Origin of the sequence: Rhizobium sp. Leaf306 (assembly GCF_001423425.1) — a bacterium.
Classification (GTDB): domain Bacteria; phylum Pseudomonadota; class Alphaproteobacteria; order Rhizobiales; family Rhizobiaceae; genus Neorhizobium; species Neorhizobium soli.
This window is the reverse complement of sequence record NZ_LMNX01000003.1, coordinates 461,372-692,057: the sequence shown is the minus strand read 5'-3', so window position 1 is coordinate 692,057 and position 230,686 is coordinate 461,372. Positions and strand designations below refer to the sequence as shown.

Here is a 230,686-nt window from a genome sequence, read left to right as displayed (position 1 = left end):
GTCCGATGCTGAATTTGTCACCAAGCTCGCCGCCAAGCTCATCAAGGATGAACTCGGCACGGAAGTCGAGCTGGTACAGTCCGATGTCGCTCCGCTGTACCAGGGTGTCAGCCGCGGCGATCTCGACGCGATGATGATGGCCTGGCTGCCGCAGACCCATGCGGACTACTACGAGAAGGTGAAGGACAAGGTCGAAACGCTCGGTACCGTCTATGACGGCGCAAAGCTGGGCTGGGTCGTTCCGGCCTATATCCCGGAAAGCGAGATCGCTTCGATCGAGGATCTGAAGAAGCCTGAAGTGCAGAAGAAGCTTTCCGGCATCGTGCAGGGCATCGATCCGGGCGCAGGTCTGACACGGTTGTCAGAAAAGGCCGTTAAGGATTACGGTCTCGACGACTACAAGCTGCAGATCTCCAGTGAGGCGGGCATGCTGACGACTGTCGATCGCGCCATGCGCAGCGAAAAGTGGTTCGTCGCCACGTCCTGGAGCCCCCATTGGATGTTCGGCAAGTACAAGCTTCGTTACCTGACCGACCCCAAGAAGTCGCTGGGTGAAGCAGAACACGTCGACGTCCTTGCCCGCAAGGATTTCAAGACCGAAAATCCGAAGGTTGCCGGCTTCCTCTCGCGCATGAAGCTGCCGATCGCTGATCTCGAAGCGGGGATGTTTACCGCGCAGGAGACGTCCTACGACGAAGCGGTCGCAAAATACATCAAGGACCATCCGGATCAGGTCAAGGCCTGGGTTGGAGAAGACGGCTGACATAGGCCTCGGGCTTCGCGGGTATCCGCGGAGCCCTTTTGCTACTTGATGCCAGCGTCCAGTTGTTAGGAGCAGACGATGTTTATTGACGGAACGGATCTCGACCAGGCTACCGGCGATACGCTCGGCGGGCGTATCTCGCTGGCACGCGATGCGACTGATCTTTCGGTAGATGATGCTGCCCACATGTCCGGTGTTGACCGGAGTGTCTGGGAGGCCTGGGAGAACGACCGTGACGCACCGATCGCAACCGATCTCGAGATCGTCGCACGCTCCCTGCAGGTAAGCCTCGGCTGGTTGATTACCGGCCGCGGTGTCGGGCCGAAGTGGGACAGCTAGACTGTCAGCGTTGAAGCTCTACCAGAAGCGGAATTACCGCACGTTCAGGCCCGTACGACGAGCTGCAACCCGCTCGACGGCGGACAGCGTGTCGTAGATGAGGATCGCAAGAGCGCCGACGATCAGGCCGCCTTGCAGGATAAAGGCGAGGTTGTTGGCCTGCAGGCCGGCGATGATGACTTCGCCAAGGGTTTTTGCGGCAACGGTCGAACCGATCGTGGCCGTGGCGAGACTGATCACGACCGACAGACGGATACCGGCGAGGATGACGGGTGTGGCGAGCGGCAGCTCGACCTTGAACAGCCGCTGCAACCCGGTCATGCCTGTCCCGCGCGCCGCCTCCATGACAGACGGCGGAAGGGTCGTCAGCCCCGTCAGTGTGTTTTCGAAAATCGGCAGCAAACCGTAGAGAAAGAGCGCGACCAGCGTCGGTTTTTCACCAAACCCCAGCGTTGGAACCGCGAGCGCCAGCACCGCTACTGGCGGGAAGGTTTGCCCGATATTCACGAGGCCCCGCGAGAGCGGCAAAAACTCGGCGCCGATCGGCCGCGTCACGAGAATTGCCATGGGAACAGCCACAAGAATCGCTGCTGTCGTGGCGATGGCGACCGTCCTCAGATGCAGAAGCGTGAGTGTCAGAAGACTTCCCTGATTGTAGATCGCGGGCGCATTCTGCTGAACCAGCGGGCGCAGGATGGGATCGAACGATTCGGGCATCAGCAGGAACGTCAGCAGAAGAACGAGCAGTAACGCCCGCAGCATGAGAGGAAGCCACGCTCTCATGCCAGACCCGCCGCGCGCTTCGAAAGTCCTTCGACCGAAACAGAGCCGATGATCCGCCCATCGGATGCGCGAACAGGCAATGCCTGCTGTCCCGTCCACAAAAGCTTTGATAGCGCTTCTCGCTGGCTCATGTCTTCGGACAGTGGTTCCCCTGTCGCTTGATTGGGCTCGACGGCCTCACCGATAGTCTGCATCGACAGGAGCCGGAACGGCCGCTCCGTATCACCGATCAGGGTCTCGACGAACGGGGTCGCAGGCTGTCGAACCAGCTCGACGGGCGCGCCGTATTGAACGACCTTGCCCTTGTCCATCACCGCAATCCGGTCCGCCAGATGAAAGGCCTCGTCCATATCGTGCGTGACGAGAACGATGGTCGTGCCGAGCACTTTTTGAATGCTGATAAGGTCCTGCTGCGCCTTGGCGCGAATGATCGGGTCGAGAGCGCCGAACGGCTCATCCATCAGGAGCACGTTGGGTTCAGCCGCAAGTGCGCGTGCCACGCCGACGCGCTGTTGCTGCCCGCCGGAGAGTTCATGCGGAAAACGCGACGCGAAATCGGCGGGGTCGAGCTGGAAGAGTTCGAGCAGCTCTTTTACTTTGGCGTCAATGCGGGGCCGGTCCCAGCCAAGCAGACCCGGAACAGTGGCGATATTCTGCGCGACGGTTCGATGCGGAAAAAGCCCGTGTCCCTGGATCGCGTAGCCGATCCTGCGCCGCAGTTCGAACCCCGGCAGGTCGCGATTGTCGACGCCGTCGAGCTTGATGGTTCCGGAGGTCGGTTCCACGAGCCGGTTGATCATCCGCAGAAGCGTGGTCTTGCCGGAGCCGGACGTTCCGACAATGACCGTTACCGTGCGCGGTTGGATCGTCATAGTCACTGTGTCGACAACCGTATTGTCGCCGTAACGCTTGGTGAGGGTCTCGATTTCGATCATGCGGCTTTGCCTCGAGTGCCAACAGGGGCGTTCAGTTCGACGAGTGCGTCCAATACGGTGGCTGCGGTGAAGGCGAGCACGACGGTGGGTACGGCGCCCAGGAGCACAAGATCCATTGCCGTCTGGCCGACGCCCTGGAAGACGAAGACGCCGAACCCGCCGCCGCCGATCAGGGCCGCAATGGTCGCAAGCCCGATATTCTGAACCAGAACGATGCGGATACCGGTCAGGATGACGGGCATGGCGAGCGGCAGTTCGATGCCGAACAGGCGTTGGCGCCCGGTCATGCCGACTCCGCGGGCCGCCTCGTTTGCTTCCCGGGGCACGCCTTCGAGTCCCACGACGGTGTTGGCGACAACAGGCAACAGGGAGTAGAGGAACAGCGCCACGAACGCGGGTGCAGCGCCAATGCCGCGTATGCCGATCGCGGCCGCACCCGGCACGTTGATGGCGATCCAGCCGAGCGGCGCGATGAGAATGCCGAACAGGGCAATCGACGGGATCGTCTGGACGAAGTTCAGCGTGTTGAGAATGCCGGCACGCAAGGACGTGACTCGGTGGGCAAGAACGCCGAGGGGAAGACCGACGACGGCGGCTGCAATCAGCGATCCGATCGCCAATGTCACATGTTTTCCCGCTTCCTGCCAGAAGACGTCGGCGCGGCCCGCATATTCCCTGATGATGGAAAGTCCGTCCCAGAGACCCGAAGACAGGACGAGCGCGATGCCCGCTAGGCTGACCGCCAGCAAGGCGATCCGAACGACGGGTGTTGGCCGCAGTCTGGCGATCGCATCGGCGGCGAGCAGAGCGAAGGCAAGCATCAACAGCCAGGCACCGGAGGCCGGCGAAACACGAGCATAGGTATTGCCGTCCGGCGTCAGAAACGACGCGGCGGAACCGACGGAGATGGCCAGTCCCGCGAGAACGGCCGCCGCAGCCGACAGCCTCAGATAAAGAGGTGTTTTGAAGAGTGTGATGAGGATCGCGACGCTGATAACGACGACGAAGGAGATCGACGTGGATGGCGGCAGGGATTCCCAGAGAGACTTCCCCTGCCCCGGCACGATCCGGTTGGGACGGAAAATCATGAGGGGCGCGAAGAAGGCAGCGTAGACCGCCAGCAGCGCCACGACGACACCCAGCTTATCGAGGCGAAGCTTCAATCCGATCCTCCTTGGCCCCCGGATGATGCATCCCTCCCTTTCGGGAGGAACGCATCAAGCAGACAGTGTTACTTCAGAAAGCCGTTCTTCTTAAGAAAGGCTTCGGCAACGGCCTTCGGCGGTTCGCCACCGAGCTGCACGCGACCGTTCAACTCCTGGAGCGTCACAAGATCGAGCTTTTCGAAGACCGGCTTCAGAAGCGTTTCGATCTGCGGATGCTCCTTCAGAACCGCTTCACGGATGATCGGAGCCGGCTGGTAGACCGGCTGGACGCCCTTGTCGTCTTCCAGAACGACGAGACCTGATGGCGCAATGCCACCGTCCGTGCCGTAGACCATCGCCGCATTGGCCCCGTTGGTCTGGTTTGCAGCTGCCGCGATCGTGGCAGCGGTGTCGCCGCCGGACAGCGTGATCAGCTGGTCGGACTTCAGCGTGAAGCCGTAGGTCTTCTGGAAGGCCGGAAGAGCTGCAGCCGAATTGACGAATTCCGAGGAGGCAGCCAAAACGACCTTACCGCCGCCAGCAACATACGAGCCGAATTCGCTAAAGGTCTTGATCTTGCCTTCGTTCGCGACTTCCTTGCGGATGGCGACCGCCCAGGTGTTGTTTGCCGGAGACGGGGTCAGCCAGACAATCTTGTTTGCATCGTAATCCAGCTTCTTGGCCTCAGTATAGGCCTTTGCCGCATCCTTCCAGGCCGGGTCTTCGGCTTTTTCGAAGAAGAACGCCGCATTGCCGGTATATTCCGGATAGATGTCGATTTCGCCAGCGGTAATCGCCTTGCGCACGACAGGTGTGGCGCCGAGCTGAACGCGATCCGTCGTCTTGATGTCGTTTGCGTTCAGGATGGACAAAATGATGTTGCCGAGGACGCCGCCCTCGGTATCGATCTTTGATGATACGACGACTTGCGCCGATGCCGTGGCCGCAGATGCGGCAATGGCGAATATGGTTCCGATCACGATCTTGGGCAGGTGCACGGCCGGTATCTCCCTGTTTACAACTAGTCTTGCCTCGCGCGCCCAACCGCAATCGTCCGGACGCAAACGCCTATATATGCCGCCGGTTCAAGAAGAATAGTGGAGCAACGTCACGTCGGTCATTTGCGGTATGCCTCGTCCTGAAACCGAGGCCGTATGCCGTCTCCGGATCCGACAGCAGCTCGGAAACGACTGCCCGGCGGGAGGAACGATCGCGCCTTCTTCGAGTTATGTCGATGCCGCCCCTAGCATCCCTTTCAGCGAACATTTCGGAGGCCCACCCATGGCAGACAACATCAGCAATCCTGAAGGCAAAGGCCCTGCAGGTGGTTGGGGCTCGGTAAAGTCGATTTTCCGGATCTACGGCGAGAGTTCGCCTCCACCAGCGTTTCTCGAAACGTTGTCTCGCCAAAACAAGCCGGGCGGATTCATGTGCGTCTCGTGCGCCTGGCCAAAGCCCAAAAACTATCACCCTTTCGAGTTTTGCGAGAATGGTGCCAAGGCCACCATGTGGGACCTGACCAACTCCCGTTGCGGACCTGATTTCTTCAAGAAGCACACGGTGGAGGAGCTGAAGGGCTGGAAAGACCACGATCTGGAGATGACAGGTCGCCTGACCCATCCTCTCCGCTTCGATCACGCGACCGGACAATACGTGGAAGCCACCTGGAACGAGGCTTTCCAGAAGATCGGCGCAACGCTAAAGCGCCTGGAGAAGAAGAGCGTAGTCTTCTATTCGTCCGGCCATGCCGGACTGGAAGCATCCTACCTCTATGCCTTGCTGGCACGCGCTTATGGCAACAACAACCTGCCGCAGAGCTCGAACATGTGCCACGAGACGACGTCCGTCGGCCTCACCAAGGTCATCGGCTCTCCGGTCGGTACCATCGTCTGGGAAGATTTGGAAAAGACCGACGCCTTCTTCTTCTTCGGCCAGAACCCGGGCACCAACAGTCCACGTTTCCTGCATCCGCTGCAGGAAGCCAAAAAGCGCGGCGCGAAGATCGTCACATTCAACCCTGTCATCGAGCAGGGTCTCGTGTCGTTCGTGAACCCGCAAAATCCGCTCGACATGGTCACGGGCAACGAGACCAAGATATCTGATCAGTATCTGCAGGTGCAGGCCGGTGGTGACGTCGCTGCCATGCTGGGTCTCTGTAAGACCGTCGTCGAGGCCGATGATGCAGCGGTTGCCGCTGGCCGGGCGCGCGTTCTCGATGTCGATTTCATCGCCGAGCATACGACGGGCTTCGACAAGTTCATCGAATGCGTGCGCGATACGCCTTGGTCGGACATTGTGCGCGAAAGCGGGCTCACGGAGGCTGATCTGCGCGAGGCAGGCGCGACTTATATTGCCGCCAAGCGCGTCGTCGGCGTCTACGGAATGGGACTGACCCAGCACTCGCAGGGCGGCCTTAACATCGCGATGCTAGTCAACCTTCTCCTCCTGCGCGGCAATATCGGCCGTGAGGGCGCTGGTTGCTGTCCGGTGCGTGGCCACTCGAACGTTCAGGGCCAGCGGACCGTCGGCATCGCCGAAAAGACCAAGCTCATCCCGATGGACAAACTGAAGGAACTGTTCGATTTCGATCCTCCGACCGAGGACGGAACGCACATCGTCGATGCGGTCAAAGGCATGATGGCGGGAACCATCCGCGCCACAATCTCACTCGGCGGCAATCTGCTTCGCGCCGTGCCGGATCAGGTCGATATGGAGCGGGTCTGGGCCGAGCAGGAGCTGACGGTCATGGTCTCGACCAAGCTCAACCGCAGCCATCTGTTTCCGGGCAAGGAGGCCTGGATCTTGCCATGTCTCAGCAGAACCGAGATCGACATGCAGGCGACCGGAAATCAGTCCGTCACGACGGAAGACAGCTTCTCCCACATTTCCGGTTCGATCGGAAAGCGGACGCCGGCATCCAAGCAACTCCAGAGCGAACTTGCGATCGTGACCGGCATCGCCAAGGCAACCCTCGACCATAACCCGAAGCTGAAATGGGACGAATGGACGCGGGACTACAGCCTCGTTCGCAATCTCATCGAGGCAACCTACCCCGACGACTTCAAGCATTACAACCAGCGCATGTTCGAGCCCGGCGGCTTTTATCGCGGCAATGATGCACACGAACGGAAGTGGAATACTGAGGAAAAGAAAGCGGTCTTTACAACGCCGCATCAGCTCAACGCGTTGTCGTTCGAGGATGCGCCTGGTCGGTTCCGGCTGATCACGATGCGATCCAACGACCAGTTTAACACAACGATCTATGGCTATTCGGATCGATTCCGCGGCATCGAGGGTACGCGAGACGTGCTTCTCATGTGTCCGGAAGACATCGCTGCAGCAGGACTTCGGGAAGGTCAGGTCGTATCGCTCGTCAGTGACTTCGAAGACGGCAAACACCGCGAACTCAGCGGGCTGACGGTCAGAGCGCACAAGCTTCCGCGCGGCACGATCGGCGGGTACTATCCCGAATGCAATGTGCTGAACGCAATCGACCATCACGACGAGATGTCCAAGACGCCGGCGTCCAAGGCAATCCCGGTAAAAATCGTCAGCCACTGATTCCGAAAGCGAGTACCGTCCGGTACAGTGCCCGCCACGCCAGGTAAACCCGGTTTGGCGGGCACACTTCGTTCTGCTTAGGCGCTTTCAATTTCGCCAAGAAACGCATCTCGATTGTTCTGCACGACCGCCAAAAGGTAGTCGGCGACGGAACGTACACGGGGAATGCGGCTCATGTCGCGGTGACGGACCAGGTAGTAGTGCCGGGTCAACTGCACCTCGCGGGGCAGCACCAGCTCGAGATCCGGCTGACGGCGCGCAATGAAATGCGGCAGGATGCAGAGACCCTGACCCTGAAGCGTCGCCGTCAGTTGCGCCGAGATGCTTGAGCTCTGAAACCGCGGCCGGATTCCCGGATGGACGTCGCCAAGATAGTCCAGTCCCGGCGCAAAGATCATATCCTGGATGTAGCCGATGAACGGGTGTAGCAGCAGGTCGTCGCGGCTTTTAATCTCCGGTCGCTCGGACAGGTAGGATTTTGCGCCGTAGATGTTCAGCCGATAGTCGGTGATCTTCTCGATTTCGTAGGGTCCGCCCTTCGGCGGATCGAGCGAGATGGCAATGTCGGCCTCCTTGCGCGACAAGGACATGATCTGCTGGATCGTCACCAGCTCGAGCGAGAGATTGGGATGCTGGACGGTGAAATCACCGATCTGATGCGCGAGGAAGAAGTTCGCAATTCCTTCCGGAGCACTAAGACGGACCACGCCCTGGTGAGCAGCGCTCCCCGAGAAGATATCCATCTGCAACCGGTCCGCTTCCGCCTCCATGCGTTCCGCCGCTTCGATGAAGCGTTGTCCAATTCCGGTTAGGACATAACCGCGCGGATTGCGCTCGAAAAGCTTGATCCGGAGACTGAATTCCAGTCGGTCGATGCGGCGAGATACGGTGGCATGGCTGGTGCGCAATTGCCGGGCCGCGACGGAAAGCTGCCCGGTTCGGGCGACGGCCAGGAAATATTGAAGGTCGTCCCAGGTGAAGTTCGGGCTGGCTGTCATGTCGGCGGTTAGCGCTCCAATTTTCCTATTTGTTCAAACGCTGTCACGTGTCTGTTCAAAATTGAACAGAGGCTGTTTGCAATTAATAGCGCGCTCCTCCTTGCGTCAACGTTCGTTTTACTCGACCATACCCACAGGAGGGGCTGCTTTGAGGAGGGTGGCCCGCCAAATTTGAACAGATTCGCGCGCTGTTATCTCTGGGAGGAGACCTTATGCGAAAGACGTTTGTGGCGTCCGTTGTTACACCGCTGGCCGTATTGCTCGCCAGCAGCACTGCATTTTCCCAAACGGCATCCGACGGCAAGGTCAGGATCGGTATCCTGAACGACCAGTCCGGCGTGTATTCCGATTTCGGCGGCAAGTCGTCCGTTGAGGCTGCAAAGATGGCGGTCGAGGATTTTGGCGGCAAGGTTCTGGATGTGCCGATCGAGGTCATCGACGCCGACCATCAGAACAAGCCCGACATCGCCTCCAACATCGCCCGCCAGTGGTACGATACCCAGCAGGTCGATACGATCATGGACCTGACAACGTCGTCGGTCGGTCTCGCGGTCCAGGCGCTGTCCAAGGACAAGAAGAAGATCACCATCAACACCGGTGCGGCGACCACTGATCTCACGGGCAAGTCCTGCACGCCCTACGGCTTTCACTGGGCATATGATACCCACGCGCTTGCGGTCGGCACAGGCGGTGCGATGGTCAAGCAGGGCGGTGACAGCTGGTTTTTCCTGACCGCGGACTATGCATTCGGCTATTCCCTCGAGCAGCAGACCAGTGACTACGTGAAGGCCAATGGCGGCACGGTCGTCGGTTCGGTGCGGCATCCCCTGTCGAGCCAGGATTTCTCATCCTTCCTGCTGCAGGCGCAGTCATCAGGCGCGAAGGTGATCGGGCTTGCCAACGCCGGTCTCGACACGGCCAACTCGATCAAGCAGGCGGCCGAGTTCGGTATTGTCCAAGGCGGTCAGAAATTGGCAGCGCTCCTGTTCACGCTGGCCGAAGTGCACGGGCTCGGACTTGAGGCAGCACAAGGCCTGACGCTGACGGAAGGTTATTACTGGAACCTCGACGACAAGAGCCGCGAGTTTGCCAAGAAGTTTTTTGCCCGGACCAACAAGATGCCGAACATGGTTCATGCGGGCACCTATTCTGCCGTGACGCAGTATCTCAAAGCCGTGCAGAAGGCCGGTACGGACGAAAGCGACGCGGTTTCCAAAGCGCTGCATGAAATGCCGGTCGACGACTTCTTCGCTCGCGGCGGTACGGTTGGCGCAAACGGCCGAATGATCCACGACATGTACCTTTTGCAGGTGAAGAAGCCTGATGAAAGCAAGGAACCGTGGGACTATTACAACGTGCTTGCCACCATTCCCGGCAAGGAGGCCTATCTCGACCCGGCCAAGGCCGGTTGCGAGCTGGTGAAGTGAGCGATGGCAGTCGCATCGATCTCGACTAACGAGCAGCCACGGGTGGTCTTGTCCGCCCGTGGCCTGTCGAAGAGCTTTGGAGCATTCGCAGCCGTCAAGAATGTCGATCTCGATGTTCACGACGCCAGTGTCCATGCGCTGATCGGTCCGAATGGCGCCGGCAAGACGACGGTGTTCAATCTGCTCACCAAGTTTTTGCAGCCGACCGCCGGTTCGATCACGCTGCTCGGCGCCGACATCACGAAACTGCCGCCGGACAAGGTGGCGCGCATGGGGCTGGTCCGCTCCTTCCAGATCTCAGCCGTGTTTCCGCATCTGACAGTGCGTGACAATGTCCGCGTCGCATTGCAGCGTCCGAGCGGGTTGTCGACGCAGTTCTGGCTGCCGCTCTCCTCGCTCGACCGGCTGGATGCCCGCGCCGACGAGCTGATCGAGACTGTGGGGCTGAAACGCGAGCGCAACGCGCTGGCTGCCGACCTTTCCTACGGTCGCAAGCGGGTACTGGAGATTGCCACGACTTTGGCACTCGATCCCAAAGTGCTGCTGCTCGACGAGCCGATGGCCGGCATGGGCCAGGAGGATATCGGTACCGTGTCCGCCATCATCCGCGAAGTGGCGAAAACCCGCGCGGTGCTGATGGTGGAGCACAATCTTTCCGTCGTTGCAGATATCTGCCACCACGTCACAGTACTGCAGCGTGGCGAAATTCTGGCCGAGGGCGATTACGCGACGGTCAGCCAGGATCCGCGCGTCCGCACGGCTTACATGGGCACGGAGGAAGCATGATGGCGCAACCCCTGCTTCAGGTTTCCAATCTAAATGCCTGGTATGGTGAAAGCCACGTCCTGCACGGCGTCGACATGACGGTGCATGAGGGCGAAACCATCACCATTCTCGGTCGCAACGGCGTCGGCAAGACCACGACGCTGCGCACGATCATGGGCATCATCCGCGAACGCCGCGGCGAGATCCTCTTTTCCGGCCAGGACATGTCGCGGGTTCCATTGCACAGAACCGCCCATGCGGGTCTCGGCTTTGTGCCTGAGGAGCGTGGTATCTTCTCGACGCTGACCGTCGAGGAAAACCTCATGCTGCCGCCGGTCGTTGCGCAAGGGGGAATGCCACTCAGCGAGATCTACGAGCTATTCCCGAACCTTCACGAACGCCGCTCCAGCCCGGGCACGAAGCTCTCCGGTGGCGAACAGCAGATGCTGGCGATCGCCCGTATCCTGCGCACCGGGGTAAAACTGCTCATCCTCGACGAGCCGACCGAAGGGCTTGCGCCTGTCATCGTGCAGCGCATCGGCGAAGTCCTGAAGACGCTCAAAGACCGCGGCATGACGGTGCTGATGGTCGAGCAAAATTTTCGCTTCGCAAGCCGCGTCGCTGACCGGTTCTACCTGATGGATCACGGAAAAATGGTGGCAAATTTTCCCGTCGGCGAACTGCCCGAGAGGATGGACATGCTGCACAAGGTTCTGGGGGTTTGAGCATGGTCGCAATGCAAACGGATCACCGCACGGACGACCTGGCAACGCGCTCGCGTCCAGTTTCGGTAAAATCAGACGACGCCAGGAGCGCCGCACCATGACCATGATTTTCGGCATTCCGCTCCAGGCTTTCCTCGGACAGCTCCTGATCGGCCTGATCAACGGCTCTTTCTACGCACTCTTAAGCCTCGGCCTCGCTGTCATTTTCGGGCTGCTGCGGGTCATCAACTTTGCCCACGGCGCGCAGTATATGCTCGGCGCTTTCGTTGCCATGCTGATGCTGCAGTATTTCGGCATCAACTACTGGTTCGCGCTCGTTCTCGCACCTCTCGTCGTCGGCCTGTTCGGAGCAATTACCGAACGCTTCCTGCTGTCACGGCTTTACAAACTGGACCACCTCTACGGCCTGCTCTTCACCTTCGGATTGGCGCTCACCATCGAGGGCACGTTCCGGTATCTCTACGGTTCGTCGGGCCAGCCCTATTCGGTTCCGACGCAGCTTGCCGGCGGCACCAATCTCGGCTTCATGTTCCTACCCATCTATCGCGGCTGGGTGGTGGTCGTCTCCCTGGTCGCCTGTATCGGCACCTGGCTTTTGATCGAAAAGACCAAGCTCGGCGCCTATTTGCGGGCAGCCACGGAAAACCCGATCCTGGTGCAGGCGTTTGGCGTCAACGTGCCGGTGCTTTTGACACTGACCTACGGGCTCGGCGCGGGCCTTGCCGCCTTTGCCGGCGTTCTGGCGGCGCCGATCTACCAGGTCTCGCCGCTGATGGGGTCCAACATCATCATCGTGGTCTTTGCGGTCGTCGTCGTCGGCGGCATGGGATCGATCATGGGTGCGATCCTGACCGGCTACATGCTCGGAATCGCCGAGGGCCTGACGAAAGTGTTTTATCCGGAAGCATCGAGCATCGTGATCTTCGTGATCATGGCGATCGTGCTGCTTCTGCGGCCAGCCGGTCTTTTCGGCCGGGATGTTTAGGGAAGGATGCCAGAGATGAGCGACATCATCCACACCGCTGCCCCGCCGCGCATCGAGAGATCGGGCACAGCCACGAAAACCTACGCGATCTTCATCGGGTTGGGACTGGTGCTGCTCCTTGTTGCACCGCTGTTCTTCTACCCGATCTTTCTGATGAAGCTTTTGTGCTTTGCGCTATTTGCCTGCGCGTTCAACCTGCTGTTGGGTTACACGGGCCTGTTGTCCTTCGGCCATGCGACGTTCTTCGGCGGAGCCGCCTATTTTACTGCCCATGTCGTAAAGGTCTGGGGTCTGTCGCCGGAACTCGGCATTCTCGTCGGCGCATTCGGAGCGGCCGTGCTTGGCCTGATCATGGGCTTCTTTGCCATTCGACGGCAGGGCATCTACTTTGCGATGATCACGCTTGCGCTTTCGCAGATGTTCTTCTTCTTCTGCCTGCAGGCGGAATTCACGCATGGCGAAGACGGCATCCAGTCCGTGCCGCGCGGCCACCTGTTCGGCTTTATCGATCTCAGCGAAACGACGAACATGTACTATTTCGTGCTGGCCGTCTTCTTGATCGGCATGGCGATCATCTGGCGGTTCATCAACTCGCCCTTCGGCATGATCCTCAAATCGATCCGCGAAAACGAGCAGCGCGCCATCTCGCTCGGCTATTCCGTATCCCGCTACAAGCTCGGCGCCTTCGTCATGTCGGCGGCGCTTGCCGGGCTTGCCGGCGGAACCAAGGCGCTCGTCTTCCAGTTCGCGACGCTGACCGATGTCGGCTGGCAGATGTCCGGCGAAGTCATCCTGATGACGCTGCTCGGGGGCATCGGCACGCTGATCGGACCGATCTTTGGCGCCGGGCTTGTCGTGGCGTTGCAGAACTACCTCGCGACCTCGGAATTTCCCGTCACGATCATCACCGGCGTGGTCTTCATGGTCTGCGTCCTCCTCTTCCGGCGCGGCCTGATCGGGGAATTCTACGCTTCCCGGCTCGGCCGCAAACTCGGCTTCGAGCACCGCCGCTGATTGGCTGAAGATCATGGAAACCTACGACTACATCATCATCGGTGCCGGAAGCGCCGGCTGCGTTCTTGCGAACCGCCTTTCGGCCGATAGCCGCAACAGCGTGCTGCTGCTGGAAGCCGGCGGGACCGACAACTATCACTGGGTGCATATCCCGGTCGGCTATCTCTATTGCATCAACAACCCGCGCACCGACTGGTGTTTTGCCACCGAAAAGGAAAAAGGCCTCAACGGCCGCTCCCTGTTTTATCCGCGCGGAAAGCTGCTCGGTGGCTGCTCCTCGATCAACGGCATGATCTATATGCGCGGCCAGGCGCGCGATTACGACCTATGGCGGCAGATGGGATGTGCCGGCTGGGGCTGGGACGACGTGCTGCCGCTGTTTCGCAAGAGCCAGGACTTCTACAAGGGCGGCGACGATCTGCATGGCGAAGGCGGCGAATGGCGGGTCGAAAAGCAGCGTCTGCACTGGGCGGTGCTCGACAGTTTCCGCAAGGCGGCGGAACAGGCGGGCATCCCGATGATCGAGGATTTCAACCGCGGCGACAACGAAGGCTCGAGCTATTTCGACGTCAACCAGCGTTCGGGCATTCGCTGGAACACCTCCAAGGCCTTTCTGCGGCCCGCGATAAAGCGGCCGAACCTACGCGTCCTCACCAAGGCGCATGTCCGCCGCCTGATCATCGAAACCGGTGAGGTGAAAGGCGTCGAGTTTCAGCAGAATGGCGTGTCGCAGGTGGCTCATGCCCGTCGCGAGACGGTGCTTTCGGCCGGCGCGATCGGGACGCCGCATGTGCTCGAACTCTCAGGCGTCGGACGCGGCGAAGTTCTGGCGGACGCCGGGGTCGAGATGGTCAAGGAGGTGCGACAGGTCGGCGAAAACCTGCAGGATCACCTTCAGCTTCGGCTGGTCTACAAGGTCACCGGCGTGCCGACGCTGAACGAGAAAGCCTCTCGCTGGCTCGGCAAGGCTGCGATCGGGCTGGAATATGCGCTGAAACGCTCAGGACCTATGTCCATGGCTCCAAGTCAGCTCGGGATTTTTACCCGGTCGGGTCCGGACAAGGAAACGGCTGATCTCGAATACCATGTCCAACCAGTATCGCTGGACCGCTTCGGGGATCCGGTTCATGCTTTTCCGGCAATCACCGCAAGCGTATGCAATCTTCGCCCCGAAAGCCGCGGTTCCGTGCATCTGAAAGGCCCCGATTTCGCCGCAGCGCCGGCGATCCGGCCGAACTATCTTTCGACAGCTGGCGACCGCAGTGTCGCGGCAAGTTCGATCCGGCTGACCCGCAACATCGTCGCGCAGCCTGCTTTTGCCCGCTACCAGCCGGAAGAATACAAGCCGGGACCGGCGTACGACACGGATGCAGATCTGGAGCGCGCTGCCGGCGAAATAGGAACGACGATTTTCCATCCCGTGGGCACGGCCCGGATGGGGTCGGATCCCGATAGCGTCGTCTCTCCGCGACTGAAAATGAGAGCACTCGGCCGGCTGAGAATTGCCGACGCATCAATCATGCCCGCCATCACATCGGGCAACACGAATTCTCCGACGATCATGATTGCCGAAAAGGCGGCGGCGATGATCTTGGCGGACAATCGGTAAGGGGGGACTATGAGCAAGGTTGCATTCGTTGGACTTGGGAACATGGGCGGGCCGATGGCGGCCAATCTCGTCAAGGCGGGACATGACGTCTGGGGCTTCGATCTTTCGGAGGCGAGCAGGAATGCCGCAAGCGCGCATGGCGTCAACGCGGCAAGCACCCTCCCCCAGGCTGTGCTGAATGCAGACTGCATTATCACCATGCTGCCCAAGGGCCAGCATGTCCTCGCCGTCTGGTCGGATCTGGCATCCGTGATCCCCGAGGGAACGCTGCTCATCGATTGTTCGACCGTGGACGTGGAGAGCGCCCGCAAGGCGCATGCTCTGGGCAGCGCGATGGGTTGCCTCTCTCTCGATGCTCCGGTGTCCGGGGGAACGACCGGCGCGGAAGCGGGCACGCTGACATTCATGGTGGGCGGCTCGGAGAGTGCGTTTGCGTCGGGTAAGGCTATCCTCGAAGCCATGGGCCGCAAGATTGTCCACTGCGGCGGCGATGGTGCGGGTCAGGCTGCAAAGATCTGCAACAACATGATCCTCGGCATCTCGATGATCGGCGTCTGCGAAGCGTTCGGCCTGGCTGAAAAGCTCGGCCTCTCGCATCAGGCGCTGTTCGATGTCGCCTCGACCTCATCGGGCCAGTGCTGGTCGCTGACGACCTATTGCCCCGTGCCCGGTCCCGTGCCGACATCGCCTGCCAACAACGACTACCGCCCCGGCTTTGCCACGGCGTTGATGCTGAAGGACTTGCTGCTGTCACAAGAGGCAGCACAACAATCCGGCGCCGCGACACCGCTCGGAGCCCACGCGGCCGACCTCTACGCCCAGTTCGAGGCAGCCGGACACGGCGGCGAGGACTTTTCCGCCATCATCCGGATGCTGCAGGAGATACCGCGGGAATAAGATGGTTTCGGAGTTGGAACGCCGGCATATGCCGCAAATTCAACCGGATATGCCGGTCAGCTCCTTCTGAACTTTAAGCAGTGACGGAATGTAACGGTCAGCGACAGCCTGCATCGGCTCCTCTGACGCGGCTAGCCCGATGTTCAGCGCGGCGACGACTTGGCCGCGGGGGCCGAATAGCGGGACGGCCAGAGAGCGAAGGCCGATTTCGACCTCCTGATCGATGCAGGCATAGCCGCGATCACGGATGCGGAGCAGTTCGCCCTTGAGCGTTTCGATGTCGGTCACGGTCTTTGCCGTCCTCGCCACGAGCGGCTTTAATGAAAGAAGATCTTCTGCCTGCTCGACAGGAAGTGCTGACAGCATCACCCGCCCCATGGAGGTGCAGTAGGCTGGAAGGCGTGAGCCCGGCATCAGCGAAATCGACATGACCCTGCGCTGCGCGGCCCGCGCGACGTAAACGATGTCACTCTCATCAAGAATGGAAACGGATGTGCTTTGGCCTGTCTGTTCGGACAGGTCATCGAGCCAAGGCTGCACGATCTTCGGCAATGGCATCGCTGCCAGGCATCCCGTCCCCAGTCGCAAGACGCGGGGCGTGACGGTGAAGAATTTTCCGTCATAGGCACAATAACCGAGTTCGGAGAGCGTCAGGAGGCATCGCCTCACCGTTGCGCGATCATAGCCGGTGAGCTGTGAGGCTTCGGCGATGCTGAGACGCGGTCGCTCGGCAGAGAAGGCTTCTATGACCTTGAGGCCCTTTGCCAGCCCGCCCATCATGTCTCTCGTCTTGACGTCCAACAGAGCCTCGTTTTGTGCGATAATCGTACAAAGAGACGATATCGCACAAATGGTTTGCCGTCCATCTGTATGGGATTTAGTTGTTTCTGCAGCGGGAGCGGTTTGCGGAGGATACTGATGGATAAAACAATTCGGACTTTGACTGATGCCGTGTCCAAGGTTACCGACGGTGCCACGGTGATGATCGGTGGTTTCGGAGGCTCCGGTGCGCCGATCGAACTCATCCACGCGCTGATCGACAATGGTCCTAAAAACCTGACCGTGATCAATAACAACGCCGGGAACGGACGCATCGGCATTGCGGCAATGATCGATGCGGGCATGATCGCAAAGATGATCTGCTCTTTCCCTCGCTCGTCCGATCCGCGGGCTTTTACCGATACCTATCTGGCCGGAAAAATCGAGTTGGAACTCGTCCCCCAAGGCACGCTCGCCGAGCGGATCCGCGCAGGTGGCGCTGGCATACCGGCCTTCTACACGCCGACGGGTTATGGAACGGAACTGGCCGAGGGCAAACCGGTCGCCGAGTTCGATGGACGACAATTCGTGCAGGAGCGCTGGCTCAAGGCCGACTTTGCCATCGTCAAGGCGCATCTGGGCGACACCCATGGCAACCTCACCTATCGCAAGGCCGGCCGGAACTTCAATCCTCTGATGTGCATGGCGGCGACCACCACCATCGCCCAGGTCTCGCAGATCGTTGAACCCGGCGACATCGACCCCGAACACGTGATCACGCCCGGCATCTTTGTCGATGCGGTGGTCGAGGTTTCAAACCCTCAGCAAGAAGAAGAACTCATCCGGGCCGGAGTGGCCTATGCCGGAGGAATGAGCGCATGAGCGGCGAAACTCAGACACTGGACACCCGCGACGACATCAAACTGTCGAACACGCAGATCGCCTGGCGTGCCGCGCAGGATATCGAAGATGGCGCCTATATCAATCTCGGGATCGGTTTTCCGGAAATGGTCGCCCGCTATCAGCCGCCCGGCAGACAGGCGATCTTCCATACGGAAAACGGCATCCTCGATTTCGGCGAGCCTCCGGCAGCTGGTGAGGAAGACTGGGATCTGATCAACGCGGGCAAAAAGGCCGTCACGGTCAAGCCCGGCGCGGCTTTCTTTCATCACGCGGACAGCTTCGCCATGGTGCGGGGCGGCCATCTCGACGTTGCAATCCTCGGCGCCTATCAGGTGGCGGAAAATGGCGATCTCGCCAACTGGCGCGTCGGCTCCAAAGGCGTGCCGGCGGTCGGCGGCGCGATGGATCTGGTGCATGGTGCCAAGCAGGTTTTCGTCATCACCGAGCATGTGACGAAGGACGGCAAGCCGAAACTTGTCTCCAAATGCACATTTCCCCTGACTGGCGTCGGCTGCATCACGAGGGTCTATACGAGCCATGCGGTGATCGATATCGCGGACGGCCGTTTTGTCCTGCGTGAAAAGCTCGCCGCAATGACCATCGAGGAATTGCAGGCGATGACCGGCGCGCAGCTCCATGTGGACGGCGCTGTTGCCGATCTTGTCGTACCGGCGCTTTGAGGAGAGATCGATGACCGAAGCATTTATCTGCGATTATATCCGTACCCCGATCGGTCGTTTCGGCGGCGCGCTGTCATCGGTCCGTGCGGACGATCTGGGCGCTGTACCTCTTAGGGCACTGATGGAGCGAAACGCTGCCGTCGACTGGGTAGCGGTCGGCGACGTGGTCTTTGGCTGCGCCAACCAGGCGGGCGAAGATAACCGGAATGTCGCGCGCATGTCGCTGCTGCTTGCCGGCCTGCCTGTTTCCGTATCCGGCACGACGATCAACCGTCTCTGCGGATCGGGCATGGATGCCGTGATCACCGCTGCCCGCGCCATCAAGGCCGGCGAAGCCGACATTATGATTGCCGGTGGCGTCGAAAGCATGAGCCGTGCGCCATTTGTGATGCCGAAGGCCGAGACCGCGTTTTCGCGCAACGCCGAGATCTATGACACCACCATTGGGTGGCGTTTTGTCAATCCGCTGATGAAAAAGCAGTATGGCGTCGATTCCATGCCGGAAACCGGCGACAACGTCGCGATCGATTATCACGTCTCTCGCGAGGATCAGGACGCTTTTGCATTGCGCAGCCAGGAGAAAGCCTCGGCAGCTCAGCAGAACGGCCGTCTAGCCCGCGAAATCACACCCGTCAGCGTCCCGCAACGCAAGGGCGATAGCATCATCGTCGGCAAGGACGAGCATCCCCGCGCGACCAGCCTAGAGGCATTGGCCAATCTCAGGCCGGTGAACAAGATCGAAGGCGGCACGGTCACGGCCGGCAACGCATCCGGCGTCAATGACGGGGCAGCGGCCCTCATCATCGCCTCGCAGGAGGCGGCCCGGAAATATGGCCTGACGCCGATTGCACGCATCCTCGGCGGCGCTGCGGCTGGTGTTCCGCCACGGGTGATGGGCATCGGGCCTGCGCCAGCGACGCAGAAACTCTGCGCACGCCTCGGCCTGTCGCCGCAGGACTTCGGGATTGTCGAGCTGAACGAAGCCTTCGCCTCTCAGGGCATCGCCGTTTTGCGCGAGCTCGGAATCCCCGATGATGCGGAGCATGTCAACGCGAATGGCGGTGCGATCGCGCTGGGTCACCCGCTCGGCATGTCCGGAGCACGCATTGCCGGAACCGCGGCACTGGAGCTATCGCTGGGTAGTACGCGATACGCGCTTGCCACGATGTGCGTCGGCGTTGGCCAGGGGATCGCCCTCGCCCTGGAACGGGTTTAGCGGATTGCAGCCGGGCCTCGAACTCAATTCGAGGCTCTCGGCAACCATTGGCGGCTGTCGCTGTTGATAGTGGAGGCGCGCGGCGAGTCCGGATAGCGTCTCCCCCTCGAAAACTCGTAAGGATCGGCAGCATGAACGAACCGCAGGAGTTTGCGCACAGCACCAATGGAGATCGGTGGTTTATCGATCCTGCTTCCGAGAACCATCGCGCAACGGTCACGCACCGTGGCAACTTGCCGTCCGGTGGCCACGAAACGCGGATTCCAGTGGACGTGTTCCTGGGTCAACACCCACGTGGCCCCGAGCACGATGCGCTTGAGCGGATGCTATCTGCACTTCCCGTTAGAAACTCCACGATTGAGACTGGGACTGCGTCCGGCCTGTCGATGCTGGCCCATCAGTATATGCGTCTCGGTGGCCGTCGCAGCGCTACGCGTGCATGGGGAACCGATACCAAAGAAGCTGAGGATTTCTGGAACGGGAATATCGCTGTGCTCGACGCCGTGGGAAGGCGTGAAGTCGAGACGTATCTGCCGACGATCGGAGGTCCGTGATCTCTGGTCGACTATAGCAGTAGTCGTAGCCACGGGCATCAAACAAGATCGGCCGCGCAGGCTGCGGGCCGAGTTCATTCGATGTCGGGCTGGTGTCAGGCCTTCTTGGCGCGCTTGGCAATCAGGGCAGCAGTCGCAGAGGCGCGGTCTTCAATTTCTTTTGCAAGGCGCGCAGCCTTGAGCCGAGCCGTCTTTGAGTCACGTTCGGCGACGTGTGCGTTTAATTCTGCGACCGCTTCGACGCGGGAGAAAAACTGGGTCTGGGTCTGAGCAAATGCGGCTTCCGCACGCTCGCGCGACTTCGACATTGTTTCCGTCATTTCTTATCCAATCCTGGCGGTAGACGCCAAATAAGAAGGCCGAGCACGTATGCTCGGCCCTCACCAACTGCTACTTCGACAGTGCCAGTACATCCGTGGTCAAAGCGAAGCAAAAATCGAATTAAGCAGCCTGAAGGTTGCAGGCCGACATCTTGCCCGACTTTGCGTCGCGCTCAAGTTCGTAGCCCAGCTTCTGGCCTTCGACGATTTCGCGCATTCCGGCGCGCTCGACTGCGGAGATGTGAACGAACGCATCAGCGCCGCCATCGTCAGGCTGAATGAAGCCGAAGCCCTTAGTGGAATTAAACCATTTTACTGTGCCGGTGGTCATAGTGAACCCTTTCAAAGCATAGAGAAGATATCTGCAAAACGAGATCTTGCAGAAGGTGATAGCGATTTGTTTTGAAGAGGAAGTTCGCTCAGGCGCTTCGTTCGAAGCGCAATAACCAAAGATCAGCAAGCAAAATATCGATAAACCACAAATAGCGGCTACGCTCCCGAAAGTCAACTTTTAGTTTCCCCGGCCCGACTGGAGCGCTTTCGAAGAGGCTGAGTGAGCGACAACGGAACCGATTGTGGATCAGCTTGTTTCTGCTCAGAACGCTAGACTGGAGATCAAACCATGCAAGAAACACGTCGCCCGACACCTCCCCATCCCGCCCAGCATCAGGATCCGCCAGGCCAGACCGCATTGATGGATCCGGCGCCGGATCATGGCGAACACTCCTACAAGGGCAATGGTCGTCTTGAGGGCAAGGTCGCGCTTATCACCGGTGCTGACTCAGGCATCGGCAAAGCTGTGGCGATCGCATTCGCCCGCGAAGGCGCAGATATCCTGATTTCGTACCTCAGCGAACACGAAGACGCTGAAGACACGGCGAAGTGGGTGCGCGAAGCAGGCCGCAAGGCAGTGGTCGTTCCCGGAGACATCAAGTCGGAAGAGCATTGCAACGCGCTCGTGAAGCGCACGGCCGATGAGCTCGGAAAAATTGACATCCTCGTCAACAATGCCGCCTTCCAGCGCACCTATGCCACCATTACCGATATCACTGCGGAAGAGTGGGACGAGACGTTCCGGACCAACATCTACGCACCATTCTTCCTATCGAAGGCGGCTGTCTCTCTGATGAAGCCGGGTAGCTCGATCATCAACACGACGTCGATCCAGTCGCGTCAACCTTCGCCACAGCTTCTCGCCTACGCCTCGACCAAGGGTGCCATCTCCAACTTCACGGCTGGTCTTGCCGAAATGTTGGCAGAACATGGGATCCGGGTGAATGCCGTCGCGCCGGGCCCGATCTGGACGCCTCTCATTCCCTCGACCATGCCGGCTGAAAAGGCGGCGAAGTTCGGCGAGCAGACCCTGCTCGGTCGTGCGGGCCAGCCAGCCGAATTGGCAGGTGCCTATGTTCTCTTGGCGTCCGACCTTGGCAGCTACATGACTGGCGCCGTCATTCCGGTGACCGGCGGCGAGATCATGATCTGATCCGTTCATTGTCGTTCGGTTTCGGGAAGGCTCGCTCCTCTCCCGAAACCGTTCTCGAAGAGCGAGTTTCGGTACCCAAAGAAACACGAGCCGGATCAGAGGATGTCTCGATCCCCACACAAACAAGCAAGGAAAACCCAATGGCCGATCATTCCCAGTCGCCTGCTGCCGCTTCTCTTCTTCGCGAACAGGCAGCACAACGCGCCCGCACTCCAGACGAAGTCCTGCAACAGGGCCTCGAGGAGACCTTCCCGGGTTCCGATCCTGTTTCATCTTCGTCCACTGCCACAGGCTTTGGCGGCCCGAGCACGAGTTCAGACGAACCGCTTGTCGATGAAGCGCTGGCATCGGTCCACGACCGCGACAACTCGGCAACTGCCAAAGCACGAGATACGCTGACAGCCCTGCGCGCCGAGCTCGAAAGTTTGAAGGACAGAGCCGTAGAGCCGGCAACCTACCGCGAGTACGCGAACGAACCCCGCCTTATTGTGGACGACATCAAGCGCGGTATCCAAAGATCTCCAATCGGAGCCGTTGGGCTTGCGGCGGCTATCGGATTCCTGTGGGGCATCACGCGATAACCACGCTCAACCATAAGTATTTGTGACGAAAACTGGAACACCCTGCATTTCCGCCCGTTCGTTCACTAAGAGATTACGCAAATGTGTTCATGAACGGAGAATGGAAATGGCTTTCAATGTTCTGATTGTCGAAGATCAGCCGATTATTGCAATGGGTCTGGAAGACGCTGTCGAAGCGTTGGGGCACCATTCCATTGGCGTGGCGAGAAACAGAGCGGAAGCCACGTTGCTTGCGGCCACAGCGGATATGGCTTTGGTCGATGTCAACCTCGATGACGGTCCAACCGGGCCGGGCATCGGGCGCGACCTCGCAATCGCCGACATCACCGTCTTGTTCATGACGAGCGATCCGGGCGCGCTGGGGGCGGGCGTGAAGGGAACGCTTGGCGTAATGGAGAAGCCGATCCTCGATCTCGAGGTCGTGAAAGCAATCCAGTACGTAGCGGACAGACGCGCCGGGATCGAGGGCACGTGCCCGCCGGACCGCCTCAGAACGTTTCCCGTCACAAAGCAGTAAGACTGGCGTCGTCCCGATATAGTGTCGGGACGACCATTAGCCGCTCGCAGCGCGCTTCCACCTTTCAATCGAACAGTCGTCTGTCGATTATCCGTCGTGTGCCCGAATAATATCGAGGAACGCGTCGCCATAGCGCTCAAGCTTCGCTTGCCCGACGCCGGATACACCGAGGAGCGCATCGTGGGTTGTCGGCCGCTGCGTTGCAAACGCGATCAGCGTCGCATCGGCAAATACGACGTAGGGAGGGATCGCCAGATCCTTCGCAATCGTCATTCTCATCTTGCGCAATGCCTCAAACAAGACCGCATCGGTCTCTCCCAACTGCGACCTTGGGTTTTTCGAGCCTGACGTTTGCCCTCGTGCCGTCTTGCGGCCGGTCACCGGGTCCTTGCGGAAACGGACGGTCCGCTCGTGGCGGAAGACATCGCGTGCCGAAGGCTCCAGTTTCAAAGCTCCGAAAGCCTGGTGATCGACGCGCACCAGGCCTGCGGCCAGAAGCTGGCGATAGACGGACTGCCACGTCTTTTGCGCCAGATCCTTTCCCGCACCGAAGACCGGCATGTCCACATGGCCAAAGCGACGTGTCTTTTCGTTGTCATTGCCGAGCAGGACATCGATCAAATGGCCGGTACCGAACCGTTCCTCTGTTCGATACACGGCAGCGAGCGCCTTGATGGCGGCCTCGGTTCCGTCCCAGGTGTCCACGGGCTTGATGCAGGTATCGCAGTTTCCGCAATGCCCCGCATGCTCTTCTCCAAAATGTGCGAGGATCGCCTGTCGTCGGCAGCCGGCTGTCTCGCAGATCGCAAGCAACGCATTGAGCTTGGCGCGCTCGACCCGCTTGACGTCGTCGCCGGACGTGCCGTTGTCGATCATCCTGCCGCGCTGAATGACGTCGGCCATCCCGTAGGCCATCCAAACTTCGGACGGCAGACCGTCACGACCGGCACGGCCCGTCTCCTGATAATAGGCTTCGACTGAGCTCGGCAAATCCAGGTGCGCGACGTAGCGTACATCGGGTTTGTCGATGCCCATCCCGAAGGCGACGGTCGCGACGAGGCAGAGGTCTTCCTCTTTCAGGAAGGCGTCCTGATTGGCATCGCGAAACTCCCGGTCCATACCCGCATGGTAGGGCAACGCGCGGATGCCTTGCGCACTCAGCCACTCCGCAATTTCCTCGACCTTCGCGCGCGACAGGCAGTAGACGATACCGCTCGATCCCTTGTGATTCTCCAGGAAGCGCAGCAACTGCTGGCGCGGCTGATCCCGCTCGACGATCTCGTAGGCAATATTGGGGCGATCGAACGATGCGGTGAAGACCCGGGCATTGCGCAGGGTGAGCCTGTCGATGAGATCTTCCCGCGTATGCGGGTCGGCGGTCGCGGTCAGCGCCATACGCGGCACGCCCGGGTAAAGGTCGGCGAGTTCACCGAGCTGCCGATACTCCGGGCGAAAATCATGCCCCCATTGCGAGACGCAATGCGCTTCATCGATTGCAAACAGCGCGACCTTGGCGTCTCCGATCAACTCGCGAAACCCTGATGTCACGATCCTCTCGGGGGTCACGTACAGCATGTCGAGCGTGCCAGCCGCCAGCGCGCGTTTGACCTCGCCGAACGTTTCCCGCGGCATGGAGGAATTGATCGAGGCGGCACGGACTCCGATCTGCTTCAACGCCTCGACCTGATCGCGCATCAGCGCAATCAGCGGCGAAACAACGATGCCGACGCCGTCGCGGCAGAGAGCCGGGATCTGAAAGCACAGGGATTTTCCTGCGCCCGTCGGAAACAGCACAACCGCGTCTCCGCCCGAAACAACATGGCGAACGACAGCCTCCTGGTCGCCGCGAAAGGAAGGGTAGCCGTAAACCTTCTGCAAAACCCCGACCGGATCCGCCTGCATACCGCTTTTGCGTTCACCATCTTGGCTGGTTGATTTCGCTTGCATGAGCTCGTTCCGCCTCCATCCTTGCTCGCGAGCCATCTCACAAGGCACGACCTTTGCAAAGCCCGCCGCCGCAAATATCGCCACTATCCATCAAGCGGTTCGTGCCCGAATGACATTGAGGCACGAAACAAATGACCTGATAGAAAATAGCAATCGACATACCCCTAGATTTAAGGGGGCAGCGGAATCGCGACCGCGTTGCAAAATTAGCAAACTATAATATTAGATACCGATAATATGAACACTTTAGGAACATTCTAAAAACCTGTCGGCACCGTTCAAAACGGATTTCCAGACGGTCATAGAGAATATCTATCATATTCTGGTCGAAGCGGTCACCATACAGCTACTCTGAAACTGTTTGCAGAAACTGCGGACAAGCCAGCTCTCATGGGCCAGCTTTCTCAGGCCTCTCGGAAACAAAAAGTCCGGCTCGCGATTGCATCGCAACATCGTGATGAAACAGCACCGTACGATTTGCCGCCTTCCGCGTTACCTGCCGAGCAACTCATCTCGGCAGCGACGGAACAGGCCAAATTACGATGATCCCCACACAGTTCTCCTACCCGAAGAAGGGGTTGCTGCCGCGGCTTGCAGCCATCGGCTGTGCCGTTGCACTTGCCGGCTGCAATCTGCAGGCAGAGGAGGAAGCAAAGCCACCGCGCCAGCCAACGGAAGTCGGGATTGTGACGGCGATGACAGAAGACGTGCCGCTCGTGAACGAGCTTGCAGGTCGCACATCCCCGTTCGAGACTTCTGAGGTCAGGCCCCAGGTGTCAGGGATCATCGAGGCTCGCTCGTTTACCGAGGGTGCTTTCGTCAAGAAGGGAGACACGCTCTACCAGATCGATGCAAGCCTGTTCGAAGCCTCGGTTGCGGAGGCACGCGCCAATCTTGAAAGCGCACGGGCGGGCGAAGACAACGCGCGGATCGAATTCGAACGTTTAAAGCCCCTGGCGCAAAAGGGAGCGGTTAGCGAGCAGGCGTTTACGGATGCCACTGCAGCGCTCCGGTCTGCCACTGCGGCCGTCGCGCAGAACAATGCGAAGCTCCAGACCGCGGAGATCAACCTGCGCTACAGCAAGGTGACCGCGCCGATCAGCGGCAGGATCGGCCGTTCGCTGGTAACGACAGGTGCGCTCGTGTCGGCACAGCAGACGCAAGCCTTGGCGACCATCCAGCGCCTCGACCCGATCTTCGTCGATATTCAGCAATCCTCGACCGCGCTACTGAAGCTGCGAGATGCGATGGCCTCGAGCGAATTGTCCAAGGACACGGCCGAGGTGCGTTTGAAACTGGAAGACGGGCAGGAATATCCGCTTCCGGGCAAACTCCAGTTTACCGATGTCACCGTCAATCCGTCGACCGGATCTGTCACACTTCGCGCCGAGTTTCCGAACCCCGACGCCATCCTGCTGCCAGGCATGTATGTCCGCGCAGTTCTCTCACAGACTCAAGCGAAGGACGCGATCCTCGTGCCGCAGCAGAGCGTGACGAGGAGCCCGACGGGAGAGGCAAGCGCGCTCGTGGTCGGCGAGGGAGATACCGTCCAGCGGCGTGCGCTACAGGTCGCTCAGGCTGTCGGCAATCGCTGGCTTGTGACGGAAGGCCTTGCTCCCGGAGACCGGGTCATCGTTGAAGGCGTCTCCAAGGTCAAACCCGACGACAAGGTCAAGATTGTTGACTTGGGTAAGAAGCAGACCGCAGAAGCAACAGAGAACAAGGCGGTCCCCGCGCTATGATCAGCCGTATCTTTGTCGATCGTCCAATCTTTGCCTGGGTGATCGCGATCGTGATCATGTTGGGTGGTATCGGCTCCATCCTGACGCTTCCGGTCGAGCAGTATCCGGATATCGCGCCGCCGCAGGTGAACATCCGCGCCAATTACACTGGGGCTTCAGCTGCAACGCTTGAAACCAGCGTGACACAGGTGATCGAGCAGCAGCTTACCGGCATCGACGGCCTCATCTACTTCACGTCGACCTCCAGCGCCGAAGGCCAGGTCACGATCGCGGTAACATTCGACAAGGGCACCGATCCCGATATCGCACAAGTTCAGGTTCAAAACAGAGTGCAGCAGGCTCTCTCTCGCCTGCCCCAGCAGGTGCAGCAGCAAGGTCTCACCGTTACGAAGTCCAACAGTGACTTTTTGCTTGTCGCCGCAGTTTACGATGAAACCGATAAGGCGAAGGATTCCGATATTTCGGACTACATTGCCGCCAATCTCCAGGAGCGGATCGGTCGCCTTCCCGGCGTCGGCGATACCAACCTTTTCGGCTCGCAATACGCGATGCGGGTCTGGCTCGACCCAGGTCGCTTGTTTTCATACGGGATGATGCCGTCGGACGTCATCACCGCGATCGAGGCGCAGAATACGCAGGTTGCGGCCGGCCAGATCGGCGCCCAACCCTCCCCCGACACGCAGATGCTGAATGCGATCGTGACCGCCCGTTCGCGCCTGACGACACCGGAGGAGTTCCAGCGGATCGTCATCCGCACAGACGAAAGCGGCGCACGTGTCACCTTGGCGGATGTCGCCCGCGTCGAACTCGGACAGGAAAGCTATACGCGCTTCACCCGTTTCAACCGTCATCCGGCATCCGGCATCGCCGTTCAGCTTGCCCCCGGCGCGGACGCGCTTGAAACGGCCGAGCTGGTGAAAGCGGCTATCGATGGCGAAGCGGCAAACATGCCGGATGGCTACCGCGTCACCTACCCTCGTGACTCCACCGAGTTTATCCGGCTTTCGATCGAGGAAGTGGTGAAGACACTGATCGAGGCGATCGTTCTCGTCGTCATCGTCATGTTCGTCTTCCTGCGCAGCTGGCGCGCGACGCTTATTCCAGCACTTGCCGTCCCGGTCGTCGTGCTCGGCACGTTCGGCGTGCTCGCACTGTTCGGATATTCGATCAACACGCTCACCCTATTCGGACTGGTCCTCTCCATCGGTCTTCTGGTCGATGACGCGATCGTCGTCGTCGAAAATGTCGAACGTGTCATGGAGGAAGAGCCGGACTTAAGCCCCCGTGACGCGACGCTTCGCTCGATGGGTGAAATCCAGACGGCGTTGATTGCGATCGCGCTGGTCCTGTCGGCGGTGTTTGTTCCGATGGCATTCTTCGGCGGCTCAACCGGTGTCATTTACCGGCAGTTCTCGGTTACTGTTATCTCCGCAATGGTTCTGTCGGTCGTGGTGGCGCTGGTACTGACGCCGGCCCTGACCGCAACGCTGATGAAACCACGCGGCAAAGAGGATGCGCCAAAGCGAACTGGCGGCCTGATCCGGCGGTTTGGGACGATGTTCGACCGCGGTTACGGCTGGGTTCAAAAGACTTATCTCGCGGCCGTCACGATCGCCATCCGCAGGATCTGGCTTTCGATCATCGCCTTTTGTGCGCTGGTCGGCGCCGTCGTGTTTCTCTTCCTCCAACTTCCCGGCGGCTTTCTTCCGGTCGAGGATCAGGGTTACGGCGTGGTTCAGTACACCCTTCCCCCCGGCGCAACCCGTGTTCGCACGGTCGAGACGGCAGCCGCGATCGAAGACCACTTCCTCGGACCGGAGCAGGCGAATATTGCTGGCCTGTTTACGATTTCGGGTTTCCGTTTCAGCGGCTCCGGCCAGAACGTCGGTCAGGGTTTTGTGCAGTTCAAGCCATGGGACGAACGAGTGGGCGAAGAGAACGCGGCCGCCTCGATTGTGGCGCGTGCCACAGCCGCGCTCGGGCGTTCCTTGCGCGACGCCCAGTTCTTTGCGCTGACACCGCCATCGGTGCAGGGACTGGGTCAGTCCAACGGCTTCACCATGCAGCTTTTGAACAATGGCGATCTCAGCCTGACGGAATTCAAGCAGCGGCGCGACCAGCTTCTCGCTGCGGCGACTGCGGATCCGACACTTGCGCGCGTACGTCCGAGCGGACTTGAAGACGTCCCGACGTTACAGATCGACATAGACGACGAAAAGGTCGGTGCGCTCGGGATCCAGCAGTCCGATGTCGATGCAACCCTGAGCGCAGCCTGGGGTGGCGTCTATGTCAACGATTTCGTGGACCGTGGGCGCGTGAAGCGGGTCTACGTCCAGGGTGATGCCGCCCACCGCGGCGCTGTCGAGGATCTCGATGGCTGGTATGTGCGCACGGCAAGCGGCGAAATGGCACCTTTCTCTTCGTTTGCCAAGACGAGCTGGTCCCAGGCGCCGACAACGCTGACGCGGTTCAACGGGTTGCAGTCCTACGAAATCCAGGGACAAGCGGGACCGGGCCTAAGCTCCGGTCAGGCAATGGACCGTATGACGGAACTGGCAGCGGATCTGCCGGGAACGTCGGTGGCCTGGAGCAGTCTCTCGTACCAGGAAAGACTGTCCGCCGGACAAGCGCCCATCCTGTACGGGCTGTCGCTTCTCGTCATCTTCTTATGCCTTGCAGCACTTTACGAAAGCTGGTCGATCCCGTTCTCGGTCATGCTCATCATCCCGCTTGGCATCATCGGAGCGGTCTGTGCTGTCACGTTGCGCGGACTGGAGAACGACGTTTACTTCCAGATCGGCCTTCTGACCACAATGGGCCTTTCTGCAAAGAATGCGATTCTGATCGTCGAGTTCGCGGAACAGGCGGAACGGTCCGGCAAGAGCGCTTACGATTCGGCCATGGAAGCCGCCCGCCTGCGGCTAAGACCGATCCTGATGACCAGTCTTGCCTTCATCTTCGGCGTTTTGCCGCTTGCAATTTCGTCCGGCGCGGGTGCACAGAGCCGCATCGCGATCGGTACGGCGGTCATCGGCGGCATGATCACGGCGACGATCCTTGCAACGCTTTACGTTCCGCTGTTTTTCGTGCTCGTACGGCGAATCTTCAGCGGCCGCAAAGCTAAGGCAGAAAATCTGGAGGCCAAGACAGAGACCGCATAGCACCGGCATGTCCGTTATAGATGCGGCTGTCCTTCTCGCACGGTCCGGTTAAAACCTCATGATCTACTTCACCAGCGACACTCATTTTGGCGATCCCCGCGTGTTGCGCATCGACCGGCGACCGTTCCCGGACATGGTCGCGCACGACGAGGCACTCATTCAATACTGGAATGACATAGTCGGCGCTGACGACGATATCTGGCATCTCGGCGATTTCATGTCCGTGCGCGGTGGCGATTGCGATGCGCTACTGGAAAAGCTCAACGGCCGCAAACACCTGATCATCGGCAATAACGACCCGGAGACCACGACGTCGGCCAGTGGCTGGACGTCCGTGCAGCACTATCATGAGCTTCATATCGACGATGTCCATCTGATCCTCTGCCACTACGCGTTTCGCACCTGGAACAAGATGGGCAAGAAATCGATCAACCTCCACGGCCACTCGCATGGCCGGCTCAAACCGCTGCCACGGCAGTTTGACGTTGGCGTCGATGCGCAGGGGCTTCGGCCGGTAACGCTGGAGGATGTCGTCAAGAAGAAGGCAGCGCCAAAGGTCGCCTCTGTCGTGACGCAGGGCGGCGGACATGCGAACGGATAGAAGAGAGCGGTTTTTGTTGAAAAGGGAATTCCAACTTCTGGGCGCTGGCGCTTTGATGGTCGCGGCTGCCTTTGCCGACCCTGTCGCTGCCGAGACCGCACCTCCGGAACCAACCAAAGAGACGGAGTGCCTCTACGAGCGGCGCGACGGCGACGAAGCGCTCTGCATCGCCAAGGAGACGTTCAACGTCGATCTCTGTCACGCGATCGAACATTTCGCGACAGAACAGAAGATGCCGCCCGCCTTTTTCGCCCGCCTGATATGGCGTGAAAGCCTGTTTCGGCCTGAAGCAGTCAGCCCGAAGGGCGCGCAGGGTATCGCGCAATTCATGCCCGATACCGCCCGTTTGCGCGGCTTGGACAACAGCTTCAACGTCATCGATGCGCTCGATGCTTCGGCCAAATATCTTGCTGAAATGAAAGACAAGTTCGGCAATTTTGGTCTCTCGGCAGCCGCCTACAATGCCGGAGAGGCAAGGCTTCAGCGGTTTCTCGGTTCAGGAAGCCTGCCGATGGAGACGCGGGACTACGTCTTCGCGATTACAGGCTATCCCGCGGAAGTCTGGAGAGACAATGCTCCGGCGGTTGCCGCACCCGATCTGGACCCTCAAAAACCGTTTAAGGACGCCTGCGTCGCGCTGGCGGACACTCGGCGCATCAACGATCCGGTTCTCGGTGCGTCAGCCGACTGGGCGCCCTGGGGTGTCCAGCTCGCCGCGCATTATAACCCTGGCGTTGCCGGCCGGCTATTTGCCGCCTCGGCTGCGAAACTGCCCTCGCCGCTTAATGCCGAACGCGCACTTATCGTGCGCCAGCGCGGCGGAAATTTCGGTCGTCGTCCGCGCTACGCAGCCCGCATCGGTGAGGAAAGCCGGGCCGCTGCAGTCAAGCTTTGCAATGAAATTAAAGCCCACGGCGTTTCCTGCACGGTTCTCAAGAACCGCTGAACCGTGGACCCTGTGTGTGGGCGTCGATACCGTTTCCTGAGAGATCGTCGGCGGGCCTTACTCGAATTCCATGATTAGTTCATCAACCGCAAGGCTCTGGCCGGGCAATGCTGTCACCCGCTTCACCACGCCACGACGTTCCGCCTTCAGGACATTTTCCATCTTCATCGCCTCGACAGTCGCCAGCGTCTGACCTGCTTCCACCTGATCGCCCACGCCGACCGTGACCGAGGTGATGACGCCGGGCATCGGGCAAAGCAGCATTCGCGACATATCCGGCGGGACCTTGACCGGCATCAGGCGTGCAAGCTGCGCAACACGCGGTGAACGCACCCGCGCCCTGACATCCATACCGCGCCAACGTAGCCGGATGGCCGATCCGATCAGATCGATTTTCACTTCGGCAACTCTGTCACCGATGGTAAAACTGGCAAGTCGCTTGCCGGGCAGCCAGTCCGAAGAGATCGCGAAGCGACTGCCATCTGCAAATACGACGGCGCTTTCTGCCGATCCGGTCTCGATCGTGACCGTTTCCTCAGCGTCTGCCAGCGCCACGATCCAGTCCTTTGCCGTCACGCGGCCAGCGGTCGCAAGCGTTCCTGAGATCTGCAGCGCCCGTTGCCTGATCATCTGATGCGCAAACGCCGCGATCGCTGCCAGCGTCCGCAACGCATCCGCATCGGGTTGCACACCGGAAAAGCCATCGGGAAACTCCTCGGCGATATAGGCCGTCGTCAAGTTGCCGGAGCGGAAACGCTCCTGGCTCATGACCGCCGAGAGGAAGGGTAGGTTGTGGCCGATGCCCTCGACCTCAAAACCGTCGAGCGCAGTCGCCATCGCATCGATCGCAGCCGTCCTGTCTTTTGCCCAGGTGCAGAGCTTGGCGACCATCGGGTCGTAGTACATCGAAATCTCGCCACCCTCGAAGACGCCGGTATCGTTGCGCACGATCGTGCCATCTTGCTTGACGCCCTCGACCGGTGGACGGTAGCGGCTGAGCCTGCCGATCGACGGCAGGAAATTGCGATAGGGATCTTCGGCATAGAGCCGGCTTTCGATCGCCCAGCCTTCAAGCTTCACGTCGTCCTGGCTGAGGGCCAGCTTTTCACCGGCCGCGATCCGGATCATCTGTTCGACGAGATCGACGCCGGTAATTAGCTCCGTCACAGGATGCTCGACCTGCAGCCGGGTGTTCATTTCGAGGAAGTAGAATTTCCTGTTGCCGTCGACGATGAATTCGACTGTGCCCGCGGAGAAATAACCAACGGCCTTTGCGAGCAAGACGGCCTGCTCGCCCATCGCTTTCCGGGTCTGCTCATCGAGGAAGGGAGACGGCGCTTCCTCGATAACCTTCTGGTTTCGCCTCTGGATCGAGCATTCGCGCTCCCCGAGATAGAGCGTGGTCCCGTGCTGGTCGCCGAGTACCTGGATCTCGATGTGACGCGGTTGCGTCACGAATTTTTCGATGAAGATGCGATCGTCGCCAAAGGAAGACTTCGCCTCGTTTTTGGATGACTGGAAACCTTCCCGGGCTTCGGCATCGTTCCAGGCGATCCGCATGCCCTTGCCGCCACCGCCGGCAGACGCCTTGATCATGACCGGATAGCCGATCGAGGAGGAAATCTTTACGGCCTCATCGGCATCCGCAATGAGATCCATGTGACCCGGCACGGTCGAAACGCCCGCTTCGGCGGCGATTTTCTTGGACGTGATCTTGTCGCCCATCGCTTTGATCGCCCTGACCGGCGGACCGATGAAGATGATGCCAGCTTTCTCGAGCGCTGCTGCGAACAGGGCGTTTTCCGACAGAAACCCGTATCCAGGGTGGACGGCATCTGCGCCTGTTTTCGCGACGGCATCGAGAATACGGTCGATGACGATATAGGACTGGTCGGAAGGTGCTGGACCGATATGAACCGCCTCATCCGCCATCCTCACATGCAGCGCATCACGATCGGCGTCCGAGTAGACGGCGACGGTTGCGATACCCATCCGCTTGGCGGTCCGGATGACCCGGCAGGCAATTTCGCCGCGATTGGCGATCAGGATTTTCTTGATCATGCTTGGAGCCTCACAGCGGGATTGTGTCGTGCTTTTTCCAATGGGTCTGCACCTGCTTGTCGCGCAACGAGGCAAATGCCCTTGCGATACGACGGCGCGACGAATGCGGCATGATCACATCGTCGATAAAGCCACGCTCTGCCGCGATAAACGGGTTGGCGAACCGCTCCTCGTATTCCCGGGTGCGGGCTGCGATCTTGTCCGGATCGTCAAGCTCCGACCTATACAGGATCTCGGTCGCACCTTTAGCGCCCATAACGGCGATTTCAGCCGTCGGCCAGGCATAGTTGATATCGGCGCCGATATGTTTGGACGCCATCACGTCATACGCGCCCCCATATGCCTTGCGGGTTATCAGCGTCACCATCGGCACGGTGGCCTGCGAATAGGCAAACAGCAGCTTTGCGCCGTGCTTGATGACGCCGCCATATTCCTGCGCCGTGCCCGGAAGGAAGCCCGGCACATCGACCAGCGTCAGCAGCGGAATGGAAAACGCATCGCAGAACCGCACAAACCGCGCCGCCTTGCGCGACGAGTCGATATCGAGGCAGCCGGCCAGCACCATCGGCTGGTTGGCAACGATGCCGATCGTCTGTCCCTCCATGCGAATGAAACCGGTGATGATGTTTTTCGCAAAGGCTTCCTGGATCTCGAAGAAGTCGCCTTCATCGGCAAGTGCCGTGATCAGTTCCTTCATGTCATAGGGCTTGGCCGCGCTATCTGGGATCAGCGTATCGAGCCGCATCTCCAGCCGCGACGGGTCGTCATGGACAGGGCGAACCGGGGGCTTCTGGCGATTGTTGAGAGGCAGAAAGTCGAACAGCTGCCTGACCGCTTCCAGCGCTTCCACGTCGTTTTCGAATGCGGCATCCGCGACCGAAGATTTCTGAGTATGGGTCGTGGCGCCCCCCAGTTCTTCGGCGGTCACGATCTCGTTCGTTACGGTCTTCACCACGTCGGGACCCGTCACGAACATATAGGACGTGTCGCGCACCATGAAGATGAAGTCGGTCATGGCAGGCGAATAGACGGCGCCGCCGGCGCATGGTCCCATGATCACCGAGATCTGCGGGATGACGCCGGAAACCTCGGCATTGCGGCGAAACACTTCCGCATAGCCGCCGAGCGAGGCGACGCCTTCCTGGATGCGAGCGCCGCCGGAATCGTTGAGGCCTATGACCGGAGCTCCGACCTTTACCGCCATATCCATGATCTTGCAGATCTTCTGGGCATGGGTTTCGGACAGAGACCCGCCGAGCACTGTGAAATCCTGGCTGAAGACATAGACCTGGCGCCCGTTGATGGTGCCCCAGCCGGTCACGACACCGTCGCCGGCCACCTTCTGTGTCTCCATGCCGAAATCCGTACAGCGATGGGTGACATACATGTCGAACTCCTCGAAGGAGCCCTCGTCCAGCAGGACCTCTATCCGCTCGCGCGCCGTCAGCTTGCCCTTCGCGTGCTGGGCGTCGATCCGTCTTTGTCCCCCTCCAAGACGCGCCTCAGCCCTGCGTTGTTCCAGCTGTTCGATTATCTGCAGCATGCGTTGTCGTCTCCCATCCCCTCGTCCCCGTGCCCCAGCTAAGGCTGATGCGACAGCGGCGCGCCTTATGCCTTCGCGATCAAAGATGAAGCTGCGGCTTCGTCTAGAACTATTGCTAACCGCTTGCCGGAGATGACGCCAGCCCCTCCGATAGGCTGACGTCCGCATCCATTTCAAGCTCCCCCGCCCTCGCGGAAGCGGACAATCTGGCAGCTCAGCGAAGCATATATCGCCGCCAGGGATGCTCTTCGCGGAAGCCTAAAACTTCGCGGGCCTTGCGGTTCGAGAGCGGCGCTTCATCCCGACCCATCTCGCGCCAGACCGGCGTATCCGGACAATATTTTGCGAGGAATTCGGCGGTTGGCAGCTCGGCGGTGATCGTGTCGTTGACTGCGTTGAAGACCTGATAGCCAAGCCCGTCTTTCTCCAGGCAGAGATGGACGATCTGACCAAGGTCGCGCGCGTCGATGTAGCTCCACGCATTGCGTTTTCGCGACATAGGCTGTTCAAGGAAATCTGCGAAATTGTCGTATTCGTCAGGCTCGATCACGTTTCCGATGCGCAGAGCATAGACGTCGGCTCCGTAGCGCATGGCAAAGGCGCGAGCGGTTTTTTCGTTGACGACTTTCGACAATCCGTAGCTGTCCATCGGATCGCTGTCGTAATCTTCTTCCAGCGGAAACGCGTGGAAATTCTTGTCACCTTCGGCAAAGCAGACGCCGTAGGTCGTCTCGCTTGAAGCAATCACGACTTTGCGTACGCCGAGCTTCATGGCGGCTTCCAGCACGTTATAGGTGCCCATGACATTGGCTTCGAATGTTTTGTTATCAGGCTCGATCAGCACGCGTGGAACGGCTGCGAAATGGACGACCGCATCGGGTGCCGATGGTGGTGCGCCGTCTTCGAAGCCGGAGAACCCAAAATGCGTCGTCAACGCATTGAAGACCTGGCCGCTGTCGGTGATATCCGTGATCAGCGTATTCACGCCGGGCATATCGAGCGGTTTCAGATCGACATTCAGGACCGAGTATCCCTTCGCGAGAAGATACGATACCGCATGCTTGCCGGCTTTTCCGGTGCCGCCAGTGAAAACGATCCGCTTTGTCATGTTTCTGTTCCCTTCCCATATGTGAGCCATAACCGCCATGCCGGGCGGTTATGGTAGTCCGCGGCAACGTGATCGTCACGCCCCTCCGCGCAGCCTTACGTCGCAGCCGGCCAATCGTTGGCGGGTTCCTCGACAACAGCCTTGTCGCTGGCGCGATCAGGCTCATCGGTTTTCGGAAGCCGCAGATCGACCCCTGTCTTTGCTACGACATCGAGCACATCGCTCTGGGATGCTCCAGCTGCAACGTATTCGTCGACGAGTGCCTCAACCTTCTGGCGAAGTTCGTTTGTCCAATGGCCTTCCATCACTCAGCTCCTTTTTTAAGATCGTCTAACAACTCTATCCATACAGGTGCATGGTCGCTCGTGTGGGCCCAGCCCCGAACATGCATGTCGACCTCGGCTCGCGAGAGGTCGTCTGCGAGACCTGGGCTCAACAGGAAATGGTCGAGGCGAAGTCCTGCGTTTCGCCCATACGCATTCCGGATGTAGTCCCAGAAGGTGTAGATGCGCTCGTCGGCATGTAACCTGCGAATGGCATCCGTCCAGCCCTGCGCGAGAAGCTCCCTGAATTCATTGCGAACTTCGGCCCGGAACAACGCATCATCTGCCCATCGCTCAGGCTTATAGACGTCGAGTTCGGTCGGTATGATGTTGTAATCACCCGCGATGACGACCGGAACGTCTAATTCTATCAGCTCGGCGGCATAGTCCTGCAGTCGCGAAAGCCACGCGAGCTTGTAATCGAATTTCGGGCCGGGTGAAGGATTACCATTCGGAAGATAGACGTTGCCGATGAGGATACCGTCCACTAGGGCTTCGATATAGCGGCTTTGGACATCGTCAGGATCGCCAGGGAGGCCCTTTCGAGTCAGCAGCGGCTCTTCGCCGCGCGCTAGAATCGCCACGCCATTCCAGGATTTCTGCCCGTGCCACACGGCGCCGTAACCGGCTGCTTCAATGGCTTTGATTGGAAACTTTTGATCAGGCGCTTTGAGCTCCTGCAGACACACGACATCAGGCTGCGATTCCTCCAGCCACTGGAGGAGGATATCGATCCGCCCGTTGATGCCGTTGACGTTGTAGCTGGCTATTTTCACGCGAATTGTACCCGAGTGCGACTATCGAGTTCGCGGCCCAGCCTAAATTTGCGGTGCTGCGTGTTGGTTTTGACAAAGCACAAGTTGACAGATCGATGCCGCCTTGCGCAGTCGCCAGCAATTGCCCGGCATAAAGAAAGGGCGGCCATGAAGACCGCCCTTTCAGAATATGGATCAGATCGGAGTGTTGGTGCGGTAGCGACCGCGCTCGGCGTCGATCTGGTCCTGTGTGTAAGGATCAGCCTTGTCGTCGAACTGCGACCAGCCATCATTGGTGTAGGCTGTACGACGCTCGTTGAGATCGACAGAACGCGAACGGGTCAGGATCGCTTCCGAAGCCACTGCCTTGTCGTCATCGACCTTGGCGACGACCAGCGAACCGCCGCGGCGTACGCCTTCGGCATAAAGGTGGGCGTCCTTCTCCGACACACCGGATTCGATCATTGCACCGACGATGCCGCCTGCTGCGCCACCGGCCACTGCGCCAGCGACAGCACCGGCTGCCGTTGCTGCAAGCCAACCAGCTGCTACAACCGGGCCAACGCCTGGGATTGCGAGCATTCCGAGACCGGCCAGAAGACCACCGGCGCCACCAGCGACGGCACCGATGCCAGCGCCTGTGCCCGCGCCTTCAGCAGCGTTGCTGCCCTGGCCTTCGATATCTTCCTTGCCGTTCTTGTGCGACACGATGCTGATGTCGTCGGATGACACGCCAGCATCTTCGAGAGCCTTCACTGCGGCGCGGGCATCATCGTAGCTGTCGTAAAGTCCAGTAATGGTACGCATGGGAATTTCCTCTTCGTGTTCGTTATTGTTGTTGGGACGATCAGGCTTACTTCGCCATCACCACATTGCCCTGGAAGTCCAGCGCCACGTTGCCGTGCTTGCCGTCCTTGGTACCCATGGCGCGCCAGATGCCCTGGTCGTCCAGCTTCAGACCGGAGACTTCCGCGTAACCGGCTTCTTCGATTCTCGATTTTGCCTGCGCCTCTGTGAAGCTGTTCTTGCCAGCGACCGGTGCGGCCGGATTGGTTTCGCCGGAGGTGCTCACCGCTGGTGTCGTCTCGGTCGTCTTAGGCTCTGTCTGAGCCAGAACGGCGGATGCCGAAAGAAGGACTGCAGCGAGGCCAAAGCTAAGTTTTTTCATGGTGTTCCTCCAAGTTCTGCATTCACTTTCGAATGCGCGGAGGACAACCCGCGGAGCCGGATTTTGTTCCGTTGAGATTAGGCACGGCGGATCAACCAAGGACGCGCATCCGCGTTCACCCACGATACGAACACGGTTGGTCCCGATCTCACCAGTTGGTGAAAGAGCCGTCATCGCGGCGCAGGTGCGGCGGCTCGCTGTATTCGAAGCTCGACGCCTGAAGAAGCGATTCATTGACATCGACACCGAGACCCGGCTCGTCCGGCACGCGGTAGAAGGCTCCATCCATCCCGATCTGTTTCGGGTAGGTTGCGGGGTCACCGAAACCCAGCTGCTCTGTCGGTGAGTTGCGGCATTCCAGCCAAGCGAAGTTGGCGACGGCTGCGGCAAGGTGGACGGAGGCCGCCGTGCATACGGCGCCAAGCGGCGCATGCGGCATGAGGTCGACGTAATGCGCCTCGCACCAACCGGCAATTTTCATCGCTTCGGTGAAACCGCCGACATTGCAGATGTCGATGCGGCAGAACTGCAGGAGGTCACGTTCGACATAGGGAAGGAATTGCCATTTCGACGAAAACTCCTCGCCGATAGCAAACGGTATCTCCGTCATTCTGCGCAGTGCTTCGTAGGCACCGGGCGTCTCGTCGCGGATCGGTTCCTCGATGAAATCCAGAGTGCCCCGCGGCAGCTTTTGACAAAACGAGGCGGCCTCGGCGACGCTGAGGCGATGATGGTACTCGACACCGAGCGTTATCTCATGGCCCACGGCCTCGCGCACGCGGGTGACCCATTCGGCTGTCGTCGCGATCGACTCGCGTGGTTCGAAACGATCGCTGTTTTCCTGGCCGGTGGCGATCATCCGGATGCACCGCCATCCCCAGGCCTTCAGGAGCAGCGCCTGCTCGACCATGTCAGGTCCCGGTTCGGCAGAGGCTGTCGCGAAGGCCGGCACTAGCTCACGCTGCCGGCCTCCGAGCAATTGGTACACGGGCACTCCGAGAGCCTTACCCTTGATATCGTGAAAGGCGATGTCGAGGGCAGAGATCGCGGCCGTCAACACCCGTCCGCCCTCGAAATACTGGCTTCGATACATCTCCTGCCACAAGGCGCCGCACTGCATCGGATCCCGACCGATCAGAAACCGGCTGTAGTGATCGATCGCCCCGAGAACCGCCTTCTCTCGATATGACAGGCCCGACTCGCCCCAACCATAAATCCCCTCCTCCGTTTCCACCTTGAGAAGCAGTTGGTTGCGAACACCGAGTTTGGTGACATAGGGCTTTATCGCCGAGATTTTCATGAGAGCCGAGCCATGCTTGTCGGAGATCGGGTGGACTGAGCGTCAGGCAACCATCAGCGCGCCGCCCAGTTTGCACCACGTCTGAAGATCGTCTTCATCTGCGGCACGTCGAATTCCTTCGCCACATGGCCAAGCGACGAATAGAAGACGCGCCCTTTGCCGTATTTGCGCTTCCAGACGACAGGCATGACAACGCCGTCGATCCAGTAGGCGTGATCGCCATTGAACGTGGTCGTTGCCAGAACCTCGTTCGAGGGATCCACGTGCATGTAATATTGCTCGGACGTGTATGGGAAATCACTGATGCCCTGCATCAACTCGTCGTCCGGGCGGGTCACATTGACGGTGTAGTCGATGATGTTGCCGGGATGGGCCACCCACTGGCCGCCGATGATGAACTGGTATTCCACGCATTCGCGAAACGCGTCACCGGCGCCGCCATGGTAGCCGGCGATGCCGACACCGTTTTCCACGGCGGACGCGAGGTTCTTTGCCTCCTCCTTCTCGATCTTCGACATGGTCATGATCGGGACGATCAGGGACAGGTCGTGAATGGAGGGATCGGCAAACGCTTCCGTCGTGTTTTCGAGATAGACCTTGAAACCATCCTCCTGAAGAATGTCCCTTATGACATGAGCGCATTCCTGCGGTTCATGCCCGCTCCAGCCACCCCATACGATCAAAGCTTCGCGCATATCAGTCTCCTCCAGTGTGGTGTCAGCGGGCGATCTGCCCGTCTATCAAGGATTGCGAAAGCGGTGCCGGCCGCTCGGGCTTGGTAGTGATGTCAACGGTCTGCCCCTTGTCCGCCGCGGTGCCGAAGGCTTCCATGACCTCAAGGACATGCAGAGCCAGGTCTCCGCTTGCCCGATGCGGGCGGTCGGACAGGATGGCATGAGCCATGTCCGCAACGCCGAGCGACCGGTAATTGCCATCCGCATAGGGTTCCGTCGTCGGCTGCAGCTCGAAGCTGCCGCCTTTCTTCAGCAGCTGAATGTCGCCGCCGAAGTGGTTCGGATCGGGGACAATCAGCGTTCCCTCGGTACCGTAGACCTCGAGCGGCACATGCTTGTGACCCGCGACGTCGAAGCTCATGCTGATCTGCACCACGGCTCCGTTTTCAAACGCCATGACGCTCGAAACATGCGTGGGAATATGCACCGGGATCTTCTGGCCGTTGCGAGGTTCGCTGGTGATCGTGCGCTCGTTGCGCGGAGTGACCGCAAAGCCCGCGACTTTGGCAACCGGACCCAGAAGGTTGACGAGGTCGGTGATGTAGTAAGGCCCCATATCGAGCATCGGGCCGCCGCCGGCCTCATAGTAGAAATCCGGGTTTGGATGCCAACGTTCGTGGCCGGGGCACATGAAGGTGGCGGTTCCGCCAACCGGCGTTCCCAGCACGCCCGTATCGATGATCGACCGCGCCGTCTGGTGCGAGCCGCCGAGGAACGTATCGGGTGCCGCGCCGGTCCGAAGACCAGTCGTCTTCGCGGTCTCTGCCAGCTTCTTGCCTTCCGCAAAGGTAATCCCGAGCGGCTTTTCGGAATAGGTATGCTTGCCATGAGCAAGGGCGCGAAGACCGACCTCCACATGCGCCTTGGGCACGGTTAGGTTGACGATCAGCTGGATCTCCGGATCGCCGAGCAACTCATCGATGCTCTTGGCCGAAAGGTTGAATTCTCCGGCGCGCTGCTCCGCCAGACCGTGATTGAGGTCGGCGATGCCGCGGATGTCGAGGACCGGGAAAGACGCCATCGCTTTCAGATAGGCTGACGATATGTTGCCGCATCCGATGATGCCGATGCCGAGTTTTTGCATAGTCTCCTCCCAAAGTTGCAAATATGTGGTTCGCCTGCGCTAGAGGCTCGAAGCGGGACCTGTCGTTCCCCAGGGCGACTCGTAAAGCTCCCGCAGAGCGACGACCGCCGCTCCCTGCGCCCAGGCTTCATCGGTCGACTGGTCGAAAACCAGTTCGGCGACTTCGCTGATCGAGCTCGGGATCGCGCGGGAATAGGATTGCTGCAGGCTGTCGGTAAACACCGCGCCGAGCCCCAGCGTCGAGCCGACGATGATGACGCGGGGCGGACCGAACAGCGTGACGATGTTGGCAATCGCCAGCCCGACAGCTTCGCCGGCCCTAATAGCGGCGCCCGACAAGGGATTGTTCTCGGAGGCGATCAGCGCCTGCGCATGCGCCATACCGCGCCCGAGCCGCACGGCTTCGGCGAAATGCCCCACCAGCTGCTGCTCGCCGAAAATGGCTGTCTCGCCGGCAACCGCCGAAAGCCTGAGCGTCTCCTCGGATGTCGCGCCGAGCACCAGGTCGCCGAGATTATGACTGAGACCGCCAGCTCCACGGAACACCTGCCCGTTGTGAAGAAGGGCGAGCCCCAACGTCTGCTCAAGCGAGACGATGACGAAATCGTCGAGGTCCCGGGCTTGACCGAACCAGTGATGCGACAAAGCGATCGCGTGCGCATCGCTTTCGACGATGGTCGGAAGGCCGAGCCGGCTCGTCATTTCCTCGGCGAAATTGATATCCGTCTCGCGAAAGATAGGGCTGGAGCGCACCTTTCCGGTGCGATGTTCGACAACCCCTGGCAGGCCTAAGCAGACTGTGTCGATGTCGCTCAACGAAAGACCGGCATCGACGATGCACCGCCGCACGCCGTCTTCGACGAGATCGCTGATCACGCCGATCGGCAGCCTGTCGACGCGGACAGGGATGGTGAGCTGCGACAGAACCTCGCCGCAGAAATTCGTCAGCGCGAAAACGAGGCGGTTATTGGCGATCTTTGCGCCGACGACGCGTGCCGCATCCGGGTTGAGCTCCAGCATCACCCGCGGCCTGCCCCGTGCCGCCGTATTTCTGATATCGCCCTCGTGCCTCGTCAGGATCAGTCCGTCGTCGAGCAGAGAGGCAGTGATAGCCGAGACGGTCGTGGTCGACAGCTGCGAACGTTCGCTGATCTCGACCCGGGAAATCGGGCCGCGCCTGCGGATCTTGTCCAGCACCGTGAAACGATTGATCGCCCGCATCAATTCTGGATCTGCAGTCTTCATGGAAAGCCGGATGCCCGTATCGCTATGACGTTTGATTCCGATATTTATGTCGGATCGCGAATTAAATAGCGTCGACGAACTGCCTCTTGTCAAGCCAATGTGAGCAAAACTTCAGCGGGTGCGGTTGACAATGATGTAAATGTCGTTTGAATTAATCCGCATAAGGGAAAAATTGAGGATGGTTGTTTCCCTTTGGAGGAGGAAGAATGACCTATCACCACAACGCAACGTCCTATACGGGCGTTCGGATCACTGCGCTCGCCGCAGCCACTGCACTTTCGACGCTTTTCGGGACCCATACGGCAACTGCTGCACAAACGGTCGTCAAGTGGATGCACGTCGAAACCGTACCCGCCTATATCAAGACGTGGGAAGACATCGCCAAGAAATATGAAACGCAGCATCCGGATGTCGATATCCAGCTGCAGTTTCTCGAAAACGAAGCGTTCAAGGCCAAGTTGCCGACGCTTCTGCAGTCCGACGCGGCGCCTGACTTCTTCTACAGCTGGGGTGGCGGCGTTCTTCGTCAGCAGTCCCAGACGGGCGCCCTGATGGACCTGACGGAGGCCATGAACGCAAACGGCGGCGAATGGGCCAAGACCTACAAGCCAGCCGCCGTCGCCGGCCTGACATTCGATGACAAGATCTATGCCGTCCCTTACCGCATGGGGACCGTCAGCTTCTTCTACAACAAGGAGTTGTTCGCCAAGGCAGGCGTCAAGGCCGAAGACATCAAGACCTGGGACGATTTCCTGGGAGCGGTCAAGACGTTGAAAGGTGCCGGCATTGCACCGATCGCAGGTGGCGGTGGCGATAAGTGGCCGCTGCATTTCTACTGGAGCTTCCTCGTCATGCGCAATGGCGGCGAAGCGGTGTTCGAAGCCGCCAAGAATAAGGAAGGCGAAGGCTTCATGCACCCTGCGGTGATCAAGGCCGGCGAGCAACTGGCAGAGCTCGGGAAGCTTCAGCCTTTCCAGAATGGCTATCTCGGCGCCAACTGGCCGCAGACGCTCGGTGCGTTCGGCGATGGACGGGCTGCAATGCTTCTCGGCTTTGAAAATACCGAGCCAAACCAGCGCAAGAATGCCGGCGACGGCAAGGGGCTTGCTGCCGACAACATCGGCCGCTTCGGGTTCCCGATTGTCGAAGGCGGCGCCGGCAAAGCCACCGATACGCTGGGCGGGCTGAACGGCTGGGGCGTCAGCAAGAACGCTTCGCCGGCGGCTGTCGATTTCCTCCGCTTCCTGACCAGTCAGGAGATGGAGCGGCAGATGGCCTCCGAAGGGATGATCATTCCTGCGGCTGTCGATGCCGAGGAAGGCTTGAAAAACCCGCTGATGCGGGAATCTGCCGACCAGCTCGCCGCATCCACCTGGCACCAGAACTTCTTCGACCAGGATCTCGGTCCATCGGTTGGCCGCGTCGTCAATGATGTCTCGGTCGAAATTCTCGCCGGGCAGATGACCGCCGAAGAGGGAGCGCAGGCAATCCAGGACGCGACCGAACTGGAGTAAGCCGACAAGCCGGTGGCGGCAGCGCCGTCACCGGCAACGGCACTTCTGAATTGGTGCGACAAGGATAGACCGGATGAACAACATGACCGCGAAGATCAGCGGCGCCTCCGTCATGGGTGTGCCGGAAAAGGTGCGCTACAAAAGCCCGACCGCGCGTGGCCGATTGCCGGCGCTGATCATCTTCCTGCCGCCCGCCCTGCTTCTGTTCACGCTCTTTGTGATCCTGCCCATGGGCGAAGCCGCGTGGTACAGTTTCTATCGCTGGAACGGCTACGGCACGCCGACCGAATTTGTGGGCATTCGCAATTTCGAGGTGCTGTTCAACAACGCCGCCTTTTCGACCGCTTTGATCAACAATGGCCTGATCATCGTCGTGTCCCTGCTGCTGCAGGTGCCGCTGGCAATCTGGCTGGCGGTGATGCTCGGCAAGAAGATCAGAGGCGTCGTCGCATTCCGGCTGATCTTCTTTCTACCTTATGTTCTGGCCGACGTGGCCGCCGGTCTCATCTGGCGCTTCGTCTATGACGGTGACTATGGATTGTTCGCCGCAATCGCCGGCTTTCTCGGCGTAGCGACACCGTATGTTCTAGCTGACAGGGATCTTGCGATCTACGCGGTGCTGGCCGTCGTCATCTGGAAATATTTCGGCTTTCACATGATGCTGTTCATCGCCGGCCTCCAGTCGATCGACAAGAGCGTCATGGAAGCGGCCGAGATCGACGGTGCGACCGGCTGGCAGAAATTCCGCTACGTCACCTTGCCACTGCTCGGATCGACCGTGCGCCTGTCCGTCTTCTTTGCCATCATCGGATCGCTGCAACTGTTCGACCTGATCATGCCGCTGACCGGCGGCGGTCCGTCGAACTCGACGCAGACCATGGTCACCTTTCTCTACACCTACGGCGTCACGCGCATGCAGGTCGGATTGGGGAGCGCCGTCGGCGTCGTCCTGTTCGTCATTTGTGTAACGATCGCCTTCGGTTACAAAAGGATATTCATGCGAAATGACTGACACATCGTCCACAGTCCGCGTGTCCACAGCAACGCGCCTCTATGTCTATGTTTCGCTGTCGCTGGTCGCTGCCATCGTGCTCGTTCCGCTTGTGACCACGGCATTAGGCGGCTTCAAGACGCTCGGCGACCTCCGGCTCAATCCGTTCGGACTGCCCAGCGAATGGGTCTGGTCCAACTATGTCGATATCCTGTTTGGAGAGCGCTACTGGCGCCAGATGATGAACTCGCTGATCATCGCCTGCGTTACCGTGTTCCTGACACTCGTCGTCTCGTCGATGGCGGCTTTCTGTTTTGCGCATATCCGTTTCTTCGGCTCAAACCAGCTGCTGAACTACTTTCTGATCGGGCTGATGTTTCCGGCAGCAACGGCAATTCTCCCGTTGTTCATCCGCATTCGCGATCTTGGCCTGCTCGACTCCTATTGGGGCGTGATCCTGCCGCAGGTCGCATTCGGGCTCGGCATGAGCATCCTTCTGTTCCGCAACTATTTCCGCAATCTGCCGGAAGAGCTGTTTCAGGCGGCGTTTGTCGATGGCTGCGGCTATATCCGCTTCTTCTGGTACATATCGTTGCCGCTATCGCGGCCGATCGTGGCAACCGTGGGCATCGTCACCTTCGTCAGCAGCTGGAACAGCTACATCCTGCCGCTGATCATGCTGAACACCGAGAGCAAATATCCGTGGCCTCTCGGCATCATGGTCTATCGCGGTGAGTTCGGCACCGATTGGCAGCTGGTGCTTGCCTTTATCACGCTCACCATCCTGCCGACGATCATCGTCTTCTTCCTGGCCCAGAAACACATCATCGCAGGCCTTACCGCCGGCGCCGTAAAGTCTTGAATTGAAGGATTAGCATCATGGCATCGGTTGGCCTTACAAACGTTCGCAAGAGCTACGGCGCGCTCCAGGTGGTTCACGATATCTCGCTGTCGGTCGATGACGGCGAGTTCATCGCCCTGGTTGGGCCGTCGGGCTGCGGAAAGTCGACGCTGCTGCGCATGATCGCGGGGCTTGAAGACATCAGCGACGGCGAAGTCACGATCGGCGGTACGGTGGTCAACGCCATGACGCCCCGGGAACGCAACATCGCCATGGTCTTCCAGTCCTACGCGCTCTACCCGCACATGACGGTCGGCGAGAACATGGGCTTCAACCTCAAGCTTGCCGGTGTCACCAAGCCTGACATCGCCACCCGCGTCGGAGAAGCAGCCCGCATGCTGGCGCTCGAAGATCTTCTGGACCGCAAGCCCAGCCAGCTTTCCGGCGGGCAACGACAGCGCGTCGCGATGGGACGGGCGATCGTGCGCGATCCAGCCGTGTTTCTGTTCGACGAGCCCCTCTCCAACCTCGACGCCAAACTTCGCGTCCAGATGCGCACCGAGATCAAGGCGTTGCACCAGAAGGTCGGCACGACGTCCATCTACGTGACGCATGACCAGATCGAGGCGATGACCCTTGCCGACCGGATCGTCGTTCTCAACGCCGGCCGCATCGAGCAGGTCGGCACGCCGATGGAGCTCTACCGGACACCCGCCAACCTCTTCGTCGCGGGCTTCATCGGCTCACCCGCGATGAACCTTCTCGACGGCACGATCGACGGCGAAAACGACAGACCGGTCGTTCGTCTGGCGGAAGGATCCGCAATCGACATTTCACCGCTACGCAAGGTCCGTCGCGGCCAGAGCGTCAAGCTCGGGCTCCGCCCCGAACACCTGACGGCCGGCGGCGACAACATTGGCGGCGAAACGCTGCTTGTCGAACCGACGGGCGCGCAGACGCATGTGCTGTTTGAATTCGCTGGCCAGCAGATGACCGCCATTGTCGATGGAGACCATCCCGTGCGACACGGAACGCAGTTTCGCGCCGGCATCGACAAAAACCTCGTCTACGTCTTCGACCGGGAAAGCGGCGTGAGCCTCTGACGCCAATTCAGCGCTGCACGTGATCGGGCGGGTCGTGTGCCCGCGCGGCTCATCTGCGTCACAATGTCCTCGTGGTTGCAACGCATTGCATGGGTTGCCGTAACTCATTATGACCTTGGGCTGCATGATGAGCTGATAGGCGAGATGATCCGGCGTTTTGGGCAGATTAGACAGGTAGGGTTGCGCATTCTCTGCAGCCTTGCGTTTCTGCTGCTCGGATTTGCCAATTCCCATCCGACCGCCAATGCGCGCTCGATCGAGACCATCGCGATTGCGTCCTACATCCTCCCGGACGGAAGTCTGCCTGATCTTTGCCTTCCCTCGGAAGCCGGGAAAACGCATCACGATAAAGGTGAAAGCAAGATCTCCTGCGACGCCTGCCGGCATGTGACGGCATCAATACTGCCACTGCCGACAGATACGTTGGGTGCGCCGATCCTGCGCGAGATCGTGCACGCGCATTGGCAATCCAACGAAAGCCTTTCTCGGTTCGTCCTGCTGATCGGCACCTCGGCCAGAGGGCCCCCTCTTCGTAGCTGACGGAATAAGCAAAACCGATTCTGCTACATCGAAGGCGAATACCCATGTCGACAATCCGAGCGAAATTTCTTGTAGCGGCCGTGGCATTGATGCTGCCTGGCACCGCATCTTCCCAGCACATGCATGCACACGGGACCGGTAATATCACGATCGAATCCGCCTTTTCCCGCGCCATGCTGCCGGTGGCAAAGGTCGGAGGGGGTTACCTGACGATCAACAACGCCGGCGCGGCCGATCGGCTTGTCGGTGCGAAGTCTGATCGTGCCGAAGAAGTCCAGATCCACGAGATGAAGATGACCGGCGCCGTGATGGAAATGCGGGAATTGGACAACGGTATCCCCGTGCCGGCCAAGTCTACCGTCAAGCTGGAACCCGGTGGCTATCATCTCATGTTCACGAATGTCTCTAGACCTTTCAAGGAGGGCGAGACGCTGGCGGTCACGCTCATCTTTGAAAAGGCCGGGCCGATCGAGGTCGAGTTTGCCGTCGGACCGTTTGCCGGTGCGCAAAGGCCTCACGCCGCTCACGAAGGTCACGACTGATGACGAAGAACCCGTTCATGCTGGTTGCCACAACGATCTCGGCAATCTTCATCACTGTCCTCGTCGGAGTCCTCTTCTTCACGTTCAAGGATGAGCCAAGAAACACCACATTCAATACCGCGTTTTCTCTGATCAACGATCGGGGAGAAGCGGTCGATCAGTCGATCTTCAAGGGCAACCCGTCACTGGTCTATTTCGGCTACACGCATTGCCCGGAAGCCTGCCCGACGACGCTTTATGAAGTTGCTGGATACCTCAAGGAACTGGGTGAAGATGGCCTGCCGATCAAAAGCTACCTGGTCACGGTCGATCCGGAACGGGACACCCCTGACATCATGAACGGCTATGTCACCGCCTTTTCGGACCGGATCACGGGGGTGACCGGAGCGCCTGAAGAGATCCGGCGGGTGGTCGCCGGATGGCGCGCATTCGCGGAAAAGAAGCCGAACAAGAGTGGCGGCTATTCCATGAGCCACACGATGGATCTGTTCCTGATCGGTGCGGATGGCCGGTTGAAGGGGCTCATTCCCTATGGCTCGGATCCCGACGTCGCCATCAGCAAGATCCGCAGCGCGCTCCTGTAGTCTCACGAGCGGGGCCATAGCTCATGGCGGCCATCGAACCAATGTAGATGCCGACAGATACGCATCGTTTCTTAAATTAAGCCATGCTAATCTATTCTTAAGCGGTCTCTGACATTGCTTTTCCGCAAGTGTGGAAAGTGCCATGATCTCTGGTCGACATATCGGTCCGGCAAATCGGAAATCTGCACAGCAGGTTTTGACGAAAGGACCCGCGTCCGCCAAGGACAGCATTTTGTCGAAGCGACGACTTTCCGAAGCCCTCTCAACCGATGCGATCTGGCCGGCATTTCAGCCGCTTGTCGATCTGCAGAGCGGTGCGATCATCGGCTTTGAGGTTCTTGCGCGTTGGACCGATTCCGAAGCAGGTGCCATCGCACCTTCAGATTTCATTCCGTTCGCAGAAACCAGCAATCTGATTGGCGCTTTGACGCAAAAGATCGTCCAGGATGCCTGTCGCAAAGCTGCAAGCTGGAGGGGAGACTTTGTCCTCGCGATCAACCTGTCGCCGACGCAGTTTCAGGACCCAGACCTCTTCCACTTTCTGGCTTCGATAATCTCGGAAACCGGGTTTCCGATGAACCGGATCCATATCGAAATGACGGAAAGCGCACTGCTCGATGACGATACAGTCGTCCGGGAAAACATTGCATCGCTCAAGTCTGCCGGCATGGGCATCTCCCTCGACGACTTCGGGACCGGCTTTGCCAGCCTGACGCGGCTTCACGCGTTCCCCTTCGACAAACTGAAGATCGACACAAGCTTCGTGCGCTCCATGCAGCATGACAGCGGCAGCCGGAAAATCGTCGCCTCGGTCATTGGGCTGGGGCAAAGCCTTGGCATGACGGTTGTTGCCGAAGGCGTTGAAACCGAAGAACAAGCAGAAATGCTGAAGCGTCTTGGTTGCGACGTTGGACAGGGGTGGCTGTTTGGCAGACCTGTCGACGGTGATGCGACAGAACGGCATCTCGCTGTCAGCAAGCAGAAGCCACTCACGGAACGCCGCGGAACCGGCTCGCTGTTCCAACGGGTCCATCAACTGGAAACGCTCTATGAGGCGGCACCGGTCGGTCTCTGCTTTCTCGATTCAGACTTGCGCCATGTCAGTGTAAACAATCGGTTCGCTGCAATGCTGGGATTAACGCCCGAGCAGATGATCGGGCTCACCGTTCACAGTTTCATGCCGGCACGAGAGGCGCGCCGGGTCACCAAAGATCTTCAGCGAGTCCTTGCGGGCGAGCCTTTGATTGTGGACGAATATCGTCCGCCCGGAAGTGAGAACATTCTCCTCGTGGTGAACCAGCGGGTCGATGACGACGCCGGCGAGCCGATCGGCATTTCGGTCACGGCGATCGATGTTACCGGTCACAAGTCGATGGAAAAGGCGCTGACCGAGACGGAAGACCACGCACGATGGTCGATCGAACTCAGCCCCAACATTCCCTGGTCGAGCGATGCCGAAGGCATTGTCAATTTCATGGGGCCAACGCCAGACCCGACGATGTCCAGGATGCGTGACCGGATCGCGGACTGGTACGGTCGGATGCATCCGGACGACAGTTTGCGGGTTCGACGGGAATGGCTTGGATGGCTGCCATCCGGCGACCCCTTTGAAACCAGGTTTCGCATGCGTCTGCACGACGACAGCTGGCGATGGATGGTCAGTCGAGCAAAGCCTCATCGCGATGCGACCGGCAAGATCGTGAAATGGTACGGCACCATCACCGAGATCGTGCCCACGGAGGTCCCGCTGGACGGGAAAGTATCCGTGAAGGCTCCTCATGTCTGGCATGATCCGGACCAAGCTGATGTCCTGCCGACGCAACACTTGATCTCGATGCTGATGAGGATGTTTGAGTCCGCGCCCATTGCCATGGCCATCACGACGAGCGACACGAAAACCTCGAGCTACGTCAAAGTCAACGATGCCTATCTGAAGCTCACCGGCCTGAAATGGGACGAGATCAACGGAAAGAAGCTGATTTCCGAGGGTGCCGCGATCGACAATCCCGCCCGCGACAGACGGCACCGGCTGTTGCGCGAGGACGGCGCCTACGAGCTCGAAGATGTTGAAATTGCTCATTCAGATGGTACGATCATCCCAACCCTGATTTCTGCGCAACGCACGATCGTCGATGGCGTTTCATTCGATGTGGAGGTCATTGTCGATGTGTCTGCCCGCGTCAGGCAGCAGCGCGCTATCGAAAGCGCTCTGAAAACCTCCGCGCAGACCGATGCCCTGTCAGGACTCCCAAACCGAGCCTGTTTTGATGAGGTTGTTGCCGGAGAGGTTGCCCGCAACCTGCTCAATGACAGAAAGCTCGCCATCGCCTACATCGATCTCAACGGCTTCAAGATCGTCAACGACAGTCTGGGGCATTCCGCAGGCGACGAAGTCCTGCGAACGATCTCGGCGAGACTTCGCGAAAGTTTCCGAGCGACGGATTTCATCGCCAGGGTCGGAGGAGACGAGTTTGCTATTCTTCTCGACATGGATCGCAAGTTTGCGGGCGATATGCAGACCCATATTCAGGAAACGATGGAAAGGGTGTTCAAGCCGATCCCCATCGATGGCCAGGTGACATTCACGGGTGCCGCGGTCGGCGTTACGTTCCTAAGGGCCGAAGACACGCCGCAAACTTATGTCAAACGCGCTGACGACTATATGTATCTGGCGAAAGCCACCGGAAAACGGGTGGCCGTCGTGTGTTTCGGTCAGGTTCTCGATCCCCCGACGACGCATAAAGTGGACCGGACGAACGGTGTTCGCGACGGCTGAAGTGTGTCGACGGCCGAACTATCGGCAGCCGATATTTCGAGGTGTTGTGCCAAGCCCTTTCGTGCAGGGCAGGTCTGATACCTATCCAGACTGCCGCTGGTCGTCGTCAGTCCGGCGCGACTGACGACGGAGGCCGGATTGTGGCGGCATCGTCGGCCGCTGCATCGTTCTCTCCACCAAACGCGGCATCAGCCTGCTGGTTGACCTTGGTCACATCGTCGCTTTCCTGATCCGACATGTCGGCTGGATGCTCGGAACGCTTCCAGTGATCGTCATGGGACCCTTCAGGACGGCCTTCTTCCTCCCACAGTCTGTAGGCCCGTTCGCGCTGTTCCTGTTCTCTATCGGTCATGGTTGCTCCTCCTAAGTTGCGAAGACATAACCAGCGGACGGGCCCCGGGTTTCCGGGAGGCGGATGACATACAATAAAATTTTTGTCAGCTCGCCGCGCAGGCTCTGCCGGACAGCGATCGCAAGCGATTGACAAAGGCCGTTTCTTTGTCCAACCTTGGCGTCATTCCGAGGGGAGCATCGAACGGTGCTGAGATGGCGGTGAGCCGGACCCTTGAACCTGATCCGGGTCATACCGGCGTAGGAACGGAAACGGCGCAATACCGCACCTCTTTCTTATTCTCCGCTCGCCTGGATCTCCATGATGTCAAGGTCAGGAGATCAGCCATGCTTACGCTCTCGAGAGATTCCCATATAGGACGAATGCGGTTCGACGGTTTCACGCCGCGGCACTGACATGCACTCCCGGTTCGCAGCCCTCGGGCTTTTTCTGCTGCTCGTAAGCTGGCAGCTTGCCGTTCAGGTTTTTTCACTGCCGCGCTATCTTTTGCCGTCACCACTCGCGGTGGTGCAGGCATTGGCGCGTCAAAGCGGCTTCCTCGCCCACCACACGCTCGTCACCCTAAGCGAAATCCTTGCAGGTCTCATCGCAGGCAGCATTCTCGGTGCGGCGGTCGCATTTCTCGTCGTTGCATTTCCGCGCACCGGCAGGCTTGTCTGGCCGATCATTCTTATCCTGCAGACCTTTCCGGTTTTCGTGCTCGCGCCCATCCTGGTGCTCTGGCTCGGTTTCGGCATGGCGTCCAAAGTGATGATGACGACGCTCGTGATCTTTTTCCCGGTCGCCTCCTCCTTCGCAGATGGCCTGAGGCGGACGGAACCGGCGATCCTGGAAGCCGCCGCGCTGACGAGAGCGACGCCCTGGCAGATCCTTGTGAGGCTCAGAACACCGCTTGCGCTGCCGGCGCTCGTGTCCGGTCTGCGCGTCGCCGTGCCGCTCGCGCCGCTGGGTGCCGTGATCGGCGAATGGGTCGGGGCTTCAGCCGGGCTCGGCTTTGTCATGGTTCAGGCGAACGCCCGCATGCAGACCGACATCGTTTTCGCAGCCATGACCATCCTGGCCCTGACCAGCGTCGCGCTGCGCCTGGGTTTCGACCGTCTCACAAGGGGACGCCCCCAGTGGGCGACCGAGACCGAACCACAGACACAGTTATCATCGTGAGGAGAGACGACCACCCATGAAACGCATGTTTCTGGCCTTTGCCATTGCCATATCCGCCAGCATGAATGCATCCGCAACGCATGCCGCAGAAAAGCTCACCGTCATGCTCGAATGGTTCGCGAACCCGGACCATGCGCCGCTCGTGATTGCCGCCGAAAACGGCTATTTCAAAGCCGCCGGCCTCGATGTCGAGCTGGTGCCTCCCGCCGACCCGTCGACGGTGCCACGCCTCGTTGCCGCCGGTCAGGCCGATATCGGCATCCACTACCAGCCGAACCTTTATCTCGATCGTGCAGCCGGCCTGCCGCTCAAGCGGTTCGGTACACTGGTCGAAACGCCCCTGAACACGGTAACGGTTCTCGCCGATGGCCCGATCAAGAGCCTCAAGGACCTGCGCGGCAAGAAGGTCGGCTTTTCCGTCACGGGTTTCGAAGACGCGATGCTGAAACGCATGCTCGAGGGCGAAGGCATTGGGCTTACCGAGGTCGAACTGATCAACGTCAATTTCGCCCTCTCACCGTCGCTGATCGGCGGCAAGGTCGACGCCACGCTCGGCGGCTTCAGAAACTTCGAACTGACGCAGATGCGGATCGAAGGGCACGAGGGCCGTTCCTTCTTTCCGGAAGAACACGGCGTTCCCGTTTATGACGAGCTGATCTTCGTCACACGCGACGGGCTGGCGACAGATCCTCGCCTGCCCCGCTTTCTCGAAGCCGTCGAGAAGGCTGCAATCTTCCTGACCAATCACCCCGATGATGCCTGGAAACTGTTCATCAAGGCCTATCCCAACCTCGACGACCCGCTCAATCGTCAGGCGTTCACCGACACGCTGCCGCGTTTCGCCAAACGGCCTGCAGCGCTGGATCGGGGTCGCTACCAGCGCTTCGGTGAGTTCATGGCCGCGAGCGGCCTCATTCCGCAGGCGCCGCCGGTCGAAGATCTAGCGATCGAAATCCGGTGATGACAATGAACAATTCCCCGACGCCGCAACAGGCCGGCGATCTCCTGGCACGTGTGCGGGCCCGGCGCCCACGCGTCCATTGCCTGATGAACACCGTGGTGCAGAAATTCGTTGCTGACGGCATCACTGCGATCGGCGCCATCCCCTCGATGACCTCCTCCCCGGACGAAATCGTCGGTTTCGTCTCCAAGGCTGATGTCCTCGTCGTCAATCTCGGCACGCTGGATGCAGACCGCCGCAAGGTGATCGAACTGGCAGTCGAGGTCGCCAAAGAGGCCGGAAAACCCTGGGTCCTCGATCCCGTGCATAGCGACTATTCCCCCGTGCGGCTGGAGTTTGCAAAGACGTTGATCGCCCGCCGCCCAACAGTGCTGCGCGGCAACAGCGCAGAGATGGCGCTGTTCGGAGACATAGGCGAAACACTGAAAATCGAGACCGGCGCTCACGACCGCCTGACGGATGGCGCGCGAACCGCCGCTGTTCGGAATGGCCATCGATGGATGGCGGATGTCACCGGGACTGGTTGCCTGTCAGGTGGCATCATCGCAGCGTTTCTGGCCGTAGAACCGGAAGCCATGGCTGCGGCTGCTGCGGCACTAGCGACGACCGGCGTCGCCGCCGAACAGGCCGCCGGGCACGCGCACGGCCCCGGCAGTTTCGCCGTTGCCTTCCTGGATGCACTGTCAGCGCTCACGCCCGAAGAACTCAGCCTGCACGGAAGGATCGGCCATGAGATTTGATTACCGACTGAACCCGATCGTCGATGCTGGTCTCACCGATGTCGGCGACCTCGTCGGTCTCGCGGCGCTGGCTGCGAGAAGCGGCGCGACGCTGATCCAGTACCGCGACAAGACCGGCTCCACCCGGCAGATGATCGCCATGGCCAAAAGCATCAAGGCCGCCCTTGAAGGCACCGGCGTGCCGCTTGTGATCAACGACCGCGTCGATGTGGCGCTCGCTGCAGGCGCCGACGGCGTGCATCTGGGCGCTGATGACATGGATGCCGCGATCGCACGCCAACTGCTTGGCCCCGACGCCATCATCGGCCTCACCGTCAAAACACGTGCAGATGCGGAACGCGCCGGACGAGCTCAGGCCAGCTATGCCTGTATCGGCGGGGTGTTCGAGACCCTGTCGAAACAGAACCCCGATCCACCGGTTGGCCTCGAAGGCTTGCGGGATCTGCGCGAACGGTTGCGACAACTTGATCCGGCCCTCCCCGTCGGCGCGATCGCGGGCATCGGGCTCGAACAAGTGCAAAGCGTGATCGAAGCGGGTGCCGACGGTGTCGCGGTTATCTCGGCGATTTTTCGCGCACCGGACCCTGCAGACGCCTGCCGCAGTTTTCGGGGCAGGGTCGATGATGCCCTGAGCGAGGTGACGCGATGACATCCGTTGCCATGACAATCGCCGGCTCCGACAGTGGCGGAGGTGCCGGCATTCAGGCCGATATCAAGACATTTTCCGCACACGGTGTGTTCGCGACCAGCGTCATCACCGCCGTGACCGCCCAGAACACGCGGGGCGTGAGCGCCGTCGAAGACATCTCGGCGACGATGATCCGAGAGCAGATGCGCGCCGTGCTCGCCGATATTGAGGTCCATGCGATCAAGATCGGCATGGTGTCCCGCTGCGAAACAATCCACGCGGTTGCCGGGGGGCTGACACACTTTAGCGGTCCCGTCGTCCTCGATCCCGTCATGGTCGCGACCTCGGGCGATCGGCTGCTGCGCGAAGATGCGATCTCCGCCCTCATCGCCAGCCTCGTGCCGAAAGCGACGATCGTGACGCCGAACCTGCCGGAAGCTGCACTGCTGACCGGCATGCCGGTCGCCGAAACCCGGTCCGACATGACCCGTCAGGCGGAGATCATCCTCAACGCCGGAGCCCGTGCCGTGCTGATGAAGGGCGGTCACGGGTGCGGCTGCGACAGCATCGATCTCCTCTTCGACCAGTCAGGCGTGACGGAGTTCTCGGCAGCCCGTGTCAATACGAAAAACGACCATGGCACAGGCTGCACACTTGCGGCGGCGATCACCGCCGGCCTCGCCCGCGGCCTCTCGCTGCACGAGTCCGTTGGAGCTGCGAAGACCTATCTTCAGGACGCTCTCATTGCCGGGAGAAACCTCTCGATCGGCGGCGGGCATGGCCCGGTCCACCACTTCCACAAATGGTGGCCAGCATGAGCCGAGCTATCGAGGGTCCTGCAAGGGCCGGACGCCTCGCGCAGTTCGCGTCGCGGCTTGCCTCGCCGGTTGCCCTCCTTGTCATTTGGCAGATCGCCAGCATGACGGGACTGCTGTCGCCGCGCATTCTGGCCGGACCGGGCGACATCGTCGCGACAGCCAGCCGCCTCATCGCGTCCGGTGAACTGATCAACGGGCTGATCGTATCGTTCCTGCGGGTGCTTGCAGGCTTTTCGATTGCGCTCGTCGCCGGGATTGTTCTGGCTCTGATCTCCGGCCTGTCTCGGTTCGGAGAAGCGGTGATAGACCCGCCGGTCCAGATGCTGAAGGCGATGCCGTTCCTGGGTCTTCTGCCACTATTCATTCTCTGGTTCGGGATCGGCGAGATGCCGAAGATCGGGCTCGTCGCCTTCGGCGCCATCTTTCCGATCTACCTCACCCTTTACGGCGGCATTCGCGGCATTGACAGGAAGCTGATCGAGGCGGGGCAGACAATGGACCTCGGCACGACAAGCATCATTCGCCATATTATCATTCCAGGCGCCCTGCCCTCGCTGCTCGTGGGCGTCCGATACGGCCTCAGCGTCGCCTGGCTTAGCCTCGTCGTCGGCGAACAGATCAATGCCTCCAGTGGTATCGGATACACGATTTCCTATGCCCGCGACTTTATGCAGACAGATGTCATCGTCGTCTGCCTTCTAGTCTACGCCATCTTAGGCCTGCTGACCGATGGTCTCGTACGCATGATCGAGGCTTATGCGCTGCGCTGGCGTCCGGAGGTGTTCGGTTGATCCCCCTCGTCGACATCAGGCAACTCACCCGCTCGTTTGGCGGCGCGGCGGTTCTCGACGGCATTGACCTCACCACGGCGCCCGGCGAATTCGTGGCCCTGCTCGGCCGCAGCGGATCCGGAAAAACCACGCTGCTGCGCATTCTGGCCGGTCTCGACACCGCTCCAGCCGAAAAGCTTCAGCTCACCACACGGCGTTCAGTGGTTTTCCAGGAACCGCGCCTGCTTCCGTGGAAAAGTGTGATCGACAATGTCGCGCTCGGTCTGCGCCACCCGGATGCCCGAACGCTCGCCACACAGGCACTGGACGAAGTCGGCCTGTCCCACCGGCTCGATGCCTGGCCACTGACGCTCTCAGGCGGCGAGGCACAGCGATCGGCGCTTGCGCGGGCTCTCGTGCGTGAACCCGAATTGCTGCTGCTGGACGAACCCTTTGCCTCGCTCGACGCGCTGACTCGGTTGCGAATGCATGAGCTCGTCCTCGCGCTGTGGCGCAAACATCGTCCGGCGGTGCTGCTCGTCACCCACGACGTCTGGGAGGCCGTGGCGCTTGCAGACCGAATCCTGGTGCTCGATCAGGGACATTTCATCCGCGAAATCAATGTCGATATCGACCGCCCCCGCCGCCGCGACGACCGCAGAACGGGCCGCATCGAAGCGGCGCTGCTGGAAGATCTCGGCGTCCTCCCCACACAAGACTGACTTCCATGTGAAAACCGCAGATTGGACTGAGCTATGATTTCCAAGCGTACATTCCTTGCCGCTGTCATCCTCTTCAGTGCCGCCGCCGTGTTTGCCCCTCCTGTTCAGGCAGCCGATCAGGTGGTGCGGATCGGTTGGTTGCGGGGACCCAACGACATCACGCTCGTCAAATCCCGCGGAACGTTGGAAAAGGCGCTGTCCGCAAAAGGCATCAAGGTCGAGTGGGCGGGCCCGTTCCCGGCGGCCGCACCTGCGTTCGAAGCGCTCAACGCCGGCAGCATCGATATCACCGCCGGCAGCTCGACCTCGGCAATTGCAGCCCTCTCGGCCAGGATCCCGCTGGTGATCTTTGCCTATCAGAAGATGGCGTCAGGCTCTGAGGGTATCGTGGCGACGAAGGGTTCCGGCATCGCCACCATCAGGGACCTCGCGGGCAAGAAGGTGGCCGTGAACCGCGGGGGGACGGGAGAGTATCTGCTGATGCGCGGTCTGGAGACGAACGGCATCGATCCTGCAAGCGTGGAACGCGTCTATCTCAGCCCCAGCGACAGTGGCCCAAGCTTCAGCCAGGGCCATGTTGACGCCTGGGCGACCTGGGATCCGTTCCTGACCATCGCGGAAAAGGCCTATGACGGCACGGTCATCGCCGATGGCGCCGCCATCAGGTCCGACAACGCTGTCGTTCTTGTCGCGAGCCGCGAATTCGCCAAGGACAAGGCCGATCAGCTGCAGCTCGTCTTCGATGTCATCAAAGCGGAAAACGCCTGGGCAGTCGCCAACAAGCCGGAGGCCGGGGCGATCTGGGCGAAGGAAATGAACGTACCGGCGGAACTCGGGGCGAAGATCGGCGAAAACAATGCGGTGCCGACGACAGCCGTTTCGCAATCGGCCGTAAAGCAGATCAATGCCGTGGCTGAGTGGTACGCCAAAAGCGGGATCATTCCTGAAATGCCCGACATTGCCGCCGGCGTCGTCGAGCTGAAATAAATCTCGACGAGCCGGTTTTCGATCTGGAGGTCGCCGCCCGAAAAACTTCCACGCCGGCAATCATTCACCCATGACGATCTGCAGCTTCACGTCTTCCGGCCGGCCTTCCGCCGCCCGTTCGAACGCCTTGATCGACTGGTCGAAATGGAACGTGTCGGACACCAGCGGCTTGAGGTCCACCTTGCCGGCCGCTATCAGTGCGAGGGCCCGGTCGAAGACATTGGCGTAGCGGAACACGGTCTCGATCCGGCATTCGCGCGAGCAGGCGGCCGCGATATCGACCGGGACGGGTTCCGGCGGCAGGCCGACAAGCACGACGGCACCACCGGGGCGAACGATCTTGAAGATGTCGCGGATGGCGGCGGGCGCACCGGAGCATTCGAACACGATATCCGCGCCCCAGCCGTCGGTGGCGTTGTTTGTGGCTGTCACGATGTCGGTCTCGCGCAGATTGACGCCGGTAATCCCGTCATAGGTCTCGGCAAGCTTGAGCTTGGTTTCCGACAGATCGGAAATCAGCACGCGCGAGCATCCGCCAGCCAGGGCCGCCAGCGCCACCATGATGCCGATCGTGCCGCAACCGGTGACAACAGCCGTGTCGCCGGGCGTGATGCGGGCGCGGGATGCCGCCTGCATTCCGACGGCAAAGGGCTCGACCATCGCTCCCTCGGCAAACGAGACATTGTCAGCCAGCTTGTAGGTGAATGCTGCCGGATGGACGGTCTCCGGGGCGAGGATGCCATGAACCGGCGGCGTTGCCCAGAATGTCACTGCGGGATCGACATTGTAGATCCCCAACCGCGACGCCCGCGAATTCGCGTCGGGAATGCCGGGTTCCATGCAGACACGGTCGCCTTTTTTCAGGTGGCTGACGTTGGCGCCGACCTCGATCACCGTGCCGGCAGCCTCGTGGCCCAGCACCATGGGCTCGTTGACGACGAAATCGCCGATGCGACCGTGCGTGTAATAATGGACATCACTGCCGCACACGCCGACGGTGTGCAGCTTGATGCGGACGTCGTCAGGGCCAAGGTTTTGCGGCAGGTCGATATCGCGCAGGGTAAGCTCGCCGACGCGTTCGAGAACTAGTGCTTTCATGATCTTTATCTTTCTTCCATGCCGCAGACATCGCCACTGTGAACGCTCCTACGACATGAAACTAGTTGGCTTCTTGCTTTCAACTGGTATTATTTTGACATGTTGCGGTGCAAGGTGACGGGATGGCGACAACAAACCAACGGAATTTGGCGCAGCCTGTTTCGCACGCGGCCATGCGCGAGCAGATCGTTTTGCCCGGCGGCATGTCCTATCTCATCCGCCGCGACGACTATCCGAACCCGGTTGGCGTCTGGAATTATCATCCGGAATGGGAGATCCACTATATTCCCGAGGGCCAGGGTTTTGCCTATGTCGGTGATTATGTGGGGCCGTTTAAATCCGAGCATCTGATCCTCACCGGAACCAATCTGCCGCATAACTGGATCTCGCCCGGCGCCCCCTCGCTTCCCGGCCGCGATCTGGTGCTGCAATTCGATGCGGACGCGCTGATCGGCATCCGGAATGTGTGCCCTGAATTTGATGTGCTCCACAGACTGAGTTCGCTTGCCGCGCGCGGGGTCGAGATTCTCGGACCGGAGGCAGCGGAGATCGGGGCAAAGGTTCTCCGCTTGCACGAAACCCAAGGTCGCGGCGGGCTGACGCTGTTCCTCGAGATCCTCAACGAGATCGAGGCCGCTCCCCGCAAGCGCCTGCTCGCCAGCGAGCATTTCATATCATTCTACAACGAGGTGTCCGACAAACGGCATCGGCGGATCGACCAGGCCATCCAGATCCTGCAGTCCGACCCGGTCAAGCAGATGCATGAGGTTGCTGATATGGTCGGTCTAGCGCCCTCCGCATTTTCCCGCGCCTTCAGACGCCTCACGGGAATGAACTTTTCCCATTACAGCCGCTCCGTCCGGGTCTGGCGCGCTCGGACCATGCTGGCGGAAACGGAGATGCCGATCACCGGCGTCTGCTTTGAAGCAGGCTTCAACAACCTCTCCAATTTCAACCGCTATTTCCGGATGGAAACCGGGCTGACACCGCGCGCCTACCGCATGGCGGCACGGATCCGGGGCCGATCGATTGTTGCTGCTGCGTGAGTGAGCCAGCGTCAGCAAGTCGGGTGTCCCGGGCGATCGATACGCCCGGGAGACCGGGTCTCAGGCCACTTCGCAGATATCGATGATGGTCAGCATGTAGACGCGGATCATGTCGAGGAAATCAACGATGTCGACGCGCTCGTCCGGCATGGTGTTGTAACGACCGCCGGGACCGCAGACGATGCCTTCCATGCCGAGCTCATGGTAGAGATGACCGGCGTCTGTGCCATAAAAACGCGTCGGCGTAATCGCGCCCGTCGGCTGCTTTTCGCCGCGGACGGCCTCATAAGCCGCATTGATTGATGTGACGATACGGCTATCCGGCGATACTTCGAAGGGCGGCATCAGCGGGCGGCCTTCGATCATCTCGGGAACCAGCTTCGCCTTCAGGCCCGGGAACCGGCCTTCGAGCGCGCGCAACTCATTGGCCAGATCGGCGAGAACGCCTTCCTGCGTCTGGCCCGGCGCATAACGGCACGACCCTTTCAGGCGAACGAAGTCGGCCACTTGCGGCGGACGCCATTCCTCGAGGTCTCGGCCGAGCGCGCCGTGGACGACGCCCACATGGCCGCGGTTGATCGAGCGGTGGACATCGCTTCTGGCACCGCTGAAGGTCATCGCATTGATGCGCGGGATGATGTCGCAGGCGGCGGCGATCGCGTCGACGGATTCCTCGCGCTTCGACAGGTGCCGTGTGTCGCCGGTCAGTTCGATGACATAGCTCAGCGCTGCCGCGTGCATGGTGACGGCAACGAGGTCGCTCGGTTCGCTGTTGATGAAATAGTCGGCCTTCACGCCACTTTTGATGGCAGCGAGTGTCCCGACGCCGCCCTGCAATTCGCCGACGACGAAGGTCAGGATCACGTCGCCCTTGAGTTTGACGCCCGCCTCGAGCAGCGTCTTTACCGCACAGAAATAGGCGGCATCGCCGGCCTTCATGTTGGAAACGCCGATACCGTAGATGAACTTGTCGTCGACGAGCCCGGCATAGGGATCGACCGTCCAGCCTTCGGTGACCGGATTGGTATCGAGATGGCCGTTGAACAGCAGGCTCTTGCCGCCGCCTTGGCCTTTCAGGCGACCGATCGTGTTGAACCGCCGGCCATCGTCAAAGGCCTGCAGCTCGGCTTCGACGCCGATCTTTGCAAGCTCAGCCGCCATCCAGCGCGCCAGAACCTTCTCGCCCTCCGTCTCCGAATGGCTCTTGTGCTGAACCATCTTCGACAGAAAATCGAGGCAGGCCTTTTCGTCGATCCGATCCACGAGGGATTTCGGGTCCATTGTCATGCTCCTTGATGCGCAATTACTGGTATTGAGCGGCGGCGCGTGGCACCGCCTCGATCAGGCGGCGGGTGTATTCCGCCCGGTCGGGACTATCGATCTCGGACGCCTTCACCACCTCGATCAGATCGCCGCGATACATGACGGCGATCCGGTGGGCGATCTGGCGGATCAGGTTGAGATCGTGAGTGATGAAGAGGTATGCGGTACCGCTGGCCTTCTGCAGTTCCAGCAGCAGTTCCACGACCGAGGCCTGCACTGAGACGTCGAGGGCAGAGGTGATCTCGTCGCAGATGACCAGCTTCGGCTTGGAGGCGAAGGCACGGGCAATCGCCACGCGCTGCTTCTCGCCGCCCGAAAGCTGATGCGGATAGCGGTTTGCGTGAGTGCGCGGCAGGCGCACCTGCTCCAGCATGTCACCGACCTGTCGCTCAAGATCGCTGGCATCGCCGAACAGTTTCAGCGGACGCGAGAGGATCTCGAAAATCTTCTGACGCGGATTGAGCGAGGCATCCGGGTGCTGAAAGATGATCTGCACGTCCTTGCGATAGGCATTGTCCATATCGCCGAGATTGCGGATCTCGCGTCCTTCGAACCGGATCTTGCCCTCGAACCGGTTGAGACCGGTCATCGCCTTGGCGAGCGTCGATTTGCCTGAGCCGGATTCACCGACAATGCCGAGGATTTCTCCCGGACTGATGCTGAGGCTGATCGCATTGTTGCCGGTCACGCGCTCGGTCTTACGGCCGGTCAGGGCGGAGAGGAACGGCTTGCGACCGAAATGGACGCTGACATTCTCGACCTCAACGAGCGGCTTGTCCGTCGGAGCTACATCATCGTTCACCAGCCGGCGGGAAGGATCGGGCACCGCGTTGATCAGCTCGCGGGTATAGTCCTGTTGCGGATTGGTGAAGATCTCGCGGGTGGTGCCCTGCTCGACGATCTCGCCGCGCTTGATGACGGCGACGCGGCCAGCGGTGCGGGCGACCAGCGCAAGGTCGTGGGAGATGTAAAGCGAGGCGACGCCTGTTTCGGCCTGCAGTTCGACGAAGAGATCGAGGATCTGGCGCGAGGTGATCACGTCGAGTGCCGTGGTGGGCTCGTCGAAGATGATGCATTCGGGATTGCAGGCAAACGCCGAGGCGATGACGACACGCTGCTTTTCGCCGCCCGATGCCTCATGTGGCATGCGATGCATCATCTGTGCCGGCGTCTTCAGGCCGACATGCGCAAGCCGCGCCTCTCCTTCCGTCCACGCCTGCTGCCAGGACAGGCCGCGGTGGCGAACGAGGACTTCGGCCAGCTGTTTGCCGAGCGAGAGGGTCGGATTGAGCGACGTGCTCGGATCCTGGAACACCATGCTGATACGGCGTCCGCGAAACGTTTCCATTTCGCGCTCCGCCTTCTCCAGCAGATTGTCGGAGCCAAGCAGGATGCGTCCGCCGGGCTCGCGGGCGTTCTTGGGCAGGTAGCGCATGATCGACCATGCAAGCGACGTCTTGCCCGATCCGGATTCTCCGACGAGGCCAAGGATCTCGCCGCGGTGGATGGCAAGGTCGATGTTCTTCAGCGCGTGAAACGGGCCGTTGGTGGTCTCGTAATCCAGCGAATAGTTCTCGATTGTGAGAACTGGGGTATCGGGCGAAGGGTGTTCGGTAGTGGTCATGATTTTCACCTCAGGCCCGCGGATTGAGGGCATCGCGGAGACCGTCGCCCAGGAGGTTGAAACCGACGGCGACGATGGCGATCGCCACGCTCGGCCAGATCAGGATGCCGGCGGAAAGATGCATGTAGCGGCGCGCTTCCGATACCATCAGTCCCCATTCGGCAGCCGGTGGCTGGGCGCCGAGACCGAGAAAGCTCAAGGTCGCAAACAGCATCACCGCGAAGGACACGCGAATGGTCATCTCGACGATGATCGGTGCAATCACGTTCGGCAGCATTTCGCGGCGGATGATGTAGCCGGCACTTTCGCCCCGTGCGACGGCCGCGTTGACGTAGTCCTGCTTTCGCACCGACAGCGCAACGCTGCGGGTGATGCGGGCCATGCCCGGCGCAAAAGCGATGGCGACGGCGACCAGCGCATTGACGGTGCTGGAGCCGAGAAGGTTGACCACCAGAAGGGCAAACAGCAGGCTTGGTATCGACATGACGGCATCGATGGTGCGCATGATCAACTCGTCCGCACGACCGCCGAGAAAGGCGGAGGCGGTTCCGATCAGCGCCCCGATCAGGGTGCCGACGATGGTGGCGAGAACCGCCATGACGACGGTGGCACGCGCTCCGATCAGAAGCCGGCTGAAAATATCGCGACCATACTGGTCGGTGCCGAGCCAGTAGGTGAGGCTCGGACCTTTATAGCGTGCAAGAGGTGACAGCTTTTCCGGATCGTGCGGCGCGACCAGAGGACCGAAGACGACGACTAGCAGCACGAACACGACGAGGAAAATTCCGATCGCGCCCTGCGGCGTCTTCAACAGACGTTTCGTGAAATCAATCATACTGGATCCTCTTGTCGAGCCAGGCATAGAGGATGTCGGCGATGAAATTGACGATCGAATAGGTGGCAGCCATGATCAGTACGCCGGCCTGGATCGCCGGCAAGTCGCGGGCCTGGATGGCGACGATCAGCTGGCGTCCGATGCCCGGAATGGCAAAGATCTCTTCCACGACGATGACGCCGCCCAGAAGATAACCGACATCGAGCGCGACAATGGTGATGGTGGGAAGAAGCGCGTTGCGCAGCGCATGGCGGCGCAGAACCTGTCCACGGGAAATGCCCTTCAGCCGGGCGGCGCGAATGTAATCGGTATGCAGCACGTCCACCAGTTCGGATCGCACCATGCGCGAGACATGGGCAATCAGGATGATCGAGATGACGCAGACGGGCAGGACGAGATGGGCGATCCCGCGGGAAAAGTCTTCGGTCAGCGGCACGTAACCGGTCGGCGGCAGCCACTTCAGCCAGTCGGCGAAGAACAGCACGGCGATGGTCGCCGTCACGAATTCCGGAAGTGCGACGCCCGCATAGGAGATCAGGCTCACCACCATGTCGGCGACCTTGCCGCGGCGGATGGCGGCGATGATGCCGAGCGGAATGGCGAGAACCAGCATCAGGCCGATCGACAGGAAGGCCAGAAGCAGCGAACGACCGAGCGCTTCGAACATGACCGGGCCGACCGGTTGGCCGGTGCGCAGAGATGTTCCGAGATCACCCTGAACCACATGCCACAGCCAGGTCAGATACTGCTGCCAGATCGGCGCGTTCAGGCCCATGGTCGCACGCAGCGCGTCGAGCGCTTCCTGGGTCGCGTTTTCGCCCAACATCATGACGGCCGCATCGGCCGGCAGGACCTGGGTTATGGCAAAGACGATCAGCGACACGACGAACAGCGTGTAGACGATCATCACCAGCCGCTTGGCTATGTAATTCGGGGACAGGGTCGTGTTCCTCTGACAAGAGAGCCGGACGCCTGGCGGCGTCCGGCAGGTTTTAAGATCAGCCGCGCTTCGGTGCGTCTGCTGTCAGCGAGACATAGTCGAGACGGAACACGGATGCGCGCGGATGCGCTTCGTAACCTGAAACCCAGCTGCGCTTAGCCGAGAGGACGTCGAAGAAGGACGGAATGATCGAGGGAACTTCCTCGTTCATGATCTCCTGTGCCTTTGTGTAGAGCTCGGTCCGCTTGTCGGTGTCGATCGTTCCGCGCGCTTCGTTGACTAGGGCATCGAAGGCCTTGTTGTTCCAGCGCGTCTCGTTCCAGGAGGCATCCGACGTGTAGAGCAGCTTGAAGATGCCGTCAGGGGTGGGCTGCATGTTGTAGAAGCCGACGTAGAACGAACCCTTTTTCCAGACCTGCTCGAGGTAGGTCGCATGCGGCATCGTCTGCACGTTGATGGTGATGCCGACTTCCTTGGCCATTTCCTTCAGCGCGACGGCAAGCTGGGTGCGGACCGCGGGGCGGTCGGAGGCGACAAGGGTGGCTTCGAAACCGTTCGGGAACCCGGCTTCTGCAAGCAGCTTTTTGGCTTCCTCGATGTTCTGCTCGCGCTGCTTGACGCCCTTGAAGAACTGGTAGGAGCCGTTGAGCGGGGTATCGTTACCCTCTGTTCCGAAACCTTCGGTGACGAAACCGACCATTGCTTCCCGGTCGACAGTCAGTGCGATGGCGCGGCGAACGCGAGGATCGTTGAAGGGCGCCGTATCGCAACCGAAGTTGATGTTGCAGAACTGACCGGACGGCGTGCGCAGCACGTCGACGCCATCGCTGCCGTCAAGGCGCAGATATTCGGTCGGCTGGATGGTCGAGACGATGTCGATATCGCCCGACATCATCGCGGAACCTTCAGCGGAAATGTCCGGGAAGACCTGCACCTCGACACGGTCGAGATAGGGGCGAGCCGGATCGTAGTATTTCTCGTTGCGCTCGACGACGATCAGGCGATCGGGCTCATAGGAGACCAGCTTGAACGGACCCGTACCGACGGCCTTGGTCGACAGGCTCTTCAGGTCGCCGGTGGCGATAGAAGCCGGAATGATGCGGGCGCTTGTATAGGCCATGGAGACGGGAAGGTCGGCATAGGCGCCGGTCAGCTTGAACATGACGGTCGCGTCGTCGACGGCGACGATATCGGCGATCGGGCCAACATTGTTGCGGCCGGGGGATGCTGTCGCCGGATCAAGGATTGCCTTGAAGGTTGCGACGACGTCCTTGGCCGTGAACGGCGAGCCATCATGGAAGGTAACGCCGGTGCGCAGCTTGAACGTCCACTCGGTGAGCGCCTCGTTCGGTGTCCAGCTTTCGGCCAGATCCGGCTCGACCGACATGTCGACCTTGAGACGGGTGAGGTTGCTGTAGAGCAGCTCGGTCACCAGGTATTCCGGGTTGACGCGGGTCAGAAGCGGGTGGATGACGCTGACGGCCTGGTCGACGGAGATCTTCAGCGTACCGCCCTTGGCCGGTGCTGCGGCCTGGGCAAAGCCCAGCGATGGCGTTGCGAGAATGGCGGCGGTGCCGGCCAGGAAGAAGCGGCGTTTCATTTCCAGCATGTTTATCGTTCCCTTTATGCTTCGATGCTGCTTGGTATGGTTATATGCGACTTTCGGGCATGGCCTCGGCAGCGAAATCCGCCGCGAGATAGGCGAGAATGCTTTTTGCGAGTGCGATGATGTCCTGTCGGGTCGTGTGCTCTTCCGGGCTGTGGATGCAGCTTTCCGGGCGGCCGAGGCCACCGAGCAATACTTCAGGGCCAAAGCCGGCCTTCTGGACATAGCCGAAGTCCGAACAGCTGGCGGCGCCCCATTTCTGAAAATCGTTCGGCTTGTATCCGAAGCCGAGCGAAAGCGCCTGTTGCCAGCGCGGCCAGTGCGGGCCATCGGGATCGTCGGTCGGGATCAGATGACCGACAAGATCGACTTTGAGCCCGAGCTCTGTCCCTTCGATGCAATTTCGGATCGTCGCTTCGATCTCGGCGCGCGCGTCCTCATAGCTTTCCTCCGGGGCATATCGACGGCTGACGAGGATCTTCACCTCGGCCGGAACCTGCCCGCCCGCCGTGCCACCGTTCACCGCGGATATGGTCAGCTGTGGCCGCAGCGGCCCGGTTGCATGCGGCGGCGGCGCGAGCTTGGATGCGCGTTTGGCCACGTCAGGCTTCAGCGCTGCGAGCGCATTCAGAACCGGCAAGGCGCCCTCGATGGCATTCACACCCGCGCCGGTGCGATTGCCCTCGCCGGCATGGACCGCATGGCCGGTAATCGTGACCTGCAGGTTGAAGATGCCGAAGCAGCCGGCCCAGACGCGTGGTGCGGCCGTTCCGTTGAAATTGAGGATATGGCCCTTGAGCATGCCCTGCTCTGCGAGATAGCGAATGCCGGGATAGAGACCGCCTTCTTCATCCGTGCACAGGAGCAGCATCGGATCGTAAGCGAGAGAAACGCCGCATTCGCGTGCCGCCCGAAGCGCCAGAAGCGTCGCAGCGATTGTGCCCTTCATGTCGGCAGCACCAAGCCCGAAAAGGTCATTGCCTTCGACCGTCAGCTTCAGCGGATCGCGGCTCCAGCCCGGAGCCACCGGAACCGTATCGACATGATAGTAGAGACCGCAGACAGGCCTGTCCGTTTCGCGCCTTGCAACGAGATTGATGCGTTCGCCGGAAGCCGGTCCGCCCTCGACATGCCAGAGGTCGTGAGGCACCGTCACGCGCTCGAATTCGAAGCCAAGCGGCATCAGCAACTCGGTCATCAGATCGGCAAACGCGCCATAGCCTTCGCCCGGCGGAAAGGTGGTGTCGACCGCAACCATCCGTGCAAGATCCTGCACGGCCATCTCGACATCGCGGTCAATCGCTGCCATGGCAGACGTCAGGGGCTCAGAAGTGGTGCCTGGTTGCTGTAGGCTCATCTCGGTCGTCCTCCGCATTCCGGCAGCCTTCACAACTCGGGTCATTAATATAAACTATATAGTAATACAGCGTAGATCGGCATCACGTGTCAACTCCAAAGAAGAGGCAATTCATTGCCTGATAATTCAGCAAATGCCGCCCGACTGAGCGATCTGTCCTTGCCTCTCTATGAGGTCGTGAAACGACAGATCACCGAGGCGATCATGATCGGCGCCCTGGAGCCCGGCTCCGTGCTGCCGAGCGAGATTGCCCTGGCGCAAACCTATGGCGTTGCTGTCGGAACGATTCGACGCGCCCTGATGGATCTCACCAACGACGGACTTTTGAGCCGACGCCGCAAGACCGGGACCGTCGTGACCGGACGCAAACCGCAGCACGGATTGCGCCTGTTCTTCCAGTATTTTCGTCTTCACGGGCTGGACGGCTCGCTGAGCAAATCCGTTACCAAGGTCACGTCGCTGGAATTCGGTGAGGCTTCGGACGAAACAGCGGCGAAGCTGCAGATTGAAACGGGCCGGCCGATCGTGCATTTCCACCGCGTCCGCTATATCGACGACCGGCCAATCATGCACGAAACATTGACGCTGCCGCGCGAGCGCGTCCCCGGCTTTCCGCAGAAGCAGGAGGACATCCCGCCGCTCTTTTATCTGCATCTCCTGGAAAACTACGGGATCCGGATTTCGGCGATCCGTGAACAGATCGGCGCGGACCTGGCATCGGAGGATGATGCACGCTGGCTGAACCTGACGCTTCCAGCCGCAGTCATGACGATTGACGAAGTAGCCTACGACCAGATGGCCGTGCCAGTGCTCATCTCTGCGCACCGGGCGACGACTGCGGACCACCGCTACGTCAACGAGATACAGTAAGCGCGCGATCAAGCTTCAACACTGAAGCATCTGACGCGCTGAGCTTCGCTACATTAGCGCAACGTCTAGCAAACCAAAACGAGATGGCGAAACCGCCGCGAGCGTGATCCGGGCTCGCGGCGGTAACAGCTTATTTTCAACGGCTTGGAGCCTATTGTTAACTCAGAATTCTTCCCACTCCGCAACCGCCAGGGCAGCGGAAGACGAGGCGTTAGCGATCTTGCGCGGCATTGCGACGGCTGCAGGGCGATCGGAAATGGGCTGTGCGACCGGTCTTGAAGCGACGGGGCGATGGGCGATCGGATTGCGCTTCTGCAATGTCTGGGCCGGGGCCCGATCGTTGTCGAAATTGAACTGTTCGAGCAACTGGAACAGCGCGGCCGCTTCCCTTGCCATTTCATGGCTCGCAGCTGTCTGCTGCTCGACCATGGCGGCGTTTTGCTGTGTGCCCTGATCGACCGTGTTGATCGCACGGTTGATTTCGGTCAGCGCGGTGGACTGTTCGCGTGAGGTTTCGACGATCGCGGTGATGTCGCCGTTGATACCTTCGACATGGGTTGCGATCTCGCGAAGGGCGGCGCCTGCCTTCGTGACAAGCGAGACGCCGTTTCCGACATGCGTGCTGGAGGCCGTGATGAGTGTCTTGATTTCCTTGGCCGCTGTCGCAGAGCGCTGCGCGAGTTCCCGCACCTCCTGCGCAACGACGGCAAAGCCTTTTCCGGCCTCCCCTGCGCGCGCCGCTTCAACACCGGCGTTCAGCGCCAATAGGTTTGTCTGGAAGGCGATTTCATCGATCACGCCGATGATGTTCGAGATTGCCTTCGACGACGCTTCGATCTGGTCCATGGCACCAATCGCTTCACGCACCACGTCACCGGAATGGTTGGCATGCTCCTTCGTGCGGGCAACCAGTTGGCCGGCTTCCTCGGCGCGTCGGCTGGAATCCTTCACGGTCGTGGTGATCTCTTCCAGGGCTGCTGCGGTCTGCTCGACAGATGCGGCTTGCTGTTCGGTCCGCTTCGCCAGATCGTCCGCCGATGTGCGAACCTCATTGGAACCGGCCGAAATAGCCTTCGCGTTTTCGGCAACCATCACCATGGCCTGCTTCAGCTTCTGCGACGCGGCATTGAAGTCGGTCCGCAGGCGCTCCAGTGATGGAATAAACGGCTTTGCAATTTGCTGCGAAAGGTCACCATCGGCGAAACGCGTCAGACCTTCCGCGAGGCGCTCGACGTTCTCGACCCGGCCGGTAACATCGGTGGCAAACTTGGCGACCTTGATGACCTTGCCACTGGGATCGAAAACGGGGTTGTAGGAAGCCTGGATGTAAACGCTACGGCCGTCCTTGCTGATGCGGCGGAACTCGTCGGCAACATATTCGCCGCCGCGAAGGCGCTCCCACAACTGCGTGTATTGCGGGGATGCCGCTTCGGTCGGGTCCATAAAGATCCGGTGATGCTTACCCACGATCTCGTTCAAGGAATATCCGAGCGCCGACAGGAAGTTGTCGTTGGCGGTAAGGATTTCACCCTCGGGCGTGAATTCGATGGTTGCCTGCGCGCGGGAAACAGCTGAAAGTTTGGCCGCGCTGTCGAGCCCATTCATCTTTGTTTCGCTGATGTCGTTGGCAAACTTGATGATCTTCAACACCTTGCCGCTGGCATTCTTTACCGGATTGTAATTGCCGCGGATCCAGATTTCCTGGCCGTTTTTCGCAATGCGCTTGAATTCGCTGCACTCGAACGTGCCGCCCTTAAGCTTGCTCCAGAAGGCTTTGTATTCAGGCGTTGCAGCGTAATCTCCGTCGACAAAGATCCGGTGATGCTGACCGATAATCTCCTGCTCGCTATATCCCATCAGATCGCAGAAGTTTGTATTGGCTCGCAATATGCGTCCTTCGGTATCGAACTCGATGATCGCGAAGGACAGGTCTAAGGCTGAAAGGATTTGATTAGAGTTTGCGCCGAAAAAATCGAACATTACGAAGCCTTGCAATACAGGTGATTGGTCAACCTTCATCGCAAACAATTGTTAAATTAGTAATTAAGACTTGGCAAAAAACAAGAATAAGCCTTTGTAAAAATACATTTAAGCGTTGCTCAATAATATATTCCTATTACCTAATCTAGGTTGGGTAGTCTCACGTTCAGGTTGCCGGAAGTAGAGGCGAGCATCCTGCGCGGCGTGCCCTTCCTGCCGCCATCAGTCCATCTTTAGCAATCCGATAACCCTCTCTCGACAAACAGTCATGTTCCGGGGCTTGGCATCCATTGCCTGGAAACGTTTGCGGATTACCTCTCGGTCAACTCCGAACGGTAACCGACCATGAACGCTGTGACGTCTATCCTCCACACATTGGAACCTCATCCGTTTCAGCTTCTCAACACCGAGAAAATACTTGAGTTGCTGCCGCGCCCGGTCTTGGTTGTCGGATCCGATGGTCTCGTCGTCTACGCCAACAAGGCGAGCGAAGTCTCATTCGGCGCATTTCCCGGGGGCGCCGTCCACGCGCTTTTTACGGGCTTGGGCACAGACCTGCCCGACACCAGCTGCGCCCCGGTTTCAGTCACGTCCATCCATAGCGGTGAGAGCTTCGATGCCGCGTTCGTCTCTTTCGACGACGGGCAGTATCTCGTTGACCTGCGACCTGCATCGCAGAACCAGGGCATCGCCCTCAAGACCGATGTCGACGAACTGACGGGCCTTGCCAAGCGGAACGCCTTGCTGTCGCACCTGTCGTCCGCATTGAGCAACGGTTCTAAATCTTCATCGATCGCCGTCCACTGCCTCGATCTTGACCGCTTCAAGATGGTCAACGACACGCTGGGACATGCAACAGGCGACCTTCTTTTGAAAAAGGTGGCCGACCGCCTCAAGGCCGCGTGCCGCAAAAGCGATGTCGTTGCGCGTCTTGGCGGGGACGAGTTCGTGATCCTCCAGCATGATGTCGATGATCTTGCTGCGGCCGAAAAACTCGCTTCGCGGATCGTGGACCTTGTCGGCCGCACCTATGTTCTGAACGGTCACACAATCAATATTGGCGCAAGCGTCGGCGTCGCCTTTGGCGCTGATGCGCTCCAGCCAGACGACCTTCTCCGCAACGGTGATCTTGCTCTCTACGAGGCAAAGAAGGCCGGGCGCGGACGTTACCGCATGTTCGAAAGCGGGATGGACGCTCTACTCCTCGGACGTCGGGAAATGGAGATCGATCTCCGCCGCGCGCTGGCCCTGAAGCAGTTCAAGCTGAACTATCAGCCGTTCCTCGATGTCTCGACCAAACGCGTGGATGGCTTTGAGGCCCTGCTCCGCTGGGAACATCCCGTCAAAGGCAACATCCCGCCTCTTTCCTTTATCTCGCTTGCAGAGGAAAACGGCCTGATCGTCAAGATCGGCGAATGGGTTTTGCGCACAGCCTGCTTGGAGGCCATGTCCTGGCCGAATGATATGATTGTCGCCGTCAACGTCTCGCCGCTTCAGTTCAAAGCGGACACACTGCTGGAAACGGTCGCATCGGCGCTAAGGCACTCGGGATTGCCAGCCCATCGCCTGGAAATCGAAATTACCGAGGGCGCCCTGCTCGATGACACAGATAACGTCATCCAGACGCTGAATGCCATGCGCGCACTTGGCGTCAGAATCTCCATGGACGATTTCGGCACTGGCTATTCGTCCTTGAGCTACCTGCAGAAGTTTCCGTTCAACAAACTGAAGATCGATCGCTCGTTTGTTGCCTGTGACGACGCAGACAGCGAGGCGATCCTGCGATCAATCGCAAGTCTCGGGACGAGCCTCGGGATGTCGATCACGGCTGAAGGCGTCGAGACGGCGGAACAGTTGGCGCGCATTCGTGGCGAACGCTGCACCCATGTGCAGGGCTATCTGACGGGACGGCCGATGGGCACGGATCAGATTCCGGCGTTCCTGGCACAACACATTTTATAAAGGGGAACTGGTAATGGATAACAGCTTGTATCGCCTGGTCTACTACAGCCGCAACCAGATCGGCGACGATGGCGCGGCGTTTAGCTCAAACGTCGACGAGATCCTGGCGAAAAGTCGGGTGAACAATCTGCGTGACGAGATCACCGGGGCGCTTCTGTTCAACGCGGGCTGCTTCGCCCAGGTTCTGGAAGGTCCACTCGAGCGGGTGGAAGCCGCATTCGAGCGCATCCAGCAGGACGAACGCCACGGCGAAGTTTCGCTGCTGGCCGTGGACCCGATCAGCCATCGGTATTTCCCGAACTGGGCAATGGGTTTTATCGGGACATCCGAAGCCCACGCAAAGCGCTTCGCCGACGTCGGCTCGTCAAGCGGTTTCGATCCGTCGCGGCTAAGCGGCGAGCAGATCCACACCCTGTTGCGAGACCTCGCAATCGAAGAAGAGGCCGCCTGATTCCAGTACGGCCTCCTCCTCCAAAAACATCGCTTGCTGCTCAGCGTTGCAGCGGGGCGTGATCGGACGAAGCCTTACTTCTTCGCAGGATCGACCTTCTGCTGGTAGCGACCCACGATCTCACCCTTAACGATCACATGACCGGCCACTGCGGCGAGAAGAGCATCCCGGTCGGATGTCGGGGGAAGATCCAACATCTTGTCGAGCGCAAGCACCTGGAAGTGATAGTGATGCGCCGGGTCGCCGGCCGGCGGCTTTGGTCCGAAATAGCCGTGACTGCCGGACGTGTTGCGGCCCTGAAGGACGCCTTCCGGTTCGACGAGGCGGAGCTGTTCCTGCAACCCTTCCGGCAGGGACGTCACCGTTGCCGGGATATTCCACGCCAGCCAGTGAACAAACGGCTTGGTTGGTGAGGAGCCTGGATCCTCTACGATGATCGCGTAGGACGCGGCCTTCGGGACGGTCTTCCAGCTGATCGCCGGTGAGACACTCTCGGCATATTCGCTATGACGCTGCGGCATGAGTTCGTCGTTGTCGAAAGACGAGGACGAGACGGATACGCTGCCTTCCGTCTTGGTCTCCGGGCGATCCATGGCAAGTGGCACATCGATACCTTTGGCGGCCTGCGCCTTCATAGGTTCAGCGGGCGTAGCGGGCTGCGCTTGTGCCTTTTGCGCGTCGCCGGTGTAAGCCACCCTGTAGATGACACCGTTTGCATCGTCGGCCATCAGCAAGCCGCCATCCTTGGCGACGGCCAGTCCGACCGGTCGTGCGAAATGCGTCTTGCCACCATCGCTGAGGAAGCCGGTGACGAAAGGTTCGAAGGATTTCGGCTTGCCGTTTTCGAAGTGAATGCGAACAATCTCGTATCCGGATGCCGGGTTACGATTCCAGGATCCGCGCATGGTTGCAAACGCATCGCGCGAGAACTCGGCCGGAAACGACGTCCCACTGTAGAATTTCATCTGCATGGGGGCTGCGTGTGCCGTGTAGCCGAGTTTCATCGGATCGCTCTGCGCCTTCCACTCCTCCTTGGTCACGCCGCCGACCGGTGTCGACTGCGGATAGATGTCGCCTGCTCCGTAAACATGCGGCCAGCCATATTGCTTTCCCTGTTCGATGAGGTTGAGCTCTTCTGCCTGCACCTCATCACCGAGGAGATCGATGCCATGGTCGAGCCCCCAAAGTTCACCGGTCTCGCGGTTCCAGTCGTAGCCTATCGTGTTGCGAAGGCCGGACGCGAAGATGGTTCGGCTCTTGCCATCAGGGGTCGCCCGGAGCACCGTTGCGTTTTCGGCATTGCTTTCGTTGCAGGCGTTGCAGGTGGAGCCGACGCTGATGTAGAGCATGCCATCAGGACCGAACTCCATGACGCGGTTGGGATGCTGTCCGGAATCCGGCAGATCGCCAATGATCATTTCGAGTGGCCCGAGCGTGCCGTCGTCCTTGATGTCCGCGACGAACACCTCTTTGACCGTGACGAGATACAGCCTGTTATCCTTGATTGCCAGACCGTGGGCCTGCGCGCGCGCTGCCACTTTCACCGGTGCGCCGTCGGCCTTGCCGTCGCCGTTCTCGTCCTTCAGCAGCAGCACGTCGCCTTCCTCGCGGCGGCTGACATAGATATAGCCTTTGTCGGACACGGCGATGATGCGGCTGTTTCCGAGACCCTGGGCGAAAGGCTCAACGGTGAAACCTTCCGGCGCCTTCAAGGTGGCGATCCGCTCCGCGGTTGCCGGAATCTTGTTCGGCTTGAACACGTTGGTCGTGATCTGGACTTCGGTTCCATCGCCCTGCTGTGCATAGGCTGCGCTGCTCAAGAATACCGCGGTCGCGACCGACGCGACGGAAAGAAGTCCAAATTTCATCACTGTATCTCTCTCGTTGACTCGCCCCGTAACCAGCAACCGGAGCCATAGTTCCTCCACCGAGACGCGAAGCGAGAGCACAGCCGTGGTTTGAGACGTCAAATCGAACGAGTGCGCAGTGTCATCCTTTCGGTGGCTTTGGCAAAGGGTTGCCAAACAGATCAACCGGATCGGGAACCGCCGACGCGCTCCCCTTCTGGTCGTCGGATAGTCTGCCACCAAAGGAGCGCGAACTGTTCGGCCTTCCGGCCCACAGCACCATTTCGATCTTTTCTCCGGCCTTGATATCTCTGTGAGCGATGAAATAGCCGCGGTGGTCCGGTGCGCGCTCGTGGCCGGCTTTTTCATTTTCGAATAGGCTGACATCGCCGGGCTTTGCCTCGTAGCGCATCGTGACGTCCCTCTTGTCTTGTCGTTACCGGTCCCATGGCGGGATAAATCTGCGGTCGTTATAGGCGGACAGGAAACCGGAATGGATGGGGTCGAGCCAGTTCTCGTCTTTCAGAAAGACAAGGGCATCATGAACGAGACCGCCGCCCGATGCCTGAACCTTGAGCATTGCCCGGAAACTTCCCTCTTCACCAACGTCTTCCAGCTTATCCAGAACCGGCAGATCGTTTTCAGGGACTTCAAACAACTCCCCTGTCACCTGCAAACCGGTTCCCGGTTGTTCGAGCATCATCGGCCCGTAGAATGGTGCTGCTATCAACAGGGGGTAGGGCTCGACCGTCACTACATCCCCGATATATTCCGAATTCCCAAGCCCCTTATCGTGAAGCGCAAAGCCTCTTTTCAGGGTGCCGTAAATGAACACTTTCACATGGTTCTCCTATCCGTGAGGTCGAATAACCCGCTCGTCATCGACCTGTTCCGTGCACGGCAACGCGGCATCCGGTCGCTGATGTCTCACCGTCATGGCGGCCTGACCGCGTGAAGAGAAAACGCAAAGTTCGAAGGGAACAGGGCGCGACAAACTAAGTTCTTGCAGCCTGATAAAATTGCTGACGCGAGAATGGCAGGTTCATGTGAGTATCGTTGAGTCCCGAAATGAAAACGCCCCCTCTCCCCTCCCCGCATCCGAACAGACCCCGCATCTGAAACTGCCGCCGGGTTTGGTGGCAACCCGGCTTGAGGCATCGCTCCGGAGCTCCGGTCGTTCGCTCTGCTACGTGGCATTGAGCGAAAATGCTGCGCAAAAAATAGCGGATGCCATGGCAGCGCTCTTTCCCTCGGTCCAATTCATTGTTCTGCCGCCTTGGGACTGCCTTCCCTATGATCGGGTTCCGCCCTCGCGGCACTGCATGGGTCGACGCATGGACGCATTGCGGATATGGGCCAGGCCAAGCGACACGCCGCGACTGCTGCTGACATCGATCGACGCGACGCTGCAGCGCATTCCGCCGGCGGGGGTCATCGCAGATGGCCAGATCGAACTGGTGGTCGGCCATCCATTCGATCGCGAGGCATTCCTGAATTTCGTCAGACGATCAGGCTATGTGGAAGAGGGCGTTGCCGACGATCCCGGCGAACTGGCGGTGCGCGACGGGATGATCGACATCTATCCCGCCGGCGCCCCGGGCCCAATGCGCATCGTCCTGTCGGAAGACGATCACGTGACCGAATTGCGTGGGTTTGACCGCGTCTCGCAGCGAACCGAGAGCTACCTTGAACGGTTGAGCTTCGGTCCGGCATCCGAAGCCATACTCGCAGACCTCATTCCGGAAGCCCCTGCTCCAAAATCTGAGACGATGGAGCGCCAGCTTTCCCGCCTTTACCCGGACATGGTGACGGTTTTCGATATCCTCGGCAATGCCGCTTTGACTGCGGCTCCGGGCGCAGCAGACCGGGTCGTACGGAATCTGGAAATCATCGACGACGCCCGCCAGTCCCGCACGGAATTCGGTAAGACCGGAACATCCTCTCCTTGCTCGTTCTATCTTGACAGCGAGGAGTGGGAACAGCGCTTCACCGGCGTGCAGACCAGCGCACTGGATCTCGAACAAGGGGGTGACCTGCCTTCCGGGGCGTCGGATGCGGACCCGCGCAAGGCACTGGTCAAATTTGCACAGGAACGCCTGGGCGATGGAATGAAGGTTGTAATTTCCGGGCATGGCAAGGCATCAGAGGCGCTTTGCCGCCGTGTCGCGAAAGCAACTGGTGTATCGCCTCGGTCCGTCGACAGCTGGACGCAGGTGATGGACGCCGAATCCGGCGCGCTTTTGAAGCTCGCCTGCGCCCTCGATCACGGGTTCCTCGACGTCGCGCAAAATGTTGCTGTGATCGCCGCGGGCGACGAAGACCGACATGTTTCAAGTGCAACTTCCTTTCTTGGCGAACCAGATCTTCGGATCGGCGACGTCGTCGTCCACGAAGATCACGGCATTGGAATTTTGAAAGATCTGGAAAGCATCGCCGTTGCAGGCGTCGCGCGTGACGCTGCCCGTCTGGAATATCGCGAAGGTGCTTCCGTGCTTGTTCCGATGGAAGAATTCGGAAAGCTGTGGCGCTACGGTTCCGAACCCGAGGCGGTCTCGCTCGATCGTCTTCACACCGACGCCTGGCAAATGAAGCACGAGAAGATTGTCGCGGATATCAAATCGACGGCGCGTCATTTTTCGACCATCGCAAAGCACAGGCAGGCCTCGCCGGCCGAGACGTTCATTCCTCCCCGCGCCGAATTTTCAGCCTTCACCCGACGGTTCCCTTTCGCCGAAACACCAGATCAGGCCGAAGCCATCAAGGCCACGCTTTCCGATCTCGCGTCCGGGCATGCCATGAACCGCCTTGTCTGCGGCGATGTCGGCTTCGGCAAGACAGAGATCGCACTGCGCGCCGCAGCAGCGGTAGCACTTGCGGGCGGCCAGGTGGTCGTCATCGCCCCAACGACTGTTCTCACACGTCAGCATTTCGCCACCTTCAAGCGACGCTTCGAAGGAACAGGCATCTCTGTCGGAATGTTGTCACGGCTCGTCAAGCCAAGCGAGGCGAAGCAGGTCAAGGCGGCGTTGGCCGAGGGTGAAATCGACGTTATCGTCGCGACCCATGCGATCCTTGCAAAAGACGTGCGCTTTGCGCATCTCGGGCTTTTGATCGTGGATGAGGAACATCGGTTCGGGCTCAAGGATAAACGAGCCATGAGCGCGCTCGCGCCGACCCTCCACACGCTCGCCATGTCGGCAACACCTATCCCACGCACCTTGCAGTCGGCAATGGTCGGAGTTCAGGAGGTCAGCCTCCTGACGACTCCGCCCGCCCGGCGCCGGCCCGTTCGCACATCGCTTGCAGCATTCGACAACGCATCGATGCGCACCGGATTGATGCGCGAATACCGCCGGGGCGGACAAAGCTTCGTCGTGGTGCCGCGCATAGAGGATATCGAAGCCGTCGAGGCGATTCTGCGCAAGATTGTTCCCGAGCTCTTGGTTAAGGTCGCGCATGGCAAGATGCCGGCGGCGACGATCGACGAAGCGATCGTCGGTTTCGCGGACGGCGATGGCGATGTCCTTCTCGCCACCAACATTATTGAAAACGGCCTCGATGTGCCACGCGCCAATACGATGTTCATCTGGAATGCGGAGCGGTTCGGTTTGGCCCAGCTTCACCAGTTGCGTGGACGGGTCGGCCGTGGAGGCGCGCAGGGCATGACCACGCTTCTGACGGAAGAAGGTGCAGAACTGCCCGAGGAAACGCGCTTGCGGCTTTTGACACTCGTAGAGAACGACCGCCTGGGCGCCGGGCTTGCGATCAGTCTGCGCGATCTCGATCTGCGCGGCGGGGGCGACATCGCCGGCGAGGATCAGGCTGGGCATATGAAGGTCATCGGCATTGGCCTTTACCAGAAGCTCCTCGCGCGTGCAGTCGCGAAACTGGGAAAACGACTTTCGGCCACCAGAAAGCGCGCAATCCTGCATCTCGACGTCGCGGGCACGATACCGGCGGATTACGTGCCGGATCCGGCTGTTAGGCTCAATCTCTATGCCAGACTTCTGCGGGCATCCTCACAGCGCGACGTGAATGATCTGGAAGAAGAGTTCGAGGATCGCTTCGGCGAATTGCCGCAGGAGACGCTGCTGTTGTTGCGCACAACCAGGCTGCAGCTTGCAGCAGGCCATCTCGGTATCGCCAAACTCGAAGCCGGACCGAAGGCGATTGCGATGACCATTGCCAAGATGCCGGCAAGGGTGATTTCGGCCCTGACGAAGAAGATTGCGGCAATCCGGCGGGAAGACCGGCTGATATTTGAGACGGTCGCCCAGACCTGCGACGAGCAGCTGAAGTTCTTCGAGCGACTCATTCTGGCGGCGCGAAGGCCTTGAGGCTTTACGGTTTGACTTGATCGACGATAGCGCGGGCCCGTACTGTGGGCCCGCGAATTTTTGTCAGAACCCCGCGTCGGAGGCTGACGATCTGTCAGTCTCGCGGAGCGCCTCCTGTCCCCGCATATCGCGCCTCTGATGCCTCAACGTGCTCGTCACGTTTGTTGTCCGCATACGCCGTGCTTTCACCGGTGTTGCCAAACTTGTCCCTTATCCCGTCGGACATTACGTACCTTTCTAGTTGCTGATTGACGGAACACCCCGAACAAGCCAAGAACAAGCAACGCCGCGGGAACCCACTTGGAATGAAGCCCTTACGTATGCAATTGTTCGAGATGAGCGACCACGTCCGCGCTTCCCCGGGAAAGCGCAGGGGAGTGGCGGTTGCAGCGTTCGGGCTTGCGCTCTACGCGCGGTTTCTATGCGACCATCTCCTGCCGCCGGGCTTCCCGTATCTGACCTTCTTCCCCGCGGTAATCCTGACGACGTTTCTGGCGGGCGTCTGGCCCGGGGCCGTTTGCGCCGTGGCCTGTGGCCTGGCTGCCTGGTACTGGTTTATACCGCCGTTTGCGATGTTCGAGATCAACGGGTCGGTCCTCGTTGCTCTGACCTTCTACGCGTGCGTGGTCATCGTGGACATTCTGCTGATCCAGGTCATGCACAAGGCGGTCGACGATCTTCAGGAAGAACGCCTGCGCAGCGAAGACCTGGTGCGCGAACAGCAGCGCCTTCTTGCCGAGCAAAAGGAACGGGAGCGCCAACAGCGTGTGTTGCAGCGCGAATTGTCCCACCGAATGAAGAACACGCTGGCGATGGTTCAAGCCGTCGTATCCCAGAGCCTGCGCAATGCGACAGACGTGAAGCTTGCCGGTGAAATGGCGTCGGCCCGCATCGACGCACTTGCCCGGGCACAGGATACGCTGACGGCAACGAACTGGTCCGCAGCAGATGTCGAGACGATTGTACGGACATCCGTCGAACCGCACCAGGACAGTCCCGACCGCTTCGATATCTTCGGGCCTCCGATGGTGCTCGAAGCACAACCTTCCATGGGTTTGGCACTGGCAATCCATGAACTTGCGACAAATGCCACCAAATATGGCGCGCTCAGCACGGCCGACGGCAAGGTCGAGATCCGCTGGACGGCGCCCGGCGAAAACGGCTTTGCCTTCACATGGATCGAAAGCAAGGGGCCGGCCGTGAGCGAACCGACGCGGCGCGGCTTTGGCTCCCGCCTGATGGAGCGCGTTGTGCCGACCTATTTCAACGGCGTCGCCAACGTGGACTACCGCGCGGATGGATTGCACTACCGCATCGAAGGCGAACTTCTTCCGAAAGAGCCCCAGCCTCTTCAGAGCTGACGCAATATGCGCCCCTGACCGGTTGCGACAACGACGACCATCGACACAATCACTATTTGGAAATCGTATAATCCTAGTTCGATTATAATAATCAATTATATTGCAGCGCAGCAGGTTCGGTGGAACACTGGCGTCAACAAGGGCCAAAGGCCTGGAGCCGCCAGTAGGAGAACATCGATGAAACCATCTATCAGGGCCGGCTTTGTCGGCTTAGCTACTCTGCTTGCCTGCACGCCAGCCTACTCCCTCGGAGACACGATCAAGACCGCGATCGACGCGACCTTCGCGCCGCACGCGATGCCAACCCTCGACGGCAAGATAGAGGGTTTCAACGTCGATATGGCAAACCTGATCGGCGAACGGTTGGGCAAGAAAGTCGATCTGACCGGAGCGCAGTTCTCCGGCCTCATCCCAGCGCTGCAGGCCGGCACCTATGACTTCCTTGTAGCACCCGTCACCGTGAACAAGGAGCGTGCCGCGAACCTTCTCTTTACCGAAGGCTTCATGGACACCAATTTCGGTTTTGTCGTGCCGGCCAATGCGCCTGAATACAAGACGCTGGAAGACTTCAAGGGCAAGACGATCGCCGTCAACAAGGGCTCTGCCTATGACAGCTTCCTGCGGGAGAAGGAAAAGGAATTCGGCTGGAAGGTCGAAAGCTACGGTACCAATACCGACGCCGTGGCAGCCGTCATTGCTGGACGCGCCGATGCCAACCTTGCCGGCAACACTGCCGCTGCGTGGGCGGTCAAGAAGAACCCGCGCCTGAAACTCTCCTTCGAATACGAAACCGGCCTCGTCTGGGCCCTTTCCTTCCGCAAGGGAGACGAGCAGAACCGCGATCTCGTCGATCGTGCGATGGAATGCCTGAAGCTCGACGGCTCGATGGCGAAGCTTTCGGTCAAGTGGTTCGGCGTCACGCCAGAAGCAGGCACGACGATCGTCACCCCGACCAAGGGTTTCGGGACGCCCGGCTTCGACGGTTACAAGGACGATGACCACAAGGCCTCCTGCGATAACCTGAAGTAACGCTCTGCAGCACGGGCAGGCGCTTCAGTCGCCTGCCCTCCCCCTTGATCAGACAGGATGCGGCAGCCGGCCGCCAATCGTCTCTCCCATATGAGATCGCGGTTGGAATCCAGCCGGCAGATATGTCCGCATCGTGCCTGCCGGAGGTGCCAACATGGCCAATCGCCCAATGCTCGAAGTCGTCGCGCTGGAAAAGCGCTTCGGGACCACCACCGTCCTCAAGAAGATCGACCTTAAGGTCAGCCAAGGCGAACTCGTGTTCGTCATCGGGCCATCCGGTTCCGGCAAGAGCACGATGCTGCGCTGTTGCAACCGGCTCGAGGAGCCAACGTCGGGCGATATCATCGTCAACGGCCGCAACATCATGGCTGGTACCCGCCGCGATCTCGACCGAATGCGGCTGCAGATCGGCATGGTGTTCCAGGGGTTTCACCTCTACCCACATATGAGTGTCCTCAAGAACGTCACCCTTGCCCAGCGCAAGGCGCTGAAGCGCTCGAAGGCAGAAGCCGATGCGCGGGCGATGGATATGCTCGAACAGGTTGGCCTGGCGCACAAGGCGGATGCCTATCCCGGTGAATTGTCGGGCGGCCAGCAGCAGCGCGTGGCGATCGCCCGCTCGCTGGCGCTCGACCCGAAGGTCATGCTGTTCGACGAACCGACCTCGGCGCTTGATCCCGAACTGGTCGGCTCCGTCCTCAAGGTGATGAAGGACCTGAAATCCAAGGGCATGACGATGGTCGTCGTCAGCCACGAGATGGGCTTTGCCCGCGAAACCGCCGATAGGGTTATCTTCATGGACGGCGGTGTCGTCGTCGAAGAGGGCACGCCGGACGAGCTCTTCGGCAACCCGAAGGCCGATCGCACCCGCGCGTTCCTTTCGCGCGTTTCCGGGTAGGGCGATGGACCGGTTCCTCGAAACCTTCCTCAACCCGGTAGTGATGGCGCAATATACGCCTGACATCATTGCCGGCATCTGGGTCACGCTGCAGATTGCCGCGGCGGTGATCGTGGCCGGAATCCTCGCGGGCCTCGCGCTCGCCTGCCTGCGCAGCTATGGCGTCAAGACGCTCAACTTCTTCATCATCTGCTATGCCGATATCTTTCGCGCACTGCCGCCTCTGGTCGTCATCCTGATCCTCTATTTCGGGTTCCCGTCGATCGGCATCCAGCTGTCCGGACCAATGGTTCTGTTCCTCGTTCTGGCGGCGACCCTTGCAGCTTTTGCCGAAGAGATATTCTGGGCGGGCTTTTCGTCTGTCGAAAAGGGTCAGTGGGAGGCAGGCATAGCAACCGGGCTCGGTTTTACCCGCACGCTTACCTATGTCGCGCTGCCCCAAGCCGTCCGTCTTGCCATTCCGCCGCTCGTCAACCGCGTGCTTGCCATCACCAAGATGACCGCGCTCGGCTCGGCCATCGGCGTTTCGGAAATCCTGTCGAGCGCCACGACGGCGCAGAGTTTTTCCGGCAGTGCCACGCCGCTCACTATGTCGGTCGCCGCCTATCTGGTGATTTTCCTGCCGATGGTGGTCTTCGCCCGCTGGCTGGAAAGCCGGACCGCCTGGAAGAAGCGATAGGAGGCTGACATGGATATTTTCATCGACCAGTTCTTCAATATCGACATCATGCGCCAGTCATTGCCGTTGATGATGTCCGGCCTCTGGATGACGCTGAAGCTGTGCAGCGCCGTGATCCTGCTCGGCCTTATCGGCGGCCTGTTCGTAGCACTCGGAAATATGAGCGAGCGCCGCTGGCTGCGCTGGATCTCGATCGCCTATACAGATCTCTTCCGCGCCCTGCCGCCGCTGGTGCTGCTCATCTTCATCTATGCCGGCCTGCCCTTTGCGGGGGTCAACATCTCGCCGTTTTACGCCGTCGTCATCGCCTTCCTGCTCAACAACTCCTCCTATTACGCCGAGGTCTATCGCGCCGGGCTCATCTCGGTTGCCAAGGGACAGTGGGAAGCTGCGCAGTCGACGGGCCTCAGCACGGTACAGACGCTTGCCCATGTCGTCCTGCCGCAGGCCATCCGCAACGTGCTGCCGGACCTGCTGTCCAACACCGTAGAAGTCGTCAAGCTCACCTCGCTTGCCTCCGTCATCTCGCTGTCCGAGCTTCTCTACAATGCCGGCATGGCGCGGTCGGTCACCTACAATGCCTCGCCGCTGGTGCTGGCAGCTCTCATCTACCTCGTGCTGCTGTGGCCGCTGGTGCGCCTCGTCAGTCATTTCCAGCGGCGCCTTGCCGCCTGATCGCTTTCGAAAGGAAACTCCGATGACCATCATGAAGATCGCAGGTGCCCAGCTCGGCGCCATCCAGAAAGACGACAGCCGCGAAAGCGTCGTCATCCGCATGATTGCGCTTCTCGATGAAGCCGCATCCAAGGGCGCAGACATGGTCGTCTACCCAGAGCTGGCGCTCACGACCTTCTTTCCCCGCTGGTACATGGAAGACCAGGCCGAAATCGATTTCTGGTTCGAGACGGAAATGCCGAACGCCGCCACGCAGCCGCTGTTCGATCGCGCCCGCGAGCTCAACATCGCCATCACCTTCGGCTACGGCGAGAAGACGCCGGACGGACACTATTACAACACCTCTGTTGTTACCGACCGTCAGGCCAATATCGTCGGAAAGTATCGCAAGGTGCACCTCCCCGGTCATTCCGAATATGATACCGAGCGCGCCTTCCAGCATCTCGAGAAGCGCTACTTCGAACCCGGTGATCTCGGCTTCAACGTCTGGCGCAACGAAGGCGTCATCATGGGCATGGCGATCTGCAACGACCGCCGCTGGCCGGAAACCTTCCGTTGCCTGGGCCTGCAGGGCGTCGAGCTGGTGACGATCGGCTACAACACGCCGTCGGTGAACAGCCAGATGAGCGCCGAAGGTTTGGAGAAGCGGCTTTTCCATTCCGACCTTTCCATGCAGTCCGGCGCCTACCAGAATTCGACCTATGTCGTCGGCGTCGCCAAGGCGGGCAACGAGGACGGTCACCCGCTGATGGGCGGCTCGATCATCGTCGATCCGGACGGCTTCGTTCTTGCCCGCGCCGTGACCGAGGAGGACGAGCTCATCATCGCCGAATGCGATTTCTCCAAATGCGACTTCGGCAAGAAGACGATCTTTGATTTCGAGCGCCATCGTCGTATCGAGCATTACGGTCGCCTGACGAGCCAGACCGGCGTGATCATCGAAGTGTAAGGAAAGACCGACATGACAGCGTTTGATACGGTCATCCATGGCGGTCGCATCGTCACCGCATCCGACATATTCGATGGCGATATCGGCATTACCGACGGTCGAATTGCGGCAATCGGCGAAAAGATCGCCGGTGGAAACCGCCGGATCGATGCAGGTGGCAAGCTGGTTGTTCCCGGCGGCATCGAGGCGCATGCCCATATCGCCCAGGAAAGCTCCGCGGGCGTGATTACCGCCGACGACTATTATTCCGGTTCGGTCTCCGCCGCCTTCGGTGGAAATTCGTCGTTCATCCCGTTCGCGGCCCAGCATCGCGGCCAGTCGATTGCCGATGTCATCGCCACCTATGACGGTCGTGCCGCGCCGCACTCGGTGCTCGACTATTCCTACCACCTGATCATTTCCGACCCCTCGGCGTCAGTTCTTGCAGAGCTGCCGGGCGTGTTTGCCAAGGGCATCACGTCGTTCAAGGTGTTCATGACCTACGACCTGATGAATATTGGCGACGGCGGCATGCTCGATATCCTGACCGTTGCCAAAACCCATGGGGCGCTCACCATGGTCCATGCCGAAAACAACGACATGGTGAAGTGGATGAACAAGCGGATGGCGGCTGCCGGCCTCACCGCGCCAAAATACCATGCGATCAGCCGACCGGAGCTTGCCGAGGAAGAAGCGATCCAACGGGCCGTCTCGCTTGCGAAACTGGTCGATGCAGCCCTCTTCATCGTCCACGTCTCGACGGCGGGCGGTGCTGCCATCGTCCAGCGCGAAAAGCTTGCCGGAACGAAACTGTTTGCCGAAACCTGCCCGCAATATCTAGCTCTGACACGCGATGATCTCGACCGGCCCGGCATGGAAGGGGCGAAATTCATCTGCTCGCCTCCGCTCCGCGACGCGGCAACGCAGGAAGCGCTCTGGCGCCATGTACAATCAGGCACATTCGAAAGCGTGTCCTCCGACCACGCGCCCTACCGTTTCGATGCCAGCGGAAAGTTTGCCAACGGCGCGGATGCACCCTACCCGAAGATCTCCAACGGCATGCCGGGCATCGCCATGCGCCTGCCCTATCTGTATTCTGAGGGCGTCACGAAAGGCCGCATCACGCTGCAGCAGTTCGTTGCGCTTTCGAGCACCAATGCCGCCAGGACATTCGGAATGGCCAAGAAGGGATCGATTGCACCGGGCTACGATGCCGATATCTGCATCTGGGACCCGGAAGCCCGCCGCAAGGCAACGCTTGCCGATCAGAACGACAACATGGACTACACACCGTTTGAGGGCATGGAGATCGAAGGCTGGCCGGTCCTCACCATGAACCGCGGCGATGTCATCGTCGAGAACGGCGAGTTGAAGGCGGACCGTGGTCGTGGTCGTTTCATTGCCCGCAGCCCCATCGACCTGACCGGCAAGCCCGGCTACCGTGCCAAGGAATTCGATCCGGCGCAGAATTTCGGCGTGGAGATCGCCCCATGAGAACCGTCGGCCGGATCCTCGTCATCAACCCGAACAGTTCGGAAAGCGTCACCGAAGGCCTGCGCGAGGCGCTCTCCGGAATGCAGTTTCCGGCTGGTCCCGTTATCGAATGCGTCACGATCGATGAGGGTCCGCCCGGCGTCGTCACCCAGCGCCATGTGGATGAAGCCGCGTTGCGCACTGCCGACCTGATCGAAACCCGGCCGGATGCATCAGCCTATGTGCTCGCCTGCTATTCGCAGCCCGGGCTGGACCTTGCACGGTCGATCACCACCAAGCCGATCTACGGCATCCAGGATGCCGGCGTACTGAGCGCCCTGGCGCTTGCAGATCTCTTCGGCGTCATCGCAGTCGCCGAAGGTTCAATCCCCCGTCACATGCGCAACCTTCGCCGCCTCGGCGTCGATGGCAGGCTTGCCGGCGAGGTCGCGCTTGAAGGCGCAATCAGCGTCGCCGACAGCGGCCATGGAGAGGAAAGCTATGCGGCTCTCGTGAAAGCCGGGCTGAAACTGCGGCACATGGGCGCCGGCGCGATCGTGCTTGGCTGTGCCGGCATGTCCGGCCACCGCCGCAGACTCGAAGATGAGCTCGGCATCCGCGTGATCGATCCGACCCAGGCCGCCGTCGCGATGGCGCTTGGCGCAGTTCTCACCTGAACGCCATGACCGAAACCGAGCAGAAGCCGGATATCTCGCTGCGCCTCCTCGAAATCTTCGGGGCCATGATGCGTTGCGAAACGACCGTGGAGGCAGCCGAGCAGCTGGGCATCTCGCAGCCCGCCGTTTCGAACGGCATCCGCCAGCTGGAAAACCAGCTCGGTATAACGCTGTTTGAGCGCCTGCACCGGCGGCTTGAGCCAACCGAAGAAGCCACGCTTCTGTTTGAAGAGGTGCGGCCTGTCTTCAGCATGCTGCGCAGCTTTTCCGCCCGCGCCCGCTCGATCCGGCATGGCACATCGGGACGGCTGCGTGTCATGTCGACGCCGCCGCTTGGTAATACGGTCGCACCGGTGGCGCTCGCACGGTTCCTGAAAGATCGTCCGGATGTGTCCGTCGCTTACGATGTCCGCCGGCTCGAACACGTCATCGAAGCTGTGCAGAGCGGGGCCGCCGACGTCGGTCTTGCGATCGCGCTGGAACGGCATCCGTCTGTGAACGTAGAGATCCTGTCGCGCACCCATATGGTCGCGCTCGTGCCGAAGGACCACCCGGTCGCTAGTCGGCAGGAGGTGACGGTCAGTGATTTGTCCGAACACGGTTTTATCGGCCTCGAAGCGGAATCGCGCATGGGCCAGATGCTGCGCGATGCCTTCGATCGCGAGGGCATCGATTACGAGCCGCGGGTCGAGGTGCGCTATTGCGCAACGGCTGCGGTTCTGGCCGGAGCTGGCGTCGGAGCGGCGGTCGTCGATCCCTATAGCGCCGCCTACCAGTCATCGGAGGGCTTGGTGCAACTGCCCTTCCAGCCGCCCCGCGAAGTCGCGGCCGTCCTGATCACCCGCAAGGGCGTGCCGCGCTCGCGCCTCCTGCACGGGTTCATCGCCGAACTGAAGCGAGCCGCCGGCGATGTGTTTTGAATTCCCGACATACTGAAGGAGATTGTCTTGTCCCGTATCGTTTATTTGAATGGCGAATGGCTGCCCGAAGCCGAAGCAAAGGTCTCCGTGTTCGACCGCGGATTTCTGTTCGCGGATGCCATCTACGAAGTGACCGGCGTCATCGACGGCAAGCTTCTCGAATATGAGGGCCACGCCGCCCGCCTGAAGCGCTCGATCACGGAACTGGGTCTGAACCTGCCGATTTCCGCCAGCGAACTTCTGGAGGCTCACCGGGAGATCATCAGACGCAATGAACTCAAGGAAGGCCTGATCTACCTTCAGCTGTCGCGCGGCCCGGCCGACCGTGACTTCGCCTTCCCGAAGGATCCTTTGCCGACGCTGGTTCTCTTTACCCAGGCAAAATCTGTGATCGAAAACCCCAAGCTAGCGACCGGCCTGTCCGTCGCTCTGCTGCCCGACTGGCGCTGGGAGCGCCGCGATATCAAGACGGTGCAGTTGCTCTATCCTTCGATGGCCAAAGTGCAGGCGATGGAGAAAGGCGCTGATGACGCCTGGCTTGTAGAGGACGGCTTCGTCACGGAGGCAAGCTCGGCGACCGCCCATATCATCGACAAGAGTGGCAGGCTGATCACCCGCCCGCTGTCGAACGCAATCCTGCACGGCATCACGCGCGCAAGCGTGCTTGATCTCGCCGAAAAAGCCGGCATTCCCTATGACGAGCGCGCCTTCACACCCGATGAAGCGATGAATGCCGCGGAAGCCTTCATCACCTCGGCCACCAACTTCGTAATGCCCGTCACGCGTATCGACGGCGCACCTGTGGGCGACGGCAAGCCGGGGGCTCTAACGCTCAAACTGCGTGAACTCTACATCGCCGACAAGATCGCCAACTCGATCTGAACCACTGAGCAGCTTTGGTTGATCATAAGATGGCGCCAAACCGAAAGTCGGTCATCTGTGGTATGGCGCCTCTAACCGATCGACCGTCAAGCACCGTCCGCCCGCAACGACACCCGCTTCACTTCCTCTGATGCAGCACCACCCCGAGTTCATGCCACTCACGACCGTCTTTGCGGATAAGGTCATCGGCTGAGGCTGGGCCCATGCTGCCGGGGGCGTAGGGTTCTGGAACCGAGCCGTCTTCTGCCCAGGCGTCCAGGAAAGGCTGGACGGCAGCCCATCCGGCTTCGATGCTGTCGGCGCGTTGAAACAGCGCCTGATCGCCGATGAACAGGTCGTAGATCAGGGATTCGTAGCCCGTCGTGTTGCCGATGTCGAACCTGTCGGAATAGCGGAAATCCAGTGTCACCGGCACTGTCTCGACGGATTGGCCGGGGCGTTTGATCGAGATTTCCATGCTCATCCCTTCATCCGGCTGAACCTGGATGACGAGCCGGTTGGGCGGCAGACGACGCGTCACGTCCGTTTCGCGAAACTGGGCAAATGGGACCTTGTTGAACGTGATGACGATTTCCGTGTCGCGGGCGGTCAAAGCCTTACCCGTCCTCAAGTAGAACGGTACACCGGCCCAGCGCCAGGTGTCGGCATAAAGCTTGAGGGCCACATAGGTTTCGGTCCGACTGTCGGGCGCGACATCCTTGGTGTCCCGGTAGGCTGACAACGACTTGCCGCCGAGATCGCCCGAACCATAGGCGCCGCGCACGCTGTTTGCGGCAGCCTCTTCAGCCGAATAGACACGCAGCGCTTTCAGCACCTTGCCCTTCTCGTTTCTAATAGCCTCGGCATCGAAACTGTTCGGGGGTTCCATCGCGATCATGGCCAGCAACTGGAACAGGTGGTTCGGAACCATGTCGCGGAGAGCACCTGTCGCATCGTAGAACTTGCCGCGACTGCCGACATCGACAACCTCCGCCGCCGTGATCTGAACATGGTCGATATGGGTGTTGCTCCACAGGCCCTCGATGATCATGTTGGCAAAACGGGCCGTCATCAGGTTCTGCACAGTCTCCTTGCCGAGAAAATGATCCAGCCGGTAGACCTGGGTTTCCTCGACATTCGACAATATATGGGCATTGAGAGCCTTCGCCGAGGCGAGATCGGTCCCGAAGGGTTTCTCGATCGCGACGCGCCGGAAGCATGTCTCGGTTTCCTGCATCAGGCCATGTACTGCCAGCTTCTCGACGATAGGTCCGAACAGAACGGGCGGGACGGCGAGGTAGAAAGCAGCATTTGCCGTCGATCCAAGCCGCGTTTCAATCGCCTGATAGATATCGTCCCTGGTGAAATCGCCGCTCATATAGGAAATGCGGGATCGCAGACTGAACCAAGCGTCGTCTTTGCGGGTCGGCTCTTCGCCGTCTGGGCTGAGATGGGTGAGGAACTCATCGAGCCGACCGCGCAGAAATTCGTCGTCGCCTTCATCGATCCCGACGCCGAGGATAGCGAGATCGTCTCCGACCAGGCCGCTGCGTGTCAGGTTGATGATCGCCGGAATCAGCAGGCGACGCGTCAGGTCGCCGGTGGCGCCGAAGATGACGAGAGTAACGGGCGGTGCTTTTTTCGGGATCACGCATAGCTCCTTCCATGAGGTCCTCACGGGGATATAGGCTTCTCGGTGCAACCAGCAATTCTCGAAAGGGAAATAGAGGCGAGTTGCGAGAAGGGTCGGCGCCGCGACGACTTGGCATCCACGCGCCGACGAATACTCACACCGGACCCGCATACCCAAGCCACCTTCCGCATCCGACAAACGCAGAATGCAAAGGAACATCGGCGAAACGGCGTTGTTTGTGAGGCGGCGAGCAATTTGGAGACCGGCATGGATCAGGCAAGCGCTTTCAACAGACGCAATCTTCTGAAACTTGGAGCCGCAGGCGCAACGGGGGTGGTGTTGTCCACGACGGTTGCCGGCGCTCAGAGCTACCCCGCACCGACGCAGGTGGACACCGGCATGGTCGAGGACGGCAAGGTCAAGTTCCCGGAATGGCGCGGGCCCGATGAGACCCCGAGCGGAAACCCGTCAGCGCCGCTTCCTCTGGAAGATAGGGTCGGCTTTGCGGTCGTAGCTCTCGGTCGTCTCAGCCTCGAAGAAATACTTCCCGCCTTTGGCGAAACGAAAAAATCGAAACTCGTGGCGCTCGTGTCCGGAACGCCGGAGAAGCTATCGGCGGTCGCGCGGCAATACGGCATCGCCGAGGATGCCTGTTACGATTACGAGAGCTTTGACGCCATCAAGGCCAATCCGGACATCAAGGCCGTCTACATCGTTCTGCCCAACAGCATGCACCGCGAATATGTCGAACGGGCAGCGCGGGCAGGCAAGCATGTCCTTTGCGAGAAGCCCATGTCGATCAGCTCGGCGGACGGGCAGGAAATGGTCAAGATTTGCGAAGAGCAGAAAGTCAAGCTGATGGTGGCCTACCGCATCCAGTACGAAGCCGCCAATCTCTACCTCGCCGAAAAAGTCCGCAGCAAAGCCTATGGCCGCCTTGTCGGCATGTCCGCGATCAACGTTCAGACGGTTGCCGAAAACGGTGCCGAGCAATGGCGGCACAAGAAGGCTCTTGCCGGTGGCGGATCACTGCCTGACATTGGGCTTTACTGCCTGAACACCGCACGCTTCCTCACAGGTGAGGAACCGGTCGAAGTCATGGCGACGCAATACAGCCCCGAAGGTGACCCGCGCTATGCCGAGGTCGAGGAAACGGTCTCGTTCACCTTGCGCTTCCCATCCAATTTCATCGCCAACTGCTTCACCAGCTATGGCGCGCGAGACGACAAGCATCAGCGCCTCAATTTCGAAAAGGCCACCGTGGATATGGCGAACGCCTATAAATACGACGGCCAGAGCCTGACTGTCACTGAACTGGATGGCGAAAAGTCCGTGCAGAAGAAGGTCGAGATCGCGCTCAACAACCAGTTTGCGGCCGAGATCGACCACATGGCGACCTGCATCATCGAGGACCGCAAGCCACGAACGCCCGGCGAGGAAGGTGTGCAGGATCATGTTGTGATGGAAGCAATCTACGAGTCAGCGCGATCGGGAGCGCCCGTGAGGCTCCAGGCCCCAGACCGACTCGACGCCTTCCGCGGACCACCAGCTGCGATCGAACTCTGACGCCGGTGTTGGCGCAAGCGCTTGTGTCGTGGACGTGTTCACAAGTTCAACCAGCGCTCTACCCATACGGGAGATTCGCCCTATCTCCGTTTTACAACAACGAAAGAGACAGATGAAAAAGCTCGCAATTATAATCATTTCGATCATGACCGCGTTTACCGGATACGTGCCAGCGCAGGCCATGCCGAAGGCAGCGATCACGGCGGCTGCACCGGCGGCTGACGTCCAGCAGGTCCAATACCGCAACGACAACCGCCGTTACGTCCCACGTGGCGAGCGTCGATACAACAATCGCTATGATCGTCGTGACCGCTACGATCGCCGCAACCGTTACAGCAACCACCGCCGCCATGACCGTCGCTACGACAACCGTCGTCGCAACAACACCGGCGCCATCATCGGCGGCTTGGCTGCAGGTGCACTCATCGGTGGTGCGATCGCTTCGCAGAACCGCAACGGCAGCAGCAGCTGCGCAGCGCGTTACCGCTCGTATCGCGCTTCGGACAACACCTACCAGCCGAACTCGGGCCCACGCCGGGTTTGCCGCTAACATCTTCACCGGTGCGTAAATGACTGACCCCGCCAGCAATGGTGGGGTTTTTCGTTTTTTGGACCACTGCAGCGGATCGGCGGCCGTGTCACCTCACCTTCGGAGTTATTCCGAACCGCCCCGAACCCTCTCCCCGCAGCAAATGTTCGGCCAACGGGTTCCCGTGCAGGAACCTCGCCGCCGACTGGTCGTTTGCTTTGCATGAAGCCTTAACGCCATCCCGGCTATGGCTGCGAAATCGAGGAGAACACCATGGCAAGCGGTCAATTGAAAGCACTGCTCGGCGTACTCGCCGTTGCTGGATTTCAGAACAGGGACAAAATCGCAGAGCTCCTACGGGGCGTGAACAAGACCCAACCGGCTGGAGCGAACACCGCTCCGGAGACCAGTCCCCGGCAGCCAAGTGGTCTTGAGGATCTGCTCGGCAAGCTTACGGGCGGCAAGGAAGCAGGCGGCCTTGGCGGAATTCTGGGAGGACTTGCGTCCGGCGGTGTCTTGAGTGGTGGTCTGGGTGACCTCCTGAAAACCTTCCAGCAGAACGGATATGGTCAGAAGGCCGAATCTTGGGTCAAGCCCGGATCCAACGAGGATATCGATGGGGATCAGCTTGCCGAAGCGATCGGACCCGAAGTTCTCGATGAACTGGCAGCGAAAACAGGACTGTCGCGAGATGAGATACTTGCGCGGCTGAGCAAGGATCTTCCCCGCGCGGTCGATGAGCTGACCCCGGATGGCAAGGTTCCGGCAGACGACCGAACATCGACAGTGTGATTGGAAGGGGCACCATCCCTTCATCCTCAAGCAAAACGGTAGATCCCTATGAAACTTTCAGACGATGCGCGCTCCATCCTGGTGTTTGCGGCCTATCATCAACTCCTCAGCGGTGACCCCGTAAAGGAAGTCGTTCTGGACGATGGTGCTGGTCATCACGCAAGCTCGAAGGGCCAGGCAGAACTCGAAGACGGCGGCCTCATCCGTATCGACGGAAAAAGAGCGGAGATTACCGACGAAGGTCAAAGCGTTCTCGCAACTGTCATCGACGCCATTCGAAACGCCACGGCGGGCTGAAGCAGAGATTAAGCTCAGCGTTTGAGGGCCTGGTTTTCTTCGACCAGCCTACTTCTACTTCAAGAAACAAGCCTCTGCTCTCAGGAATGAGACAGAGGCTTCGTTGCGTTCCCCTTCGGTCAGTCCTGAAGGTTTCTCGTCCGACACGCATCTCAGGGGAGCCCTGCCGCTCGTCATCCGCAGGTCCAGTCACAGCCGAGAGATTGCCGGCCACGCTGACGCCGGTCAGCGCGATCGTGCTGTTATGATGCTTCGGTTCGTCATTGCTCAAGGTTGTAAGCGTGCCTCTCCGCTGCCGCCAAGCTAGAGTGGTTTCAGTTGGCATTATCAAAAACCCCACACCGTCAGCGAGAACCGCGTATGGTCGAGGTGAGCAGGCATTGAAAAAGAAATCCCGCCTCGAGAGGCGGGATTATCACTTCAGTCCACCAACGCTCACCAGGACGCAGATCCTACGCCGCGATCTCAGCCGGCGCCTGTGTACGAGCGGATGACCTGACGCGGCGGCTGCGGACCGGTCTTGTCACCTCGGCAATGATGGAGGCTGCAACGATCTGTCCGAGTTCGGCAGCACTTGTGATGCCCTGGATGAACGGACGTTTGTGGAGAAGATATGAGACAGCCGGGACGTACAGTCGCCTCACCGGTCGCACGCCCGCGATCAGCGGTCGGCACTGGTCGTCCACGTCAATCCCGCCCGTACGGCGGTGATTGCCAATGGCTGTCATCGTCTTTGCCTCGGATATCAGCCCTCGTTCGATAAGGGATGGGAATGGCAGGTCGGTCGCCGACAGAGTTTTCTGGCCCGTGGCGTCGATAAACGTATCGAAGCGCATGGTGGTACCGGCGATTTCGACAGTAGCGCCCCGTTCAAGACCTTCTTTCACGATCTCCGAGTCATCGCCAAGGGCAACGATACCAAGACAACCGCTCCGATGAAGCGCAAGTAGGCGCTCGATCGACAGGTGCGGAACGGTCGCATAGTCGTCGGCGAAAATGCTCTTGAAGTTCCGGTTGAACCGGCCAAGGTCGTCAGCGTTCATAAAGCCGACCGCCGTCTCGATGATCTCATGGGTAATGAGAATGGCGTAGCGCCACGGAACGGTGTGCTTCTGGGCATAGTTCCGCTTGGCTTCGGCAAGGTTAGACGCCGCCCATTCGAACGGGTCTTCCTTGTCGCGAACCCCGTAATACGCAACGGCGAACTTGTCGACAGTCAAGCCGTCTAGACCGATGGCCTTGGAATAGTCCGGATCGGCAACAGCAAGTTCCTGGCGAAACAGCTCGAAAATGTCATCGAGCAGTCCGCTGCTGCCAAGCGCGATGCGGTCATCGACCGCCTGCTGCGTGCAGATCTTCGGCTCAAGATAGGGGATCGGAAAATAGAAATCGGCTTCGGGAAGAAGACCCTTGCGCGACATCATCACGATATCAAGAGCCTGGCCGTCCGCGTTGACGGAGTACTTAAGTTCGCCACCCTTGCTTTTGGTGAATTCACCGAACTTGGTTGCGACCGTCATGACGGCATCGATCGCACTCAGCGAAGTCCCCAAAATTCCGATCTTGCCGCTCGGGATGCTCTGCAATGCGGTCGCGGGCCATGGCGCCTCAAAGAAGCCGGGCGACGTCTCAGGTTCGGACGGAAAGCTATGTCCGGTCGCAATGACGACGTAATCGAACAGCGCCTCTGCGCCGCCGTGTTCAGGGCTCAGGCACAATTTGAACTGATCACCGACAGGCTGAACGTCGTCGACGGATGCGTTCTCAAACACGTCGACCGTATGCCTGGAGGCCCGCGATGCGTCGATCATCGCGTCGAACTGAGATCTGAAATAATCGCCAACCACGACACGCGGATAGAATGCACGGTCTGTGATTTCCGAGCGAGCAACACCGATCTCGTTCAGGTACTCGTCGGACTGGAGTGCCAGCCAGTCGTGGAGCATCACCGGCAGAGCCGGCACCTCGATGCTCGGTATATTCGACAGCATCGCGAGGTCGTTGATGCCCCGCTGGTAGGGTGTTCCCTTGCCGGCGACGTCGGTTCGCTCGAAAATTGCAATATCCAGAGAGGCGCTGCATTTCAAAAGGTCCTGCAGTGCGAATATGGCTGTCGGACCCGATCCAATAATGGCTACGCGTTTACGCATCTAAATCTCCTGCCCCGCGGAAAGCGGCGCACATTGACAGAACAACCGACATCGAAAGATGTTCCCCATCTGTCCAGACTGAGCAAACAGCAACGAGCCGGGTTTCACCTTGCTGATATGGGGATTCCTCCGCGATCTGCGATGTCCCGCGTGCCTTCGTGTCGTGTCGGTCCGCTACCGTACAGGCGCAATATGTTGATGAGGCGCTCAACGAGTCCCATGTATCGGGGAAGCAATCACAGAGATGGATACGATGGTTTCAAGGATCAGGAGAACGCTGACCATGGGCGAACGCGCGGCCGCCTTCGAGCACACCAATGCCGTTGCGCGCGAGACTTCAGATGACGAACGGCGACGTCGGGAGGAAAAAAGCGAGCGCCTCCGGAAACTTCGACTGGCGGCAGAGCAAGGTGACAAGTCGAAGTGTTCGGCTGGATGAAACTTTTCATGCCAACCGTCATTAACGCTCCTCCACATCAAGAAAAGTGAGGAAACACGATGACCCTTCAAGGCAAAAAAATCGCCATTCTGATTGCTCCGCGCGGCACTGAAGAGCCCGAGTTCAAGCAGCCGAAAGACGCGGTCGAGGCAGCCGGTGCCACGGTCACTGTCATCGGCCTTGAAAGCGGCGAGGCCCAGACGAACAACAACGACCTCGACGCCGGGAGCAGCTATACCGTTGACAAGACGGTCAGCGACGTCTCGGCTGACGAGTTCGACGGCCTCGTCATTCCGGGCGGATGCGTGGGCGCCGACAAGCTGAGAGCTGACAAGGCGACGATCGCCTTCGTGCACGCATTCTTCCAGCAGGCAAAACCCGTGGGCGTCATCTGTCACGCACCGTGGCTTCTCGTCGAAGCAGACGTCCTGAATGGCCGCACGGTGACATCGTATCCGACAGTTCGCAAGGACATTGAGAACGCTGGTGGCATCTGGGTCGACAAGGAAGTTGTTGTCGACAAGGGGCTCGTGACGAGCCGCACCCCGAAGGATTTGCCGGCTTTCTGTGCGAAGATCGTCGAGGAATTCGAAGAGGGCAAACACCCACAGCAGGCCCGTAGCGCCTGAGTGACTACTCAGGATGCGGCTCCCCGATGGGCCGCATCCTCAGCCGGCGAGGATATTAGCTTGCGCTGGAACAAGGAGCACTATTCTGGCGTTTTTCGATTTTGAAGGAGCGCCAGATGATTGCAGCCACGCCCGTCCGTTATTCCCCAGACCTCGAAACAGTCAAACCTGATGAGCGCGAGACGATCTCGGGTCTAATCGATCAGTTCGACATCATTCTTGAAAAGACTGCCGAGGATTACGGCCATGCCGTTCGGTCCGTGCACGCAAAAGCACACGGCATCCTTGAGGGTACAATGACCGTCAAGGACGGGCTGCCGCCCGAGTTCGCGCAAGGTCTGTTTGCCAAACCGGGCGAACATCCGGTCTACATGCGTCTTTCCACAAACGCCGGCGACATCTTGCCCGACGCTGTTGCTCTTCCACGCGGGTTGGCGATCAAGGTTGTCGGCGTCGAGGGTACTCGCCTGCCTGGCGCGGACGGCAATAACCAGGACTTCGTGATGGTCAACGGCCCGGTCTTCCAGACGCCGGATCCGAAGAAATTTCTCTCCAGCCTCAAGCTCCTTGCCAAGACCACGGACAAGCTGGAAGGCACAAAGACCGTGATGTCCAGCGTGCTTCAGACCGTCAACAAGGGCCTCGAAGCCGTCGGCGTGACGAGCCCCACCATTCAGTCGCTCGGCGGCGCGCCGAATGTTGATCCGCTCGGCGAGACCTATTTCAGTGTCACGCCGTTCCGCTATGGTGACTACGTCGCGAAGTTCCGCGTGAAGCCGATCTCACCGGATCTGACCAAGCGCACCGGAACCGAAATCGATGCCAGCGTCCGCGAGAACGCCATCCGTGAGACGGTACAGGCGGAAATGCAGGAAACGCGAGGCCTTTGGGAATTCCAGGTCCAGCTCTGTCGCGATATCGAAGCGCAACCGATCGAGGACCCGACCGTAGAATGGAAGGAAGACGAAGCTCCGTTCGTGACCGTTGCCACTTTGAGCGCCGCTCCGCAGGATAGCTGGAGCGACGCCAAGGTGCAGAAGGTCGACGAGGAAATGCGGTTCAGCGTCTGGACCGGCCTTGCAGATCACCAGCCTCTCGGCGGCATCAACCGGGCACGTAACGAAACCTACCGCCACTCTGCCGATTTCAGAGCCAAGTTCAACGGCTGTCCGTTCCACGAACCGCAGCAATAACCGCAGGGCAAACACCGGATTTCGGCGAGATCGACGTCTCGCCGAAATTTACGTTTAAATTTCAAAAGAAGACGGCACTGGTGGATAGGCCGCACGGATTGTCCTCACATTCCGCTGCGCCTCGAAACGGCCGGAACTATGCGGCTTGCGGACTGTTCGCCTCCTTGAATGAAAGGAAATGCGATGAAGCCCGAAGATGAACCCAGTATCGACAAAATGAGAGACCCGCCTGAAGTCCGAAAGAAGAAGGGACTGTTAGGGCGCGGAGTGATCGTCGTGCTCGGCATATACGTGCTCGGCGCCTTCAGCCTGTATATCGCAATCGTCATCTACGGGCTCATGAGCTCGTCGTGACAGGACTGGAAGGAATGACCGTGAAGAACCCACCGGTTACCGAGGACGCCGACAAAACGCTGATCGAAAATGATGGGCACCAGCGCTTCAAGGAAAGCGTCGACACGACGCGTACTCCGGAGCAGGAACGCAAAGACGCCTCGGAGAAAACAGGTACGCCCGGATACGGCACAACCAAGTGAAAGGGCGCTGATGTCACAGAGCGGAAATCAAGGCCCGGACTGGTGGTTCGCCTGGCTGGGCCGGGACAACACAGGCACTGGCATGCTGCGGTTCCTGGCGCTGCCGCTGTCGTTCATCGTGGTGGTCGGAATTATATTCTGGACCATCTGGCCATCATGAATCTCTGACCAGAAGGAGAATAAAATGAGTGACGACAAAAAGACCGGAAGCGATGCGGATCGCACGAGCGAGAATGCCGACAAGGACCGTGAGGATTTGCTGAAGAAGGCTGAAAAAGGCCTTGAAGACGCCAAGGGCGAAAAGCCCGAGGGCGAGATCTGAAACGTCTCAAGCAGAATAGGTCTGGCCGGTCGCGAAACCGGCCAGACCCTCAGATCAGAACTGGCGACGCAGGCCGAATGTCACAGCATGGCTGCGGAAGTCGGTGCTCGACGTGGATCCGTCGCGGGCCTCGAAGTTGAAATCGTCGGCAGCTGTGAAGCGATACCCGATATCAAACGTCGTGTTGTCGAACAGCGAAGTGTTCGTGAACAGACCGATAGCCTGCAGATTGATGCCGACGCCGGCATCAAGGTGGTAGGCGAACTGGGTGTCGGAATCATCCATCAGCGTGCCGGTACCGGTTCCGCTGACGCCCTGCTTGCGCAGTTCCAGGTTCATGAAACCTGCACCGCCGCCGACGTAAGGCGTGATCGCGCTGACTGCGCCTTCAGCTGCAAGCGGGATATCGAGATAGCCATTGACATAGCCCTGGAACGAGCGAGCGTCGCCGTAGGAGTCGCTACCACCAACGCCGCCAAATCCGGAAACGCTGTGTTCGTCGACAGACGCGCTGCCATAACCAAGTTCAACCTCGAGGCGCGGCGAAACGAAGCCCATCGATCCGAAGTTATAGCCGGCGCGCAGTGCGCTGTAGTAGCCGACGTCATACTCGGTGGACACCGACGCGGCGCCGAAATCAAAGCCTGTATCGTCAAGGAAGTTTACGGAGCTCAGCGAACCAAAGTAAAAACCAGACGTCGCCGGTGCGGCAAGCGGAGTTTCCATGGGCGCGAGATCTGCGGCAGACACCGGGACTGCGATTGCCGAGGCGAGGAGAACGGTGGCCAGGGCTTTTGAGAGAGTGTTCATGACATATCCTTTAGTGGTCCGATGCCTGATCGGTGATTCAATCCACTATCAGAGTCGCGCTGTTTGCTAACGGAAAGAGCTAATAAAGATGATCTTGCAGTAGCGACTGCGCAATCACAGTTGCAAGTCCGCCACATGACTTCTGTCAAGTTCAGCAGGTCTTTCGCGCTCGGGAGCCGGCAACGTGCCTTATCCCAGACCCAAGGCGGATCTCGCTGCCGCATCGGCCTGTTCATTTCCGGAGATTCCGGAATGCCCTTTGCACAATTGAATTGCTATAAGCGGGTTGTGCTCCAGGAGAGTGTCCAATTCGCGCCAGACATCTGCATCCGGGATTGGCCGACGACGTTCGTGCGGGTTTGATCTTACCCGCTTCCAGCCGTTGCCGCGCCACATGAACCGCCATCGACGACACCCTTCGACGACGTGGGCGGAATCGGTCCAGATCACCGCAGCCATTCCCGTCGCTTCGGCTTCAAGCCAAGACGCCGCGCGCATGACAGACAGCACCTCGAACGAATTGTTCGAGCTGCCGATCGTCGTCCCCGAGGCGACATGGATCTGCACGTCGCCTTTGAAAGCGACGATCGCCCAGCCGCCAGATCGGGAAGTGGCGTCGAACGAACCGTCGGTATAGACCTGGAAGATATCGGTCATCGGGGAAAGCATAGCATCGACAGATCCGGCGACAATGTCCACTTGCTTGACCGAGCCTGCCGATTTCTCCCCATCCATCACGATCAGCGCCTGAAGGTCGCGAACAGCTTTCGGACGCTGTCTCCGCCCAAGATGACGAGGTCGAACTTCCGGCCAAACAGCAGCCACTCCCAACAGATACCCTTCATCTGCCAGTGCACGGCGCGGCTGCACGCGGCAGGAGTCCACAAGGGTGACAGCTGTCCCTTGTCTTCAGCCTTGGCAAAGATGCGCTCCATGTTTTTAGTGTGCTCAGCGCTGAGGGCGTCCATCTCCTGCAGGACAGGTTCGAACTCATGTTCGAAGTTCGTTCTCAGAAGGATCGTGAGGAGCCGCTGACGCTGGACGTCGCTTGCGAGCATCCCAAACCAGTCGAGAGCAATGGTTTCCACCGCCGAGATCGGATCAGTATCCTCGCAACCCGAGCCGGCAGCGTCGCTCATGTCGACCCGGGGAAGCTGCGCCGCGTTGTAGAGTTGGAGGAACAGGTCGCTCTTGCTGGCAAAGTGCCAGTAGACCGCTCCACGTGTGACACCCGCGGCAGCCGCGATTTCGTCCAGAGTACTGTTGGCGACGCCTTTTTCGAAAAAAAGCTGCTCGGCTGCGGTCAGGACGGCACAGCGCGTCTCGGCCGCTTCGGCTTTCGTTCGTCTCATCCTTGTCTTCCTCTTCCCGCTCTCCCCTACTCCGCCGGTTTGGGAGCTGCCTTTTCTGCTTCGTGGTTCGGCTCCTTCACGCGGAAGACTTTCATCACGAAGACGAAGAACACGGGAACGAAGAAGATGGCCAGCAAGGTCGCCGAGATCATCCCGCCGAGCACGCCGGTGCCGATCGCATTCTGACTGGCAGCACTGGCACCGGTGGCAATTGCCATCGGAACGACGCCGAGGGTGAACGCAAGCGACGTCATCAGGATCGGGCGGAAGCGCAGATGCGCTGCCTCGACCGTCGCATCGAAGGTGGAGCGGCCTTCGGCGCGGAGGTCCTTGGCGAACTCGATGATCAGGATGGCATTCTTCGCCGACAGACCGATAATGGCGATCAGACCCACGAGGAAGTAGACGTCATTCGACATTCCTCGAAGCATGACGGCCGCAACCGAACCGATGACCCCGAGCGGCACGACGAGCATGACCGAGATCGGGATCGACCAGCTTTCGTACAAGGCTGCCAGCAGCAGGAACACGAAGAGCACGCTGAGCGCGATCAGGGCTGGTGCCTGCGACCCCGACTGGATTTCCTGCAGCGACTGGCCGGTCCATTCGTAACCGAAACCGTTCGGCAGTTCGCCGGCAAGCCGTTCCATCTCGGTGATGGCGTCACCGGAGGAGAAGCCCGGTGCTGCCTGGCCGGCGATGCGGATCGACGGGTAGCCGTTATAGCCAACAACCTGCGACGGGCCCCGGACCCATTCGACCGACGCGAATGAGGCCATCGGCACCATGCCGCCATTGGCGTTGCGGACGTTGAGCCGCAGCAGGTCTTCTGTCTTCATGCGCTGCTTGCCGTCGGCCTGAACCTGCACGCGCTGCATGCGTCCCGCATTCGGGAAGTCGTTCACATAGGACGAGCCGAGGTTTGCGGTGATCGTCGAGTTGATGTCACCGAATGTGACACCGAACGTGTTGGCTTTCTCACGGTCGATGAGGAGGTTCACCTGCGCCGCATCCGGCATGCCTTCGATGCGAACGCCTGCGAGAACTGGGCTCTTGGCAATTGCGGCCATCAACTGGTCGCGCGCCGCGCCAAGTGCCGTCTGGCCGTTGCCGGCACGATCCTGCAATCGGAAGGTAAAGCCGGACGAGTTGCCGAGACCCTGGATCGGCGGCGGCGACAGCGAGAACGCGATCGCATCGCGAATGCCGAAGATCTGGCCGTTGATCCTCTTTGCGATCGCATCAGCCGAATCCTCGGGACCGCGATCCGACCAGTCCTTCAGGGTGATGAAGGCGAGCGCGGCATTCTGGCCGCTGCCGGAGAAGGAATAGCCGTTGATGGCGATAATGCGCTCGACGGCCTTTTCACTGAGCGCGATCTTTTCGATCTGCGCGACGACCTCGGTGGTGCGGTCGGTGCTTGCCTCGGCAGGTGCCTGAACGTCGACGATCAGGAAGCCTTGGTCTTCGTTGGGCAGGAACGAGCTCGGCAGCTGCAGATAGGCCCAGCCGAGGCCGACGAGAAGCGCGACGTAGATGACCATGAAGCGACCGGATCGCTTGATGATGCCACCGACCGTGCGCGAATAGCCGTGCGAAGCCTTGTCGAAACCGCGGTTGAAAATGCCGAAGACGCCCTTCTTCTCGTGGTGATCGCCTTTGATCGGCTTGAGGAACGAACCGCACAGTGCGGGCGTGAGCGACAGGGCAAGGAAACCCGAGAACAGGATCGAGACCACCATGGTCAGCGAGAACTGCTGATAGATGATGCCGACCGCACCGGGGAAGAAGGCCATCGGAATGAACACCGCACTCAAGACAAGCGTGATGCCGATGATGGCGCCCGAAATCTGGCCCATCGCCTTGCGGGTCGCTTCCTTCGGCGACAGCTTTTCCTGTGCCATGATGCGCTCGACGTTTTCGACGACGACGATGGCGTCGTCGACGAGAATGCCGATCGCGAGCACCATCGCAAACATGGTGAGCACATTGATGGAGAAGCCGGAGACATACATCACCGCACAGGTGCCAAGCAGCGCCACCGGGACGACCAGTGTCGGGATCAGCGTGTAGCGGATGTTCTGAAGGAAGACGTACATCACCACGAAGACGAGGATCATCGCCTCGATCAGCGTATGGATGACCTTCTCGATCGAGACTTCCACGAACGGGCTGGTATCGTACGGGATCTCGTATTCGATGCCGGACGGGAAATACTGCTGCAGCTCGGTCATGACCGCGCGCACGCCTTTCGCCGTATCGAGTGCATTGGCGGTCGGCGACAGCTGGACGCCGATGGCAGCGCTTGGCTTGCCGTTGAGGCGGCTGGAGAAGTTGTAGCTTTCGCCGCCGACCTCGATGCGGGCGACATCGCGCAACCGCACCGACGAACCATCGGGATTGGCACGCAAAACGATCGCTCCGAACGCTTCGGGGTTGGTCAACTGTCCCTGGACGTTGATGGTTGCGGAAATCTGCTGGCCGATCGGGTTCGGCGTCGCGCCGATACGACCGGCGGCAACCTGGGCGTTCTGGGCGCTGATCGCAGCCGTAACATCGGAGGCCGTCAGCTTGAGGCCGACCATCTTGTCGGGATCCATCCAGATCCGCATGGAGCGCTGGGTCGCGAACAACTGAGCACTGCCGACGCCGGGCACGCGGCGGATCTCGCCAAGCACGTTGCGGTTCAGATAGTCGCCGAGACCAATGACGTCAGTATTGCCGTCCGTGGAGGTCAGCGACACGACCATGAGGAACGATGTGCCTGCCTGCTCGACCCGCACGCCCTGCGATGTGACGGCGCCCGGCAGGCGGGGTTCGGCGCGGGCGATGCGGTTCTGCACCTCGACCTGCGCTTCGCCGATATTCGTACCGGGTGCGAAGGTGACGTTGATGGACACGCGGCCCGACGATTCAGACGTCGATTCGAAATAGATCAGCCCGGGAACGCCGTTCAGTTCTTCTTCGATCGGACGCGTCACGCCCTGATAGATATCGTCAGGCGAAGCGCCGGGATAGTTGGTGGAGACGGTGATCTGCGGCGGCGCGACATTCGGATACTGCGCGATCGGCAGCATCGGAATTGTCAGCACGCCTGCGAGCATGATGAAGATTGCGACGACCCAGGCGAAGATCGGCCGGTCGATGAAGAAACTTGCCATGTAACCTGGTCCTTACTTCTTCGCCGGCTCTGCAGGAGCAGCCTTGGCGTCGCCCTGCGTCGATTGCTCGGTCGCGGGCTTGTCCGCAGACCAGGGCTCAGGCTTGACGGTGGCGCCGGGAGCCGTCTTCTGGAAACCTTCGGCAATCACGCGGTCGCCGGCCTTCAGGCCCTGCGAGATGACCCAGCGTTCGCCAAGCGCGCGGCCTACGGTGACGCGGCGCTGTTCGACCTTGTCTTCGGCGCCGACCACGAGCACGCTCGCCTGGCCTCCGGAATCGCGCTGCAGGGCCTGCTGCGGCACGGCGAAGGCATCGCGCTCAAGACCTTCCTCGATCTGCACGCGGACATACATGCCCGGCAGGAGATCCCCATTGGTATTGGGGAATTCACCGCGCAGGGTCACCTGCCCAGTGGTTTCATCGACCGCTGCCTCCGAAAACAGCAAACGGCCCGTTTCCGGATATTTGGTGCCGTCGTCGAGCATGAGATAGGCGTTCGCCTCGTTCGGTCCTGTCATCAGCTTGCCGTCCTGCAGCGCCTTGCGCAGGCGGATCAGATCGGCGGCCGGTTGGGTGAAGTCCGCATAGATCGGGTCGAGCTGCTGGATGGTCGCGAGGTTTTCAGAGCCAGTCGAGCTGACCAGGGCGCCTTCCGTGATCAGCGCACGGCCGATGCGGCCGCTGATCGGTGCCGTGACATTGGCGTATTGCAGGCTGAGCTCGGCCTGGGCAAGGCCGGCCTGGGCGACGGAGACCTGAGCGTCCGCCTGCGCCAGTGCAGAGATCGCGGTATCGAGATCCTGGCGAGTGGCGACGTTCGATTTGCTGAGCTGGGTCTGACGATCGGCGGTCTGGCGAGCCTGCATCTGCGCTGCCTGCGCACTCCGAAGCGTGGCCTGCGCGCTGTCGACCTGAACCTGGAACGGTGCCGGGTCGATGCGGTAAAGCACGTCGCCCGCCTTGACGATGGATCCCTGTTCGAAGACGCGCTCGACGATGATCCCGGAGATACGCGGGCGCACCTCGGCGAGACGGGTCGGAGCGATACGGCCGGGCAGATCGCTGGTAATCGGCAAGGTCTCGGGCTGCACCGTCACCACGCCAACGGGCGATGGAGGCGGCGCCGGAGGTGCTGCGGCTTCTTCCTTCTGGCACCCGACGAGGGCGAGGAGGCAAGTGATGGTCAGGATAGATCGCAACGCCTTAGGCATCGAGTGCTCCGCACAAGAATAGTTTACATACAGTCGGGCACGTATATAACCGGCGTCTAGTTTTGTGCAATGCACATAATCGGTGGTTCACGAAGGATTTACGGATGCTGTCAGGATTTTTCGGAGCGGTTGGAGATACACCTGTTTCTCCGTCGAAAGCCGTCGTCGTTGCGATTTCGAGCGACGGCCTGGCTGACGTCGCGACGGCTGAGGACGCTCGATGAACACCGTGACCTGCCATGGACACACCATTCGGATGCTGAACATCAGCGGCACCATTTGGATCGCGGCACCTGACGCGCTTCGTGCGCTGGGCGTCGATATTGCGCGTAAGGGTGCAAGTGTTCACCTGCAGAAGCTGCCGCGAACGGAAGTGAGACTTGTTACGTCATCCCAGTATCCGGACCTTTTCGCGGGGCGCCGCGGCAACCCGAGGATGAACCTCGTGACAGAGCAAGGGCTTGCCTTGCTAAGAGAGCAATCGGGAAAGTTTTGCGCGGGATAGGCATCTCTCCCGGCCGGACCGGCGTCACCGCAGCGCCTCCTCGAACGCCGGTCAGGCCACGAATGCAGGCACAGCGGACTACGAGACACCTTTACTGACCACTCTCGGGAGCTCAGCCCACAGCCACCTCCGGTGCCTGACCTGCAGCTTTGAAAGTAATCCCTTGGATAATCTCTCCGACGGACGCTTGCCGCAGCGTCGCGCGGGCATATCTGTTGCTGGATTGAATTCGAGCAAAGGACCATCCAATGGCTGACCCGACGACATATGATACGGACCGCGGTGAAGGCGGCGAGACCCACCAGCATGTTCCGTCCGATGGCTCGCATCATGCTCAGGCCCACCTGACGACAAACCACGGCGTTCGGATCTCCGACAATCAGAACAGTCTGAAATCCGGCAATCGCGGTCCGAGCCTGCTTGAGGACTTCGTTCTCCGCGAGAAAATCTTTCATTTCGACCACGAACGCATCCCTGAGCGCATCGTGCATGCCAGAGGCTCTGCCGCACACGGTTACTTCGAGCTCACGGAATCCCTCAGTGACGTGACAAAAGCCGACGTGTTTCAGCGTGTAGGGGACAAGGTTCCGGTTTTCGTCCGCTTCTCGACCGTTGCAGGCGGCGCTGGCTCTGTCGATACCCCTCGCGACGTTCGCGGCTTCGCCGTCAAATTCTACACGCAGGAAGGCAACTGGGATCTGGTCGGCAACAACATTCCGGTCTTCTTTATCCAGGATGCAATCAAGTTTCCCGATCTCATTCACTCAGTGAAAATGGAAGCTGACCGCGCCTATCCGCAGGCCGGTAGCGCGCACGGTACCTTCTGGGATTTCGCGTCGCTGATGCCTGAGACCACCCACATGCTTCTATGGGCCATGTCGGACCGTGGCATTCCGCGCTCGCTGCGCATGATGCAGGGCTTTGGCATTCATACGTTCCGCTTCGTCAACGAAGAGGGGAAGTCGACCTTCGTGAAGTTCCACTGGAAGCCGAAGCTCGGCGTTCAGTCGACGATCTGGGATGAGGCGCTCAAGCTTCAGGCCGCCGACAACGACTACCACCGTCGCGATCTCTGGGAAGCCATCGACAGTGGTGACTTTCCGGAATGGGAGCTCGGCGTTCAGCTTTTCGACGAGGAATTCGCAAGCAAGCTCCCCTACGACGTGCTCGACTCCACCAAGATCATCCCGGAAGAGATTTTGCCGGTCAAGATCGTCGGTCGGCTTGTGCTTGATCGCAACCCCGATAACTTCTTCGCCGAAACGGAACAGGTGGCTTTCCTGCCGTCGAACGTCGTCCCGGGAATCGACTTCTCCAACGATCCGCTTTTGCAAGGCCGGTTGTTCTCCTATCTGGATACCCAGAAATCGCGTCTCGGCACGGCCAATTTCCATCAGCTGCCGATCAACGCGCCGAAGTGCCCCATGCAGAATTTCCAGCGTGACGGCATGATGCAGATGAGCGTTCCGAAGGGTCGTGCCAATTACGAACCCAACAGCCTCTCAATGGCTGGAGAAGAAGGCGGCCCACGCGAGTGTCCCGCAACTGGCTTCCGGTCGTTCGAACGGGCGACAGGTGATCAGGAACAGGGCGACAAGCTGCGGGTCCGCGCCGAGCTCTTTGCCGACCATTACAGCCAGGCACGAATGTTCTGGAAGTCTCAGACAGCGTCCGAGCAAGCGCATATCGCGTCGTCTTTCGTGTTCGAGCTTTCCAAGGTCGAGTTCGATCACGTTCCGCCGCGCGTTCTTGGCAATCTCCTGAACGTTGACGAGGAGTTGGCGCAGCGGGTCGCCGATGGTCTCGGAATCGATCTTCCGGCTGCCAATCCGGCTGCACGGGAACCGGTCGATCTCGATCCGTCGCCAGCCCTGTCGATCCAGAAGAACATGGTCGAGACGGTCAAGGGTCGAAAGATCGGCATCCTTATTGCTGATGGCACCGATGCGAAGGCATTGAGTGATCTGAAGAACGCCATCAGCCAGGCTGGCGCCACCGCATTCGTCGTTGCGCCTAAAATCGGAAAGGCAAAACTGTCCGACGGCAACGTAACGAAAGCCGATGGTCAGCTCGCCGGTTCGCCGTCACAGCTCTTCGACGCGGTCGCTGTTCTCCTCTCGAAGGAAGGCAGCGACATGCTGACCCGAGAAGCAGCAGCGGTCCAGTGGGTGATGGATGCGTTCGGCCACCTCAAGGCTATCGGCCATACGAACGAGGCCCAGCCACTGCTGCAGAAAGCCGGCGTCGAAACCGATGACGGTGTTGTCGGGATGGACGGCTTCCTGAAGGCCGCTGCAAAGCGGTACTGGGATCGCGAACCCAAGGTGCGCATGCTCGCCTAACGCAATAAATAGCCCGGCGTGTCACTGCTTTCGTGGCATGCCGGATATAGCAAATGAGGGCGTGGGAACGGACCGTTCCCACCCCCTCACGCGTTTATGATGGTCGCGATTTCGATGACCAGCTGAGTGCAGGATCCCAGTCAACGGTCCCGATCGGCTAGTTGAAGGGCCGGCTGACAGTGCGCTTGACGTCTGCCATGGAGGGGCCACGGACTGTCCGGTATCTTGCGGCGACAAGGTTATAGATACCGAACGCTGCGAGCCCGGCTGCGATGACGATGAAGATGGTCGCACCGCCCGGCAGCTCGCTCAACCAGTCCATCGCGTCAGCCATGCCGCCAGCTTGATCAGGATCGACCTTGAAGCCGGCATAGGCAAACAGGATGCCGACAACGGCAAAGACGACACCGCGGGCGACGAGACCGTATACACAGACATAGGTAAGCCAGCTGGCGTTGCTCGGGATGCTGATATACTTCTCGAATTTCCGCGTCAGGCCCTTTATCATGGTAACGACACCGCCTGCGAACAGTCCAATGCCGGCGATGATGGCGAGGTAGGAGCCGAAAGGTTGGGACATGATCCATGTCGCCAGGCCCTTCTCTCCAGAACCACCGCCTCCGCCGCCCGAAAAGACCGAAAGCCCGATTGCGTAGATCCCGAGACCGACATAGGTAACGGCGCTGCCGAGAAGGCTTGCCCGAATGACCATTCCTTTGGCATCGCTGCCATGTCCGTCACTGTCCGCCAGAGCCTGGGCAAGCCGCCAGGCCACAAAACAGAAAAGCCCGATGCCGATTATCCCGACCCACACCTTGCCGAACGGCTGATCCAGCAACGACGATATGGCCGACTTGCTTTCGGGGCGACCGCCGCCGAAGCTCGAAAACAGCGCCAACGCCGCAACCAGAAGAAAAACGACACCTCGCGCGGCATAGCCGAACTTAGCTAGCATCTCAAAACGAAATTCCTGCGGCACGCGCTTCTCCCTGGACGACGTCGGTAAAGGATCGAAACGCTCGGTACGGCATAAGGTTGTCGAAAACTACAGATGAACCTCAAAGAAGAACCGCATCGCCCTCGTTCACATCCCTGTTTGCCACAAAGCGCACGCTGCAGCGCCAAAGTGCCGGCCAGTCGAACGTGCCTTGTGGCTCGCCGAAAACGAAAAAGCCTGCCGCGGGAGGAGGTGCGGCAGGCTTTTCGAAAAGATCGAACAACGGCTGGGAGGAGGAGTGCCGCTGTTCTGCCAGACGCCCATTGGGAGGAGTGGTCGCCTGGAACACGAAGCTCTGCGGGAGGAGGTGCATTGCTTCGTTGGAAGCCTGGATATTCCATTTATCCGAATGTAGAAAGGCAGCATGTTGCAGTGCAGCTATGCACAATACGCGGCACTACCTCGTTGACGGCTTGAGGATGAGTGCCCATGAGCCGCGTTCTCTCCTAGAATTTTCTGACCGGTGACGGAGCTTTGTCCGATCGGCCTGGCTTTTTCTTTGGAGCCTCAGACGCGAATGCTGCAGGCGGGTACCAGTAGCCGTCGCTGTGGCGCCGGTAGCCCTGACGGCGTTCCTTCATACCGCGGTGGCCCTTGAGCATATGCTGTTTGCCCTGTTGCTTCTGGACAAGCTGAACGTCACCCCTGGAAAGCGGCTTCGCCCCCATCATCTGGGCATTGGCAGTGGAGATCCCGGTCAGCACGAGTATGCCGATTAATCCTGTCGCGAGGTATGCAGAGTATTTCAATGTCAGCTCCTTTGATAGCAAGCGAACAACAGCAAAAGCTCCTTGCGGTTCCTATCAGGGATCTGACATTTACGTTTATTTACAGTTATTTACACTTACTGAAAAGCGCTTGATCAGCAAGCGAGAGGCGCTCAGGGATATCGGCGCGAACCGATCATATGAGATGGTTGTCACCCGAGTGCTCGTTTCCCGCTGCATCGGTCTTTGGTGTTGTCCCGGTGATATCCCGCACGACGATCGAGATCTGTGCGCTGTTTAGATGCGGCTTCTGAAGCGGCCGCGTGACACAAAGCACCCAAACCGTCGTGTGGCTTTACCGCGCGGAACATTTAGCCAAGAGCACGCGTTGGAAAGCAAATTGTAAATTAGGCATGCTCATGAACGACTCGATCTCGGCGAAAAGGGGGGCACAGGACGCCGGGGACAAGCTTCTTGCAGAGCATTCTTCCAAGGATCCCTTCTCCGCAGCATTCAAAGCAACCCGGATGCCGATGATCATCACGGATCCGCGCCAGTACGACAATCCGATCATCTTTTCCAACAAGGCCTTTAGTGACCTGACCGGATATCCGGCGGACGAACTGGTGGGACGCAACTGCCGTTTTTTGCAAGGACCCGAGACCGACCCAGCGGCAGTTCAGAAGATAAGGGAAGCGATCAGGGACCAGAGGTCGATCGCGATCGATATCGTCAACCACCGGAAAGACGGCTCGACATTTTGGAACGCTCTTTTCATCAGCCCTGTGTTCGACGATCAGGGCGATCCGCTCTACTACTTCGCGTCGCAGCTTGATTTCACAGACGACAAGACGTTGGAGATGCAGTCCGCTTCGGCGCGTCGGAGAGCCGAGGCGGAGGTCGCTGCCCGAACAGCAGAACTCACCCAAGCCCTCGAGGCAAAGACGACCCTCGTCCACGAGGTCGACCACCGCGTCAAGAACAACCTGCTGACCATCGCTTCGATCGTGAAACTCAAGGCCAGGAAAACACGGGACGAAACGGTCCGGCATACGCTCCTGTCGGTCCTCAACCGTGTTGAGGCCCTTAGCACGGTGCAACGCAAGCTCTTCATGTCGAACGACGTCGGTCGCTTCGATGTCGCCGACTTTGCCCGCGATCACGTTGTCGACCTTGTGGGATCGCTCGGGCGCGACGATATCCGGATCACCATGGATCTGTCACCGGTTCTTGTGCCCGCCGCCAAGGCCTCCCCACTGTCTCTGATCGTCAATGAACTCATTGGCGATGCGGTCCGACGCGGATTGAGCGTGGGCGGTGGAGAGATCCACCTCGTGGTCAATCGTCCAAACGGGCATTTCATCATCGAAGTCCGCGATACGGCCGATCCGGTCGACGTCGACGAAGAGGATAACGAATTCGGACGGCTGATGCTGGAGACGTGCTGCCGTCAGGTCGAGGCCGAGATCGAACGTGAGGTAGAGGGTCGGCGAACCACTGTCCGCATCATCTTGCCGCTAGATAGCTGATATGGAGCATAGCTTGAAAATCATGATCGTTGAAGACGAGGCCCTTCTGGCGCTTGAGCTCGAAGAAGAAGTCGAGGCGGCGGGCCATTCTGTAATCGGTCAGGCCATGAACCGGAAAAAGGCGCTGGCCATTCTGGAAGGCCAGATACCGGAGTTTGCCTTTGTCGATGTGCATCTGACCGATGGCCCGACCGGACTCGAAGTCGGGCGGCACCTTGCCGACCGGGGGATCCCGTACGTATTCATCACCGGAAACCTGAAGCGCATTCCGGAAGATTTCGTGGGTGCAATCGGTGTAATCGAAAAGCCGTATACGATGAACGGCTTGAAGAATGCTCTCGAATACATCGCGCGACTTCTGCGCGGCGACATCGGGTTGAGCGTTCCACCCAGCATTATCGTCGCGCCGCCTGCACCGTGACTGAGACTGATTGAACTACCGGAAACTCCCCGCAACATTCGCCCACTGCCGTCTCGCGGCTACCTTGCACTCGCAGTTCAGAAACGGCCGACAATGACTTCGACACGGATATCCATACGCTTGCGATCGGATACACAATGAACACGGTATCCCAGCGACCGCACGAAGTCGCATTGGCAAACACGATGGACGTTGCTCTCATGGCGGAAATCCTGTCCGCGAGCGACGACTGTATCAAGGTTATCGACCTCGCCGGCAACATTACGTTCATGAGCGCTGGCGGCATGCGGGTCATGGAAATCGACGATTTCGAAACCATCCGCAACTGTCCTTGGCCTGATTTTTGGAAAGACGACGGGAACGCGGCAGCGCGCGAAGCGCTTGAGGCTTCGCGCTCCGGACGGAGCTGTAGCTTTGTCGGGACGGCGGAAACGGCCAAAGGAAACTCGCGGTGGTGGGAAGTGAAAGTTTCCCCAATCCTTGGAGGAGACGGCAAGCCCGATCGGATCCTGTCCATCTCCCGCGACATCACGGGAACGAAAAAAGCGGAACTGGCAGCCATTCGCTCCGAGCGCCGGATGAAGGAAACTCTCGAGGCTGGAAGCCTTGGGTATTGGGAGCTCAACCTCGCGACCATGGCACTCCAGACCTCTGACGTGTGCCGGGAAAACTTCGGTCGTCACAGGGACCAGTCTCTCAGCTATGACGATCTGCAGAGTGCTATCCATCCCGACGACTTGCCCCGCATGCAAGCCGCGGTGGAGGAAACCCTGGCAGGAAGCTCGGACTACGATGTCCAGTACCGCGTCATCCGTCCCGACGGTGTTGTGGCCTGGGTGCTCGCGCGTGGCCAGCTCGTCCACGATGACCGGGGGCAGGCCGTCGCGATGTGCGGCGTATCGCTCGATATCACCGAGCTCAAATCCATGCAGGACAAGCTTTCACGAAGCGAAGAGCGCCTGCAGCTTGCTCTCGGCGCATCGACAATGGTCGGCATCTGGGATTGGGATCTGAAGACGAACCTGATCTATGCCGACCCCAATTTCGCCGAGATCTACACGGTAGAACCGGGTCGCGCAGCCGCCGGCGCGCCGCTAGAGGAATACACCCGGAATTTCCATCCCGACGACATGCCAGCGTTCGAAGCGGAACTGGGGCGGTTGTTCGAGGGACAGTCGACCTTCGATAACGAATACCGCATCATTCAGCCAGGTGGCGGTGTTCGCTGGGTCCACGCAAAGGGCCGTCTTATCCGCGACTCTTCCGGCGAGCCCGTGCGTTTTTCGGGTGCATCTGTCGAAATCACCGAGCGTAAGCAGGCCGAAGAAACGCAAAAGCTGCTGATGCACGAACTCGCGCACCGGGTCAAAAACACGCTTGCCGTGGTGCAGGCCATCACCACCCAGTCTTTGCGCAATGCCCAGACGGTGGACGATGCGCGCGACAAGATCCAGTCGCGCCTCTCCGCTCTTTCCAAAGCGCATGACATGCTGACGCAAGAGGATTGGCGCGGAGCCGAATTGCGCGATGTGGTGGCCAACACTGTCTGCAATATCGGGATGCAGGACAGCGACCGCATCAAGGTTCGTGGGACGACCGTCATGCTCGGACCCCAGGCTGCCATGTCCTTCGGCCTGGTACTTCACGAGTTGATGACCAACGCCGTCAAATACGGTGCGCTTTCCAACGAGGTTGGCCATATCGATATCGAGTGGTCTGTCGTGCCACAGGGTGGCGAGAACAGGCTTCAGTTTAGTTGGATCGAAGTGGACGGACCCATCGTCGCCGTTCCAGAGCATAAGGGTTTCGGATCAAAACTGATCAAGTCGAGCCTGGGCTCGATGGGATCTGTTGATGTCGCATATAATCCCACAGGACTTGTGCTGAAGATGGATGCGTCAATGGCTCAAATCGGGGCGGTGCTCACAGTCTGAGGTGGCAACAGCTAGCACTTCCCGACAGTGCTAGCTGTTCAGCCATGCGTCCTTGACGTCGGCCGTCGCGTTGTCGGGCTTGGAATCCCCAATGAAGATCAGTACCGGTCCGCTGTTCTTGCGAACCGGATCGTAGAAATCGAGTAGATCAGGATACTCGTTTTGGATGAAGCCCGGGAACGGTTGCTGGTCGCGTAGGAAATGGTCGACCACGACCTGGTCGCCGTGCACGGAGTTGGGAACGGTTCCGCAACTGCCCGGCGCAATCCAGTGATCCGGATCGCGTTTGAACCGCTCGTACAGAAACGAGAAATCGTCTTTGTTCCAGCGCATCAACGCGGTCGACGCTCGAGACTTCAGGAAATGATCCTCCATCACAACGGCATCGCCTTTTGATGCAAGCTCGCTGGCCGAGGACATGAAGATCGTGTCCAGGTCGCAGAGTATGTTGACATCGTCGGAGAGCTCGGGACGGAAAGCCTCGAATTTCGACCACCACTTCGGCCAGTCATGGCGAAATTTGACGGTCTCGACACCGTCCATTGCCTCATTGAAATCCGTGACACAGACGATGCGATCAAGGCCTGCAATATGCCGCCTCGCCCCGCGGGCAAGGCGTTCCACCCAGATCGGCTCGTAGCGCCCCCCGGAGCGCAGGACGGTCGTCAACGTGACCATGATCAGACGACCTTGAGCAACGGGCTTGCAATACGCTGCGCACCACCCATCCAGAGCTGGTCGCAGAGCTCTTCCAGCCAGTTTGCGGCCCTGGCCGCAGCGGCCGGCTCGTGCAGAGTTGCAAGTGCTTCCGTGTCGAGCTCTTCGGCACGCTGCAGAAGCCCCCGCCATCCCTCGTAATCTCCCGGCCAGTATGGAGCGGAAACCGCTGCGCCAAGTCGGACGAGCTCGGATGCCTTGCGATGCTGTTCGGAAAAATACCGCCATTCGGGCATCACCACGAATTTCCGGGCCGCACGCGCAATCTCATGAACCGTGTTGTCGCCAGCGGAGGCCACAACGATATCGGCCGCTGCGATATGGTCCGTGACGTTGTCGACCCAGCCGAGTTCCTTCAAATTGGGGAAATCCGTCTCATGGCCTTCCCGCAGAACAGGACCGGCGACGAGCCACAGCGCATCCGGGACGGCCCGTGCGGCAATCGTCAGCGGCGCATAGGGCGTGCCGCTGCCGCCGCCACCTGTCATGACCAGCACGATCTTCTGATCCGAGGGCAGCCCAAGTCTCTGGCGTGCCTCTGCACGGGACAGAACCTGATCGCGGGTGGTGCAAAGACCACCCGTATAGAACGTCTTGTCGCGAAGATGGCGCGGATAGTCCTGCTGCTCCATACGCTCGTCGAACGGCGCCAGAATGCCGACCATCGCTTCGTAGGATCCGATATGACCGACGTCGTTGCGGTCGCCGTGGAGGCGCATCTGAACTGTTGGGGTGGAGCAGATCCGGCCCAACATTCCGATTTCCGACGACACGTCCACGACAAACAGACCAATATCGCGGTCGTCGAGATGCTCGACGATCTTGCGCATCGTTTTCCGCATCGACGGCAGGCCCAAGGGAACGCAGTGCATAACCGATGGTGTAGGCTCATCGAACAACCGCGCGGTCGGGACCGTTTCGCCGATCATGTTCGGCAGCGCGACGACTTCGACGCTTGAGCTTACGGACTCGAAATAGTCCGGCCCGGCCGTCAGAACAGAGACCTGCCTGTCCTGGCTGAAATGCTCGGCAATGGCCATGATACGGTTGGCATGTCCGCGGCCCTGATGATGGGCGAAAAACGCGATTGGCTTTTTCATACTCGATGATTCCTATGAATACAGAACGGTACCGGGCTGTCGCGCGGCCTCAATTTCAGTCGGGTCCGGAAAGCGCAGGACGTCCAGCGCATCGCCAACCTCCTCCCATCGGATCAGCCCCGCCGCGCGGAACTGGCCAAGCCAGTAGCCCATGCACCAGCGGCCATGCTTTTCCTGAAAGAGGCGGGCGTTGCGCAAGATCGGGTCGAAGTTGTGCAGAGGCGGTATGAGGACCGGGTGATGCTGGTGATAGACGCGCGCGCCACCCACCCGGTAGGTCTTCACTCCGGCCTGCTCTGCCGATGCGGCGAAGTCGGTTTCTTCTCCGCCATAACCGACGAAGCGCTCATCCATACCGCCGATCGCTTGCCACGTGCTTTTTCGCAGCGCGAAGGACAGGCCCCAAAGCTGGCCGCCATCCGGTTCCTGCTCGACACGGCCGAATTCAGGAAACCGGGGCTTGGAGACATGCGGTTTGCCGAGCTCTTCGAGCACACCGTAGTCTCCCCGGAAATCGGTCACTTCGGCAGGCAGATACAGAACTTCGCTCAGACAGATCCCGTCATGCTCGTTCAAGGCGGCAGAGTAGGATTCAACAACCGTTGGCGACGCGATGCAGTCAACGTCGAGAAACATGAGTGTGTCCACCGAAGCCGCGGTTGCCGCCGCGTTCCGCGCCTTGGCAAGAGGCAAGTCCTCTCCCTCGACGAACACGTGCTTGACCGGAAACGGCAGGCTCGGCAGATCCTCGAAAGGCTCCGGCTGCATCCAGGCGATCACGAGTTCCGTGGGAAGGCACGACTGCTCCCCAAGGCTGCGCATCAGGTTGGCGAGATGTCGCTCGCGGCCACGAACCAGGGTCAGGACACTGAGAGACATTCAGCCTCCGCCTGTCTGCGGAAGTGGAGAACACCTTCGATAATCCCTGCCGCGTGGGTTTCTGAAGCGATATAGGAATGACTGAGTGCAGGAAGCGTGGCCAGTCCATCCGAGTAGTTGGCGACGATGATCGACTGCGGGATGGCCTGAAGCATCTCGATATCGTTGCCGGAATCGCCGGCGACGAACACCATGTTTTCAGACAGTCCAGCACCACGACGGACGTAGTCAACGGCCGTCCCTTTTGAAGCCCTGAGCGGCAGGACGTCGAGGTACCGTCGATGGCTGTGGATCACCGACGCGCGCAAACCGGCCTTTTCCAGCAGTTCCTTGATGCGTGCCACGACGCCGCTCGAGCCGTCACTGAAATAGCTGAGCTTGAAGTCGCGCTGTTCGAGCGATGCCTGCGGGGTGAGGAAGCCTGCCTTGCGCAGAACTCTCTCGATGCCGCTTCGGTCCCAGTTCTCGGCGATGCGCTCGGCCCAATGCCGGTCATACTCGTAGGAGACGCCGTTCTCGCTCAGGTGATAGATCTCGGATCCGACCGAGGTGATCATGACTTCCGGCCTCGGCACATCCTCCTGTTCGAGAATGGCCATGGCGCTGTGGAAGGAACGACCGGTCGCGACCCCGAACGACAATCCACTCTGCTGTCGCCGCCAATTGCCAAAGGCATGCAGATGCGGAACCGATCCCACCAGAGTGTTGTCGATGTCGCTGATCAGTAGCTGCGAGGGCTTTTCCGTCTTGGCTGCGGGCTTGTCGATCAGCTCCGAGAGCAGGCCGTGATACCGTTCGGTATGTCGCGCCCAGTCATAACAGGCGACAGCACGTTCGCCGGCCTTGGAGTAAGTCTGCCACGTTTCGGAGCAGCCTAGGATTTTCAGCGCGGCGGAAGCAAGACCGTCCTCGTCGCGCGGGTCTATCAACACACCGTTGCCGCAGGTCTCGACGATATCATTGGGGCCGCCGCTGTCTGTCGCGATCAAGGGCAGACCAACGGCCGAGGCTTCCAGGAGCGTCAATCCGAACGGTTCGTTGAGTGCCGGATTGACGAAAATGCCACCGCGATCGCGAGCATAGGCATAATAGGCTGGCACCAGATCCGGTCGATGCATCTTCGGATAGGCGATCTTGCCGTACAGATCGTAGGTATCTACGAGATGAAGGATTTCGCGCAGGTTGTCCGCGAGATCCGGTTCGAGCTCGTCGATTTCGCAGCGGTTGCCGGCGAGGATCACGAGGTTCGCAGCTTCCTGGAGCGCTGGCGATTTTCCGTAGGCCCGTACAAGCCCGATCAGGTTCTTTTTGGTGACCGGGCGCGCGATGGCAAGCAACACAGGCTTTTCAGGTTCAGCGAGGAAACGAGCGAGCTGGACCTCGACAGTTTCCGATGACTGGGCGCCCTGAAAAGCATCGAGGTCGCTGCCGGGCGGAAGCACGCGGATTTTGCCGGCGTCGTAATTGTCATACCCCTTGTACTGCAGCTCAGCCTCGTCGCGCGAGGACGCAATGATCAGGGACGCCTGTTCAAGCGCGCATTCTTCCGCCGCAAGACGATGCGTCATGGATGCGTCCGATGCGATTTCCGGCATGGCCGCAATTTTCACCCTGCCGAGCGAATGCCCCGTGAAAACGAAGGGAATGCCCAACTCCGTTTTGATCCGTGCAGCGACGACCGCAGCGTCGGCGTAATGCGCATGGACAATGTCAGGAAGCCCATGTTCGCGAAGGTGAGCGATCAGCGCTTCGCTGAAGGATGCAACCTCTGCATGCATATCCTCTTTGCTGACATAATCGGGGCGGTTGGTACGCAACCGTACAATCGAAATCTGGGGGCTCACGGCCTCGGAAGGCCGCTGATAGTCCTCGCCGTGGCCTTCGAAGGCGCGCGTTGCGATCACTATTTTGGAGGCGGTGTCAGAGGCTTCACAGGCGCCGACAAGATCCATCAAGTAGCGGATATGCCCGCCGGTATCGGCCGTTAGCCCATACTCGACATTATTTCCGCGCAGACACCCTTGAAGTGCGACATGAAGAACGAACATACACAACCTTTCTGAGCAACAAGGATACAAAATGCTAGAATGCGCACCGGAACTCCCGAAGCCGATAAGGGTTGCGCAGGTTGCACCAAGTATCTTCCCCGTTCCTCCCCGCGATCATGGCGGAACGGAGCGTGTGATCCACGATCTCTGCGTAGCGATGCAACGCCAGGGTTGTGAGGTGACCCTGTTTGCGGCATCCGACAGCACCACGCCGGTCACCCGGATCGGGTCCCTGCCGAGCTTGCAGTTTCTGGAGAGCGATCACGGCACCGTGCCGCCTTCGATACCGGCAGTGCTCGAAAGCGTGACGTTGGAAGAGGTTCGCCAGCGGCTCGCCGAGTTCGACATCCTGCATTTCCACGGCGAGTTCTTTCACGCGACCCTGCTGGGCGATCAGCGCTCGAAATCGCTGACAACGATCCATTGGCGCGTCGACGAGCTTGACCGGAAGCTGTTCTTCAATGCCTTCCCCGACCTGCCGGTCGCGGCCATTTCAGCGTCCCAGCAACGTGGGATCCCAGAAGCCAACCGCGCCGGCGTCGTCCTTCACGGCGTCGACGGAGACCGCTTCGAGCCCTCCTTCGAGCCCGGGTCCTATCTCGCCTTCATCGGGCGCATGACCGACCAGAAGCGGCCGGACAAGGCAATCGACGTTGCGGTCGAGTGCGGTCACCCCATCAAGCTCGCCGGTACGGTTGACGTCGGCAATCCGCTCTATTTCGACACCTATGTCCGGCCGAAGCTTGGCGATGGTGTCGAGTATGTCGGCCCGGTCGGTGATGCGGCCAAGAGCGAGTTGCTCCGCGGTGCGACAGCGCTGCTGTTTCCGATCGACTGGCCGGAACCGTTCGGTCTGGTCATGATCGAGGCCATGGCCTGCGGCACGCCCGTGATTGCGTGGAACAAGGGTTCGGTCTCCGAAGTGGTGGAAGACGGTGTCACCGGCTTTATCGTCGAGAACGAAGCGCAGGCAGTCGAAGCGGTCAACAAGGTGGGAAGCCTCGATCGCCGCCGCATCCGCGCCCGGTTCGAGGAGCGCTTTACCGCAGACCGCATGGCGCGGGACTATATCGAGATATACAAGAGGATGCTGAAGTCGTGATGCGGACAGCCCTTCTCGCCTGGGACTACCCGCCGTCTCCAAGCGGACTTTCGACGGCGGCCAGGGAGATCGCTATGGCGCTCTCTGGCGAGGGCTGCGACGTGACTGTCTTTACGCTCGATCGCTCGGGAGCCGAGGACATAGACGGCGTTCGCGTCGTCGGTTGTGATATCTCGGATCAATCCCGTATCGGACGCCTGCGCAAATGGGCTGCGATCGGTCACGCCGCCGCACCGCTGCGGTTCCGCCAGGCCGTTTTGCGTGATCATGCGGCAAAGCCCTTCGACGTGGTGGAAGCAACCAACTGGTACGCGCCAGCGAGTTTGCTGACGGGTCGCCACGGATTTGCGCTTGTGACGCGCAATTCGACGCCCGCTGCCTGGAGCAGGATGGCTGAGCTGCCGGTTCGAGACAAGCTGGACGCGGCTGCTGCGGACTTGCTGGAAAAGAAGCAGGCAGGGTCGAGCGCCGGGCTGATCTCCAATACGGACGAACACGGTCGACGGATCGTCGACCTCTATAAGATCAACAGCCAAATACCGCATCGGACGATCGGTCTTTCGCTGCCGCCTGAATTGCTGAAGACGGCACAGTCATCGCCCTACCCGGCTGGAGAGGAACCTGTCAGAATCCTGTTCGTCGGACGTGCGGAACAGCGCAAGGGTTTTGCAGAGCTGATGGGCGCGGTAGAGCTCCTGGCCGCCGAAGTCGCTTCCGGAACACTTCCTCCGTTTCACGTCAATCTGCTCGGCGTGCCGTCCGTCGATCTGCCGTCGCAGATGAGCGCTGTTGCGCGCGAACGGGTAACCGCCCTGGGCCGCCAACCCGACGAAATGCTCCACGACCTCTATCGGCAGGCTCATATCGTTGCGGCACCGTCGCGATACGAAAGCTTCGGACTGGTTTACCAGGAGGCGATTGCGTTCGGGCGGCCCGTGGTCGCATCGGCTGAAGATCCGAGCGCGCGGGAATTCGTCGGAGCGACCGGAGCCGGGCTACTCGCGGAACGAACGCTTCCCCAGGACATCGCAGCCTCCTTGCGATCCCTTATCCAGTCGCCACAGTTGCGTGAACAACTGCATCATCGCGCCGTGCTGGCAGCCGGCCGTTTCGATAGACCCTATCTCGGTCGCGAGACCATGGCGCTCTACCGGCAGGCAATAGCCAAGTCTGGAAAGGCAAGATCTTGAAGGACGAGACAAACATCCGAGACGAAAGCCATATCGCGATCATCGGCAACTGCCCTGACTTCGTCGATGCCGGGCAGATGACGGATCGCTGTGACTGGGTCACGCGCTTTAACAATACCGCTGGGTTCATGGACGTCTCGGGGACGGAGATCTCCGAACTGGTTCTCGTCAGCCGCGGCGGACAGGCGACCGAATGGCTGGCCGACCCGGAGTTCACCAATCGCCCCGCGATGCGAAAAGCCGCACTGATTACCTTGGTTTTTCCGCCGAGTTCGGATCCCGGCGACGAATGCGGCGCCTTGGAGCTGACGTCGTTGCTGGAGGGCATCGGAAAACGCGTGCGCTATATCGAGCAATCCGTTCACGATCAGGCCCGACAGGAGCTGGAGGCACGTGGCGCGGCGCCGGACGCAGCCTTGAGCTCGGGCTTTGTCTATGCGTTCGAAACCCTCCTCAATCGCCCGGAAGATGCACCGCCTGTGATCGTGGCGGGCTTTTCGTTCGAAGGCTGGGACGGTCATGCCTGGGCCGCCGAAAAGCGCTGGTTCGAAGACATGCAGAAGTCGGGACGGCTCGATATTCGCGGGCTGTAAACCCGTCGTCAGGATAACGGTTGGCGCGTTCTGTGGCTGTCCAAGCCGCTTGCCCGACCAGAATTTCTAAATGGACGGAACTTCGGTCGGACTCACGCCTTCTAACGCCATGAAAAACAAAATCCTGCTCGTCTCGCTTCTATCCTCAATCACATTCGGAGCCGCGCAAGCGCAGGAATTGACCGCTGAGGCGGTCAACAACGCGAATATTGCGGCTGTTCCGCCAGAGCCCGTCCAGCAGCAGGAGAAGCCTGCCCCGGATCCCGCGATCATTCACCTTCAGGTTCTCCTCGATCGCGCCGGCGCTTCCCCGGGCGTGATCGACGGCCTGGACGGAAACAATGTTCGCAAGGCTGTCGCGGGTTTCGAAGCGCTCCAGAGCCTTCCCGTCGACGGGAAAGTCGACCCCGACGTGGTTACGCGTCTGGCAGACGATCAGCATGTCGTCGGTCCATACCAGATCGATCCCGATGATGCTGCAGACATCGTCGCCGAGATTCCGAAGGACTATGCCGAACAGGCCAAGATGGAGCATCTTGGCTTTACCAGCGTCGCTGAAAAGCTCGCCGAGCGGTTCCATATGGACGTGGACCTCGTGCATGCACTGAACCCATCGGCGAAATTCGAGGCCGGCGAAACCATCTTGGTCGCCAACATCGGTGCGCCCCGCGCCGGCGTCGTCAAACGGATAGAAGCTCGTCGCAAGGAAGGACAACTGGTCGCTTACGACGACCAGAATGCTATCATCGCGGTTTATCCGGCCACGATCGGGAGCGAGGATAATCCTTCGCCCTCCGGCAAGCATAAGGTCAACGGCGTCGCCCGTAACCCGACCTATGAATACAATCCAAAAATCAACTTCCAGCAGGGACAAAACAAGTCCAAGCTCACACTCCCGAGCGGTGCCAACAATCCGGTCGGAACGGTATGGATCGATCTGTCGGAGCCGACCTATGGCATTCACGGAACGCCGGAGCCGTCGCTGATCGATAAGGCGGGCTCGCACGGTTGTGTGCGTCTCACGAACTGGGACGCCGAGGAACTGGCCAGCATGGTGAAGCCCGGCGTGATGGTCGAATTCGAAGACTGAAGCGTTACTTCGTCACGCGCGCATAGGCGCCCAGAATGAGCCGTTCGGCCCGCAGGAGGTAGGCCTCGAGCATGATGGATGCTTCCTGCGCGCGACCCGCTTCCAGTTCGGTCAGGATCTCGAGGTTCTGGTCGATGAACGGACCATGCAGCAGCTCCGGATCGCGCAACAGGCCGAAGACGAGGCGCAGTTCCAGCGATATCTGTGCGTAGAAGGCCGAAAGGCGCGAACTGTCGGCGAGTTCGACGACGGCGGAATGGAATGCGATATCGGCAGTACCGACGCTCAACCAGTCCTTCGTTTCCCGCGAAAGTGCCGCCGCCTCGACGGCCGCCCGCATCTTGGCCACGCCCGGATGGCGCGGATGGGCATTGGCAATTGCCGAGCATTCGATGACCCGCCGGACGCGGTAGATATCGATGATTGTTGCCATGCTGGGCGTCGAAACGAAAACGCCCCGATTGGCTTCGTATCGCAGCAGCCCTTCCTTGGTCAGAATGCGGAATACTTCGCGCAACGTGTTGCGTGATACCTGCATCTCGTCGCTAAGCGTCAATTCTGAAAGGTGACTGCCGGGAGTAAGCCTGCCGGAGATAACCTGATCGCGGATACGACTAGCAACGCTTTCGGCAAGCGTCTGCACCGGCTCGCCCGGACGCGCAATCACTGGACCGTTGCCGTCTGGAACAGAAAGCACGCCTTTATCAGCGCCTTGCAGTTTGCGTTCAGCCAAGCCTTTGCCCCTCGCTCCGGATCTCGTCTCAATTTTCGGTAAAGCGCTTCGAACCCCGTCACAAGCGAAATGAGCCGAACTCGAACCCGCATGGTCCACTAAACCGTGCAAAACGCGGGTGACGCATCATTATTGCGCATTTGCCTAACTGTAGAGCAACATATAAAAATTGTTCAACACTCTGGACAGCATTGTTCGCCTTTGTTAGCGTCTAGTCAACGAGCGAGAGGGCGGGCAGGCAGTATGCTGAGTATCGACATCAACAGTGACTTGGGCGAAAGCTTCGGCGCCTGGAAGATGGGTGACGATTCCGCCATGCTCGACGTCGTGAGCAGCGCCAATGTCGCCTGCGGCTTCCATGCAGGCGATCCGGCGGGCATTCTCAAGACCTTGAAGGCAGCAGCAGAGCGTGGCGTGGCGATCGGCGCGCATGTCGGCTACCGCGATCTCGCAGGGTTTGGCCGACGCAACATGGATCCTTCGAGCGAAGAACTGATTGGCGACGTGATCTATCAGATCGGCGCCTTGCAGGGCCTCGCCAAGGCCGCTGGCACTCGCGTTACCTACGTCAAACCGCACGGCGCGCTCTACAACACGATCGCCATCGATGCGCGGCAGGCAGCCGACGTTATCGCGGCAATCCGAGCCATCGATCCCTCGCTGGTGCTGATGGCGCTGGCCGGTTCGCAACTGGTCGAGCAGGCGCGCAGTGCAGGCCTGACCGTCGTTGCCGAGGCCTTTGCCGATCGCGCCTATACGCCGCAAGGCAACCTTGTCTCCCGCCGCGAAAAAGGCTCGGTCCTGCATGATCCCGAACTCGTGGCCCAGCGGATGCTGCGCATGGTCCGCGACGGTGCGATCGAAGCGATCGACGGCACGATGACGAAGATCGATGCGCAGTCCATCTGCGTGCATGGCGACAGCCCAGGCGCAGTCGCGATCGCGCAGCGGCTGCGCGCGCTTCTGGAAGAATCCGGCCATGCCGTCCAGCCCTTCGCGCCGGCCGTATAACCCGGCATGCATATCGCTCCCCCGTCCATGCCTCGTGATACATCCATGCGCTTTCTGCCCGTGCGTGACGACAGCATTCTGGTCGAACTCGCCGATCTGGCCGAGGCGCTGGCGCTGTTCGATGCGCTGGAAACCAACCCAGTCGACGGTATCCGCGAGATCATCCCGGCAGCACGCACGCTGCTGATTGCGTTCGATCCTAGTATGATTTCAAACGATGCGCTGACGGATGCGGTTGCCGCACTCGCGGGTGGCGAGCGCAAGGCGGCGTCTGGTCCGCTGGTCGAAATCCCAGTTCGTTACGATGGCGAGGATCTTGGCGAAGTTGCCACCATCCTCGGCATGAGCGTCGCGGACGTTATTCGCCTGCACGGCGAAAGCGAGTATGTCGCAGCCTTTACCGGTTTCGCGCCCGGTTTCGCCTATCTCTCCGGCGGCGATCAGCGGCTTAACGTACCCCGACGCAAATCGCCCCGGACCCGGGTTCCGGCCGGCGCCGTCGGCCTTGCCGGAGAATTCAGCGGCATCTATCCCAAGACCAGCCCAGGCGGCTGGCAGCTGATCGGCACGACGCCGCTTGCCATGTTCGATATCGATCGCGCACCCGCCTCGCTTCTCCAGCCGGGAAGTCGCGTGCGTTTTCGCGATATGGCGGCCGACAAAGCCTACGAAGTTTCGGCCCCTGCGAAAACTGCGACTGCTCCGGTTGCGGCAAGCTATTCAAACTGCGCAATCGAGGTTCTGGCCGTCGGCCTGCCGGTCCTGTTTCAGGATCTCGGCCGCGCAGGCCAAGCAAACCAGGGCATCAGCGTATCTGGCGCAGTCGATCGCAGCAGTTTCAAGGCCGCCAACCGCCTCGTCGGCAATCCGGTCGGCACGCCGGCGCTGGAGATCTCCCTTGGCGGCTTCCGTTTTCGCATGCGCGGCCGCGGCGTGATGGCTGTGACGGGTGCACTGGCGCCGATCACCATCGCCACCACCGCGGGCAAAAAGCTGACGGCAGCGCATGGTGAGGCGATCGCGCTCGATGACGGCGACATCGTTTCGCTCGGACAGCCGACGGCCGGCATGCGCTCCTATCTGGCCCTGCGCGGCGGCTTTGACGTGACGCCGGTTCTCGGGAGCGCGGCGACGGATACCCTGGCGCAGATCGGCCCTGCAGCACTTGGCGCGGGCGCCGTTATCGGAATTCACCCGCCGGTGCTGGGATCGACCGTTGCTGCGCCAGAACTACCGGCGTTCGACATGCCGGACACTGTGGAGACCGTCGTTCTCGACGTAGTGATGGGGCCGCGCACCGACTGGTTCACACAAAGCGCCGTCGAGAATTTCCTGTCCCAGGAATGGTCGGTGACACCGCAATCAAGCCGGGTCGGCATCCGTCTTTCAGGCGAAGCGCTGGAGCGCCAGAACCACGCAGAGTTGCCGAGCGAGGCGACCGTGCGCGGCGCGCTTCAGGTGCCGGCGAGCGGTCAGCCGGTGCTGTTCCTTGCCGATCATCCGCTGACCGGCGGTTATCCGGTCATTGCCAATGTCGCCCGCCATCATCTCGATCTCGCAGGCCAGATCCCTGTCGGAGCGAAGATCCGTTTCAACGCGATCAGCGCCTTCGCTCCCCGGTCCATCTTAGGAAAATACCCATGAAGAAGGTTCTGATAGCTAACCGCGGCGAGATCGCGGTGCGGATCATTCGGGCCTGCAAGGATTACGGCCTGACCTCGGTTGCCGTCTACGCGGACGCCGATGCCGATGCGATGTTCGCGGCGCAGGCCGATGAGGCCTATTCCCTGAACGGTGCCACGGCCCGGGAAACCTACCTCGACATCGAGAAGCTGATCGCCGTCGCAAAGCGCTCCGGCGCCGACGCCGTGCATCCGGGATATGGCTTTCTCTCCGAGCGCGCGGAATTCGCAAAGGCTGTCATCGATGCCGGGCTGGTCTGGATCGGCCCTGCCCCTCACGTGATCGAGGCGCTCGGCGACAAGCTCCAGGCCCGCGCGATCGCCCAAAAGGTCGGTGCACCGCTCGTTGCCGGTAGCGACGGAGCGATCACCTCGCATGCCGAGGCCTTAGCTTTCGCACGCCAATTCGGCATGCCGATTGCCATCAAGGCGGCGCATGGTGGCGGCGGACGCGGCCTGAAGATCGCCCGCGATCTCGACGAGGTCGAAGAACTATTCTCATCGGCAACGCGCGAAGCGGTCGCAGCCTTCGGTCGTGGCGAGTGCTATGTCGAGCAGTTCCTGGACCGGCCGAGGCATATCGAAGCCCAGGTGCTGGCGGACAGCCACGGCAATGTACTCGTCGTCGGCACCCGCGACTGCTCGCTGCAGCGCCGCAACCAGAAGCTTGTCGAGGAAGCCCCCGCACCGTTCCTCTCGGACGATCAGCGCGAAAAGATCCACGCCGCCTCGCGTGATATCTGCGCGGAGGCCGGCTATACCGGTGCCGGCACGGTCGAATTCCTGCTCAGCGCCGATGGCGTCATCTCCTTCCTCGAGGTGAATACCCGCCTGCAGGTGGAACATCCGGTCACCGAAGAGACCACCGGTCTCGACCTCGTCATCGAACAGTTCCGCATTGCCGAAGGCCTGCCGATCAGCGTGACCACGATGCCGGAGCCGCGTGGCCACGCGATCGAATTCCGCATCAATATGGAAGATCCCGGTCGCGGCTTCCTGCCGTCCGCCGGCGAGATCTCGAATTTCACGGCGCCATCGGGGCCGGGCGTACGTCTCGATAGCGGCGTCACGTCAGGCTCGGTCATTCCGCCGATGTTCGACTCTCTGGCCGCCAAGCTGATCGTCTGGGGTGCGACGCGCGATCAGGCCATTGCCCGTGCCCGCCGCGCGCTCAGCGAATTTACGATCGAGGGCGTGCCGTCCGTCCTGCCGTTCCACCGTGCGGTGCTCGATCATGCGGATTTCTCAGGCGCGGACTTCCGCGTCCACACGCGCTGGATCGAAACCGATTTCGCCGAGACGCTCGAAGACGCTGCCCACCCTGCCCCGGCACCCGCCAGCGGGCTTCTTCGCGGCCATGTCGAGATCGACGGCAAACGTGTCGAGATCGGCATTCCCGATAATTTCCTTCGCCTGCTGGGCCAGATGCCTGCGACGGCATCGAGCGCCGGACCGGACGCTGCCGAGAATGATGCCGGCGCTGTTCGCGCCTCCGTTCCCGGCCTGCTCGTGCAATGGAATGTCGAGGATGGCGCAGCCGTCCGTGAAGGCGAGGTTCTTGCCATGATGGACGTGATGAAGATGGAAACCGCCGTCACCGCACCTGTTAACGGTATCATCAGCCTACTGGCAAAGGCCGGATCCTCCCAGACTGCCGGCGCAGTCATTGCCCGTATCGCCCAGGACGACGCCGGAACCACTAGCACGACGGAGACGCGGACATGAGCATGACCGAAAACAGCAAGCCGCTCCTGTCGGTCGAACGCCTGAGCGTCGAATTCGGCGAAAGCCGCGTCGTCGACGACCTGTCCTTTACCGTCGAGGCCGGCCAGACGGTCGCCGTCGTCGGCGAGTCCGGTTCGGGCAAGTCGGTGACCTCGCTGTCGACCATGCGTCTCGCCGACATGATGGGTGCATACTATGCATCCGGTCGCATCATGTTCAACGGCCGCGACCTGTTGCAAGCCAGCCAGAAAGAGATGCGGTCGGTCCGCGGCAAGGAGATCGCCATGATCTTCCAGGAGCCGATGACCTCGCTCAACCCGGTCTTCACCATCGGCGACCAGATCTGCGAAGTGCTTGTCCTGCACGAGAAGATGAGCAAGAGCGCGGCGCTGGCCGAGGCCGGCCGGCTGCTCGACATGGTGCGCCTGCCTGACTCTGAAGAACTTCTGACCCGCTATCCGCACCAGCTGTCCGGCGGCATGCGGCAGCGTGTAATGATCGCGATGGCGCTTGCCTGCCGCCCGAAGCTGCTGATTGCCGACGAGCCGACGACTGCGCTTGATGTCACCATCCAGGCGCAGATCCTCAACATCATGCGCGATCTGCAGAAGACCCTCGGCATGGGCATGGTGTTCATCACCCATGACATGGGCGTCGTTGCCGAAATGGCAGACCATGTCGTCGTCATGTGGAAGGGTAAGAAAGTCGAGGAAGGCCCGGTTCGCGAGATCTTCGCCAACCCGCAGCACCCCTATACCCAGGCCCTGCTTTCCGCCGTGCCGAAGCTCGGCAGCATGACGGGAGAGGCTTTCCCCAAGCGTCTGCCGCTGACCATTTTGCAGGATGGCAAGCCGACCGTCGTCGGCGAGGAGCGTATCCAGGACACGGTCAAGAATGGCGCAACGCCGCTCCTGTCGGTCAAGGATCTCTACGTCCGCTTCGACATCAAGAAAAACCTGTTCGGCAAGGCCACCCATCGCTTGAGCGCCGTGCAGAAGGTGAGCTTCGACATCCATCCCGGCGAGACGCTGGCACTGGTTGGCGAAAGCGGTTCGGGCAAGTCGACCATCGGCCGGACGATCCAGCAGCTTCAGTCTGCCATGTCCGGCGACATCGCCTTCAATGGCCGAACCTTCTCGTCCATGTCGGCTGCCGAGCGTTTCCGCCTACGCCAGGATGTGCAGTATATCTTCCAGGATCCGTTCGCCTCGCTCGATCCGCGCAAGACCGTCGGCTTCTCAATTGCAGAGCCGATCAACACCCACAGCCTGATCTCCGATGCCAAGGCCGTCCGCCGCCGCGTCGACGAACTGCTGGAGCGTGTCGGCCTCACCTCCGATGTCGCAACCCGTTATCCGCACGAGTTTTCCGGCGGCCAGCGGCAGCGCGTCTGTATTGCCCGCGCGCTCGCCTCCGATCCGAAGCTGATCATCGCCGACGAGGCTCTGTCGGCGCTCGACGTGTCGATCCAGGCACAGATCATCAACCTGTTCATGGACCTGCAGGCCGAACGCGGTCTCGCCTACCTGTTCATCAGCCATGACATGGCCGTCGTCGAGAAGATGAGCCACCGCGTCGCGGTTCTGTTTCTCGGCCAGATCATGGAACTTGGCTCACGACGCCAGGTTTTCGAGACGCCTGCCCACGATTACACCCGTCGCCTTCTGTCCGCGGTACCGGTCGCCGATCCGACCGTTGCCCGCCAGTCGGCGATGATCGAGGGCGAAATTCCCAATCCGGTGAAGCGCGTCGGTGACGAGCCCGCCATCCTCGTGCACGAGGAAATCAATCCAGGCCACTTCGTCGCGAAGAGCGCCTGAAACCAGCGACACAATCGCAACCATCTGAAGAGGAACAGATCAATGACAACAATCAAACGGGGACTGAAGGCGACCGCAGTGGCGCTTGCGCTCTCGACAGCTTTCGCGTCGGCGCCCGCCTTCGCTGCCGGAAAGCTGACCATTTCGAGCCCGCAGGATCCGGGCAGCTGGGATCCGATCGATACGTTTCTCGTGCAGTGGGCGGCCGTTGCCACCAACATCTTCGACGGACTGACCTATCGTGGTCCGGACCTGAAGCTGGTTCCGGGTCTCGCTGAATCCTGGGAAGAACTCGACGAAGGAAAGCGGATCCGCTTCAAGCTGCGCCAGAATGTGAAGTTCCACAACGGCGAGCCCTTCAACGCGGCCGCCGTCAAGTTTACCTTCGAGCGCCTTCTCGGCGAACAGGGTGCCAAGGGTCCGCAGCGTTCGAACTACATCTCGATCGAGAGCGTCGAGGTCATCGACGATTACACAGTCGATCTGAAGCTCAAGGCTGCCGATCCGGTTCTTCTGACCAAGCTTGCCGGTTACGGCGCGATGATCGTTCCGCCGAAATACATCCAGGAAAAGGGTGAGGACAATTTCAACCTCAACCCGATCGGCACGGGCGCGTTCAAGTTCGTGTCCTACCAGCCCAAGGTCGACATCAAGCTCGAAGCCAATGCCGACTATTGGGGCGGCGCGCCGAAACTGTCGGAACTCCAGTTCCGATTTATCGCTGAGCCAGCAACCGCTGTTGCCGAACTGCAGGCTGGCCGCGTCGATCTGGTGATCCCGCCGACCATTCCGATCGGCATGCTGCCGGTCATCGAAGGCGACAACAAGCTGGAAATCGTTTCCGTTCCCGGCCCGACTGTCGACGCGCTGCGCTTCAACACCCGCGACGGCATCACTGCCGACCCAAAGGTGCGCAAGGCGATCATCATGGCTGTCGATCGCGCCACGATCGTCAAGTCGATCCTCGCCGGCCAGGCCTCCGAGATCACCAGCTTCCAGAGCGCGCTTTCCTTCGGCTTCGATCCGGACCTCAAGGCAATCCCTTACGATCCGGCCGGTGCCAAGAAGCTGCTTGCCGAAGCCGGCGTGAAGACGGGTGCGACGCTGCAGATCGATATCCGCGGCAATGATGCGACGATGAACGAAGTGGCGCAGGTCATTTCGAGCTACCTGTCGATGGTCGGTATCACCGCCACCATCAAGCCTTACGAAACCAACGTTCTGCTGAACGACATCATCCCGCAGGGCAAGACCGGCGCGATGTTCCAGCAGAAGTGGGGCGGCTGGACGTTCGACTACGACAACACCGCCTATTCGATGTACCACTCGGGCGAAAAGTGGAACCCGTACGATAAGGACGAAAAGCTGGACAAGCTGCTGGAATCGCAGCGTCCGCTGACCGACCGTGCGGCCCGCGAAAAGATCCTGCGGGAAGTCGGCGCCTATGCGTCGGAACGCGCGCTCGAACTGCCGCTCTACAACAGCAACGCCATCTTCGGCATCAACAAGCGGGTCAAGGGCTTCATCGCGCCCCCGGACAACCGCCTGAAGCTGACCGACGTCACCGTCGAATAGTCATCTGAAAAGCCACCCCGCCCGGGCCAACCCGGGCGGGGCCGAACTTCTCCTTAAGGACAACACAGTGGCCGGTTTCCTCATCAAGCGATTGCTACAGGCAATTTTCGTCGTCATCGCCATCACGCTCATCGTCTCGTTCGCCATTCGCCTGACCGGTGATCCGGCCGTCACGATGTTCCAGGGCGGCGGCAGCATGACGGAAGACGATCTGGCGCGCATTCGCGCAGCGCTCGGAACCGACCAGCCGTTCCTCGTCCAGTACTGGACGTTCATGAAGAGGCTGGTCACGCTCGATTTCGGCCGCAGCTTTTCCGGCGGCACGTCGGTCTCGATGCTGATCGGCAATGCCCTGCCGGCGACCCTGCTGCTCGCCTTTATCTCGATGTTCGTGTCGATCGCGCTTTCAATCCCGCTCGGCATCAAGGCTGCCACCTCGCGCGGCAAGGCTGCCGACCAGGCCATCCGCATCTTCTCGCTGATCGGCCTGTCGTTTCCGAATTTCTGGCTCGCCACCATGCTGGTCCTCTTGTTCTCCATCACGCTCGGCTGGCTGCCGCCAAGCGGCATGTCGGGCTTTTCGAGCTATGTCATGCCCGCCGTGACGATGGGTGTGATCCTGACCGCGACGAATGTGCGTCTTGTCCGCACCTCGATGCTGGAAACGCTGCAGTCGCAATACATCATGGTCGCGCGCGCCAAAGGCTTGAGCGAGAGCAAGGTTCTCTACAAGCACGCGCTGCGCAACTGCGCCATTCCGCTGATCACTTATTTCGGCCTGCAGTTCGGTGGCCTTCTCGGCGGCATCGTCGTCATCGAGCGCGTGTTCAACTGGCCGGGACTGGGCACGCTTGCCTTCGACGCCGTCGGCGCCCGCGACTTCCCCGTGCTCCAGGCCGTCATCACCGTACTGTCGCTGTTGATCGTCGGCATCAACCTTCTGGTCGACATCGCCTATGGCCTCGTCGATCCCCGCATCCGCACGGAGTAACCGGCAATGGCAACCAAAACCTCTAGCCGCTGGCGCTTCGCGAGCCTTGAATTCGTTCTCGGCATGTCCCTCACCGTCGTCATCTGCCTCGCAGTGCTGTTTTCCGACCTGCTGTTTCCGGGCGGTGCTGACAAGATCGACCTGATGGCGCGGCTCGCCAAACCCTTTGCGACCGCCGCTCACCCGTTCGGAACCGATCCGCTGGGCCGCGACGTGCTGGCGCGTGTCGTTGCCGGCGGAAAGATCTCGCTCCTGGTCGGCTTCACCTCCGTCATCGGCGCCGTCGTCTTCGGCGTGCTGGTAGGCCTGATCGCCGGCTATTACCGCGGTTTCTGGGACATGCTGGTGATGCGTTTTGCCGACCTGCAGCTCGCGATGCCGTTCATTCTGCTCGCTATCACCTTCATCGCCATCGTCGGCGGAAGCCTGACCAACACGATCATCCTTCTGATTGTGTCGCAATGGGTGCAGTATGCCCGTCTGGTGCGCGGCTCGGTGCTGACGCTGAGGGAGCGTGAGTTCGTCCTGTCGGCCCGCGCGATCGGGGTGAAGGACTGGCGCATCATCATCCAGCACCTGCTGCCGAACCTGATCGGACCGGTGATCGTTCTGATGACGCTCAATGTCGCCAACAACATTCTGCTCGAAAGCAGCCTGACCTTCCTCGGCCTCGGCGTCGACCCAACCATTCCAAGCTGGGGCGGCATGCTGGCAGACGGCCGGACCTATCTGCAGACCGCATGGTGGGTCAGCGTCTTCCCGGGCCTTGCGATCCTGCTCACCGTGCTCGGTCTCAACCTCCTCGGAGACTGGCTGCGCGACAGCCTCGATCCGACCGGCCGCACGTCCCGATAAGCAGCACGACATTCACAAGGGTTAAGCATCATGACTTCGATCTTTGAAACCAAACTGGAGCGTACGCTCGACACACTGGTTGCAAGCGCGACGCCCGGGCAGTCCATCGAGACCTGGACATTCGACGACACGACGAGCCGTCGTGCCGCCGAACAGGCGTTGAAGGACAAAGGCGTCACCGCCCGCATCCGCAGTGCCTACAAGCCGCTTCTGTTTGCGTTTCTGGAAGAGATCGACTGTCAAGGCGTCACAGCGATCGAGGTGCGTTATCCGGTTCATGCCGACGCCCCGGCCAACCGTTTCCGGCTCGAAGCCTATCCGCTTGCGGCACTTGTCGGAGACGCTGATATCGCGTTCATCGCGCGGGAAGATGACGAACTGGTCTATGACGTCGCGCTCACCCGCAACGGCCAGACGGAAACGCTGAAGGTTCAGGCACCGAACCGCGTGCATACCGATGCGGTCGGGGAAACCAATCTCTCCCCGACCGGCTGGATCAGCCGCGATGGCGCGACCGGCGAGCGCCTGAAAACGGATTACGAGCGCCTGTTCGGCCTCGCAATCGACGCGATCGCAAACCACGACTGGGGCAACGAAGAACCCTATTTCGAAGAACTCAACATCGCCGTTTCCCATCCGGCGGAAGACATGCCGCTGGCGGTTGGCGACGAGGTCGTCAGCCTCCGCGAGGCCCTGCACGAGGATTTCTATTTCTCGCTGCTGGAATTCTTCCAGAAGAAGTCCGGCCGTCCGCTCGGCGACCGTGGCCTGAAGCCCGGCCAGATCGTGCCGGAGATCGTGCGCAGCAACGGTGAGATCAGCGTGCGTGTCGAAACCCGGCCGCTGAGCACAGGTTTTAGGGATGGCCCCGAACAGGAAATCGATACGGCCAGCGAACCACCGGCCGTTGCGCAGATGTCGAGACTGCTGTCGGACATCGGCGGAGAGGAATTCGATGCCCGGTCGCGCTCCGGCCGCGTTCTCTCGGCGCACTATGTGCGTGGCAGCGACACGGCGGTCATGATCAGCGGCGGCCAGCATCCGAACGAGACGACCGGCATTGTCGGCGCGATTCGCGCTGCCCGTGCGCTCAAGCAGCGTGCCGGCGCCCATTTCACCATCTCGCCGATCGAGAACCCGGACGGCTACGCGCTGCACCAGCGCCTGCGGGTCGATAACCCGCGCCACATGCACCACGCCGCCCGCTACACCGCGCTCGGCGACGATCTCGAATACCGGACGTTGGAGAACTCCGGCGCGCATCTGAACGAGAAGGCAATCCGCTTCACGGCGCAGGAACTGAGCAAGGCCCAGCTGCATATCAACCTGCACGGCTATCCGTCGCATGAATGGACGCGGCCGCTATCCGGCTACGTGCCGCGCGGTTTTGGCATGTGGACGCTGCCAAAGGGTTTCTTCCTGATCATGCGCCACCACGCCGGCTGGACGCAGCAAGCGGAAGCGATACTCGACCACGTCACCCGGCATCTGGGTGCAATTTCCGGTATTCTCGACTACAACAATCGCCAGATCGCGCTCTACGAAACCCACGCCGGCGAGACGGGTTTCCGCATCATCAACGGCTTCCCATGCCTGTCGTCAGTGGATGATCGCCATACCGTGCCGCTGACGCTGATCACTGAATACCCTGACGAGACTATCTACGGCGACGATTTCGTCACGGGCCATACGGCGCAGATGGAGACGGTGATCTCGGCCTATGATGTCTGGCAGACGCTTAACGCCTATACGTCTTAAGGTGACAGGCTCCCGGCGCTGCGTCTAGTTCGATGAAGGCGGTTCGGTTACCCGATCTCGCCTGATCGCTTCTGAAAAGTCCTCAGACATGCCCGCCGCCTTGGCTTTCTCGGCAATATGGGACTGTTGCCTGAGCACCGCCATCGGGGACCCAGTGTCGAGGATGCCCTGATCATAGGCGTATTCGGGCAGATAGCCGTTCACATACAGGCGCCAGTCGAGAGGGACCGTGCCTCCAAGCGTTCTGACGATGGCGACAACCGCAGTCGTGCAGTTCGTCATCAGCGAGTTGTACCACTGCGGCTGGCGGGACAGCTTGTTTGCATCCTCGACATAGGCGACCAGGAGGTTGCGTGCTGTCTGCGGCAAGACGTTCACCCGGTAGAGCTGGACGTCCTCGCCGCGCACGATCGTACGAACCCCGATAATATCCCGCTCCTCTGCCGCGACGATCACAAGCGGATTGCTCTTGAAGAGATCCGCGATCGGCGAAAACGCGCCTCCGCGCTTGCGGCGGACCTCGACGGACCAGGCGACGTGCTCGCCATTCGAGAAGCCGAAGCTGACCAGCATGTGGCCCATCAGCGGTCCCGACCAGTAGGACATGAAGAGATCAACCGACGTCAGCGTCTTTAGATCATACGTCTTGGTCTTCCAGTTTTCGGTATAGTCGGTATCGCTTCTCCAGGTGAAGTCTCGCACACCGTTCAGGGTCAACGTGTCGCCCGAAATCGTTCCGGTGACCTGTCGCGCAACGTCCGGCGACCAGTCTCCTACCGCTGAGGGCGCGAGCGTGAACCACCACGAAAGCACGATCGCGAAGGCCACCGAGAACACGCCCGTCGGAGCCCGCCATCGGTGGCGGATCACAGAGACGATGGTCCAGACACCGAGAGCGGCAAACAGCGCAGCGAACACCGCTCTTGCCGGGAGCGGCAATGGCAGACGGTACCACAGTGCCAGCGATGACCACGCCGAGACGAGTAGAATGACGATGAAAACGCCCGTCAGGGCGAGGAAGTGGAATGCTCGGCGCAAATCGGTGTCTCTCGGTTCAACACACGCAACATAGGGTGACAATCGACAAGTGCGACCACGCACGGACACAAGAATGAGAGAGAAGGATCAATCATCCTTCCCTGGTCTACCGCCAGAAACCGCAAGCTCAGCGCCCGCCGACGACCGCGCCTGCCAATCTGAACGGACTTGAAATGACCGATGCCGCGACGTCGAAGACGAAGGCGCCCGCCTCCGGCACCGAAACCGCCCCGCCACCCGCCTGCGCAAGCTGCGGACCCAGTTGTGCGAGATTGGCGTACCGGTCGTGCCCGACCCCATCTGCTGCCTTGACCGACGAGATGTCGATGATCCGCAGACCATAGCGCAAGGCTGCGTCGCGCACCGAAGGGCTATCGACATTGAGCGATCCCGCGCGCGGTTTCTCCCCGCTGATGAAACTGGAGATCTTGAGCGCCTTGTCGTCCTTGGAAACAAACAGCGTGATGGGGGTACGCATCCGACCGACGACCTCCAGCTGCGACCTGAACAGATCGTCGTCAATGTCTGGAGCCGCGAGCACGACGACCAACTTGTCGAGGACGTCGCCGCGGCCTTCCAGCTTCAGCTGGCGAAGCGTTTCCATGATCAGGAACCCGCCGATGCTGTGCCCGAACAGGATGACCCGTTTCACATCGCGTTTGGCTGCCATCGATTTGACGAGCCAGACCAGGGTGTCACGCGAAGCGAGGGCCGCGTCACGATCCGCGAGATATCCGGCAAGGGATCCCTGCGACGGCCAGGAGAAAAGGACCGGCCTTCCATCCGTCTTGGAATCGGCGGCGACCTGCGCGAGCCGGTACAGACCCTCCTGGAACGTATAGTTATACCCGTGGACAAAGATGCCAACCGCCCCATCCTTGTTGGGCGCGTCCGCCAACGCCAGAAACTGTTTTTGGTCGAGAGAGCGTCTTTCGGAAACAACCATGTCCGTCGACGCGTCGGGTCTACCGACAGGCCATTCGATCTTCGGCGGGCGGTGCGAGGGCGGGATTGCGACCGTGAACGTTTCGAAGGCCGGATCTGCGTTACGGCGGGACGAGTATCCGTCGCCGTCCCGCGACCGGTTCGTCGCAGTAAGGACGGTAAGCTGACGGCTGGATGCCGGGTTAACCGCGACCGGATCGAGAACAGAGGCCGAAGGCCTGTTGGCACAGGCAACGAGCTGAGCGGACACGATCGCGATAATCGCAGCCGAGATCCATCGCCGCGTCAATACGGAATACTGCATCGTAACCAGCGACTTTCGAAAGGTGAATGGTGCCGGTTGATGCCACGAAATGTTGCCGAACTCAACTGGCTGAAATCCACGCCAAATTCGCCTGCACCACCTGGCCAGTCGACCGGAACGCGAGTGCATCATTCAAGCGGAGAGATCCGAGGCAGGCCCGGCTTTGCAGGCCCCGGACGCTGCTGCCACGATCCGGGGTCTGGTCTTTGTTATACACGGCGAATTCATGGCCGGATTAGGCTGCTTGAGCCAGTCATTCAGCGATCTTCACGATCAGCTTTCCAAAATTGCCGCCGGTGAGCATACCGATGAAAGCCTCGGGCGCACGTTCGAGGCCGTCAACGATATCTTCCCGATACTTTATGTCGCCGGACGCGACGCGCGGGCCAACCTCATCGAGGAAGTCTCCAAAGTGGCTGATGAATTCAGTCTGGATGAAGCCGCGGATGAGAAGGCTGCGCCTCAGAACCGCCGACATGGTGATCGGAAGCCTGTCCGTTTCCGCAGATCCGGCGCCATTGTAGTGCGCGACAAGCCCGCAGACGGGGACACGGGCAAACTGGTTCAGCAGCGGCAGGACGGCGTCCCAAACGTGCCCGCCGACATTTTCGAAATAGACATCGACGCCGTCAGGGCATGCAGCAGCGAGATCGGACGCAAAATCTTGCGAGCGGTGATCGACAACGGCGTCAAAGCCGAGACCGTCTTTCACATACGCACATTTGTCCGGTCCACCGGCAATCCCGACTGCCCTCGCCCCGGCAAGTTTCGCAAGCTGGCCGACCAGCGAACCGACAGGCCCGGAGGCAGCGGCGACAACGACGGTCTCGCCTTGCTTAGGCTTCCCGATGAACTTCATTCCGCTCCAGGCGGTCGAGCCGGGCATTCCCAGCACGCCGAGTGCCGTCGTCAGCGTTGCGCCGTGCGTTTCGACACGCGTCAGGGTATCTCCGTGGACAACCGCATTGGTCGTCCATCCGGTCCGACCACGAACGATATCGCCGGGCGAAAAGGCTGTTTGGCGAGACTTCACCACTTCGCAGATCGTTTCGCCTTCCATAACGCCATCAATGGGAACGGGCGCTGCATAAGACTTTGCGTCGCTCATGCGACCGCGCATGTAAGGGTCGAGCGAAAGATAGAGGCATCGCAAGGTGACCTCTCCTTCTGCTGCTTCCGGGAGTTCGAAATTCTCGATGCGGAAATTCTTAGCCTCGGGCTGACCGGTCGGTCGGCTTGCCAAGACGATGCGGCGAATGGCGGTCATCCTGTGTGTCTCCTTGTCGTTGTCGACTCCCGGGTGAAGTAGTCGGCGACACCGATTTGCCAAGGCCGAACCGCGATGGGCGCTTAATTTGCTGCCACAAGCTTTCGTGGGGCAGCACAGGTCGGAATTGTGATTTGGACGGACAGACCACCGGCCGGTCTGTTTTCTGCCTTTGCGCCCCCGCCGTGCCATTCCGCCGCACGCCGGGTAATGGCAAGCCCAAGGCCGAAGCCGGAACGGGTGGTGACGGTTGAACTTTGCGAAAACGGCTTGAAGATCGCCTCCAGTTCCGTCTCCGGCACACCCTCGCCGTCGTCCTCGACGGTCACGATCAGCTTCCGGTCCAAAACCTTGGACGTCACACGGACAGCGGTGCTTGGTCCCGTGTGGGTGATGGCATTGCGGATGACATTTTCCAGCGCGCGGTAGATCAGCTCGCCGTTGACGGAAGCCACGAATGTGTCGACGCCCTCATACTGGACGGTTACCCCGCGCGCCTGTCCCTCGAAGCCGGCATCGTCCACAATCTCACGCAGGAGATCGACAAGGTCGAGCGTCTGCCGCTCGAACCTCGGTGTATCGCGATCCGACAGCCGGGCGAGAGTCAGGATTTCGCCGACCAGTTCGTCGAGCCGCTCGACCTCGCGGCTCATCCGCTCGATCATCACCGCCAGCCGTACGGGGTTCTGTTGCAAAACGCCGATAGCAGCTTGCAGACGCGATAAAGGCGAGCGCAGTTCGTGCGAAATATCGTGGAACAGCTGCTGCTGAGCCATCTGGAGCTCCTGCAACCGGGCAGCGGTGATATCCAGATCGTGCGCCAGCGACGCGATCTCGTCGCGTTTGGCGCCGATCTTGTGGGCGATCCGCACGTCCAGTTCTCCCCTGGCAAGCGAGCGCAGCCCATAGCGCAGCTGCTCGACCGGGGTAATGAAATAGCGGGCGAGCCAATAGGCCGCAGCTGCTGCCGCAAGAAGTGCTGCCAGCCACGGAACAGCCCGAGGCCAGGTTTTAGCCATCATGCTCGGCGCCGAACCGGCAATCTCCAGGCGATAACATTCTCCGTCGCGCACGGCGGTCCGAACGAGCGCCTCCTCGTTTTGCTCGGCACAATCGATCGCCGGCCCGTCGGTCGTGATGGTGACCGGGATGTCGCGACCGGTGCGCCGCACCGCCGCCACCAGCCTGGCCGTCGCCTCCAGGCCATCCGCCTGCAGCACCTGGGCTGCGGTCTCCAGCGTCAGGCCAAGCTCCCGGCTGGCAACCTCTTCCTCGAACGGCGACTGGAACAGCGTGCTGATCGCAAACAGGATCGCAATAGAGCCGGCCATGGCCAACCAGACGACGGTGAAGAATTTCCAGAACAGACGATGCATGCTCAGCCTTCCAGCAACTGGTAGCCGCGGCCGCGCACGGCCTGGATCCAGGGCTGCCCATCCGGGCGGGCCCCGAGTTTCTGCCGGATGCTGCTGATGTGGACGTCGATCCGTCGATCAAAGGCAGTGAGCGGCTTGGCAAACGCCCGCAACGATATCTCCTGCTTGGAAACGAGCTGGCCGGAGGAGCGGGCGAGCACTTCCAGCAGGCTGAACTCGGTTCCGGTCAGTTCCAGGGGGGCCGCCCGCCACATCGCCCTGCGGTTCGACGGATAAAGCACCAGTTCGCCTGTCCTGATCTCATTGACGGTGCCGTCCCGCTCGGTTCGGCCCGAGCGGCGCAGGATGGCGCGAATGCGCGCAGCCAGTTCGCCCGGCGAACAGGGTTTTGAGACGTAATCGTCTGCCCCGAGATTGAGGCCGGCGATGCGGTCGATATCGTCTCCCCTTGCCGTCAGCATCAGCACCGGCACGTCGCTCACCTGCCGGATCTTGCGGAGAACCTCGATGCCGTTCATCCGCGGCATCATGATGTCGAGCACGATCAGATCGGTCGAGGAGGACATGGCCTCGGCCACGCCGACGCGACCATCCGCGGTCGTTTCGACGGCGAAGCCTTCCTCTGTCAGATACTCGCCCAGCAGGTTGGTCAGCTCGGCATCGTCATCGATCAATAGTAGCTTGGTCATGCCCTGCTCTTGCTCCTTCGATAACTTCAGCTTTACGACCTTGAGGCTGCGAAGACAGCAGTTTTACCTAACTTAACCTGCTCTTGACCGACATTAACATGGCGATCCCTATACTGCGGCCTTCAGTTAAGGCGGTGTCCAATCGATGCGCAGCACTCTTCATTCAGTTCTACCAGTTCTGGTCGTCGCGGCCTTGCTTAGCGGCTGCACGAGCATCGGCACTCTCAAGTCGGCGACGCCGGCTGTTGCCGCCTTCTGGCATGCGACGCTTCCGCATGGCGGTCGATCAGCCGATCTCGTGACCTGGTGGGCAAGCTTCAAGGATCCCTCGCTGGACGCCTTGTTGTACATGGCGGACCGCGAAAACCCGACCATCGAGCAAGCGGTGGCGAATATCGACAAGGCGCGCGCCACTCTCGACAGCACCGCGTCAGGGCTTTTCCCATCGCTCGACGGCTCTGCATCGGCAAGCCGTGAGGGCAATAAGGGTAACGACAATAACAGGCTGACTGCCGGGACGACAAAGAGTGGTGGGCTTGATTCCGCCTGGGAAATCGATCTGTTCGGCAAGACCAAGAAGCAGGTGCGCGCCGCTGCATCGCGGGCCACTGGCGAAGTCTGGTCCTGGCACGATGCCCGCGTTTCGATCGCCGCCGAAGTGGGCGACGACTACGTCCAGTACCGCGCTTGCCGCGAACTGGAGCGCCTCTACCGCGACGAGCTTGCATCGCAGACGGCAACGATCCGTGCAACGGAACGGTCGGCACAGTCAGGCTTTACGTCCACAGGTGACCTGGCGCTGGCACGGGCAAGCGCTGCTGCCTCCTCGTCGAGCCTGACGGCCCAGCGCGGCGAGTGCGAGATCCTGATCAAATCGATCACACAATTGACGGGCGGCGACGAACCGGCGGTCCGCCGTCTGCTCGATCAGGGCAGGAGGCGTATTCCGCAGCCATCTGCGGTGCGGATCACTGCCGTGCCTGCCGACGTCCTGCGACAGAGGCCCGACGTCAATGCGCTGGAGGCTGAAGTCGCCGCAACGATTTCCGACGTCGGGGCGGCGAAGGCCGATCTTTACCCTAGCCTCAGCCTCAGCGGATCAATCTCGATCAGCCAGTCCACAGTCACCGGCAGTTCCGTTCCATGGTCGTTCGGGCCGGCGCTCTCGGTGCCGCTACTCGATGGCGGTTCACGCAGGGCAGCGGTGCGCAGTGCGGTTGCGGATTACGATCTCGCTGTCGCGAACTATAAGTCTGGCGTGCTTGGCGCCGTTACCGAAGTCGAGACGGCGCTGTTGCGGGTCGATACGGCGCTGCGGCGGATTGCCGACGCAAAAAGCGCTGCCGACAACTATCAGCGCTATTTCCGCGCGGTCGACCAGAACTGGGCGTCCGGGGGCGTCAGCATTCTCGACCGCGAAGAAGCGCGCCGATCGGCGCAATCGGCGGCCATCACTCTCATCGAAATCAGGCGCGACGCCGTCCAATACTGGATCGCCCTCTACAAAGCGCTTGGCGGAGGCTGGTCCAATCCGACCGCCGCTGCCTCTTCTGCACGGGAAATCAACTAATGCTTAAAACACAACGTCCCCTCGTGACGATGGTACTCGCCTGCGTCGTCTGTCTCGCTTTCACCCCGGCAGGCCGGGCACAGGACGCGACGCAGACAACCGCCGGCGCGGCCGCGCTCACTGTCAGCGTCACGAAACCGGAGGCTTCCCAGTGGCCGGTGCTCATCCCGGCAAGCGGGCGCCTTGCTGCCTGGCATGAAGCGGTAATCTCCGCCGAAGTCAGCGGATTGCGGATCATCGGCATCAATGCGGATGTGGGAGCGACGGTAAAAAAAGGCGAGTTGCTGGTGCAATTCGACGCCGAAACCGCGCAGGCCGAGCTCGAGCAACAGCAGGCAAGCGTCGAGCAGGCAAAGGCCGATCTCGATCAGGCGGTCGCCAATGCCGACCGCGCCCGCGGGCTGACCGGCTCCGGTGCGATCTCCGCCCAGCAGACGACCGAGTATCTGATCACGGAGCGCAAGTCGAAAGCGGCGCTCTCGTCGTCGAAGGCCGCGCTGGCATCCGCGCAGCTGACCCTTGACCGCACGAAGGTCTACGCGAACGACGATGGCGTGATCTCTGAACGGTCCGCGTCGCTTGGCAAAGTGGTGACCGCCGGCGACGAACTGTTCAAGCTGATCCGCCAGAACCGCATCGAGTGGCAGGCGGAGCTGCCGGTCAAGCGGCTGGCCGATGTCAAGGAAGGCACCAAAGCAGTCATTCCGACGCCGCTCGGCGATGTCCGTGGCGAGGTGCGGCTTGTCTCGCCCACGAGCTCGACCGCCAACGGTCGGGTCACTGTCTATGTCGCCCTGCAGCCCGCAGTCGGAATGCCACAACCGAAGACCGGCATTCTCGTCAGCGGCAATTTCGAATTCAGCGCCACCGACGCGCTGACAGTTCCGGCAACGGCAGTCACCCTGAGGGACGGCTTTTCCTACGCGTTCGTCCTCAACGCGACAGATCAGCCGACGGTAACCCGCAAGCGTGTCGAGACCGGCCGGCGGCAAGGCGACCGGGTCGAGATCGTATCGGGGATCGACACGACCGAGGAAGTCGTCGTCTCCGGCGGCGCGTTTCTTGCGGACGGTTCCGTGGTGCGGGTGGTCGATACGGTCGCCGAAGCCGAGACGGAGGCGATGAAGTGAATTTCTCCTCCTGGTCCATCCGAAATCCCGTTCCGCCGATCCTGCTGTTCGTCCTGCTGACGGCCTGCGGCCTGTGGGCGTTCAACCGTCTCGACATCCAGAACTTTCCCGACATGGATCTTCCGACGATCGAGATCAGTGCGTCGCTCGACGGGGCCGCAGCCTCACAGCTTGAGACCGAGGTCGCCCGCAAGATCGAAGACGAACTGACGGGACTGACGCGGCTCGATTCCGTGACCACGACGGTTACCGATGGCTCCGTCAGCATTTCCGTCGCCTTCGAAGTTGGAAAGAACACGCAAGAGGCACTCGACGAGGTAAAGAGCGCCGTCGATCAGGCGCAGGACGACCTGCCGGAAGAAATGAACGCACCGACGGTTTCCAAACAGTCGCTGAACGCGTCGCCGCTGATCACCTATGTGGTGCGGTCAGACACGCTGGATGCGGCCGAACTCTCCTGGTTCATCGACAACAACATGTCGCGCGCCCTGATGGCTGTCGAAGGCGTCGGCGAAGTCGGTCGCCTGGGTGGCGTCGACCGCGAGGTCCGCGTCGAACTCAACGCCAATCTGCTCGATGGCCTCGGTCTGTCTGCAAACGACGTCAACGGGCAGCTCGATTCAGTGCAGTCTGACCTGTCGGGCGGCAAGGGGCGGATCGGCGGCGAAAGCCAGTCTGTCCGAACGCTGGCGGCCGTCGGCAGCGTTGAACAGCTCCGCGCACTGCCGATACCATTGCCGGCGGGAAACTGGGTTCGGCTAGACGAACTCGGCACGGTCACCGATTCCCACAGCGATCTCAGCTCGCTTGCCTATATCAACGGCAAGCCGGTCATTGCCGCGCAGATCAAGCGGTCCAAGGGCTACTCGGACGTCGCCGTCACGGACAGTATCCGCGAACAGATGAAGTCGTTCGCGGCGGAAAATCCGCAAGTGACGATCGAAGAGGCCTACAACACGATCGTCCCGATCGAGCAGAACTACGAATCGTCAATGCATATGGTCTATGAGGGCGCGTTGATCGCGATCTTCGTGGTCTGGCTCTTTCTGCGTGACTGGCGGGCGACGCTTTTGGCCGCTGTTGCCTTGCCCTTGTCGATCATCCCGACGTTCCTCGTGATGTATCTCCTCGACTATACACTGAACACGATCACGCTTCTGGCGCTGTCTCTTGTGGTCGGGATCCTGGTCGACGATGCGATCGTCGAGATCGAGAATATCGAGCGACATCTCAACATGGGGAAAAGCCCCATGGATGCAGCCATGGAAGCGGCCGATGAGATCGGCCTCGCCGTGATCGCCACCACCTTCACCCTGGTCGCCGTGTTCCTGCCGACAGCCTTTATGGGCGGTATTCCCGGCATCATCTTCAAGCAGTTCGGCATCACGGCCTCCGTCGCCGTCCTCGCCTCGCTTCTCGTCGCGCGTCTGGTGACGCCGATGATGGCGGCCTACATCATGAAGCCGAGCGGCAAGATACACGAAGGCGACGGTCGCCTGATGCGGTCCTACCTCTGGGCCGTCAAAGGCGCGCTTCGTCGGCGCTGGATACCGGTCCTCGGCACGGTCGGCTTTCTGGCCTTCACGATCCTGCTGCTCAGCCATCTGTCGACCGGGTTCTTTCCGGCTTCCGATAGCAGCCAGACCCAGGTCACGATCACGACGCCTCCAAGCTCGACCATTGAATCGACCGACGAAGCGGCGCGAAAGGCGTCCGCGGTCATTGCCGGCGTCGACCACGTCACCTCGGTTTTCCAGGCAACGGGCACGGCCTCCACAGGCGGGATGAACAGCACCTCGAATGCCAGCACCAACAGTGCGACGCTCGTCGTCAACCTCACGTCGATCGACGACCGTGACGTCAAGCAATCTCAGATCGAAGCGGATTTGCGCAAGGCGTTGGAAGTCATGCCGGGCGTCCGTCTCGAGATCGGATCCGGCGGCAATGGCACGCAGCTGGCGCTGACGCTGGCCGGCGACGATTCCGAACTTCTGGAGAAGGCCGCCGCCAGCCTTGAGTCCGATCTGCGCACGCTGCCCGGCATCGGCAACGTGATTTCCTCGGCAGCAACCCAATCGCCGGAGATCTCCATTCGGCCGGACCTCGCGGAAGCCGCGTCTCTGGGTGTAACCTCGAAGGCAATCGCCGAGGCGATCCGGGTCGCAACGGCCGGCGCCTATGATGCGGCCCTGTCGAAGCTCAACCTGCCGGAACGCCAGGTCCCCATCCGGGTCATGCTCGACACGGCGAGCCGGCAATCGCTGGATGCGCTGTCGCTCATCCCGGTCGAGGGCAAGGACGGCAATGTCGCGCTCGGCGCCATCGCCGACATATCGCTAGGCTCCAGCCCCAGCCAGATCGACCGGCTCGACCGGTCGCGCAACGTCTCGCTCACGATCGAGCTCAACGGCCGGAGCCTTTCGGAAGTGACGAACGAGGCAGCGCAGCTTCCCGGCTACAAGAACCTGCCGCAGGGCGTGAAATTCGTCGAGCAGGGAGAGTTGAAGCGCCAGAGCGAGCTGTTCAGCAGTTTCGGATTGGCGATGGCGATCGGCATCTTCTGCGTCTACGCGGTGCTGGTCCTGCTTTTCCATGACTTCCTGCAGCCGGTCACGATCCTGATGGCCTTGCCGCTGGCTCTCGGCGGCGCGCTCTTGCCACTGGTGCTGACGGGAACAAGCTTCTCGATGCCTGCGGTCATCGGCCTGCTGCTTCTGATGGGCATCGTGTCGAAAAACTCGATCCTGCTCGTCGAATACGCGATCGAGGCGCGGCGCGCCGGTATGTCACGCTATGACGCGCTGGTGGATGCCTGCCACAAGCGGGCGCGGCCGATCGTGATGACGACGATCGCCATGGCGGGCGGCATGCTGCCCGCCGCCCTCAGCCTCGTATCCGGCGATTCAAGCTTCCGCCAGCCGATGGGCATCGTGGTGATCGGCGGCCTCATCACCTCAACCTTCCTGAGCTTGCTGGTCATCCCGGTCGTGTTCACATTCCTGGATGATCTGTTGGTCTGGCTGAAAGCGCGGTTCCACACGCGCAAGCAGCACCCCGCAGAGTAGCGCGCGTATAAGTCTGGCGGCAGCCGAAGCCGTACGGCTTTGGTGTCGCCCGGCTGGCGCGTGAACCGGGCGACACCGTGCGCATCAATGCGGATGCATGCCGGACACACGTCCGGTTTCGGTCGGGAGATAGGCCTCTCTCCCCGAGACGCTTTCGATCCGAATTCCATAGTAGACGGGTTTGTTTTGCACCCCGGCCGCTGCTGTTTTCAGTCCTCCAGGCAACCAATAGGTTGCGTTGCTGGACTGCAGAAGAGACCATGCACGCGCATACTTCGCCCATTCGGCAGTCTGATCGAATTCCTTGAACTGCCCATTCGCGATAACGGTCCGCCATTGTTGCGGACTGGAGATTTCGTCTGCCAGAATGCAGACGGAGTTATTCTCGCGCATCCACGAGATCTTCTTGCCCTCGAGCGAGAAGCTGTAGAACCAGTCGTCCTCAATGATGAAAGAAATCGGAACCGTGTACGGGCGGCCTTCGAAGACGCAGGACAATCTCCCCATCCGGGTTTTTGAAAGAAATGCCATGCACTCCTGATAATCAAGTTCTCTTATGTTCATCCCGTCTGCCTTTCGTGAGGGCGCGCTTTCCGCTCCTCAAGCGGAATTCTCAAATTCATTATGTCAGTGATGACGTTCAGTGGTGACGTTCATACGCTCGGGCTGAACAGATTTTGCCCCTGGCTTCTGAACCGGTCAAAGATCGCCGAAACAGTGCGAACATAGGGTCTCCCCTTTGCCGTCATCGAGATGCGGTTCGCCCGCACCGTCAACAGACCGCTCAGAGCGAACGGTCGCAGCAAGGCCAGTTCGTCGGCATAACCGGCGGCATTCTGTCCCAGATCGACGGAGAAATCGCACATCAGGCGTTCGATGATTGTCGCGCGTTCATGATCGTCCTCGACAAAGGCGTGGCCGCGTCGCGTGGGTAGAGACCCCTCCGCGATATGGCGTTTGTAAGCCTCGATACCGGATTCGGACTGCGTGTAGCCACCGGGGAGCCGCGAGATGGAAGAGCACCCGAACCCTAGCAGGGTCGGGCGATCGTCGTCCGTGTAGCCTTGGAAATTGCGGTAGAGCCGACCTTCTCTTGCGGCAGCCGCCAATCGATCGGAAGGCTTGGCAAAATGATCGATGCCGATCGCCTGATAGCCCGCGCGGATGAAGAAAGACGCGATCGCGCTTGCCTGCTGCAAACGCTCGATGGGTCCAGGAAGCGATGCACTATCGATCAGGCGCTGGTTGGCCCTTCGTGATGGAAGATGGGCGTATCCATAAAAGGCGATGCGATCCGGATTAAGGTCCACGACGGAACGGCAGGTCGTCAGCAAGCTTTCCTGGGTTTGGTTCGGCAGACCATAGATCAAATCGAAATTGATGCGTGAAATGCCGGCGTCGCGCAGGTCGCGTACGGCGGCGGCCACCTTTTCTTCCGGCTGCTCCCGCCCGATCGCCTGTTGCACAACGGTGTCGAGATCCTGGACGCCGAGGCTGGCGCGGTTGATCCCGAGCAGGCCGAGCGCTTGGCAAAGATCGCGCCCGAGCATCCGCGGGTCGAGTTCGATCGAATGCTCGTAGTCGTCTTCCAGGTCGAAATGCTTCTTGAGCATACCGAGAACGGAGCTCAAGCCTGCCTCGCCCAGAATGGAGGGCGTGCCGCCGCCCCAGGCGATGCGGCCGATCTTCAGCCGGGCTGGCAGGTGAGCGGCAACCAGCGCGATCTCTGCCTCCAGCGTGGTCCGGTAGTCCTCGACCGGCTCGGCCTTCCGAACCGCCTTGGCATGGCAACCGCAATAGTGGCAAAGCTGCCGGCAATAGGGAACGTGCAGATAGACAGAGACCGGTTCGGCCGGATCAAGTTGGCCGAGCCAGGCGGCCTGTTCCTTGGGCCCCACCGCCTCGCTGAAATCCGCGGCGGTCGGGTAGGATGTGTATCGTGGAACCGGCATTTCCGCGAGACGCTCGACCATATCCGGTTTCATGCGGCCGGATCTCCGACGGAGCTGCGTTTTGGCTTGTTTGAGGGGTCCGGAAGCGCCGAGAGGCGCCGGTCTTCCTTCATCTCGAACCACATGGCGTTGAGGATGGCAAAGACGCAGGCAAGACCGACGCCGAGGATCCAGGAAAAATACCACATAAATGATCTCCTTCAGTAAGCGTTCGGGTTGCGACCGATCGAGGCTGCGTTCACCGGACCGCGCATGACGTGGTAGACCCAGGCCGTGTAGGCCAGGATGAGCGGCAGGAAGACGACCGTCGCCAGCAGCATGATGAACAGGGTCAGGTGGCTGGATGACGCGTCCCAGACCGTAAGGCTCACAGCCGGATCGATCGACGACGGCAGCAGGAAGGGGAAGAGCGACAGGCCTGCGGTCGAAATGATGCCGAAGATGGCAAGGCTCGATCCAGCGAGTGCGATCTTGAACCGGCGGCTGCTGAGTCCTGCCAAGGCGACGAGCGACCCGGCGAAGCCGAGAACCGGCGCGGTGATCATCCAGGGATATGTATGGTAGTTGCTCAGCCATGCTCCAGCCTGCGTGACGACGGTTTTCGCCAGCGGATTGGATGGACCGGCAGCTTCCTGAACACTGGTGACGACATAGCCGTCCATACCGAAGGCGACCCACAAGCCGGCGAGCGCGAAGAGAGCAACGGTGGCTGCGGCCGCCATCCGGCCAAAGCGCGTTGCACGTTCGGCGACCGGTCCGGCGCAGCGCATGGCGATGACGACAGCCCCGTGCATGACCAGCATCGACAGGCTGCTGAGGCCCGCGACCAGGGCAAAGGGACGAAGAAGCCCGAAGAAATTGCCGTCATAATGGGCCCTCATCGTACCGTCGAGGCCAAAGGGCACACCGAGCAGCACGTTACCGACCGCTACACCGAAGATCAGCGCCGGCACGAAACCGCCGATGAACAGCGCCCAGTCCCAGGTGCTTCTCCAGCGCGGATCCTTGACCTTGCCGCGGAACTTGAAACCGACCGGCCGGAGGATGAGGGCCAGCAGGATGGCGATCATGGCAAGGTAGAAGCCGGAGAAAGAAGCCGCGTAGAGCGCCGGCCAAGCGGCAAAGATGGCGCCGCCGCCCAGAACGAGCCAGACCTGGTTCCCTTCCCAGGTCGGCCCAATCAGGTTGAGCAGGATGCGCCGCTCCTCGTCCGTCTTGGCCGCAAATGGCAGGAGGGCGCCAACGCCGAGATCGTAGCCGTCGGCGATGGCAAAGCCGATCAGGAGGACGCCGAGCAGCAACCACCAGATGATCCGCAATGTTTCATAATCGAGAGGTAAATGGGACATGGACCTTGCTTTCGAATGAGAGGGTCAGCGTTGCGGCGCAGCGGCGGCGCGTTCGGGAACCACTGCCGATCCGCGAATGCCGTCGATCAGCACGTTTCTTTCGCTCGGACCTGCCTTGATGATTTTGAGCATCAGCAGAACCATGATGACGGCAAGCGTCGTGTAGACCGTGAGGAAGAAGCCGAGGCTGATCGCCAGATCCACGAGGGTTAGGCCCGACGCGGCATAAAAGGTCGGCAGCACTCCCTCGACCACCCAGGGCTGACGCCCGTATTCGGCAACGAGCCAGCCGAATTCGATGGCAACCCATGGCAGCGGCAGGCTGAACAGGGCGATCCACAGAAGCACGCGGTTTTCACCAAGCCTGTGGCGGGAGGCCAGATAGAAAGCCACCGCGAAGAAGACGATCAGGTAGAGGCCGATCGCGACCATGAACCGGAAGCTCCAGAACAGCGTCGGCACGTCCGGCACGGTATCCCAGGCGGCCTTTTCGATCTGCTCGTCGGTCGCCGCCGGCACGTCATCGACGTAACGCTTCAACAGGAGTGCGTAACCGAGGTCACGCCACGTATCGGCAAAGGTCTGGCGGGCAGCGGCATTGTTGCGATCGGCACGAATCTGGTCCAGCGCCGCATAGGCGGTCATGCCGTTGCGGATGCGGACTTCCGCACGCCCGACCAAGGGAAGAATGCCGGGAACCTCGGTGGAGAGTGATCGCGTGGTGATGAGGCCAAGGACGTAAGGGATTTTCACCTCATAGCTGTTCTCGCGGACGCCCGGGATTGCAAAGACATTGAGGCCGGCAGGGGCCGGTTCTGTTTCCCACATGCTTTCCATCGCAGCGATCTTCATCTGCTGGTGCTCGGTCGCGACATAGCCGCTCTCGTCACCAAGGACGACGACGGAAAGAGCCGAGGCGAGGCCGAAGCTCGCAGCGACCGCCATCGACCGCTTGGCTAGATCCAGATGGCGTCCCCGCAGCAGGAACCAGGCGCTGATCGCCATGACGAACATGGAGCCGGTGACATAGCCGGCGCTGACCGTGTGGACGAACTTTGCCTGCGCCACGGGATTAAAGATGACAGCGGCGAAATCGGTGATTTCCATGCGCATGGTATCGGGATTGAAGGTCGAGCCGACGGGGTTCTGCATCCAGCCGTTGGCGATCAGGATCCACAGGGCCGAGAAGTTGGCGCCGAGCGCCACGAGCCAGGTCACGGCCAGATGGCCGACTTTGGAAAGCCTGTCCCAGCCAAAGAAGAAGATGCCGATAAACGTGGCTTCCAGGAAGAACGCCATCAGGCCCTCGATCGCCAGGGGCGCCCCGAAGATATCGCCGACATAGTGGCTGTAATAGCTCCAGTTCATGCCGAACTGGAACTCCATGACGATGCCGGTTGCGACGCCCAGCGCAAAGTTGATGCCGAACAGCGTGCCCCAGAAGAGCGTCATGCGCCGCCAGATTTCGCGCCCGGTCATCACATAGACGCTTTCCATGATGGCCATCAGAAACGACAGCCCCAAGGTCAGCGGAACAAAGAGGAAGTGGTACATTGCCGTCGCCGCGAACTGCAGTCGCGAAAGGTCGACAACCGTAAAGTCGATCATGTGTCTACCCGCCTATTTTCAGGTTTTCCGGTTCGAAATCCCCGGTCTGAAAGCGGCATAATCCACCGCACGGGCCCCGTGCATTGATTGCAATCAATGAGCCCTCCTGCATGCCGGATTAGATAGTCCCACGACGATCAGGGCAGTGCGGAAACCGATGACCACAAGCACAGACGAGCAGGAAATGGGTGAAGATGGCGGCGACCGGAAAGCGCTTTCCGCCCTGCGCCGACACGGCGGCATCGCCCTCGGCATCGCGGTCGCACTCCCTATACTCTCCGGCCTGCTGCTGATCGGGCAGGTGCTGCTTTTGTCGCAGGTGCTTGGCCGGGCGATCGAGGATGGCGTTCCCTTAGACCAGCTCTGGCCGCAGATCTTCGGTTTCGCCTCCCTCCTTGCGCTCCGGATCGTGCTTGCCTTTGCTGCCGAGTGGGCGGGATCGTTCGCCGCCGAAAAGATCAAGCGAACGGTGCGCGACAGCCTGACCACACGGCTGCTTGCCCCCCGTCCAGACTGGAGACAAGACCGGTCGTCCGGCGCGCTTGCCAGCACGGTCGTCGATCAGGTCGAGGCGTTGGACGGCTTCTTTTCGCGGTTCCTGCCCGCAACTATTCAGGCCGCATTGCTCCCCATCGTCTTTGCTGCAGCAGTGATGCCGTTCGACTGGGTGGTCGGGTTGTTGTTCTTGTTCACTGCGCCGATGATCCCGCTGTTCATGGCGCTGGTCGGCTTCGGGGCGCAGGCCGCGAGCGATGCACAGGCCAATGCGCTGTCGCGGCTGTCGGAGTATTTTGCCGATCGTCTCGGTGGTCTCCTCACGCTGAAGCTGTTCGGACGAATGGAGATCGAGGCTGGAGCCATGCACGAAGCGACAGACCAGCTTCGCCGGCGGACGCTGCGCGTGCTGCGCATCGCGTTCCTGTCATCGGCGGTGCTCGAATTCTTCGCAGCGCTCGGCGTTGCCGGCGTCGCACTTTACGTCGGCCTCAGCTATCTCGGCATGGTCGACCTGCCGGGTACGCAGTTGTCGCTCCAATCCGGGCTTTTCTGTCTGCTGCTGGCTCCGGAAGTTTATCTTCCGCTTAGATCGCTCGCCGCACATTACCACGACCGCGCCCATGCCAAGGGGGCGGTCGCAGAGATCGTGCGGCAATTCGGCGAGCTTCCCATGCCCGTGGCTGTGATCATCCCTCCGGCACCGGTGCGGCTTGTCTCCTCCGCGGTCCCGATCCTCGCCACCAATTTCAGCATCAAAACGCCGGACGGTTGCTCCATTCTGCTCACATCGAGCAGACTTTCCATCCCGGCTGGCCAGCATATCGCTCTCGTCGGCCGCAGTGGCATCGGCAAGTCGACGCTGCTGAATGTGCTGGCAAGGCTTGCGCGCACTGAGGGCACAATCGAGTTCAGCAATCGCCGGCTTGACGACATCGATGAGCGCGAGCTCCGCCGGATGCTGACCTTCGTCAGTCAGAAACCGCATCTCTTTCACGGCACGATCGCCGACAATATCCGCCTTGCCCATCCCGGCGCCAGCGACGACGAGATCCGCCGCGCGGCCGATCTGGCCCTGGTCACGACGTTCAGCGATGGCCTTCCGGACGGCCTTGCCACCGGCATCGGAGAAGGCGGTCTCGGTCTGTCGGGCGGCGAGGCGCATCGCGTCGGCCTGGCCCGCCTCTATCTCACCGATCCGTCCATCATCCTGCTTGACGAGCCGACCGCGCATCTCGATCCCGAAACGGAAGCGACCGTGCTCGATCGCCTCCAGGGGTTCGCCCAAGGGCGGACGATGATCATTGCCACGCATTCGATGACAGTCGCTTCCCGCATGGACGCGACATTGCGGTTCGAGAACGGACATCTCTTGCCAATGAAGCCGACCCTGTCTGTTGTTTCCTCTGGTCGGGAGTTTGCCGCATGAGAGCGCTCCTGTCTTTCCACCCGCTGTTTCGGCCCCATCTGGCAGGCTTCGCCATTGCCCTTAGCCTTTCGCTTGCGACACTTCTCGCGGGCGTAGCTCTCCTGGGCATTTCCGGCTGGTTCCTGACCGCGGCATTTCTGACCACCGCTGCCATGAGCTTCAATCTTTTCGGTCCGTCGGCTGCTGTCCGAGGACTGTCGATGCTGCGCATCCTGTCGCGCTACGGTGAAAAGCTCGTCGGTCACGACACGACGCTTCGTTTACTGGCCGACATCAGAGAATGGCTGTTCAGACGCCTCGGTCCCGGCGTGCATCAAGCCAGCCAGGCGCTCCGCAAGGGCGATGCGGTTTCACGGCTAACGGCAGACGTGGATGCGCTCGACAGTGTGTTCATCGTCGCAGCCGGTCCGCTCGTGACGGGTGTACTCACAGCAACGGCAGTGACCGTTTTCCTGTCCGTCATGCTGCCGGCAGCTGCCATCCTCTACGCGGTCGTCATGGCGACAGCGCTGTTTGTCGTTCCGATAATGCTTTCAAGCGGAACGCGCCGGCTGGGCGCCCGGATCATAGACCTCTCGACCGAACTGCGTGTGGCGGCGTTCGACATGGTCGACGGCCACGCCGATCTGATTGCATTCGGTGCTGCCGATCGGATGCGGGCACGCTCCGATGCAATCGCTGCAGATCTTTCAAGGACGAGGCTGCGTCTCGCCCGTGCCTCGGCATCGGCGTCAGCAGCAATCGCCGTCCTCGGAGGACTTGCAGTCGTCGGCACATTGCTGACCGGGCTGACGGCTCTGGAACGTGGCCTGATCACCGGCCCTATTCTCGTCGGCCTTCTTCTCGCCTCGCTCGGGAGCTTCGAGGCAACGGCGGCCGTCACCCGTCAGGTCGCAAAGTTCGGCAGCGCGATCGCCGCGGCAGAGCGACTGAGGAGACTGGCGGAGACACCACCTGTTGTCGTCGATACGCTCCACCCGGCAGCCCTTCCCGCCGGGGGAAGTATCTCAATCGAAGGCCTGACCTTCGGCTACGATCCGCGGCGGCCTGTCCTACGGAACCTCGATCTGACGGTGAACGCCGGAAGCAGCGTCGCCATCATGGGGGAAAGCGGCGCCGGAAAATCCACACTCGCCGTCCTTCTCCTGCGCCTCGCTGATCCCATCGCGGGAGCCGTGCGCGTTGCGGGTACGGATATCCGCGACATCGCGCAGTCCGATCTTCACGCCAGAATCGCCCTTCTCGAACAGAACGCGCCGGTCTTCATCGGCACGATCGGTGACAATCTGAGGATCGGCTGCAACGGAGCGAGCGATGACGAATGCTGGTTCGCTCTCGGCAAGGCGCGTCTCGCCGACTTTGTGCGCAGTCTGCCTGCCGGTCTGGAAACGCCGGTCGGAGAAGCCGGTCATACACTCTCCGTCGGACAGGCACGGCGGCTTTGCCTCGCCCGAACACTTCTGTCCAAGGCGGAGATCCTCGTTCTCGATGAGCCGACCAGCGGTCTCGACAGGGAAACCGAACTCTCGTTCTTCAGTGATCTCAGGAACGCGACGGTGGGACGAACCGTCCTCCTCATCAGCCATGCGCACTTGCCGTTCGGGATCGTCGACCGCATCCTCCATCTGACGGACGGACGTCTGCGCGAAGATCAGTGAACGTTGATGCCTGCAACGGCCTCCAACGCAGACATGTCGATCAGTTCGACGGTTTGCGGATCGGGTAGCCGGATCATGCCAGTATTGCGCAGCTTGGTGAAGGAGCGGCTGACGGTTTCGATCGTCAGCCCAAGATAGTCCGCTATGTCGGTCCGCGACATTGGCAGGGACAGAGGATTGGCGGACAGCTTATGCTCCGCAGCCCTTGCAGACAGCGCCAGAAGAAAGCTCGCAAGCTTTTCGACCGGCGCCAGGCGCCCGAGGATCATCTGATTATCACGGGCCTGGCGAAGCGCCGAGCGGGTAAAGGAATGCAGCCGGTCCTTCAGCTTGGGGTAGCGTTCCATCAGCGCATGCATTTCGCGCGTCGAGAACGAACAGAGCTGGACTGAACCAATCGCTTCCGCCGTGGAGGAATGGACGTCCTCATCCGCCAGGCCAAGATAGTCGCCCGGCAGCAGAAAGCCGGTGATCTGGCGGCGTCCATCGGGGAGCGCGATCGATAGTCGCAACATGCCTGCAGTAAGGCTGTAGGTCCGATGCAAAGGGTCGCCTTCACTCACAAGCATCTCGTTGGGAGCAAGATGCCGAGAGGTCATGATCTTGTCGAGTTCGGAAAGTTCCTCGTCAGCCAACGCAGCACAAACAGCCATTGTGCGCACATCGCAGTTGGCACAAGCGCTGCACGCTTTCCGCCGATGTACCGATTTCTGAGTGGTGAAAGGACTGTCGTGCGTATCTACCAATCGATCGTTCTCGTCTGCTGTCACTTCAACATAAAATATTCAGTGGGACACACAACCGATATTGCGGATGCCGACGATCAGGAACGCCCAACCATCCTGCCAAGTGTATGACGCATGTCGACGAATACAACATATTATCACGTTTGCGATGAGCAATGATCGCGATCGGCGTGTATGGCGGCCGCTCCGCAGCTTCGGCCTACAACTCTTTCCGACGGAGCCTAATAGGGAATGCCGACATAGTTTTCGGCGAGTGCTGTTGCGGCAGCCTTCGAGCCTACGAGGTAATTGAGTTCCGCTTCCTGGATTTTCCGGTCGAACTCGCCGGCTTCGGGAAAGCGGTGCATCATCGTCGTCATCGACCAGGAGAAGCGCACGGCGCCCCATACCCGTTTGAGGGCTCGCATCGAATAGGCGTCGATTGCCGCGGCTGATTTCTCTGAGAAATACTCCTGCAGACCTTCGAACAGGTAGAACACGTCACTGGTTGCAAGGTTCAACCCCTTGGCGCCGGTCGGGGGCACGATATGGGCGGCATCGCCGACCAGGAACAGGCGGCCGATCCGCATCGGCTCGGCAACGAAGGACCGCAACGGCGCGATCGATTTTTCGAATGAGGGGCCGACGACCATGCTTTCAGCATGCTCCGCCGGCAGCCGCCGACGCAGTTCGTCGTAGAAGCGCTCATCCGACCAATCCTCGATCTTCTCGTCCAGTCCGCACTGGATATAGTAGCGGCTGCGGCTGGCCGAGCGCATCGAACACAGTGCGAAACCGCGGCTGTGATTGGCGTAGATCAGTTCGTGGCTGACCGGCGGCACATCCGCCAGGATCCCGAGCCAGCCGAACGGATAGACCCGTTCGAACGTCGTGAGACTGTGCTCCGGCACCGATTTACGGCTGATGCCGTGGTAACCGTCGCAGCCGGCGATGAAATCGCAGTCGATCCGGTGACTGACGCCCTCTCTTTCGAATGTCACGTACGGGTTCGTTCCATCGAAGTCATGCGGCGCTACGTTTTCGGCACTATAGATCGTGGTTGCGCCGGAGGCTTCGCGCTGATCCATCAGGTCGCGGGTGACTTCGGTCTGGCCGTAAACCAGCACGCGTTTTCCTGTTAGCCCGAACAGGTCTATGCGGTGGTCGCGGCCGTCGAAGGCAAGCGAGAACCCGTCATGTGGGAGGCCGTCCCTGTGCATCCTGTCCGCCGCACCGGCACGCTCCATCATGCTGACCATGCCTTCCTCCAGCACGCCCGCCCGCACCCGGCCAAGGATGTAGTCCTTGCTCACCCTGTCGAGAATGACGTTTTCGATACCGGCATTGGTCAGCAATTGGCCAAGCAAGAGACCCGAAGGGCCAGAACCGATGATGGCGACTTGGGTGCGCATGAAATCCTCCGTAGATCTTGGGGTCTCTTTAAGCGCACCCGCAGGCGTTTGAACAATGGATTATACGGCCAATCTATAGGACTGATGCCGGTCCGCCTTCACGGAGAAAAGCAACGCTCGCCGGACACGGAGAGCCGTAGGATGACGTCCAGACGTATCATACCAGGCCGTCGCGACGACGGCCTGCCCGATCGACGCCTTCACTTCAGCGGCGAGAAGGGCAGCGGCATGGCGATCTGGCTGGTCATTTCAGGTGTCAGCCAGTCCGGCCCGCCCTTCGGTGGCCATTTTCCGTCGGTGACCGATTTCCCGCGTGCCTCTGTGCGGGCGGCAAGGCTGGCATAGGGCCAGATCTGGGTGAGCCGTGGTCTGCCGTCGAGCCCGTACATGGCAACGGTGAGCTTCGAATAGGCCTCGCGCGCGGGCACCGCATCGGCCCATTTTTCCGCGGTCGGCGTGATGCCGTTGATCCGGGTGTGATAGGTGCGGAATTCATAGACCGGGCCAAACGTGCCCGCCTCGACGGGAGCCAGGAATTCCAGCGCGCGGTAGCTTTCCATGTTGAGCGAAACCAGCTGCTCGACGCAACCGAAGGGGTTGTCGCTGCGCAGCGCCCGCTCGCGCTCGCCGTAGAGACTATCGAGACTGTCGAAGGCGCGCAGCAGGAAGATACGGTTCAGCGAGCCGATATCGGTGCCCCAGGCTCCGCAAAGGCGCCCCTCGCCTGCGGCCACCCAGGCTTCGATCCCCGGCGTTGCCTTGCCGGCGCCAAAGATCACCGTGTCGAGCGTCGCGAGTTCATAAAGGCTCATTCCATTTCCTCCTGTGAAATTGTGTCGGATACCGTAACGGACTGGCCGGACAGAACGCGACCGGCGATGTATCCGAAGGTCATGCCCGGACCGAGCGTGATGCCGCCGGACGGGTAATTGCCGCCCATGATCGACGACATGTCGTTGCCGACGGCAAACAACCCGGGGATCGCTTCGCCGCCCGCGTCCAGAACCCGTGCTTGCGCATCGGTGCGCAGACCGGCGAAGCTTCCGAGCGATCCGGGCACGATCTTCACCGCGTAAAACGGCCCATGGGCAAGCGGTGCAAGCGATGGATTGGGCGCGTGGTCGGCATCGCCCTGGAGCCGGTTGTAGGCGGATCGGCCGCGCCCGAATTCGGGGTCTTCGCCGCGCTCGGCATGTCGATTGAAAGTCGCGACCGTGTCATTGAGTGCCCCTTCGGGAATGCCGCAGACCGCGGCAAGCTCGGCCAGCGTTCGACCTCTCTTGAGGTAACCGGAACGGATCGCCGGGCCGGGAGGAAAGGGAAACGGCTTTGCCCATCCAAGGCCCCAGCGGCGTTGTCCCTTGTGATCGGCAATCAGCCAGGCAACAGGCGGGCTTGCCTGCGGTGTCGCATCGAGCAGCGCCTTGGTAAAGTCGTGATAACTGTTCGCCTCGTTGACGAACCGTCTGCCCGACGCGGTGACCGCGATGATGCCGGGTTTGGCGCGTTCGATCAGATGCGGGAAATGGGCCACGCTGCCATCCGGCCGTGTCACCAGCGACACCGGTGCCAACGCCATGGCCGATGCGAGATCTGCGGAAACGGTGGCGCCGACGGTTTCCCCCAGCCGCAATCCGTCGCCCGTGTTGCTGCGGGGTGCTGCCGAAAAATGCCCCTCACCGCCGCCGGCCGATCCGGCAAGCGCGGTCAGGCGGTCGCGGTCATGCGGAAAACCACCGGTCGCCAGCACGACGCCGCGCGCCGCACAAACGATCGTATCGCCACCCTCAGTGCCGAGCCGCGCGCCGACGACCCGACCGCCATTCCGCAACAGCTCTTTCGCCGGCGCCTGTTCCAGCATCGACACGCCGAGATCGAGCGCCGAGCGCAGCAGGCGTGCAACAAGAGCATTGCCGTTCACAAGATGCATGCCGCGGCGGTGCAAGGCAAGATCGCGGAAATGCCTGACGAGCCGGCCCGCGGCGTAAAGCCCAGAACGGGGCTTGCGGGTGGCCTTGAAGAAATGTCCGATGTCGGCACCGCTTGCGAGCCCCATGCCCCAGAGGCTGGCGACGTCGAGCGGCGGGCGAAGCTTGTCGATCCATGGACCGAGACGCCGCCCGTCATACGGGGCCGCCGTCACCGACCGGCCGCCCTTCAACGCACCGGGCGTGTCGTGGAAATCCGGCACGCGATTGCCGTCGACCCAGCGGACCTCGGTATGATCGTGAAAGAAGGAAACCATTTCCGGACCCTTGTCCAGGAAGGCCGCGACGCGCGGATCACCGTAACGGTTGCCGAGTTCGCTGCGCAGGTATTCGCGAGGTCCGTCCGGTGGTTCGTCTATTCCGGCGGCGCGCGCGAGGGGATTGCGGGGTATCCAGAGCCAGCCGCCCGACCAAGCCGATGTACCGCCGAAAACAGAAGCCTTTTCAGCGACGATGACCTTGCGGCCGTAGTGCGCTGCCGTCACCGCCGCCGCGAGCCCGGCAGCGCCGGAACCGATGACGAGAACATCACAGGTCATGGTGTTCACAGATTGCCGTTCCATCCATCTCCGCCTTACGTGCATGCCCGGACAAGACAGTGGAACGGCGCGTTGCTACGCGGTCTTTCGTTCCATTCCGCTGGCCGGCTCAACCGCCTTCACGACTGCCTGAAAATATTGAGATCCCGAGGCTGCCTCGCCGAGTTCGATGGCCGCGGCCTGAAGACGAGGTGCGAGCACCGCCATCCGCTCCGCGGTCATCCGCACGGCCGGGCCGGCGATCGAGAGACATCCGAGCACCTGACCATGGCCGTGATATCGGACCGGAACGGCCATCGCGGCCATGCCGGCGATATAGCTATCCACCGCCGTCGCGTAACCGAGGGCGCGGGCCTCAGCCAGTTGTTCCAACAGCAGCGTAAGGCTGCGCGGGGCGTTCGGTCCCGTGCCTTCCGCCTGTCGCAAAAGCCCTTGGCCGGAGACAAGCGACAGCGCCTCTTCATCACTCATCGACGAAAGCCACGCCTTACCGCCGGCGGAACTCGCCAGATGCACGACAACGCCCTGTTCCTGGCCCGGATCGTAACGGAGGCCACGTGTTGCCCCCTGCGCCACCGCCACCCAGGTCAGACGGTCGCCATCGATGACGGAAAGCCGGATCAACTCGCCGGAATGCGCCGCCAGTTCGTCGAGCACCGGCTGCGCCACATCCGTAATGCCGGCACGGCCGAGAAACCCGACGCCCATGGCCGGCAGCTTGATCGTCAAAGCATAATCGCCCTGCGCCTGCGCCTGGCGCACGTAACCGAGCCGCGCGAGCTCCTGCAAAGTCCGGTGGACGCCGCTTGCCGGCTGGTCGATTTCGCCGGCGATCGCCGAGACCGTGAGACCTGCGGGGTGATTGACCAGCAGTTCGATGATGGCAAGGGATTTTCCGAGAACGCTGCTCATGGACCCATTCCGTTGTTGAACACGGTTCCACTAAGGCTTTCGAGCGATGAAAGGTCAACTGTGACGGACTGTCCGGTATCGGCTGCCGCGCGGATCGCATCGAGCACGATCAGGTTGGCCGTCGCGTCCCGTACTGACACGATCGGCGTGCCTGACCCATCGATCAGATCGGCAAAATGGGAAAGCTGCCGCTCGTAGGGGTCGGCCTGGATGGCATCGAGTACGGTCGGCCGCAACTTCTCAGTCCAGTCCGGCTCGCCCTTCGGTTCCCAGAGCGTCAGATCGGGCAGCGAGAGGCCAGCTTTGCTGCCGGCATAATGATGGGCGGTTACCGGATGAGCCGGAAAGCGTGCCGGATTTTCCGCCGCTGTCAGGTCCCAGGCCCAGGGGCCGACCGCTGCATCGGATATGCACAGGGTCGCGATCCCGCCATTGACGAAGGAGAGATTGACCGCCGCCGTATCCTCGACGGCGAACCCGCGGCGCGCATGGCTGGCGATCGCCTGGACGTGCGCAATCTCGCCGAAGAAATGCCGCAGCAGATCGATTTCATGGACCATGTTGATCAGCAGTGGCCCGCCGGCTCCCGGAGTTCTGCGCCACGCGGCCTCGAAGTATCCGGCCGGCTTGGCCAGCGAACAGGTCACGGTCGCCATCACCAGATCGCCAATCCGGCCGGCATGGACCGCCGCATGGGCTGCGCGGATGATCGGGTTATGGCGGCGGTGATGGCCAATCAGAAGCGGCAGACCGGTCTCGTCGGCAATCGCGATCAGCCTCAGCGCCGAAGCCAGGCTTTCGGCGACCGGCTTTTCCAGAAGCACAGGAATACCGGCCCGCAACAAAGCTTCGGATACGGGGAGATGCGTCTCGTTCGGCGTAGCAACGATCGCCGCGCGAGCGAGACCCGAATCGATCAACGCCTCTGCGGAAAGAAGACAGGGAATGCCGAGCGAGGCGGCGAGAACAGCTCCCGCCGGCATCGGGTCGACGATCGAGGTCAGGCGAAAACGGGGCATTCCGGCCAGCGTATCGATATGCGTACGGCCGATGGCACCGGCACCAATTACCGCAATGTCGATTACACGTCCCATCCAAATCCTCCCCGATCGAATGTGAGGTATCAGACGAATAACGAAAATGGAACTGGTTTTTATTCTTGAATGTCATTCCATTATTTGTGATGGTGGCCATAGAAGATTGGTCTGTCTCGTCTTTTGGGAGGATTGCCACATGCAACATGCATTGACGGAGGTCGGGCCGGATTACGATGTCGTCGTACTGGGAGCTGGCGCAGGAGGCATGTCTGCCGCCATCTTTGCCGCAATGGAAGGCGCACGTGTCCTTTTGGTCGAGCGCACCAAATATCTCGGCGGCACGACCTCCTATTCCGCCGCGACCACGTGGATCCCGCTTACCCGTCACGCGCAGGCAATGGGTGCCGACGACAGCCGCGATAAGGTTTCAGGCTTTCTCGATCGCGCTGTCGGCAACCACAGCTCCAAATCCGTGCGCGATGCGTTTGTTGCAGCCGGGACAGGTGTGGTCGATGCGCTGGAAGACAAAACGGACGTCAAATTCCGTGCGCGCCCGTTTCACCCCGACTATCTTTACGAGCTCGAGGGCGCCACGTCCTTCGGGCGGGCTCTCGAACCTTTGCCGTTCGATGCATCGGCGCTCGGGAAAGACCTGCATCTCATCCGTCCGCCCATCCCGGAATTTACTATTCTCGGCGGCCTCATGGTGGACCGTGACGACATCGCCCATCTGATGAGAATCGGCAAATCGGCGAAGTCGACCGCTTACTCGGCTCGACTGATCGGACATTACTACCTGGACAAGATCCGCCATGGCCGCGGAACGCGGCTGGTGATGGGCAATGCTCTCATCGGCAGGATGCTGCTTGCCGCGCGAAAGCTCGGGGTCACCATCCTCACCGAAACCGAGGCATTGGCGTTCACGACCGGGCCTCACGGCGTAACAGGCGTGACACTCCGTCAAAAGGATACCGAACGGCAGATTCACGTCACGGGCGGTTTGATCCTCGCCTCCGGCGGCTTTGCCCGTCACCCGACCATGCGGGCAGACAAGCTGCCGCAACCGCTGCCCGAATTCAGTCCGTCTGCCCCCGGCCATACGGGCACGCTGCATGATCTGGCCTTTACCGCCGGGGCCTATCACGGCGACATGGCGGCGCAGCCGTGTTTCTGGGCGCCGGTCTCGCATCGGAAGCGCGCCGATGGCTCGATGGCGGTTTTCCCGCATTTCGTCTTCGACCGTTCAAAGCCCGGCATCATCTCGGTCGGCCGCGACGGGCGTCGCTTCGTCAACGAAAGCACCAGCTACCACCTGTTTGTGTCGGCCATGTATGCGGCGAACAAGGATGGCAGCCATGTGCCCACCTATCTGATTGCCGACGCTACGGCGCTGAAGACATACGGCATGGGGATGATCCGACCCGGCGGGGCAAACATCGCACCATTCCTCGCCGATGGTTACCTGACCGAGGCTGCGACGCTCGACGAACTCGCCAGCAAGCTCGGCATCGACGCTGCCGGCCTGAACGACAGCGTGGCTAGGATGAACGCCTATGCAAGGACCGGCACGGACGCCGATTTCGCCCGCGGCACCACCGTCTACGAAAAGGCCAATGGCGATCCGACGCATGGGCCCAATCCGACGCTCGGGCCGCTCGAGACGGCTCCCTATTATGCCGTCAAACTCTGGCCTGGCGATATCGGCTCGGCCATAGGCCTGGTCGGCGACAAAAATGCCCAGCTTCTGCGGCGCGACGGATCGGCGATCTCAGGCCTTTACGCCTGCGGCAACGATTTGCAGTCGATCATGGGCGGGGTCTATCCCGGCCCAGGCATCACGGTTGGCCCGGCTATCGTGTTCGGGGCCATCGCCGCCCGTCATGCAGCCCGCCGCGCCGTCGCTGCTCGCAAGGGGAAAGCTGCATGAGCCTCGTCCTTGTGACCGGCGGAACCGGCTTCGTCGGCCTGCGAACCGTCAGGGCATTGCAGGCGGCCGGGCACCGGGTCCGGATCTTTGACCTAGCTCCCAAGCCGGAACGACTATCCGTCATGGATGGCGTCGAGATCGTCTCGGGCGACATCACCGATGCCGCCGCGGTGGCGAAAGCTGCCGATGGATGCAACGGAATTGTCCATCTCGTCGGCCTGATGACGGTCGATTGTGCCCGCAGCCCGGCGCTCGGCACGCGCGTCAATCTTCTAGGCAGCATCAACGTGTTCGAGGCGGCAAAGGCAAAGCGCCTACCGATTGCCTATCTGAGTTCGGCCGGCGTGTTCGGACTCGACGATGCCGTCAATCCGAGGCCGATGACGGTCTATGGGGCGACAAAGCTTGCGGTCGAAGGCATGGCGCGGGCCTATCTGCTCGACCACGGCATCCCGAGCCTCGGCCTTCGCCCCTACATCGTCTACGGCCCCGGCGAAAGCGCTGGCATCGCGGCTGGTCCGTCGATCGCGCTTGGAGCCGCCGTGCGCCGCGAACCGGCTGAAATCCGTTTTTCCGGCCGCGTCGGCTTCGTCTACGTGGACGACGTGGCACAGATGTTGTCGACCGCGATGACAGTGCCGCTGGAAGGAGCGACCGTTCTGACCATGGCCGGCGATACGGTGGAGATGACCGATTTTGTCGCCGAACTCAGGCACCAGTCCGGCTGGAACGAGATCCGGATCAGCGGGCCGCCCTTGCGTATTCCCGCCAATTTGGCGTCGGACCCGGTGCCACACCTCCTCGGCAATCAGCCTGTCACGACCGTCAGCAACGGCATCGCCCGGGCCTTGGCCGAACTGAAGGAGACCGCCGGTGTTGAATAGTCCAACGTTTCGCCCCCATCGTCCATTTGCCGATGACGGGGCCTATGTTTTTGTCGAGCTTGAGAACGACCGGACAAGGGTCGGATCGCATGCCGAGGGGAGGAAGGCGTGAATATACATATAAAGGTCGATGGGGAGACCAAGCTCTTCCCGATCATCGGCCATCCGATCGGACAGGTGAAATCGCCCGCTTCGCTCAGCCAGATCATGGCCGATCGCGGCTTTAACGGCATCGTCGCACCGGTCCATATTCTCCCCGAAGACCTGGCCGGCTGGCTGTCGCAGGCAAAGAGCATGCGCAATGTCGCGGGCATCATTGTCACGGTACCGCACAAAGTCCCCTGCCTCGAATTCTGCGCCCGCATATCGGCCCGCGCAAAGGCATCTGGCGCCGTCAACATCATGACCCGCGATGGCGACGACTGGGTGGGCGACGCAACCGACGGACACGGCTGCCTTGACGGTATCGCGGCCCAAGGCTTCGAGATCGCCGGCAAGTCTGCGCTTCTGGTGGGTACTGGCGGCGCCGGAGCGGCCATCGCCTACGAAATCCTGGCACGCGGCGCCTCGGAACTGGCCCTGCACGATCTCGACACGCACAAACGCGATGCGTTGATCGCGCAGTTGAACAAGGCATTTCCGGGTCGTGCGCGGATAGGCTCAACAGATCCACGCGGTTTTGCACTCGTCGCCAATGCCACGCCACTTGGCATGCGGGAGACCGATCCCCTGCCGGTGCAGACGGATCTTCTGACCTCAGACCAGTTCGTCTCGGACGTCGTGACGCGACCGGCCGTGCCGCCGCTGATTGCTGCTGCCCGCGACAAGGGCTGCGGCACCATGTCCGGGTCAGGCATGTTCGACGCCCAGGCCGTGCTGCTGGCCGATCTGTTGATGGGGACACGCACGATCGACGCCTAGGCGATCGAGACGAAGACACCGCAGGCCCGGGTCTACGCCCGGGCATGAGGATACGGCGACAAGGGAGGAGACCTGGCCGCCGGGACGGAAATATCGATCAGCCAAGGAGGAAGGTCATGATCAGAAAACTTATCACCACGACTGCAATGGTACTGGCGCTCGGCGCAATGCCGGCGCTTGCCGAACTGAAGGTCGGCTCGATCGTCGAGTTGTCCGGACCCGGTGCCGCGGCCGGCACCAACTTCCGCGATGGCGTGAAGATGGGCTTTGAGGAAATCAATGCCCAGGGCGGCATTCTCAAGGAGCCGGTCAAGGTTCTGGAATATGACAGCCAGACCGACCCACAGGTTTCGCGCGCCATGGTGCAGAAGGGTATCGACGACGGCATCTACGCGATCATGGGAACGGTGTTCTCGTCATCAACCGTGGTCAACATGCTGGTCGCGCGTCAGGCCGGCATTCCGCAGTTCACCGGCTCCGAGGCTCCGTCCATCGTCGCCATGAAAAACCCCTACATCTTCCGCACCGCCTTCGGCTCCCAAAAGGGCGTGCCGAAACTTGCCAAATACATGTCCGAGACGATGGGCCTGAAAAAGGTCGGCGTCGCCTGGGCCAATACCGAATTCGGCAAGGGCGGCCACAAGGCTTTCGTCGATGCGATGAAGGCTGCCAATATCGAGATCGTCGTCGATGTGCCGTCCGAACAGGCGCAGGCTGACTTTTCCGCCGACGTGCTGAAGCTGAAGGGCTCCACTGCCGAAGCCTTCTTCATCTATTACACCGAGGAAGAAAGCGCCCGCTTCCTGCGCGAGGCCCGCAAGCAAGGCTTGAACAAACCCCTTCTCGGCGAAACTACTCTGATCGGCCACAAGGTCATCGAACTTGCCGGCGATGCAGCCAACGGCGCTATGGGCCATGTCGGCCTGACGCCCGATGCCGATATCCCCGCCGTCAAGGAAATGGTCGAGCGCTTCAAGACGAAGTTCAAGTACACGCCCGACCACAATGCCATCAAAGGCTACACCGCCGCCTGGACGCTGAAATACGTCACGGAAATGGTCGGCAAGCCGGACAGCAAGGCCATCGCGGAAAAGCTGCACGGTCTCAAGCTGACAGCCAAGGAGCACCCCGGCGTCCTGATGGATATGAGTTGGGACGATACCGGCGAGATGTCGCGCGAAAGCTTTGTCGTGAAAGTCGAGAACGGCAAACAGGTGGTCCAGGCGGTGCTGCCGCCGAACTGATGCCGATCGCATGACGAGACAAGTGCCGGCGGTTCGCGCCGCCGGCACGTCGTCATCAATCCTGCACGTCACGCCGATTACCAGCCCGTGAGGACGACCCCATGGCCGAGTTTATCCAGATTATTGTCTCCGGTCTCGCCGCCGGCTCCATCTACGCGCTTGCGGCAGTCGGCTTCACCCTGTTGTGGCAGGCATCGCAAACCATCAACTTTGCCCAAGGCGAGTTCGTCATGCTGCCGGCGTTTTTCGTGCTGGTTGGTATGACAGTGTTTGGCCTGCCGCTATGGCCGTCCGTGGCGCTGGCGCTCGCGCTGTCGCTTCTTATCCTCGGCGTGGCCTTCAAGCGGCTGATCGTCGAACCGATGCTGCCGCACGGAACGCTGCCGCTGGTCATCGCCACCATTTCGCTCGGCCTCCTGATGAAGGAAAGCGTCAAGGAATTTTACGGCGCGACCGCCCAGCCCTTCCCTGCGATCTTTCCGCAGACGGTCTACGAGATCGCCGGCGCCAGCGTTTCTATGCAAGATATCGGCAATCTCGTTGTCTCGATGCTCGCAATCGGCAGCCTGCAGCTGTTTCTCAACCGAACACGGACCGGCCGATGCATGCAGGCCAGCGCCCAGAATCCGGCGGTCGCCGAAATCCTCGGCGTCAACGTCAAGCGCATGGTGCTCTATACATTTCTGATCAATGCCGGCCTTGCCACCGTGGCCTCGGTGCTGATCTCGCCGATCTATCTCGCCAAGTTTTCCAATGGTGAAACGCTCGGCCTCGTCGCCTTCATCGCCGCCATCGTCGGCGGGTTCAACCAGATCCGCGGCGCCCTGGTCGGCGGTCTGCTGATCGGCGTGATCGACAATCTGTCAGCCGTCTACATCTCCGCCCAGTACCGCTCGGCCATGCCGCTTCTGCTGCTGATCGCCATCATCCTCTTGCGTCCGCAGGGCCTGCTCGGCACCTCGGAAGGGAGAACCGTATGATCCGCCTGAAACCGTTTCTGCTTCTGCTGGGTATTGCTGCCCTCGTCGCCGCTCCGATCGGCCAGGGCAACTACATTGTCTACACGCTGGCCTCGTGGCTGATTTTCTCGATCACCGCCATGGGTCTCAACCTGACGCTCGGTTATGCCGGCCAAGTCAGCCTGGCGCAGGCCGCCTTCATGGGCATCGGCGCCTACATCACCGCGCTGATGACACTCAACGGCATTCACTGGGGACTGGCCGTGATCGTGTCGATCGCAGCAAGCTTCGCGGTCGGCTTGCTGCTCGGCTACCCCGCGCTGCGGGTTCAGCACCACTTCCTCGCCTTCGTCACGCTTGCCTTCAACACGCTGTTGTTCCTCGTGCTGCGCAACGAGGAAGAGATTACCGGCGGTTCGTTCGGCCTTGTCGGCATGCCCCGGCCGTCGTTTTTCGGCATCACCACCGACAGCAACATCGCCTTTTACTATTTCACGCTGGTCTGCTTCGTCGTGTCCGCTAGCGCCATGTGGTGGATCCTGCGCTCTCCCTGGGGGCGAGCCTTCAGGGCGCTGCGCGAAAATCCGATCCGCGCCGAAAGCCTTGGCCTTAAGGTTCGACGCCAGACACTGCTCGCCTTTGCCATCGGCTCTGCGTTCGGCGGTCTTGCCGGCGCGCTGCAGGCACCGCTGGTGCAGTTCATCGAGCCCAGCAGCTTTGCACTGATCCATTCCCTGAAAATCCTGCTGATGGTGGTGGTCGGCGGTTCGGGCTTCTTCTTCGGCCCGATGCTGGGTGCCGCCGTGGTGATCCTCCTGCCGGAACTGCTGCGCTTCACGGAAGGCTATTACCTGATCATCTACTCGACGCTGGTGATCGTCCTGATGGTGTTTTCGCCAACCGGCCTGATCGGGGCCGGCAAGAAACTCGCGGAAAGGTTCCGGCCCAAGCATGAAGCCCGCCGGGACCTCAAACAGGGAGTCCAGCTATGAATGCGGCGGCCCAGGAGGTCATTCTTTCGGTTCACAACATCTCGAAACGGTTCGGCGGCATCCGTGCCGTCCATCAGGTCAGCTTCGATGTGCATAAAGGCGAAATCCTCGGATTGATCGGCCCGAACGGGTCGGGCAAATCGACGCTGTTCAACTGCATTCTTGGCCAGTCGAAGCCGACCGAGGGGCACTGCCAGATCAACGGCAAGTCCACCGATGGCGTAAGGCCTGCCGACCTGTCTCTGATGGGGGTCGGCCGCACCTTCCAGCAGCTCTCGGTCTTCCCCAACATGACGGTGCTCGACAATGTCATTGTGGCCGGCCAGGAGCACGAAGGTTCGATGCTGTCGCGCCTGTTCGGCAAATCGGATGCCGGACTGACGACGAAGGCCGAACAGCTGATCGAGTTCTTCCGGTTGACGCCTTACCGCGATACGCCGGCGGGCTCGCTCTCCTATGGCCAGCAAAAGCTGGTGGATGCCGCCATGGCCTTCATGGCGGGACCCGGCATCGTACTTCTCGACGAGCCGGCCGGCGGCGTTAACCTGACCATGCTCGGGCACCTCAAGGACCGGCTGATCACCTACAACCGCGAACACGGCACAACCTTCGTGGTCATCGAGCACAATATGGAGTTCGTCATGTCGCTCTGCACCCGCGTCATCGTGCTGGCGCAGGGCGAGATCATCGCCGAGGGGACACCGGATGAAATTCGGGCGAACCAATTGGTCATCGACGCGTATCTCGGAGGCTGACATGCTGGAAGTGAAAAACCTCAATGGCGGTTACGGCCGCATCACAATCCTCAACGGGACGTCTTTCAGCATACCGAAAGCGTCCATCACCACGGTGATCGGTCCGAACGGCGCTGGCAAATCCACGGTGTTCAAGGCGATCTTCGGGTTGCTCAACATCAATTCCGGCTCCATCCACCTGGAAGGCGAGGACGTGACGCGTAAGCGCCCGGCCGAGATGATTACCCGTGGCGTTACCTACGTGCCACAGGGCCGCAATGTCGTGCCGCAACTGTCCGTGCTGCACAATCTCGAACTCGGCGGCATCACCGCCAAGGATCAGGCGCGGGTGAAAATGCGGATGGAACAGGTCATGGACCAGTTCCCGATGCTGCGCCAGCGCAAGGACCAGAAGGCAATCGAGCTCTCCGGCGGCCAGCAGAAACAGCTTGAGATCGCCCGCGCGCTGCTGCTCGATCCGAAGCTGATCCTGATCGACGAACCGTCGATCGGCCTGTCCCCCAATCTTGTGCAGGAGGTGTTCCAGACGCTGACCCGCCTGCGCGACCAGGGCGTGACGATCCTGATGGTCGAACAGAATGCCAAGGCGGCGCTCGCCATGTCCGATTATGGTCTGGTCCTGGAACTCGGCCAGACGCGGATGTTCGACAGGTCGGACAAGCTGCTCAATGACCCGCGTGTCGGCCAGCTGTTTCTCGGCGGTCACATCGAGGATGCCGCCTGATCGATCCTCGCGATCGCATAACCTTTTCGGCGAAGCGTTCTCAAGGGGACGCGTCGCCGAAATCACCGAAAGCGGCCCATCCGCCGTCGACCGGAAGCACCACGCCGGTGATCGCCGATGCCGCTGGAGAGGCTAGAAAATTCACGGCGGCAGCTACCTCCTCGGCCATGATCAGCCGCCCGATCGGCGTGCGGCGGCGAAGCGTTGGCAGATCGATCCGGCCTGCGGCCGCCAGCTTTTCCACGAGCGCCGTCTGCACGAAAGCCGGCGCAACGGCATTGACCCGCACACCACGCCCAGCCCACTCGCAGGCCATCGCCCGCGTCATGGCAACAATCCCGGCCTTGGCAGCACCATAGGCATTGCGCTTGGGAAGACCGGTCAGTCCGGCAATCGAGGACAGGTTGACGATTGCGCCATCGCCCCGCGCGACCATGCCACGCGCCACTTCCCGCGACATCAGAAACGTGCCGGCCAGATGCACATCGAGCACCCTCCGGAAAGCCTCGATCCCCTGCTCCAGCGTTGGCAGGTGGCTGTCGCCGATCCCGGCATTGTTGACCAGCACACTGAACGGAGCCGAACCAGCTACCGCGGCCACCTGCGCCTCGTCGGTCACATCGCACGCCATGCCGCGATGGACATCGCCCAATTCGGCCGCCCGCGCGGCGGCTTTTTCGCCGTCGATATCGGCGATGGTGACGCGGTGGCCGCTTTGAGCAAGCGCTCGGGCAATTGCCAGGCCGATCCCGTCGGCGCCGCCGGTGACGAGGGCTTCACGCATAACCAGGCCTCGGTACCAGTCCCATCAGCGATTGCGACAGCCCCCCATCGACGAGGATGTCTTGTCCCGTGATGTAGGATGCGCGCGGCGAGGCGAGAAACAAGGCTGTATCTGCCAGGTCTTTGGGGCTTGCGATACGGCCGACGGGGACCATGGCTTCGCGTCGCGCTTTGACCTGCGGATCGGCGTAGAAGGTTTCGGAAAGCGCCGTGCGCACCAGTCCCGGGCTCAACGTGTTCGAGCGGATGCCCTTCGGTCCCCATTCATAGGCAAGCTGTCGCGACAGCATCAGGATCGCCGCCTTCGATGCGGAATAGGCGCCGCTTGCGGGTTGAGGGTGGCTGCCCGAGATGCTTGCCACATGCACCAATGCGCCCCGCCCACGGGACATCATGCCGCGACCGAACGCCTGCGCGGTCACGAGACAACCCGTGAGGTTGACGGAGAGCATCGCCGACCAGTCGGCCTCGGAGACGCTTTCGAGCGGGCCGGGCCGCAGAATTCCGGCGTTGTTGATGAGGATATCAGCGCCTCCCTGCGCCTCGACCGCCTCCGCCGCTGCGGCAACGTCGTCTGCCCGCGACACATCACACTTGAGCGAGAAACTACCCATACCCAGTTCGGCAGCGAGCGACGCCGTCTGCGCCTCGTCACGGTCGAGCAGCACGACCCGCACACCTTCCGCAGCGAAGGCGCGCGCCAGCCCCTGACCGATGCCGCCTCCGGCGCCGGTGATGACGGCCGTCTTTCCCTCCAGTCCAAGCCAGCTCATGCCGCGTCTCCCTCCCCCGTCGCCGCCGGTGCGATCCCTGCGAGATAGCGCCCGGTGATCCAGCCGAATGTCATTGCCGGGCCGAGCGTGATCCCGGCACCGGGATAATTGCCGCCCATGATCGAAGCCCGGTCGTTACCAACCGCAAACAGGCCATCGATCACCCGGCCATCCCGATCGACGACCGCGCCCTCCACTGTGGTTTTCAGTCCGTCGAACGTTCCGAGGTCGCCGATTTCCAACCGGACGGCGTAGAACGGCCCTTGCTCCACAGGCGCAACCGAAGGGTTGGGCTTGTGGTCGGGATCGGCAAGGTATCGGTTGAAGGTCGTCTCGCCCCGATGGAACTGTTCGTCTAGGCCTTGCCTGGCGCCCCGGTTGAATTCGGCCACGGTCGCCACCAGACCGGTCGCATCGATCCCGCAGACCTTGGCGAGATCGGCAAGCGTCTTGCCTTTCTTGAGGTACCCGTTCCGTAGCCACGGCAGGAGTGGCACCGGCGCCGGCTTTGCGTGGCCAAGACCATACTTGCGGATCGCCCGATGGTCGCAAATCAGCCACGCGCCCCCCTCGCCCGCCGCAACCATGGCAGCGCCGACATCGTGGTAGCTCTCGCTCTCATTGGTAAATCGCCGGCCATTGGACAGAACGGCGATCATGCCCGGCTTGTAGCGATCGAGCAGATGCGGAAAATAGCCTATGCCTGGCACACGGCTGATCGGCATCCAGGCGGCCGGCTGGGCGAATTCGGCATCAAATGCGCCGCCTGCGTCCTCACCGAGACGGATGCCGTCGCCGGTATTGCCGTCCGGTACTGGCGAAAAATGCTCACCGCCTGCCTTGAGATGGGCGTAGATCCCGGCTCGCCTCGCGAGATCCTGCGCATATCCTCCGCAGGCAAGGACTACGCCCCGCCGGGCGACGATACGGCCGGGTGACGCGCCACCGACCTCGACACCGGTGATACGACCACCGTCCTTGGTCATCCGTAGCGCCGGCGTATCGGTCAGGATCGGAATATCGAGATCGAGACAGGCTGCGGCCAGCCGCGCTGCCAGCGCGTTGCCGCTCGTGACCTGGACGCCGCGGCCGTGACGCACAACCTCGCCGGCATGCGCGACAAGGCGTTTCATCACGTAGAAAAACGAGGTCAGCGATTTGGTGGCGTTGAAGAAATGCCTGATATCGGCATTGGACGAGTTGAACATCATGCCCATGAACGTGATCGAGCCGAGCGGCGGCCGCAGCCGCGCAAGATCGCTGCCGAGCACGCTGCTGTCGAAAGGCGCCGCCAGCACCGAGCGCCCGACATCGACGCCGCCATCCACCGTCGGGTGATAGTCCGGGTAAAGCGTGGGGACGAATTTCACCACCGTCTCGCGTTCGAACCAGTCGAGCATTTTCGGACCGGCCTCGAGAAACGCGTCGATCGTTTGCGCGTCGAACCAGTTCCCGGTCTCGGCCTTGAGGTAACGGCGCGCCGCGTCGCGCGTATCGTTCGGGTTGTTCGATTTCCCGTGCCGGTTTCCAGGTATCCACAGCACGCCACCCGAAAACGCGGTCGTGCCGCCGAATACCGGCTCCTTCTCGATCACGATGACCGACAGGCCGTGTTTCCTCGCCGTGATCGCGGTGGCAAGCCCTCCCGCGCCCGATCCGACGACCAGCACGTCACAGACGTGCCCCTCCTCCCTCTTCGGCTCCATCCGCTTCTCCCGGTCGCGTTTGATGGAGATCTTGCTAACCCGCATACCGGGGATGACCAATGGACGCCGTCGCGCAATTGTTGCACTATTTGGCAGGGAGATAATGAGGAGGACACATGGGAAGCTTGGCCGCAGGCGGCATTCCGCTTTACTATCTCTATGGCGATCAGGGTGCCGACGTCGATCTGGACTTCCTGCATATCGAACCCTTGCGTGACCGCAGCGGGCCAAACGATTGGAGAATTCGTCCGCATGCCCATCCGGACCACATGCAGGTTCTGCTCGTTAGAGAGGGGGGTGGAACGATCCGCATGGAGGATCAAATCTCATTCATACCCGCGCCTGCGATCATGGTCGTTCCAGCCGGAATTGTTCACCAGATCGATTTTGATCCGGGGACTGACGGATACGTGGTGACGGCCGCACTCGGTTGCCTGAAGGCAGCGTCAAGCTCGGACCCGCGGCTCGAAACAGCCGCATCGAGACCGGCAGTCTACCCGATCGAAGGAACCGGCGTCAGCATTCCGGCCGTCGTCGATACGTTTCACTGGCTGCATCGGGAATTCATCTGGTCGGCACCCGGCCGGCGCATATCGATGATGGCGCACTACATGCGGCTGCTCGTGATCGTGCTGAGGCTCAACATCACCCATGACGAGACCGGTATATCCACGCCAGACCGGGGTTATGATCTGCTTTTGCGCTACAGGGCCCTCTTGGAGCGCCACTTCCGGACGGAGCGATCCTTGACCTTCTACGCGAAAGAGCTGGCGGCGACGCAGGCGCGGCTCAATGCGGCCTGCAAGGCACGCGCCGGCAAGACCGCGTCGGACCTGCTCTACGAGCGGCTGTTGATGGAAGCCAAGCGCTACCTCGTCTATACCGAGAGCAGCGTCGCGCAGGTGGCCCATATGACCGGTTTCGACGACCCCGCCTATTTCAACCGCTTCTTTACCCAGCGTGTCGGAATCTCTCCGGGGACCTATCGCAAACAGGCGGCACGCCACGACAACTGATAGGCTCAATTGTCCAATCTCTTGCAGACCTTATCCATGTTCGCGGCCGGTCCGGCGTGCCAGACTGACGCGATGGGAGACGGTGATGATCCACGAATGGCGAACCTATCAGCTAAAGCCGGGCGCAACCGGCGAGTACCTCGCGCTGCTTGCAGACCTCGGGCTTCCACTTGTGACACGGCACCTGCCACTTCTCGGCTACTGGCAGGCGGAAACCGGCCCTCTGAACGTGATCCACCATCTCTGGACCTATGCGGACTGGGCTGAACGCGAAGCATGCCGCGCCGCACTCTCGAATGAAGAGGCTTGGGTAAACGGCTTCATCCCCCAGGCTTTCCCGATGGTGTTGCAGCAGCACAACTATCTGGCGACGCTTGGGCGCGGATCACCCGTTTTCGACACGGCCGTCGCCGACCGTCACCGGCAGCATGGCCCACGGCCCGCAGGCACGCCCTTGTTTGTCCCTGACTGTGCAGGATTGGTGACCGGCCATGCGCCGCCTGATGCGGTCGCGCTGCTCGAGCCGTTTTCCGGTTCGACAGAAGGTCCTCTTGCCCTGCTTCCACGTCACGCTGATCCGTTGAGGTTCGTCGGTGGGTATGAAGGACAGCACACCGTACTGCGCCCCTTGTCGTTTTCGCCGCTTTGAACGCTGTGCAACTTGCCGCTACACCTGCGCAAATGTCTCTTTCAGTTTCAAGCCGAGCGTTACCGCACGCGCTATCATCAGGATCATCATCGCTGTCCACAAACCTTCATTTCCCCAGACCTGCTGCAGACCATAAGCGGTGGCGATGAAGATGGAGGTGGAGATGATCATGCTGTTGCGCATATCGCGGGCGCGCATGGCTCCGATCATGATGCCATCAAGCATGAAGCTGGTCACGGAAACGAGCGGCAACGCGATCAGGAAGGGAAGCAGGGCAATGGCGGCGGTACGAACATCTTCCCGATCGGTGAGGAGCGAGACGATCGATGAGCCAGCGAAGGCGTAAACGACCGAAAACAGAAACGCCACCAGACCCGACCACACAAACGCGGCCTTGATCACCTGGGCGAGCGCCTTTTTTTGCCGCGCACCGATGACTGAACCGACAAGGGTTTCAGTGGCATTCGCAAACCCGTCCAACCCATAGGATGTAAAGCCGTGGAGGTTGAGAAGGATGGCATTGGCGGCGAGGATCGTGTCGCCTTCCTTGGCACCGCTGCGGGCAAACCAGCCGAAACAGAGCAGAAGGAAGAAGCTTCGCAGAAAGATGTCCCGGTTGACCGCGACCAGCCGTCGAAGTGCCAACCCGTCCAGCAGCTCTTTCATCCGCACTGCGGGATGCGCACCGAATGGCTTGATGATGAAGAGGCCTGCGATCAAGGCCACCCATTCGGCAACGGCGGTCCCCGCCCCTATGCCGGCGACACCCCAGTCGAAAACAAGAACCAGCGTGAGAGTTGCGAGCAAGTTGACGATATTAAGGGCGACTTTTAGCGCCAGTGAGATCATCACGCGCTGGCAACCGAGAAGGTAGCCGACAAGGACAAAATTTCCGAGCGTCGCAGGCGCTGACCAGATTCTGGCGAATGCATAATCCGACGCGCTCCGGTAGACCGCTTCACTGCCGCCGAGGAATCCGAGTCCGATCTCGATGATCGGCTTTTGCAGCAGGATGATCACGGCACCGCCGGCAGCGGCGATAAGCAGCGCCCGAAACAGATGCATGCGCATGAGCGTGCTATCTTTGGCACCCCACGCCTGGGAGACCAGACCGGTCGTTGCCATGCGCAGAAAACTGAAACTCCAGAAAAGGAAATTGAACAGCACGCCGCTCAGCGCGACCCCGCCGAGAAAGAAAGACCCCGGGAGATGTCCAGCCACCATCGTATCGACAAGTGACAGGATCGGCTGAGCCAGATTTGCGAGAATGATGGGAAGCGCCAGAAAGACCATCCGACGGTTCCAGTTTTCATTTGCTCCCTGTTCCGGCAAGATGGTCATAAGCCGAAAGGGCCTGAGCAGAAGAGCTTCGCCTGCCCTCTAGTCTTGATCGACATCGTATTGCCCCCATCGGTCGGCTTTTTGTTGGACCTCATGTTGGCTTCACCAGTCCATGACGACCTTTCCGGAATTGCCGGAGCGCATGGCCTCGAACCCGTCTCTGAAGGAGTCGATGCCAATGCGGTGGGTAATGAGAGGCGAAAGGTCGAGGCCGCCCTGCACGAAGGCGATCATCTTGTACCAGGTCTCGAACATTTCCCGCCCGTAGATGCCCTTGAGATTGAGCATCTTGAAGATCACCTTATTCCAGTCGATCTCGAACCCGGTCGGCGCGATGCCGAGAATGGCAATCTTGCCGCCATTGTTCATCTTGTCGATCATGTCGCGGAAGGCGGGGGCCGCGCCCGACATTTCCAAACCGACATCGAAGCCCTCGGTCATACCGATGCGCTTCATCACGTCCGACAGGTTTTCCTTGGACGCATCGACGACGTGGTCGATGCCGAGCTTTTCGGCAAGTGCCAGACGTACCGGGTTGATGTCGGTGATGACGACCTTGCGGGCGCCCGAGCGCTTGGCAACCATCGCACCCATGATGCCGATCGGACCGGCTCCGGTCACCAGGACGTCCTCGCCGACCAAATCGAAGGAGAGAGCGGTGTGCACGGCGTTGCCGAACGGATCGAAGATCGCGGCAATCTCGTCCGGCACATCATCCGGGATCGGCACGACATTGTCTTCGGGAATGCAGACGAATTCGGCAAACGATCCGGGCCGGTGGACACCCACGCCCAACGTGTTGCGGCAAAGGTGTCCGCGCCCCGCGCGGCAGTTGCGGCACTTGCCGCAAACGATATGCCCCTCGCCGGAGACGCGCGCGCCGACCTGGACCTTGGTGACCGCAGAGCCCACCTGCGCGATCTCACCGCAGAACTCGTGGCCGACGACCATCGGCACCGGAATGGTTTTTTGGGCCCAACTGTCCCAGTTCCAGATATGAACGTCGGTGCCGCATATCGCGGACTTCTTCACCCGGATCAGCACGTCGTTGGGGCCGGGGTCCGGAACAGGGATATGCTCCATCCAGAGACCGGTTTCGGCTGTCGACTTGACGAGGGCGCGCATCATGTTGGTCATCGAAAAATTCCTGTCAATGAGTTGGATCGGTTCGGGCCGGGCGTCTACTCGATCACGCGCAGTTCCCTGCCGACCTCTTCGAACGCCGCAATGGCCCGGCGCACATCGTCCTCACTATGCGCCGCAGACATCTGGGTGCGGATACGGGCCTGGCCTTTGGGTACGACCGGGAAGGCGAAGCCGACGACGTAGACACCCTTTTCCAGCATCCTCGCCGCCATGTCCTGCGCCAGCGACGCATCGCCGAGCATGACGGGAATGATCGGATGCCCCTCGCCCGCCAACGTGAACCCAAGCTTGCTCATTTCATCGCGGAAGAGACGGGAATTGGCTTCTAGCCGGGCGCGCAATGCGTCACCATTGTCGATCAGGTCAAACACCTTCAGCGAGGCGCTCGCAATCACCGGAGCGAGGGTGTTGGAAAACAGATAGGGACGCGAGCGCTGGCGCAGCCAGTCGACCACTTCCTTCTTGCCGGACGTGTAGCCGCCCGATGCACCGCCAAGCGCCTTGCCGAGCGTGCCGGTGATGATATCCACCCTGCCCTCGACGCCGCAATGTTCCGCCGAGCCACGACCGTGCTTGCCGACGAAGCCAACGGCGTGGCTGTCATCGACCATGACCATGGCGCCATATTTCTCGGCAAGGTCGCAGACGCCCGCAAGATTGGCGATGATGCCGTCCATCGAAAACACGCCGTCTGTGGCGATCATCTTGAACCGGCTGCCTTCGGCCTTTTTCAGTTCCTCCTCCAGCGCCGCCATGTCGTTATTGGCGTAGCGGAAGCGTTTCGCCTTGGAGAGGCGCACTCCGTCGATGATCGAAGCGTGGTTGAGTGCGTCCGATATGATCGCGTCCTCCTCGCCGAGAAGCGTCTCGAACAATCCACCATTGGCATCAAAGCAGGACGAATAGAGGATCGTATCCTCCAATCCCAGAAACTTCGAAATCCGGTCTTCGAGCTGCTTGTGCTCTTCCTGCGTCCCGCAGATGAAACGCACAGATGCCATGCCGTAGCCGTAACGATCCAGCGCGTTCTTGCCGGCCTCCACCAGTTCGGCGTTGTCGGCAAGGCCCAGATAATTGTTGGCGCAAAAATTCAAAACCTTGCGACCAGATGCGACTTCGATCTCGCCGGCCTGTTTGGAAACGATCACCCGCTCGGTCTTGTAGAGACCCGAAGACCTCAGACCCGCAAGTTCGGTGGAGAGATGTGCGAGGAATGCGTTGCTCATTGTGAATGCAACCTTGTTTGCCTCCGACGCATCCGCGTCGCGGCTTGGAGAAATTCGGATATGGGACAGGAGAAGCGCGTTGACGCTCCTGCCTCCCCTGCCTCGACCTTAAGCTGCTCGGTCCGTTTGCCGGACGATGAAGCAATGATCGAAGGCTTACGATGGTCACGCGGCCGAGGGTGCAAACCCGTTTTGGCAAAGGGTCTTTAAATCATCCAATGACATTACGTCTAGATCAAGCGCGTTGAGAAGATCGTTCTCAGCCGCGAATTCACGTCCGTACATGGCCGAGAAGATCCGGACACCGGCTTCGTGAAGCCGGTACCGGTCTCGTGACATGGATCCTGCGCGTTGCAGGAAGGCGCGCGACGTACGTGCGCCGAACCACGCCGCACATCTGAATACAACCGTGTGTTCAGATGTCCGGTAGGGTGCATTCCTGTCTTGTGGTCGGCGGCTGGCAGCGCAATGACCAACATGTTTGCGCCGGACCCCTGGGCGGCCGCTTCGGTCACAGCCGTGGTGTTGAAAGCGCCGCCGATCGCCCATCGGCTACAAGAAGATTGTCCCCACACCCGAAGCAGACCAAAGGATACTGCCATCTCCTTGCTACTCACCGAAAGCTGCCACTGCCACTGCCACTGCAATTGAACGCATTAGCCGGAAAGGCCAATGCAGTAGTCTGATACCCACTGCGTTTTTTGGAACGATAACCGCGTCGGTCTGTTGTAGGGCCACATGCAGGGAGTGGGACATGCGCAAAGTACTCGTGGTGGACGACGAGGTGTTGATCCGGATGACGGTCACAGACGCCCTGGAGGATGCGGGGTTCGAGGTCATAGAAGCCGGCACGGTGGACGAGGCCCTGGACAAGATTGACGACGGGACCATTCACTTCCTGTTCACGGATATCCAGATGCCAGGCCTTCTGACGGGTGTGGACCTTGCCCACGAAGTCGCCGCTCGCTTCCCTCACGCCGGGATCGTGGTTGCCTCCGGTCGCATCACGCCCGGTGAGATCGATCTGCCATCTTCGGCACAATTTTTCTCCAAGCCGTATGACCTTGATCTGATCGTTGCGCGCTTCGAGTCGATGTCGAAAAGCGCTGATCAGCGCGCTTCATCTAGCCATGTTTCCGAAACAAGCGGACGCTAACTTATTCACCGGCAACCGAGGCGACCGCGCAGACGTTCAACGACAAAACAGCTGCGCGTTAGCCCGTCGGTTTTCCGGCGCGGGCTTGCGGCCGAGGCCTTTTCCAAGCGGTCAAGAGGCAAGCCGGCTCGTGTCGATGATAAGCGTGACCAGCGCTCCGTCCGGTGTCCAGTTATAGGAGATCGTTCCTCCAAGGTGAGCGGACATGGTACGGTCCAGCATTCTGCTACCGTAGCCGGCCGGGCTCTGTGGGAAGACAACCTCGGGCCCGCCCTGCTCGATCCAGGTCACCATCAGATTGTTCTCCTCGACCGATCCGGACACATCCAGTGTTCCGGTGCCGACTGACAGGGCGCCGTATTTCAGTGAATTCGTGGCGAGTTCGTGGATCACCAGCGAGAGGCCTGTGGCTGCCGCCTCTCCCACGCCCATCCTTGGAACTGCTACCCGAATACGGCCAGCAAACGCCGCCGTCTCGTCATAGGGGGAGAGCAAGATCGTGATCAGGTCACCGAGAAGAGCGGCCTTGCCCTGCCCGCCAGGTAAAGGCCGGACAAGGTCGTGAGCACGGCCGAGAGCGGTTAGCCTTAGAGTGAGCTGTGAGGTCATATCGGCGATCGAACTCGAGGACCGGGATGTCATCTGCGTCAGCCCTGACGCGATGGCGAGCAGGTTCTTGACCCGGTGGCTCATTTCTCCGGCGAGAAGCTCATGCCCTTCTTCAGCCTGCTTGCGGCCTGTGACATCGAGAAAGATGCCGGTCATCTGCCGAGCCAGAATATCCTCATCGCTCCCCTGACCGCGTGCTGAGATCCAGCGAACTTCAACATCGCTCATGATCCTGAAGTCGATCTCGTAAGGTCCAACGACGGCACGTGTTGCCGAGAACGCTGCCCTCACACGATCGCGGTCGGCCGGATGGACCTTGGCCGACAGGTCCTCAAAGGACAGGACGCCATCGACCTCCAAATCCCATAGTGCATATCCACGCTGGTCCATCGTGAACGCGTCCGTATCGACGTTCCAGGTCCACAGCGCCACGCCTGCCGCCTTGATCGCGCGTCGCAGCTGACCGGATGTCCACTCGGTGTTCTGGTCCATCAAGATGGCATCCTTAAAGGTCGGACTTGCGGGCGCGCATTGCGATCAGGCCTGCGGATGCCTTGGCGATGTCGTCGGCATCCTTCGCGAGGCGTGCCTGCCGCAGCCTTTGTGTTTTCGTCTCGCGCGCCGCAACGAGGGAGTCCATTTCCGCGACGGCGTGATTTCGGGCAAAGAACTGCGTCTGCGTGTTGCCGAAGGCAATCTCGGCCTGCTGTCTGGATTTCGAATGGGTCTGTGTCATGGATTTTCCTGTGGTTGAGCCTGCTTTGAGCGAGCCAACAAAAAAGGCCAGGCTATAAGCCCGGCCTCTCAGATAACTTGGTGTCGTCGGTGCCAGTACATCCGTGGTCAAGGACGAAACCAGGTACGATTAGGCAGCCTGAAGGTTGCAGGCCGACATCTTGCCCGACTTCGCGTCGCGCTCGAGTTCGTAGCCAAGCTTCTGGCCTTCTACGATTTCGCGCATTCCCGCGCGCTCGACGGCAGAGATGTGGACGAACGCGTCAGCGCCGCCGTTGTCAGGCTCGATGAAGCCGAAACCCTTGGTGGAATTAAACCATTTTACTGTGCCTGTGGTCATGATGAACCCTTTCAAAGCAATGTTGAGTGACCGTAGGACCGAAGCCGAACGGATGAGTGTAACGATTGATTTTGAGAGGGAAGTTCGTTCAGAGCGCGGTGCCAATCGCGCGGTAACCAAAGTTCAGCAAGCAAAAGATCGATAAACCAAAGATAGAGACGAAGGGCCGCCAAGTCAACCTTTAGTTTTGACCTGCTCTGCAGACCCGTCCCGCACGACGAGGTTCGTTAGGGCTTGTCCGCCAACTTCCCCGCGCATACAGTCTGAAGAGGATGGTTGTGTATGCCAGCGTCCAAAAGAACTTGCCTCCGTCCGCGACGCACCGACGCTCATAGACTCTTTTCGGCCAAACTTCTCGCGCAGCCAAGGGAAACCGAAGCCAACAGGCCCCGTCCAACCCTAACAGCTCCAAAGATTGCGACCTTCCTTTGATCGACCCCCTTCACATGACAGCGCTTAAACGACTTGGTTGGTCGGACTTCTTTTCGGATCAGCTCACATCCGATGAAGACGAACTCGCGCCGCGGCGCATTGCCTCCGTCCACCGGTCGCGCGTGCAGGCTATTGATGCCGGTGGTCCGGCCGCCCTCGAGCTCCCAGCCAACGCCAACACAGCCGATTTCGCGGTCGGCGATTGGATCCTCGCCGACCCGATCAGCGGCATGCTGGTTCGCCGTCTCGAACGGAAAACTCTCTTTCAACGACGTGCGGGGAACGACACGATCCCGCAACTGGTTGCTGCCAACGTCGATACGCTGTTCATCGTGACGTCCTGCAACGCCGAATTCAACCTTTCAAGGTTGGAACGGTATCTGATCCTGGCCGAACAAGCCGGGAGCAACCCGGTGATCGTCCTGACAAAGGCGGACACGACCGAAGACGCTGACGTCTTCCGGGTCCAGGCGCAGGGACTGCAGCCTGGCCTGCCCGTTATCCTCCTGAACGGACGCTCGGTAGAGGCACGCGAACTCCTGGCGCCGTGGTGCGGCGAGGGACAGACCTGCGCGCTCGTGGGATCGTCGGGCGTTGGGAAATCAACCCTGGTCAACTCGCTCGTCGGGTCTCAGTCGGACACACAGAAGACCGGCACGATCCGGGAATACGACTCGCAGGGCAGACACACCACGACGGCACGATCGCTGCACGCGCTACCGGGTGGCGGATGGGTGATCGATACACCCGGGATCCGGACGCTGTATGTAAGTGATGTTGCCGACGGTATCGATGTCTTCTTTTCCGATATCGCCGAACTGGCATCGCAGTGCCGGTTTCGCGATTGCAGCCATGTCCACGAACCCGGATGTGCCGTTCAGGCTGCAGTCGCAAGCGGCGAACTTGCAGGCGATCGTCTCGACCGGTGGCGAACCCTGGTCACCGAAAATCGGGACAGGACGCCGGTCGTCAGCGGTCCACACGGCAACAAGATCTCCAGAAGAAAGCGCCACTAGGCGCGACCTCCCGCATGCTTGGCCGAAGCGCTTTGTTGAAGGGATGAGCCGCGGAGCGTGCAGATTCGTGACGCTTTGCCCCATCGGCTCGTTGCCCGTGATAGCCGACGCTACACCGTCCCCGATGTTTGAGAGCCGCTGATGGGGTGCCGGATCGTCATATTGCGAGAGGCGCATATGGCAGTCCGATGATGCCCAACCATGCCCTCCCTGATTGTATCGAGATAGATCGGTGGAAACCGCTTTCATTTGTGCTCCTGCAATAAAATTACTCCAGGCACCCTGATCGCGACACCATGGTATTCGCTGCTCGGTTTACCTGAACGTAAAATGTCGCTGCTTTCTCGATTCACGGTCTGGCGCGGATGCCAGGTCAGGATACCCCGGCTATCGCCCCTGCAGGACCCTGCAATTATGAGGTTAGTCGAGGCGCGCGGATATACACTCCGCATTTGAGTCGAGAGCAAAAAAGCCTTGCGGTTCCGATATTTCTGGCATTCACTCGCCCAATCGGACGGAAAACCAGGAGGATAACGGTATGTCATCTCGTCTCATGCGTGCGGCAGCGGTCGCTTTGCTCGGATCAACTCTGCTGGCTGGGGCACCGGCATTTGCTGAAACTGTGCTTCATCGTGGCAATTCCGGCGAACCGCAAACGCTCGATCAGGCCCAGACCTCGATCAATATCGAAGCCTTCATTCTGAAGGATCTTTATGAAGGTCTGACGATCTACGACGCGGCGGGCAAGATTGTACCGGGTGCAGCGGAGTCGTGGAAAGTCTCCGAAGACGGACTGACATACACGTTTAAGCTGCGTGAGAATGCCAAGTGGTCCGATGGCTCGCCCGTCACGGCGCAGGATTTCGAATTCTCGTTCAAGCGCGTGGAAGATCCGAAGACCGCCGCGAAATATGCGAACATCCTCTACCCGATCAAGAACGCGGAAATGGTCAACACCGGAAAGGCCGATCCGAAGGAACTCGGCATCAAGTCCGTCGATGACAAGACGTTCGAGATCACCCTCGAGCGCCCGACCCCCTTCTTCCTTGAACTTCTTGCTCACCAGACTGCCCTGCCTGTCTCCAAGGCAAGCCTTGAGAAGAACGGCGCCGATTTCGTCAAGCCAGGCACGATGGTGTCGAACGGGGCCTTCCAGCTCGTCAGCCATGTGCCGAATGACAGCCTCGTTGTCCAAAAGAACCCCAATTTCTGGGATGCCGCCAACGTCAAGCTCGACAAGGTGATCTTCTACCCGATCGACGACCAGGCCGCATCCGTCCGCCGCTTCGAGGCGAAGGAAATGGATCTCGTCTATAACTTCTCCGCTGACCAGATCGAGCGGCTGCGCTCGGCCTACAAGGACCAGGTGCACGTGTCGCCGACGCTTGCGACCTATTATTACGTCTTCGATGGCCGCGAGGCTCCCTTCAACGACGTTCGTGTCCGCCAGGCCCTGTCCATGGCCGTCGACCGCGATTTCCTGGCCAAGAAGATCTATAGCGGGTCGCAGCTTCCCGCCTATTCGCTGGTGCCGCCGGGCATGGCGAACTATGGCGAACCCGCCAAGGCCGATTTCGCAGAACTTTCCCAGCTCGACCGCGAAGACAAGGCGATCGAACTGATGAAGGAAGCCGGTTACGGTGAAGGCGGCAAGCCGCTCAATATCGAGGTCCGCTACAACACCAACCCGAACCACGAACGTGTCGCCACCGCCGTTGCCGACATGTGGAAAAACACGTTCGGTGCCAAGGTGACGATGAGCAATCTCGATGTCTCCTCGCACTACGCCTATCTCCAGGAAGGCGGCAAGTTCAACGTGGCACGTGCCGGCTGGGTTGCCGATTATGCCGATCCGGAAAACTTCCTCGCTTTGAACCTCTCGACCAACAAGACCTTCAATTACGGGCATTACGAGAGCAAGGAATTCGACGATCTGATGAAGAAGTCGTATGCGGAAACGGATCCGGCTGCGCGATCGAAGATCATGCATGAGGCGGAAACAATCCTGATGCGCGACCAGCCGATTGCTCCCTTCCTGACCCAGGCCGATCTGTGGCTTGTTTCGGACCACATCAAGGGCTGGCAGGACAATGCTGCCAATGAACACCTGAGCCGCTTCCTGAGCGTTTCCGAATAATCGACACGGGATGGCGTCCGACAGCGTTTCGGACGCCATCCCGCAGGAGACTACTGCATGCTGTCTTTTATCCTGCGCCGCCTTGCGAGCGCCGTCCCGACGCTTTTCATCGTCGTGACGATCTCCTTCTTCCTGATGCGTTTTGCTCCGGGCGGTCCCTTTAACCTGGAACGTCCGCTGCCACCCGCAACGATGGAAAACATCATGCGGACCTACCAGCTAGACCAGCCGTTATGGCGTCAATATCTCACCTATATCGGCAATGCCGTGCAGGGTGATTTCGGTCCAAGCTATATCTACAAGGACAACACCGTCGCGGAACTGATCGGAAAAGGCCTTCCCTACTCCATTGAACTCGGTTTCTACGCTCTGCTTCTTGCCCTGATTGGCGGCGTGACGCTCGGCACGATCGCGGCCCTGCGCCAGAACAGCGTGCTCGATTTTTCCATCATGACGCTCGCGACGATGGGTACGACGATCCCGAATTTCGTCGTCGGCCCGGTTTTGACGCTGATTTTCGCAATTCTTCTTGCGCTGTTGCCGGCCGGTGGCTGGGGAGATGGTTCGTTCTCGTTCCTGCTCCTGCCGATGATCGCACTGGCGCTGCCGCAGCTTGCCGTTTTCGCCAGGCTGACGCGCGGCTCCATGATCGAGGCGCTGCATGCCGACCATATCCGCACCGCGCGCGCTTATGGCCTGCCGGCGCGGATCGTCGTCATCACGCATGCCATGCGCGGCGCCATGCTGCCGGTCGTCTCCTATCTCGCACCCTGTGCCGCCGCATTGATGACCGGCTCGGCCGTCGTCGAGACCATCTTCACCATTCCGGGCGTCGGCCGTTATTTCGTGCTCGGCGCGCTGAATCGTGACTATACGCTGGTCATGGGCACCGTCGTTCTGATCGCCATCTTTGTTATCGTCTTTAATCTCCTGGTCGACCTTCTCTACGGCCTGCTCGATCCGAGGGTCCGTCATGACTGATATCGCCACCGATCCGGCTTCCACCCCGCCCCAGAGCACAAGCCGCAGTCTTTTCCAGCTTGCCGCCATCCGCTTCCGTCGCAACAAGGCGGCGATGGGCGGCTGCGTGATGCTCGTTCTGATCGCGCTCTTTTCCTATCTCGGCCCACTTTTTGTGCCGCATAGCTATGACCAGGTCTTTTCTTCCTATGTGACGGTGGCGCCAAGTCTCGAGCCGCGGCCAGACGAGGCATCGCTGGAGGGCGCCATGCAAGGCGTCGCGACGCGCGCCCGCGTCAACCTCGACGCGTTCGAGGTGACGGGCCAGATCTTTTCCGCGACCATCAGTGCCGAGGATCCGATCGACCCACGCACGACGCGTTATTTCGACCGTGCCAACGAGTTCGACGACACCAAGGTAGTGGCGACCGAAAAAGACGGGCGCGTTCTCAAGGTCGAAGGGAATGTCAGCCGGGAATACTTCCTGTTCGGCACGGATCCGAACGGCCGCGACCTGCTTGCCCGTGTCATGCTCGGCGGCCAGATCTCGATTGCCGTCGGCGTGCTGGCCAGCCTCGTCTCGCTTGGCATCGGCGTGCTCTACGGCGCGACCGCGGGTTATCTTGGCGGCCGTGTCGACAATGTCATGATGCGCTTCGTCGAAATCCTCTACTCTCTCCCCTTCGTCTTTCTCGTCGTCGTCCTGGTCGTCTTCTTTGGTCGTTCCTTCATCCTGATCTTCCTGGTGATCGGTGCTGTGGAATGGCTCGACATGGCGCGCATCGTGCGAGGCCAGACGCTGGCGCTGAAGCGCCGGGAATTCGTGGGCGCTGCCCAAGCGCTCGGCCTGAGCGACTGGCAAATTATCCGCCGGCATATCATCCCGAACACGATCGGACCGGTGATCGTCTTCGTCACCGTCGTGGTTCCGAAGGTAATCCTCCTGGAAAGCTTTCTGTCTTTCCTCGGGCTCGGGGTTCAGGCGCCACTGACCAGCTGGGGCGCTCTGATTTCGGAAGGCGCCAACAATATCCAGTCGGCACCCTGGCTCCTGATCTTTCCCTCCATCTTCTTCGTGGCAACGCTGTTTTCGTTGAACTTTATCGGCGACGGCCTGCGCGACGCGCTCGACCCGAAGGATCGTTGACATGACCGATCAAAAAGACACCATTCTCTCGATCCGCGACCTGAAAGTGAATTTTACGACGCCGGATGGCACGGTCAATGCGGTCAAGGGCATCGGCTTCGATGTCCGTGCCGGCGAGACGCTCGCCGTCGTCGGCGAAAGCGGCTCCGGCAAGAGCCAGACGATGATGGGCATTATGGGCCTGCTCGCTGGAAACGGCACCGTCACTGGCTCCGCCGCCTATCGGGGCAAGGAACTGGTCGGACTGCGAAATAACGAGCTCAACAAGATCCGCGGTGCCAAGATCACGATGATCTTTCAGGAGCCGATGACCTCGCTCGATCCGCTTTACACGATCGGCCGCCAGATCGCCGAACCGATCGTCTACCACCGCGGCGGCAGCCGGAAAGCGGCCCGCAGCCGCGTGCTGGAACTCTTGGAACTGGTCGGCATTCCCGATCCCGCCCGCCGCATTGACAGTTACCCGCATGAACTGTCCGGCGGCCAGCGGCAGCGCGTCATGATCGCCATGGCGCTTGCCAACGAACCCGACGTCCTGATCGCCGACGAGCCGACGACGGCGCTTGATGTGACGGTCCAGGCGCAGATATTGAAACTGCTGCGCTCGCTCCAGGAGCGTTTCGGCATGGCGATTGTGCTGATCACCCACGATCTCGGCATTGTCCGGCATTTTGCCGAACGTGTCGTCGTCATGCGGCGCGGCGAAGTGGTGGAACAGGGAGCCACATCACAGATCTTCGAGGCTCCGACTTCCGCCTATACCCGCATGCTGATCGATGCCGAACCTCAGGGTCGCAAGCAACCGCCAGCGGAAAACGCACCGATCATTCTGGAGGGACGCGATGTCACGGTCGATTTTCCGATCGGCCGCGGACTTTTTTCGAAGGGTCCAAAGAGTTTCCGGGCCGTCGACGGCGTCACCGTCAAGCTCAGGCAGGGCCAGACGATCGGTATCGTTGGTGAGTCCGGCTCGGGGAAATCGACGCTTGGGCGCGCGCTGCTCCGGCTTCTCCACAGCGATGGTCATTACCGCTTCGACAAGACCGACATCTCCGGCTTCGACCGTCGGCAGATGCGGTCCCTGCGCAAGGAGATGCAGCTCGTCTTCCAGGATCCCTTTGGGTCTCTCTCGCCGCGTCAGACAGTCGGCGAGATCATCACCGAAGGTCTGCTCGTCCACGAGCCTTCGCTGAACAAGGCGGATCGAGACCGGCGCGCGATCGCCGCCCTGACCGAAGTCGGGCTCGATCCCCAGGCGCGCAATCGCTACCCGCACGAATTTTCCGGCGGTCAGCGCCAGCGCATCGCGATTGCCCGCGCGATGATCCTCAAGCCGCGTGTGGTTATCCTCGACGAACCGACCTCGGCACTCGACCGGTCCGTGCAGGGACAGGTGATCGACCTGTTGCGCAAGCTGCAGTCCGACCACAACCTTTCCTACGTCTTCATCAGCCACGACCTTGCCGTGGTCAGGGCCATCGCGGATCATGTGATTGTCATGAACAACGGAAAGATCGTTGAGGAAGGCGATACGGACGCGATCTTTGACGCTCCGAAGGCCGATTACACAAGGGCGCTGATCGGAGCCGCTTTCAGCATCTGAGTCGCCACTATCAGCAATATGCCCACCGTCGTTGTCTTCGAACCGCGGCGCAGTGTGGAGAACGACACGTATCCGCTGATCGCCGTCGGGGCGCCATGGACGGCTGCCCGGATCATGGGTTGGTTCCGTCGTGTGAGTTGCCGGCATGAAAGGGCACGGCTGCAGCCGCCCATCACGTCCCCACAAGAAGGCGTGAATTATTCAATCAAGAGGTCATTGCTTCCGGTTATCTTCTTGCGTCACCGGCCCAATATTTCTAGGAAAATTGTCGGACGCACGGAGAAGCTCACTATGGCCACGCGCGGACCGGACGCGCCCTCCCTCTTCCACCAGTCATGGCATTGCCGACGGTTTGAGCGGGTTCGGCGCACGATTAGCACGCGGGTCGGGAGGTCCGCATCCCAGGAGACTGACATGACATTGAAGACAATCACTGCGGCATTCGCTGCCACACTCGCATTCGCCCCGCTTGCCTACGCCGACATCACGGTCGGCCTCATCGCGCCGCTGACCGGCCCGGTTGCTGCGATCGGCGCGCAGATCAAGAACGGCGCTGAAACCGCGGTCGAGGAAATCAACAAGAAGGGCGGCGTCAACGGCGAGAAGCTCGTGCTCAAAATTGTCGACGATGCCGGCGAACCCAAACAGGGCGTATCTGCCGCCAATCAGCTGATTGCCGACGATATCCGTTTCGTGGTTGGCCCTGTCACATCGGGCGTCTCTATCCCCGCCTCGGTCGCGTTTGCCGAAAACGGTGCACTGATGGTTACCCCGACAGCCACTTCGCCGGAACTGACCGCGCGTGGCCTTTCCACCGTGTTTCGCACCTGCGGCCGGGACGACCAGCAGGCGGACGTTGCAGCAAAATTCGTGGTCGAGAAATTCAAGGACAAGAAGATCGCGATCCTCAACGACAAGGGGCAGTATGGCAAGGGTCTCGCCGATGCCTTCAAGGCATCGCTGAATGCGGCCGGCATCACGGAAGTCTTCAACGACGCGCTGACGGCGGGCGACAAGGATTTTAGCGCGCTGGTGACACGCCTGAAGTCGGAAGGCACCGAAGTCCTCTATTTCGGCGGCTATCACCCGGAAGCAGGCCTTCTGGTGCGCCAGATGAAGGATGCCGGCATGAATGTGCAGCTGATCGCGGGTGACGGCCTTTCCAATAGCGAGTTCATCACCACGGGCGGCGACGCAGCCAACGGCACGATCTTCACCAACGCTGCCGACGCGCTGAAGAATGCAGACAGCAAGGCCGCGGCCGATGCGCTCATTGCAAAGAAGATCCCCGCCGAAGCCTTTACCCTCAACGCCTATGCAGCCGTCGAGGTCATCGCCGCCGGCATCGCCAAGGCTGGCAGCACCGACGACGCTGAGGCAGTTGCTGCCGCGCTCAAGGATGGCACCGGTATCAAGACTGCCATTGGCGAACTGACCTACGGTGAAACCGGCGATCTAAGCTCGCAGAGCTTTTCCGTCTACAAGTGGGAAGGCGGAAAGACGGTTGTGGCCGAATAAGGCCGCTCCGGATCTGTATTGCGACGGGCGCCCTAGGCGCCCGTTTGCTTGCCGTCGGTGCACTATCCGTCGATTGTCGCCCGAAGCGACGGCGGATGCAACCAGGTCTCTTTTCTCAAAGTCACTGATTTGGCGACAAAAATCGCTCGTCATGCGCGTCACGCGTTCACCCTGCATGCGAAAAGAATAAGCGTCGAAATCGAGAATCAGCGGGGACGTTTGCGCTCCCTGCGTCACTGTCTGTTCCAGCCCATAGCAACGTGTATCGAAGCCTTTTCCCAGACCGCTAGATTGGCCTCTTGTCATAATGCTCTTGTCGCGTGTGATTTGCGGCGATAGTAGTGCATGGGACAGCTGCCTTCGGGCAGCTTGCCTGGGAGGGTTTGTAATGTCTGGTCTACTCGCCGTGTCGCGCGCTATCGACGCGATGAACACGCTTTTCGGTAAAGCCGTTTCATGGCTTTTGTTGGCGGCAGTGCTGATCAGCGCCATCAACGCAGTGACCCGAAAAGTCTTCAATCTGAGCTCAAATGCCTGGCTCGAGGCGCAATGGTACCTTTTCTCCGCAGCCTTCCTGTTGGCGGCGGCCTGGACATTGCTGAGCAGCGAGCACGTCAAGGTCGATCTGGTCTATGGCCAGCTGCCCAGACGGGCGCAGCTTTGGATCGAGGTGTTCGGGACAATCTTCTTCCTGATGCCGTTCTGCCTCGTCACCATCTACCTGTCCTGGCCGATCGTCATCGCCAAATATGTGAGCGGAGAGGTCTCCAACAATACCGGTGGGCTGGTGCTGTGGCCAGTCTGGGCCATGATCCCGATTGGTTTCGGCCTGCTGGCACTCCAGGGACTGTCGGAACTGATTAAACGGCTAGCGATCCTCAGCGGTGCGATGCCCGACGCCGTCGCTCTCGCCGACGCCGAAGCGCAAGCGCTCTAATTCGTAGCAGGATACGCTCATATGTTTGCATTCTTTGCGGAAAATCTCGCGCCGATCATGTTTCTATCACTGATCGTCGTGTTGCTGCTTGGTTATCCGGTTGCCTTCGCACTCGCCTTTGTCGGCTTTGTCTTCGGTTTCATCGGCATCGAAATGGGCCTTTTGCCCATCAACCTGTTCGGAGCGATCCCTGACCGCATCTTCGGGCAGATGTCGAACGAGACGCTGCTCGCCATTCCTTTCTTCACCTTTATGGGGCTGATTCTCGAACGAAGCGGAATGGCCGAGGATCTGCTCGATACGATCGGCCAGCTGTTCGGCCCGATCCGCGGCGGGCTCGCCTTCGCGGTCATCTTCGTGGGCGCCATCCTTGCAGCCACCACAGGCGTCGTTGCGGCCTCCGTCATCTCGATGGGCCTGATCTCGCTGCCGATCATGCTGCGATATGGTTACGACCGACGGGTCGCGGCCGGCACGATCGCAGCGTCGGGAACGCTTGCCCAGATTATTCCGCCCAGCCTCGTGCTGATCATTCTGGCCGACCAGCTCGGCCGCTCGGTCGGCGACATGTACAAGGGCGCACTCGTGCCCGGTCTCATGCTGGTTGCCGCCTATACCGGCTACATCATCCTGATGTCTTTCCTGCGTCCGGCAAGCGTGCCGGCTCTTCCCATCGAGGCGCGATCGCTTCGTGGCTGGAAGCTTGTGGCCAAGGTCATCACCTCGCTCGTGCCGCCGCTCGTGCTGATCTTCCTCGTTCTCGGCACAATCTTTATCGGCCTTGCGACGCCGACCGAAGGCGGCGCGATGGGCGCAGTCGGTGCTCTGCTTCTTGCAGCCTTCAATCGCAAGCTTACGCTGGCGATGGTGAAGTCGGCCCTTTACGCGACGGCGAAACTGTCCTCCTTCGTGATCTTCATCTTGCTCGGCGCGCGCGTGTTTTCGCTGACCTTCTACGGTGTTGACGGTCACGTCTGGGTCGAGCACCTGATGACGTCGATCCCGGGCGGCGAGATCGGATTCCTGATCGTTGCCAATCTGCTCGTATTCTTCCTGGCCTTTTTTCTCGATTATTTCGAGCTGGCCTTCATCATCATCCCGCTGCTGGCACCGGTTGCCGATGCGCTCGGCATCGACCTGATTTGGTTCGGCGTGATGCTGGCAATCAACATGCAGACCTCGTTCATGCATCCGCCGTTCGGGTTCTCGCTATTTTACCTGCGCTCCGTCGCTCCGACGAGGGCCTACAAGGATCGCATCACCGGTGCGACAATCCAGCCGGTCACATCCGGCCAGATCTACATGGGCTCCCTGCCCTACCTGGCGATCCAGCTCGTCATGGTCGTCGTCGTCATCGTCTTTCCGGGTCTCGTGACCCACTACAAATCAGGATCTGCCGTCGTCGATCCATCGACGATTGAGCTCAACGTACCGATGCCGGGTGCCGATGGCGCTAACCCGTTTGGAACACCGACCCAGCCATTCGGCGCACCGGAGCAGTCTTCCGGCGATCCCGCCGCCCCGGCCGTTGATATCCCTGCACCAGATTTCGGTTCCCCGACGCCAAGCTTCGGCGCACCGAAAAACTAGACACACGCTTTGATCGCACAGCGTGCGTTCGATACTGCCGAACCTGAGGAGGAGGAAACGCAATGACGGAAACCATCAACAGACGCAATTTCCTGACGAAAGGCGCAGTCGGAGGGGCGGCAACAGTCGCCGCGACCGCACTCGCCGCACCGGCGGTTGCCCAAGAACTGCCGAGCATCAAATGGCGCCTGACTTCGGGCTTCCCGAACAACCTCGACACGATTTACGGCGGCGCATCCGTCATGGCGGAGACACTGTCGAAGATCACCGACGGGAAATTCCAAATTCAGGTGTTTCAGGCCGGCGAACTCGTACCCGGACCGCAGGCGATCGATGCGGTGAAAGCGAACACCGTCGAGATCGCTCATACCTGCGGATACTATTTCACCGGCAAGGATCCGACATTTGCGATCGGCTCGACCATCCCCTTCGGTCTCAATGGTCGTCAGCAGAACGCCTGGCTTTACCACGGCGGCGGCAACGAGGCCTATAACGAGTTTCTCTCTGCCTATGGCGTGGTTGGCATCCCCGGCGGGGCCACCGGTGCCCAGATGGGTGGATGGTTCCGCAAGGAGATCAAGGGCGTCGCCGACCTCAAGGGCGTCAAGATGCGCATCGCCGGTGTCGCCGGCGAAGTGATGTCTCGGCTCGGCGTGGTGCCGCAGCAGCTACCGGGGGGCGATATCTATCCGGCTCTCGAGCGCGGAACAATCGACGCGGCCGAGTGGATCGGCCCCTATGACGACGAACGCCTCGGCTTCTATCAGATTGCGCCGAACTACTACTATCCGGCCTATTGGGAAGGTGGCCTGACGATCCACTTCTTCATCAACAAGGCACAGTATGAGGGTCTGCCTCCCGCCTACAAGGCCGCACTCGATGCCGCCTGCAAGGCGGCGAACATCAACATGCAGGCACTCTACGATGTGAAGAACACCGCAGCGATCCGTTCGCTCGTCGGCAAGGGCGTCAAACTGCGACCGCTGCCACGCGATGTCATGGATGCCGCCTACAAGACGACGTTCGAGCTCTACGCGGAATATAGCGCCAAGCACCCGGCATGGGCAAAGATCTATCCGGGCTGGAAGAAGTTCAGGGACGAGTCCTTCGAGTGGTTCCGCGTCGCCGAATACAGCTATGACAGCTACATGTACTCCGCCCAGGCCTCGGGCAAGTAACAAAACCGGAGGTCGGCTTTAAGGCCGGCCTCCGCACTTTCGGTAAGACTTAGCGAATGCATCGAGCTCCCTGCCTTGTTCACAGATTTGCAGGTGATTAAATATTTGACGTCAACGTTCTAGGCCAATCACCATGGTGACGAACCAAAGACAAGACTTCACATCTCGACCTGCGAAACGTGGTTGAGGGCGATCAGCCACCTTCCTTCGCGCTTGCGCATCAGCCGCGTGTTCACTCCCGTCTGATTTCCCGCTGGGCGGATCAGCTGGTAGTTGCTGATGAGCTGGGCTGCGTCATCGCACAGGATTTCGATGCGGATATTGGAAAAGGTCAGCTGACCTTGCGAGCCCTCGGACCCGCCATAATCGCTGATGTAATGGTCGAGCGTCGCTTGCCAATCCTTCTGGACGCGGCCGCGGGAAACAAAGACGACATCCGGGTTGGCAAAGCCAGCCATGTAGCCATGAAAGTTGCCGGTATTCCACGCTTGTTGCATGACGCCAATGACGTCGCGGATGGCCTGTTTTTCATCATCCTGCGTCATCATGAGCCTCCTTATTATCCAGCGGATCATTGTCCTGGATGGTCTTTACCTTCTGCTGCTGACGCCTGACCAAAACCTCTTGCGCGGCCGAGACCAGATGCCGCCTCAGTGCGTTTTCGGCGGCTTTCGCATCCTGCTCGAGAACCGCGTCAACGATTTGCTGATGCTCGTCACACGATCGTTTCAGACGCCCCACGTCCTTCAGCTGATATTTCCGGAAGGGAGCAAGCTTCAACCGCAGCGTTTGCGCTGCACTGATCAGATCCCTGTTGTGGCAACCCTGAAACAGCAGGCTGTGAAACTCCGTGTTAACGGCGTTGTAGCCAACGTGGTCTCCATCCTGTGCGAGGCCGTTCATCTCACGATGCATGGCTTCCAGCTCAGCCCGTTCGCGCATCGTCATGCGCTGGGACGACAGCCTGCCGCATGTCGCTTCCAGTTCCGCCATGGCCTCGAACATTTCGTCGATGCGCTCCGTGGAAATCTGGGTGACAATGACGCCCTTGAATGCTTCCCGCTCGGCCAGTCCCCGGCCGCACAGGATGCGAAGAGCCTCACGGACGGGCGTGCGAGACACCTGGAACTGGACCGCGAGAGAGTTCTCGTCGAGCCGCGATCCAGCAGCAATTTCCCCTGTGATCACAGCTTCTTCCAGCTGGTCGGCGATAACATCGCTACGAGCTTTTTTCAGTGGCGTCCGTCCATCCAGCATAGGTTTCCTTCCCCACAAGGTCACACACCATCCTATCGCGACGAAAGTAAATTACACAACTGACTTGCCATGCGCCCGAATAATATACAATGTGTCCACAGAGGACGGGATTGTATCCCAAAGGGACGTTGGAGGCAATTTGCGTGGAGATAGACAATGGTCCTGTCTCCGCTGCCGCCTTCCCACGAGGAGTGAGTGAAGCAAATGACATTTACCACCCGACCGGAACTGCGCGGCACCTTTGGGGCAGTTTCGTCGACGCACTGGCTGGCTTCGACCGTTGGTATGTCTATTCTCGAAAAAGGGCACACGGCGTTCGACGCGGCCGTGGCAGCTGGTTTCGTACTGCAGGTGGTGGAGCCGCACCTGAACGGCCCCGGCGGCGAAGTTCCCATTATCGTCACCCCAGCGGGCGCCGATGCTCCGGTTGTCATTTCCGGTCAGGGCCCATCTCCTGCGAAGGCGACCATTCAGTATTTCAAGGAACTTGGTCTGGACATCATTCCCGGGACAGGGCTTCTCGCAGCCTGTATCCCGGGCGCTTTTGGCGCGTGGCTGACGCTTTTGCGAGACTACGGACAGGCTGAACTCGAGGAAGTTCTTGCCCCAGCGATCTACTATGCAAGGACTGGTCACCCGCTGGTGCCGCGCATCGCAAACACGATCGCATCGATGCAGGAGCTGTTTCAGACGCACTGGCCAACATCGGCCGCCGTCTATCTGCCAGGCGGTGCCCTGCCCCAGTCGGGCAAGCTCTTTCGTAACCCGCACATTGCCGACATGTACCAACTGATCCTCGATCAGACGAAATCGGCCGGCAGCCGCGAGGCGAGGATCAATGCCGCCCTGGATTTCTGGTATCGCGGACCGGTTGCCGAACAGATCGAGCAGTTCTGCGAAACGCAGGACGTATGGGATGTCTCAGGCCGACGACACAAGGGCCTGATCACAGCGCAGGACATGGCAGACTATACGCCATCGATCGAGAAGCCGGTGTCGGTAACTTACGGCGATTGTGAAGTGTTCAAATGCGGACCTTGGTCTCAAGGGCCGGTCCTCTTGCAGATGTTGCAGATCCTCAAGGGAACCGACATCGCGGACCTTGACCCGATGGGCGCAGAGTTCGTGCATCTCGTTGTTGAGACCGCGAAGCTTTCCATGGCCGATCGCGAGGCCTGGTATGGCGATAGCGTCGACGTGCCGATGGCGACACTCCTGTCTGCAGATTACGCCGACATCCGTCGCGCTCTGATTGGTCGCTCTGCATCTCTTGAGGTGCGTCCAGGCTCGCCTGACGGTCGCAACCCCAACCTGCCGCCCCTGCGCGCTGTGGGTACAATTATGCAGCCGGGGCTCGGCGGCGGCGAGCCGACGGTCGCGCGCGAGCAGCCGTTGCCCAACGACCGGCAGGGTGAACCGGCGCTGACCCGCGAGGGTGCTCAGCGCGGCGATACCGTGCAAGTCAGCACGATCGACCGATGGGGCAACATGGTTTCCGCCACGCCGTCCGGCGGGTGGTTCCAATCGAGCCCCGTCATTCCAGGTCTCGGCTTCAGCCTCACGACCCGCGGCCAGATGTTCTGGTTGGAGGAGGGTCTCAACTCGTCGCTGATGCCATCGACAAGACCCCGCACGACCTTAACGCCCACCACCGTCTTCCGCGATGGCAAGCCCTACATGGCGTTGGGAACTCCGGGCGGAGATCAGCAGGACCAGTGGCAGTTGATCATGCTGCTGCGCCACTTGCACAAGGGAATGAACCTGCAGGAGGCGATCGACGCTCCGTCATTCCATACCGATCACCTGCCGAGCTCCTTCTGGCCGCGAGAAATCAGCCTCGGTGCGGTGACGCTTGAATCGCGCTTCTCCGCAACGGTCTGCGAGGATCTGGCAGCACGCGGACACAAGATCACAGTGGGCGACGCATGGTCGGAAGGGCGTCTGTCGGCAGTTGCCCGCGAAATGGACGGTGACGTGCAACTCGTAAAGGCCGGCGCCAATCCGCGGGGCGTACAGGGCTACGCCGTTGCACGATGAATGAGACTTTTCGAATAAGAGAGGGAATAGCGATGAAACCACACTATCTCGCACTGGCCGCCACACTGGCGCTTGCAGGCATTCAGGCAACGGCCGCCCCGGCGGCTGCTCAATCGACGCTCAATATCGGCCTGCAGGACGATCCTGATACGCTTGATCCCGCAACCAACTGGAGCTTCGTTGGCCGCCACGTTCTACAGTCGCTGTGTGACAAGATCGTCGATATCGACGAGAAGGGTGAGATCATCCCGATGCTGGCTGCCAGCTGGAAATGGGGTGACGACAGCAAGACACTGACGCTAAAACTGCGCGACGATGCCGTCTTTCATGACGGAACGAAGGTCGACGCCGCCGCAATCAAGTACAATCTCGAGCGGGCTCTCAATGCCAAGTTCTCGCGCCGCAAACCCGAAATCAGCTCCATCAGCACCGTCGACGTAGTCGATCCGACAACCGTCCAGATCAACCTGAAACAGCCATCGGTACCACTGCTGGCAGCTCTCAGCGACCGGGCCGGCATGATCGTTAGCCCGACTGCAGCTGAAAAGCTCGGTGAGAAGTTCACCGATGCTCCCGTCTGTTCAGGCCCCTACACCTTCGCCGAACGCGTGATCCAGGACCGCATTGTCCTTGCGAAATTCCCAAAATACTACAACGCCGACAAATACCACTTCGATCGGCTCGTTTATCGCGGCATGCCCGACTCGAACGTGCGGCTGCTCAACCTTCGTTCCGGCCAGCTCGATCTGATCGAACGGCTCGCTGCGACCGAAGTCGAAGCCGTGAAGGCGGATGCATCGTTGGCCGTGGAGCCGGTCGTCGGACTTGGATATTACGGCGTGACATTCAGCATTGGTGGCGAGGGGGCTAACCTCGATGCCGGCAAGAAGGCAGCAATCCGCGAGGCGTTCAGCCTTGCAATCGACCGCCAGGCCATCAGCGATGTCGTATTCGACGGTCAGGCGAGCATCGGCAACCAGCCGTTCCCGCCTTCCAATCAGTACTACGATAAGAACTTCCCGCTTCCGGAGCGGGATCTGGACGCTGCCAAGAAGAAGATGCAGGAAGCCGGCGTCGAATCCGTCGATCTTGAACTTCTGGTGCCCACCGATGCCGAACGTCAGCAGGTTGCCCAGCTCATCCAGGCGATGGTTGCCGAAGTCGGAATTAACGTCTCGATCAAGCCGACAGAGCTGATGACCCTGCTCGACGTTGCTCGCCAGGGCAAGTTCCAATCGCATCTCGTCGGCTGGAGCGGACGCGTCGATCCAGACCTCAACATCACGCCGATGCTGTCCTGCGGTGCTCCGACCAATGACGCGCATTACTGCAACGACGAACTCGACGCGATCCTGGCGAAAGCCCGCGCATCGGGAGACGTCGAGACCCGCAAGGCAGAATACAGCAAGGCAATCACGATCCTCCAGAAGGACCTTCCGATTGTCTACATGTATCATTCGCAGTGGATCTTCGCGCACAATTCCAACATCACCGGCCTTGCGCCCGCTCCGGATGGCATCATCCGCCTGAGTGGTGTGAGCCGGAAGAATTGATTGCTTAAGGCTGTAATGAGCACCTCATCTGATCTCATCCAAGACAAGTCAGCCCGATCGGATCGGGCTGACGACCACGCGGCCTTGGTGCTGCGGGTCGATGATCTGCGTGTCGTCTTTGAAGACGACACGCGCACCGTCACTGCCGTCGACGGCGTGAGTTTTGACGTTCGAAAAGGGCGCACGCTCGCGATCGTCGGCGAGTCCGGCAGCGGCAAGAGCGTGACCTCCCTGGCCGTCATGCGCCTCCTCCCCGAACACACAGCACGCGTGTCCGGCAGCATCAATTTCGCCGGTCGCGAGTTGCTCGAGGAAACGACGAGCGGTATGCGCAGCCTGCGCGGCAACCGGATGGGAATGATCTTCCAGGAGCCGATGACCTCTCTCAATCCGTCCTATACGGTCGGCGAGCAAATCAACGAAGTCATCCTGCGTCACCGACAGATTTCGAAGAAAGAGGCGACAGAACGCGGCATCGCCATGCTGAAGCTTGTGCGTATCCCATCACCGGAAACGCGTTACCGCCAGTATCCGCACAATCTCTCCGGTGGCATGCGCCAGCGCGTGATGATTGCCATGGCGCTTGCCTGCGAGCCGGAACTGTTGATCGCCGACGAGCCGACGACGGCCCTGGACGTGACGATCCAGGCTCAGGTCCTCGAACTGATGGGGGAACTGCGGCAGAAGACCGGAACGGCCATCGTTCTCATCACCCATGATCTTGGCGTTGTCGCGGAATCCTGCGACGACGTGATCGTCATGTATGCGGGTCAGGTTGTCGAGCAATGCTCGGTCGAAGACCTCTTCACCTTTCCGCAGCATCCGTACACCGTTGGTCTTCTCGGTTCGTTGCCGCGCCTGGACGAGAAGCGAGAACAGCTTGTCGCCATCACCGGCACGGTCCCGGACATGGCCAACCCACCGTCCGGCTGCCGGTTTCGGGCGCGATGTCCGTTCAGCATCGACAAATGCGCCGAGATGCCCACCCTGATGGAAATATCCCCAGGTCACCTCAGCCGCTGCTGGCGTGCGCCATTGCAGGACCTCGTCCCATGAGTGAAGCCCTCTTGAAAGCCAAGACGCCGATCATCGAGGCGCGTCACCTTGGCAAGAATTTCGTCGTCAAACGCAGCGTCTTCGGCCGGCCCTTGGCGTCCGTCGGCGCTGTCGACGACGTGTCGTTGTCCCTGATGCCCGGCGAGACGCTGGCAATCGTCGGCGAATCCGGTTGCGGGAAGTCGACGCTCGGCCGGTTGTTGATGCGCCTCATCCAGCCGACCGACGGTCAGGTCCTGATCGATGGTCAGGATATCACCAACATCAGCCATGCGGCGATGCGCCGTCAGCGCCGGCATGTGCAGTTGATCTTCCAGGACCCTTACGCTTCGCTCAATCCGCGCATGACGATTGCCCAGACAATCGGCGAACCGCTGATGCTGCACGATATCGTGCCGCCAAACGAGCGCGCTCGACGCGTTGCGGAACTGCTCGAAATGGTCGGCCTTCGTCCAGAGCAGGCCAGCCGATATCCGCATGAATTCTCCGGCGGCCAGCGTCAGCGCGTGGTGATTGCGCGTGCGCTTGCCTCCGAACCGAAGGCAATCATCTGCGACGAGGCCGTGTCTGCCCTCGACGTGTCGATCCAGGCGCAGGTCCTGAACCTTCTGAAGAGCCTGCAGAACCGATTGGGTCTGGCGTTCATCTTCATTTCGCACGATCTGAGCGTCGTGAAACACATCGCCGACCGCGTTGCGGTCATGTATCTCGGCAAGATCGTCGAGATCGGGACGTCGGACGAAATCTTCGCGACCCCGCGCCATCCCTATACCCGGGCGTTGCTGTCTGCCATTCCGGTCGCCGCCCCGCCCAGCCAGCAGCGTTCGAAGGAAGCGCGCCTGCATGGCGATCTGCCAAGCCCGATGTCGCCTCCGCAAGGTTGCAGGCTGCATACGCGATGTCCCCACGCGCGACCCGAATGCACGGCGGTCAGCATGGCGCTCGATGTTGAGGCAAGCGGCCATGCGAATGCCTGTGCGTTCTGGCGAGAGCTACCCGAACTCGATACGGCCGAGATCACCCGCGAACCTCGCGATCCGAAGCTGGAAAAGCTGTTTGCGGCCTTCGAAGCGATGGCGGCAGCCCGGATGACGCCCACGCCCTCCTCAACCGTGACCGGAGGCTAATTCCTTGACCTCGCTTCTTGCACGTCGTCTGTTGCAGCTCATTCCGACCATCGTCTTGCTGTCGCTGATCATCTTCTCGCTCCAGCATCTGCTTCCTGGTGACCCGGCGCTTGTGCTTGCGGGTGAAAGTCCGGACGAAGCGACGCTAGCCGCAATCCGCGCCCAGTATCATCTCGATCAGCCCTTGCTCGTGCAATATCTCTACTGGGTGAAGGGCGTCCTGACCGGCGACCTTGGGCAATCCATGCGCCATAATCGCCCGGTTCTCGAACTTATCCTTCTGAAGCTGCCCGTGACACTGCAGCTCGCCGTGATGGGAATTGTCCTTGCTTTGGTGTTTGGCATTACCGGAGGTGTAATTTCGGCGCTGCGCCAGAACACTCCGGTCGATTACGCCACCAATGTCGTCTCGCTGGCCGGCATCTCGCTGCCGAATTTCTGGCTTGGCATCATGCTGATCATGTTCTTCTCGGTGTACCTTGGCTGGCTTCCCGCCTCCGGCTTCGTCAGCCCGTGGGAAGACCTGAAGATGAACCTTATGACGACGATCATGCCCGCCTTCGTTCTGGGCACCGGGATCGCCGGCGTCATCATGCGCCATACCCGCGGCGCCATGCTGCAGGCGCTGGAAAGCGACTATGTCCGCACCGCCCGGGCCAAAGGTCTAAGCGAGTGGGTCGTCGTATTTAAGCACGCAATGCGTAACGCGCTGACACCTATCATCACGCTCGGTGCGCTGGAGTTCGGCGCCCTGCTATCCGGCGCCGTGCTGACGGAACAGATCTTTACGATCCCCGGCTTCGGGAAGCTGATCGTCGATGCGGTCTTCACGCGCGATTATCCTGTGGTCCAAGGCGTGGTGCTTGTCACCTCGCTGTTCTACATCACCCTCAACCTGCTGGCCGACATCGGGTATATCCTTGTTAACCCGAGACTGAGAGGCTGACCGTGCCAACGATCGCAACGACCAAACCTGCTGTCTCCCCCAAGATCAGCTCCGTCACGAACTTTTTCCATGGTCGCCTGTGGCGACGCCTGTCGAAGCGCAAGAGTGCGCTCGTCGGCCTTTTCGTGGTGCTGTTCGTGGTGGCCGTCGCCATTCTTGCCCCCCTGCTTGCACCCTACGATCCGGCATCCCAGAGCTGGACGGCGGTTCGCAAGGCACCGTCAATGGCGCATCTGTTCGGCACGGACGAAGCTGGCCGCGACATACTTTCCCGCATCATCTGGGGCACCCGCGCTTCGTTGCTGGCAGGCCTTACATCGGTCGGGATCGCGATGGCAATCGGCGTGCCCCTCGGGCTTGCGGCAGGTTTTCTCGGCGGCGTGGTCGATGGCTTTATCAGCCGGTTTACGGATGCCATGCTCGCCTGTCCGTTCCTGATCCTTGCAATCGCGCTGGCCGCTTTTCTCGGTCCAAGCCTGACGAATGCGATGCTCGCAATCGGCATCACCGCCATGCCGCTCTTTATCCGACTGACCCGGGGTCAGGTTCTTTCGATCCGGGCCGAAGAGTATATCGAAGCGGCAAGTGCCGTGGGCAATCCACGTTGGCGGATCGCGGTTCGCCATATCCTGCCGAATATTCTTCCCCAGTTGATGGTACAGGCGACCCTGACGATCGCATCCGCGATTATCGCCGAAGCCAGCATGTCCTTCCTTGGCCTCGGACTGCAGCCGCCGGCACCATCCTGGGGCTCCATGCTGAATTCCGCCCAGCGGTTTATGAGCAACGCTCCCTGGATGGCGCTATGGCCGGGCATGGCAATCTTCATGACCGTACTGTCGTTCAACCTGCTCGGCGACGGTCTGCGCGACGCGCTTGATCCACGCTCCCGGTAGGCAGGAACAGCGGCGGTACCGCTGTTTGGCAAGCCGGGAGCTTTCACGGAACGACGATGAGCGAGCACGCGTTTCTTCACGTGCGTTTGGGATTGTTTCTCGAGGCATAGTGCCAACGCAGCGAGGACGTTGGAGCCGGCAGGCAGACGAAATAGGAAGCGGGCGTGCCCTACTCGACAGTCTGCGTCGGAGGCTAACACCGTCCCTTCAGAGACCCAGTCCCCAACGCTGCGCAGAAGCGAGAAGACCAAAAATCCGATCTCACCCCTTTTCCGTCGGGTTAAAGGAGATCTGCACACAAAGACGTGCATCCAGGCGTTTTGAACAGAAACCTATTAAGGCCATTCGCTGGAAAGATCTGGAAGGACGCCTTGCAGCTGTTGCCAACAGCTTCAAGGGTGGTCTGGACCTAGTATGAATTCCCGAAGTGCGTCTGATCTACTGTCAGAAAATTACGCTCTCCAGCCTTTGTAAGGTATGGCGTTTTGTTCAAGCCTTCGGTGACAAATCAGTCGTCGCGTCGCGGATCCAGCGCGTCATTCAGTCCGTCTCCCAACAGATTGAAGCCCATGACGAGCAGGATGATCGCGACACCCGGCCAGATCGCCATCCAGGGTGATTCCGTCAGGAACTGTCGGGCAACATCGAGCATGGTTCCCCATGACGGAGACGGTGGACGTTGGCCGAGGCCAAGAAAGGCGAGGCTGGCTTCGGCAAGAACCGCAGTTGCCATGGTAATCGTCGCCTGGACGATGATCGGTGCCATAGCGTTCGGCAGGATGTAGGTCAGCATGATCTTCCTGTGCGGCACTCCCAGCAGGCGGGCGGCGTCGACATAGTCTTCGGCCTTGACCGTCATGACCTGCCCGCGCGTCAGGCGCACAAAAATCGGCATGGCCGATATCCCGATCGCGATCATCGCGTTTTCAAGGCTTGCACCGAGAAAGGCGGCAAACGCGATCGCCAGCACCAGAAAGGGGCATGCGAGAAGCGCGTCCGTAATGCGCGAAATCACCATGTCGACGAGGCCGCCGAAATAGCCGGCGATCATGCCGAGGGGGACGCCGATGGCGATGGCGATGGCGACGGACACAATGCCGACAAGCAGTGAAGCCCGCGTGCCATAGATGATACGCGTCAGGATATCGCGGCCAAGGTCGTCCGTGCCGAACCAGTGAGCAACTGTCGACCCCTGCCGGATTGCCATCCAGTCGGACGCATTGGGCTGGTAGGGCGCGATCAGAGGCGCCGCGATCGCGACCAGCACGAAGAACAGGATGATCGTTCCGCCGATCATCACGCCGGGCTGGCGCAGGCACCGTGAAAGCACCGACTTTCTTGCACCTGACGTGCTCGGTAACTGAAGCGTGGCGTTCAACGTGTTCATCCGCGCAACCTCGGGCTTAGAATGACATAGGCGATATCGGCGAGAAGGTTCATCAGCAGGAAGAGTGCTGCCGAGCAGAGAACCACAGCCTGGACCACAGCGTAATCGCGGCTGAAAACACCATCGACGATCATCTTGCCAAAGCCCGGTATCCCGAACACCTGTTCGGTCAATACGGCACCCGACAGGAGTTCGCCCAAGTGCAGCGTGCTCATCGTGACGACGGGGACAAGGCTGTTGCGCAGGACGTGCCGCACGACGACGATGCGCTCCTTCAAGCCCTTTGCGCGGGCGGTGCGGACATAGTCCTGCTTGAGCACCTGCAGCATTGCGCTTCTCGTATGGCGCATGACAATGGCCGCAGCAGCAGTTCCGAGCACTAGGCTGGGAAGAAGCGTGTGGCGCAGATTGTCGAGAGGACTATCGAAGAAGGCGACGTAGCCGCCAGAGGGAAACCATCCGAGCGTGACGGCAAAAAGCAGGATTAGCATGATGCCGAGCCAGAAGCTTGGCACGGAAAGCCCGGCAAGGCCGATGATGCTGACGCCGTAATCCGCCGCCGTTCCGCGCTTCAGCGCTGCGATGATACCGGCCGGAATGCCGATAAGCGTCGCAAGGATCATTGCCATGACCGACAGCTGGATCGTGACTGGCAGCTTCTGCGCAATCATCTCGCCGATCGGAAGCCGAGTACGGATCGATAGGCCGAAATCGCCTTGGACGATCCCGGCGAGCCACTTGCCGTATTGGACGTATAGCGGCTGATCGAGGCTGTACTTTTGCCGCAGATACTCGATGACGGCAGGATCGCGTTCCTCACCGGCCAGCGCGATCGCCGGATCACCGGGAAGGAACTTCAGCAGGCTGAAGACCAGGATCGAGACGAGCAGAAGTGTGGGTATGGCGATTGCCAGGCGACGCAGGACGTAGGAGAGCATGAGCTTTCTCGTGTGGTCCCGCCAGCACCACGGTCCGGCTGGCGGGATGATTTACACAATGCCCTGACGGGCTTGGGCTTACTTCGCAGGCTTTACGTCGGTCAGACGCAGGAGGCCGTCTGGATAAACCGTGATGCCGCTGACATCGGTGCGTGCCGCATAGAACCAGTTCGGGTGGTAAAGCGGAATCGTCGGCAGGTCGGCGAGGTAGATGCCGGTCGCCGTCCCGTAGAGAGCCTTACGTTTTTCGACGTCAGACGTCGCGCGCGCCTCTCCGAGGGCCTTATCCATTTCCGGGTTGCTATACTTGTTGACGTTCTGGCTGCCTTCCTTGCCGAAGAAGGAGATCAGTGTCGGGTCCGGATCGGCGCGGCCGCTCCAGTTGCCGATATAGGCCTGAAAGTTACCAGCGAGGTAGCGTTCGACGGCGGATGCCGTTTCGAGCGGAACCAGTTCGATCTGGAAGCCAGCTTCGCCCGCCATTGACTGGATGATCTGAGCAACGCGACCATCGGCGAGCGAGTTTTCGTAGGTGATCTCGACGACGGGTGCGTCGCCGCCGACTTCTTCAATGAGAGCCTTGGCCTTGTCGATGTCGCGGGCGGGAGCCGGATGCGCCTTGTCATAGAAAATGCTGGATGGCGGGATCATCTGATTGTCGGCAGAAAACTCGCCGGCGAAGGCAACCTTGTTGATGACGTTGCGGTCGATCGAGAGCTCGAGTGCCTGGCGAAGCCGTGGCTCCTTGCCGAGCGCGCCGCCCTTTTCGCCGTTGCCGACATTGATCATCAGATGTGAGACGGCAAGGCCGGGCGACGTGTGGAGCGCCAGCGCCTTGTTCCCGCGGACGGCGCCGAGGTCGGTCGGCGCGATGCGCTCGGCGATTTCGAGATCACCGGCCTGTAGCCGCGAAAGGCGCACGGTCGAATCCGGAATATAGAGGTACTGGACGTCATCGTAACCGATCGCCGCGGCATTCCAGTAGCCGTCGAATTTTTCGAGTGAGATCACGTCGCGCGCGCGGCGCTCCTTGAACTTGAAGGGGCCCGCGCAAACCGGGTTGGCGGAAAATTCCTTGCCTTCCGCGGCAGCCGCCGGAGACACCATCATGCCCGCGCGGTCGGACAGGACGGCGAGAAGCGGGGCGAAGGCCGATTTCAGCTTGAATGAAACATGGGTCGCATCAATAACGGTGACGGTTTCGACGGGCGAGAGCTCACCCTTGCGCTTGGAATCCTTCAGGGACTTCATGCGTTCGATATTGAACTTCACCGCGGCTGCGTCGAAGGGTGTTCCGTCCTGGAATTTGACGCCGTCACGAAGGGTGAACGTCACCTCCGTACCCTCGGCGTTCCAGATCCAGGCGGTTGCCAGCTGCGGTACGATCTCGAGCTTGGCGTCGATATCGACGAGCTTGTCGCACATTGCCGAAAATACGATACGTCCGGCGTAGGTGCCAGAGGTCGCAGGATCCAGCGCATCCGGATCGTCCTGCATGCCGACGCGTAGCGTTGCCGCCTGCGCGGTTGTGAAAGTCATCGCGATGGCAGTCGCCATCATCGCCAGTTTGATGCTCGTTCCCATTATTTTTCCTCAAACCCGCGCAGAAGAGCGCGTTTCGCCCAGTTTTTGTACGTCGATCAGTGATGCACAGGAACATCCCTATTGTAAAGAAGGATGACTAAATAATTTCCTTCCTTCACAAATTGCATGAATTTCAATCGATTTTAGCCTTATTTCGATTGACAGACATACCCCGCCAGTTAACTTAGTCCGCAAAGATGACGAATTGAATGAGATCATGACCGATATTTCTGGATTGGCGCCCCTAACGCGACAAATCACCTCGCGTACCGTGCTCCGTACGATCATAGATAGTTCACCGATTTCACGCGCCGAGCTTGCCCGCGTCACCGGACTGTCGAAGCAGGCGATGTCGGAGATCGTGCGCGACCTCGAGGTCGACGGTTGGGTTCGTGAGACGGGACGCACACAAGGCGGCGTCGGGCGCAGCGCAGTCAACTACGAGCTCGATCCCGGCAAGGCTTTCCTCTTCGGCGTCGACATCGGCGGGACCAAGGTCCATGCGTCGATTGCGGACCTTTCCGGTAAAGTCGTGGAAGAAATCCTGGAGGCGACAGACACCCGTGGCGGAATGCATCTCGTCGAACAGCTGGCAGTGCTGCTGGACACTATGACGGCCAAGATCGGGATCGAGCCGCAGCTCGTGCGGATGGGCGCGGTCGGCATTCCTGGTGCGGTGGACCCAAAGACCCGTCGTATCACCATGATGCCGAATATCGCCGGCATGACCGATTTCGATTTCGAGGCGGCGCTGACCGGGCGCCTCGGCTTTCCGATGGTTCTCGAAAACGATGTCAATGTCGCGGCCAAGGGCGAGCAGGTCCTCGGCGAAGGGCAGGATATCGATAATTTCGTCTTCGTGGCGCTCGGAACCGGGATCGGGATGGGTATCATCAGCGAGAAGCGGCTCATTCGTGGTGCCCGTGGCGCAGCTGGCGAGATCTCGACCCTGCCGATCGGCGGCGACCCCTTCAATTCCTCTGCGTTCGGTTCCGGCGTGCTTGAAACATCTGTCGGCAGCGCCGCGATCCGGTCGCGGTATGCCGGAAACAGTGGCGTCGAAGGTTTGACGGTTCGCGAAATCTTTTCGCGACAAGACGGGGCTTCCCAGACAGTCATAGACGAAGTGGGCCGCACCGTTGCCGTTGCCATTGCGGCGATTGCCGCCGTGCTGGATCCGCAGCGGGTGATTTTTGGAGGCAGCGTTGGCTCCCGTGCGGAATTGATCGATCGGGTGGAGTACCATCTCACGCGCTGCATGCCCGTGCCGCCCGCCTGCGTCATCAGCTCGCTCGGAAACCGGGCTGGCATTCTTGGCGCCGTCGCAATTGCGCAGGAGGGGTTTTACCAAGCTCTGTTCGGCCTCCCTCTGCGCGGGGTCGAGCCGGTTACTCCGAAGTCCCTGGAAGGTGCTTTATGAACTCGATGCCACGGGACCTTCACCGCCCCACAATCCGGATCTATCAGACCCCCGAGCTTGCGTCCGAGGCTGTGGCTTCTCTCATACTGGAGCGGATTGCTGCGATGCCTGCCCTGACGCTTGGGCTTGCGACGGGTTCAACGCCACGAACGGTGTACAGGACGTTGATCGGTCAAACCGAGACGGTTTCATGGCGCGAGACGCGCTGCTTCAATCTCGACGAATATACCGGTCTTGGCCGGGATCATTCTGCGAGCTTTGCCTATTACATGCGCGAGCTGTTCTTCGATCATGTCGATGTCGACGTGACCCGAACGCACATTCCCGATGGCACCGCGTCTGATCTCGACGCGGCCGCGAAAGTCTACGAACAGATGATCTCAGACAATGGCGGGATCGATTTGCAGTTGCTCGGCATCGGCCGCAACGGTCATATCGGTTTCAACGAGCCGGGCTCGGCACATGACAGCCGGACGCGAATGGTTCGGCTTGCGCAATCGACCATCGATGCCAACCGTCCGGATTTTCCAGACGGCGAAGATCCGCCGGAAACCGCGTTGACGATGGGCATCGGCACCATTCTCGAGGCACGTGAGATCGTGCTGCTTGCGACGGGGGCGGCGAAAGCCGAAGCCCTGGCGGCAGCGCTGCAGGGCCAGGTCAGCCTCGATTGTCCGGCTTCGTCCCTGCAACGGCATGCTGCAGTCACTGTATTCTGCGACGAAGCAGCCGCCGCCCAGCTGGACATCGAGCAATTGAAGATGACGGGGAATGTCCATGCAGCAACGTGATTTCTTTAGGCCCGGCCGGTCGGTGGCAATTTCCGATCGCGGTATGGCGGCAACCTCGCATCCGCAGGCAACCCTTGCTGCGGTGGACATTCTGCGCGCCGGCGGCAATGCCGTCGATGCGGCGGTGGCCGCTATCGCCCTACAATCGGTGATCGACCCCCATATGACGGGGATTGGTGGCGATTGCTTCGCGCTCTATACACCGGCTGGTGGCAAGCCGATTGCGCTCAACGGCTCAGGTCGTGCGCCGATGGCAGCCACACTCGATTACTTTTTCAAAAAAGGCATCACGAGCATTGCCGATGACAGCCCCCACGCGGTGACCGTGCCGGGCGCCGTTGATGCCTGGTGCCATCTCGTTGCGACCTATGGTGGGCGGGACATGGGCAGGGTGCTCGCCCCGGCTATCGAGGCTGCGGAAAAAGGCTATTGCATCACGCCGCGCGTCGAACTCGACTGGGTACGCTACGCCAACCGGGTGCAGAAATATCCGGATGCCGCCGCCTATTTCCTCCCGGGTGGTCGGGCACCAAAGACCGGCGAGCGGATGACCAACCTGGCGCTTGCGGCCACATTGCGTCGCATTGCCAGTGAAGGTCGCGACGCTTTCTATGCCGGGTCGGTCGCCGAAGAGATCACCACGCTGCTGAAGTCGCTCGGCGGACTGCATGAGGAGGGCGACTTTTCAACCTACCGTGCTTTCGAGACCACTCCGATCAGCGCTTCTTATCGGTGCATGGATCTTCTCGAATGCCCGCCGAATGGCCAGGGACTGGCAGCGCTTCTGATCGCCCGCATTCTCGACGGCTTCGATCTTCGCGATCCCACCCTATCGGAAGCGGACCGCATTCATCTTCTCGCGGAAGCCACCAAGGCTGCCTATGCGAGGCGCGACGAGCTGATCGCGGATCCGCAGCATATCACCTTCGATATCGCGGCACTTCTGTCCGACCGGTCGATCGAGACGATGCGGGCGAAGATCAGCATGGAACAGGCCACAGCACCCGGCATATGGGACGGTCCCGAGCACAAGGACACCGTCTACGTCTCCGTGGTCGATTGCGACGGCAATGCCATGTCGCTGATCAACTCGGTGTTCTTCGCCTTCGGCAGCGGCATCTATGCACCGAAATCAGGTGTACTTTTGCAGAACCGCGGCGCCGGCTTCGTCGTCAGGCAAGGCCACCCGAACGCGATCGGCCCCGGCAAGCTACCCTTCCATACGATCATTCCGGCGCAACTTGCCGAAAACGGACGCACCCGCATGGCCTTCGGAGTGATGGGCGGCCAGTATCAGGCGACGGGACACGCCCACCTTCTCAGCCAGATCCTCGACCGCGATCTCGATCCGCAGCAGGCGAGCGATCAGCCGCGCAGCTTTTGTCACAACGGCAAGCTGAGCCTCGAGCCGACGATTTCGCCGGACGTGAAAGCGGATTTAGAACGGCGTGGTCACGTCACCGAATGGGCGGACGAGCCCATCGGAGGTTGCCAGGCAATCATGATCGACTACAAGCGCGGCGTTCTTCTGGGGGCATCCGACCACCGCAAGGACGGCATGGCACTCGGCTATTGAGGTAATCAGCATGTCATCTCCAATCCTGACGGTCAAAAATCTCCGGCTCGCGCTTCCGGAAGGCGGAGACCGCGAATATGCGCTCGACGATCTGACCTTCCATCTCGATAAACGGAAAATTCTCTGCATTGTCGGGGAATCCGGCTCGGGGAAATCGCTTTGTGCCCAGACCGTGATGGGCCTTCTGCCGAAGGCAATCCGCGTTGCCGGCGGAGAGATCCTGTTCGGTGGCCGCGATCTTCTGAAGGTCGACAAAGAGAGCCTGCGTGCCCTGCGCGGCAGCCAGATCGGCATGATCTTCCAGGAACCGATGACGGCGCTCAATCCGTCGATGCGGATCGTCGACCAAATCGCAGAAATATTCGAGGCCCATGGGCTGCTGACACCCGAGGAGCGCCGTGCGCAGGCGGTAAAACTCGCGACAGAAGTCGGCCTGCCTGATCCCGAGCGTATCATCCAGAGCTTTCCGCACCAGCTTTCCGGCGGTCAGCGTCAGCGTGCGATGATCGCCATGGCCCTGGCGCTCGAGCCTGTCGTCTTGATCGCGGACGAGCCGACGACCGCTCTCGACGTCACCACGCAGGCGCAAATTCTCCAGCTGATCCGAGACATCCAGCAACGGCGCGGAATGTCGGTGATCTTCATCACCCACGATTTCGGGGTCGTGGCCGATATTGCAGACGAAGTGCTAGTTCTCCAAAAGGGCATCGTCGTAGAGCAGGGCACAGCAGAAGACGTGCTGCGCCGACCAACCCACGAATACACGAAAGCCCTTCTTGCGGCCGTTCCGAACGGCGTTCCGCCGGTTCGTGCCGAGGTGGATGACAAGACCATCGCGATCTCGGTTGCCAACCTGCGCAAGACCTACGTGACAGGCGGCAGCCTGTTCAAACCGAAGCGCATTGTGCACGCGGTGAAAGATGTCAGCTTCGAGATCCGGCGCGGCGAGACACTTGGCATCATCGGTGAATCCGGTTCGGGAAAATCGACGGTGGCGAGGCTCGTCACAAGACTTGTCGAACCGGACAGTGGCAAGATCATGCTGGGAGGTGACGATTTCGGTGCGCTTCCGGCACGTGGCCTGCGCCATGCGCGCAAACGCATCCAGATGGTGTTCCAGGATCCCTTTGCCTCGCTCAATCCGCGTCGCAAGGTGGGCCTCAGCATCGCTGACGGTCCGATTGCCCATGGCGTGCCGAAAGGCGAAGCTCTGCAGCAGGCAGTTGATCTCCTGAAACTCGTTGGGCTCGATGCCCGTGCTATCGATCGCCTTCCGCACGAATTTTCAGGCGGCCAGCGGCAGCGTATCGGGTTGGCAAGAGCGCTTGCCCTAAAGCCAGACGTGCTGATCGCCGACGAATCCGTCTCGGCGCTGGATGTCACGATCCAGAAACAGGTCCTGGAGCTTCTCGAGGAACTGAAGGGAAAGCTAGATCTGGCGATGTTGTTCATCACCCACGACCTGCATGTTGCAGCCCAGGTCTGTGACCGCATTGCAGTCATGCAGCGCGGAGAGATCGTGGAAATGCGACCGACCCGAGAGTTGCTTGGCAATCCGCAGAATTCCTACACGCAGCTTCTGCTGGCGGCGATACCGGGTAAGTCGCTCGAACACCGTGTATCGATCAGCTAGTTGCTAGTCGCCGTCGTGATCACAACTGATTGCGGACGCTGGTTTTCAAAACTCGCATACACTACGTCACGAAGAAAAACTCCGATGAGCTCCAAATGATTGCTCTGCTGTGACGACCAGCCTTTCAAAGGCATACAGTTTGTCCATTGAGACCGCTCTTGTCGGCCGCTACATCAAAGCGGCCGAAAGTTTCCTTCGAGATGAAGGGATCTTAAGCAGTCCATCAGAATGCAAATACCTTCTCGTGTGTCGCAACGAAGAATTCGCCGTCCGGCGTGACCCAGCCGCGAAACATGCCGTCGGTGTTGTAAGGGGCTGCGATCGATCCGTCCGCTCCGACCGCCACAAGTCCGGCACCGATAGCGTGCGGCTTCAAGTCTTCCATGATCACCTTCGACGCCGCCTGCTCCACGGTTTCGCCGAGATAGCCGATGCGGCTTGCGACCTCATGGCCGACGGCATAGCGGATGAAGAGCTCGCCCTTGCCGGTGCCAGATACAGCGCAGAGACCGTCGCGGGCATAGGTGCCGGCGCCGACGATCGGGGTATCGCCGATACGACCGACCGGTTTGTTGTTATAGCCGCCGGTAGAGGTTGCGGCCGCCAGATGCCCGGCACTGTCGAGCGCGACGGCACCCACCGTGCCGTGCTTTTCGGATTCGCTCGCCGCTGCCGCCGTTCCGGCCGCCGCATGCGCCTTCATCGCCGCCAGGGCGTGCACGCGTTTCTCGGTGGTGAAATAATCGGGTTCGACGACATCCAGCCCCTCGACCGTGGCAAACTCGTCGGCCGCGTGGCCGCCCATCAGCACGGCGTCGCCCTTTTCCATCACCCGCCGCGCCGCCTTGACGGGATTGCGGATGCGCCGCACCAGCGTCACTGCGCCTGCTTCGAGGGTCGCGCCATCCATGATTGAGGCGTCGAGTTCGTGCTCGCCGGCGGCATTGAGGGCTGCGCCATAGCCGGCATTGAAATGGGGGCTGTCTTCCAGCACCACGACCGATGCCTGTACGGCGTCAAGCGCCGAGCCACCAGTGCTCAGCACCGCCCATCCGGCCTTCAAGGCGTGACCGAGATCGACGCGCGCCGCGTCCCATTCCGCTTCGCTGAGGCCGAGCTTGGCCATCACCCCGCAGCCGCCATGGATTGCCAGTGCAATCTTGCCCATGATCTTCTCCTTCCCATGAATAAAAAAGCCGGGCAGCAGAACTGCCCGGCCAAGTTTACCTCCGGTTGGCGTGGAGGCTATTTCGCAGGCCTGATGTTCATGGCCAGTGTGTCTTCGTCCGAACGCGGCACGATGGTGATCGTCTTCTTCATGCCCCAGGCGGAAACGATCGAGGCGATCGAAAGATTGGGGCGATCGGAAGCGACCAGCGCGTTGGCGTCCTTCAGGTACTGTTCGCGCTTGCCCGCATCCATCTCGACACCGGCCGCCTCGATCAGCTTGTCCATTTCGGGGTTGGAGTAACCGCGGATGTTGAAGGCGCCGAGCTTCTTCGTCGGATCGTTGGTATGGACCAGCGACGACAGCGTGTAGTTCGCCTCACCCGTCAGCGTGCCCCAGCCGGACATGGTCAGCGAGTAATCGCCGCGCGTGTTGGCCGGGAAATAGACGGCGCCGGGCTGTGCGTTGGCTTCCACCTGGATGCCGATCGCGGTCAGCATCTGGGCGATCGTCGTGCCGGTGTCCTTGTCTCCCGGCAGGCGGTCGTTGGTGAACGAGAACGTCACCTTGAAACCATCGGGATAACCGGCGTCGGCCAGCAGCTTCTTTGCCTTCTCGACATCGGAAGGTGCGGGCTTCACATCCGGATTGTAGCCGAAGATGTTCGGCGTCACGAGCTGCGACTGGACGGTGCCCATGCCTTCCATGGCGATCTCGGTGATGGTTTCGCGATCGATTGCAAGATCGAAGGCTTCACGCACCCGGGGATCGATGAAGGGGTTTTTCGGCAGCGGCGAGCCGTTCTTGGCGGTCACCTGCGGCGACTTTTCGCGGAAGTCGAAAGCCATGTTGAACAGGTAGACGCTGTCCTGGCGAACGATCGTCAGCTTCGAATCCCTTTCCAGCGTCGGCACGTCGGATGCCGGAATACGGGCGATCAGATCGACCTGGCCGGCCTTCAGCTGTGCAACGCGGGCGGCGTCGTTGGGAAGCTCCTTACGGATGACCTTGTCCCACGGCTCTTTGCCGCCCCAGTAACCATCGAAGCTCTGAAGAACCAGCTGCTCCTTCGGCGTCCAGGACACGAACTTGTAAGGACCGGTCCCGATCGCGGCCTTGCCGGAATTGAAACCTTCCGACGCCTTTTCGGCGCTGTCGGAATAATCCTTGGCAGCGATATGCGACACCACGAACAGACGGATGAAATCGTTGGGCAGGGTTGGCGCCGGTCCGTCCGTCTTGACGCGGATCGTCAGCGGATCGACGATTTCTACGCCCTTGACGCGGCGGACGTAGATCGTTGTCGGGTTCGGGCCAGCGACTTTCGGAATACGCTCGATCGAGAATTTGACGTCCTCGGCGGTGAAGTCCGAACCGTCATGGAATTTGACGTTCGGGCGCAGCTTGAATTCCCAGGTCGTGTCGTCGATCGCGGTCCAGCTGGTGGCAAGGCCCGGCTCGAGTTCGAGATTGTTGCCCGACTTGATCAGCGAGTCGTAGATGTGCTTCATCGCCTCGGCGTGAGTGCCGGCGGCGGTGAAATCGGGATCGATCGACAGCGGACCGGCGCGCACGCCGATGGTGAGGTCGGCGGCAAGTGCTGCGCTCGAAACGCCGCCGAGCAATGCTGCGGCGAGCACGATGGTGCGGAATGTCCTGGAAGCCGTCATTCTTCGTTCTCCTCTATTGTTGTCATTGGTGGCCAGTTGGGCGAATCGACGACGACCTTGGCGAGCAGTTCCGACAACATCAGCTGTTCGGCAGGCGTCAGCGACGAGATCATGGCTCTCTCGCGCTCCACCATCGGCTGCATGGCCTGATCGACGATGCGTCTGCCCTCCTCGGTGATGTAGAGGACAAAACTTCTGAGGTCCGCCTGGTCGATTTCGCGACGGACGATGTTCTTGTCGATCAGCTTCTGGATCGCCCGGCTGATCGTGTTCTTCGGAAAGCCCGAGGAATTGCAGATGGCACTGGCCGTCAGTCCGTCGGACAGGCCGAGCGAATAGATGACGACGAATTCCGGCCGCGCCAGGCCGTGTTCCTTTTCGATCAGTCGGTAGATCGGCTCGTTGAACTGCAGCGCCAGAAAGTTGAACCGGAACGACAACCAGCAGGGGTTCTTCCACAGTTTCACGGATACCAGGTCCTCGACGCCATGCGTGCCGGCGGCGGCTTTTCCGCCCTCCCGCAGCAGGGTCTCCAGTGTCGGTCCACGCGTCTGTCGCACTCTTCGGTCGCTTTCGAGCTTCGTGAGGTTTAGTCCCGTATGGAACTTGACGATCGTTTAAATGGCTGTCAATTTCTTTTTTTAGTCCCGTATGGAACTTTGCTTCATGCGACACAAAGCATCGGAAAGCACAAATATTGTGCGGCCATGCGGAAAACAGAACGTTCTTTGCGCAGTTGCGCGAAGTTTGAGAACGAGGGTAGCGAATTGAAGATTGCCGACATGAACTGGATGCTAGTCGAAGAGCGCGTCGCAAAAGATGATCGCTGTATTTTACCGATCGGCAGCGTCGAGCAGCACGCCTATCTCAGTCTCGCGACCGATATGATCCTGGCTGAAAAGGTCTCGGTCGATGCTGCCGAGCCGCTCGGCATTCCAGTCTTTCCGGTCGTGCCTTATGGCCTTGCCTCCTCGTTCGCAACGTTTCCGGGAACGCTGACGCTATCGCTCGCCACCTATATCGGCGTCATCGAGGATCTGCTCGACAGCATCTACCGCTCCGGTTTCAGGCGTATCCTGATCGTCAACGGACATGGCGGCAACTCGCCGGCAACGGTGGTGATTTCCGAATGGCTGAATGCCCACCCCGACGCATCGGTCAAATTCCACGACTGGTGGCGGGCGCCGCAGACGCTGGCCAAGGTGCAGCAGACCGATCCCGCCGCATCGCACGCGTCTTGGATGGAGAACTTCCCCTGGACACGCACCACCGACGAGCGTCAGCCGACGACTGCCAAGCCACAGATCGACTACGCGGCGCTTGCCCGCGTCGGCGCTGCGCAGAAGCGTGAACTGCTCGGCGACGGCAATTATCACGGTCTCTACCAACGCCCCGATGAAGACATGGCTGCGATTTGGGAGGTCGCCGTTTCCGAAACCCGCGCGCTGCTGGAAGGCGACTGGCACTGACCACCGCCTGACACACGACGCATTTTCGAACCCCGCACGAGACGGGAGAACAGGGAACGAATGTTTGGATTCATCCTGCAAAGGCTGTGGCAGGCGCTGATCGTGGTCCTTGCCATGTCGGCACTGGTATTCTGCGGCGTCTATGCCGTGGGCAACCCGATCGACGTGCTGATCTCACCGGACGCAACGCAAGACATCCGCGCCGCCGTCATCGCGCAATACGGTCTCGACCAGCCGCTGTGGCAGCAGTATTTTACCTTTGTAGGGCGTATCCTGCACGGTGATTTCGGCCGCTCATTCGTCTACAACATGCCGGTCAGCGAACTGATCCTGACCCGTCTCCCGGCAACGCTCGAACTGACACTGGCGGCCGTGCTGTTTGCCAGCCTCGTCGGCATCCCGATTGGCATGTATGCCGGCTATAAGCCGCACAGCCCCATCTCGCGTGCCATCATGGCGCTTTCCATCCTCGGCTTTTCCGTCCCGACCTTCTGGTTCGGCCTGATGCTGATCATGGTGTTTGCCGTGCAATGCGGCTGCATGCCGGCCGGCGGACGCGGCGAGACCGCCAGCCTGTTCGGCGTCGACTTCAGTTTCCTGACCGGTGATGGCCTTTCCCACATGATCTTGCCGGCGTTGAACCTCTCACTGTTCAAGTTCTCGCTGATGATCCGTCTTGCCCGCGCCGGCACTCGCGAGCTGATGCTCAGCGACACGGTGAAATTCGCCCGCGCTGCCGGGCTTTCGGAGTTCACGGTGCTGAGCCGGCATGTGCTCCGGCTGATCTCCATTCCGCTGGTCACGGTGTTTGGCCTCGAACTCGGCTCGACGCTTGCGTTTGCCGTCGTCACCGAAACGATCTTTTCCTGGCCTGGCCTCGGCAAGCTCATCATCGACAGCATCACGTCGCTCGATCGTCCTGTCATGGTCGCCTACCTGATGTTCGTCGCCCTCCTGTTCATTGTCATCAATTTCGTGGTCGATCTCACCTATGCGCTGCTGGATCCGCGCTTGAGAAAGGGGCGTGCCTGATGCGCGACACTCCACTCTCCCGTTTTCTCAATGAATTCCGCCGCAACAAGGTTGCCACCGGCGCGGCCGTGTTCGTGTTTGTCATCGTGTTCATAGCCCTGATTGCGCCGCTGGTGACACCGCAGGACCCTTACGACCTCGCGCATCTCGTGCTGCGCGACGCGCGGCGTCCACCCGGTTACGTCGGTACCGGCGGCTACACCCATTGGCTCGGCACGGACTCGCAAGGCCGCGACCTGCTGTCGGCCATCATCTACGGCCTGCGGATCTCGCTGCAGATGGGCATCATCGCCAGCGGAACCGCTTTCGTGATCGGCGCCGTGGTCGGCTGTGCCGCAGCCTATATCGGCGGTCGCTTCGAAAGCCTCGTAATGCGTATTGTCGACTTGCAGCTTTCGTTCCCGGCCATTCTGCTCGCCTTCGTCATCGCCGCAATCCTCGGCCAGGGTCGCTACCAGCTGATCCTCGCACTGATCTTCGCCCAATACGCCTACTTCGCACGCACCGCCCATGGTGCCGCGGCGGCCGAACGGCAGAAGGATTATGTCGAGGCGGCGCTCTCCATCCCTCTGTCGCCATGGCGCGTGGTGCTGCGGCATATCCTGCCCAACTCGCTACCACCGCTGATCGTCGTCGCCACCGTGCAGATCGCCAGCGCGATTTCGCTTGAAGCGACGCTGTCGTTCCTGGGCGTCGGCCTGCCGCCGACCGAACCGTCGCTCGGCATGCTGATTGCCAACGGTTTCCAGTATCTGCTCTCTGGTCGTTACTGGATCTCGATCTATCCGGGCCTGGCGCTGATCATCTTCATCGTCTCACTCAATCTCGTCGGCGACCAGATCCGCGACCAGCTCAACCCGAGGCTCCGCCGATGACCGATACAGTGACAACACCGGCGACGCCGCTTCTCGAAGTCACCAACCTCAAGACCTGGTTCCCGAGCGGACGCGGCGAGGTCAAGGCCGTCGACGGCGTTTCCTTCTCCATCGCGCCGGGAGAAGTGCTGGGCCTCGTCGGCGAATCCGGCTCGGGCAAATCGATCACCGGCTTTTCCATCATCGGCCTGATCGACGAACCCGGCCGCATCATCGAGGGATCGATCAAACTTGAAGGCCGCGAACTGGTGGGCCTGCCATCCCATGAGCTGCGCGCCATCCGCGGCAAGACCATTTCGATGGTCTTCCAGGACCCGATGATGACTCTGAACCCGGTCCTGAGCATCGGCACACAGATCAAGCTGGCGCTGGAAGCCCACGAAACCATCAGCAGCGCCGAAGCCCGTGAGCGGGCGATCAAGGCGCTGGCCCAGGTTCGCATCAGCGACCCGGAACGCAAGGTGGACTCCTTTCCGCACCAGTTTTCCGGCGGCATGCGCCAGCGCGTGGCGATTGCGATAGCGCTTCTGCACCGACCGAAACTGATCATCTGCGATGAACCGACGACGGCGCTCGATGTATCGATCCAGGCGGAAATCCTCGCCGAGATGAAGGAGCTGGTCTCCGAGCTTGGCACGGCGCTGATCTGGATCAGCCACGACCTTGCCATCGTTTCCTCGATTGCCGACCGCGTCGCGGTCATGAAATCCGGCAACATCGTCGAGATCGGCCCGGCACTCGGCGTGCTGACGAAACCGCAGCACGACTATACGCGCGCGCTGCTCGATGCCCTGCCCTCGCGCGCCAAACCCGGCGAACTTCTGTTGCGCGGCAGCGGTATCGCAGACGCGGCACCACCGCCGCGCAAATCGGCAACCGCCAACCTGCCGCCCCTCGGAAGTCCCTATCTGGTCATCGACGATGTCGTGAAACGCTTCGAAAAGCCGGCCGGGTTGTTCAGGAACCTCGCGATCAAGTCCGGTCTGTCACAGCCGCTCAATGTCGTCCACGCCGTCGCCGGTGTCTCGCTGACGGTCAAGCGTGGCGAAGTTCTGGGCCTCGTCGGCGAATCCGGATCCGGTAAATCGACGCTCGGTCGTATGGCAGCCGGCATCACCGTGCCGACATCGGGCACGATCCGCTTGAACGGCCAGCCCGTCATGAGCATCGGCCGCGCGCCAAAAAAGATCACGACCCGCATCCAGACGATCTTCCAGGATCCGTTTGCCTCGCTCAACGGCCGCATGCGCATCGGCGACATCATCGCCGAGGGGCCGCTCGCACACCGTCTGGTGAGCCGTGCCGAGGCGGCGGTTTATGTCGGACAATGGCTGGCGGCCGTCGGTCTCGATCCGAGCTTTTCCAACCGCTTTCCGCACCAGTTTTCTGGCGGCCAGCGACAACGCATCGCCATTGCCCGAGCGCTCGCCATGCAGCCGGACGTGATCGTCTGCGACGAGCCGGTCGCCTCGCTCGACGTGTCGATCCAGGCGCAGATCATCAACCTTCTGATCCGCCTTCGCGCCGAACTCGACCTGTCGCTGGTCTTCATCAGCCACGACCTGTCGGTGGTGCGCCACCTCTGCGACCGCGTCGCCATCATGTACCAGGGCCGGATCGTCGAGGAGGGCGAAGCCGCCGCCATCTATGCCGATCCGCAGCATGCCTACACGCAGCGACTGCTGGCGGCCGTACCGGTGCTGCCGCAGGCAGCCGAATGACTTAAACGGAGGACGGGATATGGAACCCTGGGAATGGGACGAAGCGACCTGGCGCGGCAAGGTCGACAAGGTGCGGGCCGGCCGTTCGCTGAAGCCGAAGACCTGGAAGAATGGCGCCCGCTGCGCCGTCGCACTCTCTTTCGACAGCGACCATGAGACCAACGAGTTGCGCGACGGCGGCGAATCCATCGGTCGCCTGTCATGGGGCCAATATGGCAATCGCCGCGGTGTACCGCGCATCTTGGAAACGCTGAAGGCTGCCGACGTGCCCGCCACATTCTTCGTGCCGGCCGTTGCAGCCCTCCTTCATCCGGACGAGCAGAAACGAGTCATCGCCGAGGGCCACGAGATCGGCCTGCATGGCTGGATCCACGAGGTGAACACCAAGGTCCCGCCGGAGAAGGAACGCGAACTGCATTTGCGCGCCGCCGACACGCTGGAAAAGATCACCGGCGTACGGGCCGTCGGCATGCGCACCCCGTCCTGGGATTTCTCTGACGTAACGCTGGAGATCGAACGCGAACTGGGCCTGATCTACGATTCATCCTTGATGGCCGACGACGATCCCTACGAGCTGGTCGAGAACGGCGAACCGACGGGAATGGTAGAACTGCCCGTCGAATGGATCCGCGACGATGCCGTCTACTTCAACATGAACCGGTTTACCGCCCACCGCCCCTACACGCCGCCGCCCGCCGTACTCGACATCTTCAAGCGCGAGTTCGACCTCGCCTACCAGGAAGGCGGCCTGTTTCTGCTCACCATGCATCCGCATGTCTCCGGTTACCGCTCGCGCATCTTCATCCTCGAAGAGCTGATCCGGCACATAAAGCAATATGACGACGTATGGTTCGGCACCCATGCCGACATCGCCCGCTTTGCCAAGGAGTACGCCCATGTCTGAAACGACTGACTCGAGCCGCAAAGTGGCTCTCGTCACCGGTGGCGGCCGCGGCATCGGTCACGCCTGCGCGCTGGATCTGGCAAAGCACGGTTTCGATATCGTGCTAGTCGACCTGATCGAGGACGATCTGGCTCGCACCGCCGGCGAAATTGCCGATCTCGGCCGCCAGGCACTGACCTTCGTCGCCGACGTGCGCGACTACCGACGCGCCGCCGAGATCGTCGCCGAGGTCGATGCGAACTGGGGCCGTATCGACGTGCTGTTCAACAATGCCGGAAAGCCGATGCCGAAGGGCATCGAGGAGATCACCGAGGACGAGTTCGACACGACGATCGATATCAATCTCAAGGGTGCCTTCAATTATATCCAGCCGACCGTACCCCTTATGCGCCGCAACGGCGGCGGCCGGATCATCAATATGTCGTCGATGAACGCCCACACCGGTGGCGTGACCAGCGCTGTCAGCAAATTCGCCTATACATCAGCCAAGGCCGGTATTCTCGGCATGACCCGGGCGCTCGCCAAGGAACTCGCCCCCGAAATCGTCGTCAACGCCATCTGCCCGGGTGTGATCAAGACGGAACGCTCGAACGCCATGATCGACGCCCGAGAAGCCCAACTCGCCGCCGGCATTGCTATGAAGCGCGTCGGCACGCCACAGGATGTGGCAAGCGTGGTCACCTTCCTCGCGACATCGGAGCCGAACTTCCTCACGGGACAAGACATCCAGATCGACGGGATGCAGTGGGTACGGTGAGGTAGACACGCTCATGATGGATGCGGAAAGAGGGTGAGCTTATGCCTCGTTCACCTCATCTAGTCGGATTCGCTACCTGTAATAAGGTCTTGAATACGCGGGTCATCGAGTACGGTGCAGCGATATCCCCGGGCGACCGCGCTGACGTCGTCAAGACGCGATAGCTGCGCTGGCGTCAAAGCGACTTCTGCTGCTGCCAAGTTGGTGGTACGTGGACAACTCGCCTGACGGGGGACAGCTGAACCATAAGCAAAGCTCGGAAAAGAGATGACGGAACTTGACGTGCTATTGATCTGTTGTGAGTGTCCAATCGGAAATTAACGGAGCATTTCGTTGGCGACAGGCCTGATAGCACTACTCGACGATATCGCTGCAATAGCGAAGCTGGCTGCTACGTCGCTGGACGATGTTGCGGCCCAGACTGCAAAAGCAAGCGTCAAGGCTGCAGGCGTTGTTATCGACGACACGGCTGTAACCCCGACCTACGTCGTTGGGCTATCACCGGCCCGGGAGCTTCCGATAATTTTGCGCATCGCTTTGGGCTCGATGCGCAACAAGCTGGTCTTCCTCCTGCCCATCTGCCTCCTGCTCGGCTACTTCGCCGACTGGCTGATCACCCCGCTGTTGATGATCGGCGGCCTGTACCTTTGTTTCGAAGGGGCTGAGAAAATCTACGGTCTGCTGGCTCCTCACGCGCACGATGTGGGTGACTCGGCGACACCGGTTGACCCGGTCGCGCTCGAAGAACAAAAGGTCGCCGGGGCTATCCGCACGGACTTCATCCTATCCGCAGAGATCATGGCCCTGACGCTTGCCGATGTTGCGGATTCCAGCATCTATACCCAGGCCATGGTGCTTGCTGCCGTGGGAGTGCTGATAACGGTTGCCGTCTATGGAGTCGTGGCTTTCATCGTAAAGGCCGATGACATCGGATTGCACATGGCAAAGGCCGGATCTGGTACGGCACGGGTGATCGGCCGCAGTCTGGTCAAGGGTGTGCCGGTGTTTCTACAGATCCTGGCGGCCGTGGGCACTGCGGCCATGCTCTGGGTCGGCGGCAGTATCGTCGTCCACGGGCTGGATGGGCTCGGGCTGTCAACACCCGAGCATGTCATAGAAGGGGCATCCCATTTCATGACGACTACAATCGGGGTTGCTCCGGCTGTGGTCGGGTGGCTTACGACATCCTCGCTTCAGGCTTTGCTGGGCATCATTCTCGGCGCCATCGTCGTCATCGGCGTTACGGCCGTGCATGCCGTTCTCCCCTCGCGTCGCTCGGCGTAACGTCCGGTAACTCGTCGGCATGTTCGAACGGAACGCTCGCCTGATATAGTCTTATAATTTCTTTAAGGCGTATGATCGAAGTCTCTTGGGGAGCTCGCGCCTACATATGTCGTGTAACGCAACGAATTGAAGCGATTCGTTGATGCGTATGTCGGCCTGCCCTTGAACCGCGCCGGGTTTGCCGGAGGCCATTTCGTTTAAGTTATGCGGCCATGGCTGCTTCGTCCAGCATGGCGTAATATCGCTCCTCGGCTACGGCTGGCGGTATATTCCCAATCGGTTCGAGAAGTCGTCGGTGGTTGAACCAGTCGACCCATTCAAGAGTGGCGAATTCCACTGTCTCGAAGCTCCTCCATGGTCACGCCGATGGATGACCTCGGCCTTGTAGAGACCGTTGATCGTTTCTGCGAGCGCCTTATCGTAGCTATCGCCGACACTCCCGACGGACGGCTCGATGCCTGCCTCTGCCAGGCGTTCGGAATACCTGATCGAAACGTATTGAACACCGCGATCCGAATGATGCACAAGGCCGCCGCCATGCGCAGGACGCCGATCAAGAAGTGCCTGCTCCAGCGCATCGAGGACGAAGCTTGCATGTGCTGTCCGGCTCGCCCGCCAGCCGACGATGCGACGAGCAAAGACGTCGATGACAAAGGCCACGTAGACAAAACCCTGCCAAGTAGCGACATAGGTGAAATCCGAAACCCACAGCCTGTTTGGCGCAGGGGCTTTAAACTGGCGGTTCACCCGGTCAAGCGGGCTTGGAGCCGTCTTGTCCGAGAACGTCGTGCGGATCGGCTTTCCCCGAATAACACCTTGCAGGCTCATCGACCTCATTAGCCGAGCAACGGTGCAGCAGGCGGCGTCGAAGCCTTCACGCTTCAACTGCCGCCAGACCTTACGAACGCCATAGACCCGAAAGTTCTGCTCGAAGACGCGACGGATCTCGATCTTCAGGCTGATATCGCTGCGGGCGCGGACCGACAGGCGATCCACGTCCAGTCGTTTGGCGACATTCTCATGGTAGGTTGATGGGGCAATCGGCAGCAGCTTGCAGATCGGCTCGACCCCGAACACGCTACGGTGTTCGTCGATGAAGGAGATCATCGCTTGAAGGGGCGGTCGAGCTTCCTCTTACCCGGTAGGTGAATGCTCGCATTCACCGTTAGGGGCCATGGCGAAATATGCAGAAGCTTTGCGCAAAATCTCGTTGGCCTGACGAAGCTCCCGGTTCTCCCGCTCAAGAGCCTTCATCTTCTCGGCCACATCGCTCGGCAGGCCTGCTCGTTTACCGCTGTCGACCTCGGTCTTCTTCACCCATTCATGCAGCGTGGCTGGCGAGCAGCCGATCTTGGCCACAATAGATGAAACGGCAGCCCAGCGGGATGGATGCTCGGCTTCGTGATCCAGCACCATACGAATGGCACGTTGACGGACTTCAGGTGAAAACTTGTTCGTTGTCTTGCTCATGATGACTCCACTTTCTCAGAAGTTGGAGCCTCCGGCAAACCCGGCGCGGTTCAGTTGAAGCGGGAGCGGATACGCCGGAAGGTCTATCGCTCAAGAGACGAAGCCAGGCAGGACGTGTTCGACTATATCGAGATGTTCTACAACCCGAAGCGCAAACATNTGTTGAAGCGGGAGCGGATACGCCGGAAGGTCTATCGCTCAAGAGACGAAGCCAGGCAGGACGTGTTCGACTATATCGAGATGTTCTACAACCCGAAGCGCAAACATATCAAAAACGGGATGCTGTCGCCCGTCGAGTTCGAAAAGCAGCAGAAAACGTAACCGGAGGGTGTCTACGAAACTCGCGGCTATTCAAACAAAATATCCGAGCGGAACGTGCTATGGCTTATAAAAAGGGCTTGAGCCAGTATCCTATTTGGGTCGAGCTTAAGAATGGTAGTACATGTCTTCTCTTCGAGTTTCCAAGGCCTATTAATTCATACGCAAGTGCTGTCAGATGTTGCATCCGGCAATGCGCCTTGGTATGAGCGAGCACCTATTGTACAAGCTAAGGTCTGCGGAATGCTGTTCCAGAAAACGTTGATTTCAGAGGTGGTTCTTGTTGTCGCGAAGAGGATCGGCGACCACAGGGGCTATTTTTCAGAGACGTTTCGGGAGGACGAATTCCGTCAAAATGTTGGCGGTTTCAAGTTCGTTCAAGACAATCAGTCTTTGTCAGCCGAAGTCGGCACCATCCGCGGCCTGCACTTCCAGCTGGATCCCCGCGCTCAAGGCAAGCTTGTTCGCTGCGTGGCTGGCGCCATCCTGGATGTCGCCGTCGATATTCGCGTCGGTTCACCGACTTATGGTCAGCATGTGAAGGCTGAATTGACCGCAGATAACGGCCATCAGTTATGGGTGCCGCCTGGTTTTGCCCACGGCTTCTGCACACTGGAGCCGAACAGCATCATTTCCTACAAGGTCACCGACTACTATAGCCATGAGCACGATCGTGGCCTTCTGTGGAATGATCCCGAGCTCGATATCGAATGGCCTTTCGATGCTGAGGCGGCTGTTCTTTCGGCAAAGGACAAGCTCCAGCCAAAGCTTGCCCATCTCCAAGCCGCCTTCGTCTACAAAGCCTAATTGTCTGGAGACTTCGAATGCGTGTAATCGTCACCGGCGGCGCCGGCTTTATCGGATCGGCTGTCGTTCGCCACCTCGTTAGTGCTAAGGGCTATGAGGTCCTGACGATCGACAAATTGACCTATGCAGGTAATCTTGCTTCGCTCTCGACGGTCGACAACAATCCGCTACATCGGTTTCTACAGGCAGACATCTGCGATCGCGCCGCCATGCAGGAGGCTTTTGAGAGCTTCCAGCCCGATCGTGTTATGCATCTTGCCGCCGAAAGCCATGTGGATCGTTCCATCACCGGTGCCCGCGACTTCGTCGAAACCAATGTCATCGGTTCGTTCACCCTGCTCGAGGCTGCCCGACATTACTGGAACGGTCTGCCGACAGACCGCAAGGATGCTTTCCGGTTCCTGCACGTGTCGACCGATGAAGTCTATGGTTCGCTGGGAGACGACGGGCTCTTTACAGAAGAGACGCCCTACGATCCTTCATCTCCCTATTCTGCCTCCAAGGCGGCATCCGACCATCTGGCCAAAGCGTGGGCGCGCACCTATGGCATGCCGATTGTCGTCTCCAACTGCTCGAACAATTACGGCCCTTACCATTTTCCGGAAAAGCTCATTCCTCTGATCATCCTGAATGCTCTCGAAGGAAAGTCGCTGCCGGTTTATGGCAACGGCGCCAACATACGCGACTGGCTCTATGTCGAAGACCATGCACGCGCGCTGGACCTGATTGCCGAGCGTGGCCGTATCGGCGAAACCTACAATGTCGGCGGACGCAACGAGCGCCGCAACATTGACGTCGTGAAGCGCGTCTGCTCGATCATGGACGGATTGTCTCCGAAGCCGACGACGCATGAAAGCCTTATCTCTTACGTGACGGATCGGCCGGGCCACGATGCGCGCTACGCTATCGATGCAACAAAGCTTGAAACCGAACTGGGTTGGAAAGCCGAGGAAGACTTCGACAGCGGCATCGAAAAGACCATCAAGTGGTATCTTGAGAACGAATGGTGGTGGGCGCCGCTTCGCCAGGGTTACGACGGCAGCCGCCTCGGGTTACTCGCAGCCACCGGAGCGAAGTGATGGCGCGGCGCTATCTCGTCACCGGTCAGGATGGCCAGGTGGTTCGCTCGCTTGTGGAGCGCGCGACACGATATCAGGATATCGAAGTCCTGCCTTTGGGCCGACCTGCACTCGATCTTTCCCAGCTCGATACCATTGAATCGGCAATTCTTGGCGCCAAGCCGCACGTGATCGTCTCTGCTGCCGCCTATACTGCCGTGGATCAGGCCGAGACGGATGAGGCGGCTGCGTTCGCCATCAACGCGGCGGCGGTTGGCGAGATCGGAAGGGTTGCGAGATCGCTTCGTATTCCAGTCGTCCATCTGTCGACGGATTACGTGTTCGACGGCGAAAAGTCTTCCGCCTATGTCGAGACCGATCCTGTCAATCCGCTCGGCGTCTATGGTCGCTCGAAGCTCGATGGCGAGCTTCTGCTGGCGGCCTCTGGAGCCGACCATGCCATCCTGAGGACGGCGTGGGTCTACAGCCCGTACGGTAAGAATTTTCTTCGGACGATGCTGCGCGTTGCCGAGACTCGCGATAATCTCAATGTGGTGGCGGATCAGACCGGCAACCCGACATCCGCCCTCGACATCGCTGACGCAGTCTTCAAGGTTGGTGAAAATCTCCTGGCTTCCGACGATACGCGTCTGCGTGGCGTTTTCCACATGACCGGAAGCGGGGATGCAAGCTGGGCGGACTTCGCGTCTGAAATATTTGCGGCATCCAACAAGATGGGTGGCCCCTCGGCAAACGTCCAACCGATCACGACGGCCGAATATCCAACGCCCGCAAAAAGGCCACAGAATTCCCGCCTTAACTGCAGCAAGCTTGCATCAGAACACGGCGTATCCATGCCAGACTGGCAAAGTTCAACATTGGAAGTCGTTCGTCGGCTTCTCTCGGCTTAAGGCCGTAAACACATATTGGGGACTGACCGTATGAAGGGCATCATTCTCGCCGGCGGAAGCGGAACGCGTCTGCATCCAATGACGCTTGTCACCTCCAAGCAGCTCATGCCTGTCTACGACAAGCCGATGATCTACTACCCGCTATCCACACTGATGTTGGCGGGCATTCGTGACATTCTCATCATATCGACCCCACACGATTTGCCGCATTTCCAGCGCCTCCTTGGTGATGGTTCTGCTTGGGGCATTTCGCTGTCCTATGCAGAACAGCCTTCGCCAGATGGACTGGCTCAAGCCTATATCATTGGAGCCGACTTCGTCGGTTCCGATCCATCGTGCCTCATTCTTGGTGATAACATCTTCTATGGCCATGGCATTACCGATTTGTTTAAGAATGCGGCAACACGCGCCGAGGGTGCGACCGTCTTTGCCTATCATGTTCAGGACCCGGAACGTTATGGCGTTGTGGAATTTGACAAGGCAATGAAGGCAATCTCGATCGAGGAGAAGCCCCAAGCGCCGCGCTCGAATTGGGCGGTTACGGGACTGTACTTCTACGATAAGGACGTCGTGAATATTGCAGCCGACCTGAAGCCTTCGGCACGTGGAGAATTGGAAATTACCGACGTCAACCGTGTATATCTCGACCGCGGTAATCTGAGCGTTGAGCAGATGGGACGGGGTTACGCTTGGCTCGATACGGGAACGCCCGATAGCCTTTCCGAGGCAGGAGAGTTTGTCGGTACTCTGCAGAAGCGACAAGGCATCAAAATCAACTGCCCCGAGGAGATTGCTTACCGCTCGGGCTTCATAGGCGCGAGTGAACTGGAAGCGCTTGGAAGGAAGCTCGGCAAAAGCGAATACGGCAAATATCTACTTGCGGTCGCTGCTGGCGAATCGTGAACGAACAATAAGTTTTGATTTCCAAAAGGCCGGCTGATGCTGAGAAGTCTGTACAATACTATAGTCAAAGACAAAAATGCAGGCAGTCGCTGTACGTTTCATGTTTCGCAAGGTGACCTAGCGAACTCCCGTAAAGACTGGGCATTTGCGATCAGGCACTACAGGAAAGCGCTAGAGATTAATCCTGGTCTAACGGCCACCTGGGTCCAACTCGGTCATTCCTATCGAGAGTCCGGCGATACCGATGCCGCGCAGGATGCTTATGAGAAGGCAGTAAAGCTTGCGCCTTCCAGCGACGATGCGTACTTTTTTCTCGGCGTCACTCTTCGGAGCAAAGGCGAAAATCACGCAGCATTTGATGCGTATGTCAAAGCCTTTGAATTGAAACCTGATGGCGCTGCGGCTCGTGAGCTTGCAGGCTTTATAGGCATCAAAGACGAGTTTGCGGATTTTTACGCCGCTGTAAACGTGATGTTCGATAGGGCTTACTATATCAAGGCTAACAGCGATTTACGCCAGAGCGACATCGATCCGAAGCTTCACTACATGCTTTACGGTTGGAAAGAGAACCGTGCCCCATCTGCGTTTTTTGACCCCCAGTTTTACCGTTTAAAGTACCGCAAGCGACTGAAAGCTGGCCAAAATCCACTGGTACACTATTGGAAAGTCGGTCGAAATCTTTCTTTACTTACAAACCCGAGCGGAACTCAATCATGGCTGACGCCTACGGCTCCCGAAAAGGAAGCTTGGGACGGTCTGCAGCCAGCGCGTAAAGATGCGGAGACCGAAGCGGTCGTTATTCTCCCGGTCTATAAGGGGCACGACGAGACGCTGAGGTCCATATATAACGCCGTTGCCGGTCGGGCGGGTGAGAGCTACAGTCTTCTGGTGATCAATGACTGCGGCCCCGACAAAGCATTGAACGCCGAACTGGAACGGCTGGCGAGCCTGGGTCTGTTTGACTATCACGTCAACCCCACTAATCTGGGCTTTGTGCAGACTTGTAATCGCGGCATCTTGGAGTTTAGTCGTGATAAAGACATCGTTCTGCTGAATTCCGACGCTTTCGTACCGGTTGGTTGGTTCACCCGCATGAAAGCGCATGTGGAAAAAGACCCATTGATCGCAACCGTCACACCGCTTTCAAATAACGCTACGATCTGCAGCTATCCGGTGAATGATGCGGATAATTTCCGTGCATTGGAATTGGGACCTGAGGAACTGGATGTGTTGGCTGCGGAAACCAATCCAGGGCTGAATGTCGAGACGCCAACCGGCGTAGGCTTTTGCTTCTTTATGAAGCGCGCGGTTATCGACGAAATCGGGGCTCTCGATCCCGTCGCTTTCAAACTGGGATATGGCGAAGAAAACGACTTTTGCATGCGCGCTCTTGAAGCGGGCTACAAGAACGTTATCGCCACCGATATTTTTGTCTTCCATGTCGGCTCGGTCTCATTCTCGGCCAGCAAGGATGCAAACTTTAACGCCGGCCAGAAGGCGCTGGACATCAAGCACCCCAATTATACGTTGATGACCCGTCGCCATGTGAATGCTGACCCGACGCGCTACAGCCGGATGCGGCTTGATGTCCGTCGCCTCGTTCGCGCTATTCATGCACCTGTTATCTTTATCACACACGCTTGGGGAGGCGGTATCGAGACGTACCTCGACACGAAACGCGCAGAACTCGATCGGCAGGGGAAGCCTCATCTTACGATAAGCGTGAGAGATCGGTCGTTTGTCTCAATCGAAACGTCAGACAATCCTTACATTTTTGCCCCTAATCTCTCCTCTCTCGATCTGCGGCTAGATTTTGAGTTGTTTGGCAGCCTGA

General features: G+C 60.3%; 206 protein-coding genes, 2 pseudogenes, 1 riboswitch and 1 other annotated feature (2 of these 210 cut by a window edge). Of the genes and pseudogenes, 128 read left to right on the top strand and 80 right to left on the bottom strand.

Annotated elements, in window-relative coordinates:
* Positions 1-763: the 3' portion of a glycine betaine ABC transporter substrate-binding protein gene (locus ASG19_RS16565; RefSeq protein ID WP_062459763.1), read on the top strand. 110 nt of this gene lie to the left of the window's left edge; only the last 763 of its 873 coding nucleotides appear in the window; its start codon lies off the left edge, out of view; the stop codon is at positions 761-763.
* A gap of 78 nt (positions 764-841) precedes the next feature.
* Complete coding sequence (locus ASG19_RS16560; protein ID WP_062459760.1) at positions 842-1,102, top strand: helix-turn-helix transcriptional regulator; 261 nt, start codon at positions 842-844, stop codon at positions 1,100-1,102.
* Between the two features lie 33 nt (positions 1,103-1,135).
* On the opposite strand, the gene ASG19_RS16555 is transcribed toward ASG19_RS16560, so the two are convergent.
* The 4 genes from ASG19_RS16555 to ASG19_RS16540 all read right to left on the bottom strand — a co-directional run bounded on the left by ASG19_RS16555 (position 1,136) and on the right by ASG19_RS16540 (position 4,948).
* Complete coding sequence (locus ASG19_RS16555) at positions 1,136-1,885, bottom strand: ABC transporter permease (protein WP_062459757.1); 750 nt, start codon at positions 1,883-1,885, stop codon at positions 1,136-1,138.
* Entirely contained in the window at positions 1,882-2,820 is a 939-nt protein-coding gene (locus ASG19_RS16550; protein WP_062459754.1) for an ABC transporter ATP-binding protein, read from the bottom strand. Before ASG19_RS16550 ends, ASG19_RS16555 begins: the two co-directional genes overlap by 4 nt.
* Positions 2,817-3,983 (bottom strand): ABC transporter permease, encoded by a 1,167-nt coding sequence (locus ASG19_RS16545; protein ID WP_062459751.1) that lies wholly within the window; start codon positions 3,981-3,983, stop codon positions 2,817-2,819. The genes ASG19_RS16550 and ASG19_RS16545 overlap by 4 nt, the downstream gene beginning before the upstream one ends.
* Before the next feature lie 68 nt (positions 3,984-4,051).
* Positions 4,052-4,948 carry an ABC transporter substrate-binding protein gene (locus ASG19_RS16540; RefSeq protein WP_244476222.1) on the bottom strand — a complete coding sequence of 299 codons (897 nt, stop codon included), beginning with the start codon at positions 4,946-4,948 and terminating at the stop codon, positions 4,052-4,054.
* Positions 4,949-5,246: 298 nt separating this feature from the next.
* On the opposite strand from ASG19_RS16540, the gene ASG19_RS16535 reads away from it, so the two are divergent.
* A complete protein-coding gene (locus tag ASG19_RS16535; protein WP_062459745.1) occupies positions 5,247-7,526 on the top strand; it encodes an FdhF/YdeP family oxidoreductase in 2,280 nt (759 codons plus the stop codon).
* Between the two features lie 77 nt (positions 7,527-7,603).
* On the opposite strand, the gene ASG19_RS16530 is transcribed toward ASG19_RS16535, so the two are convergent.
* Positions 7,604-8,524: a LysR family transcriptional regulator gene (locus ASG19_RS16530; RefSeq protein ID WP_062459742.1), complete on the bottom strand. Its 921-nt coding sequence runs from the start codon at positions 8,522-8,524 to the stop codon at positions 7,604-7,606.
* 212 nt (positions 8,525-8,736) lie between these two features.
* On the opposite strand from ASG19_RS16530, the gene ASG19_RS16525 reads away from it, so the two are divergent.
* The 7 genes from ASG19_RS16525 to mmsB all read left to right on the top strand — a co-directional run bounded on the left by ASG19_RS16525 (position 8,737) and on the right by mmsB (position 15,946).
* Positions 8,737-9,951 carry an ABC transporter substrate-binding protein gene (locus ASG19_RS16525; RefSeq protein WP_062459739.1) on the top strand — a complete coding sequence of 405 codons (1,215 nt, stop codon included), beginning with the start codon at positions 8,737-8,739 and terminating at the stop codon, positions 9,949-9,951.
* 3 nt (positions 9,952-9,954) lie between these two features.
* Positions 9,955-10,737 (top strand): ABC transporter ATP-binding protein, encoded by a 783-nt coding sequence (locus ASG19_RS16520; protein WP_062459736.1) that lies wholly within the window; start codon positions 9,955-9,957, stop codon positions 10,735-10,737.
* Positions 10,737-11,441: an ABC transporter ATP-binding protein gene (locus ASG19_RS16515; RefSeq protein WP_062459733.1), complete on the top strand. Its 705-nt coding sequence runs from the start codon at positions 10,737-10,739 to the stop codon at positions 11,439-11,441. Before ASG19_RS16520 ends, ASG19_RS16515 begins: the two co-directional genes overlap by 1 nt.
* A gap of 97 nt (positions 11,442-11,538) precedes the next feature.
* A complete protein-coding gene (locus ASG19_RS16510) occupies positions 11,539-12,426 on the top strand; it encodes a branched-chain amino acid ABC transporter permease (protein WP_062459730.1) in 888 nt (295 codons plus the stop codon).
* A 15-nt stretch (positions 12,427-12,441) separates the two neighbouring features.
* Positions 12,442-13,440, top strand: coding sequence for a branched-chain amino acid ABC transporter permease (locus ASG19_RS16505; RefSeq protein ID WP_062459725.1), 999 nt, complete (start codon positions 12,442-12,444; stop codon positions 13,438-13,440).
* A gap of 13 nt (positions 13,441-13,453) precedes the next feature.
* Positions 13,454-15,049, top strand: coding sequence for a GMC family oxidoreductase N-terminal domain-containing protein (locus ASG19_RS16500; RefSeq protein WP_062459722.1), 1,596 nt, complete (start codon positions 13,454-13,456; stop codon positions 15,047-15,049).
* Between the two features lie 9 nt (positions 15,050-15,058).
* Positions 15,059-15,946: a 3-hydroxyisobutyrate dehydrogenase gene (gene mmsB / locus ASG19_RS16495; RefSeq protein WP_062459718.1), complete on the top strand. Its 888-nt coding sequence runs from the start codon at positions 15,059-15,061 to the stop codon at positions 15,944-15,946.
* A gap of 39 nt (positions 15,947-15,985) precedes the next feature.
* On the opposite strand, the gene ASG19_RS16490 is transcribed toward mmsB, so the two are convergent.
* The gene (locus tag ASG19_RS16490; protein ID WP_062459715.1) at positions 15,986-16,747 is read right to left on the bottom strand and encodes an IclR family transcriptional regulator; all 762 of its coding nucleotides are present in this window, start codon (positions 16,745-16,747) and stop codon (positions 15,986-15,988) included.
* A gap of 117 nt (positions 16,748-16,864) precedes the next feature.
* Here ASG19_RS16490 and ASG19_RS16485 point away from each other — a divergent pair, with 117 nt between their 5' ends.
* From ASG19_RS16485 to ASG19_RS16470, 4 genes are all read left to right on the top strand, one after another.
* Entirely contained in the window at positions 16,865-17,587 is a 723-nt protein-coding gene (locus ASG19_RS16485; RefSeq protein ID WP_062459712.1) for a 3-oxoacid CoA-transferase subunit A, read from the top strand.
* Entirely contained in the window at positions 17,584-18,288 is a 705-nt protein-coding gene (locus ASG19_RS16480) for a CoA transferase subunit B (RefSeq protein WP_062459708.1), read from the top strand. Before ASG19_RS16485 ends, ASG19_RS16480 begins: the two co-directional genes overlap by 4 nt.
* 10 nt (positions 18,289-18,298) lie before the next feature.
* A complete protein-coding gene (gene pcaF, locus ASG19_RS16475; protein ID WP_062459705.1) occupies positions 18,299-19,504 on the top strand; it encodes a 3-oxoadipyl-CoA thiolase in 1,206 nt (401 codons plus the stop codon).
* Between the two features lie 131 nt (positions 19,505-19,635).
* A complete protein-coding gene (locus ASG19_RS16470; RefSeq protein WP_062459702.1) occupies positions 19,636-20,058 on the top strand; it encodes a hypothetical protein in 423 nt (140 codons plus the stop codon).
* A 95-nt stretch (positions 20,059-20,153) separates the two neighbouring features.
* On the opposite strand, the gene ASG19_RS16465 is transcribed toward ASG19_RS16470, so the two are convergent.
* A complete protein-coding gene (locus ASG19_RS16465) occupies positions 20,154-20,378 on the bottom strand; it encodes a hypothetical protein (RefSeq protein ID WP_062459699.1) in 225 nt (74 codons plus the stop codon).
* Between the two features lie 121 nt (positions 20,379-20,499).
* A complete protein-coding gene (locus tag ASG19_RS16460; RefSeq protein ID WP_062459695.1) occupies positions 20,500-20,709 on the bottom strand; it encodes a cold-shock protein in 210 nt (69 codons plus the stop codon).
* A 291-nt stretch (positions 20,710-21,000) separates the two neighbouring features.
* On the opposite strand from ASG19_RS16460, the gene ASG19_RS16450 reads away from it, so the two are divergent.
* The 3 genes from ASG19_RS16450 (at position 21,001) to ASG19_RS16440 (ending at position 22,962) form a co-directional block, all read left to right on the top strand.
* Positions 21,001-21,864: an SDR family oxidoreductase gene (locus tag ASG19_RS16450; RefSeq protein ID WP_082476370.1), complete on the top strand. Its 864-nt coding sequence runs from the start codon at positions 21,001-21,003 to the stop codon at positions 21,862-21,864.
* A 140-nt stretch (positions 21,865-22,004) separates the two neighbouring features.
* Positions 22,005-22,445, top strand: a complete 441-nt coding sequence (locus ASG19_RS16445; protein WP_062459686.1) for a hypothetical protein — start codon at positions 22,005-22,007, stop codon at positions 22,443-22,445.
* Between the two features lie 106 nt (positions 22,446-22,551).
* Complete coding sequence (locus ASG19_RS16440; protein WP_082471777.1) at positions 22,552-22,962, top strand: response regulator; 411 nt, start codon at positions 22,552-22,554, stop codon at positions 22,960-22,962.
* Positions 22,963-23,049: 87 nt separating this feature from the next.
* Here the strand turns inward: ASG19_RS16440 and recQ are convergent, their stop codons facing one another.
* Positions 23,050-24,909: a DNA helicase RecQ gene (gene recQ, locus ASG19_RS16435; protein ID WP_062459681.1), complete on the bottom strand. Its 1,860-nt coding sequence runs from the start codon at positions 24,907-24,909 to the stop codon at positions 23,050-23,052.
* Positions 24,910-25,451: 542 nt separating this feature from the next.
* Here recQ and ASG19_RS16430 point away from each other — a divergent pair.
* The 4 genes from ASG19_RS16430 to ASG19_RS16415 are packed head-to-tail and all read left to right on the top strand — an operon-like array spanning position 25,452 to position 31,359.
* Positions 25,452-26,651: an efflux RND transporter periplasmic adaptor subunit gene (locus tag ASG19_RS16430; RefSeq protein ID WP_082476369.1), complete on the top strand. Its 1,200-nt coding sequence runs from the start codon at positions 25,452-25,454 to the stop codon at positions 26,649-26,651.
* The gene (locus ASG19_RS16425) at positions 26,648-29,812 is read left to right on the top strand and encodes an efflux RND transporter permease subunit (protein ID WP_062459677.1); all 3,165 of its coding nucleotides are present in this window, start codon (positions 26,648-26,650) and stop codon (positions 29,810-29,812) included. Before ASG19_RS16430 ends, ASG19_RS16425 begins: the two co-directional genes overlap by 4 nt.
* 58 nt (positions 29,813-29,870) lie before the next feature.
* On the top strand, positions 29,871-30,413 hold the full coding sequence (locus tag ASG19_RS16420) for a metallophosphoesterase family protein (RefSeq protein ID WP_062459674.1): 543 nt from the start codon (positions 29,871-29,873) through the stop codon (positions 30,411-30,413).
* A 16-nt stretch (positions 30,414-30,429) separates the two neighbouring features.
* On the top strand, positions 30,430-31,359 hold the full coding sequence (locus ASG19_RS16415; RefSeq protein WP_244476198.1) for a lytic transglycosylase domain-containing protein: 930 nt from the start codon (positions 30,430-30,432) through the stop codon (positions 31,357-31,359).
* A 57-nt stretch (positions 31,360-31,416) separates the two neighbouring features.
* On the opposite strand, the gene ASG19_RS16410 is transcribed toward ASG19_RS16415, so the two are convergent.
* The 11 genes from ASG19_RS16410 to ASG19_RS16360 all read right to left on the bottom strand — a co-directional run bounded on the left by ASG19_RS16410 (position 31,417) and on the right by ASG19_RS16360 (position 42,680).
* Positions 31,417-33,420 carry an acetyl/propionyl/methylcrotonyl-CoA carboxylase subunit alpha gene (locus tag ASG19_RS16410; protein ID WP_062459669.1) on the bottom strand — a complete coding sequence of 668 codons (2,004 nt, stop codon included), beginning with the start codon at positions 33,418-33,420 and terminating at the stop codon, positions 31,417-31,419.
* A gap of 10 nt (positions 33,421-33,430) precedes the next feature.
* Entirely contained in the window at positions 33,431-34,963 is a 1,533-nt protein-coding gene (locus tag ASG19_RS16405) for an acyl-CoA carboxylase subunit beta (RefSeq protein ID WP_062459666.1), read from the bottom strand.
* A gap of 214 nt (positions 34,964-35,177) precedes the next feature.
* Complete coding sequence (locus ASG19_RS16400; protein ID WP_062459663.1) at positions 35,178-36,071, bottom strand: NAD(P)-dependent oxidoreductase; 894 nt, start codon at positions 36,069-36,071, stop codon at positions 35,178-35,180.
* A gap of 95 nt (positions 36,072-36,166) precedes the next feature.
* Positions 36,167-36,376, bottom strand: a complete 210-nt coding sequence (locus tag ASG19_RS16395) for a hypothetical protein (protein WP_113165411.1) — start codon at positions 36,374-36,376, stop codon at positions 36,167-36,169.
* Complete coding sequence (gene xth, locus ASG19_RS16390; RefSeq protein WP_062459657.1) at positions 36,376-37,170, bottom strand: exodeoxyribonuclease III; 795 nt, start codon at positions 37,168-37,170, stop codon at positions 36,376-36,378. The genes ASG19_RS16395 and xth overlap by 1 nt, the downstream gene beginning before the upstream one ends.
* 174 nt (positions 37,171-37,344) lie before the next feature.
* The gene (locus ASG19_RS16385) at positions 37,345-37,956 is read right to left on the bottom strand and encodes a general stress protein (RefSeq protein WP_062459654.1); all 612 of its coding nucleotides are present in this window, start codon (positions 37,954-37,956) and stop codon (positions 37,345-37,347) included.
* 46 nt (positions 37,957-38,002) lie between these two features.
* Positions 38,003-38,317 carry a hypothetical protein gene (locus ASG19_RS16380; protein ID WP_062459650.1) on the bottom strand — a complete coding sequence of 105 codons (315 nt, stop codon included), beginning with the start codon at positions 38,315-38,317 and terminating at the stop codon, positions 38,003-38,005.
* Between the two features lie 148 nt (positions 38,318-38,465).
* Positions 38,466-39,617 (bottom strand): mandelate racemase/muconate lactonizing enzyme family protein, encoded by a 1,152-nt coding sequence (locus ASG19_RS16375; protein ID WP_062459647.1) that lies wholly within the window; start codon positions 39,615-39,617, stop codon positions 38,466-38,468.
* Between the two features lie 53 nt (positions 39,618-39,670).
* Positions 39,671-40,312, bottom strand: a complete 642-nt coding sequence (locus tag ASG19_RS16370) for a ThuA domain-containing protein (protein WP_062459644.1) — start codon at positions 40,310-40,312, stop codon at positions 39,671-39,673.
* Between the two features lie 22 nt (positions 40,313-40,334).
* Positions 40,335-41,435 (bottom strand): Gfo/Idh/MocA family oxidoreductase, encoded by a 1,101-nt coding sequence (locus ASG19_RS16365; protein ID WP_062459640.1) that lies wholly within the window; start codon positions 41,433-41,435, stop codon positions 40,335-40,337.
* A 39-nt stretch (positions 41,436-41,474) separates the two neighbouring features.
* Entirely contained in the window at positions 41,475-42,680 is a 1,206-nt protein-coding gene (locus tag ASG19_RS16360; protein WP_062459637.1) for an ROK family transcriptional regulator, read from the bottom strand.
* Between the two features lie 206 nt (positions 42,681-42,886).
* Between ASG19_RS16360 and ASG19_RS16355 the strand changes: the two genes are divergently transcribed.
* The 8 genes from ASG19_RS16355 to ASG19_RS23585 all read left to right on the top strand — a co-directional run bounded on the left by ASG19_RS16355 (position 42,887) and on the right by ASG19_RS23585 (position 51,571).
* Positions 42,887-44,194, top strand: a complete 1,308-nt coding sequence (locus ASG19_RS16355; RefSeq protein ID WP_062459634.1) for an extracellular solute-binding protein — start codon at positions 42,887-42,889, stop codon at positions 44,192-44,194.
* Positions 44,195-44,306: 112 nt separating this feature from the next.
* Complete coding sequence (locus ASG19_RS16350; protein ID WP_156466558.1) at positions 44,307-45,206, top strand: sugar ABC transporter permease; 900 nt, start codon at positions 44,307-44,309, stop codon at positions 45,204-45,206.
* Positions 45,199-46,047, top strand: coding sequence for a carbohydrate ABC transporter permease (locus tag ASG19_RS16345; RefSeq protein ID WP_062459629.1), 849 nt, complete (start codon positions 45,199-45,201; stop codon positions 46,045-46,047). The genes ASG19_RS16350 and ASG19_RS16345 overlap by 8 nt, the downstream gene beginning before the upstream one ends.
* A 17-nt stretch (positions 46,048-46,064) precedes the next feature.
* Positions 46,065-47,129: a sn-glycerol-3-phosphate ABC transporter ATP-binding protein UgpC gene (gene ugpC, locus ASG19_RS16340; RefSeq protein WP_062459626.1), complete on the top strand. Its 1,065-nt coding sequence runs from the start codon at positions 46,065-46,067 to the stop codon at positions 47,127-47,129.
* Between the two features lie 144 nt (positions 47,130-47,273).
* The gene (locus ASG19_RS16335; RefSeq protein WP_156466535.1) at positions 47,274-47,669 is read left to right on the top strand and encodes a hypothetical protein; all 396 of its coding nucleotides are present in this window, start codon (positions 47,274-47,276) and stop codon (positions 47,667-47,669) included.
* A gap of 44 nt (positions 47,670-47,713) precedes the next feature.
* The gene (locus ASG19_RS16330; RefSeq protein ID WP_062459619.1) at positions 47,714-48,211 is read left to right on the top strand and encodes a copper chaperone PCu(A)C; all 498 of its coding nucleotides are present in this window, start codon (positions 47,714-47,716) and stop codon (positions 48,209-48,211) included.
* Entirely contained in the window at positions 48,211-48,795 is a 585-nt protein-coding gene (locus ASG19_RS16325; RefSeq protein WP_062459616.1) for an SCO family protein, read from the top strand. The genes ASG19_RS16330 and ASG19_RS16325 overlap by 1 nt, the downstream gene beginning before the upstream one ends.
* A gap of 232 nt (positions 48,796-49,027) precedes the next feature.
* On the top strand, positions 49,028-51,571 hold the full coding sequence (locus ASG19_RS23585) for an EAL domain-containing protein (RefSeq protein ID WP_162238154.1): 2,544 nt from the start codon (positions 49,028-49,030) through the stop codon (positions 51,569-51,571).
* 106 nt (positions 51,572-51,677) lie between these two features.
* Here the strand turns inward: ASG19_RS23585 and ASG19_RS16315 are convergent, their stop codons facing one another.
* Entirely contained in the window at positions 51,678-51,923 is a 246-nt protein-coding gene (locus tag ASG19_RS16315; protein ID WP_062459613.1) for a DUF2934 domain-containing protein, read from the bottom strand.
* Positions 51,924-52,083: 160 nt separating this feature from the next.
* Positions 52,084-52,186, top strand: a riboswitch (TPP riboswitch).
* A 133-nt stretch (positions 52,187-52,319) separates the two neighbouring features.
* Here ASG19_RS16315 and ASG19_RS16310 point away from each other — a divergent pair.
* From ASG19_RS16310 to ASG19_RS16275, 8 genes are read left to right on the top strand one after another with little or no spacing between them, the layout of a single operon-like run.
* Positions 52,320-53,084, top strand: coding sequence for an ABC transporter permease (locus ASG19_RS16310; RefSeq protein WP_062459608.1), 765 nt, complete (start codon positions 52,320-52,322; stop codon positions 53,082-53,084).
* A gap of 16 nt (positions 53,085-53,100) precedes the next feature.
* Positions 53,101-54,045 (top strand): ABC transporter substrate-binding protein, encoded by a 945-nt coding sequence (locus tag ASG19_RS16305; protein WP_062459605.1) that lies wholly within the window; start codon positions 53,101-53,103, stop codon positions 54,043-54,045.
* On the top strand, positions 54,045-54,785 hold the full coding sequence (locus ASG19_RS16300) for a hydroxyethylthiazole kinase (protein ID WP_062459602.1): 741 nt from the start codon (positions 54,045-54,047) through the stop codon (positions 54,783-54,785). Before ASG19_RS16305 ends, ASG19_RS16300 begins: the two co-directional genes overlap by 1 nt.
* Positions 54,775-55,434 carry a thiamine phosphate synthase gene (thiE, locus tag ASG19_RS16295; protein ID WP_062459598.1) on the top strand — a complete coding sequence of 220 codons (660 nt, stop codon included), beginning with the start codon at positions 54,775-54,777 and terminating at the stop codon, positions 55,432-55,434. Before ASG19_RS16300 ends, thiE begins: the two co-directional genes overlap by 11 nt.
* The gene (gene thiD / locus ASG19_RS16290) at positions 55,431-56,231 is read left to right on the top strand and encodes a bifunctional hydroxymethylpyrimidine kinase/phosphomethylpyrimidine kinase (RefSeq protein WP_062459595.1); all 801 of its coding nucleotides are present in this window, start codon (positions 55,431-55,433) and stop codon (positions 56,229-56,231) included. Before thiE ends, thiD begins: the two co-directional genes overlap by 4 nt.
* Positions 56,228-57,022, top strand: a complete 795-nt coding sequence (locus tag ASG19_RS16285) for an ABC transporter permease subunit (RefSeq protein WP_244476197.1) — start codon at positions 56,228-56,230, stop codon at positions 57,020-57,022. The genes thiD and ASG19_RS16285 overlap by 4 nt, the downstream gene beginning before the upstream one ends.
* On the top strand, positions 57,019-57,723 hold the full coding sequence (locus ASG19_RS16280) for an ABC transporter ATP-binding protein (RefSeq protein WP_156466534.1): 705 nt from the start codon (positions 57,019-57,021) through the stop codon (positions 57,721-57,723). Before ASG19_RS16285 ends, ASG19_RS16280 begins: the two co-directional genes overlap by 4 nt.
* Positions 57,724-57,756: 33 nt before the next feature.
* The gene (locus tag ASG19_RS16275) at positions 57,757-58,710 is read left to right on the top strand and encodes an aliphatic sulfonate ABC transporter substrate-binding protein (protein ID WP_156466533.1); all 954 of its coding nucleotides are present in this window, start codon (positions 57,757-57,759) and stop codon (positions 58,708-58,710) included.
* 60 nt (positions 58,711-58,770) lie between these two features.
* Here ASG19_RS16275 and ASG19_RS16270 read toward each other — a convergent pair whose 3' ends face one another.
* Positions 58,771-59,808 (bottom strand): NAD(P)-dependent alcohol dehydrogenase, encoded by a 1,038-nt coding sequence (locus ASG19_RS16270; protein WP_062459587.1) that lies wholly within the window; start codon positions 59,806-59,808, stop codon positions 58,771-58,773.
* A 122-nt stretch (positions 59,809-59,930) separates the two neighbouring features.
* Between ASG19_RS16270 and ASG19_RS16265 the strand changes: the two genes are divergently transcribed.
* Positions 59,931-60,854: an AraC family transcriptional regulator gene (locus tag ASG19_RS16265; RefSeq protein ID WP_062459585.1), complete on the top strand. Its 924-nt coding sequence runs from the start codon at positions 59,931-59,933 to the stop codon at positions 60,852-60,854.
* 60 nt (positions 60,855-60,914) lie between these two features.
* On the opposite strand, the gene ASG19_RS16260 is transcribed toward ASG19_RS16265, so the two are convergent.
* From ASG19_RS16260 to ASG19_RS16235, 6 genes are read right to left on the bottom strand one after another with little or no spacing between them, the layout of a single operon-like run.
* Positions 60,915-62,135, bottom strand: coding sequence for a M20/M25/M40 family metallo-hydrolase (locus ASG19_RS16260; protein WP_062459583.1), 1,221 nt, complete (start codon positions 62,133-62,135; stop codon positions 60,915-60,917).
* Between the two features lie 22 nt (positions 62,136-62,157).
* Positions 62,158-63,801 (bottom strand): ABC transporter ATP-binding protein, encoded by a 1,644-nt coding sequence (locus tag ASG19_RS16255; RefSeq protein WP_062459580.1) that lies wholly within the window; start codon positions 63,799-63,801, stop codon positions 62,158-62,160.
* A gap of 10 nt (positions 63,802-63,811) precedes the next feature.
* Positions 63,812-64,636, bottom strand: a complete 825-nt coding sequence (locus ASG19_RS16250; protein ID WP_062459577.1) for an ABC transporter permease — start codon at positions 64,634-64,636, stop codon at positions 63,812-63,814.
* Complete coding sequence (locus ASG19_RS16245) at positions 64,629-65,576, bottom strand: ABC transporter permease (RefSeq protein ID WP_062459574.1); 948 nt, start codon at positions 65,574-65,576, stop codon at positions 64,629-64,631. The genes ASG19_RS16250 and ASG19_RS16245 overlap by 8 nt, the downstream gene beginning before the upstream one ends.
* A 58-nt stretch (positions 65,577-65,634) precedes the next feature.
* Positions 65,635-67,185 carry an ABC transporter substrate-binding protein gene (locus ASG19_RS16240; protein WP_062459571.1) on the bottom strand — a complete coding sequence of 517 codons (1,551 nt, stop codon included), beginning with the start codon at positions 67,183-67,185 and terminating at the stop codon, positions 65,635-65,637.
* A gap of 40 nt (positions 67,186-67,225) precedes the next feature.
* Positions 67,226-68,491, bottom strand: a complete 1,266-nt coding sequence (locus ASG19_RS16235) for a M20/M25/M40 family metallo-hydrolase (protein WP_244476196.1) — start codon at positions 68,489-68,491, stop codon at positions 67,226-67,228.
* 162 nt (positions 68,492-68,653) lie between these two features.
* Between ASG19_RS16235 and ASG19_RS16230 the strand changes: the two genes are divergently transcribed.
* On the top strand, positions 68,654-69,409 hold the full coding sequence (locus ASG19_RS16230; protein ID WP_062459564.1) for a GntR family transcriptional regulator: 756 nt from the start codon (positions 68,654-68,656) through the stop codon (positions 69,407-69,409).
* Between the two features lie 162 nt (positions 69,410-69,571).
* Here the strand turns inward: ASG19_RS16230 and ASG19_RS16225 are convergent, their stop codons facing one another.
* Complete coding sequence (locus ASG19_RS16225; RefSeq protein ID WP_062459561.1) at positions 69,572-71,389, bottom strand: PAS domain-containing methyl-accepting chemotaxis protein; 1,818 nt, start codon at positions 71,387-71,389, stop codon at positions 69,572-69,574.
* Positions 71,390-71,734: 345 nt separating this feature from the next.
* Between ASG19_RS16225 and ASG19_RS16220 the strand changes: the two genes are divergently transcribed.
* Complete coding sequence (locus ASG19_RS16220; RefSeq protein ID WP_082476367.1) at positions 71,735-73,351, top strand: EAL domain-containing protein; 1,617 nt, start codon at positions 71,735-71,737, stop codon at positions 73,349-73,351.
* A 13-nt stretch (positions 73,352-73,364) separates the two neighbouring features.
* On the top strand, positions 73,365-73,802 hold the full coding sequence (locus tag ASG19_RS16215; RefSeq protein WP_062459555.1) for a BLUF domain-containing protein: 438 nt from the start codon (positions 73,365-73,367) through the stop codon (positions 73,800-73,802).
* Positions 73,803-73,876: 74 nt separating this feature from the next.
* On the opposite strand, the gene ASG19_RS16210 is transcribed toward ASG19_RS16215, so the two are convergent.
* From ASG19_RS16210 to ASG19_RS16200, 3 genes are all read right to left on the bottom strand, one after another.
* On the bottom strand, positions 73,877-75,670 hold the full coding sequence (locus ASG19_RS16210) for a YbhB/YbcL family Raf kinase inhibitor-like protein (RefSeq protein ID WP_062459552.1): 1,794 nt from the start codon (positions 75,668-75,670) through the stop codon (positions 73,877-73,879).
* Between the two features lie 121 nt (positions 75,671-75,791).
* Positions 75,792-76,061, bottom strand: coding sequence for a hypothetical protein (locus tag ASG19_RS16205; RefSeq protein ID WP_062459549.1), 270 nt, complete (start codon positions 76,059-76,061; stop codon positions 75,792-75,794).
* A 24-nt stretch (positions 76,062-76,085) separates the two neighbouring features.
* Positions 76,086-76,484, bottom strand: coding sequence for a gamma-glutamylcyclotransferase family protein (locus ASG19_RS16200; protein ID WP_244476195.1), 399 nt, complete (start codon positions 76,482-76,484; stop codon positions 76,086-76,088).
* Between the two features lie 499 nt (positions 76,485-76,983).
* On the opposite strand from ASG19_RS16200, the gene ASG19_RS16195 reads away from it, so the two are divergent.
* The 11 genes from ASG19_RS16195 (at position 76,984) to ASG19_RS16145 (ending at position 89,508) form a co-directional block, all read left to right on the top strand.
* Positions 76,984-79,986, top strand: coding sequence for a DEAD/DEAH box helicase (locus tag ASG19_RS16195; RefSeq protein ID WP_244476194.1), 3,003 nt, complete (start codon positions 76,984-76,986; stop codon positions 79,984-79,986).
* 305 nt (positions 79,987-80,291) lie between these two features.
* Positions 80,292-81,347, top strand: a complete 1,056-nt coding sequence (locus ASG19_RS16190) for an HWE histidine kinase domain-containing protein (protein ID WP_082476366.1) — start codon at positions 80,292-80,294, stop codon at positions 81,345-81,347.
* Positions 81,348-81,524: 177 nt separating this feature from the next.
* Positions 81,525-82,376 carry a transporter substrate-binding domain-containing protein gene (locus tag ASG19_RS16185; protein WP_062459536.1) on the top strand — a complete coding sequence of 284 codons (852 nt, stop codon included), beginning with the start codon at positions 81,525-81,527 and terminating at the stop codon, positions 82,374-82,376.
* A 169-nt stretch (positions 82,377-82,545) separates the two neighbouring features.
* Positions 82,546-83,274 (top strand): amino acid ABC transporter ATP-binding protein, encoded by a 729-nt coding sequence (locus ASG19_RS16180; protein ID WP_062460456.1) that lies wholly within the window; start codon positions 82,546-82,548, stop codon positions 83,272-83,274.
* A gap of 4 nt (positions 83,275-83,278) precedes the next feature.
* A complete protein-coding gene (locus ASG19_RS16175; RefSeq protein WP_062459533.1) occupies positions 83,279-83,953 on the top strand; it encodes an amino acid ABC transporter permease in 675 nt (224 codons plus the stop codon).
* A 9-nt stretch (positions 83,954-83,962) separates the two neighbouring features.
* The gene (locus tag ASG19_RS16170; protein WP_062459530.1) at positions 83,963-84,628 is read left to right on the top strand and encodes an amino acid ABC transporter permease; all 666 of its coding nucleotides are present in this window, start codon (positions 83,963-83,965) and stop codon (positions 84,626-84,628) included.
* 22 nt (positions 84,629-84,650) lie between these two features.
* Positions 84,651-85,577: an N-carbamoyl-D-amino-acid hydrolase gene (locus ASG19_RS16165; RefSeq protein ID WP_062459527.1), complete on the top strand. Its 927-nt coding sequence runs from the start codon at positions 84,651-84,653 to the stop codon at positions 85,575-85,577.
* 12 nt (positions 85,578-85,589) lie between these two features.
* Positions 85,590-87,050, top strand: a complete 1,461-nt coding sequence (gene hydA, locus ASG19_RS16160) for a dihydropyrimidinase (RefSeq protein ID WP_062459523.1) — start codon at positions 85,590-85,592, stop codon at positions 87,048-87,050.
* Entirely contained in the window at positions 87,047-87,706 is a 660-nt protein-coding gene (locus ASG19_RS16155; protein WP_062459520.1) for an aspartate/glutamate racemase family protein, read from the top strand. The genes hydA and ASG19_RS16155 overlap by 4 nt, the downstream gene beginning before the upstream one ends.
* Positions 87,707-87,711: 5 nt before the next feature.
* On the top strand, positions 87,712-88,626 hold the full coding sequence (locus tag ASG19_RS16150) for a LysR family transcriptional regulator (protein ID WP_062459517.1): 915 nt from the start codon (positions 87,712-87,714) through the stop codon (positions 88,624-88,626).
* Between the two features lie 27 nt (positions 88,627-88,653).
* Positions 88,654-89,508: a D-amino-acid transaminase gene (locus ASG19_RS16145; RefSeq protein WP_062459514.1), complete on the top strand. Its 855-nt coding sequence runs from the start codon at positions 88,654-88,656 to the stop codon at positions 89,506-89,508.
* A gap of 118 nt (positions 89,509-89,626) precedes the next feature.
* Here ASG19_RS16145 and zwf read toward each other — a convergent pair whose 3' ends face one another.
* Positions 89,627-91,138, bottom strand: a complete 1,512-nt coding sequence (gene zwf / locus ASG19_RS16140) for a glucose-6-phosphate dehydrogenase (RefSeq protein WP_062459511.1) — start codon at positions 91,136-91,138, stop codon at positions 89,627-89,629.
* Positions 91,139-91,387: 249 nt separating this feature from the next.
* Between zwf and ASG19_RS16135 the strand changes: the two genes are divergently transcribed.
* From ASG19_RS16135 to ASG19_RS16120, 4 genes are all read left to right on the top strand, one after another.
* Positions 91,388-92,686, top strand: a complete 1,299-nt coding sequence (locus ASG19_RS16135) for a Gfo/Idh/MocA family oxidoreductase (protein WP_062459508.1) — start codon at positions 91,388-91,390, stop codon at positions 92,684-92,686.
* A 112-nt stretch (positions 92,687-92,798) separates the two neighbouring features.
* Positions 92,799-93,236, top strand: coding sequence for a BA14K family protein (locus ASG19_RS16130; RefSeq protein ID WP_062459505.1), 438 nt, complete (start codon positions 92,799-92,801; stop codon positions 93,234-93,236).
* A gap of 252 nt (positions 93,237-93,488) precedes the next feature.
* Complete coding sequence (locus ASG19_RS16125; protein WP_062459502.1) at positions 93,489-94,007, top strand: YidB family protein; 519 nt, start codon at positions 93,489-93,491, stop codon at positions 94,005-94,007.
* Positions 94,008-94,055: 48 nt separating this feature from the next.
* On the top strand, positions 94,056-94,304 hold the full coding sequence (locus tag ASG19_RS16120; protein ID WP_062459499.1) for a hypothetical protein: 249 nt from the start codon (positions 94,056-94,058) through the stop codon (positions 94,302-94,304).
* Between the two features lie 452 nt (positions 94,305-94,756).
* On the opposite strand, the gene ASG19_RS16115 is transcribed toward ASG19_RS16120, so the two are convergent.
* Positions 94,757-96,454 (bottom strand): FAD/NAD(P)-binding protein, encoded by a 1,698-nt coding sequence (locus tag ASG19_RS16115; protein ID WP_082476364.1) that lies wholly within the window; start codon positions 96,452-96,454, stop codon positions 94,757-94,759.
* Positions 96,455-96,952: 498 nt separating this feature from the next.
* Here ASG19_RS16115 and ASG19_RS16105 point away from each other — a divergent pair, with 498 nt between their 5' ends.
* From ASG19_RS16105 to ASG19_RS23955, 6 genes are all read left to right on the top strand, one after another.
* Positions 96,953-97,522, top strand: a complete 570-nt coding sequence (locus ASG19_RS16105; RefSeq protein WP_062459496.1) for a type 1 glutamine amidotransferase domain-containing protein — start codon at positions 96,953-96,955, stop codon at positions 97,520-97,522.
* A 116-nt stretch (positions 97,523-97,638) separates the two neighbouring features.
* Positions 97,639-98,715, top strand: a complete 1,077-nt coding sequence (locus ASG19_RS16100) for a catalase family protein (RefSeq protein WP_062460452.1) — start codon at positions 97,639-97,641, stop codon at positions 98,713-98,715.
* Between the two features lie 183 nt (positions 98,716-98,898).
* A complete protein-coding gene (locus tag ASG19_RS23970) occupies positions 98,899-99,069 on the top strand; it encodes a hypothetical protein (protein WP_156461775.1) in 171 nt (56 codons plus the stop codon).
* Between the two features lie 14 nt (positions 99,070-99,083).
* Positions 99,084-99,251 carry a hypothetical protein gene (locus ASG19_RS23965; RefSeq protein ID WP_156466531.1) on the top strand — a complete coding sequence of 56 codons (168 nt, stop codon included), beginning with the start codon at positions 99,084-99,086 and terminating at the stop codon, positions 99,249-99,251.
* Between the two features lie 10 nt (positions 99,252-99,261).
* Positions 99,262-99,411 carry a hypothetical protein gene (locus ASG19_RS23960; RefSeq protein ID WP_156466530.1) on the top strand — a complete coding sequence of 50 codons (150 nt, stop codon included), beginning with the start codon at positions 99,262-99,264 and terminating at the stop codon, positions 99,409-99,411.
* A 24-nt stretch (positions 99,412-99,435) separates the two neighbouring features.
* Complete coding sequence (locus ASG19_RS23955; RefSeq protein ID WP_156461778.1) at positions 99,436-99,573, top strand: hypothetical protein; 138 nt, start codon at positions 99,436-99,438, stop codon at positions 99,571-99,573.
* Positions 99,574-99,627: 54 nt separating this feature from the next.
* Here the strand turns inward: ASG19_RS23955 and ASG19_RS16095 are convergent, their stop codons facing one another.
* The 5 genes from ASG19_RS16095 to ASG19_RS16075 all read right to left on the bottom strand — a co-directional run bounded on the left by ASG19_RS16095 (position 99,628) and on the right by ASG19_RS16075 (position 106,108).
* Positions 99,628-100,383: a porin family protein gene (locus ASG19_RS16095; RefSeq protein WP_062459493.1), complete on the bottom strand. Its 756-nt coding sequence runs from the start codon at positions 100,381-100,383 to the stop codon at positions 99,628-99,630.
* A 189-nt stretch (positions 100,384-100,572) separates the two neighbouring features.
* Complete coding sequence (locus ASG19_RS16090) at positions 100,573-101,118, bottom strand: RNase H family protein (protein WP_342344794.1); 546 nt, start codon at positions 101,116-101,118, stop codon at positions 100,573-100,575.
* A 5-nt stretch (positions 101,119-101,123) separates the two neighbouring features.
* Positions 101,124-101,735, bottom strand: a complete 612-nt coding sequence (locus tag ASG19_RS16085) for a TetR family transcriptional regulator (RefSeq protein WP_062459490.1) — start codon at positions 101,733-101,735, stop codon at positions 101,124-101,126.
* Positions 101,736-101,761: 26 nt separating this feature from the next.
* Positions 101,762-104,896 carry an efflux RND transporter permease subunit gene (locus ASG19_RS16080; protein WP_062459487.1) on the bottom strand — a complete coding sequence of 1,045 codons (3,135 nt, stop codon included), beginning with the start codon at positions 104,894-104,896 and terminating at the stop codon, positions 101,762-101,764.
* Between the two features lie 12 nt (positions 104,897-104,908).
* Positions 104,909-106,108 carry an efflux RND transporter periplasmic adaptor subunit gene (locus ASG19_RS16075; protein WP_156466529.1) on the bottom strand — a complete coding sequence of 400 codons (1,200 nt, stop codon included), beginning with the start codon at positions 106,106-106,108 and terminating at the stop codon, positions 104,909-104,911.
* Between the two features lie 220 nt (positions 106,109-106,328).
* On the opposite strand from ASG19_RS16075, the gene ASG19_RS16070 reads away from it, so the two are divergent.
* Positions 106,329-106,613 carry a hypothetical protein gene (locus ASG19_RS16070; RefSeq protein WP_062459484.1) on the top strand — a complete coding sequence of 95 codons (285 nt, stop codon included), beginning with the start codon at positions 106,329-106,331 and terminating at the stop codon, positions 106,611-106,613.
* Between the two features lie 248 nt (positions 106,614-106,861).
* Complete coding sequence (locus ASG19_RS16065) at positions 106,862-108,955, top strand: catalase (protein WP_062459481.1); 2,094 nt, start codon at positions 106,862-106,864, stop codon at positions 108,953-108,955.
* A gap of 157 nt (positions 108,956-109,112) precedes the next feature.
* Here the strand turns inward: ASG19_RS16065 and ASG19_RS16060 are convergent, their stop codons facing one another.
* Together ASG19_RS16060 and ASG19_RS16050 are read right to left on the bottom strand one after the other, a co-directional pair.
* On the bottom strand, positions 109,113-109,934 hold the full coding sequence (locus tag ASG19_RS16060) for a DUF1206 domain-containing protein (protein WP_062459479.1): 822 nt from the start codon (positions 109,932-109,934) through the stop codon (positions 109,113-109,115).
* 464 nt (positions 109,935-110,398) lie between these two features.
* Positions 110,399-110,701, bottom strand: coding sequence for a hypothetical protein (locus ASG19_RS16050; protein WP_156466528.1), 303 nt, complete (start codon positions 110,699-110,701; stop codon positions 110,399-110,401).
* A gap of 377 nt (positions 110,702-111,078) precedes the next feature.
* Here ASG19_RS16050 and ASG19_RS16045 point away from each other — a divergent pair, with 377 nt between their 5' ends.
* The 3 genes from ASG19_RS16045 (at position 111,079) to ASG19_RS16035 (ending at position 114,543) form a co-directional block, all read left to right on the top strand.
* The gene (locus ASG19_RS16045; protein ID WP_062460446.1) at positions 111,079-112,188 is read left to right on the top strand and encodes a PAS domain-containing protein; all 1,110 of its coding nucleotides are present in this window, start codon (positions 111,079-111,081) and stop codon (positions 112,186-112,188) included.
* Between the two features lie 13 nt (positions 112,189-112,201).
* On the top strand, positions 112,202-112,609 hold the full coding sequence (locus tag ASG19_RS16040) for a response regulator (protein WP_062459470.1): 408 nt from the start codon (positions 112,202-112,204) through the stop codon (positions 112,607-112,609).
* A 137-nt stretch (positions 112,610-112,746) separates the two neighbouring features.
* Entirely contained in the window at positions 112,747-114,543 is a 1,797-nt protein-coding gene (locus ASG19_RS16035) for a PAS domain-containing protein (protein WP_062459467.1), read from the top strand.
* A 30-nt stretch (positions 114,544-114,573) separates the two neighbouring features.
* Here ASG19_RS16035 and ASG19_RS16030 read toward each other — a convergent pair whose 3' ends face one another.
* From ASG19_RS16030 to ASG19_RS16015, 4 genes are read right to left on the bottom strand one after another with little or no spacing between them, the layout of a single operon-like run.
* Positions 114,574-115,221, bottom strand: coding sequence for a hypothetical protein (locus tag ASG19_RS16030; RefSeq protein WP_062459464.1), 648 nt, complete (start codon positions 115,219-115,221; stop codon positions 114,574-114,576).
* Positions 115,222-115,223: 2 nt separating this feature from the next.
* The gene (locus tag ASG19_RS16025; protein ID WP_062459461.1) at positions 115,224-116,360 is read right to left on the bottom strand and encodes a glycosyltransferase; all 1,137 of its coding nucleotides are present in this window, start codon (positions 116,358-116,360) and stop codon (positions 115,224-115,226) included.
* A gap of 12 nt (positions 116,361-116,372) precedes the next feature.
* Positions 116,373-117,239, bottom strand: a complete 867-nt coding sequence (locus ASG19_RS16020; protein ID WP_062459456.1) for a galactosyltransferase-related protein — start codon at positions 117,237-117,239, stop codon at positions 116,373-116,375.
* A complete protein-coding gene (locus tag ASG19_RS16015) occupies positions 117,221-119,287 on the bottom strand; it encodes an HAD-IIB family hydrolase (RefSeq protein ID WP_062459453.1) in 2,067 nt (688 codons plus the stop codon). The genes ASG19_RS16020 and ASG19_RS16015 overlap by 19 nt, the downstream gene beginning before the upstream one ends.
* Before the next feature lie 31 nt (positions 119,288-119,318).
* On the opposite strand from ASG19_RS16015, the gene ASG19_RS16010 reads away from it, so the two are divergent.
* From ASG19_RS16010 to ASG19_RS15995, 4 genes are all read left to right on the top strand, one after another.
* Positions 119,319-120,389 (top strand): glycosyltransferase family 4 protein, encoded by a 1,071-nt coding sequence (locus tag ASG19_RS16010; RefSeq protein ID WP_062459450.1) that lies wholly within the window; start codon positions 119,319-119,321, stop codon positions 120,387-120,389.
* A complete protein-coding gene (locus ASG19_RS16005) occupies positions 120,389-121,579 on the top strand; it encodes a glycosyltransferase family 4 protein (RefSeq protein WP_062459448.1) in 1,191 nt (396 codons plus the stop codon). The genes ASG19_RS16010 and ASG19_RS16005 overlap by 1 nt, the downstream gene beginning before the upstream one ends.
* Positions 121,576-122,172 carry a hypothetical protein gene (locus ASG19_RS16000; RefSeq protein ID WP_062459445.1) on the top strand — a complete coding sequence of 199 codons (597 nt, stop codon included), beginning with the start codon at positions 121,576-121,578 and terminating at the stop codon, positions 122,170-122,172. Before ASG19_RS16005 ends, ASG19_RS16000 begins: the two co-directional genes overlap by 4 nt.
* A gap of 109 nt (positions 122,173-122,281) precedes the next feature.
* Positions 122,282-123,262 (top strand): L,D-transpeptidase, encoded by a 981-nt coding sequence (locus ASG19_RS15995; protein WP_062459442.1) that lies wholly within the window; start codon positions 122,282-122,284, stop codon positions 123,260-123,262.
* A 4-nt stretch (positions 123,263-123,266) separates the two neighbouring features.
* Here ASG19_RS15995 and ASG19_RS15990 read toward each other — a convergent pair whose 3' ends face one another.
* Complete coding sequence (locus ASG19_RS15990; RefSeq protein WP_062460443.1) at positions 123,267-123,926, bottom strand: GntR family transcriptional regulator; 660 nt, start codon at positions 123,924-123,926, stop codon at positions 123,267-123,269.
* Between the two features lie 312 nt (positions 123,927-124,238).
* On the opposite strand from ASG19_RS15990, the gene ASG19_RS15985 reads away from it, so the two are divergent.
* The 8 genes from ASG19_RS15985 (at position 124,239) to ASG19_RS15950 (ending at position 135,412) form a co-directional block, all read left to right on the top strand.
* Positions 124,239-125,006, top strand: coding sequence for a 5-oxoprolinase subunit PxpA (locus ASG19_RS15985; RefSeq protein ID WP_062459439.1), 768 nt, complete (start codon positions 124,239-124,241; stop codon positions 125,004-125,006).
* Positions 125,007-125,051: 45 nt separating this feature from the next.
* Complete coding sequence (gene pxpB, locus ASG19_RS15980) at positions 125,052-126,650, top strand: 5-oxoprolinase subunit PxpB (protein ID WP_062459436.1); 1,599 nt, start codon at positions 125,052-125,054, stop codon at positions 126,648-126,650.
* On the top strand, positions 126,647-128,413 hold the full coding sequence (locus ASG19_RS15975) for a biotin carboxylase N-terminal domain-containing protein (RefSeq protein ID WP_062459433.1): 1,767 nt from the start codon (positions 126,647-126,649) through the stop codon (positions 128,411-128,413). The genes pxpB and ASG19_RS15975 overlap by 4 nt, the downstream gene beginning before the upstream one ends.
* On the top strand, positions 128,410-130,233 hold the full coding sequence (locus ASG19_RS15970; RefSeq protein ID WP_156466527.1) for an ABC transporter ATP-binding protein: 1,824 nt from the start codon (positions 128,410-128,412) through the stop codon (positions 130,231-130,233). The genes ASG19_RS15975 and ASG19_RS15970 overlap by 4 nt, the downstream gene beginning before the upstream one ends.
* A 42-nt stretch (positions 130,234-130,275) precedes the next feature.
* A complete protein-coding gene (locus ASG19_RS15965) occupies positions 130,276-131,808 on the top strand; it encodes an ABC transporter substrate-binding protein (protein ID WP_062459430.1) in 1,533 nt (510 codons plus the stop codon).
* 67 nt (positions 131,809-131,875) lie between these two features.
* Positions 131,876-132,799: an ABC transporter permease gene (locus ASG19_RS15960; protein ID WP_062459427.1), complete on the top strand. Its 924-nt coding sequence runs from the start codon at positions 131,876-131,878 to the stop codon at positions 132,797-132,799.
* 6 nt (positions 132,800-132,805) lie between these two features.
* Complete coding sequence (locus ASG19_RS15955; protein ID WP_062459423.1) at positions 132,806-133,654, top strand: ABC transporter permease; 849 nt, start codon at positions 132,806-132,808, stop codon at positions 133,652-133,654.
* Between the two features lie 30 nt (positions 133,655-133,684).
* Complete coding sequence (locus tag ASG19_RS15950; RefSeq protein ID WP_062459420.1) at positions 133,685-135,412, top strand: M14 family metallopeptidase; 1,728 nt, start codon at positions 133,685-133,687, stop codon at positions 135,410-135,412.
* Positions 135,413-135,436: 24 nt separating this feature from the next.
* Here ASG19_RS15950 and ASG19_RS15945 read toward each other — a convergent pair whose 3' ends face one another.
* The 5 genes from ASG19_RS15945 to ASG19_RS15925 all read right to left on the bottom strand — a co-directional run bounded on the left by ASG19_RS15945 (position 135,437) and on the right by ASG19_RS15925 (position 141,031).
* Complete coding sequence (locus ASG19_RS15945; RefSeq protein WP_062459417.1) at positions 135,437-136,450, bottom strand: DUF4105 domain-containing protein; 1,014 nt, start codon at positions 136,448-136,450, stop codon at positions 135,437-135,439.
* 127 nt (positions 136,451-136,577) lie between these two features.
* The gene (locus ASG19_RS15940; RefSeq protein ID WP_062459413.1) at positions 136,578-137,699 is read right to left on the bottom strand and encodes an alpha/beta fold hydrolase; all 1,122 of its coding nucleotides are present in this window, start codon (positions 137,697-137,699) and stop codon (positions 136,578-136,580) included.
* Positions 137,700-137,952: 253 nt separating this feature from the next.
* On the bottom strand, positions 137,953-138,966 hold the full coding sequence (locus tag ASG19_RS15935) for an NADP-dependent oxidoreductase (protein WP_062459410.1): 1,014 nt from the start codon (positions 138,964-138,966) through the stop codon (positions 137,953-137,955).
* An 83-nt stretch (positions 138,967-139,049) separates the two neighbouring features.
* On the bottom strand, positions 139,050-140,342 hold the full coding sequence (locus ASG19_RS15930; RefSeq protein ID WP_062459399.1) for an ATP-binding protein: 1,293 nt from the start codon (positions 140,340-140,342) through the stop codon (positions 139,050-139,052).
* Positions 140,343-140,344: 2 nt separating this feature from the next.
* Positions 140,345-141,031, bottom strand: a complete 687-nt coding sequence (locus ASG19_RS15925; protein WP_062459393.1) for a response regulator transcription factor — start codon at positions 141,029-141,031, stop codon at positions 140,345-140,347.
* A 145-nt stretch (positions 141,032-141,176) separates the two neighbouring features.
* Between ASG19_RS15925 and ASG19_RS15920 the strand changes: the two genes are divergently transcribed.
* From ASG19_RS15920 to ASG19_RS15910, 3 genes are read left to right on the top strand one after another with little or no spacing between them, the layout of a single operon-like run.
* Positions 141,177-142,601, top strand: a complete 1,425-nt coding sequence (locus ASG19_RS15920) for an efflux transporter outer membrane subunit (protein WP_062459390.1) — start codon at positions 141,177-141,179, stop codon at positions 142,599-142,601.
* Positions 142,601-143,731 carry an efflux RND transporter periplasmic adaptor subunit gene (locus ASG19_RS15915; RefSeq protein ID WP_062459387.1) on the top strand — a complete coding sequence of 377 codons (1,131 nt, stop codon included), beginning with the start codon at positions 142,601-142,603 and terminating at the stop codon, positions 143,729-143,731. The genes ASG19_RS15920 and ASG19_RS15915 overlap by 1 nt, the downstream gene beginning before the upstream one ends.
* Positions 143,728-146,796, top strand: coding sequence for an efflux RND transporter permease subunit (locus ASG19_RS15910; RefSeq protein ID WP_062459384.1), 3,069 nt, complete (start codon positions 143,728-143,730; stop codon positions 146,794-146,796). The genes ASG19_RS15915 and ASG19_RS15910 overlap by 4 nt, the downstream gene beginning before the upstream one ends.
* An 84-nt stretch (positions 146,797-146,880) precedes the next feature.
* Here the strand turns inward: ASG19_RS15910 and ASG19_RS15905 are convergent, their stop codons facing one another.
* From ASG19_RS15905 to ASG19_RS15885, 5 genes are all read right to left on the bottom strand, one after another.
* Positions 146,881-147,360: a pyridoxamine 5'-phosphate oxidase family protein gene (locus ASG19_RS15905; protein WP_082476363.1), complete on the bottom strand. Its 480-nt coding sequence runs from the start codon at positions 147,358-147,360 to the stop codon at positions 146,881-146,883.
* Between the two features lie 89 nt (positions 147,361-147,449).
* The gene (hemN, locus tag ASG19_RS15900; RefSeq protein ID WP_062459379.1) at positions 147,450-148,781 is read right to left on the bottom strand and encodes an oxygen-independent coproporphyrinogen III oxidase; all 1,332 of its coding nucleotides are present in this window, start codon (positions 148,779-148,781) and stop codon (positions 147,450-147,452) included.
* Complete coding sequence (cydX, locus tag ASG19_RS15895; RefSeq protein WP_062459376.1) at positions 148,778-148,936, bottom strand: cytochrome bd-I oxidase subunit CydX; 159 nt, start codon at positions 148,934-148,936, stop codon at positions 148,778-148,780. The genes hemN and cydX overlap by 4 nt, the downstream gene beginning before the upstream one ends.
* 12 nt (positions 148,937-148,948) lie before the next feature.
* Positions 148,949-150,097: a cytochrome d ubiquinol oxidase subunit II gene (cydB, locus tag ASG19_RS15890; RefSeq protein ID WP_062459373.1), complete on the bottom strand. Its 1,149-nt coding sequence runs from the start codon at positions 150,095-150,097 to the stop codon at positions 148,949-148,951.
* 24 nt (positions 150,098-150,121) lie between these two features.
* Entirely contained in the window at positions 150,122-151,702 is a 1,581-nt protein-coding gene (locus ASG19_RS15885) for a cytochrome ubiquinol oxidase subunit I (protein ID WP_200933923.1), read from the bottom strand.
* Between the two features lie 160 nt (positions 151,703-151,862).
* On the opposite strand from ASG19_RS15885, the gene cydD reads away from it, so the two are divergent.
* Positions 151,863-153,629, top strand: a complete 1,767-nt coding sequence (gene cydD, locus ASG19_RS15880; RefSeq protein WP_244476193.1) for a thiol reductant ABC exporter subunit CydD — start codon at positions 151,863-151,865, stop codon at positions 153,627-153,629.
* Positions 153,626-155,287: a thiol reductant ABC exporter subunit CydC gene (gene cydC / locus ASG19_RS15875; RefSeq protein WP_062459369.1), complete on the top strand. Its 1,662-nt coding sequence runs from the start codon at positions 153,626-153,628 to the stop codon at positions 155,285-155,287. The genes cydD and cydC overlap by 4 nt, the downstream gene beginning before the upstream one ends.
* Here the strand turns inward: cydC and ASG19_RS15870 are convergent.
* From ASG19_RS15870 to ASG19_RS15845, 6 genes are all read right to left on the bottom strand, one after another.
* The gene (locus ASG19_RS15870; protein ID WP_082471789.1) at positions 155,281-155,940 is read right to left on the bottom strand and encodes a helix-turn-helix domain-containing protein; all 660 of its coding nucleotides are present in this window, start codon (positions 155,938-155,940) and stop codon (positions 155,281-155,283) included. The genes cydC and ASG19_RS15870 overlap by 7 nt on opposite strands.
* A gap of 314 nt (positions 155,941-156,254) precedes the next feature.
* Positions 156,255-157,424, bottom strand: a complete 1,170-nt coding sequence (gene pobA / locus ASG19_RS15865) for a 4-hydroxybenzoate 3-monooxygenase (protein ID WP_062459363.1) — start codon at positions 157,422-157,424, stop codon at positions 156,255-156,257.
* A gap of 200 nt (positions 157,425-157,624) precedes the next feature.
* Entirely contained in the window at positions 157,625-158,236 is a 612-nt protein-coding gene (locus ASG19_RS15860; protein ID WP_062459361.1) for an NIPSNAP family protein, read from the bottom strand.
* A complete protein-coding gene (locus tag ASG19_RS15855; RefSeq protein ID WP_062459358.1) occupies positions 158,233-159,975 on the bottom strand; it encodes an FAD-dependent oxidoreductase in 1,743 nt (580 codons plus the stop codon). Before ASG19_RS15855 ends, ASG19_RS15860 begins: the two co-directional genes overlap by 4 nt.
* 51 nt (positions 159,976-160,026) lie before the next feature.
* Entirely contained in the window at positions 160,027-160,863 is an 837-nt protein-coding gene (locus ASG19_RS15850; protein WP_062459354.1) for an IclR family transcriptional regulator, read from the bottom strand.
* The gene (locus ASG19_RS15845; protein ID WP_062459353.1) at positions 160,860-161,957 is read right to left on the bottom strand and encodes a Gfo/Idh/MocA family oxidoreductase; all 1,098 of its coding nucleotides are present in this window, start codon (positions 161,955-161,957) and stop codon (positions 160,860-160,862) included. Before ASG19_RS15845 ends, ASG19_RS15850 begins: the two co-directional genes overlap by 4 nt.
* Before the next feature lie 139 nt (positions 161,958-162,096).
* On the opposite strand from ASG19_RS15845, the gene ASG19_RS15840 reads away from it, so the two are divergent.
* From ASG19_RS15840 to ASG19_RS15805, 8 genes are all read left to right on the top strand, one after another.
* Positions 162,097-163,827 carry an FAD-dependent oxidoreductase gene (locus ASG19_RS15840; RefSeq protein WP_062459352.1) on the top strand — a complete coding sequence of 577 codons (1,731 nt, stop codon included), beginning with the start codon at positions 162,097-162,099 and terminating at the stop codon, positions 163,825-163,827.
* Entirely contained in the window at positions 163,824-164,711 is an 888-nt protein-coding gene (locus tag ASG19_RS15835) for an NAD(P)-dependent oxidoreductase (protein WP_062459351.1), read from the top strand. Before ASG19_RS15840 ends, ASG19_RS15835 begins: the two co-directional genes overlap by 4 nt.
* A 108-nt stretch (positions 164,712-164,819) precedes the next feature.
* Positions 164,820-165,632 carry a shikimate dehydrogenase gene (locus ASG19_RS15830; protein ID WP_244476192.1) on the top strand — a complete coding sequence of 271 codons (813 nt, stop codon included), beginning with the start codon at positions 164,820-164,822 and terminating at the stop codon, positions 165,630-165,632.
* Positions 165,633-165,748: 116 nt separating this feature from the next.
* On the top strand, positions 165,749-166,876 hold the full coding sequence (locus ASG19_RS15825; protein ID WP_062459348.1) for an ABC transporter substrate-binding protein: 1,128 nt from the start codon (positions 165,749-165,751) through the stop codon (positions 166,874-166,876).
* 101 nt (positions 166,877-166,977) lie between these two features.
* Positions 166,978-167,856 (top strand): branched-chain amino acid ABC transporter permease, encoded by an 879-nt coding sequence (locus ASG19_RS15820; protein WP_062459345.1) that lies wholly within the window; start codon positions 166,978-166,980, stop codon positions 167,854-167,856.
* Positions 167,853-168,827, top strand: a complete 975-nt coding sequence (locus ASG19_RS15815; protein WP_062459343.1) for a branched-chain amino acid ABC transporter permease — start codon at positions 167,853-167,855, stop codon at positions 168,825-168,827. Before ASG19_RS15820 ends, ASG19_RS15815 begins: the two co-directional genes overlap by 4 nt.
* The gene (locus tag ASG19_RS15810) at positions 168,824-169,582 is read left to right on the top strand and encodes an ABC transporter ATP-binding protein (RefSeq protein WP_062459341.1); all 759 of its coding nucleotides are present in this window, start codon (positions 168,824-168,826) and stop codon (positions 169,580-169,582) included. The genes ASG19_RS15815 and ASG19_RS15810 overlap by 4 nt, the downstream gene beginning before the upstream one ends.
* Position 169,583: 1 nt before the next feature.
* Complete coding sequence (locus tag ASG19_RS15805; RefSeq protein ID WP_062459338.1) at positions 169,584-170,306, top strand: ABC transporter ATP-binding protein; 723 nt, start codon at positions 169,584-169,586, stop codon at positions 170,304-170,306.
* 40 nt (positions 170,307-170,346) lie between these two features.
* Here ASG19_RS15805 and ASG19_RS15800 read toward each other — a convergent pair whose 3' ends face one another.
* Genes ASG19_RS15800 through ASG19_RS15790 form a run of 3 tightly spaced genes read right to left on the bottom strand, consistent with a single transcriptional unit; the run spans position 170,347 to position 173,568 of the window.
* Positions 170,347-171,090 (bottom strand): SDR family oxidoreductase, encoded by a 744-nt coding sequence (locus ASG19_RS15800; protein WP_062459335.1) that lies wholly within the window; start codon positions 171,088-171,090, stop codon positions 170,347-170,349.
* The gene (locus tag ASG19_RS15795; protein ID WP_062459331.1) at positions 171,083-171,862 is read right to left on the bottom strand and encodes a glucose 1-dehydrogenase; all 780 of its coding nucleotides are present in this window, start codon (positions 171,860-171,862) and stop codon (positions 171,083-171,085) included. The genes ASG19_RS15800 and ASG19_RS15795 overlap by 8 nt, the downstream gene beginning before the upstream one ends.
* The gene (locus ASG19_RS15790) at positions 171,859-173,568 is read right to left on the bottom strand and encodes an FAD-dependent oxidoreductase (protein ID WP_062459328.1); all 1,710 of its coding nucleotides are present in this window, start codon (positions 173,566-173,568) and stop codon (positions 171,859-171,861) included. The genes ASG19_RS15795 and ASG19_RS15790 overlap by 4 nt, the downstream gene beginning before the upstream one ends.
* A 116-nt stretch (positions 173,569-173,684) precedes the next feature.
* Here ASG19_RS15790 and ASG19_RS15785 point away from each other — a divergent pair, with 116 nt between their 5' ends.
* Together ASG19_RS15785 and ASG19_RS15780 are read left to right on the top strand one after the other, a co-directional pair.
* Positions 173,685-174,584, top strand: a complete 900-nt coding sequence (locus ASG19_RS15785; protein ID WP_062459325.1) for a helix-turn-helix domain-containing protein — start codon at positions 173,685-173,687, stop codon at positions 174,582-174,584.
* Between the two features lie 85 nt (positions 174,585-174,669).
* Complete coding sequence (locus ASG19_RS15780; protein WP_062459321.1) at positions 174,670-175,233, top strand: NIPSNAP family protein; 564 nt, start codon at positions 174,670-174,672, stop codon at positions 175,231-175,233.
* A gap of 18 nt (positions 175,234-175,251) precedes the next feature.
* On the opposite strand, the gene ASG19_RS15775 is transcribed toward ASG19_RS15780, so the two are convergent.
* The 3 genes from ASG19_RS15775 to ASG19_RS15765 all read right to left on the bottom strand — a co-directional run bounded on the left by ASG19_RS15775 (position 175,252) and on the right by ASG19_RS15765 (position 178,946).
* Positions 175,252-176,526, bottom strand: coding sequence for an MATE family efflux transporter (locus ASG19_RS15775; protein ID WP_200933911.1), 1,275 nt, complete (start codon positions 176,524-176,526; stop codon positions 175,252-175,254).
* 150 nt (positions 176,527-176,676) lie between these two features.
* Complete coding sequence (gene tdh / locus ASG19_RS15770) at positions 176,677-177,711, bottom strand: L-threonine 3-dehydrogenase (RefSeq protein ID WP_062459312.1); 1,035 nt, start codon at positions 177,709-177,711, stop codon at positions 176,677-176,679.
* 44 nt (positions 177,712-177,755) lie between these two features.
* Entirely contained in the window at positions 177,756-178,946 is a 1,191-nt protein-coding gene (locus ASG19_RS15765; protein WP_062459309.1) for a glycine C-acetyltransferase, read from the bottom strand.
* A 754-nt stretch (positions 178,947-179,700) separates the two neighbouring features.
* Between ASG19_RS15765 and ASG19_RS15760 the strand changes: the two genes are divergently transcribed.
* Positions 179,701-180,102 (top strand): response regulator, encoded by a 402-nt coding sequence (locus ASG19_RS15760; protein ID WP_062459305.1) that lies wholly within the window; start codon positions 179,701-179,703, stop codon positions 180,100-180,102.
* 111 nt (positions 180,103-180,213) lie between these two features.
* On the opposite strand, the gene ASG19_RS15755 is transcribed toward ASG19_RS15760, so the two are convergent.
* The 3 genes from ASG19_RS15755 to ASG19_RS15745 form a co-directional block, all read right to left on the bottom strand.
* Positions 180,214-181,203 (bottom strand): sensor histidine kinase, encoded by a 990-nt coding sequence (locus ASG19_RS15755; RefSeq protein ID WP_156466526.1) that lies wholly within the window; start codon positions 181,201-181,203, stop codon positions 180,214-180,216.
* A 13-nt stretch (positions 181,204-181,216) separates the two neighbouring features.
* A complete protein-coding gene (locus ASG19_RS15750; protein WP_062459299.1) occupies positions 181,217-181,447 on the bottom strand; it encodes a hypothetical protein in 231 nt (76 codons plus the stop codon).
* A gap of 129 nt (positions 181,448-181,576) precedes the next feature.
* Positions 181,577-181,786: a cold-shock protein gene (locus ASG19_RS15745; protein WP_062459297.1), complete on the bottom strand. Its 210-nt coding sequence runs from the start codon at positions 181,784-181,786 to the stop codon at positions 181,577-181,579.
* 446 nt (positions 181,787-182,232) lie between these two features.
* Here ASG19_RS15745 and rsgA point away from each other — a divergent pair, with 446 nt between their 5' ends.
* The 9 genes from rsgA to ASG19_RS15700 all read left to right on the top strand — a co-directional run bounded on the left by rsgA (position 182,233) and on the right by ASG19_RS15700 (position 194,304).
* Complete coding sequence (gene rsgA / locus ASG19_RS15740; RefSeq protein ID WP_062459294.1) at positions 182,233-183,234, top strand: ribosome small subunit-dependent GTPase A; 1,002 nt, start codon at positions 182,233-182,235, stop codon at positions 183,232-183,234.
* A 553-nt stretch (positions 183,235-183,787) separates the two neighbouring features.
* On the top strand, positions 183,788-185,371 hold the full coding sequence (locus ASG19_RS15735) for a peptide ABC transporter substrate-binding protein (protein WP_244476221.1): 1,584 nt from the start codon (positions 183,788-183,790) through the stop codon (positions 185,369-185,371).
* Positions 185,372-185,428: 57 nt separating this feature from the next.
* On the top strand, positions 185,429-186,352 hold the full coding sequence (gene oppB, locus ASG19_RS15730) for an oligopeptide ABC transporter permease OppB (RefSeq protein ID WP_062459288.1): 924 nt from the start codon (positions 185,429-185,431) through the stop codon (positions 186,350-186,352).
* Complete coding sequence (locus ASG19_RS15725; protein WP_062459285.1) at positions 186,345-187,478, top strand: ABC transporter permease subunit; 1,134 nt, start codon at positions 186,345-186,347, stop codon at positions 187,476-187,478. The genes oppB and ASG19_RS15725 overlap by 8 nt, the downstream gene beginning before the upstream one ends.
* 1 nt (position 187,479) lies before the next feature.
* Positions 187,480-189,081, top strand: coding sequence for an ABC transporter ATP-binding protein (locus ASG19_RS15720; RefSeq protein WP_062459282.1), 1,602 nt, complete (start codon positions 187,480-187,482; stop codon positions 189,079-189,081).
* A gap of 414 nt (positions 189,082-189,495) precedes the next feature.
* Positions 189,496-190,599, top strand: coding sequence for a branched-chain amino acid ABC transporter substrate-binding protein (locus tag ASG19_RS15715; protein ID WP_062459280.1), 1,104 nt, complete (start codon positions 189,496-189,498; stop codon positions 190,597-190,599).
* 388 nt (positions 190,600-190,987) lie between these two features.
* On the top strand, positions 190,988-191,536 hold the full coding sequence (locus tag ASG19_RS15710; protein ID WP_062459277.1) for a TRAP transporter small permease subunit: 549 nt from the start codon (positions 190,988-190,990) through the stop codon (positions 191,534-191,536).
* Positions 191,537-191,557: 21 nt separating this feature from the next.
* Positions 191,558-193,126: a TRAP transporter large permease subunit gene (locus ASG19_RS15705; RefSeq protein ID WP_062459274.1), complete on the top strand. Its 1,569-nt coding sequence runs from the start codon at positions 191,558-191,560 to the stop codon at positions 193,124-193,126.
* A gap of 62 nt (positions 193,127-193,188) precedes the next feature.
* A complete protein-coding gene (locus tag ASG19_RS15700; protein WP_062459271.1) occupies positions 193,189-194,304 on the top strand; it encodes a TRAP transporter substrate-binding protein in 1,116 nt (371 codons plus the stop codon).
* Positions 194,305-194,462: 158 nt separating this feature from the next.
* Here the strand turns inward: ASG19_RS15700 and ASG19_RS15695 are convergent, their stop codons facing one another.
* Both ASG19_RS15695 and ASG19_RS15690 read right to left on the bottom strand, forming a co-directional pair.
* Positions 194,463-194,849, bottom strand: coding sequence for an SgcJ/EcaC family oxidoreductase (locus ASG19_RS15695; protein ID WP_244476191.1), 387 nt, complete (start codon positions 194,847-194,849; stop codon positions 194,463-194,465).
* The gene (locus ASG19_RS15690) at positions 194,836-195,561 is read right to left on the bottom strand and encodes a GntR family transcriptional regulator (RefSeq protein WP_062459260.1); all 726 of its coding nucleotides are present in this window, start codon (positions 195,559-195,561) and stop codon (positions 194,836-194,838) included. Before ASG19_RS15690 ends, ASG19_RS15695 begins: the two co-directional genes overlap by 14 nt.
* A 204-nt stretch (positions 195,562-195,765) precedes the next feature.
* Between ASG19_RS15690 and ASG19_RS15685 the strand changes: the two genes are divergently transcribed.
* From ASG19_RS15685 to ASG19_RS15660, 6 genes are read left to right on the top strand one after another with little or no spacing between them, the layout of a single operon-like run.
* Complete coding sequence (locus ASG19_RS15685) at positions 195,766-197,598, top strand: gamma-glutamyltransferase family protein (RefSeq protein ID WP_062459256.1); 1,833 nt, start codon at positions 195,766-195,768, stop codon at positions 197,596-197,598.
* Positions 197,599-197,630: 32 nt separating this feature from the next.
* A complete protein-coding gene (locus tag ASG19_RS15680; protein WP_062459253.1) occupies positions 197,631-199,151 on the top strand; it encodes an ABC transporter substrate-binding protein in 1,521 nt (506 codons plus the stop codon).
* A gap of 15 nt (positions 199,152-199,166) precedes the next feature.
* The gene (locus ASG19_RS15675; protein ID WP_082476361.1) at positions 199,167-200,207 is read left to right on the top strand and encodes an ABC transporter ATP-binding protein; all 1,041 of its coding nucleotides are present in this window, start codon (positions 199,167-199,169) and stop codon (positions 200,205-200,207) included.
* Positions 200,204-201,334 (top strand): dipeptide ABC transporter ATP-binding protein, encoded by a 1,131-nt coding sequence (locus ASG19_RS15670; RefSeq protein ID WP_062459251.1) that lies wholly within the window; start codon positions 200,204-200,206, stop codon positions 201,332-201,334. The genes ASG19_RS15675 and ASG19_RS15670 overlap by 4 nt, the downstream gene beginning before the upstream one ends.
* 4 nt (positions 201,335-201,338) lie before the next feature.
* Positions 201,339-202,280: an ABC transporter permease gene (locus tag ASG19_RS15665; RefSeq protein ID WP_062459249.1), complete on the top strand. Its 942-nt coding sequence runs from the start codon at positions 201,339-201,341 to the stop codon at positions 202,278-202,280.
* A 44-nt stretch (positions 202,281-202,324) separates the two neighbouring features.
* Positions 202,325-203,176 (top strand): ABC transporter permease, encoded by an 852-nt coding sequence (locus ASG19_RS15660; protein ID WP_062460433.1) that lies wholly within the window; start codon positions 202,325-202,327, stop codon positions 203,174-203,176.
* Between the two features lie 508 nt (positions 203,177-203,684).
* On the opposite strand, the gene ASG19_RS15655 is transcribed toward ASG19_RS15660, so the two are convergent.
* The 3 genes from ASG19_RS15655 to ASG19_RS15645 all read right to left on the bottom strand — a co-directional run bounded on the left by ASG19_RS15655 (position 203,685) and on the right by ASG19_RS15645 (position 207,085).
* Positions 203,685-204,563 (bottom strand): ABC transporter permease, encoded by an 879-nt coding sequence (locus ASG19_RS15655; RefSeq protein ID WP_062459246.1) that lies wholly within the window; start codon positions 204,561-204,563, stop codon positions 203,685-203,687.
* Complete coding sequence (locus ASG19_RS15650) at positions 204,560-205,501, bottom strand: ABC transporter permease (RefSeq protein WP_062459243.1); 942 nt, start codon at positions 205,499-205,501, stop codon at positions 204,560-204,562. The genes ASG19_RS15655 and ASG19_RS15650 overlap by 4 nt, the downstream gene beginning before the upstream one ends.
* A gap of 78 nt (positions 205,502-205,579) precedes the next feature.
* Positions 205,580-207,085, bottom strand: coding sequence for an ABC transporter substrate-binding protein (locus tag ASG19_RS15645; RefSeq protein ID WP_062459240.1), 1,506 nt, complete (start codon positions 207,083-207,085; stop codon positions 205,580-205,582).
* A gap of 217 nt (positions 207,086-207,302) precedes the next feature.
* Between ASG19_RS15645 and ASG19_RS15640 the strand changes: the two genes are divergently transcribed.
* Genes ASG19_RS15640 through ASG19_RS15625 form a run of 4 tightly spaced genes read left to right on the top strand, consistent with a single transcriptional unit; the run spans position 207,303 to position 212,505 of the window.
* Positions 207,303-208,505 (top strand): ROK family transcriptional regulator, encoded by a 1,203-nt coding sequence (locus ASG19_RS15640; protein WP_062460431.1) that lies wholly within the window; start codon positions 207,303-207,305, stop codon positions 208,503-208,505.
* On the top strand, positions 208,502-209,296 hold the full coding sequence (gene nagB / locus ASG19_RS15635) for a glucosamine-6-phosphate deaminase (RefSeq protein ID WP_082476360.1): 795 nt from the start codon (positions 208,502-208,504) through the stop codon (positions 209,294-209,296). Before ASG19_RS15640 ends, nagB begins: the two co-directional genes overlap by 4 nt.
* Positions 209,283-210,872, top strand: a complete 1,590-nt coding sequence (gene ggt, locus ASG19_RS15630; protein ID WP_062460426.1) for a gamma-glutamyltransferase — start codon at positions 209,283-209,285, stop codon at positions 210,870-210,872. Before nagB ends, ggt begins: the two co-directional genes overlap by 14 nt.
* Before the next feature lie 10 nt (positions 210,873-210,882).
* Positions 210,883-212,505, top strand: coding sequence for an ABC transporter ATP-binding protein (locus ASG19_RS15625; protein WP_062459237.1), 1,623 nt, complete (start codon positions 210,883-210,885; stop codon positions 212,503-212,505).
* Between the two features lie 223 nt (positions 212,506-212,728).
* Here the strand turns inward: ASG19_RS15625 and ASG19_RS15620 are convergent, their stop codons facing one another.
* The 3 genes from ASG19_RS15620 to ASG19_RS15610 form a co-directional block, all read right to left on the bottom strand.
* Complete coding sequence (locus ASG19_RS15620; RefSeq protein ID WP_062459234.1) at positions 212,729-213,673, bottom strand: isoaspartyl peptidase/L-asparaginase; 945 nt, start codon at positions 213,671-213,673, stop codon at positions 212,729-212,731.
* Between the two features lie 77 nt (positions 213,674-213,750).
* A complete protein-coding gene (locus tag ASG19_RS15615) occupies positions 213,751-215,343 on the bottom strand; it encodes an ABC transporter substrate-binding protein (protein WP_062459230.1) in 1,593 nt (530 codons plus the stop codon).
* Positions 215,340-215,903, bottom strand: coding sequence for a MarR family transcriptional regulator (locus ASG19_RS15610; protein WP_082476359.1), 564 nt, complete (start codon positions 215,901-215,903; stop codon positions 215,340-215,342). The genes ASG19_RS15615 and ASG19_RS15610 overlap by 4 nt, the downstream gene beginning before the upstream one ends.
* A gap of 222 nt (positions 215,904-216,125) precedes the next feature.
* Here ASG19_RS15610 and ASG19_RS15605 point away from each other — a divergent pair, with 222 nt between their 5' ends.
* From ASG19_RS15605 to ASG19_RS15575, 7 genes are all read left to right on the top strand, one after another.
* The gene (locus ASG19_RS15605; RefSeq protein ID WP_348271493.1) at positions 216,126-216,812 is read left to right on the top strand and encodes a creatininase family protein; all 687 of its coding nucleotides are present in this window, start codon (positions 216,126-216,128) and stop codon (positions 216,810-216,812) included.
* A 60-nt stretch (positions 216,813-216,872) separates the two neighbouring features.
* Positions 216,873-217,844, top strand: coding sequence for an ABC transporter permease (locus ASG19_RS15600; RefSeq protein ID WP_062459224.1), 972 nt, complete (start codon positions 216,873-216,875; stop codon positions 217,842-217,844).
* Positions 217,844-218,719 (top strand): ABC transporter permease, encoded by an 876-nt coding sequence (locus ASG19_RS15595; protein ID WP_062459221.1) that lies wholly within the window; start codon positions 217,844-217,846, stop codon positions 218,717-218,719. The genes ASG19_RS15600 and ASG19_RS15595 overlap by 1 nt, the downstream gene beginning before the upstream one ends.
* On the top strand, positions 218,716-220,440 hold the full coding sequence (locus ASG19_RS15590) for an ABC transporter ATP-binding protein (RefSeq protein ID WP_062459218.1): 1,725 nt from the start codon (positions 218,716-218,718) through the stop codon (positions 220,438-220,440). Before ASG19_RS15595 ends, ASG19_RS15590 begins: the two co-directional genes overlap by 4 nt.
* Positions 220,441-220,459: 19 nt before the next feature.
* The gene (locus ASG19_RS15585) at positions 220,460-221,344 is read left to right on the top strand and encodes a polysaccharide deacetylase (protein ID WP_062459215.1); all 885 of its coding nucleotides are present in this window, start codon (positions 220,460-220,462) and stop codon (positions 221,342-221,344) included.
* Entirely contained in the window at positions 221,337-222,101 is a 765-nt protein-coding gene (locus tag ASG19_RS15580; protein WP_062459212.1) for an SDR family NAD(P)-dependent oxidoreductase, read from the top strand. Before ASG19_RS15585 ends, ASG19_RS15580 begins: the two co-directional genes overlap by 8 nt.
* 333 nt (positions 222,102-222,434) lie before the next feature.
* On the top strand, positions 222,435-223,385 hold the full coding sequence (locus ASG19_RS15575) for a DUF808 domain-containing protein (RefSeq protein ID WP_062459209.1): 951 nt from the start codon (positions 222,435-222,437) through the stop codon (positions 223,383-223,385).
* Positions 223,386-223,587: 202 nt separating this feature from the next.
* On the opposite strand, the pseudogene ASG19_RS15570 reads toward ASG19_RS15575, so the two are convergent.
* Positions 223,588-224,855, bottom strand: a pseudogene (locus ASG19_RS15570) (IS3 family transposase).
* Positions 224,418-224,574: a sequence feature (AL1L pseudoknot), on the bottom strand. Its footprint overlaps the pseudogene before it by 157 nt.
* Before the next feature lie 54 nt (positions 224,856-224,909).
* Here ASG19_RS15570 and ASG19_RS24330 point away from each other — a divergent pair.
* From ASG19_RS24330 to ASG19_RS15535, 7 genes and pseudogenes are all read left to right on the top strand, one after another.
* Positions 224,910-225,014, top strand: a pseudogene (locus ASG19_RS24330) (IS3 family transposase); the annotation flags it as partial.
* Position 225,015: 1 nt separating this feature from the next.
* On the top strand, positions 225,016-225,176 hold a 161-nt coding region (locus ASG19_RS24325), incomplete at its 5' end, for an IS3 family transposase (protein WP_210168449.1).
* 240 nt (positions 225,177-225,416) lie between these two features.
* Entirely contained in the window at positions 225,417-225,980 is a 564-nt protein-coding gene (gene rfbC, locus ASG19_RS15555; protein ID WP_062459200.1) for a dTDP-4-dehydrorhamnose 3,5-epimerase, read from the top strand.
* Positions 225,981-225,997: 17 nt separating this feature from the next.
* Entirely contained in the window at positions 225,998-227,059 is a 1,062-nt protein-coding gene (gene rfbB / locus ASG19_RS15550) for a dTDP-glucose 4,6-dehydratase (protein WP_062459197.1), read from the top strand.
* The gene (gene rfbD / locus ASG19_RS15545; protein WP_062459193.1) at positions 227,059-227,949 is read left to right on the top strand and encodes a dTDP-4-dehydrorhamnose reductase; all 891 of its coding nucleotides are present in this window, start codon (positions 227,059-227,061) and stop codon (positions 227,947-227,949) included. The genes rfbB and rfbD overlap by 1 nt, the downstream gene beginning before the upstream one ends.
* A 30-nt stretch (positions 227,950-227,979) precedes the next feature.
* Complete coding sequence (rfbA, locus tag ASG19_RS15540; protein ID WP_062459190.1) at positions 227,980-228,852, top strand: glucose-1-phosphate thymidylyltransferase RfbA; 873 nt, start codon at positions 227,980-227,982, stop codon at positions 228,850-228,852.
* A gap of 36 nt (positions 228,853-228,888) precedes the next feature.
* On the top strand, positions 228,889-230,686 hold the 5' portion of the coding sequence (locus ASG19_RS15535) for a tetratricopeptide repeat protein (RefSeq protein WP_062459188.1). The gene runs 890 nt beyond the window's last position; only the first 1,798 of its 2,688 coding nucleotides appear in the window; its start codon is at positions 228,889-228,891; its stop codon lies off the right edge, out of view.

Coding starts and splice junctions, on each gene's coding strand:
- ASG19_RS16560 (WP_062459760.1), top strand. CDS start 842: ATGTTTATTGACGGAACGGATCTCGACCAGGCTACCGGCGATACGCTC.
- ASG19_RS16555 (WP_062459757.1), bottom strand. CDS start 1,885: ATGAGAGCGTGGCTTCCTCTCATGCTGCGGGCGTTACTGCTCGTTCTT.
- ASG19_RS16550 (WP_062459754.1), bottom strand. CDS start 2,820: ATGATCGAAATCGAGACCCTCACCAAGCGTTACGGCGACAATACGGTT.
- ASG19_RS16535 (WP_062459745.1), top strand. CDS start 5,247: ATGGCAGACAACATCAGCAATCCTGAAGGCAAAGGCCCTGCAGGTGGT.
- ASG19_RS16530 (WP_062459742.1), bottom strand. CDS start 8,524: ATGACAGCCAGCCCGAACTTCACCTGGGACGACCTTCAATATTTCCTG.
- ASG19_RS16525 (WP_062459739.1), top strand. CDS start 8,737: ATGCGAAAGACGTTTGTGGCGTCCGTTGTTACACCGCTGGCCGTATTG.
- ASG19_RS16520 (WP_062459736.1), top strand. CDS start 9,955: ATGGCAGTCGCATCGATCTCGACTAACGAGCAGCCACGGGTGGTCTTG.
- ASG19_RS16515 (WP_062459733.1), top strand. CDS start 10,737: ATGGCGCAACCCCTGCTTCAGGTTTCCAATCTAAATGCCTGGTATGGT.
- ASG19_RS16510 (WP_062459730.1), top strand. CDS start 11,539: ATGACCATGATTTTCGGCATTCCGCTCCAGGCTTTCCTCGGACAGCTC.
- ASG19_RS16505 (WP_062459725.1), top strand. CDS start 12,442: ATGAGCGACATCATCCACACCGCTGCCCCGCCGCGCATCGAGAGATCG.
- ASG19_RS16500 (WP_062459722.1), top strand. CDS start 13,454: ATGGAAACCTACGACTACATCATCATCGGTGCCGGAAGCGCCGGCTGC.
- mmsB (WP_062459718.1), top strand. CDS start 15,059: ATGAGCAAGGTTGCATTCGTTGGACTTGGGAACATGGGCGGGCCGATG.
- ASG19_RS16485 (WP_062459712.1), top strand. CDS start 16,865: ATGGATAAAACAATTCGGACTTTGACTGATGCCGTGTCCAAGGTTACC.
- ASG19_RS16480 (WP_062459708.1), top strand. CDS start 17,584: ATGAGCGGCGAAACTCAGACACTGGACACCCGCGACGACATCAAACTG.
- pcaF (WP_062459705.1), top strand. CDS start 18,299: ATGACCGAAGCATTTATCTGCGATTATATCCGTACCCCGATCGGTCGT.
- ASG19_RS16470 (WP_062459702.1), top strand. CDS start 19,636: ATGAACGAACCGCAGGAGTTTGCGCACAGCACCAATGGAGATCGGTGG.
- ASG19_RS16465 (WP_062459699.1), bottom strand. CDS start 20,378: ATGACGGAAACAATGTCGAAGTCGCGCGAGCGTGCGGAAGCCGCATTT.
- ASG19_RS16460 (WP_062459695.1), bottom strand. CDS start 20,709: ATGACCACCGGCACAGTAAAATGGTTTAATTCCACTAAGGGCTTCGGC.
- ASG19_RS16450 (WP_082476370.1), top strand. CDS start 21,001: ATGCAAGAAACACGTCGCCCGACACCTCCCCATCCCGCCCAGCATCAG.
- ASG19_RS16445 (WP_062459686.1), top strand. CDS start 22,005: ATGGCCGATCATTCCCAGTCGCCTGCTGCCGCTTCTCTTCTTCGCGAA.
- ASG19_RS16440 (WP_082471777.1), top strand. CDS start 22,552: ATGGCTTTCAATGTTCTGATTGTCGAAGATCAGCCGATTATTGCAATG.
- recQ (WP_062459681.1), bottom strand. CDS start 24,909: ATGCAAGCGAAATCAACCAGCCAAGATGGTGAACGCAAAAGCGGTATG.
- ASG19_RS16430 (WP_082476369.1), top strand. CDS start 25,452: ATGATCCCCACACAGTTCTCCTACCCGAAGAAGGGGTTGCTGCCGCGG.
- ASG19_RS16425 (WP_062459677.1), top strand. CDS start 26,648: ATGATCAGCCGTATCTTTGTCGATCGTCCAATCTTTGCCTGGGTGATC.
- ASG19_RS16420 (WP_062459674.1), top strand. CDS start 29,871: ATGATCTACTTCACCAGCGACACTCATTTTGGCGATCCCCGCGTGTTG.
- ASG19_RS16410 (WP_062459669.1), bottom strand. CDS start 33,420: ATGATCAAGAAAATCCTGATCGCCAATCGCGGCGAAATTGCCTGCCGG.
- ASG19_RS16405 (WP_062459666.1), bottom strand. CDS start 34,963: ATGCTGCAGATAATCGAACAGCTGGAACAACGCAGGGCTGAGGCGCGT.
- ASG19_RS16400 (WP_062459663.1), bottom strand. CDS start 36,071: ATGACAAAGCGGATCGTTTTCACTGGCGGCACCGGAAAAGCCGGCAAG.
- ASG19_RS16395 (WP_113165411.1), bottom strand. CDS start 36,376: ATGGAAGGCCATTGGACAAACGAACTTCGCCAGAAGGTTGAGGCACTC.
- ASG19_RS16385 (WP_062459654.1), bottom strand. CDS start 37,956: ATGCGTACCATTACTGGACTTTACGACAGCTACGATGATGCCCGCGCC.
- ASG19_RS16380 (WP_062459650.1), bottom strand. CDS start 38,317: ATGAAAAAACTTAGCTTTGGCCTCGCTGCAGTCCTTCTTTCGGCATCC.
- ASG19_RS16375 (WP_062459647.1), bottom strand. CDS start 39,617: ATGAAAATCTCGGCGATAAAGCCCTATGTCACCAAACTCGGTGTTCGC.
- ASG19_RS16370 (WP_062459644.1), bottom strand. CDS start 40,312: ATGCGCGAAGCTTTGATCGTATGGGGTGGCTGGAGCGGGCATGAACCG.
- ASG19_RS16365 (WP_062459640.1), bottom strand. CDS start 41,435: ATGCAAAAACTCGGCATCGGCATCATCGGATGCGGCAACATATCGTCA.
- ASG19_RS16360 (WP_062459637.1), bottom strand. CDS start 42,680: ATGAAGACTGCAGATCCAGAATTGATGCGGGCGATCAATCGTTTCACG.
- ASG19_RS16355 (WP_062459634.1), top strand. CDS start 42,887: ATGACCTATCACCACAACGCAACGTCCTATACGGGCGTTCGGATCACT.
- ASG19_RS16350 (WP_156466558.1), top strand. CDS start 44,307: ATGGGTGTGCCGGAAAAGGTGCGCTACAAAAGCCCGACCGCGCGTGGC.
- ASG19_RS16345 (WP_062459629.1), top strand. CDS start 45,199: ATGACTGACACATCGTCCACAGTCCGCGTGTCCACAGCAACGCGCCTC.
- ugpC (WP_062459626.1), top strand. CDS start 46,065: ATGGCATCGGTTGGCCTTACAAACGTTCGCAAGAGCTACGGCGCGCTC.
- ASG19_RS16335 (WP_156466535.1), top strand. CDS start 47,274: ATGATCCGGCGTTTTGGGCAGATTAGACAGGTAGGGTTGCGCATTCTC.
- ASG19_RS16330 (WP_062459619.1), top strand. CDS start 47,714: ATGTCGACAATCCGAGCGAAATTTCTTGTAGCGGCCGTGGCATTGATG.
- ASG19_RS16325 (WP_062459616.1), top strand. CDS start 48,211: ATGACGAAGAACCCGTTCATGCTGGTTGCCACAACGATCTCGGCAATC.
- ASG19_RS16315 (WP_062459613.1), bottom strand. CDS start 51,923: ATGACCGATAGAGAACAGGAACAGCGCGAACGGGCCTACAGACTGTGG.
- ASG19_RS16310 (WP_062459608.1), top strand. CDS start 52,320: ATGCACTCCCGGTTCGCAGCCCTCGGGCTTTTTCTGCTGCTCGTAAGC.
- ASG19_RS16305 (WP_062459605.1), top strand. CDS start 53,101: ATGAAACGCATGTTTCTGGCCTTTGCCATTGCCATATCCGCCAGCATG.
- ASG19_RS16300 (WP_062459602.1), top strand. CDS start 54,045: ATGACAATGAACAATTCCCCGACGCCGCAACAGGCCGGCGATCTCCTG.
- thiE (WP_062459598.1), top strand. CDS start 54,775: ATGAGATTTGATTACCGACTGAACCCGATCGTCGATGCTGGTCTCACC.
- thiD (WP_062459595.1), top strand. CDS start 55,431: ATGACATCCGTTGCCATGACAATCGCCGGCTCCGACAGTGGCGGAGGT.
- ASG19_RS16285 (WP_244476197.1), top strand. CDS start 56,228: ATGAGCCGAGCTATCGAGGGTCCTGCAAGGGCCGGACGCCTCGCGCAG.
- ASG19_RS16275 (WP_156466533.1), top strand. CDS start 57,757: ATGATTTCCAAGCGTACATTCCTTGCCGCTGTCATCCTCTTCAGTGCC.
- ASG19_RS16270 (WP_062459587.1), bottom strand. CDS start 59,808: ATGAAAGCACTAGTTCTCGAACGCGTCGGCGAGCTTACCCTGCGCGAT.
- ASG19_RS16265 (WP_062459585.1), top strand. CDS start 59,931: ATGGCGACAACAAACCAACGGAATTTGGCGCAGCCTGTTTCGCACGCG.
- ASG19_RS16260 (WP_062459583.1), bottom strand. CDS start 62,135: ATGGACCCGAAATCCCTCGTGGATCGGATCGACGAAAAGGCCTGCCTC.
- ASG19_RS16255 (WP_062459580.1), bottom strand. CDS start 63,801: ATGACCACTACCGAACACCCTTCGCCCGATACCCCAGTTCTCACAATC.
- ASG19_RS16250 (WP_062459577.1), bottom strand. CDS start 64,636: ATGATTGATTTCACGAAACGTCTGTTGAAGACGCCGCAGGGCGCGATC.
- ASG19_RS16240 (WP_062459571.1), bottom strand. CDS start 67,185: ATGCTGGAAATGAAACGCCGCTTCTTCCTGGCCGGCACCGCCGCCATT.
- ASG19_RS16235 (WP_244476196.1), bottom strand. CDS start 68,491: ATGGCAGCGATTGACCGCGATGTCGAGATGGCCGTGCAGGATCTTGCA.
- ASG19_RS16225 (WP_062459561.1), bottom strand. CDS start 71,389: ATGTTCGATTTTTTCGGCGCAAACTCTAATCAAATCCTTTCAGCCTTA.
- ASG19_RS16220 (WP_082476367.1), top strand. CDS start 71,735: ATGAACGCTGTGACGTCTATCCTCCACACATTGGAACCTCATCCGTTT.
- ASG19_RS16215 (WP_062459555.1), top strand. CDS start 73,365: ATGGATAACAGCTTGTATCGCCTGGTCTACTACAGCCGCAACCAGATC.
- ASG19_RS16210 (WP_062459552.1), bottom strand. CDS start 75,670: ATGAAATTTGGACTTCTTTCCGTCGCGTCGGTCGCGACCGCGGTATTC.
- ASG19_RS16205 (WP_062459549.1), bottom strand. CDS start 76,061: ATGCGCTACGAGGCAAAGCCCGGCGATGTCAGCCTATTCGAAAATGAA.
- ASG19_RS16195 (WP_244476194.1), top strand. CDS start 76,984: ATGGACGCATTGCGGATATGGGCCAGGCCAAGCGACACGCCGCGACTG.
- ASG19_RS16190 (WP_082476366.1), top strand. CDS start 80,292: ATGAAGCCCTTACGTATGCAATTGTTCGAGATGAGCGACCACGTCCGC.
- ASG19_RS16185 (WP_062459536.1), top strand. CDS start 81,525: ATGAAACCATCTATCAGGGCCGGCTTTGTCGGCTTAGCTACTCTGCTT.
- ASG19_RS16180 (WP_062460456.1), top strand. CDS start 82,546: ATGCTCGAAGTCGTCGCGCTGGAAAAGCGCTTCGGGACCACCACCGTC.
- ASG19_RS16175 (WP_062459533.1), top strand. CDS start 83,279: ATGGACCGGTTCCTCGAAACCTTCCTCAACCCGGTAGTGATGGCGCAA.
- ASG19_RS16170 (WP_062459530.1), top strand. CDS start 83,963: ATGGATATTTTCATCGACCAGTTCTTCAATATCGACATCATGCGCCAG.
- ASG19_RS16165 (WP_062459527.1), top strand. CDS start 84,651: ATGACCATCATGAAGATCGCAGGTGCCCAGCTCGGCGCCATCCAGAAA.
- hydA (WP_062459523.1), top strand. CDS start 85,590: ATGACAGCGTTTGATACGGTCATCCATGGCGGTCGCATCGTCACCGCA.
- ASG19_RS16155 (WP_062459520.1), top strand. CDS start 87,047: ATGAGAACCGTCGGCCGGATCCTCGTCATCAACCCGAACAGTTCGGAA.
- ASG19_RS16150 (WP_062459517.1), top strand. CDS start 87,712: ATGACCGAAACCGAGCAGAAGCCGGATATCTCGCTGCGCCTCCTCGAA.
- ASG19_RS16135 (WP_062459508.1), top strand. CDS start 91,388: ATGGATCAGGCAAGCGCTTTCAACAGACGCAATCTTCTGAAACTTGGA.
- ASG19_RS16130 (WP_062459505.1), top strand. CDS start 92,799: ATGAAAAAGCTCGCAATTATAATCATTTCGATCATGACCGCGTTTACC.
- ASG19_RS16125 (WP_062459502.1), top strand. CDS start 93,489: ATGGCAAGCGGTCAATTGAAAGCACTGCTCGGCGTACTCGCCGTTGCT.
- ASG19_RS16120 (WP_062459499.1), top strand. CDS start 94,056: ATGAAACTTTCAGACGATGCGCGCTCCATCCTGGTGTTTGCGGCCTAT.
- ASG19_RS16115 (WP_082476364.1), bottom strand. CDS start 96,454: ATGCGTAAACGCGTAGCCATTATTGGATCGGGTCCGACAGCCATATTC.
- ASG19_RS16105 (WP_062459496.1), top strand. CDS start 96,953: ATGACCCTTCAAGGCAAAAAAATCGCCATTCTGATTGCTCCGCGCGGC.
- ASG19_RS16100 (WP_062460452.1), top strand. CDS start 97,639: ATGATTGCAGCCACGCCCGTCCGTTATTCCCCAGACCTCGAAACAGTC.
- ASG19_RS23970 (WP_156461775.1), top strand. CDS start 98,899: ATGAAGCCCGAAGATGAACCCAGTATCGACAAAATGAGAGACCCGCCT.
- ASG19_RS23965 (WP_156466531.1), top strand. CDS start 99,084: ATGACCGTGAAGAACCCACCGGTTACCGAGGACGCCGACAAAACGCTG.
- ASG19_RS23960 (WP_156466530.1), top strand. CDS start 99,262: ATGTCACAGAGCGGAAATCAAGGCCCGGACTGGTGGTTCGCCTGGCTG.
- ASG19_RS23955 (WP_156461778.1), top strand. CDS start 99,436: ATGAGTGACGACAAAAAGACCGGAAGCGATGCGGATCGCACGAGCGAG.
- ASG19_RS16095 (WP_062459493.1), bottom strand. CDS start 100,383: ATGAACACTCTCTCAAAAGCCCTGGCCACCGTTCTCCTCGCCTCGGCA.
- ASG19_RS16090 (WP_342344794.1), bottom strand. CDS start 101,118: ATGGATGGGGAGAAATCGGCAGGCTCGGTCAAGCAAGTGGACATTGTC.
- ASG19_RS16085 (WP_062459490.1), bottom strand. CDS start 101,735: ATGAGACGAACGAAAGCCGAAGCGGCCGAGACGCGCTGTGCCGTCCTG.
- ASG19_RS16080 (WP_062459487.1), bottom strand. CDS start 104,896: ATGGCAAGTTTCTTCATCGACCGGCCGATCTTCGCCTGGGTCGTCGCA.
- ASG19_RS16075 (WP_156466529.1), bottom strand. CDS start 106,108: ATGCCTAAGGCGTTGCGATCTATCCTGACCATCACTTGCCTCCTCGCC.
- ASG19_RS16070 (WP_062459484.1), top strand. CDS start 106,329: ATGAACACCGTGACCTGCCATGGACACACCATTCGGATGCTGAACATC.
- ASG19_RS16065 (WP_062459481.1), top strand. CDS start 106,862: ATGGCTGACCCGACGACATATGATACGGACCGCGGTGAAGGCGGCGAG.
- ASG19_RS16045 (WP_062460446.1), top strand. CDS start 111,079: ATGAACGACTCGATCTCGGCGAAAAGGGGGGCACAGGACGCCGGGGAC.
- ASG19_RS16035 (WP_062459467.1), top strand. CDS start 112,747: ATGAACACGGTATCCCAGCGACCGCACGAAGTCGCATTGGCAAACACG.
- ASG19_RS16030 (WP_062459464.1), bottom strand. CDS start 115,221: ATGGTCACGTTGACGACCGTCCTGCGCTCCGGGGGGCGCTACGAGCCG.
- ASG19_RS16025 (WP_062459461.1), bottom strand. CDS start 116,360: ATGAAAAAGCCAATCGCGTTTTTCGCCCATCATCAGGGCCGCGGACAT.
- ASG19_RS16020 (WP_062459456.1), bottom strand. CDS start 117,239: ATGTCTCTCAGTGTCCTGACCCTGGTTCGTGGCCGCGAGCGACATCTC.
- ASG19_RS16015 (WP_062459453.1), bottom strand. CDS start 119,287: ATGTTCGTTCTTCATGTCGCACTTCAAGGGTGTCTGCGCGGAAATAAT.
- ASG19_RS16010 (WP_062459450.1), top strand. CDS start 119,319: ATGCTAGAATGCGCACCGGAACTCCCGAAGCCGATAAGGGTTGCGCAG.
- ASG19_RS16005 (WP_062459448.1), top strand. CDS start 120,389: ATGCGGACAGCCCTTCTCGCCTGGGACTACCCGCCGTCTCCAAGCGGA.
- ASG19_RS15995 (WP_062459442.1), top strand. CDS start 122,282: ATGAAAAACAAAATCCTGCTCGTCTCGCTTCTATCCTCAATCACATTC.
- ASG19_RS15985 (WP_062459439.1), top strand. CDS start 124,239: ATGCTGAGTATCGACATCAACAGTGACTTGGGCGAAAGCTTCGGCGCC.
- pxpB (WP_062459436.1), top strand. CDS start 125,052: ATGCGCTTTCTGCCCGTGCGTGACGACAGCATTCTGGTCGAACTCGCC.
- ASG19_RS15975 (WP_062459433.1), top strand. CDS start 126,647: ATGAAGAAGGTTCTGATAGCTAACCGCGGCGAGATCGCGGTGCGGATC.
- ASG19_RS15970 (WP_156466527.1), top strand. CDS start 128,410: ATGAGCATGACCGAAAACAGCAAGCCGCTCCTGTCGGTCGAACGCCTG.
- ASG19_RS15965 (WP_062459430.1), top strand. CDS start 130,276: ATGACAACAATCAAACGGGGACTGAAGGCGACCGCAGTGGCGCTTGCG.
- ASG19_RS15955 (WP_062459423.1), top strand. CDS start 132,806: ATGGCAACCAAAACCTCTAGCCGCTGGCGCTTCGCGAGCCTTGAATTC.
- ASG19_RS15950 (WP_062459420.1), top strand. CDS start 133,685: ATGACTTCGATCTTTGAAACCAAACTGGAGCGTACGCTCGACACACTG.
- ASG19_RS15940 (WP_062459413.1), bottom strand. CDS start 137,699: ATGCAGTATTCCGTATTGACGCGGCGATGGATCTCGGCTGCGATTATC.
- ASG19_RS15935 (WP_062459410.1), bottom strand. CDS start 138,966: ATGACCGCCATTCGCCGCATCGTCTTGGCAAGCCGACCGACCGGTCAG.
- ASG19_RS15930 (WP_062459399.1), bottom strand. CDS start 140,342: ATGCATCGTCTGTTCTGGAAATTCTTCACCGTCGTCTGGTTGGCCATG.
- ASG19_RS15925 (WP_062459393.1), bottom strand. CDS start 141,031: ATGACCAAGCTACTATTGATCGATGACGATGCCGAGCTGACCAACCTG.
- ASG19_RS15920 (WP_062459390.1), top strand. CDS start 141,177: ATGCGCAGCACTCTTCATTCAGTTCTACCAGTTCTGGTCGTCGCGGCC.
- ASG19_RS15915 (WP_062459387.1), top strand. CDS start 142,601: ATGCTTAAAACACAACGTCCCCTCGTGACGATGGTACTCGCCTGCGTC.
- ASG19_RS15905 (WP_082476363.1), bottom strand. CDS start 147,360: ATGAACATAAGAGAACTTGATTATCAGGAGTGCATGGCATTTCTTTCA.
- hemN (WP_062459379.1), bottom strand. CDS start 148,781: ATGAAACCGGATATGGTCGAGCGTCTCGCGGAAATGCCGGTTCCACGA.
- cydX (WP_062459376.1), bottom strand. CDS start 148,936: ATGTGGTATTTTTCCTGGATCCTCGGCGTCGGTCTTGCCTGCGTCTTT.
- cydB (WP_062459373.1), bottom strand. CDS start 150,097: ATGTCCCATTTACCTCTCGATTATGAAACATTGCGGATCATCTGGTGG.
- cydD (WP_244476193.1), top strand. CDS start 151,863: ATGACCACAAGCACAGACGAGCAGGAAATGGGTGAAGATGGCGGCGAC.
- cydC (WP_062459369.1), top strand. CDS start 153,626: ATGAGAGCGCTCCTGTCTTTCCACCCGCTGTTTCGGCCCCATCTGGCA.
- ASG19_RS15870 (WP_082471789.1), bottom strand. CDS start 155,940: ATGGCTGTTTGTGCTGCGTTGGCTGACGAGGAACTTTCCGAACTCGAC.
- pobA (WP_062459363.1), bottom strand. CDS start 157,424: ATGCGCACCCAAGTCGCCATCATCGGTTCTGGCCCTTCGGGTCTCTTG.
- ASG19_RS15860 (WP_062459361.1), bottom strand. CDS start 158,236: ATGAGCCTTTATGAACTCGCGACGCTCGACACGGTGATCTTTGGCGCC.
- ASG19_RS15855 (WP_062459358.1), bottom strand. CDS start 159,975: ATGGAACGGCAATCTGTGAACACCATGACCTGTGATGTTCTCGTCATC.
- ASG19_RS15850 (WP_062459354.1), bottom strand. CDS start 160,863: ATGAGCAGCGTTCTCGGAAAATCCCTTGCCATCATCGAACTGCTGGTC.
- ASG19_RS15845 (WP_062459353.1), bottom strand. CDS start 161,957: ATGGGACGTGTAATCGACATTGCGGTAATTGGTGCCGGTGCCATCGGC.
- ASG19_RS15840 (WP_062459352.1), top strand. CDS start 162,097: ATGCAACATGCATTGACGGAGGTCGGGCCGGATTACGATGTCGTCGTA.
- ASG19_RS15835 (WP_062459351.1), top strand. CDS start 163,824: ATGAGCCTCGTCCTTGTGACCGGCGGAACCGGCTTCGTCGGCCTGCGA.
- ASG19_RS15825 (WP_062459348.1), top strand. CDS start 165,749: ATGATCAGAAAACTTATCACCACGACTGCAATGGTACTGGCGCTCGGC.
- ASG19_RS15820 (WP_062459345.1), top strand. CDS start 166,978: ATGGCCGAGTTTATCCAGATTATTGTCTCCGGTCTCGCCGCCGGCTCC.
- ASG19_RS15815 (WP_062459343.1), top strand. CDS start 167,853: ATGATCCGCCTGAAACCGTTTCTGCTTCTGCTGGGTATTGCTGCCCTC.
- ASG19_RS15810 (WP_062459341.1), top strand. CDS start 168,824: ATGAATGCGGCGGCCCAGGAGGTCATTCTTTCGGTTCACAACATCTCG.
- ASG19_RS15805 (WP_062459338.1), top strand. CDS start 169,584: ATGCTGGAAGTGAAAAACCTCAATGGCGGTTACGGCCGCATCACAATC.
- ASG19_RS15800 (WP_062459335.1), bottom strand. CDS start 171,090: ATGCGTGAAGCCCTCGTCACCGGCGGCGCCGACGGGATCGGCCTGGCA.
- ASG19_RS15795 (WP_062459331.1), bottom strand. CDS start 171,862: ATGAGCTGGCTTGGACTGGAGGGAAAGACGGCCGTCATCACCGGCGCC.
- ASG19_RS15790 (WP_062459328.1), bottom strand. CDS start 173,568: ATGGAGCCGAAGAGGGAGGAGGGGCACGTCTGTGACGTGCTGGTCGTC.
- ASG19_RS15785 (WP_062459325.1), top strand. CDS start 173,685: ATGGGAAGCTTGGCCGCAGGCGGCATTCCGCTTTACTATCTCTATGGC.
- ASG19_RS15780 (WP_062459321.1), top strand. CDS start 174,670: ATGATCCACGAATGGCGAACCTATCAGCTAAAGCCGGGCGCAACCGGC.
- ASG19_RS15775 (WP_200933911.1), bottom strand. CDS start 176,526: ATGGTCTTTCTGGCGCTTCCCATCATTCTCGCAAATCTGGCTCAGCCG.
- tdh (WP_062459312.1), bottom strand. CDS start 177,711: ATGACCAACATGATGCGCGCCCTCGTCAAGTCGACAGCCGAAACCGGT.
- ASG19_RS15765 (WP_062459309.1), bottom strand. CDS start 178,946: ATGAGCAACGCATTCCTCGCACATCTCTCCACCGAACTTGCGGGTCTG.
- ASG19_RS15760 (WP_062459305.1), top strand. CDS start 179,701: ATGCGCAAAGTACTCGTGGTGGACGACGAGGTGTTGATCCGGATGACG.
- ASG19_RS15755 (WP_156466526.1), bottom strand. CDS start 181,203: ATGGACCAGAACACCGAGTGGACATCCGGTCAGCTGCGACGCGCGATC.
- ASG19_RS15750 (WP_062459299.1), bottom strand. CDS start 181,447: ATGACACAGACCCATTCGAAATCCAGACAGCAGGCCGAGATTGCCTTC.
- ASG19_RS15745 (WP_062459297.1), bottom strand. CDS start 181,786: ATGACCACAGGCACAGTAAAATGGTTTAATTCCACCAAGGGTTTCGGC.
- rsgA (WP_062459294.1), top strand. CDS start 182,233: ATGACAGCGCTTAAACGACTTGGTTGGTCGGACTTCTTTTCGGATCAG.
- ASG19_RS15735 (WP_244476221.1), top strand. CDS start 183,788: ATGCGTGCGGCAGCGGTCGCTTTGCTCGGATCAACTCTGCTGGCTGGG.
- oppB (WP_062459288.1), top strand. CDS start 185,429: ATGCTGTCTTTTATCCTGCGCCGCCTTGCGAGCGCCGTCCCGACGCTT.
- ASG19_RS15725 (WP_062459285.1), top strand. CDS start 186,345: ATGACTGATATCGCCACCGATCCGGCTTCCACCCCGCCCCAGAGCACA.
- ASG19_RS15720 (WP_062459282.1), top strand. CDS start 187,480: ATGACCGATCAAAAAGACACCATTCTCTCGATCCGCGACCTGAAAGTG.
- ASG19_RS15715 (WP_062459280.1), top strand. CDS start 189,496: ATGACATTGAAGACAATCACTGCGGCATTCGCTGCCACACTCGCATTC.
- ASG19_RS15710 (WP_062459277.1), top strand. CDS start 190,988: ATGTCTGGTCTACTCGCCGTGTCGCGCGCTATCGACGCGATGAACACG.
- ASG19_RS15705 (WP_062459274.1), top strand. CDS start 191,558: ATGTTTGCATTCTTTGCGGAAAATCTCGCGCCGATCATGTTTCTATCA.
- ASG19_RS15700 (WP_062459271.1), top strand. CDS start 193,189: ATGACGGAAACCATCAACAGACGCAATTTCCTGACGAAAGGCGCAGTC.
- ASG19_RS15695 (WP_244476191.1), bottom strand. CDS start 194,849: ATGACGCAGGATGATGAAAAACAGGCCATCCGCGACGTCATTGGCGTC.
- ASG19_RS15690 (WP_062459260.1), bottom strand. CDS start 195,561: ATGCTGGATGGACGGACGCCACTGAAAAAAGCTCGTAGCGATGTTATC.
- ASG19_RS15685 (WP_062459256.1), top strand. CDS start 195,766: ATGACATTTACCACCCGACCGGAACTGCGCGGCACCTTTGGGGCAGTT.
- ASG19_RS15680 (WP_062459253.1), top strand. CDS start 197,631: ATGAAACCACACTATCTCGCACTGGCCGCCACACTGGCGCTTGCAGGC.
- ASG19_RS15675 (WP_082476361.1), top strand. CDS start 199,167: ATGAGCACCTCATCTGATCTCATCCAAGACAAGTCAGCCCGATCGGAT.
- ASG19_RS15670 (WP_062459251.1), top strand. CDS start 200,204: ATGAGTGAAGCCCTCTTGAAAGCCAAGACGCCGATCATCGAGGCGCGT.
- ASG19_RS15655 (WP_062459246.1), bottom strand. CDS start 204,563: ATGAACACGTTGAACGCCACGCTTCAGTTACCGAGCACGTCAGGTGCA.
- ASG19_RS15650 (WP_062459243.1), bottom strand. CDS start 205,501: ATGCTCTCCTACGTCCTGCGTCGCCTGGCAATCGCCATACCCACACTT.
- ASG19_RS15645 (WP_062459240.1), bottom strand. CDS start 207,085: ATGGGAACGAGCATCAAACTGGCGATGATGGCGACTGCCATCGCGATG.
- ASG19_RS15640 (WP_062460431.1), top strand. CDS start 207,303: ATGACCGATATTTCTGGATTGGCGCCCCTAACGCGACAAATCACCTCG.
- nagB (WP_082476360.1), top strand. CDS start 208,502: ATGAACTCGATGCCACGGGACCTTCACCGCCCCACAATCCGGATCTAT.
- ggt (WP_062460426.1), top strand. CDS start 209,283: ATGCAGCAACGTGATTTCTTTAGGCCCGGCCGGTCGGTGGCAATTTCC.
- ASG19_RS15625 (WP_062459237.1), top strand. CDS start 210,883: ATGTCATCTCCAATCCTGACGGTCAAAAATCTCCGGCTCGCGCTTCCG.
- ASG19_RS15620 (WP_062459234.1), bottom strand. CDS start 213,673: ATGGGCAAGATTGCACTGGCAATCCATGGCGGCTGCGGGGTGATGGCC.
- ASG19_RS15615 (WP_062459230.1), bottom strand. CDS start 215,343: ATGACGGCTTCCAGGACATTCCGCACCATCGTGCTCGCCGCAGCATTG.
- ASG19_RS15605 (WP_348271493.1), top strand. CDS start 216,126: ATGAACTGGATGCTAGTCGAAGAGCGCGTCGCAAAAGATGATCGCTGT.
- ASG19_RS15600 (WP_062459224.1), top strand. CDS start 216,873: ATGTTTGGATTCATCCTGCAAAGGCTGTGGCAGGCGCTGATCGTGGTC.
- ASG19_RS15595 (WP_062459221.1), top strand. CDS start 217,844: ATGCGCGACACTCCACTCTCCCGTTTTCTCAATGAATTCCGCCGCAAC.
- ASG19_RS15590 (WP_062459218.1), top strand. CDS start 218,716: ATGACCGATACAGTGACAACACCGGCGACGCCGCTTCTCGAAGTCACC.
- ASG19_RS15585 (WP_062459215.1), top strand. CDS start 220,460: ATGGAACCCTGGGAATGGGACGAAGCGACCTGGCGCGGCAAGGTCGAC.
- ASG19_RS15580 (WP_062459212.1), top strand. CDS start 221,337: ATGTCTGAAACGACTGACTCGAGCCGCAAAGTGGCTCTCGTCACCGGT.
- rfbC (WP_062459200.1), top strand. CDS start 225,417: ATGCTGTTCCAGAAAACGTTGATTTCAGAGGTGGTTCTTGTTGTCGCG.
- rfbB (WP_062459197.1), top strand. CDS start 225,998: ATGCGTGTAATCGTCACCGGCGGCGCCGGCTTTATCGGATCGGCTGTC.
- rfbD (WP_062459193.1), top strand. CDS start 227,059: ATGGCGCGGCGCTATCTCGTCACCGGTCAGGATGGCCAGGTGGTTCGC.
- rfbA (WP_062459190.1), top strand. CDS start 227,980: ATGAAGGGCATCATTCTCGCCGGCGGAAGCGGAACGCGTCTGCATCCA.